We start from the raw sequence: 228,082 nt of genomic DNA on the forward strand, positions 1-228,082 counted from the left end.
CATCAGCCGTGCGCTGCTGCAGGTTCATCTGAAGAAGCTGGAGTCGGCGGGTTTGGTGTCCGCGCGGATGGAGCTGTCGGACGATGGCAAAGCGATGAAGTTCTACGAGGTCAAGCCGTTCGACGTGCGTCTGACGCCGGAGTTCGTGGCGGCGGCTGCCGGCACGCTCGCCGCCGCGGGGCCGGCGTCGGCGGGCCATGAGGAGGACCGGTGACACTGTGTCAGGATCCGATGGAGTTTGCCGGAACCATGCCTTCGGATAGACATGCCCTGCCTGGGCCTCGTTGTGATAACGCCTTCCGCCTAAGACGCTCTTCTGAGCCGGTCTCATCTTGGTAGCGCAGGTGGCGCATCGCAAGAAACCCGCCTGACCAGCGAAAGTCGCTAGATCAGACGGGTTCTACCTACAAGTGGAGCTGAGGGACTCGAACCCCTGACCCTCACACTGCCCGTGAACCTTCGTCGTCTCGACCCCGCTGGAACCAGCGTGGTTGAGACGAAGTCACACAAACAACAGCCACGGTCGAACGTCTACCTGCGGTGGTGATTATGAGGCGTCGTCGTCCGCCACGCTATTGATCGACGGAGGGGCATGAGGATCCGTCGGGCGGCAACTCGAGGGACACCAGGTAGTTGTCGCTGACCCGTCGAGTGCACTCGCTGCGGTTGTACACACCGTGCCCTCCGCCTTCGTACGTCACGAACACGGTCGCGTTGCGCTGCTGGCGCCGAACGGACATCGCCTCATCGTGTGGCGTAGCAGGATCATGCCTGCTGTTGAGCAGCAGAGCCGGCAGTTCGGTGCGCATGGCAGCGGGCCGTTGCGGGGCCTGGGCATCCGGGCCCCCGAGGCACTCGGTCATCGCGACGTTACCGCGCACGGATCCGTCCGTGTGCGGCGAGATCCGGTTCTCGAGCCGGGTCAGCGCTCGGTACTCGGCGAAGTCGCGCACGCGGAAGCTCCGATCAGCGCACCTGATCGCGGTCGCCGCCATGGGGAACAAGAACGTGTCGCCACCTGCGGTCGCTTGAGTCACGACACCACCCATGTGCATCGCGTGCACCCGAGCGCTGAGCTCGGCCCAGTCGGGAACAGCGGCGATGGACGTCAACGTGTTGCTGAGGTCGTGAATCGTCAGATGGCGAGTGGGGTCATCCGGTGCGACGAGTTCGCCACGGGCTGCTTTCGCCATCAGTTCGTCCCACAGTGCAACGACGTCCTTGCCGTGCAAAGGAGACGAGGCGGTGCGCTCGTTCCACTGTCGCCACTGCTCGAACGCGTCGGCAGCCGCACGGGCGACTGAGGCAACGTAGTCACGGGCGTTCAACCCACGGTTGACCACCGAGTCCAACACCATCGCGCGTATGTGTGCCCCGTGGAGCTCGGCGAGGCGTTGGCCGATGACAGTGCCGTAGGACAGCCCGTAGTAACTGATCTGCGGCTCTCTCAACTCCCGGCGGAGCGCGTCGACATCACCAACGACGTCATCGGTTGACACGTGGTCGATGATCGGACCCGAATGCCTCGTGCAGTCTTCACGTAGTTTCCGGCCGTGCGCGACGAGCGCGTCGAACCCGGTTTTGTCGGCCAGGTGCGTGGTAGGACCCCCGAACAGCACTGCGGCCGAGCACTGCACCGGCTGGCTGCGGCCGACACCGCGAGGATCGAAGCCGACGATGTCGAACCGCGCCCGCACCTCGGGACTGAAGTTCCGCTGAACGGCGAACGTGAAGTCCACACCGGACTGGCCAGGCCCGCCAGGGTTGACCACCAGCACTCCGATGCGGCGGCTCGGGTCCGTCGCCCTGTGGCGGACCAGTGCCATCCCGAACGTGCCGAGCTTCGGTTGCTTCGGCGAGATAGGCCTGTTCATCACGGCGCAGTCGAAGCCGGCGCGATCGGGACATGGTTCCCAGGCAAGCGTCGTGGCTGACGAGACCGCTGGTGAGATGGCGGTGAGGGTCGCCACCGTCATAGCTGTCGCCGCCCACCGAAGCGCATTGGAGCGCGTGGTTCGCATGCCCGTCAAGTTGTGTCCTTCCAAGCTTCTAGTCACGACCGTTCTGCTGCGCCGGGATGCCGTGCACGACAAGGGCTCCGTTCACCGAGTCGTCGGTGACGGTCGCGTGCGCCGCGACATGCCGAGCGAGAACCCGCAACCGATCCGTTGGGGTGCACCGACTTCGCATCGAGCAGCGCGCCGACCTTGCGCAACGGCTGCCTGAAGCCGGCGTAGTGCTTGCCGTCGATCGTGCCGTCGCCACCGATGAGGGTGTCGAGGCCGAGAATCATCCGCATGGTCGTGGACTTGCCGGCACCGTTCGCACCGGGGAACCGGTCACGCGGCCGGGCCGGACGGCGAACGACAGGTCGTCGACAGCGACCGTCCTGCCGTATCTCTTGGTGAGGCCGATTTCTCGATAATGGTGCCGCCCCCTCTTCGTGTTGGGGGCAACTCTCCTGCGTCGAGGGGTACCACCACATCGCCCTGCAGTCTGCGACTGACGTCAACATCCGTCGCCGGGTGCCGCTACCTCCGTCGTAGCTGAAAGAGCCACATGGGATACGCGAAACCTCCAGAAGGCGGGTAGCGCTCCGCTTCGACGACGACAGCCCGCCGTTCGACTCCGTGACGATCACCGGCCACGCCGCGGCCGACGAGTACGCCGACCGCAACGGCGTGCCCGGCGAGATGGTCGTCCGGGTGAAGGTCGACAAGTTTTCGACTGTCCCGTCCGCATGGAGCCACCGTGCTCAGTCGGCCCTGGTGAAGCGGTAGCCGGCGTGATGCAGGGTGCCGTTCTCGAACTCGCCGAACGCCCAGAATCCGAGGTCGTCCAGGTAGTCGATCCGGGTGCCGTTGATCCAGTAGCGGCCCTGGTAGGCGCTTGCGCGATCGCCGCGTGCTTCGTCGTAGCGGCCGTCGGGCAGCAGTTCCTGGCGGACGAAGTTGTTCTCGTTGACCCACATGCCCACGTAGGGATGTGCCGGGTCGTGGGGAGGTTCCTCGTGCGTGACGGGAGAGGTGTCGTCCAGTGGCCGGCCGTTCCAGACGCGGACCTGTCCGTCGGTGATCAGGACGTCGAGGTGGCCGCCGCGGGCGGGTGTCGCGCCGGCGGGAGTGCCGGGGGCGTCGGCGAGGCGGAGAACGGCGATGTCGGCGGCTTCGCCCGGAGTCAGGGTCCGGCTCTTGCGCGGTTCGGAGAAATCGGTCGCGTCCGGGAGAACGACGGTGCCCGCGCAGTCGATGACGATCATGTTGTCGTCGCCCGCGGCGGTCAGCAGTCCTGGGCCCACTCCCACGATCACCGGGCCGCCGATGAGGACGTCGGCCTCCTGGAAGTCACCGATGAGTGGATTCGCCGTGATGACGGTGCCGCCGGTCAGCAGCAGCGGCCGGCCCTGGGGTTCGCGGATCTCCCGCAGGACGGCGTCCTCGCGACGCGGGCTCACAGTGGCGTTGTCGCTCATGGCGATTCCTCGTCTCAGTCTCGGCCGGGACGGCAGTGGTCGCGTTCAGCATGTGATCACGTGAGGCGCGCACTCGGCGCGCAGGGCGGGTAGATCAACGCCGAGGACCTCGCCGGTCCCCTTTGCGCGGTTCACCGTTGACGAGCACCGCGCTGATGTCGCGGGCGTCAGAGCCAGTCCAATGGTACCGAGCAGCTCGTTGAGCAGCATCTTGGTGATGTCTTCGGCCTGAACGTTCAGACGACTGTCCACAAAGGTCACTTCGGTCCGCACTTCATGAGCACGTTCCTGGACCTGCGGTCCGCGCCGCGCGGGCGGGTGCTACGCCCGTGACGCGGCCGGTAGGTGGTGTAGGTGAAACCGGGAAGCTCGACGAGTGCGGGGCTTGGCGACGAAGGTGGGCAGCGTCTCGTCGACGATCCACTCCCCGTTCTCGCAGTAAATGAGCGAGTTGACACCGGTCTCGTAGGGACCTTCCCCGGCGCGGAGGCTGGCGAACGCCAAATAGTTCCTCCCTCCGTCGCAAAGGTCAGCACGTCCTCACCGTTGGGAAGACAGGCGATTCACCCCTGCCGTAGAGCAGGAAACCGATCTCAATACGGATTTCATAAGAGAGCGCTCTCATTGATGTGCAACAATTCGACCATGGACCGTTACCAGCAATTCCATCAGGCGGCAATCAACCAAGGTATTCCGAGCGATGAGATCGACGGGTTCGCGGGTCAGCTCCGATTCGCGGTCTGGCTGAGCGGCCGGGTCTCCGGCGAGGAGATCGTCGGGCAGAAGGGCGGCCTGCCTCGGTTGCCGGTGGGCACGGAGTGGCCGACTGACGGCGACGGGTACGCGTTGCGGTTCATCGCCTCCGTAGACTGCGCGGCCCTTCCGCGGGCCGAAGGGCTTCCGCTGCCGACGGACGGCTCACTGCTCCTGTTCCTGGAGCACGAGGAAGACACGCTGGCTCCTTTCAGCCGTGACGAGCAGCCGGAGTACGCGCGAGCCCTGTACGTACCGGCAGGCACGGAGACGGCAGTGGCGCCATTGCCGTCCAGCCTCGAGGGGACGGATGTCGACGGCATGCCGCTCCTCCTTCCCGAGCGCGAGCTTGCCGCGTGGGTCGAGGCGGATCTACCAGAATGGATGTATGAAACTGACGAGGTCGACATGGGATTCCAGCCGGATTACGTGAATCAGCTGTTCGACAGTTTGAAGCACTTCTACCAACTGCGTGAAACCGTTGACAGTCTCTGGCCGGGGCCTGGCCGCCGACTGTCAACACTTCGCATGGGTGGGCACTGCAGGGAGATAGGCGGCAGCGACGGCCCGTGGCACCAGATGGCGACTACAAATCTCGAGGACCGGCCTGAAGCGGGCCTCGGCAACCCGGAGACGTGGAATTTCCCTCTGATCCAGGAGGAGGAGCACCGGTTGGTTCAGGAATGGGTGCCACTCGCCCAGTTCTACACCCAAAGCGATTTTCACTACGGTTGCTTCCTGATCAGCTTCGAGGATCTCGCAGCCAAGCGCTTCGACAAGATGCGCTCGTTCACAATGTTCTCCGAATAGGTTTCCGAACCTGACGGCATCGAGGCACCGCCTCCGACTGCGAGTGCCCGCGTCGCGCGCGATGAGGAACACGCTGGGCGACTCACCCCGTCCCACCAGTCCGCCCGAGGAACGCCGCCCGATCGGACATGCGCGGCCTGCCGTCACGCAGGACCCAGCAGTCGCAACTGCGTGAGCGACAGGTCGCGCTCCGAACCGATGCAGGTCGGCACAGCCATGACCCGGAAGGACGTCCGCATCCTCGAGCGAGGGAGATCAGGAGTGCCAGTCTCCGAACATCTCGACGAAGTTCTTACCGGTGACCTTGGCTCCACGGTAGGTGCCTTCGAACACGGCGGTGGCCTCCAGGCGTCCGTTGCCGCCGAGGATGATCTCCTGCCCCGGACTGCCGGTGACCTGCACCGTGAGACGGGTCTTCAGCGCCGGGATGCTGACGATCCACCGGGTCGGGTACCTCTGTCCGGTCGCAGGACTGGTCCAGTACTCGCCGGCGTCGTCGGCGAGTGGCACGACGGACGCCACCTCGTAGGAGCCGTCCTTGCGCAGAACCGTTGCCCAGGTGTGCGTCTCACCGTCAGCCCGGACGGCGTCCCAGACGGCCACCGCATCACCGTTGGGCAGGTTGAGGTTCATCCAGCTCCAGTGGTTGCCCGGCGCCCCGTCGGTCGGTCCCCACTGGCGGTCCAGCCAGGACTGGCCGGTGAACGGCCGGGTCTGCCCGTCGATGGTGAGAGAGCCGGTGGTCCGCATGTCGGGCAGGGCGAACTCGTAGTTGGTCTGACCGAACAGCGAGAACGCCCCGGTACCGCCGTAGTTCAGGGCCGGTCCGCGTGCCTGGAGCACCACGTCGAGGGAGCCCCACGGCACGTCGAGGGAGACGGACATCCGCTGCGCGTTGCCGGTCCACCTGAGACCGGGCGCCGTGATGTCGAGGCCCGTCGTGCTCCAGTCGTAGTCCCCCGCGTCGACCCTGGTGGCGTGACTCTTGTACCAGCCGGTGGTCGCGTCGTGGACGGAGAACAGCAGCAGGTTGCCCGGCCCCTTCGGGATGCGCACGGTGTGCACCAGCAGGCCTATGTCGTGCCCCCCGGAGTTCACCCGGCTGGTGAAGTAGATCGAGTCGGCCCAGTCCTCCTCCGGACCTGGCGTCTTGGCGGCGAGATCTGCAGCCGCGTCGACCAGTGCCGGGATGCCACTGGCGGCGACCGTTCTCGCGGGTGCGGGGTTCCCGTTGTCGGCTTGCGCCAGGGATGAACCGACCGTCGAACCCAGCAGGGCCACGGCTGCGGCCAGTGCGACTCCGGTGCTCTTTCGCATGGCGACCTTCCGAACGCTTGACGATGGTGTGTATTACCAACTAAACCCAGTGTGGTTTGTAATACAAACTATGTCAAGCGGCGAGCCGGCCGGGAAGGACGTCCGCAGGTCGGCTCACCGTTGGATGGCCGGCCGTCACGCGAAGGCCGCGCCGATGGCGTCGCCGATCTCGTTCAGCACTTCACGCGAGACCTGGACGTCGCGGGTGAAGGACAGGAATGCGTGGGGCACTCCCTCGACCAGCCGGTGCGTCACCGGCACCCCGGCCTGATGGAGGACGTCCGCGTACCGGATGCCCTGGTCGCGTAGTGGGTCGAGCTCGGCAGTGACGATGAGCGCTGCCGGGAGTCCGGCGAAGTCTCCCGCGCGCAGCGGAGAGACGCGGGGGTCAGCGCCCTCGTCGGGGGTGTTCAGGTAGGCACCCCAGAACCACTCGAGCCAAGGCCACGTCAGCAGGGGGCCGGCGGCGTGGTCGTACATCGATGCGCTGTCGTCGAAGCGGTCGGTTGCCGGATAAGCGAGGGCCTGGAAGGTGACGGTGGGTCCACCGCGTCGCCTCGCTTCCTGCGCGGTGACGGCGGCGAGGTTGCCTCCCGCGCTCTCTCCGAAGAGCGCGATGCGCTTCGGATCGCCGCCGAAGGTGCCGGCGTTCTGCTCGACCCAGCGCAGCGCCGCATAGGCGTCTTCGACAGCCGCCGGGAACCGGTGCTCCGGCGCGAGCCGGTAGTCGACGGAGACGACGATGGTCCTCGACCGCGTCGCGACGACCCTGGCGAAGTGGTCCTGGGTGTCGAGGTCGCCGAACACCCAGCCGCCGCCGTGGAAGAACAGCGTCACCGGAGCCGGCGAGCCTGCCGGAATCGTCTCGGGCGTGCAGATGCGGATCGCGACGTCGTGGTCGCCGTTGCGGAAGGTCATGTCGCGGACCTCGCGCACCGGGACTACGTCACAGGCGAACGAGGCGAACGCAAGGCCGGCGGCGCGGTTCTCCGCCACAGTGAGGGTGTTGGCCGCGGGGGTCGCCGCCAAGCCGTCGAGCACGGTCCGGATCTGGGGATCGAGGGGCATGCCTCACCTTTCGGGTGCGCTGAAATGATCTTGGAATGAACACTCCAACCGTAGGCACCGCCAGATTGGAAAGTCAATTCCAATCTCGGTAGGCTCGCTCCATGGAGACACGCGGCGCCGAACCCCAGGTCAAGGCAGCGAGTACCGAGGGCGGTCGGCGCACGCGGGACCGCATCCTGCAGGCCGCCGCCGAGCTGATGTTCAAGCAGGGTGTCGCCGGCACGACCATCCCCGACGTGCAGCGCCGCGCTCAGGTGAGCGCCTCGCAGATCTACCACTACTTCGGAGACAAGAAGGGCCTCACCGCGGCGGTGATCGAGTACCAGAACACCGTGAAGCTCGAACAACAGCGGCCCCTGCTCGACCACCTCGACAGCGTCGACGCACTACGTGAATGGTGCGAACGCGCCGCCGTCCGCCTGGACGCGGTGAACTGCGCCGGAGGGTGTGAGATCGGCTCGCTCGCAAGCGAACTGTCGGACATCGACCCCTCAGCCCGCCTCGGCCTGGCCACGGGATTCGCCGCCTGGCAGGCCGCGATCGAATCCGGGCTCGCGCGCATGCGCGAGCGCGGCGACCTTGGAGCCGACGAGGACGTTTCGGCGCTCGCGGTCGCGCTGCTGGCCGCGATCCAAGGCGGCATGCTTCTGTCCCAGGTGCGGCAAGACGCCACCCCGTACCGCCGCGCGGTCAACGTGGTCATAGACCACATCGCAGACCGCGTCGCGGCGGCTCGAGCTTCGCGGTCCACCGTTCACTGAACGCGAGCCGGCCTGCTCCGTCCAGTATGGACGGACCGCGTTCATGGAGCGATGACGACGGCGTTGGACCGGGTGCAGGCGTCGCGGACCTCCGGCCCGCCTGCCCTGCCGGCACCGGACTGCTCGTACTCGCCGAACGGCAGGTCGCCACGTGTCAACGGCACCAAACGGGCGGTCGGCGAGCACAGTCCGACACCCATCGACACGACAGCCGGCACTGGCCCGCGCCAAACGCTGGCCCGCAAACGAACGGTGTCCACCTGTGGCGGGCGTGGCGCGGTCGTCTGCCAGACGGCTTTGCCCCAGTCGGCGACATCACTGTCCACTTGAGACAGAAAAGCAAGATCGCCCGCCAACCTCATATTTGCAGGTCAGCGGGCGATTCGCATGCTATGTTGAATTGTGGAGCTGAGGGGACTCGAACCCCTGACCCTCACACTGCCAGTTTGGTCCACAAAGGACTCCTACCAGCACAAACACTAGAACCCCAACAACTCCAACGCAACTAGCCGCCGTTCAGCGCCGTTGAGTACCGTTGGATGACGTTCAACTACCGGCACTGCTCCAGTTCCGCTCCAGCACGATCAGTGTGAAGGGCTCGCTGGCGGAGGTTCGAGTTGCCTCCGAAGTCGTCATCCTCGACCAAACGCCAGCTCTTCCCGTGGCTCACCGAACGCGAGCGCCCCCGTTCGATGCCGCGCTCACACAGTAGTTGAGCGGCATGCGACGTCAGTGCTCCTCGGCCTCAAACTGCAGCGCTCGTTCGGCGCTGTCAACCAGCTCCGCGAACGTGAGGACCTGCACACGGCTCAGGTGTGCATTGTAGGAACGGATCGTCTGCTCGATCTGTTCACGGGTCGCTGAGTCGGTCGCACATAGCGCCGGATGCCCGATGACCACCGTGCCTTTCACACGACGGTAGTCGTAGACCACACCGAGTTCGTTGCGGTGAAGAGTCTCAAGACCGGCGCCCAGCTCGTCGAGCGCGCGGATGTAGTTCATACATTGCCCTACCGCCTCGTGAACTTCGTTGGAGACGATCAAGTGATTGCGATGCGGCTTGACGAGCTGATGCCCTGGTCGTTTGAGCTCGACGATGTGAATACTGCGATCGGCGCAGACTAGTGGGATGTCGTGTTGGTCGAGCGGGACGGTGTTACGGCGATCAAATACGCCCGTGTAGTGACCACCAAATATCCAGTACCTCCGGCCGATCATCTTCTGGATCTCGGCTTCGGTGGTCGCTGGGTTCAGCACTAGTTCACGCAGTTCCGCGACCGCCTCGCGGCGTCGGCGGATGACATCGACATCCACCGCCAGGCGTCCCGCATCGGTCGAGGTGATGCCCGAGACCACACCGCCCACGTCGGCGAGCCCGGCGAGCGTGCGACCCAACTCGGTCGGGCTGACGTTGCGCTCGGCGAGCAAGCGGCCCAACTCGGCCGCGCTGAGGTTGCGCTGGTACCTCGCCTCACGCACCTTCGTGATCCGGTCGACCAGCGTTTGCGCGAAAGCGGAAAAGCCCATCCCTGGGTCAGGTTCGCGAACAGTTACGGTCGGCGGGGCGTGAGAAACAAGGTAGCAGATGGCGTCGTACATCCCGTCGCGAACGAGGCGTTGAAGGAAGTCCAGCAGCCGGCCTTCGTGTGACTTCGGCGGGCCAGCCGATTCGGACACGTCAAGTGGATTAGGTCGTTGACGTAACGGCGTGGTCGTCGCGGCGCGTTCTTCGAGCAGGAACACCTGTCCGAGTGCAGGTTTGAGCGCTTGCACCGATTGTTGATCGTAACCCCGCGAAACGTTGGCGGTTTGGGCGAGGATGTCATTCATCCTGTTTTGCAGGTTGTTGATTGACGGCCCGGTATCGGTCGTGACCTCGACTGCGGCGACGGGCACCCCCTCGTCAATGACGACGAGATCCCACGGCCTGCGAGACTCATGGTAAGAACCCGGGAGAGGTAGTGGCTGGTCGCGATGGATCGACGCTCGGTCCAAACCGCGAAGCACCAGCTCCTCGACGATGGCATCGACGATAGCTTGCTCGCGCCGGCCGATCCGCACTCCGCTGTCAGTCCAAGGCGTGCTCAGCCGAGCCTCATGGGCTTCCCAGAAGCTCCGGATGGCGTCTTCCGCTGGGTGCGATGACAACAGGCCCTCCGACCTCCACGACACGTGTACCGACAGCCGATCATCCTGCCGGAGTCGTGATCCGCTGCGCCGCGGGTTTAGGAAAATCGGGCCCAACCGGGTAACCCAATGACGCCTTGCACCGTCTGAGACACTGCCACCTTCTATCATCCGGCTCTTCTCGGTGAGATTCCCTGCGGTGCCATGCGCCGTTCCGGGTCCGTCAAACACGAGCGGCTCTATCCCGTAGTCGGTGGTGACGTCGAGTAGCCGCTCACGAACATGATCTTGTGATGGATGACGATTCCCTTGCGGGTTGTTTCGGACGCCCGGCAGCTGGGACCAACGCCAAGAACCCACAACATTGAGACACGGCACTGATTTCATCCGTCCAAAGAGGAGACTTTCGCATGTTCAGTCGAATGCTGAGCGCCTTCGGCATCGGTGGCCCGTCCGTCGACACAGTGCTCGACTCGCCGCACGCCGTGCCCGGTCAGCCGATCACCGGGCAGGTCCGCATCCAGGGCGGCAGCTCGGACGCCGAGATCGGCCAGGTCGTGCTGTCGCTGGTCACCCAGGTCGAGGTCGAGCGCGGCGGTTTCGGCGGCTTCGGCGGCGACGACGAGCACGGCAACGTCGCGGAGTTCTTCCGGGTCGTCGTGCAGCAAGGGCTGCGGGTGCCGGCGGGTCAGCTGGTCTCGGTCCCGTTCCAGCTGACGGTGCCGTGGGAGACGCCGATCACCGCGGTCGGCGGCGCGGCCCTGCCAGGGATGAGCGTGGGCGTACGCACCGAGCTGATCGACGCGGGCGCACCCGACAAGGGCGACCTCGACGCGGTCCTGGTCGCTCCACTGCCCTCGCAGAACAAGGTGCTGGACGCGTTCGGGCAGCTCGGATTCTCGTTCCGCAGCGCCGACGTCGAGGCCGGGCGCCTGCCCGGTGTACCGCACGAGCTGGGCTTCTACCAGAAGCTCGAGTTCTTCCCGCCGGCCCAGTTCGCAGGCAGGGTGAACCAGGTCGAGCTGACCTTCGTGGCCAACGCGAACGAGCTGCACGTGGTCCTGGAGGCCGACCGGCGCCGCGGCGGGTTCTCGTCCGGTGGCGACACGTCTGGCCACCTTCGGCTCTCGCACCAGGAGGCGCAGGTCACCGACTGGGCCGCGGCCATCAGCGGCTGGCTCACGCAGGTCGCCGAGCGCGGCCGGTCGAACCCCGCGTTCGGCGGTGCTGCTCACAACCCGGCGTTCGGCGGCCAGAACCGGCCGACTCGGCTGTGCACAGGGCTGGTTCCCTCGCTCCCTGCCGCCCGGCCGTTGTCGATGACGCAAGGTCCAGGTACCTCCAGTCCGCAGGTGCTGGCACGCCTTGCCTGCTGTCCGATGTTCGGTGCGCTCTGTGCGCGCTTTCGTCAGTCTTGCTGGGGATACTGCCAAGCATCCAGGTCGTGATCGCACCGATGGGAGCACGATTGGTCGGCAAGTACTCACCTCTGATGGGACACCTCGCTGCCGTGGCCGATAGCCGACAGGGTGTTGAGCTGTCGTTTGCCGAGATCGCTGACCTCGTCGGTGGTCTGCCGGCGTCGGCATACGAGCACCGGGCGTGGTGGGCCAACAGCCTGATGTCCCAGCAGGTCGCGTGGCGCCACGCCGGCTGGCGGGTCGATTTCGTCTCCCTTGAGCACCGTCGCGTGCGGTTCGTTCGACATGGCGCTCCGCGGAATGCAGCACGTGAGAGTCAACCGGAGGCTACGGGGATCGAGCTACCCATCGACGACGGCACTCCCGCCCTAGACGTGCGCGTGCGTTGTGCCTGCGTGTCGCCGGCAAGGTTGGACTATCCGACGACAAGCTGGTGTTCCCGCGCTTACCTAGTGTCGCCGCGATCTATCGCTTGACCTTCGCGAACTCGGCGGGCAGGCCTCGGATCTATATCGGTGAGACCGACAACCTCCGGCGCCGCGTCGGCAACTACCGCAATCCCGGGCCGACGCAGCAAACGAGTCAGCGGCTCCACGACGAACTCGTCCGCCACCTGACAGCGGGTGGCACGGTCAGTCTGTCCATAGCGATCGAAGCGGAGATCGAGACGGATGGACAACACTCCGTGTTGCCTCTGGCTCGCAAGACGGCCCGCGTTCTCGCCGAGCACGCCGCGCTCGCTCGGGCCTACGTCGACGATGTAGCGGACATCATGAATGCGGATCGAGGGGAGAAGTGACACGGTCAACGGTTGGCGAGTAACGGCCAACTTCGGCTACAAGGACGTGCGGCGGCGTCGCGTTTCGGCGACATCGCCATGCACTTCAACGGCAACCGTAAACCTACCTGAGTCCAATCTAAGCGGTAGACATGGAATGAAGGTCCCACATGATATGCGGCATCTTCCGGTCCTCGTCAAGGAGGACACTCTCTCCAGACGGCCGTTTCGCAGCCTCTTCAAAGAAGGGAAGATGCGCGGTTCTCAACTGCGGGTAGAAGTGCCGAAACACAAAGTCGATGAATCGGTGCACGCCCAGAGGAGCAACACACGCGACACGGCAGTCGATGGAGTTGATTGTCAAGTGTGCTGCTGGATGACCGGACCTCGCCGCCTTCGGGTCGAAGTCGAATCGGACAGGTGACCGCAAGGCGATATTGCCGTCTTCAGAATCCCTATACATTTCGACCACATCGGCGATGGCCTCCCCCTCTTCCAGGAACGCTGGGTCGACAATATACGGACACGGAATATAGGCCAGCCGATGACCTACGATCTTGCCGCCCTGAACGTCATAGGTTATCTGAATTAGGCTTCCATCGAGCAACACTGCAGAATAAATCCCTGCAGCCAGCCATGCGAGATACTGTCCTATGTCAGGATGCTTGCGGGTGGTAATGAAGGCCGCCGTTGGATCATGAGCGTGCCACGAGACCCGGGTAGAGTTGAGTGAAACTTCGTTAGCATATAGCGCTAACTCCGCCTCCATGAGGTAGTCCAAGACATTCTTGACGTCATCGCGAACAAGTCTAGTCGTCGTCATCGGAACCATCAGTCTGCAGGCTCGTCACCAACTTTGTCCGAAGAGCAGGCGGGAGGTCATAGAAGTCCATCTCCCCCTTATCAATCGCCTCAAGGAACGCAGACAGCCCTTCCGTTGCTTTTCTTACCGCGGCCTCGTCGACGTCTGACCTGTCGCGATGGATGTGCCGCAAAGTCCGAAGCTCTTCCACAGTCGGGATCGTGAAGGCGAGCTGGAATCCATGATCAGCAACGGCTGAGGTTTCCTGAAGGATCGCCTGCATTTTGTCACCCCACCCGGTAACCCGCACCCAGGCACGACTACGCGTAATGGCAGTAAATAGCGTATTTCGTCGAGTGACCGCGTTAAAGTCGCTCGCGGCGTGTTGAGTGTCGAGTGCGTACACCATCGGAGCTTCGTTACCTTTAGCTCGGAAGATGTGCGCTATAGCCACTGACCCTTCCTTGAAGATCTTATCAGCGCTGGTGTTGACCCCAACCAAATGCGAAGCGATCCCGTTGCGCTGCAGTTCTCGCATCAGGCGCGGAGCTCGACTCTTCGCGCGATATGAGTCGGGCAAGACAATCAAGATGTCGTCGGGCTCCAGCTCGTCCGTGGTCAGGTTCGCCTTGATTTGGGATGCAACCCAGGAATCCTGAGTAGGCTCGTCAGAGAAGGACTGCATAACAACGGCATCGTCGGAGTTAAGCTGTTGAGTGAAGTACTCAGGATAGCTCTCACGCGATCGTTCAAGGGTGACCGGCGACCCTTCGCGAAGTTCGCCGTGAACGACGTTGTAGCCAATGTCACGCCAGAGCGTGGGATCATCCGGGTGTTGAAGCAATCCACTTTCGCGGTACACCCCAATGCCAAGCGCGTGGGCTGTCGCGAGTGCCCAGGGGGTGTTCCTATAACAGACCGGAAGGACTATGTCGCGCCGAGGGCCGTCAGGCCCAGACGCGAGACTGATGAGACTCTCGCCGTTGGGGCCGGTGCCGAACAGCTCGTCGGTGTCCGGCATAGCCGACTCTGACAGCTTCTGCAGTTCGTCGTAGCCCCAGACAATACGTTTGGGAGGCTTGGTGAACATGTACACCAACTGAAAGAACTCCGGCGGGAGATCCTGGGCCTCGTCGATCAGGACCGCATCGAAGATCGGCTCGACTTGTCGAGACTTTGCTACAGCTAGAAGTTCCTGACAGACACCTTGAAAAGCATCGTCCATGCCATATTTTCCTCGCGCGTATACCCAGTCGCGGGGAGTCTCACCTAGCGCTTGCGCGATAAGACTGTAGACACCTTGACGGTTCCGCGAGCCCCAAGAATGCAGTATTCGAAGGCGGCTTGCGTCCGGCTTGTCATTGTTGTGTTCGAAGGTGAAGCGAGTGACCAGGTCATCAATCTGTTGATACAGTGCTCGCGAATGAAACGTGACCGCGATTCGCCAATCCGGTTTTTGTGTGTGCCAGTAGGCAGCCTTGAGGGCAAGAACAACGGTCTTTCCTGAACCGGCGAGACCGCGGATTCGCTGGGGACCTTCGGGGCTCTCGATTGCCGCCATCTTTTGCCAGCGATCGAGGTTCGCGATACCTTTCTCGATCTCCTTGAGCTTCGCCCCTCGGGACGACGCGTTCGTGACCGAGGAACGCTTCTTCGCTGGTTTGATCGTCGTGACGCGCTGCAGAGCTGCGTGCAGCCGCCGCTCGATCGGAGGTTCGATCGGCTGCAGGGTCTCGACCCATGCCCGAAGATCCTCAATGCCACCGTAAAAGCCCTCGACTCCGACGGGCTGTTCGTGGACAGGCGCGGGAAACACAGTGGCAGTGCTGGGCACAACGGCGAGTCGCCGGCCGCGCCTGAGGCCGTCGTGGCGCCCCAGATAGCTCTCAAGGACCGCGTAGAGGCGGTCCTGACTTTCGGTAACGACCGACCACTGCTCTTCCGTGGTCGGGACTTGTGGCGCGAACAGGAAGGCGACCAGCCCGCGTTCACGGCTCACCAGCAGGGCATCGACCTCGACGCGTTCATCCGAAGTTGCAAGTACCGGGTAGCCGAGGTAGACGGTTCCCTCGTCCACAACCGCACGTAGTTGCGTCGCGAGCGCCTGTGCCGCTTGGCGGTTACGGCTCTCACCCTGGATGACCTCAAGAGGCATGTGTTGACACTTCCTCGCTTGCCGGATGCCGTAGGACGCATCTGACGTGGACCTGGTAGGTCCGTACTGTATGTGCACGAGGATGATCTGCTGACTGCACCACTTCCGGAGCGCGAGCAAGTTGTCCAGTCATCAGACCTGTGCCCACTCGCGATCAGCCCGCCCACGCGAGGCGTTCGGTGTCGCCTCGGCCTCTCCACCACTCCTGTTCAACAGATCTCATCCTCAGCACGCTCAGCAACGCAGTGGTGAGCACCAGCCGCTCGCCCCGCAGCACACCAAGCGCCTCGATGCTCGAACTGTGATCACTCAGCACGCACGTGAGCGCCGTCTCGACCGAGCACAACGGCGGGCGACCAGTCGCCTTTCGGGTGACACGCGAGGAGGCGTCACCCCAAGGGCGACGGATCGCATGACCACACGAAGTCATGCGACCACCCGATCGAGTGAACGTCGCGGTCTGTTTGTGGTCGCTGACAGCAAGAGGCAGCTTTTTTGTCGGTGCTGCGGTCTATGTTGCCGCGCATGACGGAGCAGGCGTCTCTGAGCATGGGGGCGACCTCATCCTCCAGCGGGTTGGGGGGTTCGCCGCCCTGGCCCTCAGAGTGGGACACGGTGGTTGTCGGCATGGTGGCCAGCGGGCTGGTCGCGCTGTCGCAGAAGCTGGAGCGGCGGGGCACGTTCCCGGTGCCCTACCCCGTGGCGCTGCAGCGCGGGTTGGACCGGCTGAGCGCTATGGGCATGGTCGCCGGGGTCGAGGTGCCGCGCAGCGTGATGGACCTGGCTGCCTGGGCGCACCAACCTTTCTCGCGGTGGCCGTTCCGCCCGTCGGTCGAGGGGATGAACGGCGATGAGGTGCTGCTGGTGGGAGGCAAGCCGAGCAAGGCGTGCCTGGAGTGGGCGGTGATCAGCGGTGACGTCGAGGGAGAGATCCGGGAACGGCTGCTCATCCATGGTGTGCTGGACGTCTGCAAGGCCCACGACGACCGGGATGCCTACGTGAGGTTTCGCCGGCTGCTGGTGGAGCGGCCGGCGATGTCCGAACGCGACCTGATGCTGACCATGGCGAAACCGGGGTTCGCGTTGGTGGCCCAGCATCTGCGCGGCGCCTATCGCCCAGCTCCGGCCGAGGCGTTGGTCCATGGCGAGGCAGTGGTGTGTGGGGGTTGCGGACACCTGTGGATCGTGGACAGCGAGGGTGTTCGGCGATGTCACGAGTGGGACTGCCCCGCGCCGGACACGGTCAGAAAGCGGCTGCCGGCCTCGGAAGGGGTGGTCTGGCTGAGCCGGGAGCTGCGGATGTTCGTCTCAGGTCCCGGCCGGGCGGAGCTGCGGATCGCCAAGGCGCTGGAACGCGCGGGATTGACGGTCCGGTTGTGGCCTGACTTCGACGCGTGTGACGTGTTTCCGGTGCAGGTGCCGTGGGCGGCGGACGTGAAGTCCTGGACGAACCCGGTTCGGCTGGCCTGGCGGCTGACCGAGCGCCCGTTTCTGGTGCCGCGTGACGCGGAACGGGGGTTCATCGTGATCGCGAAGGAGCAGACGACCGGTCGCCCGGAGTACCTGCGGGCGCTGCGCAATCACTGCGCCTGGTTGAAGGGACAGTCCCGCGTCGAGGTGGTCTCCGAGAAGACCTACATCGACCGCGTGGTCCGTGAGGCCCGGAAGGGGCAGGTGTGAGGGACAGCAGGACGTGGAAGAAGGACGTCGGCAAGGCCCTGAAACGTGAATGGGACGCGCCCGAGGCATCCAGAGGCGTGCTACGGCTGGTCGACATCGAACTGGTCCTGTGTCTGGCCGAACATGTCGCGCCGGAACATTCTGTTGACGACGCGTGGGCGCTGCTCGGCGGCTACCCGTTCCTGCTGGCAGGCCAGGACTCTCTGCCCGCCGAGCACGAGACCATGATCGGTGTCGCCCGGCACCTGGTGCTGTGGTTCAAAGATCGCGACGACTGGCGTGCCGCGCTGCAGGAGTACGTCGGATTCCCCGAGACGATCCGCGGCTACGAGCTGGACCTGACACGCGGCTCGTCACGGCGCCGCTCCCCGTCAGTGTTGTCCGACCGGTTCGACTACTACGAGGACGTGCTGACCCATCCGCCGGCCGATGCCACAGGCACGACCACCGTCGCGGGGCCGGGACGGTACTTCAACCAGGCCCAGGGCGGGTCAAGCGTGACGATCCCGGACTGGTTCCCCGCCCAGCCGGCAGGGCACGGGCATGACGTGGTGGCGCGGCGGGACCGCGACGCGATCGAGATCGAGTGGTCGGACCTCACCGATGCCGCCCGGTGGGGCGACGCCCGTGAGAAGGAGCTCGGCTGGCCGGAGGAGTCGCGATCGAACTGGGTGGAGCGACTGGAGCGGGTGACCCTGGAGGTCCGCCAGGCCGACAACACCTTCTCTGCTTCCACCAGGCTCACCATCGCCGGGATCATGCACATGATCGGCATGGTTGGGGCAGGCAAGAGCACGTTGGTCGAGGCCCTCATCCTGTGGTGTCACCTGCACGACAAGCGGGTGTGCGTGGTGGCCGACAATGTCACCTCGGTGCTGCGCAAGACGGTGCACCTGCAGGCCCTCGGTGTCCGCGCGGCTCCGGTGCTGGGACAGTCCAACCGGGTGCAGCACCTGACCCGGCTGCACCGGCTGACCAGTCCTCGCGACGGCCGCATCGCCCCGACCGCGGACCGCATGTTCGACCTGACCAGTACCGCCTGTTCCCTCGACGGGCTGCGTGATCACGCCGCAACGCCGTGGGAAGTCCGGCACGCGCCGTGCCTGGGCTTGTTGCCCGACGACAGCGACGGGGCTGCGGACGGCAAGCCTGGTGTCCGGTCGTGCCCGGCGTGGCACGGCTGCCAGCGCCACGAGCCTTCCCGCGATCTCGTCGGCGCCACAGTGTGGGTCGCCACGACTGCCAGCCTGATCCACACGCCGGTGCCCCGGCAGCTCAACGACGAACGGCTGCGTTACCTGGAACTTGCCTGGCGGCGCAGTGACCTGATCATCGTGGACGAGGCCGACCAGGTGCAGGCCCAGCTGGACTCGGTGTTCAGCCCCGAGCAGCAGCTCATCGGCGAGGACTACGACGCCTGGCTGGACGAGGTGATCGACCGCACCAAGAAGACCATCCGCCAAGCCGGGCGCGAGCCGATGCACGAGCCGCTGGTGCGGCATTGGCTGGTGAACCTGGACAACGCCAACATCGCCGTGGACATCGTCTACTCGGCGCTGTCTCGCGATGGCGCACGCCCCCAGCCCGCGCTGTCGCGCCGGTGGCTGGACAAGGCCTACTTCACCGAGTGGACCCTGTCCCAGCAGCTCGCTCAGTCCTGGGCCGGCTTCGGACCGGCCAAGAGCAACAGCCATCATCCGGTCGAGGGCTGGGAGAGCGACCCGGTCTATCAACGACTGCGGCGCGCGTTCGACGGTCTGGTCGACGACCCGCTGGGGACGACGGACTCCCCCGACGCACTCACCCAGCGCATGGTCACGCTGACCGCGCAGATCCTGCGCGACGCCAACGAATCCATCCGGATGCGCCGGGTCACCGACTGGCTCGAAACCACGGTCAAAGACCTCGGCAACGAGGGACTGGCCCTCGTCATCGACGACCTCGAGCGTCAGGCCGTGCGGCTGGAGTTCACGCTCGCGGTCGCCGTCCTGGCCAAGTCGCTCGATCACGCGATGGACATGTTCCGCGCCATCGAGATGGAACTGGGTCTGGAGGGCACCAGCTCGGCGTTGTTCCACCGCGCCCCCGGCGACTACCAGCCGGTTGTCCCGGACTCTCCAATGGGCAACGTCCTGGGCTTCCAGTACCTCGATGACGACACCGACCGGCGTCGCGGCCGCGCGAAGATGGGACGGCTGCGATTCTTCCGCTGCAGCGGCATCGGCCGATGGGTGCTGCTGCACCTGCACGACCTGTTCCGCACCGACTCCGACCGAGGACCCAACGTGCTGCTGCTGTCAGGCACCAGCTGGGCCGGAACCTCGGCGCGCTACCACATCGACATCCCGGTCACCGCGATCCTCACCCCGCCGAAGAAGGAGCTGGCCGCCGTTCGCGGCAGCCGCTTCGAGTTCTTCCCCCTGTTCGCGGGTGACCACAGCGCCCCGATCAAGGTCTCGGGCAAGTTCGGCGAGCAACGCGAACTCGCGCTGCGGCAGATGGTCGCCGAACTGGCCGATCCCGGCCCCGGCAAAAGCATCCTCGAACAACACCGTGACTCCCTGCCGCCCAACCGGCAGCGCCTGCTGCTCTTGGTCGGCAGCTACGCCGAAGCCCGCCTGGTCGCACAGCACCTGGCCACCCTGCGCAGCAGCTGGCAGGACCAGATCTTGCACCTGGTCGCCGACGACGAGGAGTTCACCGACTCGTGGGACGGCGCCAACAGCCTGCGCCGCGGCGACGTGCACACCCTCGCGCGGACACAGGCCTGGATCCTGGTCGCGCCGCTGCTGGCCGTCGAGCGTGGTCACAACATCCTCAACGACGACAGCCAAGCCGCGATCGGCGCGGCCTACTTCCTTGTCCGGCCACATCCCCGGCCCGACGACCTCAGCTACGTCATTCAACGAGTCAACCGCTGGGCCACCCACCAGATCCGCACCGGCTTCCCCGCCGTGGAAGGACCGGACCGGGCCTCGCTCGGCCGGTGCGCCGCCGCGTTCCGCTCCGCTGGTCACCGCCAGTGGCGGTGGCTGCTCAACCTCAAACTCGCCTACAGCAACCTCCCTGTGCGCGAACGCGAAGCGCTGGCCTGGACGCAGCTGGTCACCATCTGGCAGGTCATCGGCCGGCTGGTCCGCGGTGGTGTCCCGGCGGAGGTGTACTTCTGCGACGCCGCCTTCGCTCCCAGCGCCGCACGCCGCTCGGAGAACGCCAGCGACGACGCCTCGCTGAGCCTGCTTATCGGGCTGCGCGATGTCCTCGCCCCGTACTTCGCCCCCGACAGCACCGACCCCGACACCTACCTCGTCGACGCCCTCTATGGCTGCCTGTACGAGGCTCTCGCCCAGCTCGAAGGACTGTGATCCATGCCCCCTAAGTCCAAGTTCCAGCAGCAGCAGCTGGCCGCCTTCCGGCTGCGCGCAGACAGGCCGTGGGAGCGTCGGCTGTACCTGCTGCGCTTTCCCGAGCACTGGAAGAAGCCGCTCACCACCCTGTCCAGGGCCCGCAGGGACGGCAGCGAGATCCGCTCGGTCCCCATCGTGCTGCTCAACGACGTGATCCGGGCGTTGGTGCCCGACGTCATCACCGTCGCCACGCGAGCGACGATCGGCGAACAAGCACCGTGGATCTACAGCGACATCGAGGTCGACACCGAGTCGCTGTTCGCCATCATCGCCGCCTGGGTCCGCGCCGTGTCCGGCGACCCCGCGAAGGCCGAGACGATCCTGAGCCGGCTGCACCACCTCGATCTCGCCTGGGAGCCGCTGGATCTCGACTTCGCCAGGCTCACCACAGGTTCCGGTGACGACGAGCTGCGCTCCGACGAGCTCTACAGGCTGCTTCCGCACGTCATCGCAGCCGAACTGAGCATCCCGGGACTGCGCCACCAACACCTCCAGCCTGAGAACCCGAAGCCCGGCACGCAGGACGGCGAGGATCCGGTGGTCGTGCAAGCAGTCTCGGAGTTCCGCCGGTGCCCGGCGCCTCAGGGTGCGTCCGTGATGAACTGGCCCCCGCACCAGATGCCCAACCGGCCACTGTCCTACTTGATCAACATCACCGCGCAGAGCCGGGCCTTTAGCACCGAACCGTTGGTACATCTGTCCATCGGTACGCGCCGGTGGGCGCACAAGGACTCCACGCTCAGCTTCAACCGCGACCATAACGTCTACATGCTGCCCTCTCTGCCGTGGCTGCCCGGCCTGGTCCACTCCCGCAGCTTCCTCATCGCGGCAATCGAGTCGTGGAAAAAGCCCGCACCTGACACAGACATGGGATTCGAGTACTCCGCCCGCTGGGCAGGGGGCAAAATCGGGCGGATCCTGCGGGAACTCGGCCTCGACGAGCGACTCCCGGACCCCGAGCAGCTCAAGAAGACACCCGCCGCACGCCTCGACGCCGCCGACGCGGCGGCGTTGGTCTTCCGCAACGGCATGTACTCCTTCGACCATCCCGTCGCACCCGGTACCTCGCTGGCCGACAAGGTCCCGCTGGTCGACTGGGTCACCGACACCCTCGCCGAGCACCTCGTACCGGTCGAGCCCATGCCCAGAGGCACGACGATCATCCTCGACTCCGGAAAGCTCAAAGAGGCCAAGTTCGCCGCCTCAGACGCCGCCCAATTGCGGGCCGCGATCGCGGACGCGGTCGGCGGCACCGTCGGTATCGACATCTTCTACGACACCGGACACACCAAGAACTACGCCCGAGCGACCCTGGCACGGCTCCTCGGAATCGAGGTACCCGAGGACACCGACCACGTCACCGGGAAACCCGACATCATCGTCACCGAGGAACTCACCATCCTGGCCACCGTGAGGCCGGTCGGAGAATGGGGCGGTGGCCTGGCCGGCGACGAGACCATCACCAACAACAAAGACCGGCTGCAGGCCGCGGTCACCAGCCGAATGGACAAGATCGGCGAAGCGCTCGGAGACGCCGAAGCGCCGACCATCTCGCTGGTGGAGATCAAGGGGAAGAAGTCCTACGCGGGCAAGCAGCGTGCGGCCGACCCGAAGTTCGCGATCAAGGTCGGTCTGTCCCGCACGGGCCGGCTGGCGCAGTGCGTGACCGAGGCACCTGAGCCCAAACCCTCCGAGGACGGGAACGAGGGATCAGGTTCAGACTCCAGCCTGGAGAAGATGGTCAACAGTTGGTACGACCTGCTGCGGCAGCTCGGTGTCCGCACCGCCGATCTTCCCGTTACGCACGAAGGAACCAGCATCACCGAAGCACCGGCCTATCTGGCGTTCTGGCTCATCCGTCAGAACCAGCGTGGCTGGGAAGGCATCACCCGGCAGGTTCCTGTCGCCGTCCTGATCGACCCGACCGGGCGGACGATCCAGGCGTGTGCGCCCAACGTCGCCTGGATGCCTCTGCACCGCGCTCAGCATGAGATCAGCCGGCACCACATGCTGACCGACCAGAAACGCACGCCTGAAGAGATCACGCGGTTCTTCGAACGGGTCCTGCGCAGCGTCGCCCGCCAGTACCCGTCACTGCTGCTGCTCACCTGCGCCCAGAACCTGCGGTGGGGTTGGCCCCACCTCAACAACCCCGACCTGGGCATCGACACCGTCAAGTTCGGACAGCAGCCCCAAGACATCACCCGGTATCCAGGGCTGCGGCACGTCCGCGTACGCACCACTGACCGTGACGAGGTACCCGACTCCTACGCGGTCAACAGCAAAGAAGAAGGCCACGCCCCGGGCTACTGGACCGCCGACGACCGGATCTACTTCAGCACCGGCGAGAAGCCGGTCAGCGCCAGCAAGGCCGTCAAGAGCGCGTCCATGGTCGTCTCCCGATGGAAGAAGGGAGAACTGATCAACGCCAGCACCAAGGCGATGGTCTGGAACGCTCGCGCTCTCGAACTCACCGTCGCGGCCATCCAGCCCGACGACAGCCCTGAGGACTGGGCCGCCCTCGCCCACGACCTTCGCTGGGCGACGCCCCACTACAACTACGCCGTGTCCCAGCCATGGCCGTTGATGGTCGCCAAGCAGCTGGCCCAGTACGTCATGCCAGTGGAGCTGCTGCAAGAAATCGAAGATGAGGACGAGACACCGTCCGAATTGGACGACAGCGCCGAGTGACAAGCGTAGAGGTGTGCGCCTTGAATGGGCTGAACGCTGTCGCAGAACTGCGACAGCGTTCAGCCTACGACTAGATGACTCGCCCAGCCTGACCGTTCAACCCGCCGGGCCAGCCCCCGGTTCAAACGGCGGACACGTCATCGGCCAGAGCGACTCGCGGGCGGACTTCACCACCGATGCGGAGGCAAACTGTCGGTGGCTCGTGAGACGCTGCCATACCGTGAAGCAAGCTGACCTCCTTGTAGGGAACGAGTACGCCTATCCGACGTACAAGCCGTATGACGCCGCGCCTGTAGCGGCCCGTGTCCGCGTGGTCTCCGTCGACGGGCGCGGCAAGGTGACCGTGCAGGTGATGGATCCAGGCGCGAAGCCTCCCAAGAACGCGTGGGGAGCCCGTCTGGTCAAGCGCAACGCGCAGCAACAGGTCGCCACGCGCGACATTGCCTGCCCATGGGAAGAATGGCCCGAGCGCGCCGCCTCCATCGGTGCCGAACTAAAAGCGCGGGTCGCGAAGCAGCGATCGTGGTTCGACGAACTCGAGCAGAGCCGTGCCGATCGCGTGATCGTTGATGCTGGGCGTGTCTTGCCCGAGGAGTACGACGACGAGCTCACGAGAGCGGACACAGAAGCCGAGGAACGTGGCACGCTCACCACGGCTTACATCAAGGCACGCGGACTCGGTGAGTTCGTGACTCTCGATGAGCTGAGGCCGCTGCTGGTGGATCTCCCGGTCCCCGTGCTGCGCGACATACTCGCTTCCGACATACGCCGACGGTCCGGAACACCAGGCACTGTCGCGTCGGTCTTCACACGGTCGGCAGAGCTTCTCGAGGTCGCTCGTATCGCGTCGATGGATCGGCACCGCAACGCGGGCGCTGAGATCCCTCAACCCGGCGGCCTGCTCGGGGAACACGAAGTGGCGTTCGTCAACACGATCCTCGAGGGCATCGCCGCCTCTGGTGGTGAGCTTCTACTACCTCCGGTACCTGCCTTGCCAGACTGGGTTGACGAGGACATGCGCACCATCGCGCCCTTGTTCGGCTGGCTGCGAGTGGCCGTGGCCGACACCAGTGGCGAGATGCTGCACTCACCGGGGTGCACAGTGGTGCGATCGCGTCCCATTCTTCTCGGCGACCATGTGCCGTGGTGGCTGGTGCTGCTCGAGAGCCCACGGCGGCTGTGCAGCAAGTGCGACGGCCCCTCGGTGCGCGACCTTGTACCGATGGCCGGCTTCGTCGCCGCCGTAGACGTATGGCATGCCCGCGGAGGCGACCGGATCGAACAATGGCAGCAGGCTGCCTTTCAGCGTCTGATCGCGGCGACCATGACCGCCCGCACTCAAGCGCTGGAGCCAGACATCACTCTCGCCTGGCGGATCACTGCGGCTCTGGCGGAAGAGCCACCTGGCCACGATGGCTGGGCAGCCTATGCCCTCGTGACAGTGACGGCCTGGAACCGGCTCAACGAGGCGATTGACCGGCTAACACCCGTCCAGCAGGAAGCGGCACGTGTGCTCGCACGTGAACGGCTGACCACACTCGAGGCGGCGCTGCCGTCATCGCAGCGGTTGTTGCCGTTGCCTCGGGCGGTCGATGTCCAAGTGCTGCGCGAGCGGTACAGGGATCTCAAGCGACGTCTCAAAGACACAGTGCCGCAACTGGATCGGCTCTTGTTCACACTTCCAGGCGCGGACAGCTAGATTCCCGACGCCAACGAGCGCCCACAACCGCATAGTGGACTCGGCTACCGGTCAGCATATGGATCATTGATCATGTCAAGGTCGGTATCTGGATACTGATGGTCGCGCGATCGCTGTAGTCGTGCAGCCGGACGTTGAGCTGAATGATGCCGAACAGCCTGTGCAGCAAGGGCGCCGGAGCGCGTACAAGATGGTCGCCGAGCCCGGCCAGGCGTTCGCCCAGCACCGAGACATCCTGGTCTCGCAGGGATTGTTGGCCAGCGGCGGCCTCGGAACGGGCGACCTCGGCGGATACGGTCGTCTTCTGGGCCTCCAAGTCGTTGTAGCTGCTGCGGAGCGCGGCCGTGAAGGGATCATCGGGCATGCCGTTGCGGGCCTGATGGATGAGGTTCTGTTGCTGGCGCTCCAGAGCTGTCAGACAACGTCGCCACCGCTCCTGCTCTGTGACGGCTCCGTGCGCGTTGTTCCGGTCACCGTCGCCCCCAACGGCGTGCAAGAGCATGGCGAGCTCGGGGCTGAAAAGGTGCGCGGCGAGCAGGGACGCGGTTGCGCTCAAGATCGCTTCTTCGCGGATGTACACCGCTTCGATGCCTGGCGGGTGCAGACCGGTCCGTCCTCGGTTGTTGTTGCGGGGCCAGCAGGTGTAGTAGACGAGTTCACGCCGCTGGTTGCCGTACATCCTTCGACCGCAGCTGCAGAACACCATGCCGCGCAGGGCATACGTGCGCTTGGCCTTCGGGTGCGAGGAGAGCGTGGATCCGGAGCGTGAGCCCTGGTTGGCCTTGCTGGATGCCGAGATCTCGTCGAACATCCATTTCGGGATGAGGGGCTCGTGCGCGGGTTCGTTCGACCACACCCAATGACTGGGCGGGTTGCTCTTTCCTTGCTTGGATCGCGTCGCCCGGCGGTTGAACACCTGGTAGCCGGTGTACTTCGGGTTGGACAGGACAGCGCAGACGCTGGACTTGCTCCACGAACCGCGAGCACGCGCCTTGTTCGGAGGCTCCGGCGGTGGGTAGGTGGCCAGATCTGCGTTGAGCCGGTCGGCGATAACTCCGTAACCGAGTCCTTCGTAGTACCGCCAGGTCGCGATCTGCGTGACTGTCGCGGCCCGCGCATCGTCCGGCTCCAGCCGGGTCTTGGTCATCCCCTTCTCCGCCTTAGTCGGGTTGGGGTGACGGTAGGTCTTGCCCTTGTAGCCGTAGAGCGGTTTGCCGATGTTCCAGCCCTCGCGGACGTGCGTGCACAGACCGCCCCAGGACTGTTCCAGAGTGTTGAGCACTTCGTACTCGGCTACGGCCTGATTGATCCGGCGTTGCAGCACCAGCTGTGCCCTGCCGCCGTCGAGCTTGATCGGCTCGTTCCATGCGAACAAGGGCACCCCGCCCTTGTCCAGCGTCCGCTCGACTGACAAGCCCTCGTACATCCGGCGAGCGACACGTGCGGTGGACTCACAGATCACCACATCAAAACGCCGACTGGAGTGCTGTGACTCGTCGAGAAGATCGGCGATACCCCCATCGCGCGCGATCGGGATGTCGAACCTGTCGTAGCCGACACCATGACCTCGTTGATCGAGCTCCATGCGACCGGACTCGACGTCGTAGAAGTGGCACACGATCACCCACGCCGCCGGCACCGCCCCGCGGCAGCGTTCCAGTTGCCGCATAAGCGACTGTCGCGGATCTTGTCGATTGTGGGTAGATGTCCTGCCCAGCCACGCGACTCGGACTTCACCAAACAGCAAGGAAAGAGGCATCCCGAACGGCGACACCGCCAGGTCCGACAATCCAGACGCTCCAGGACCCGAAGGCACCGAGGCCCCTCGGCCAGCCGTGACGCCGAACGGCAAGACCAGTGCAGTGCCACTTGGCACGTCCGCCGAGCTGCGCGACATTGTCATGCCCACCGTTCCGCGCCGTCGCCAGCCTGCGTCCTCCGCTCCGCGTGATGAAGCAGCTCGCGCACCACCGCAATAAGCTCCAGACGCCGACGTTCACCTTCGGCGCCTCCGATCCGGCTTACCTGACTGGAGAACAGGTTGCGGCCGCCGGAGCGCGCGCCCTCCCACAGGTAAGACCAGCCCGCTTCGACATGCTCGACGTCAGCACGATCCGCATCACCACGGGCAAGTTCGCGCTCGGAGATCAAGTCCAGCTGTACACCTAAGTGCTCATCCATCAGTATCCGGTGCTTCCTTGTCGTGAGTCCGCCGTGCGTCAACAGGTCCCACGAGATCGTCACGCGCAGTGGATTTGACGAGACAACGCCCTTGATCGTCTCTTGAAGAACATCTGCCACGAACACAGCATCCACTTCGACACCGAGAGGAACGCCATCTGAAGCGTAGGGCGTGTGACAGCCGGGGCGAGAAGCTACCGCACAAGGCCGCTTCCACGGGTTGCCCGCCAGGTTCGCCACCCGATCGAGCGAACCTGTGTTAGGCAACATGCAGCAGACAGATGACCGCTCGCCATTACTGCCGCCTTACTGGACAACCGCGACGCTCAAGAGGACGTCGTGGCTGGCGGGCGATGTCGCACATCGTGGTGTCGCGGCGACGTAGAGGCGTGACCGCCGTAGAACTCACCTCTCGTTCTCGCTCACGCCGTGCCCCAGAAACGTCACTTCCGGCCCGCGCGGCCAGAGCACTGTAAACGGGCGGTGTGACTCCCGATCATGGCGCCATGCCCCGACAGACACCTGACCATGACGGCCATCCCCGCGGAGCGCACGTCAAGGGTGATGACGCCATGACGCCACCGGTTCACCGCACACGATCATCTGTACAGAACATCTGGCGCGTGGAGCGGATCGACACGGGACCGATGACCGCTCAGCAGTACAACCTTGCCGTCTCCACTCTGGCCACGCTTATCACCCGATGGCGCGCCAACCAAGAAAATCTGAAAGAAACCCGCGAAGAGTTCGCATAGAACAGCGGATCTCAACTTCCTATCCAGTATTTGAAGAGCAGCAATAGGAACAAGCATCAAGGCCCCGATGAACTGCGAATCTAGTTTTTCAGCATTTCCCAGCCATCGCACGCATAACTACAGCAGCTCAAAAGACTACTGCGGTTATGCGTGCGGAAATATCGACAGAGAGGACGAATCATGGCGCGATCATCGGCCACGCGGCGTGCCAGGAAAGCCGCGATGACGACGACACTCGGCGACGACGTACGGGTGGGGATCTACGTGCGGCGCTCCACCGACGACGAGCACCAGCCCTACTCCATCGAAGCCCAGGACGCGCGCCTACAGGCTTACATCGACTCGCAGCCGGGCTGGCGCCTGGTCACACGGTTCCCCGACGACGCCTCCGGCGCCACCACTGAACGACCTGGGCTCCAACGCGCGCTCACGGCCGCCCATTCCGGCCTGATCGACGTGCTGCTCGTCTACCGGGTGGACCGCTTCTCACGCAACCTGCGCGACATGGTCATGCTGCTCGACGAACTCGACTCCGCCCAGGTGGTGTTCCGCAGCGCCACCGAACCGTTCGACACCTCCACCCCCATGGGTCGCATGCTCGTGCAGATGCTCGGCATGTTCGCCCAGTTCGAACGCGACACCATCATCGATCGCGTCATCGCCGGCATGGAACGCAAACACGCCAAAGGAAAGTGGAAAGGCGGCCGGCGCCCCTTCGGCTACCAGGTCGACAAGACCACCCACACCCTCGTCGTCGACGAGCACGAAGCCGTGATCGTGCGGCTGATCTTCGGCCTCTACACCACCGACCGCCTCGGCTCCCGCGCCATCGCCACAGTGCTCAACGACCGGGGCCACCGCACCAGCTCGGGCGGCAAGTGGTCCGGCTACCAAGTCATCCGCGCCCTGAACAATCGCGTCTACCTGGGAGAGCTGACCTTCCGGGAAGCCACCGTGACCGACACCCACGCACCAGTCATCGACCTCACGATGTGGGGGCAAGCCCAGGCCATCCTCGACGCCCGCAGCGAATCCCACGCCCACCGTGCCGCATCAGGCTCCGACTACATCCTCACCGGCCGCCTCCGCTGCCCCCAATGCGGCAAAGCCATGATCGGTACCCGCGCCACCGGCCGCAACAAGACCTACCGCTACTACACCTGCTGGAACCTCGCCCGCTACGACGCCAGCAAATGCGACTTCCGTCGGCTCAACGCCGACGCCGTCGACACGGCCATTCTGGACGCGATGACTAGCTTCTACCGCGACCGTCATGACCTCATCGCCGACGCCATCGCCCACCAGCAGAAGCAGCACCAGGCAGCCAACGCCGACCGACACGCCGAACTGGCCGCCGTCGACAACGAGATCGCCAAGACCGGACAGTCCATCGACCGCTACCTGATCGCGTTCGAGCGCGGCACCATGGACGAGGAACTCGTCGCCGACCGGCTCACCGGACTCCGCGTCAAGACCACACAACTCCGCACCCGCCGCGACGCACTGGGCATCGCTCTCGACGACCAGCCCGCAGCACCCGAACCCGCCACCCTCTCGGCAGTGGCCGACCACATCGCCGAGATCATCACCAGCGGCACCCACAATCAGACCAAGGCACTCGTCGAAGCCCTGGTCGCCAGCGTGAAGATCGCCGGTCCTGGCTGGCTCGTCCCGGTTTTCCGCATCCCCTAACCCCTGTTCCGTACCTGGTTTGATGGAGACCTCCGGAGAACCCAGGGCACACCACCATCAAGCCTGGATGATGAGGACTGATGGCCCTACCGAAGAAATATCCAGACGAGCTGCGTGAGCGGGCGACCCGGATGGCCAAGTCGGCATCGTTATCGCTACGGGATGTGACCGTGCTGCGACTATGCGGTGACCAGGCGTAACAGGCAGTCCCTTGATCACGATGGATCAATACGACGTGAAGGAGTGGCGTGTCGATCCATCCCTTTCTGGAAGATCAAGAGCACCTTCCGCCAGGAAGGTTTCGTCTCTCATGGGACGAGGCGAGGGAGCTGCTGGTCGACAACCCACTGTTTGCCGGCTCGCAGTCTCGGTCCGAGTTGTGGCGTGGCCTCACCAGGTACATCGCTCGGTTCTTTGAACTGCAAGATCGGTACGAGGATCTGCTGGATGGTCGGCAGCTCGCTCTGTTCGTCTGGATTGGCGGCAGCTTCGCCAGTAAAAAGGTGGACCCACGTCAGCTTGACCTGTCGATCGCCATCGACGTCTTGGCGCGCCGGGCTCTGGCCAAGCAGCCTGGTGTCGGCTGGCTCAATGAGGCCACCAACCGATCACACTGCGTGAAGAACTACGGAGTGTCGCCAATCGAAATCCCGTTCGTGGTGGTCCCTAGTCCGTTCAGGTCGGACCAACTTGGACTAGACGAACAAAGCTACCTGCGGGAACGCGGTGCATGGGATGATTGGTGGCAACGTATCCGGACGCCAGGTGTGGTGAACTGCCCTCCTTCGGAGGAGACTGCGGGAACGGCACGGGGCTATCTGGAGGTGACGCTATGACCGGAGCATGGCGCCAGCGCCTCTCGGTGGAAGACCGCGAGGAACTTGACTCGTGGTGGACGACAGTGTCGGCGGACACGCCTCCCACAGAACTGGAACTAGAGGAGGCCGCACGCCGCAACGGGCTCGAAGCCCGACGCGTCTACGACGAGTCGGCAACGCTCGACGAGGAACTCCACGTGCGCCTGCAAGGCCCTCTTGAGGAGGGAGAGCTTCCTTTTGAGCTGGGCCAAGAGCTCTTCAAGCCGCTCCGCGACAGTGTGAACGCAGCCACCAGTGCTCACGTCGACCTCGCGTTAGCAGGCGTGTTGGCCGGAAGCACGATCCTTCGGATCAAGGCGACAGCCCCACTGCCGGAGGACTCCCAGGCGTCGTTGATCTCCCCCGATGCCGTGTCGGCCTCCGATCAGGCAGTTCGCACCCTGCTTGATGTCCTCGCCGAGGCCGAGGCCGAGGGCGACCCGAGAGGCTGGCCTGCTGCGCTACGGTCGAAGTTGCCCAAGCTGGCCGACGTGCTCTACGAGCACAACCTGACTGCTGAGTTCACCTGGCTCGCCAGCAGCGGAGCGATGCGGCGCACGCGACTGTCTTCGCGTGGGCAAGCATTCGTTAGGCAGCTTCGCGAGTACACCGAGCAGAAGCGAACGGTTGAGCTTGCCGGCACAGTCACGGGACTTCGCCAAGCGGGCTGGATGGTCGTCAGCCCTGAACGTGGCCCCGATGTAAGCGTCAAGATAGAACCGAAGACCTTGGCGGCCCTACGGCTGACACTGTGGCAGCAAGTGCACCTTGAAGTCGAAGTTACCGCTCGAATCAACAGTGCAGGCGATGAGATGACCTCGCATTACCAGTTCCAGCGCGCGCTGCCCGCGAAGAGCGATGTTTAGCCTGGTGCTCGTACTGGCTTGTGTTGACTCGAGTAGCTGAGCACGCGTTCCGTTGGGGTGTCGTCGCTCTGCCGCGCATCGATATGCCGCCTGCCGCGAGGTGTCGCTGTTCAGAGGGCACCATAGGCAGGCGTTGATGGCATCCGGCGCCAAGGCACGCGCCGCTGTGGAGCAGGTGAGGGAAAACCAACACGCGTCGCCGGTGAGGCCGTGATCCTGTCGAGCGCTGCGTGCCCAAGTCGCTTGTTGGATGAGCCAGCGTGGCGTCTGAGGCCTCACCGCTGTGGCCGCAGACGCGACCGCGCCTGGGTAAGTACCGGCGCGTCGGAAGCTCAGAGCCTCCGCAGCGTGGCGGGGATGATGGTTGTGCTGTCGTCATAGGCGACTTGGCCAATCACTCCGACATGTGATCTCGTCGCCGAGGTGTGGCTCGCCGACGTCACCGCCCCGCTCACCGAACTCGAGATCGCCTGCCAGGTTCCGACACTGACTCCGACGCTCGGTGACCAGCGGCCGCACGTGCGCGGCCGGATCCGCGAGTGCCGCCACTGTGACAACAAAGGACACAGAGGAATCCGATGACCGGCACACACCATCTGTACTCCCGCGGCTTCGGCGCCAACGCCGAACTGTCCGCCGACACCACCCGAGAGAACATCACTGTCCACGTACACGAACCCAGCGATCAGCCGGAGATCCTCGGCCGCCGCCTCGTTAGCGTCTCCCCCTCCCGCTTCGACGCCGACCGGTACGTCGCCGAGGTATCCCACGATCTCTGAACCCACTGCCACGCCCAGTCGCCGATCCGCAGGAGCCGCAACACCGTGACCACCCCGCCCGTAAGCACTTTGCCCGTGAGCACTCCGCCCAACGCCATGCCTCTGGCCCGCAACGCCGTCTACCGAGCCGGCCGCCGCGATCGATCGTCCTGGCAGGCCACCGCGCCCGTACTCGACGCGGCAGGCGAACTGCTCAAAGCCTGGTGCGTCACCGCGGACCAGCACGGCGTCAACACGGCCATCTTCTCCCCGGCCAGCGAGTGGGTCGACAGCTTGGCCGTCATCGCACTGGAGATGACCTGCCGCAACGCACGCGAGCATCGCCCTGTCACACCCGAGTAGGCCGTCTCGCTGCTCGACACCGTCGTCACGCGACTGGCCGAGCGCGGGATCAGCACCCAGCGGCGCGGCCTGCATGTCCCGTTTCCCCGCGCCGACACCGTTCCCGAGCACGGCACGTCCAGGCCGGTCCCGCTTGCATCACTATCGCCCTTGGACACGGCTGGATGCTGGTGAACGACGACCCCGCCGCTTCGCTGCTCGTCGAGATCACCGGCCGCTGCGACGAGGCCGGGATCGACGCACTGCTCGACCTTACCCACCTCATCGACGAAGGCATCTACGGCGACACCTTCCACTGATCCACGCTGCCGCGGGTAGGCCCGGAACACGAATCAACCCGATTTTCGAACGGCTCGCGTAGGGGCCCAGTGAACGGTGATGAGCGGGCGGCCCAACACCTGGCTCTGAGCCGTGCTGTCTACAGCGGTCGTTGCGGTCACAGCGCACAACACCTATTAGGCACGCTCCCTATGATGATCCGATCGAGCAGCGCAGCAGAAGAGGAGGCCAGTGAGCGAGCTCAACGTACAGCTCCGAATCCTGGCTACCGCTCCTTCTTGCCTACTGAACGGGCTCGTGGACCAGTGGATTTCGGCCAACGAGATCATGGTCGTCAAAAAAAGACCATCAGATCGAGATTGGTCTAGTTAGAAATTTTGAGTCCACTCGCTGGAAGAGGGCGAAGTCACGTCCCTACCAGCCATAAACGTCGGGTGAACATCGTTTATCGGCACGCATTGGTCCACTCGGCCATCCTCCTTGATTGAACGATCATCCGCCTGCCACGTTGATCGCAGTCGCGCAAAAAGCGACCCTGCCGGGATGATCGCGATCGCGAGCGCCACGGTCGTCCAGCTCTCCCTCAATCCAAGTGCACACACTTCTGGCGAACAGCCCTGCACACAGTTTCGCCACTCGATCGAGGGATCTACCGAAGGACGGGCAGCCCTTCCTTCATCGCCCAGGAAGGCAGAAGTTCTACCTTCGCGCCAGCTTCGCCGCGCATGGCCTCGGCACCAAGCCTCGGCCCGACCGTCTCTGTAGGCTGTCTCGTGACGCTCGGCCACCGTCACCTGATCGAAGTGGGATAGGCCGGGCTTGACATTCCCTGCAGTCCGGATGCCCGGCAGCTCTGCGGGCTGTAGGAGCTCAAAACGTCATCGTCGGAGAGACCACTGCAGGTACCGGAACCAACTGGCGCCACCAGTCATCGCCATCGACCTGTGGGTCAGTTGCAATCAGTATCCAGCCCTCCGGCCATGCGCTTTCCTGATCTGGGTCGACAGGACGAACCCGCGCCTGCCTAAATGTCGGCATAGAACTGAAGACCGCGTGGCCGAATTCGGTGTAGCCGCCGAAAGCCGCGTCGTTGAATGTGGCTTCGCTGTCGAAGGTCACGCCGCCAAACGCGGCGGTGTCGGCGAAAGTCGCGCCATCGAACGTAACGTCGCCAGCGAAGATCGCACGGACGAAGGACGTCTCTCTGCTGAACGTCGCCTCCTCGAACGTGGCGTCCTTGGCGAAGGTCGTGCTGTTGAACGCAGCGTCGCCAGCGAAGGTCGTTCCGTTGAACGCGGTGTCGGCGGCTAAATTCGCGCCGTCGAACGAGGCGGTGTCGGCGAAGGTCGCGCCGCCGAACACGGCGTCGCTGTCGAACGTCGAGTTCACGAATACAGCGGAACCGGTAAAGGTCGCGTTGGCGAACCAGCCGCCCCAAGAGAAAGTCGCGCCTCTGAACACGGCGCCGCCCTCGAAGGTCACCGAGCCGAACCTGACCTCGTTGTCGAAGGCCACTGCCCCGAACATGGCGTCACCGTTGAAGGTCGCACCAAAGAAGTCAGCCTCGCTGGTGAAGGTCGCACCGTCGAATGTGGCGTCGGCGGTGAAGGTCGCGCTGCTGAACAACGCATCGCCGGCGAAGATCGCTTCGGCGAACTCGGTGCCGCTGTCGAAAGTCGCGCCACTGAACGCGGCGCGGCCGGTGAAGGTCGCACCGTCGAACGTGGCGCCGTCGTCAAAGGTCGCAGCTGCGAACTCGGCGCCGCCGGCGAAGGTCGCGCTGGCGAACAAGGTTTCGTCGGTGAAGGTCACCCCGTCGAACCTGGCGTCGCCGATGAAGGCCGTGCGGTCCATGCGAACGGCAGGCAGGCGGCAGAGGCTCAGATCGACGTCGATCAGGATTGCTTCGGTGAGGTCGAGCTCGAAGATCTCAGGCCAGTAGTCATGGTGGTACTGACCGCTGGAGTCTCGGTGTGGGCGAAGGTGTTTGGCAAGAAGACGTTGCACGGAGAGGCGGACATCGCGTTCCTGTACTGCGGCGGCGCGTGTGGCCTTAGGACCAGGTGGTGCCGCAGCGCTGGAGTCTGAGCGTCGTATGCCAATGCGCCGGCGGGGAGTGCGCAGCAGAGGACGGGTCACGCCAGAGGGTGAGTGTGGAGCTGTCGAGGATGGTGGCGTGTAGGGCATGCGCAGGTAGGCGCACCACAGGTTGGCAATGGTGGGTCGTTGGTCGAGGTTGTCCTGCCCCAGGCGTTCCAGCGCGTATAGACCGGCCAACCGCACTGCTGCCTTGTCCGAGCCGAGCTGGTCGGCAGCTTTGGTGTAGAGCTCAGTAACCCGGCGGGCCTTCGCGTCGTGCTCGGTGTGCGCTTGGGCATCCAGCCGCGCTCGTAGATCTCGATCAGAGGTGCGCTGCCGGCGCACCCCGAGGTACAGCGCGAACAGCGCGCCGCCACCAGCGACGACGCTCAGCGCGATCTTGACGGCGTCCAGCGTCGCGGTGACGTAGTCCTTGCCGTAGATGGCCTTGCTCTGATCGGCCTGCACTGTAGCGACGCGTTCGAGCCAGTCCAACGTAAGCCACAGCGCCCCGCCCGCGAGGATCACCAGGACCACCAGCGCCAGCACCGGCACGCGCCACGGCAGCTGCTCGTTGGATTCTGGCCGCCGCCGGGTCGAGCGAACATGATCGAGCGTGCGACGCCAACGGGGAACTGGCGCGGATTCAGCGACGGTCATGCCTCTACGTCGCAGGGAGATCGAGGGATGCTACATCCGGGCGGGCCCGCGAGCGGTCTCAGCGGCAACTGCGCGCCATGCCAACGGACACCCCGCAGCAAACGGCGGTCTCAGATCAGATCGTCGGTGGCAGGAAGATCGTCACCGGCCCGCACCGGTGGCGGCCAGCCGCCGAAACGTGAAGCAGATCCTCGCAGAGTCCGAGGCCGCAGAATTGCTGGCAACCGTGGCCAATGTCCAGGCCCCACACCGACCATACTCGTCCCTGAGGAACGCGCCCCGCGTCCCAGGCGCCGTCCGCCAACGCCACGGCGATTCACGCAGCCTGGTCCCGACGGTGGCCGCCCACGGCCAGCCACCGGCCGGGACGTGAGCACCGCAGTTCTGCATGCACTCGCGCCCCAGTCCGAAGGCTGCGGCTGCAGACGATCAGCGGGCACTGCGGACACTCCTCGCGACGGGAGCAGCCTGCAGGTCACCAACGACGAGCCGGTCCTGTTGCGGCCAGCGGCACCTGGCTCGCAAAGTGCGTTCTCGACCTGGACTGTGCAGCCGCCTCCGCCTCAACCACCACACCGGCCGCGACGACCACCCATCCCGCACCCACGAAGACCAGCCACAGCACCGACTAGGTCACCACGAGCAGCACGTTCACTACCCGGCTGACAAAAGCACACCTACCGCCAACACGAGCACGGTCCGCACCCAGGCGCTCGCCAGGTCCCGCTCGGTCACTATGGTCCCCTTCCCGATTCCACCCGGCGTGGAGATGTATCGCCTGGGGATTCGACTCGGTTACGGAAGGAAGTCCGTATGCAACTTCTACCGGTTACCATCGCCTTCCGCGAACCCTTGGCAACCCGACTCCACGACGCGAAGCCCTCACCGGGTAGTGGCTTGGCATGAGCAACTTGCCGCTGCATGCGGGCTGGCCGTCCCAGTGTCTCTAGCTCTCGCTGCAGGTCGGCGAGCACCGTCTGGCTGAAGCCCGTGCCGACGTGTCCCACGTATATCAGGCCGCCCTGGCTGTCGTGGGCGCCGAGCAGTAGAGATCTGATCCTGCCCGCGCGATTGCCCTGTCCCACCATTGGCAACCCCGGATATGGCATGTTGAGGAGTTCGTAGTGTTCTTGAGGCATAATGGAGGCGTGGCGACGACTGCGGCGGTGAGTGAGGCTGTGCAGCCTCCCGTCGTGGCCTATTTCGTCGACGGCCCGCCTTCACCTCTTCAAGACTTCTCGGACGAGCTGCGCCTGAGCTTGGAAGCGGCAGGCGTTCGGACCTTCCGGGCCCTGCTCAACCAGACTGCGGCGGCTTCTGGCTTCAGCAACAAGCAGGTCGTCGAGCTGTTTGATGCGGACCAGGCGAGCCAGGAAGTTATGACGGCAGCGCTGGAAATGTTCCAGCGGCATGGCAGGGTTCACAGGTATCCGCAGTTCGCGGCTCTACTCGGTCCGCTTGACACGTCGAGGCCTTGGGTCGCCGTGTCCGATCCCCGTGCAGCTCTGCTGCTGTTTCTTGAGCGGCTGATCAGGCTGGGCAGGCGCGCTGACGCGGCTCGACAGCTTGCTGTGCAACGGCATCAGCTCGCCCGCCACGCAGTAGCGACGGCCCCGGATCGTCCTCCCGGCGAGCTCGTGGTGTCGTCTGCGCGTGTTCCGCGTGGTCCTGACCTTTCCCGAGTGGCCCCAGCCTGGACGGTTGAAGCCATTCGCGGAAGACGCCTCATCGCGGCCTAGGCGATCGAGGCTGCTTCCTGCGAGTTCATAGGAAGCAGCTTGAGATGCGACGTGTTGGTCAAGGCATCGGTGTTGGATCGCTCGTCACCGCTCTCGTCGTGGGTGCGCCGTGGTGGTTCCTTCTGGTTCTCACTGTTGCTGTGCTGTTCCTGGGCGTGCTCACGCTCACTGCGGATCAGATCGACGCCTTCAACCGCTTGTTGCGGGGGCGCAGGATCGATGACGTGCCCAAGCCTCAGATGACGGCCAACCGCCCGGAGCTGACGGAAACATCGCCTCCGGTCGGCGCCGAGCCCACATCGGACAAGAGAGAACCGAAGCCAAGGACTAGTCGCCGCAGGTGATCGAGGCATTCCGCCATGGCCTGGGCTGAGTGGCGTGTCCCGCGGTGATTCGCCAGTTGCTATCGATGTCGACAGGTGCGTTGACGACGGCTTTGTCCCAGCGTTCCTGAAGGCGTTGCAGCAGGCGTGCTTCGACGGCGGCGGCGACGTGGGAGTAGGTCTCCTGGACCTTGTCGGGCATGACGTGACCGAGGCGGAGTGCTTGGGCGATTTCGGGGATGCCGTCGTCGATCATCCAGGTCTTGTGGCTGTGGCGAGTGCCGTGGAAGGTCAAGCCGGGCTTGACTGGGTGCAGCCGGATCCTGGGGTTGTCGACGTGGAGGTTGCCGTCGGCGGCGGGGCGCTGGGCGCGGCGGGCGAAGTTGCTGCGCCGCAGGAGTCCGCCGTCGGGGCCGATGAAGACGTGCGGGTGCTTGTGTGTGGCGAGGTGGACACGCAGCAGTCGCACGTTGAACGGGACGAGGCTGATGGTGCGCGCGGAGGCCTCGGTCTTGGGCGGGCCGAGCCACAGCTTGCCGGAGGCGGACTCGTGCAGCGTGCCGGTGTCGGGGTCGATGACGATGAAGCCGGTGTCGTCGTCGAACAGGTGCACGTTGTGCCGTTGCAGGCCGGTCAGTTCGCCCCAGCGGGCTCCGGTCCATCCGGCCGTAACCTCCAGGATGGCGCCGCTTGGTCCGTAGCAGGCGGCAATCTGGTCGGCGACCTCGAGCAGTTCGACGGGTTCGGCCCAGACCTTCTTCTTCGGGCGCTGGCCGTGGCGTCGGCGTCCCCGGCGTGGCGGCCGGATCGGGTTGGCAGCGATGAGTTTCTCGTCAACCGCGTCGGACAGGATCAGTGACAACAGCTTGGTGATGCCTTGCACTGTGACCGGGGACAGATGCGTGCGGAGTTCTTTAGCCCATGCCTGGATCTTGAGGTTCTTGAAGTCGGCGAAGGCGGTGTCGCCCCAGCGGGGTTCGATGTGTTTGCGCACGATGCTGCGATAGTTCTCCTCGGTGCGCAGGTCGACGTCGATCGCGTCCCAGAAGTCCGGGAGGAACTCGCCGAGGGTGGTCTGGCCACCGGCGGGGTCGAGCCAGGTTCCTTTGCGCTGCTCGGACTTCATGTCGTCGATGTGGTCTTGCGCGGCTTGCTCGGTGGGGAATCCAGGGATCGAGCCGATGGTGTCGTCGCCGCGGCGGTAGCGAACACGCCAGGTGTTGTCGCCGCAACGTTCTGTCCAGGCCATGTTGACGTCCTCCGAGGTGGTGTGGGGGTCACGGGTGTGACATGCACATGGACGCTCGATACCGCGAAAAGGGGAAGCATTGACATACAAGAACTTTGGACAGTCCTAAGAGGCGCGGCCGTCGAAGCGTCCAGGTCATCGCTGATGTCGAGGCGCTCGTGCACGGGTGCGAGTAGCGCATTGTGCGGACGCGACGATCGCTTCCAGATCGGCGTGGGAGAACCTCAGGTGCTTGCCGAGGCGGGTGGACGGGATCCGGCGCTGTCCAGCTTGCCTGCGCAGCCAGGACTCCTTGACCGTAAGGATCACGGCGGCCTGGCCGGGGGTGTACAGCAGCTGTGCCCCCGGCTCGAGGAGTTCCTGCGCAGCGGTCGGTACCTGCGTGACACCCACCTCGTGTATTCCTACTTTGTCTGAACAGCGAGGTCGCTCGGTGCTGGACGGGATCATGGCGTGCTCCGTCCGTCGCTGGATCGCGGGATGTCGTCGGGTGTCGGTGGCTGCGCGTGCCATCGGCGGGCGCAGCGTGGATTGACGGAAGTGGTGGTGACGCCGTCGGCGTTGACGGTGACGAGATGGGCGTATTCGGACGCCCAGCGGCGCCGGATCCAGCGGATGACCGTACGGGTCAGCGTGCAAACGCCGTGGAACACGAGCAGACCGAGGTAGGCGCCGACTGTGGCGATGATCGCGCAGGCGAGCCAGATCGCTGCCAGCAGACCAGCGGCTATCGCGAAGACCGGCAGGAAGTCATGGACGAATGCTCTCGCGAGCGAACCGGAACCGGTCGGCCCGGACGTGACGGATAGCGGCGACATCATCTAGCCCTCCGGAGTGCTGAGAATGTGGGCAACGGTCCGGTGGTGTGGTGCTCGTGTGACCGGGACAGGGCAAGCCCGAGCCCTGAGCACCGGGCGCTGTGTTCGGCACCGGGTGTCGTCGGGTTGGGGTTCGGCGGGCTCGGCGGAGCGCAGGAGCAGGCGGGTCGGATTGGGGAAGAGGCTGCTGACCGCTCATGCCGCGGTCGCCTTCCGCCCGTCCTGCGAATACCGGTCGGCGAGGAGCGCGGCCAGGTCGGTCAGCATCAGCGACACGGCGTAGGCGGCTTGGGCCGGAACAACGCCGTTGCCGAGGGCGCGGAGTTTGGCGGTACGTGGCAAAGGAAGATCGCTGATCCAGCCCTGTGGCAGCCCCATGAGATGTTCTACGAAGGCCGACGCCAACACGGGGCGGCCGTGTTGTCCTGGCTGGGTCGGGTAGGGCGCGGGCCTGCCGAGTAGCCGTTCCCACCGATGTACGGCCGGGGCGTACTCACCCCAGTCCACGACCGTGTGCACGGCAGGCGGCGGCACGGCGGGCTCGGCGGCGGAGTCCTCTTCGGACGCTAGACCGTGTCGTCCGGCGTGCTGCGGGACAGCAGTCGGATGATCGCTGACGACAGCATCAGATCGCCCTTGGACCCGCGTTGCGCGGGACAGCCTTTGGTTCCGTCGGTCGCTCGCGGCGTCGGCAGGAACACCACTGCAGCCATGCTCGTGTCGGAGGCCGGCGGGGTCTGCCGCAGACGGCAATGGTCGGACAACGACGGGCCGCCCGCCTGAGATCGATGGGTGCAGTTCTTCGCATCCGAGGCTGTCGCTGTGGGCAGCAACCGGACCGAGTCGGTGAGTGTCACGCACCCTGCTGGTGTCGGACGTCCGGGCGTGAGCACGGTCTGGATCGCCGCCGACCGGGAGTCCGCCGCCGTCGGTGTGGGCAGCAACCGGAGCCGGTCCAGCAACGACGGTCCGCCCTGCCTGCTGGCCGCCGAGATACCGTTGGAGGAGCCGTCGTGCGCGGTCGGCGTCGGCAGCATCTCCGTGTCGCCCAGATCGGGCATGGGCGCGGGGCCAGGCACACAGGAACACCCGCTCGCGTCGGTGCGCGCAGCCGACGTCGGCGGCGCGTACGCTACGCCAGAGCGCGTCATACCCTGCTTCGGCCAGGTCGCCGAGTACACGGTGGAGTCCTCCGTTGCGCCACCGAAGCGCGGAGACGTTCTCCAGCACGCACAACGCTGGTCGAAGTATCCGAATGCTCTCCACGACGTTGGTCCACAGTCCACTGCGCGCGCCTTTCTCGATGCCCGCGCGCCGCCCGGCGGCGGAGATGTCCTGACAGGGCCAGCCCGCAGTAAGCACGTCGACCGGCTCCACGGTTGTCCAGTCGACCGTGCGGAGATCGCCAAGGTTCGGCACGCCCGGCATCCGCGCGTCGAGGATCTGGCGGATGTGCGGGTCGGGGTCGGCACACCAGGCGATGCGGCCTCCGCCGAGTGCGGCGAGCACGCCGAGGTCCAATCCGCCATAGCCGGTGCAGAGGGACCCCACGACCGGACCTGGGCTCTCGGGAACACACAGCCGTCGCAGTGCGGTTGCTCCCACGGTGCCCGGTTTGGGCTGTGGTCCGCGCCGGGTGTGGCGTGGTGGGGCGTTCATGCCGCCACGCCCTCGGGTTCGTTGCAAACCCCAGCGTCCACCCCGGACAATGATGCCGACGACCACTTGGGTTCCCGCTGAAGCTGCTTCAGTTTTCGTGAACTCAAGGAGTTCAGCGCCGTGCGGAACACAAGCACGTCCTCGTGCGCGATGAGATGCAGCGGTAGTCCGGCTTCGCGCTGTTTGCGGATGAAGTCGCGCTGGAAGAAGCTTCCGCGAGCGACGAGGTTGTCCTCGGCGGCCCTCGCCAGCAGCGCGACACATCGCTCAACCGGGATCAGGCCGGCGTGCAGCCCGCAGGCCAGGATCTGCGAGGGCAGGTCGATCAGTTCGGCGTGTTCGCGCCAAGGCCGGATGGTGATGGCGATGTGCCCGCCCGGTCGCAGGTACGGCACGAGGCCGGCGAGGATGCGAGTGAACCCGGACAGGAGCCGGTGGTGGCCGATGTTGGCGAGGTTTCCGCGGTCGAGGGTATTGCCGTAGAGGTGGTGGTACTTCTGCACGCCCTTGCCCGGTGCGACCGCGACCTGGCCGTGGGTGGACGGACCGTACGGCGGCGAGGTGACCACCAGCGCCGCTTGGCCGAGATACTCCGGTGGTAGCAGCGATCCGATCTGGCGGGCATCACCGTGGAACACCCGGCCCTCGTGCTGCACTCCCCTGTCACGAGCGAGCGCGAGATTCGCGCGGGCCACGTCGACCCAGTGCGGCTCGTACTCCACACCGGCCGCACGCCGCCCCAGCTGGAGCGCTTCGACGAGGGTGGTGCCGATCCCGCACATCGGGTCGAGGACGAGGTCGCCAGGCTCGGTGTAGTGAGCGATCGCGTGGGCGGCGACGGCGGGCAGCATCTTGGCCGGGTGCGCGGTCGACTCAGGCACGTAACGGCCTTTGCGCTGTGTGGCCGGGGAGGTCTGCGCGGTCGTCCACACCGACACCGCGGGCTCGGGTGAGACCTGTGCTCGGGAGTGCTCGGCTGGTACTGCCGTGGCGGTGCCGGGCTTGCCCGCTGTGGTGCGTGGGCGGTGTCGAGTCGGCCGGCTGGCGGACGTCGAGCCGGATGCCGGTACGGCCCTGGCGGTGCGGCCGGACGGGGTGTTGGGGGTGTGCTCGTCGGCCATGGGCGTGCCTTTCTCGCGGTGTGGTCCGGTGTGGGCGGGCTGCGGGATCGGGACGCTGGTCATCGGATGACCCCGCTCTCGTGTGCCTGCTCGGCCGGACTGACCGGGGGCGGCTCGTGCTCGTGTGGCTGTGCGAATACGAGGACGTCGGAGTGCACGCGCCGATGCGGTGTGGGCAGCCCGCGGACGTCCGCGCGATGCTTGGTGCGCGCCTGCTGTTCGGCCGCCGTGCCGTCGGCGTCGGGGATGAGTTCGGTGGCGAACCGGCCGCCGCGCACGGGTGCGTGCAGGGCGACGATGTGCTGGAGGTAGAGCAGGTCCGCGTTCTGTGCGGAGGCGATCACCGCTGCGGTCGGGTCGCGCAACTCGCCCTGCGACCAGTCACCGTGGGTGATGACGGCGAGGATGCCGCCGACGCGCAACAGACGTGCCGCGACGAGTGCGACCAGGTCGCTGATGTGGTCGCCGGTGTCGCCCGGCTGCAGCGTCGTGATGATCAGATCGGCGTCCGCGGAGACGGCGTCGGGACCATCGAGTACCGCGCGGTCGAGATCGGGCAGCCTGGGCACGGAGCCCGTCGCCGGGGACCGAGTGTCGGTGCCGACGAGGTCGGCCCAATACGGTCGTGACACCGGCCCGGTGAGGTTCGGCTCTGCCGCGACGTGCACGACTCGACCCCTACGGCCGAGGTCCTCGACGGCGTTCAGCGCATCGGCCACGGCGGCCGACGAGACGACCGCGGGAGCACGCTCGATCACACCGCCATCGCCAACGACGCCGAGCCGACGACGTTCGACGGAGCCGGGCCAGGGCAGCAGCACCACCTGCTCGCCGGGCTTGCTGAACGCGGTCACGACGGTGCTGACGATCGGCGTGGGCCAGCATGAGTCGAGACCAATCGCCGCCGAGCTCGCGGCCCAAACCGTCGCCGGAATCGGGGTCGCGGGCGAGTCGGCCGACCGGGCGCGCGCGGTGGACGAGCTGGGCTTGGCGGGGCTGATCCTGGTGGTCGTCGAGGCGGTCGGATAGGGGCGGCGATCACCGCCCTGGCGGGGACCCTCCGGGCGGGCAGAGTCGCTACGTGGTTTCGGTCCGTGGGGCCTGGAGCGGCGAGCCGGGCGGTCGGGCTGCGTCATGGATACCTCGCAGATTCCGGGGATGCGCCGCGCTGTCCACGGCGCCCTGTGACATCCCCCGACTCCGAAAAACACCCGCCTTTTCCAGGTTCGTTATCCAATCTTTACGGCCGAATTTTTGAGCGAACAGACGGAACCAGCAGACCGGCGAACCAGACACCAGGCAGAGATTCTGGTGCGACCTACTGGTCAACATCACAAGAAAGTCACCGCGAATCCTGCCTCGCCTGCAGGCTTACGAGCACCAGCGTTCACCGACGTGCTCGAGGACTCCTTCGAGACCGCCACCAAACCGCCACCGCAACCCCGTTTCCACAGCTAGATGGCTGCACATCGGGTTCGATAGGCGCTCGCCTCCCAGCGGAATCGAAGCCGCGCGCCAGAGACGCGGATGATCTCTGTGGCGGGCCAGAAGGTCGAAGCCTTGCCATCGGTGGCGTTCTGGTAGCACACCGGATGCGGTTTGGTGGCGTTGCGGTGGACATGGTTTGTCTTCATTGCCTGGTCGTTGTACTTCCGACCTCGCAGAGGAGCCAGCCATGGCCTCGAGCCATCTAATCCGCAGCAATTCGTTCGGGCGCGATTCCCTGCCGCTGGACTGCGCCGAGACCGCCTTCGAGTGGCTGGTGACCGGTCCAGATCCACTGTCGGTCGACGGCCGCTACTTCCCCGGCCTGCCGGCCCGCCGCGTGCCCCTGGACGAGCTGCGCACCCGGCTGCTGGAGGGTGACCTGCCGCTGGCGGCGGTGGACCTGATCTGGATGCACCTGGTCACCCGTTCCCGCGACGAGGGCGGCACCTGGACGGTGGCCTGTGTCGGTATGGCGCTGCCCGCGCTGTTCGCCATCGCCCTGAAGCTGGCCACGCGCTTCGCCGACGAGCACCACGACCTGCATGCCGCGGTCCTCACCGGATTCCTGTCCGAACTCGCGACCGTCGACCTCGCCCGGCCCTCGGTGATGTGGCGGCTGCGATGCGCGGCGTTCCGCGCCGGCCACGTGTTCATCCGCGAAGCGCTGGACCGCCCGATGCCCACCGACGAGGATTTCCGCTCCAGCGAGCCCACCCCGCCGTGGGGGCATCCGGACTTCGTCCTGGCCCGCGCGGTGGCCGAAGGGGCGATCACTCGTGATGAGGCGGAGCTGATCGGCTCCACCCGCCTCGAGGACTACCCGCTCACCCGCGCCGCGGCGGACATCGGCGTCAACGTCACCACCCTGGAAGAGGCCCGTGGCGAGGCCGAGGCGCGCTTGGTCGCGTGGCTGAAGGACCAGGCCCCGCACGACGACCCCGGCGACCGCTGCGAACGCGACGTGGAGATCCACGCCCTCAACTCCGCGACCATCACCAACGCCGCCAACGGCCCGACCGACATCCTGCGGCAGCCACGCGGTAACTCACGCAGGGTGACCACGTCCGTCCAGAAGTTGGCGGTCACGGTTCGGTATCGAACCTGGAAAAAGGCCCCTGATTCCGGAGTCGGGGGCTGCGGGAGCAACGCAGTCGCTCCCGCGCACACCACCTCGCCCGACCGGTCGGCCGGCACCGCCCAGCCGCCGTCGGGCACGACTCCGGAGGTGCCGCGATGCGCCTGACTCGTTCGCTCCCACGTCTGCACCAGACCGGCCGCGGCTACGACCGCTGGTCACCCCGACAGCCCGTCTCCATGGCACTCGCGGCGACTCGGCCAGCGCCGCCCACCCGGCACCTCGAGTCCCGTCCGGCACTCGACATCTCCCTCACACCTCCGATCTCATGCAGGAAGGGGAGGCGGCACGCGGCCGTCCGTCGAGTCGTGGTCATCGGCGAGGTGGTCGCGCTCGCCCTCGTCCTGACCACGTCGGCGCCCACCACGGCGGTCGCGCACGCGGACACCGCGGTGCTCGCGCTCGCGGGCAGCGTCGACGAGGTACTGACCAACATCCGGAACTGGCTGATGGGAATCTTGGCCGGGCTGGCGACGGTGTTCCTCACCATCGGCGGCGTACGCCGGGTGTTCGGCGGCGGTGACCCCGGAGAGCACGAGAAGTCCAAGGAAGCGTTCAAAGCCGCCGGGATCGGCTACGTCCTGGCCGCGCTCGCGCCCCTGGTCGTGACCGTCCTCAAAGGAATCGTGGGGGCATAGGTCATGTCTGCCACCACCCGCTCACGACACGCCCCTGCCCGCCGGGGCTCGGTCGAGCACGGCACCGCTGCGACACCGCCGTCAGATCCACGACGCGGCGTTGTCCGGCGCCGCGCCTTGTGGCTGCTCGCGATCGTCGCCCTGGTGACCATGGGCGGCTCGGTCGCAGTGGCAATCGCGCAACCGAACCCGGTCACGCCGCCCACCCCCTCCACGACCGGACAACCCAGCAGCACGGCCTCGCCCACGCCCACCACACCGACAAGCACGACACCGGCGCCGAGCACGACGCTGCTGCCGACCACGCCGCCGAGCTCACCCGGTGGCGAGTGCGGCATCACCGACATCGGTGCATGCATGGCCGACGGCATCAACAGCTTCTTCTGGGCGCTGATCGCCGGTGCGCTCAACTCGCTGCTGCGGCTGGTCGCTAAGACACTGCTGGCCACGCCGACGCTGGATCAGCTGCCGCGGATCGGTGAGCTGTGGGAGTCCTCGCGCGGGATCGCAGTCGCCAGCTACGCGCTACTGGTCATGGTGACGGCCATCGTGGTCATGGCCTACGAGACGCTGCAGGCCCGCACCACGATCCGCCAGGCCGCGCCACGGCTCGTGGTCGGGTTCCTCGCGGCGAACCTCTCGTGGATTCTCGCGGCGAAGGCGATCGAGTTCGCCAACGCTCTGTCGTACGCGCTTGTCGGCGGGGGCGTGGATCCCAGTGGCGCGGCGCAGACGATATCGGCGTTGCTGACCAACACGGTGATGAACTCGATCACCTCGTCCGGGTTCTTCGGCATCCTGATTTCGCTCGGTCTGGTCATCGGACTCGTCTCGCTCATCGGCAGCTACGTCGTACGTGTCGCGCTGACGGCGGTGCTGGTGGCAGGAGCCCCGCTGGCGCTGAGCTGTCACGGCTCGGAACAGACCGAGGGCGTCGCCTGGTGGTGGTGGCGTGCGTTCTTCGGCGTGCTCGGCATCCAGGTCGGCCAGTCACTCACGCTGATCACCGCGCTGCGGGTGTTCTTCTCCGAAGGCGGCTTCACCCTGTTCGGGCCGACACCGGACGGTGTGGCCAACCTGATCGCCACCGGCGGCCTGATCTGGATCCTGGTCAAGATTCCCAGCTGGGTCATGCACCACGTCCAGCTCGGCGGCGGCCGACGTTCGATGCTCGGGTCACTGGTGCGCGCGTTCGTCGCGTACAAGACCTTCGGCCTGCTGCGTGGCGGGGGCCGTGGCGGCGGACGGCCACATCCCACCGGTGGTGGTCGTGGCCGCAGCGGTGGTGGTAGCTCGGCGGACCCGTACGCCCGCGCGCGCACCACAGCGGACGGTCAGTACATGCTGCCGCTGGCCGGTGTGCGGCGCAGTCGCCCGGCCGCCAAGCCCAAGCCCGTTCTCGCGCCGAAGCCGACCGGCCAGGGCCGTCAGCTGTCGCTGCCGTTCGGTGACGACTGGCCGGAGAACAGGCCGGTTCTCGGCCGCGATGGTCAGTACCGGTTGCCGCTGAAAGCGGAGCGGGTCACGCCTACGCCGCCTCCGGCCGCGCCCGGCCCACCGCGAACGAATGGCCGGCGGCGGAGCGGGCAGCAATTGGAGTTGCCCTTCGATCCGTACAAGGGCAACCGGGCCAGCCGGGACGGGCAATACCCGCTGCCGCTGGACGGCGTGCGTCGCGTCCCGCCCGCGACACCCCCACCGGCGACGCCACCACTGAGGCCGGTGCCACCACCGGCAGGACGGCAGCTCCGGCTCCCACTGGACCTGCCGAAACCGCAGCGGCGCACATCGCCGCCACTGCCCGAGCCTGGAGGTAGGTCGTGAGTTCGCCTGTGCGCATCCCCGCCGACGTCGACATGGCGGACAAAGTGATCGGCCCCTTGACCGCCCGCCAGCTCGCGATCCTCACGGTGACCGGCCTTGTGCTCTACGCCGGGTGGACCGCCACTCGCGGGTTCGTGCCGCTGCCGGTGTTCCTTGCGGTGGCCATCCCGGTCGGGGTGAGCGCGGCGGTCATCGCGCTCGGGCAGCGTGACGGGATCTCGATGGACCGGCTGCTGGTCGCCGCGATCCGGCAACGCATCAGGCCGCGCCACCAAGTCGCCGCGCCCGAGGGCGTCCGGCCCGCGCCACCGTGGCTGACGAGCAGGTCGACCAGTGGCGCGACGCACACGACCTCGGTGCAGGACCAGGTGTCGCCGTCGGCGTTGCGATTGCCCGCCGAGGCGGTCACCGACACCGGTGTCGTCGACCTCGGCGGCGACGGCTTGGCGGTGGTCGCGGTCGCCTCGACGGTGAACTTCGCGCTGCGGACACCGTCCGAACAGGAGTCCCTGGTCGCCAGTTTCGGCCGCTATCTGCACAGCCTGACCGCCCCGGTGCAGGTACTGGTGCGCACCGAACGGCTCGACCTGTCCGGCCAGATCGGCGAGCTACGGGAACGCGCGGGCGGGCTGCCGCACCCGGCGCTGGAGGCCGCCGCCCGCGAGCACGCCGACTATCTCGTGCACCTCGGCGAGCAGACCGACCTGCTGCGACGCCAGGTGCTGCTGATCCTGCGCGAGCCGATGGGCATCGCCGCACCGCCGGACGGGCTCGGCGGACCAGGACCGCTCGCGGTGCTGTCCGCACTGACCCGCGGTACACGCCGCGCCCGCAACGACAACGCCCAGGCGAGCACGGGCGCACGGCGTGCGGCGGAGTCCCGGCTGGTGCGCCGTCTGACCGAAGCGATCGAGTTGCTCGCGCCCGCCGGGATCGTGGTCACCCCGCTGGACGCCGGGCAGGCCACCGCCGTGCTCGCCTCGGCGTGCAACCCCGACACCCTGCTGCCGCCCTCGGCGGACCTGGCCGGTGCCGACGAGGTCATCACCACGGCCGGCACCGATCTGGGCGACGACCTCGCCGACACCGCGTTCTGGCAAGCCGACCGTCGTGCCACGGACGAGCTCGACGCGGACGACAGCGAGGTCGACGACTGGGACTACGAGGACCCGGACGACGACTACGAGGACGACTTCGGCGACAGGAGGCGGTTGCGATGACCAGCCGAGCACGAACCCGGCGCGGCAAGCGCCGCACCGCCGCCCGGCCCGCCACCAACCAGGCTGCCGCGTTCACCCCGGACGCCCTGTCCGTCGGCGCGCGGCACCTGGAAGTCGGCAACGAGTGGGTATCCAGTTTCGCGATCACTGGCTTCCCCCGTGAGGTTCATCCCGGCTGGCTCGCACCGCTGCTGACCTACCCCGGCCGGTTGGACGTCGCGCTGCATGTCGAGCCGATCGACCCGGCCACCGCGGCGGCCCGGTTGAAGAAGCAGCTCGCGAAGCTCGAGTCGGGTCGGCGGCACACCGCTGAACACGGCCGCCTGCACGACCCGCAGGTCGAAGCCGCCACCGAGGACGCCTACGACCTGTCCTCCCGCGTCGCGCGGGGCGAAGGCAAGCTGTTCCGCGTCGGCCTGTATCTCACGATTCACGCGCCCACCGAGCGGGCGCTGGCCGATGAGGTGGCCGCGCTGCGCTCGCTCGCGGCGAGCCTGCTGCTCGACGCCAAGCACACCACCTACCGGGCCTTGCAGGGCTGGGTGTCGACACTGCCGATGGGCCTCGACCTGATCGGAATGCGCCGCACCTTCGACACCAGCGCGCTCTCGGCGGCGTTCCCGTTCACCAGCCCGGACTTGCCCGCGGCCGACCCGACCTCGGTGGCCGCGCCGTCCGGGGTGCTCTACGGCTACAACGTGGGCAGCCAGGGCCTGGTGCACTGGGAACGGTTCGGCGACGGGATGCACAACCACAACTCCGTCATCCTCGGCCGCTCCGGCGCGGGCAAGTCCTACCTGGTGAAGCTCGAACTGCTGCGGTCGTTGTATCGGGGAATCGAGATCGCGGTCGTCGACCCCGAAGACGAATACGCCCGCCTCGCCGCCGCGGTCGGCGGCACCTACGTCCACCTCGGCGCCGCAGGCGTCCGGCTCAACCCGTTCGACCTGCCCATCCACACCCGAGCCGACGGACGCCGCACCGCACCCAAAGACGCCCTCATCCGCCGAATCTTGTTCCTGCACACCGTCGTCGCCGTACTCCTCGGCACCGAACCCGACGCCGCGCAACGGGCCGCATTGGACCGGGGCATCGCCGCCACCTACCAGTCCGTCGGCATCACCGCGGACACCCGCACATGGACCCGTCCCTCGCCCACATTGCGGGACTTGCGCGACCGGCTCGCGGCCGCGGGTCAAGCCGGCGACCGTGCCGCGGCCGAGCTCGGGGCGAGGCTGCATCCCTATGTGGAGGGCGCGTTCAAGCAGCTGTTCGACGGGCAGACCACCACCAACCCCGAGGGACATCTCGTGGTGTTCAGCCTGCGAGACCTGCCCGACGAGCTAAAGGGCATCGGCACCCTGCTCACTCTGGACACCGTCTGGCGGCGCGTGTCCAATCCGGCGATTCGCCGCCCGCGTCTGGTGGTCGTGGACGAGGCGTGGCTGCTGATGAAGGAGCGCTCCGGGGCAGAGTTTCTATTCCGGATGGCCAAAGCCTCACGCAAGCACTGGGCCGGGCTGACCGTCGCGACACAGGACACCGCCGATGTCCTCGGCAACGATCTCGGCAAAGCGGTGGTAGCGAACGCGGCGACGCAGATCTTGCTGCGACAGGCGTCGCAGGCCATCGACGAGATCACCCAGACCTTTGACCTGTCGGCCGGGGAACGTCAGTTCTTGCTGTCGGCGGACAGGGGCCAGGGATTGCTGTCAGCGGGAACGCAGCGAGTCGCGTTCCAATCGATCGCCTCACCCACTGAGCACTACCTCGTCACAAGCAACCCCGCCGAACTCGCCGGATACGCCGCCGGTGTCGACACCGGCGAATCCGAGGCCGAACAGTCCTTTGTAGACCTTGGCGTTGTCGGCGAGTCGCCCGCAGCCAACGGTGACGAGTTCGGTTCCTACCGTGCTGACGACGACATCGAACTCGACGCCGCCTGACATCGATCAGCCCGGCTCCGATCGGAACATCCTTCTACTGTCGGTGGAGGCACGTAATGCTCGCCTGGATACCTCCTGTCCTCATGCGCCCCGGCTCGCCGATTCCGCTGGCCCCGCGCGGAACCGCGTCGGCAGGGGTGGGCGACGGGTGGCTCGGGGACTACCTACGCGACCCCGGCGGCGCCCTGCTCACACTGCTCGGTCATCTGCGGGATGCGGCGATCGCCTGGGGACCGATCGCGGCGCCGGTCCTCGTGGTCGGCATCGCGGGGTGCATGGTCGGCCGGCACCGGTGGGCGCGACGTTGTCACGCGCGGCTGGTCGCCGACGCCCGTCAGATCACCGTGCTCGCGCCGCCCACCGTCGATCCTGCGGGCGGTGCGGCGTTGTGGTCCAACCTCGTCGGGCTGCTGCGTCCGGCCTGGCGCCGCTGGTTCACCGGGCAGCCGCACGTGGCGTGCGAGTACGTGTTCTCCGAGGCCGGTGTCGCGATCCGGCTGTGGGTGCCTGGCGTGATCCCTCCCGGTCTGGTCGAACGCGCGGTCGAGGCCGCCTGGCCCGGCTCGCACACCCGTGTCGGCACTGCCGAACCGCCCCTGGCGCCACCCGGTGACGGGCAGCGGCGGCTGGTCGTCGGTGGTGAGCTGCGCCTGGCCCGGTCCGAGGCGTTGCCGATCCGCACCGACTTCGACGCCGATCCGCTGCGGGCCTTGATCGGCGCTCCCGTGGGTCTGGGCCGCGATGAGTACGCCTGCGTGCAGATCCTGGCGCGCCCGGTCACCGGCCGTCGCGTCGCCCAGGCCCGCCGCGACGCGCGCCGAGTACATACCGGTGGCTCTGCCCGCGTGGTCGGATGCCTGCTCGACATGGTCACTCCCGGCGTGAAGACCAGTTCGGCTCGGCGCACGGCGAAGACCGGGGTGGTGCATATCGATCCGCAGACGTCGCTGGAGTACGCGGCGCACAACCGCGCCATTGTCGCCAAGCAACGCGGCTCCCAGTACGAGACGGTCATCCGCTACGCCGTCGCTACCCTCCTGCCCGCCGACGCGGCCGACGCCGAGGTCCGTACCGCGGGCGATGTCGCCCGCGGCCGGGCACATGCTCTCGCGGCGAGCTTCGCCTCCTACACCGAGCACAACTACTACACCCGCCGCCGTCTACGCCACCCCGGCACCGTGCTGGCCGACCGGCGCCTGCGCAAAGGCGACCTGCTGTCCGTGGGTGAACTGGCGGCTATGGCGCATTTGCCGACGGACGAGGCGATCCCCGGCGTCCAGCGGGCCGGTGCCCGCGCGGTCTCCCCGCCACCCGGCATCGCCGCCCCCGGACCCGAGGCCAAACGGATCGGCGTCACCGATACCGGACATGAACGCGCCGTCGCGCTGCGCGTCCCGGACGCGCGGCACCACCTGCACGTCATCGGCGCGACCGGCTCGGGCAAGAGCACGTTGCTGGGCAACATGATCCTGGCTGACGCCGAAGCCGGGCGCGGCATCGTGCTGATCGACCCCAAGGGCGACCTCGTCACCGACGTGCTCTCCCGGCTCCCGAAATCGGCCGGCGACCGCGTCGTGCTCTTCGACGCAGACAGCAAGAGCCGACCGCCCTGCCTGAACCCGTTGGACGGCGGGGAAACCGACCTGACCGTCGACAACCTCATCTCGGTGTTCCGGCGGATCTACTCCGCCTTCTGGGGGCCGCGCACCGACGACGTGATGCGGGCCGCCTGCCTCACCCTGCGCACCCAGGAAGGCGTCCCCACCCTCGCGGACCTGCCGAAGCTGCTCGCCGATCCCGCCTTCCGATCCCGAGTCACGGCCGGGGTCGCCGACCCGGTGCTGCGCGGATTCTGGTCCTGGTACGAGGAACTCACCGACTCCTCCCGCAGCCAGGTGATCAGCCCGCTGATGAACAAGCTGCGCGCGTTCCTGCTGCGGCCGTTCGTACGCGACGCCATCGCGAGCGGAGCTTCCACTGTGGACATGCCTGGAGTGCTCGACGGCGGGATCTGTTTGGTGCGCATCCCGAAAGGCTCCCTCGGTGAGGAAACCACCAGGCTGGTCGGGTCGCTGGTGGTCGCACGCACCTGGCAGGCCACCACCGCCCGCGCCCGCATTCCGCAACGCCAGCGTCAGGACGCCTCGCTGGTGATCGACGAGTGTCACAACTTCCTCAACCTGCCCTACCCGATCGAGGACATGCTCGCCGAGGCACGGGGCTTCCGCGTCGCGATGACCCTGGCACACCAGCATCTCGGCCAGCTGCCCCGTGAGCTACGGGAAGGCATGTCCACCAACGCCCGCAGCAAGATCTTCTTCAACGCCTCCCCCGAAGACGCCCGCGAGCTGTCCCGGCACACCGCACCCCGGCTCTCCGAACACGACCTGGCCCACCTCGGCGTCTACCACGCCGCCGTCCGCCTCGTACTGGGCGGCGAGGAAGCACTGCCGTTCACCATGCGCACCCAACCACTCCCCCGCGCGATTCCCGGCCGCGCACGAGAAATCCGCGCCATCGCCCGCCACACCCTGCGCAGCCGTGCTCCCGGAGCCAACCCGCTCACCTCCGATCCACAGAACCCCAACCGGCCTGCGCACCGACCCACCACCACATCGCCGCCGGCACAGCCCGCCAGCGTCCGCCGAGGTACGTCCAGCGCGAGGGCAGGCAGCACCGATCCCCGCCGCCAGCAGTCCTGATCCGCACAGTCCGCACACCACGGCATCGGGCGGAAGTTCCTTATCCGTACAAACTTTCCGGAGAGTCGCGCCATGATCACAAATCCGACGCGCCAGCGCGCGCTGCGCGGTCACCTAGCATCGCGACCGACCCCACGTGCCGCGAACAACGCCGACCACCAGGCGATGCTGGCCGGGCGGCTGACACCGCGCGACCGGTGGATCATCCGAATGCTGCACGAACACCGCGTGCTCACCGCGAACCAGATCACCGCTCTCGCCTTCCCGTCCTTCCGGTCCGGACGGATGCGGCTGCGAGAGCTGTTCCAGTGGCGGGTGGTCGACCGGTTCCAGCCGTTCATCAATTCCGGTACCGCGCCGATGCACTACGTCCTCGCGCCCGCCGGGGCCGCGGTGCTGGCCGCCGAGGACGGCCTGGACGTCAAAGAGCTCGGCTACCGGCACGACCGCGCCTTCGGTATCGCTCACTCGCTGCGCCTCGCGCACACGGTCGGCGTCGCCGAGTGGTTCACCGCACTGGTCGACCACGCCCGCCGCAGCGCCCCCGCAGAACACACCACGCTCGCCGCCTGGTGGTCAGAGACCCGCTGCGCACGGCACTTCGGCGACCTGATCAAACCCGACGCCTACGGCCGCTGGGCCACCGGCGGCAGGGAGATCGAGTTCTTCCTCGAGTACGACTTCGGCACCGAGGTCCTGGCCAAGCTCGCCGGAAAGCTGGTTGGCTACACCAACTTGGCCGCAGCCACCGGGATCACCACCCCGTTGCTGGTGTGGGTCCCGACCTCACGCCGCGAGGCCACGGCCCGCCGGCTGCTGGCTCGTGCCTGGCGCGAGCTCGCCGACCCGCGTGCGGTGCCCGTCGCGACTGCAGCAGCCGAACTGCTCAACCCCGCAGCCCCGCACCCCAGCCCTGCCGACAAAGTCTGGCTGCCCCTCGACGCCACCAGCAGCACCGCGCAATCCGGGCTAGGAGCTAGGCGGGAGCTGCACCGGTTGCTCGATGTGTGGCCGTATGTCACCCCGCACAGCACCGATGCGGGCAGCGAGTCGCTACCCGGACCGGACTTGCCGATGCTGCTGAAGATCCCAGCACCGGCGCCGATGCCGCCGACACCGATCTCGCGCGGGCCAAGCACAGGGACGGCAGATCAATGAGCACCAAAGTCGTTGCCACCGCTGTAGGGGTAGCTCTGTTCATTCCCATCCTGATCGCCGCCGGGGTGTCCGGCGCGATCACCGCTGTGTTCGGCGACAGCAGCCCCGTGGACTGCGCCGCGATCGGCACCACAGCAAGCGGTGCCGCCGGTTATGACACCGACCAGATGGCCCACGCCGGCACGATCGTCGCAGTCGGCAAGCAGATGAACGTCCCCACCCGAGGCTGGGTGATCGCCATCGCCACCGCGATGCAGGAATCCGGTCTGCGCAACCTCGACTACGGCGACCGCGACAGCCTCGGACTCTTCCAGCAACGCCCCTCTCAAGGCTGGGGCACTCCAGCACAGATCATGAACCCCACCTACAGTGCCACCCAGTTCTACCAGCACCTGCTCAAGGTGCCTGGATGGCAGACGATGAGCCTGACGGTCGCCGCGCAAACCGTCCAACGCTCCGGTTTCCCCGACGCCTACGCCCAACACGAGCCCGCTGCACGGATCATCGTCGCTGCCGTCCACGGCGCCACTTGCACCACCGGCACCGGAACATGGACCGTTCCCGCACCAGGCCGTTGCAGCTCCGGATTCGGGCCACGAGACGGAGGCTTCCACCACGGCCAGGACATCGCCGCACCCACCGGCACCACCATCGTCGCAGCCGACGACGGCCTGGTAATCGACGCCGGACCAGCCAGCGGATACGGCCTCTGGATCCGCATCCAACACCCCGACGCAACGATCACCACCTACGGACACAACAACCGCAACGTCGTCCACACAGGACAAACAATCCTCGCCGGCCAACCCATCGCCGAAATCGGCGACCGAGGCCACTCCACCGGCCCCCACCTGCACTTCCAAATAGAAGTCCGCGGCCAAGCCATCGACCCCGTCACCTTCTACCGCCAGAACGGCATCGAGCTCTGCAGCTGAACCAACCGAACGGTCCGCAGACGCACACGTACCTCACCACTCGGGCAATCTGTCGTGCAATGCTCACGCGCCATCGCATTCCACCTGTCCCGACTCGTCCACGTACCAGACTTCGATGCGCACTTGGCGGAGCACGCCGTGACGCTCAGCGTGAAGGTCCCGGTATCGCTGCTTGTCCGGAACCGCCATAACGACGCGATCATCCGCGTGCGTCTCCCGCAACCTCAATGCACTGCTGAGCGCGCCGGCGAACCAATGACTCGCCTGCAGGCTCGGTCGCGTTGGCTTCGTCTCGTGAGCACGCCTAGGGTCCGCGTACTTGGCGGACGGCCAACCCTTGACCTCGATGTGCAGAACCGACCCCTGCCAAAACGCAACGACATCAGTGCCACGTTGCCGCGCCGCGGTATCGACCTGGGATCGAATCTCGGCTCCATGCGCCTCCAGCCATCCCACGACGGCCTCCTGAACCGCACCTTCCCAGGGCCACGCCTTAGGCGAGGTGGCAGGCACCGGCACCGACACCGGCTCGAGAGGAGCCTGCTGGATGCCGTCGCGTAGCCGATTGAGGATGGGACGGTCGGCGCCGTCTCGCGCGATCATGCCTTCCACGGCCAGCTGGCGACAGATCTGGTTGACGGTTTGATGCGTTGCGCGAGGATGCAGCCGGACAAGTTCTCGCGCGATCTCGGCATCAGTCATTCCGGCTGGAGATCTTGCCAAGATGCGAAGGACATCCGCCCGCTGCGTCACGCACCGAGTCCACCACCTTCACCGGCCTGGGTCCAGCATCCTTGCTGCGCGCAAAGAGCACCCAGCTGCCAGCTGACATGCGAAAACGTTGAGCTACCGCTGCTCCGCCGAGGAGCCTGTCGCCTGTCGGTGGCCAGTCGGATTCCCCGCTGGCCGGCTACTTAGCAAGGGAAGCTATCTGGCCGCGGTGTCAGTGCGGTGCGTGACGGCAATCGGAGCATGTGAGGTTGCGGGTTCTTCAGTCCCAGTAGTTGAAGAGCGCTTCGCCGAGGGTGCCGGGCCGCCAGTGCGTGATGTCGTTTGACGAGATATGGGGCCAAGTCGTGGCGTCGAACGGGCCGTTCAGCTCGGACGGGGTGCGCACCTGAGACCCCGGCAGCAGCGCGGCCAGTACAGCCACCAGCTCAGGGGCGTCGACAAACGTCAGCGGGCCCGACTCCCCGACGCCGTCGACAAAGTCGATGGTCCGGGGCTCTGCGAGAGCCAGCACCGCTGAGTCGCGCGTGCAGGCGACGGCGACCGTGCGCTCGCGGTAGGCGATAAGCCCCTGGTGGAAGTTGGGTGTCACGTCGCCGGCGAGGCGGAACTCGATCACATTGCCGCCAGTGCGACGGGCAGCTTCGTAACAGGCGTTCCGGAAGTTGCGGACGTCCGTCATCCAGTGAAGATACCCGCGCTCGGTGGCCCTCGGTGCCCGGACGCGGCGAGTCAGCCGAAGCGGGACACACGATCACCGCAGCCAGGCACGTCGTGACCATGCGTTCAGACCTGAGAGAAACTCGCTCGCGTCGCCCACGACGCAGCTGCAACGCTTTGCACGTGAATGACCAGAGGCCAGCGGAATGCGTCTTCTGCGCCATCGTCGCCGGAGAGGCCGAGGCGAGCGTGGCATATGCAGATGATCGAGTCGTTGCGTTCATGGACCTCGGCGCGGTGACGCCGGGGCACGTCCTCGTAGTGCCACGGCTGCATGCCATCGGGCTGGAAGACCTGGACGAGGAGACGAGCACACACGTCTGGAGGATCGGCCACCGCGTCGGCCGCGCCCTTCGACGCTCTGGCCTGCGCTGCGAGGGCGTCAACGTGTTCCTCGCCGACGGAGAAGCCGCCTTCCAGGAGATCTTCCACTTCCATCTGCACGTCTTTCCACGCTTCCGCGGCGACAGCTTCCGCATCGACGCAGACTGGGCCACCCGTGCTCGCCATCTGCTCGACGAAGAAGCTCGGTCCGTTCGCCAGGGGCTATCACTCACGTCAGTCTCGCCATCTCATCCACCCACATGGTGAACGCACCCGAACCCGGCGCCGTTGTGCGCATCGATCCGATCGGGCGCTACCTTGCCGCTACGCGTCCCACATCTCGAACTGCGTCAGACAGTCCTGAGGCCAAGCCTCTATTCTGGGCATGCGGCCAGAAACGCCTTACCGTTGTCGGTATACGGCTCCTCGACTCTCGTGACCGGGAATCGTGACCTCGCCTCAGTCAGCAGCCGCCGCGCGATCCCCTGGCGCTGCCATTCCGTCGCAGTCCAGATATGGCCCACTGACTCATAAGAGCCATCGTCGTCGCGGTCGTACAGGATGACAAAGCCGACAATGTAGCCGCTGTAGAGCCACGGTTCGTCGCCACCGACAGCGCGTGTCGGAGCCAGCATCAGCAGCCACACGCCCGCCTCTCCTGGCGGGAAGTCCCATCTGCACGCTCGCTTGTAAACCAATGCAGCACGTTCGAGAGCGCTACCTGCCCAGCGACCGGCCGGACCTTCATATGTGGTCGCGTTGAGGTCGGCGCCGAAGTCGTGCGGGCCATCGTCCAGATCAAGGCCAGCGATGATCGGCTGCCAGTCGCCGTCCTGACGCGGTCCTTGCCATGAGACGCGCGAGCCCAACTGCGCCACGGTCACGAGGTCTGCGAGTTCGACCAGGGTTCCGAACCCTGTCAGCACGTCCAGAAATGACGCTCCCTCCTCGGTATCGACGGTTTCTCCAGGCAAGAGGGATTCAAGAGCCTTGTACGCTGTCCGATACGCAGCCTCGATCTTCGGCGCATCCGGAAACTTGTAGTCGCTCATCAGGTGTGCCACTCCCCGTGCATGCCGACGCCGCTGCCGATGTCGGCGCGCACTGCTTCGAAGACCAGGCCGCCGACACCGAACTCTTCGCAACGTTACCGGTCGGCTTCAAGCAGCGGAGGGTGCACACGGCCGAGCCTGTGCGGGGCCGACAGTGCCAGGACGTCCAGGCTCAACGGCCGTGGGTGAGTGACACATCAGTAGTTCCCTTTGCAGCCATTGGCTCTACTCCCAGCAATGCGGCGGCTGTAGTCGAGAGTTCGCGGCTTACGACGTCCGGGTCACAGCCCACCCTCGGAAGGCGAGCCCTGATCGCGGTCTTGGACCGTTCCATGTGCTTGGCGAGACTGTTGATGCGCTCCGCCGCGTTCTGGTCACCTGGCCGCATCCAGGCTTCCCGTAGTTCGGCGTCGAGGGCTGGGGTCCACGGGCTGTTGGCGTTCGCGTGGCGGTTCGGTCGGCCCCGCAGGCGCGTGTGCGCGGTGAGGACACGGCCGAGAAGCTTCCCGATCGTGGCACCGCCCTCGACTGGCAGGCGAAGACGACCGTCGGCTACAACCTCCCCCGACTCCGTCGCTCCAAGCAGGTCGATCACCAGCAAGTCTTCGGAATCCGCGGTTGCGGAGAGCCTGTAGTTGATGTCGCCGAATCTGATCTCGTTGTGAAAAGTGGATGTCATGTCAGCCTCCTGTGACTCGGTTCGGTTGGCGCGATCCTTGGCCATTTCCCATACATGCCTTGGGATTCGGGCTGTGATCGCACGTCCACATGTATGGACGCTTCGTCGGCGCACCGTTGTCAATGAGCGCTGTGCGATGCAACGGCGAATGAACCCGTGTGGGGGAACGAAGCGACACCAACCAAGCGACCTGCCGCCGAAAATCGACAACCGTCCACACCAGACGGATGTCTTGGTCCGCAACCGCTTGACTTCAGGGACCGAAGGAAGCGTCCATAGTCGTGTAGCCCGAACACTCCGGCAGCGCACCGGGGGCCACAACCCGCTCCGGCCGGGGCATGACCACGCCATCGCGATCACGTACACGAATCGAGGGACGTCATGCCCAGCAAGACCCGCACACCCCGCACTACCGCTGACACGACGGGATCCGCCACGACGCTGCGGTCGGTTCCCGACCAGACCGTTGCCGCGAACCTCCGCACGGACACCGAAGACAAGCTCTGGAAGGCGTTGCACGCCAACCCGAATAGCACCGCCGCCGACCTGGCATTGTTGGCGCAGATCGGGAAGTCAACCGCACCGAAGATCCTCGCGAAATGGGCCTCGGATGGCGCCGTCACCCGCACCCCTGGGATCGCCGAGGGTGGTCGGCGTGCTGCCGACCTGTGGTCGATCACCGATGTCGACAGCGCCCCGGTGCTGGCGGATACGGCTACTACGAAGGATTACGACGCGGCAGACACCACACAGACCGAGCCGGACGCTTCCGTCAGGCAGGACACCACTCCGGATCATCCCGACGCCGACAGCGTCACGGTTGCTGAGGAAGACAGCGTCGACGTTACAGACACTGCAGCTGACGAGGCACAGGCTCCGGTCAACTCCATAGCGATCGACGCTGTTGAGGCAGAACCTGTCGTCGCCGAGGTGAGCGCTCCTGAAGCCGTCGACGGCGGTGGCGGCACGACGACGGAACGCGGGGTGGCATTGATCAGCCAGAAGACCGCGCGGCTGGCAGCCGGTGCGTTGCGCGGGATGGTCGAGGACTACCTGCGTGACCACCCCGGCGAGGAGTTCGGTCCTGCCGCGATCGCGAAGGCCCTGGACGGGAAGTCATCGGGCGCGGTGAGCAACGCACTGGACAAGCTGGTCGCAAACGGTACAGCCGCGCAGACCAACGACAAGCCGAAGCGTTTCGCCCTAGCTCTGACGCAGCGGACGGCGATTCCGGTCCCGACCAGTTAGCCCGCGTCTGTGTCAGGCCATGCCGTGTCCCGACGGGAATCGCCTTGGCGATTCCCGTCGGGACACGGCATTTCCGCTTGCCTGCGGGTGTGCGCTCGTCTGCTTCACACCAGGTAGATCGCCGGGGCAGAGGAGTCGATGGCCGTGGTCTCGGTCGGAGTCTTCGCGGCGCTTACTGCGTCTGGACTGCGTTGTAGAACGACTTCGCGAGTTCACGTAGCGGCCCCCGGCACTCCTGTGACCTCGGCGCCGGTTTGTCGGCGGGCTTGTGCTCGAGAAGCAGCACGGCGTTCTGATCGAGGATCATCAGGGTGCAGCTGCCGTTGTCCTTCGGTGTCAGCCATTTCGCCTTCTCGCCGACCTGCACGTCCTCGGCAGTGCCGTCGTCGGCCGGGTCGGAGCCCGGTTTGGAGGGCACGTCGTAGGCTTCACGAGCCTTGAGCCCGCCTCGGCCGGCGCTGGCCGGATACGAGATGTCACCAACGTCGTCTCGCCAGGCCGACACTTGCAAGTTCACCCGCGGCCAGTCGGGTATGCGCTGGAACTCGCAACCGGTGAGCATGTCGGACACTGAAGGCTTCTCGTTGCCTGACCGCAACGGCGGCAGGCCCGTCACCTTGTCTGTGACCTGCCGACAGGTCGGGAGTGCTGTGTATTTGGCCTGCACGAGCGTGGACGGTGGTGTGGTGGACGTCGGCGGCGCGATCGACATGCTTTCCGGCCTGCCGATCACCGTGCCGCCACCGGTGCACGCCGTCACACTCAACGCGAACACAACCGCACCCACGATCCCTGCGGATCGGTTCACTGCGCCCCCAGTCCCTTCCACAAGTCCTCTTCCGGATCCTCCTGGGCACGCGGACGACGCCGGGGCGGGTTCACCGGTGCCGTACCTCGATCCGAGGTGAGCCCGGCATCGCCGAACACCTCCCACAGGTCCTGCTGCAGTTGTCCGACGCCAGCCTGCGAGATCGCAGCGGTGTTCGCCGTCAGGCCGACCAATGCTCCGTTGCGGATCTGCAGTGTCACAAGGCCATACGGGCTGCGTAGTGCCGTCACCTCGTGTGACACCTTGTCCGCGTTCTCGCGGGCTTCGCGCAACTGCCGGCCGATGGTGGACTGCTCTTCCCTGATCTGAGCCAGCCACGTGTCCATGTCGGGCATGCTGGACCAGCTCTGAAAGCTGACCGGCTCGGGTTCCTCGCGGCGATCCCGACGCGCTTGGCGCTCGACCGTGGCGGCGATCCGCACCGCGTCGAGGTAGGTCATCATCAGCGCCTGCCCGAACTCTAAGACGGGCAGCCGTGACTGCCAGCTGCTGCTCACGTCGAACCGCAGCACTTTTCCGTCCGGGTCCACGATGACCCACAGCGACCTCGAGGCGTCGCTCGCCTTGTAATCGTCGGCCAGCACGGAGGGCAGCTCCGGAGCTGGCGACATCCTGGTCGCGGCGATCGGCGGTAGGTGCAGCTCGGCCAGCTTCAGGCTGCTCAGTTCCTTTTCCAGCATGTTCTCAGGTCACCGCCTGTGGCCAGGCTTCGTTGGGAAACGCTCCGTTGCTGGTACGCGTGCTGAGCATGTCTCGCATGAATCCGACGGTGTTGGTGTAGTACTCCACGCTGTCACCAAAGACCGTCACAGCGGAGGCCACCAGTTCCCCGCAGATCTCGGCGGCGTCGCCGATCGCTTCCAGCGCACCGATGATCGTGCCCGCGGAGATCAGCGCCGAGACGGCTTTGGCAACGAAGTTGCCGATCCTGTCCGCGTAGGTGTTGAGCAGCTTGATGTTCGTCTGGGCGACCTGAGTCAGCCACTTGCTGATGGCCTCGGCCTTCGGGGCGAACTGGTCGAGAGCCTTCTGCTGCCGGGCGAGTACCTGCGAGTTGTAGTACGTGGCAGCGGGACCGGTCCACTGGCCGAAGCTCTTGTTCTCGCTCTGGTCTCCCGCTCGCGCGGCGATGTCGGAGACGGGCTTCTGCATCACGGTGAGCCAGTCAAAGCTGGCCTGGATCAAGCCGATGATCGGGGCGTGGTGCTTCAGAAAGCCCAGCATCACCCTGGCGAACTTGTCCACGTAGTCACGCAGCTCGTTCAGCGCTCGCTCCAGCCCGCCGAAGTAGTCCGGCGCCAGGTAGATGAGCGGGTTGGTGTTGATGTTGTGGACACCCTTGTTGAAGTTGTCGATGAGGAGGTTCACCGCCTCACCCGCCAGGCGGAACGAGTCGTTCAACGCCTCGATCAACGCCGGATAGTGAGACGCTTCAGGACTGCTCATATCCCCCGGTTCCCCCGAACCTAGTAGACCTGATCCAGGTCAAGCTCGACGATCTCTTCGTTCCGCTCATATGTATCGGCTATCTTGATCAGGGTTTCACCGATCTCTCTGAACTCTGTTTCCGCCTCAGAAGCGAGCTTCTCGATGTAGGACCGCATGTCCTCGTACGAACGCTGCAGCTCCTCCGGAGGCGTCGGGAGATCCAGCGGAAAGACAGCGAAAGTGATCGCATCGGCAGCGAAGAACGCCATCGGCGACAGAGTGAGTCCGGATAGTGCGCTACGCACCGTACTCATTTCGGAGGCGAACTCGTCCCACTTGGCGGCCTCCTTACGCACCGCCGAGGTCACCACCTGATAACCAGTCATCGGCCCTCCCCGTCCAGCCCGAACCGTGCGGCTCTCTCAGGCATCAGCAGCCAAGCTAGCGCAGAACCGGCAACCGGACCGGAGTTATCGCAAGAGCACGCCCAAAGGCACCTGAGTCAGTGACCGGCGTCTCGACCGGGCGACTCGAGATGAGCCTTGTGAGCAGTGGCTCAGAGGAGATTTTTCGATCGACTGGTGGTTGTCGTCGGTCAGGAGGCGGCCGAAAGAAGGGGAACGAAGGCCGGCGGGGTACTCCAGCGCTGAGAGGTGCGGTCTCTGCGCTTTTCGGGAGCACGTCCGTACACAGGACGAGCAGGCCAACCCTGTTCGCGACACGCACAGAGCACGCGGCTTGAACGGGTTGGTCTTCAGGTCCGGCCACCATACTTGTTGCCCGGTCAACGACTCTGCGGCGTTGGCCGGGCAACGGGCATGCGCGTGGAGCTCGAAGATAGCGGCTAGTTCAGGCGCGAACGGGGCCTGACCCGAGTACACCGTCCCAGCGGGCCGGTGTCGTGTTTTCCGGCACCATCTCACGACAGTGCGCAGCGGGGAGGTGTCTCAGCGGTGTGCGTGCTCGAACTCCTCGATGATGCTGGCGGGGATGCGTCCCCGATCGGCCAGCGTGTGTCCGTTGGCCTTGGCCCACTCACGGATGGCCTTTGTCTGTTCCTTGGTCCTCGACTCGGCCACGATGGCGTGGGTGGTCCTGGTGACTCGCTTGGAGCGGCCTGCCGTGCGACGAGCTTTGGTGACGAAGTCGGCCACAGCATCGCGAAGCTTGGCAGCATTGTCGGCCTTGAGGTCGATCTCGTAGGTGATGCCGTCCAAGCCGAAGCTGACGGCCTCGACATCTTCAGCAGCGGTACCATCGAGATCATCGATGAGCTGCACAAGCACTTTCTGTGCCACGGCGATACTCCATTGCTTCCGAGTGGATTCGATTTGAACGACTGACCTTAGCAAAACTTCGCTACATAGCGACGAAAAGACATAAGGCTTTCACATAAGCGCGGAGCTTCCGGGTAGTGATCGACATGTCCTGCCGCGATCGGAACTCGGGCCAGGCAGGGGATGACCTGGCGGTCGTTTTGGTCAGGCGGTGCAGGATTGACCTGACGTATTGGCGGTGAATATAGCGATCCCCTTTACATGTGCGACAGTCGTGTGGAATGTGATGTCGCAGTTGGCTCCTCGGTCGCTGAGGACGCGAACGTGCAACCGGGTGAGTGCAGGGAGTCGTCGCGGGCCTCGATGATGGAGGAGAGGTCGCTATCGGGGTCGAGGTAGTCGCCGAGATCGGCGAGGCCGGCGATGTGGGCGCGAGGGATCTCAGCTCCGCAGCTGGGGCAGGAGTCGAGCAGTAGCCATGCGATGCCTGGAGTGGTGTTGTCTGGGATGAACCGCCATAGCCGTCCGGTGAGATGCTCGGTGATTGTGATCAGGTCTCCTGGGACCGTGCCGTCGCGGGTGCGGTATTCGCGCTGGGGATCGTCGGTCACGATGACGCTGTCCGCAGGCATCTGTAGTGCGGCGGCGATGGTCCGGGCTACGCGAGCGCGGCGCGCCCACCTGTTCCATTGCTCGGCGGAGTTGTTGCGGTGCCGGAAACTGTCGCGGTCGGCTACGCGGTGAGTGCGCGCGACTCGTACCGCTCGTCCGGCGAGCCCGATGACTCCTGCTGGCACACCTGTACTCATGAGGTGATCCGGTGTGCGGTGTCGGCGGGGTGTGGGAGGTGCCATGCGTAGCCGCATTCCCGCACGTGGATGTAGTGGTAGCGGCCCGAACTGGCTCCGACCGCGAGGCCTCGATCTGTGATCGGTGTGGTCATCGTGATGTCTCCATCGTGTAAAGGGGTTCTCGATGCCGAGTCCCAATGAGGGGAAGGCTTCGGGGGTTAGAAGCACCGCGGAGAGGTCGCAGCCGCTGGCAGAGCCATCGCAGGCGGTGCAGCGTTGCCATCACTCGGTGGTGCCGCCGAAGCTGGGGAAGGAGTCCGATTCGCCGGAGTTGGTTGCGCCACATCGTGTGCACCGGTGGTCGGTCTCGCTGATCTGTTCGAGCAGTGGCTCGGCGCGTCGTCGTGGCCGATGGGCGGTGTCGTTGGTGTGGTCAACGCGACCAACCGAGCGCGCTGGTGGCGAGTGCGGGCAGGTAGCCGACCTGGTTACCCGCGCCGAGCCACACCACGGGCGGCTCGGTGCGCACGGTGCCGTCGCCTTCGGCGTCGTCGGGTGTGCGGACGACCTGCCCGATGGTGTATTCGAGTGGGTGGCGCGGTTGTGTGGCCCACCGGATCGGGGTGTCGGGGTTGTAGTGGGCGAGCGCGGTTTGCAGGCCGCCGACGGTGTCGATCTGATTCGGCCAGCCAGCCATGACAGGCTCCTTTCGTTGTCGTGTAGGGGCTACGGTCATTTGGTGGCGCGCAGGGAGGCTGTGGCGGCACGTCCGACGGCCTGCGCGATCACGGCGCGGTCGGTGGCGTCGAGGTGACGTTGGGCGGCAGTGTCGGCATCGGCACGCTTCGCGAACTGCTGTTCCCAGTCGCAGGCGCACCAGGCGAGGCTGGTGCCGTTGGCGCGAGTGATGACGTGGGTGGCGTGCACGTCGAGACGGTGCACGGTGGCGCCATTCAGTGGTGTGTTGTGGTCGCCGATGGTCAGCCACAGCACCGCGCATCCGCTGGCGCGCAACCGGTCAATGCGCTGTTGCCCTTCGCGGCGGGGTTCGGGGCGGAACTGTCCATCAGAGATGATCACCAGCAGCCGCGCGGCACCGGGGATGGATAGGCCGAGTGCGCCGTCGAGTGCGTCGATCGCGGTGGGGATGTTCTCCCAGCCATCACTGGCGGGGAATTCGGTGATGACGCTGGGGGCGGTGCCGGGGTGGGTGATCGGCCGGACATGGTTGCCGAAGATCACGGTGGCGGTGTCGGCGGGGACCGGGGCGTGGCGGGTGGCGTTGGCGAGGATCCACGCGGTCGAGGCGACGCCTGCGGTGACCATCCCCATGGAACCGGATACGTCGCAGGCGATGCCGAGGCGCAGTGGCGGTGTCGGTACGGCGGTGCGGGTGAGCCGGGTGAATGGTTCAGCGGTCGGCGTGGCCCCAGCGGCGCGTTGTGCCTCGCGGGCAAGGACTCCGCGCATCTTCAGCCTGCCGGGTGGTACCGCCGAGGTCGTCTTGGTCGTAACCCGGTCGCGGACTCCGGCGGTGGACAGCGCGCGTGCCAGTGCTCGTGCGGCGGTGCGCTCGGCGGCGGTGGGTGGGCGGGTGCCCGCCGTGGCGGTGTCGCCGTCATCCTCGTCTCCGCCTTGGGTGCTGTCGCTGTCGTCGAACACGGCGCGTGCGGCGTTGGCGGTGCGTCGGGCGGTGGCCTCGGCGGCGGCTTTCGCTTTCGCCGCAACGGTAGTGGGGTCTTCGGGTGGCGGGGTTTTGGCGACCGCGCGTGCCACGTTGCGCAGCGCGGTGGTGACCGACTGCGCCAACGGTGACGGGGTACCTGACGGTGCGGCGGGTTCGGACGGTTCGCTCGCGTCGGGGTCCTCGGTATCCGGTCCGACGATCTCGCACCAGCGGCGGCCGAGGTCGAGCATGGCGGTGGCGTCGTCGTCGGCCACGGTGAACGCCTCGCGCCACAACGCCCGCAGCTTGCGCAGTTTCGCCGCACCTAGTACCGCCCTGACGGCGCGGGCGACGGGGACGGTTTCGGTGCGGGTGAGGATGCCGCCGTCGGTGCGTCCCAGCAGCAGCGCGGCAATTTGGGCAGCGTCGCGGGTGGTCATCTTCGGTGCTTCGGCGGGGTCGTCGGCTTTGGTGTCGTTGAGGATCAGGTTGGTCGCGGAGGCGCGCAGCCAGTGTCGGTCGGCGGGGCGGCGGCGGATCTGCGCGGCTTCAATGCGGGATTCTTCCAGCAGATCGGCAGCGGCGTAGGCGTCGGGGTCGGCGTCGTCGGGCGGGGTCCACTTGCTGTGGTGGGCGTGTGCGCATTCGTGGGTGAGCAGGCCCCACACGGTCGCGTAGCGGGTGCGGTCGCTGATCAGGTGCGGTGTCGTGGTGGCGGGGTCCACGGTGCCCAGGTGGGTGCCGTCGATCTCGATGAGGCCGTTGTGCAGCAGGCACGCGGGGTGGCCGTGTCCGGCGCCGGGGGCGATGGTGACCAGGAGGTCGTCGCGGTCGGCGATGGCGGGTACCTCGGCGGTCATGGCCGCTGATAGCGACAGCCATCCGGGGGCGGCGGGGAACACGGCCGTGCCGGTGGTGGCGGGGTCGGCGATCAGGTGCGTAGTCATCCCGGTGTCCTTTCGCGACGATCGGCGCGGTCGTTCAGATGCGTTTGCCAAGTGCCAGCGGGGCAAGGGTTCTGCCGTAGACGTCACGGACCACGGCGCAGACGATCTCGCGGTCTTCTTCGGGGGCGGTACCGATCAGGTTCCCGGCGGCGGCGTCGGGCCCGAGCACGTCGGAGATCTTCTGGAACGCGATCAGCTCACGCAGTTGCGGTGCCCAGCCGACCTCGCCGCGTGTCTGCCGGGTGGCCAGGTTGCGGGCGACCGTGACGGCGCGGCGGTCGATCCCCAGCTGGGTGGCGAGGTCGTAGTCGGTGGACACGTGGATCTGCACCGAGAACCGCGACGCGAGCGCGTCGGTGAGGATCGCGCCGTGCACGCCGGGATTGTGCCCGGCGACGACGTAGAAGCCGGGGGCGGCGTCAATCGTCTCGCCGCCGTTGGCTTTGATGATGATCTGGCGGCGGCCGTCCATCGCGGGGTAGACCACGGCGAGAACGGTCGGCGGTATGAGGGTGGCGTCGTCGATGAACAGCGTGCGGCCTTCGCGCATCGCGCGGACCAGCGGACCGTGCACGAACACGAACTTGCCGTCCGGGGTCTGGGTGTACTCGCCGACGATGTCGGCGACCGTGGTGTCGCCGTCGCCCTGAATGGTCACCAGGTCACCGAACGCGGCCTCGACCACCGAGGTCTTCCCGGTTCCGGGTGGCCCGTACATCAATGCGGGGACCCCGGCGTCACGCAACTTCCGCAAGGCGTCCACGTCCGAGAGTCCGGACAGTGTGCGCGGGTGGTAGAGCTGCCCGTTGGGACGCGTGACCGGACCGGTCGCCGATGCCGACGGGGCGGCGGTCGCGGGCGTTCGGCGTGGTGTGCGGGGGCGGCGGGTCACGCCGGACGGGACCGCGACGGGCGCGGCGGCGGCGTCGACGGTGGTCGCGGTCGCCCGGTAGCGGACTGGTTTGGTCGAGGTTTGTTCGGCGTAGCCCCCGGCGGTGAGCGCGGCGAGCGCGTTGCCGATCGCGCCCGATGACTTCCCGCCGAGTGCGGCGGCGACGTCGCGCGGGGTTAGTTCGTCACCCGGCTTTTCGTTCAGGACTTCGGCCACCCGTCGGCGGAGTTCGCCGTTGGGCAGTCGCCCGCCCGCCGGGGCGGTGGTGGTCGTGCCGGGTGCCGTCGGGGTGGCCGTTGGCGTGGCGGGCGTGGTCATCGCTGGTGTCCTTTCGCGCAGTACGGGTAGTCCGGAACCGCTACGGGAGTTCGGTGGGTGGGTTTATGCGGCGGCCGTGGTGTGGTGCGCGATTTTTTCGTCGTCGCCGTCACCCGAAATGGCGGCGCAAAGATCGGTGTAGCCCATCGCGCGCAACACGGCGGCGGTGGCGTAACCACCGCAGTTGCGGCGCGTCCGCGTGCGGGGCCCGTCCGGCGTGTGAACCGTGACTTTCCGGCCGTCGAACGTGACCGGGAAGCACATAACGGCGATGCCGTTCTCGATGTTCTCAAACGGTGCGGTTCCGGTGGTGATCATGACGTTCCCCGTTCATGCGTTGGACATGGCTCGCGCCAGGTGTGTTATTCAGTGTGTTTCCGGCTCCCCCGGCGGTATTTCAATTATTACTCTGCCGCGCGCCGCGCGCAATAAGAATAGCGCGCCTATCCGGGACCCGATTGGGTGATGATGCCGCCCGGCGCTGTGAAGAAAAATAGAAAGCCGTCCGCGCGGTCACAATCCGAAAGAATTGCGCAGATTTCCGCAGGTCGGCGACACTGGGCGCCAGCCGGTCGCCGCGCATGGAATAGCTAAGTGACACGCAGGAAGCGAAATCAGGGAAATAAATGACCTAAAAGAATAACGACGGCGGGGAGCAGTGAAGGTGACAGGAGAGCGAGAGGTGGTCAGGGGCATCGCGCTGGAGACCGCGCCCGCCCAGGCCGCACCGATGTGTCTACCGCCTTGCTGCCAAGCGAGTCTGGGATACCAGCGGATCCCCTTAGGTCACCGCTGTCCAGCGCCTCCGCGGGCCGCAAGGGGAGGTTCTCTAACCTGATCCCCCGTATGAACCCCATCATGATCCCCCGTATGAACCCCCAACGGAACCTGGCTTACGCGCGGACGATCTCCCGCGTTCGACCGGAGCAGTAGTCGCCCTACATCGCGTGAAAACACTCTTCCCGGCGTCGTAAGCAGCCACGAACGCCGGAGGCGGATGTAACACTGACCACGCTGCCTGCCCTCTCGTGTGCCCAGGTGGCGACCGAAAGACCTCACTCCGCGATCACCTCGTGTTCCACCGTCAACGACGCGGATGGAAACGCCGTTCGACGCGACAACGGTAGCATTCTGCCGCACACACCAAAACCAGCCTGAAGAATGCCTTTGCGATAGCTTGACCCGCAGAACGCCTTCCGCTGTCATGGTTTCTTCTCGCCGAATCCGGGAGGTATGAAGTCGTGCGACCGGGCGTGGCGCCTGGTTTCGCGAGACGGGCATGTGTCCTGAGCATTCGCCGCACATGCTCAAGATCCAGGGCCTCGCTGTGCGAGTCCGAGCAGCACCTTTACGTGATGCGGCGAGCCTCCTGTCAGCGACCACGAAGGCGAGGTCAGGTCCGGCAGATGCTGTCTCGGCCTGGGACGGCTTCGTCGGGCTCCTCGTCTTCATGGCTCTGCCCCGTCTCAGCCGGCCGCGCCGCGCCCAGGTGCGCTCTGGGTCAGTGAGTTCCTGGCGCCGGCGAGGTCGTCGTGGCGTTGCCGCAGCTGGTCAGCCAGCGCTCGAGCTTGCGCGGTGGGTGTGGCATCGACTTCGGCCAGCCGGGTGGTCAGCAGGGTCAGGGTCCGCGGGATGGCGTCGAGCTGGCCGAGGCGTTCCTGCAGTCGCATGATGTCGCGGTAGAGCAGTTCGTTGTGCGGATCGAATGCTCGCGCGACTTCCAGCAGATCCAAGGTCTGTTGTGGATCGGTCTCGACCAAGGCACGGGCCAGCGCGGCCACGGCGTCGACGGCGTCGCGGCGGATCGCCTCGCGCACGGGCTCGATCCACTCGGTCGACATGGCCTCGGCCAGCGGGCCGCCGTAGCTGTTGACCACGTCCCGGTAGGCGTTCACCCGGGTCTGGTCGGTGGAGGCGTTGCGGCGAGCGGCGACGGCGCGTTCGAAACGCCAGTAGTCGCAGTGAACATGCGAGGGGTCGAGCTGGTAGCGCCCGTTGTCGGCCACGACGATGTCGCTCACCGCGCCGTCGGTGGCGACGGCCAGCGCGTGTCGTAGTCGGGCGAGCGCGGTGTGCAGGGCGTTGGTCGGGCGGGCTGGCAGGTCCTGGCCCCAGAGGGCCGAGACCAACGTGTCGCGGGTCGCGCCGTCGGGGTGCAGCGCCAAAAGCACCAGCAGCTCCTGGCTCCTGGGCTGCAGCTTCCCGGTGATCTCCTTCGCGCCGCTGCCTGTGAGTTCGGGATGCCAGTGCACTCGAAGGCTGCCCAGCACGGTCACGGTGATCAGCGCGGGGCTCGCTCCTCGCTCACCGTCGGCGTTGCGATGTGGCGGTGCCGAGGTCGTGGGGGTGTTAGCCGATACAGGTTCGTCGGTAACCGCGCCCCCGTCACGAGGTCCGGTCTCGCTGTCAGCCAGTCGCAGCGCGGACAGCGAAGGACGGCGGGCCTCCGGGAGGGAAGGTGGGTCGCCCTCCGGTTGGCTGTGTACGGCATCGAGGATCTCCAGGCTGACCTCCTGCGGTGCTGGCTGGGTGACCGTGGCCGTGACTTCCAGCTCGACCTGGCCTGCGTTCGAGGAGCCGGTCCCCCGCCGACTCGCTTGTGTGGCCGTGTGGTGGTCGTGGCCTATGAGGTGGGCTGCCGCGCTGTGAGGCGGCGGCTCGTGCGCCGCAGCAAGGACTTCGTTGTCGGCATGTGGGTCGGGCTTGGCTTGGTGTAGCAGGGCCAGCAGCTCGGCGGTGTCGTTGTCGCCGAGGCGGAACATGACGGTTCCGCGTAGGGCCTCGCCTGGGCCGGGGCCGGTGGCGGAGATCGTGCCGTCGGCCCGGACGTAGCAGGTGATGCCCGGCTGCCATTGGCCCACCATCAACCCGATGACGCCGCACTGTGCGCCGTTGTCCAGTACTGCCTGCAGCCGCTGGTGGCGTGTGGGCGGCCGTGTCACGAGAACGAGCGGTGGCCACGTCCGCTGCTCGGTGCCAGGCGAGCGCAGTGCCGTGGCACGCACCAGGGTTTCGGCCTCGATCGCGTCGAGCGCCTCATCGAGGTCGGCGACCACCCGCATCGTCGAGGGCAGCTGCTCGTGGGGCGCCGGGCGGCCGAGCACCGAGGTTAGGTCGTCGGCCGGGACGAAGATGCTCGGCCCGGCCGACGTCGCCAGGTGGTCTGCGGGGATGGTGAGTGCCGTGATCAGCAAGGCGCGGGCTGCGGCGGGAGCGCCGGGGCCGACCAGTCCGAGGCCGCGGGCGTTCGCGAGGTCGAGGGCGATCTCGCGGCCATCGCGGACACCGACTCCCGCTGTTAGGCCGCGGGGCTGGCCGGCATCGGTCCGGGGCCCGCCCAACGCCAAGGGCGGTAGAGCAGGAGCACGCCGCGGACGCTGTGCCGTTTCGTCATCGGGGTTGATCACGTCGCCGCGCTCTGCGCGTAGGTGTGCCAGCCGCAGCTGGTAGACCACCGGCGCCACGGGCAGGTCGTCGCGGTCGCCGCTGCCGGGCCGGTAGCGGCTGCGGTAGTGGTGGCGGGCCAGCATCAGCGCGGCGCTGACCGCGGCGGCAAGGCCGAGGCCGACGAACAACTCTGTCCCCCAGCGGAAACCGGGCTCGCCAGACCCCGGAGTCGAGGTCGTAGTGGTGTCGGCTGGTGCCGTGTGCTGGGTGGACGCTTCGGGTGGCGGCGCAGTGGACGGTGAGATGCCCGTCGGCGACGCGGAGGATGTCGGTGACGGTGTGGCCGGCGGAGCGGGCGAGGTTTGGTCTGGGGTGGCTTGGTGCGGTGGCTGTGCCGGTGCGCTCGCGTCACGTGGCAGGGCCAGTTCCTCGCCGGGGAAGATCAAGCTCGGCTTCGTGAAGGGCTGCCCGTTCGGTTGGGGTTTGCCTTTGTTGAGTTCGAAGATCTCCGGCCAGCGTGTGCCGTCGCCAAGGGTGCGGTCGGCGATGCGCCACAACGAGTCATGCACTCCGTGGTGTGGTGCCAGTACGACCACCGACTCCGGATTCGCGGAATCGGTGACGGCGCCGCCGCCTCCAGGCGCATGGCTGGTGACAGCGGCATGGTGGACCGCTTCGACCTCGCCGTCGGGCGCAGGTTGGTGCCAAGCGGGGGCGGTCGCCACGATCTGCGACCCGACCGTCTCCACGATGGGCCATGGGGTGGCCAGCGATGGCGCGGGCCGGTTGCCCAGCACCGCCACCAGGACCGCGCCGATCAACAGGCTCGCCACCGTGTTCATCGGGCCCGCGTCGGAGAAGTCCCTGTGGCGGGCGGCGTCGATGCCGTCGCGGGCGTAGTCGACAGCGCTGCGCAGCACACCGATGCTGAAGGCTGCCCAGAAGATCCAGCACAGGCAGGCCAACAGGTTCAGCAGGAATGTGGCGCTCATCGGCGCCAGCAGCAGTACTTCGACTTCGATCCAGGTCGGGATGTGATCTGGCAGCGGCCAGCCGACGAAGTGCCACAACGCCCACGGCAAGCCCGCCACGAGCATGGCCAGCATCGTCGCGGCGATCAGACCTTGGATGGTCCGGCCAAGGATCCGGACCGTGCCGACCAGCACTCGCCAGACACACCAGCGCTCGCCGGACGAGGTCATGGCACCGGCACCAAGACCCGAGTCGGCGCCGAGCCAGTGTTGGCCGGGGCGAGCTCAGCCGGTGCCGGAGCGGGGCTCGGTGCCGTGTTCTGTGCCTGGTTCTTCGTGTCAGGTCCTGCGCTGGTGGGCTTCTTGCGCCTAGCGCGGCTGGGTTTCCTGCTGCTGAGCCAGGTTGTGAGCTCGGATGCTGGTATGTCGGTGACCGCTGCGAGTTCTGGCACGCTGATTACGTCGGCGTGTTCGGTAATCACCTCGCCTAGTTCTGTGTCGATCTCCTCGAGTTCGGTGGCCAGGGTCCTGCGGCGGTCGGCGAGTTCGCTCACGCGTTGCGCGGCTGTCACCCTGCGGGTGCTCGTGGCCGCATCGATCTGTTCGATGCGGTGGCGGATCTCGTCGCTGGTAGCCATCAATCTTCTCCCATTGTGGTGCGGTGTGGGCGTGTGGAGACGCGGACTCACTGCGTGTGGGGCTGGGCGGTGCCGGTGCCGCGCACAGAGAGGCTGCTGATGCCGACCAGGCCCAGCAGTTGCGTGTGCTGCGAGGCGGTCACGGTGACCGTGACGGTGTCGCCGGAGACGGTCACGGTCCCGGAGACGCCTGCGGCGGCGAGATAGCGGTGCGCGTGGGCGACCGCGTCAGCGGGCAGGAGCCGTGCCGTGCCGGTGGCGCGGTAGAGAGCGAGGTCGATCGCCTGTGCGCCGGCGCGGGCAGCGGCCTCGGCATGCCCGGTGGCCTTCACGTTGGCCGCCAGCGCCAGCCCGCCGTCGAGACTCAGCCCCGCCAGAGTGAGGATCCCCAGCATGAGCACCACGACGAGCGCGGTCACCTGGCCATCATCGGCCGACAGGGAGCCACGGCGCCGGATCCACTCGCGCAGCCGCCGGTTCACCGTCCACCTCCGGACACGGTGACCGATCGATAGGTGTCCACTGGCTCGATCGCAGTGGCGGACAAGCGTTTCCCGCCAGGTACACCGAGCAAGACCGCGTCGCCGAAGTCCACCCCGCACGTGACGGTCACGCTGACCGTGCCACCAGGCCGCAGTCCGCCGGTGTCGGTGTCCACGGCCATGGACTGGCAGGTGATGCCCGCCGCCGTGAGCGCGACGGCCGCCGTCGATCGTGCCTGGGCCGCAGCACGGACGCCGGTACGTTCGATGCTGGCGGCTCGAGCGGCCTGGTGCGCGGTGTCGTTGAGCCGCAGCCGCGCGTCCACCCCACGGTGGACGACCACCGCGACGAAGACCAGCAGCAGCACCAGAACCGGCGTGAGCAGTACGACCTCGGCGGACGCGGAACCCCGGTCCTCACGCCACCACGCCCGGCGGCTTCCCGAGTTCATGGGGTGGCCTGTTCGGCGAGAACGTCGTGTACCGCGGCCAGGCGCACGACCAGATCATCAGTTCCGGTCGCGGCGGCGACGTGATAGAGCCACCGGTTCGCGTCGCGTACCCGTGCCGCGATGAGCTCCAGGCGAATGACCACAGGCCGCAGGTCGTCGTGCGCCGAGGGAGCCTCGTACAGCTGAACCAGGGCGTCCCATGCCAACCGGTGCACTGAGTCGAGGTGTGTCTGGTCGAGCCAGACGACAGCGGGACCGGTGTGACACAGGTGCGCCGCGTCGATGATCCGCGCTGCCGTACCTTGTGCCGCTGTTCCTCGATCGGCGAAATCGCTGGGGCGGAAGAACCATTCGCCCTTGCCACGGTCGATGCGCCACGCTGCCGACCGGTCCGACAGAACGTGGCCGAACCGCAGGTACTCGTGGCGTGCCATCAGCGCAGCGACCATCAGCATCACCGTGCCCGCCGCGACAGCCCAAAAAAGCATCGGAGTGCTGGTGACGCCGATGAGAAAGACGAGCATGCCAGCCAGTCCGAACAATGCCGAGTCGGGCACCAGGCAACGTCGTATGGCGCGGCGGCGCAGTCGCCGACGGTCCAGGCCGGACCGCCACAGCACCGGCCCTGTACCTGAGCGGAAGACTCCCTGCTGTACAGGCGATGTGTGCATGACTCCTCCCTACTTTCCTTGAGTGAGAACAACCTCTGATGCGTTCGACGATCTGCTTGTGATGAATTGGGTGCGAGAGCATCACCGCCTTGGAGGCACCCACTGACACCGACCAAGGCCGCCCGCCTCGGTATCTGGCCTCGCTGGCATCGGACCTGCTGCGACGAGAAGACACCCCGGCAGGTTGGTGGGCCTCCAGTGCGCGGGTGTTGCCCGATTCCGTTGTGGCGGCCACAGGTCACCAGGCGAGTCAAGGCGACGACAGGACCTCGCGGGCTCGGCTTAACGCGGCCGGCACGGTGTGGTCTGCCCGTTTCGAGGGTGCTCCCTAATCTGGCGAGTGCCCGTCGTCGTGGCTCGCACATGGCAAGGGGCTGCTGGAATACCAGGACGAGTGGCACTATGTGTAGGCGTGATGCGAGGCGTCGAGTCGGGCTCATTGGGGATCACCTGCGATCGGGTTGATGGCGGGCGCAAGTTCGGCATTCGTGAACTCGGGACCATTCAGCACGAAGCGTTCGACGGGCCCTGCCGCCTCGGCGTGCACCGGCAGCCGCAGGAACGGCACGACGGTGGTGGCGGTACCGGATATCCGGACTGAGGCGGACTCGGCGGTGCGGTCGGCGTTGACGCTCGTGCCGGTGAGCGAGTTCGGTGCCAGCTGGTCAAGGAGTTGCTGGGCCTTTGCCGTGCCCGCGTTTGCTGTGCCGTCCTGTGCTCGTGCGGCGGACAGTCCTTGTGCGGCAGCGGCTTGCGCGATGTGCGTGGCGTGGGACCACAGTGCGAACTGGACGATCGCGAGCAGGAGCAACAGTAGTAGTGGTACTGCTATCACCAGTTCGGCGCTGACCGCCCCGCGGTCGTGCCGAAGAGCCTGGCGCAGCCAGGACCGTGAGCAGTCGTCACGCCGCCGATCGTGCAGCTTCCGGGCATCATGCCTGTCTGGTCGTCGGGTTGTCGTGGTCGGCATCGCGTTCTCACAGCTCGATACCTGTGGCCTTGGCGGCCACCTTCGCCACGACCACTCCGACGACGACGATCGCCGCGCTGATGACGAGGGCGGTCACCAGCACCCACTCGCTCACGTAGCCCGCGTCAGGGGCACGGCGCAGTAGCTCGACTCGGGCTCGCAGCATCGCCCACGCCGCATCGCAGTAGTCACGCATCGAGATCTCCTCCTTGTCGTGTAGTGCAGTTGCCCGCCTGAACGGGTTCACAGGTTGTTGATCACTTGTGTCAGTGCGGGGTAAGTGATGAAGCCGAGGAACCCGAGGAACAGGGCCATGACGGGCAGCGCCATTCGTTCCGTCGCGGACTGGGCTTCGCCTTCGGCGTCGGTGAGCTGGCGTGCGCGCAGCGCTGTCGCTTTCGCGGCCAGGCTCGCGCGGACCTTGGCGCCCTCGGTGCCTGCGAGGCTGACCGACGCGGCCAGCTCGGCCAGCTCGGTGACGCCGATCTCCTCGCCGAGCTGACGCAGCGCGGCCCACGGTGTCGTGCGCGTCAGCCGCGCGGTGCCCAGAGCGCGCTGGATGTGAGCGAACGCCCAGCCACGACCGATGGCGGCCGAGTCGTTCAGCGCGCTATCGACCCCGGCTCCTCCAGCCAAGGTGATCCACACCAGGTCCAAAAAGGATGACAGAGCGTGCCGGAAGCCGATGCGCAGCCGTGCTGCATGTGAGCGTGCCCGCAGATCGGGTAGCACGAACCCGACGACAGCGAGGCACGGCCCGGCGATGATCGAGGACTGCACTCCCACCGGCAGCCCGGCCACCGCCAAGAGCAGGTGAAGCAGCGCGGGCAGCAGCAGGCCGGTGACGGCGAAGACTGCCTTCTCCGCCAGGTGCGTACCGACTGGTCGTCCGATGACCGTCAGGTCGCAGAGCAGCCGGTCGCCGGGCAATCCCAACGCCCGTAGCGGTGCGACCGCAGGACGGCCGAGCCGGGCCACCCAGCCCGCGTTGTCACTGACCAGGATCGGCGTGGGTGCGGGTGCGGCGGTGATCCGCGCGAGGACCACGCGCAGCGGTGGGCGCGGGGGAACCGCCCAGACCGCCAATGCCCACAGTCCGACACCGAGCCCACTGCCCAGAACCACTGTGGTGATCACGGTCGTCATGTCACACCTGCCCATTGATTGCCGGGCCGGTCTCCTGAACGGAGCGTGGGTCGGTGATCGACAACATCCGGGCTGGTGCGGCGATGTGCGAGATCCTTTGCAGCCAGGCGAAGCCGGCCGCGAACAACAGCCCGATGCCGAGCAGCACCACTTGCCCCGTCGCGGAGTCGAAGGCCGACAGGTAGCTGCGGTTGAGCAGCACCATGGCCACCGCGAACGTGAGCGTGGTGCCGACGATCACCCGCACCGAGGTGCGGGTGCGGGCGCGACCGGCCTCGACCCGCAACCGCATCGACACCTGCTCGCGTGCGGTGTGCGCGAGGGCACCGAGCAGGTCACCGAGCCGGCGGGCCTGCTGTTCGGCGGCCTTCACCAACGCCGCGATCACCAAGTCGCCGATCGGATCGTCCAGTTGGTCGGCCAGGCGGCGCAGTGACGGCGCGAGGCGTTCGCCGTTCTCGAGGCGGGCCGCGAGTTCGGTGACATGGCCGCGGATCGGCACCGGTGCCAGCGGCGCCGTGGCGAGGATGGCCTGCTCCAGCCCGGACGCGGCCGACAACGTGTCGCGCAGCATCTCCGTCCACGTGGCGATCGCTTCGACACACGCGATCCTGTGGGCCTGTTCCGGGTCCTTGCGCAGAATGCGAGGCAGCGCCCAGCAAGCCAGCCCTGCCAGGCCCGCACCGACGAGCCATCCCGTGGCCAGCCCTGCCGCAACACCTGCCGCGATCGCCGCCCCGAGCCGGATCAGGACCCGTCGCGGGGGCGGCCGGTCGCTGACTTGCCACAGTCGCTGCGTTCGCCGCGGCCCGTGTGGTTCTACGCCGCGCCAGCCCAGGACGATCAGGAGCACGCCGAGGCCCGTGCCCGTGCCCAGCAGGGTGGCGATCTCCGGTGTGGAACCGAGTGAGAGGTTCACCGCGGCCACCACCCCTCGGGCTGGTCGAGCACCACGGGATCGAGCCCTTCGTGGACGAGTTCGTCGACGGTGTCCGTGCGCAGCGCGCCGGCCACCGGCCGGGCACGGCCGTCCGAGCCGGGCCGGTAGACCTCGTTCGAGACGACCAGGGGCCCGTCGGCGTCGACGATCTCGCGGATGGACGACACGACACGGGTGGTCCGATCCGCGGCGCGGGCGAGATGCACGACGAAGTGCACGGCGCTGGCGACCAGCAGCGCGGTGGCGTCCAGCGAGAGTCGTTCGGCGCCTTGCGCGGCGTAGGAGGCTAGGCGGACGAAGGCGATGCGTGAACTAGAGGCGTGCAGGGTGGCCATCGATCCGTCGTTGCCCTGCGACATCGCATTGCACATCGGGATGACTTCCGGCCCGCGGATCTCGCCGACGATGACCCGGTCCGGCGACATGCGCAGGCCCCACCGCACCAGCTCGGCCTGTGAGATCGCGCCTTCGCCCTCGACGTTGGGCTCGCGGGACTGCAACGCGGTCACGTCGGCGTGGATGTCGGGGTTGCGTTCCAGCCCGAGCTCGAAGGCGTCCTCGATGGTGATGATGCGTTCCATCGGATCCATCTCCGAGGCCAGCGCCCGCAGCATGGTGGTCTTCCCGGCCGCAGCACCGCCGGTGATCAGAATGTTCTTGCGGGCACGCACGAGCGCACGCAGGAACTCTCGTAGACCGGCGTCGATCGTGCCCCGCTCACGCAGCTGCGGCAGGGTCGCGGTCAGGTAGCCGTGGCGGCGGATCGACAACGACGTCGCTCCGTCCGCGGTCAGGCCCATCACCGCGAACAGGCGCTCTCCACCAGGAAGCTGAAGGTTGACCGCGGGTGAGCCCTGATCGAACCTCCGCTCCTGGCTGGACGCGCGCGCCGCGAGCAACCGGACCAGGTTGGTGAGCTCGTCATTCGACGCGGCGATCGGCGCGACCTGCTCGCGGCGTCCATCGGTGTGCTGGACGCACACGCGGTCGAAGCGGTTAGCGTTGATCGTCTCGACCGTCGGGTCGTCCAGCAGCGGCTGCAGGCCCGCCATGCCGAACAGCTCGTTGAGGACCTCAACCATGACCAGCTGCTCAAGATCTGTGGGCACGAGCGGGCGGTTGGCGGTGAGCTCCCGCTCGGCGTGGATCCGCGCCGCGTCGATCAGGATCGACCTCGCCAGCTCCCGGCGGGCCTCGTGCGTCACCACGGTGCCGGTACGTGACTCCTGGCCGTGCACATACCCCGCCAGGTCGGCTGCCAGGGCGTCGCGTAGGTGCTGCCGCAGCCGCCCCGTGGCGGCGATCAGGTCATCCTGGGCCACCTGACCCGCAAGCGGAGCAGCCACGGAGTCGTCGTGTGCCAACCAGGCTCCGCCCCCATTGACCGACATGCCGACCGGTCCCGACGACGTGAGCCGCTGAGGCGGGAGGGACTGGGGCGCGCCGTTGGTGGTGTAGGTCATGACGTCACTCCTCCCCATGAGCCCTGGTTCTGCCGGATTGGGCTCACCGCGGGCAGATTCGATGCGGATCGTGGGCCGTTCGCCCAGACCGCAGATTGCTCCACACAGGACGTGCTGGAAGACGGCGCGCTGGGGAATGCGGGCGCCAGCATCCCGGCAACCCGGTGCGCGAACCTGCCCAGCGCGGAACGCGACGGACCGCTGCGGCCCCAGTTCGAGGAGGAACGCCCGCACAGGACCGCCGCGCCTCGTCGATCGTGAGGAATGCGGCCCAGCGGCGACACACCGAGCTCGCGGCCGACGTCCGTGAGTGAGTAGCCCTCGCCGGCCAGCAACAGCATCGGCTGCGGGGCCCAGCGGCCGACCGCGGGCAGCCGGCGCGCCAGATGCGCGAGGTCGTCGGCGTGAGCGCGGGTCAACAGGACCAGGACATCGGCCTGCCGCACGATGCCCATCGCCGCGGAGTCCGGATCGACCCGGCCACAGTCCACCAGCACCGCCGTGCCTGGCGTGTTCGCCGCGGCCCGCACGAGACTCGTGTTCGACGGCGAGTCCGAGTCCAAGGCCAGCAAGGCTGCGCGGGTCAAGTCCGCGTCGGGTGGTGCGGTAACGACGGCAAGCCCGCCCGGCAGCGCCTGGGTGTGCTGCCACAGCAGCCCTGGGTCGGTGGTGCCGCGGGCCGCCGCGGCGAGGCTGAGCAACCCAGGCGAGGGCGGCAAGCAGAACCGTGTCGCGACATCACCTCCAGACGGATCCGCCTCGACCAGCACGACCCGATCCTGGGCCGGCCAGCGCGCCGCGAGGGCGACCGAGAAGGTCGTCACCCCCGGCGAGCCCTTGACACTCACGATCGCGACCAGCATCACCGGCCACCTCCCGCCAGCAACACCAGCGACAGCTGACCGACCGGCACCGCGGCGACCTGCCGGGCCGCGGCTTCCGCCAGCTGCACCGACACCACCGTGACCTGCTCCGTCGACGACGCTGCCACCGAGGTCACCACACCCGGCCACGCCGCGCCCGCCTCCGACGCAGGCGACGGCGTGACCGGTCCTCCCGCGGTGGCAGGTACGTACACCACCGACACCCGAGCCCCTGTCGTAACCTCCGCCGGGAACTGCCCGGCTTTCAATGCCAGGGACGCGATCGCTTGCCCTGCAACCGGAACCGCCGCCGCGCCCACCGAGTCCGGCGAGAGCAACGCCCCTGCGGACAGGCTCACCGCCATGGTCTTGCCGATCAGGTCGGCCGCCTGGCTGGCGTGCACGACGCGTACCTCTGGATCGGCTGCGACAGTGACCTGCCGCAGATCCTGCGCAGTCAGCACGTGCCCGACGGCGACCGGCTGCGCCAGCGCCAGCACCGGGTGCCGATCATTGGTGCCCAGCGAGATCCACAGGAATGCCCCTGCGCACAGGAACACGAGCAGCACGCCGAGCAGCAGATAGGGAAGGCTTCGCCTGCGGCCGCGCAGGCGCGAGGTGTCACGCTTACTGGTCGCGCTCGCCCACACGGCACTGTCCGATGTGGATGGGCTGCGCGTGTCCGAGTTGTTAGTCGCGAAGGTCTTCATGCCAGGCCCCCTTGAGACATGGGTGTAGTGCGCCGCGTCGCCAGGAGTGGTCGGCGAGCGGATGGTGGAGGTTCTGTTCTGTTCGAGGTGAAGCCGGTCGAGCGGTGTCGCGAGGGTCAGCGGCGGCCGTTGTTCAGCGCCTGTGACTCGGCTACGCGGAAGGTCGCGCTGTTGGTGGTGGTGAGGTTCGGGAACGTTCCGCTTTGGCCTGCGCCCGACCAGGTAACTGTCCAGTGCACGGTTGCCGAGACGCGGAACGTCTGGCCTGGCTCATGGGCTGAGGAACGGCGGTAGGTGTGCCCGCAGTCCGGTGACGCCGACTTCGGGTCCGCTTCGGCCTTGAACGGGGTGCCTGGCCCGGCGCAGGTCACGGTGCCGCCGTCGCCCATCGACCAGGTCACCGTCATCGGTGTTGCGACTGCAGTGACTGATACCCCTGGCACGGCCGCGGTCGCGGACGATGGCGTCCATCCTCCGGACAGCCATAGCCACGTCGGCAGATGCACTAGCTGCGTGCCGGATGGGCTGGCCGTGATGGTCGGAGCGGGCAGCTGCAGCCGCCCTCGCGCCATCTGTGCGACCTGCTGCGGAGTCAATGCTGGCGGCGTGGTCTGGCCGGCGGCAATCCACACCGGACCGTGTGAGTCAGGATCCTTGCCGTCAGGTGAGCACAACACCATGTACCAGCCACCGGGTTCCTGCGGCTGCTCGCCCGGCGGGTGATGCTCCACTGGTACGTACCGGCAGCCGAATTCGCTGTCGGCGGTATCGCTGTGACCGTGTGTGTCCGTGAGGTGCTGGTCGTTGACATTCGGCTGGTGTGGGCGAGTTCCCGCCGCGATGTCGCATGCTGCTGAAGGGGATTGGGCGCAGTCGACGTTTCCGTAGATGCTGTCGGGCGCGGGTGCGGCATGGGCAGCCGTTGTTGTTGCGAGCGCGATGGCAACGGCAGCTGCGATGGCGTGCAGCGCTATCCGTCGCATGATCCCACCTCGTGAACTCCGAAGTCGGAGACCTTCCACGTGCCGTCCGCCTGCTGCTCGACGATCGCGTCGATCCGTTGACGGCCACCTGGGGTGCTGCCGGAGCGCTCACCGTTGTCGACGCGGTACTTCAGTGCGTTCGACGAGTCGCTGCAATCGCGCACAACGACCTTCTTCGGCTCTGCGGAAGGCTCCATTGAGGACACGCTGATGTCGTGGGTTGGCTCTCCTTTAGTCACGACACCTCGGTCGCGGTCGCGTCGCAGGCCTTCGGTGAGCTTGTTCAGCGCGATGCCGACGGAGTGCTGCCCCAATGCGGGGGATTGCCAGTTCGAGGTGCTGGCAGCGGTAACGAACGCGCTCCACATCTTTCGGTAGGCAGCCACAGCTCCGTTCCGTGCGGCTTCCGCCGGGTCGGTCACGGAGGACGGCGCCACAGCGGTTGTGTGCTCCGTCGTCGTAGTAGACGGCTGGGCGGTGCAGGCTGCGAGCAGGAACAGCGAACTCGCCGTGATCGCCATTCGCGGCGCGACGTTCACAGTGACCTCCAGACTCCGGAAAGTGAGTGGTGCCGAGGTGGACCCTTGAAGGGGACGGGGTCCACCTCGGCTGGCACGCCCGGCGCAAACGCGGTATCCGGGTGCGGGTCTGTGGTGGGCGGAGCAAGCGGCCGACGAACTCGGTATCGATGCCTCTCCGGCGCGAGGCCGGACGTGGCGTGATCGCATGACCTGAGGTGGTGGGCGCCGGATGCACGATCGCGTCGGCTGATCGCCCCACACGGCGTAGAGATCAGGCGGGCTTGTGCTCCGTGAGAACCACCACGCCGACGGATGCGAAGACCAGCGCGGGCCCGAACGGAATCATGAGCCCGCGTGCGCTGGGGTTTCTCACCCTCAGGATGCCGATCGCGAGCGCGCCCAGCGTGAACGCCAGGACGGGTCCGGTGACGACATGCCACCAGCTGAACCAGCCGAGGAAGAACGCGACAGTGGCCGACAAGGTGACGTCGCCAGCACCGAAACCGTGTGGTGTCGCCAACAGGATCATCAGCGCGATCGCGAAGACCAGCACGGTAGCCCCGGTCCCGCGGAACAGCCGTCCAGTGCTGCCGGGTTGGCTGAATGCCGTAAGTCCACACTGGATCAGGCCGCCCGCCATCAGCACCGCGACGAGAGTGTGAGGAAGCCGATGACAGGCCCAGTCGATGAAGCTGAGCAGCAGGCCCATGATCAGCAGCCATGAGACGGCACCGGCTACCGCAGGTAGTCGCCAAGCCACGAGTACCAGCGTGCCGCTCAGCAGCCCGCCGGTCGCGAGCATCGCGGCCCACTCCGTCTTGGCGGTGTGAAACCACGACAGCGGTTCGCTCCGCACTACGGAACCACCTTGAGCAATCACGACGGGGCCGGCTACGGCGCCGAGAAGGCCGTAGGTCAACCAGAGTGACATCGCCCCTCCCGCCGAGATCGTGAAAGCCGAATGTGTTTCGGATGATCAACGAAAGTTGTCGTTCGACCGGGTGGCTTCGCACGCCTGGTTGCTTGGAATACATGACGAGGCAACTTGTCCTGTGCATACCTTACCTCCTTGGACCTGCCGTTCCTACTGCTCGTGTTCGGTTGACCACTTTCAGTGTCGGCAGGTTCAAGGGGGGACGCTAGGGGGGAGCTGTATTCCGTTGAACAAGAGACAGCAGACGACACCCGTCCACACGACCGGATCGCTCCAGAGTGGACAGGCCCAGCCGAATGGGCAGACGTTCGGACAGCGCATGCGCACACTGCGCGATGCACAGGACAAGTCCCTGACGAAACTGTGCGAAGAGTCGAACGTGAGCCGGGGGTATCTCAGCAATCTCGAACACGACCGCAGCGTGCCCAGCCCGGAGATTGCGGCGGCGATCGACAGGGCGCTGGGCGCCAACGGTCAGCTGGCGAAGCTGGCCTTGCCTGTCCCCCGCTCGCGAACAACACGCGATCGCCCGCGCCCGGCACAACTGCCCGCAGGAGTGCGGGGTTTCGTACCCCGGCACGACGTGCTTGAACGAGCACAGGCCGCCTTGAGTGTGCATCATGGCGCCATCGCGCTGGACGGTCCGGCCGGCGTGGGCAAGACCGCGTTCGCGGTCACCTGGGCGCACGAGATCTCCGCATACTTCCCGGACGGGGTGTTGTTCACCGATCTCCGTGGCTACGCGGCCGACCCACGGGCGGATCCGGCGGTGGTACTCGGCGCCTTCCTGCTCGCGCTCGGCGCCACGCCTTCGGAAATCCCGAGCGATCTCGACGGACGGGCGGCCCTGTTCCGCACCCTCCTGGAAGGCACCCGCACTCTCGTGGTGCTGGACAACGCCTCAGACGCCGAACAGGTCCGCCCGCTGCTGCCAGGCTCTCCCACGTCGCTCGCCCTGATCACCAGCCGCAGCCGCCTGTCCAGTGCCGTCGTGCGCGAGGGCGCGGTCCGCATCACCGTGCATCCCATGACCGCCGACGAGGCCCACGAGCTTCTGCGCTCAGTGGTCGGGCCGCGTCTCGACGCCGACCCTGCCGCGGCACAGGTCATCGCGGAGCGGGCCGGGCGACTTCCGCTTGCCCTGCGCATCGCCGCGGAACGCGCGAGCGTGTGGCCGAACAAGCCACTACGGGCGCTGGCGGACGAACTCGCCCGGCGCCAGCCGCTCGATGTGCTCACTGTCGACGACTCGGCCGTGCGGACCGTCCTGTCCTACTCCCACGACGCGCTGCCCGCACACATGGCAGCCACGTTCCGGCTACTGGGCCTGCACCCTGGCGGCCCGATCCGCATCGAAGCGGCCGCAGCGCTGACCGAGCTCTCACCGGAATACGCGCTCGGTCACCTGTCAGCCCTGGCCAGCGTGCACTTGGTGGAGCTCACCCCTCAGGACCAGTTCGTGATGCACGACCTCGTCCACTCCTACGCCAAGGAACTCGCCCTCGAACACCACCCGCACGAGATCAACACCGCCGCGCTCGAACGGCTCATCGACACCTACCTACGGACCGGGGCCGCAGCGACACAACTGCTCTGGCCCTCCCGCCCTCGACGCCCGATCAACCTGCCGAACCACAACATGACAACGTTGACATTCCGGCACCGCTCGGATGCCTTCCGCTGGTTCGAGGACGAGCTGCAGTTGCTGGTCCGGCTGGTGCACTGCGGCGCGCAGTGGAACATCACCACTGTCGCGTACATGCCGGTAGTGATCAACGAGATGATCTTCCACCGCAGGGCTTGGTCATGGTGGGTCCCCGCGGTGCGGGATGCCCTCACGGCGGCACGCCAAGGACGTCACCGTGACGCCGAAGCATGGCTGCTCGAGACACTCGCGGACGCCGGCATCGATGCGGGACAGGCTGCATCGTCGCTGGGGCTATATCGACAAGCGATGAAGATCCGTGCTGAGCTCGACGACTACAGCGGCATCGCCATCGGCCACGTCGGCCTCGGGCGGGCGTACTGCCAGCTCGGCGACTACGACAGCGCCGCCACCCACTGCGAGACCGCACGCCAGATCAGCATCGGCGCCGGCGACCTGTGGGAGCACGCCGTGGCGACCGCACACCTCGCCATGACCCGCGCCGCTCTCGGCGACGTCACCGAAGCACGCGACCTGCTCACCGTCGTCCGGCAAACCCTCGACGACACCGAGGACCTCGTCTCCTCAGCCTGCGCGTCCAACCTGCTCGCGGGGCTCGCTGAGTCGATCGGCGATCACACGCTCGCCCTGAGGCATCTCGACGACGCCCTGAGAACGTTCAGGGAAGTCGGAGACACCTGGAGTCAAGCCCACATCCAGAGCCGGATCGGCGACCTTCAAGCCGACCGCGGCAACCAACGCACCGCCCACAAAGCCTGGTCCGCCGCAGCGGAACTCCTCAACGGCAACACCGAGCCCAACGCCACCCACCTGCGCCAGCAAGTGATCAACAGCCTCAATGAAGAGCTCTAGCCCGTAGCCCCATAGAGAAGTACCCGGACGTCATCGGCAGCGCGCAGATGGCAACGCACCCACGTCACCAGATCCGCCCGACTCGATACTCGCCGATTCCCCACCGCTGCACACAGCTCAGAGTCAGCGTCTGCACACCTCACCTCCTCGTCAAGCCACGTGGCAGGAGTTGTCCAGCTCCTGCACTCCCATGTCTTCTGTCTCTCGTTCACGGGGATACAGAAGACACCTTGTCTGTTCACTGTGGACTCTCAAGGCTGAAGTGCACCAACCACTTCACGAAAGAGAGACAACTACCGTGAACGCGAACACCACCCGTGCACTCACCGCGGCAGGCATGCTCCTCGCCGCAACAGCAGTCGGCATGATCGACACCAACACAAACACCGCATCGGCGATCGCCCCTCGGCCCTGCGGCTTCTACTCCCTCAACCTGCCGCAAGGCGAACAGACCGGCGGCTACGTCCACTGCGGCGACAGCTTCATCCTCATCAAGGCCCACTGGAGCACAGGAAACACCTTCACATCCTGCCTCCCGCCCTGGGGCAGCCGCCCCTTCTTCAAAGACGGACCACACAAGGTCGTCAACGCCTACTACGTCTCCACGCGACCGAACCTCAGCGGCCCGCCCGGCAACCAGATGTGTTCGACCGGTCAACCTCAAGCATGAGAACGAACGCGCCGCGCACTAGCGCGGCGCGTTCGTCGATCCGTTTACAAATAGGGCTCGGACAGCCTCGGCGTCTGCAACGGGCTTTGGCCGTGATCGGGATTGCCAGGACGAGGTACCGCCGCGTCGCTTTGCCACTCGCGGATTGGTGAAACGGCGGGGGATGTTACGCAGGTCGCGGTTGCGCGGATAGGTGTTGCGCTCACCGTTGGCGCCGTCCAGGTCGGTGCCGTGAGCACAGTGCCGTCGGGCAGGCTCCGGTAGGCGGCGTGGACGGTGACCAGATGCAGGCTGGGCGGGGCCCTCACGGATGTCACCTACACCCGGCTGATCTGCGATTCGACTGATTGTCGGAACCCCGTGCGAAGATCGATCCGAGGTTCGAGGGGAGGGGCCGGGTGGCCACACTCGAAGAGGTCGCAGCGGTGCTGCGCAACGCCGCCGACAGCGCCGCGAAGGCCGTGGCGCCACTGATTCGGGCTGAGGAGCTCGCTGAAGACGCTATCGACCTCATCAGGTCAGCTGGTCAGGGCTCCAGCGCGTTGGAGGCTGAAATTGAACAAGCCATCGGGCAGTTCGCCCAGGTCAAGCCTGAGGTTGCGGAGCTGCTGGGGCTGCTAGATGCTGCGCAGAAGGGAATCGCTGGCATTGTTTCCGCGCTGATGGGCGCCGGAGGTGCTGTTCCGAAGGCGTCCCCTGCGGGCGCGTCAGCACTGCCGGCCGCAAGCCAGACTGCAGAGACAAAGCCTGAGCCGTCATGGGCTGAACAGCAACGCCCAAACCTTCCCCGGTACATCACGAGCGGTATCTACGTCGACCAGGACGGACACTCCGACATCGTGCAGAGCGGCAGCGAGGCAAACGGCGAGCACGAGCGGATCAACAGATTCCTCATCGAGGAGGATCTCGTGTTCGTGCCGGACGGGGCACTTGCGACCGTGTCGATGCACGTAGAGATGAAGCTCGCCTGGCGCATGCGCCAAGGCGGCGCGCGGCGCGTCGAGGTTGTGATCAACAGGGACGTTTGTGGCGGCCCGATGGGCTGCGAGGAACTACTCGAGGACGTTCTACTGCCAGGTCAGGAACTGGTCGTGCACGATCCGGTAGGTTCGCGGGTGTTTCACGGAAGGGATGCAGAGTGACGTACACGCTGGACGTCTGGTACCACCACGACACCAACCGGTCAAAGCCGGAGCCGGTTCGTACAGAGTCCGAACTCGAGGCGCTCCTGACGTACCTGCTGACGCATGAACAGCCTCACCCGGCGCAAATCGCGGGTCAGGGGCTGCCAACTATCGGACGCCGTAACCGGCCCGATCGCCTTTTCAAGCTCGACGTCTCGCATCATGCACCCGTCGGGGCGTTGCTCTACATGGGGCCGGGACCAGCGGTCGACATGACGGAGAAGGCTCCCGACTTCGTCCTCACTGATCCCGCCTCCGAGCGCACGACGGTCGTTGAGGTGAAGTCCGGCGCGTGGGTGACGCGAGCTGCTGAGCCAATCGAGGACGCTCCGGCGCTCTACATCGACAAGGCCACGGGAGCAGAGTTCCCGCGTGACGCGACTCTCCCGATCTCCCTTGTTCTGCAAGCACTTCTGGAGTTTCAGGAGACTGGCCAGCGGCCCACGTGCGTCGACTGGCAGCAGACGGCCATCGTCTGAGCGGTCAGAGTGCGCTGATCAGTACGCAAACGGTGTAGGCGACGCTGTAAAGCCGTTCGCGGATCGTGCCATTCCTCCTTCCCGGTTCGGGTGAGCATGATGCGGACACTGCGGGTGGTGGCGTCGTGGGGGCCGCAGGCGTCGACAAGCATGGTCCGCCGCCGCAGAACTCCTCAACGGCAACACCGAACCCAACGCCACCAACTTCACCAGCAGGTGATCAACAGCCTCAACGAGGAGCTTCAGCTAAACGTCGAGGCAAACCCCACTGGGCAGGAGTCCGCCCAGGAAGCCACCGCCCTCACCGCCCGGAAGCATTTTGATGTAGCCCACTACACAGGCTCGGTCAGCGACTGGGACGCCGTACAGCAACGCACCCTGAGGAGCGGGATCGTCAGGGCGAGCTACGCGCACCACGCTGTTCACGAAGCCTGATCGCTCAAGGCTTTCGCGATGGAGATCGGCATCCGCAACAGTGGGTGGGTGCTTGCTTGCCGTCACACACTCGCCGGCGCCCAGACCGCTACAGCGGTTACCGCGTGAAATCGCGCGCTGGACAGAGTTGTACGCCCGTTCAGCGGCAGCGCGCTGGTCGGAGGAAAGAGGCGTTCGCCGTATAGCGTCGGCCGCAACTCGCTTGCAGTAGTCGTCGTGGTCGTCACGAGCGGCCAGGCACGATGTCGAGCTGCTGCCAACAGTTGGGCTGGCCGCCTTGTCTTGCCCGCCGTACAGCCACCATGAGACCGCGCCGATCAGGCAGACCACGAGCACGAGAGATCCTGCCGCAAGCCTTGCATTGCCGCGCAGCCACGATGTCATGTCGATCGTCCTCCCTGCTCAATCGTAAGCGTTGCGCCCGCCGCCGGCGGGCAGCCAGTCGAGGTGAAAAGTCAATGCGTGTGACATAGGCATCCCTCAGCTATCGTCCGAAATGCGGTAGGCGCACCCACTCGGCGTAGCAGCAACCAGGCCGCCACTCGGCTACACGGGTGATTTATGTATTGAATGGGCGACCGGCGCCTGGCCGTCCCTTAGGTTCGGTTCGGCTGGTCATGCCAGCGGGGGATCAGTGGGGGTTTGTCGGTCAGTGCAGGACGTCGCCGCATTGGATGGCATCTTCATTACCGCGCTTCTTACTGCCCTCATCGAAGGCTGATGCGATCGGGGAGTCGTGCGCCACATGCATAGAAGCAGGCTTTTGCCCGCTGTCTTTTTATGTTCCATTCTGGTAGTGGTCGGCCAGGGAAGCAGTGCTACCGCTTCCGAAGGGGCGAGCGGGACCGCGACAGAGTTCAGGTCCGTGCAGCTAGGAACCTCCGATCCGGCGGAACTCGCCAGCAGCATCGGTAAGCCGGCCTTGAAGCGTCCGACACGTGCTGCCGACACCATCGACGGGCTACCAAAACGAAAGTCATATTCCGCTGCCGAGGTAGAGGAGATCCACCGTCCAGGCAAGTTCGCGTTCCCACCGACGCCGCGGCCTGCGGGGCCGACTCTGAAAAACAGCTCCAGCCCGGTGCTCGATCGCATGCGAGTAGAGGAGTGTGTCGATTTCTTTCGCAGTCAGGAACCGGGCAAGGCTCCCGACTACTGGTTTAAAAACAGGTTCAATGCTTGCCATGGACGCACGCTCGTCGCCGAGGTCTTTGAGGGTGGCCTCAAGGTCGGCGCAGTGCAGGTTGACACCGTCTTCATCGTCTCCATGACCGAGAACGCTCGTTCAGCTGCCGTACGAGTATGGTTCGGCAACTGGTGGAGATCTGGCAAAGCACCTGTCGGAAAACCATGGACGTTCGGAACCGCTTGCTGGGACGTCGATCCTTCAGGACCTGAATGCAACCCCGACACCATCAGCTTCACCGACACCGACGCTGGCTGGGCGACTACGCCCGAGCGGTCGCAGATCATCCCGTTTCCGACAGGCGGCAGCACGCTGCCTGACGACCCTTCTCCGGCCGAGGAACGTCGGTTCTACGCGTTCGTGCCGTACTACTACGTGCCTGCCGTCGGCGGCGAGCAGTTCTACAAACTACCTGATCTGACCCTGCGTTGTGATTTCGCGCGCACAGTGGTCGGCACTGGATACGCACGTGGCAGTGACTGCGTATTCCATCAACAAGCCGGAATCTTCCAAGAGCTGTCCGTATCGGACCCTACCGTTGCGGAGTCAGCCCAGCTCATTCGTGATGCTTTCGACGACATCGGTAAGACGAAGCCAGGCAAGCCAGACACTTGGATTCCCGGCAAGTTCGGCACTCCGTATCCGCTGGACCGACTGTTCTACGACGATGTCGCTCGTCGAACGAATCGCGCGGCAGCGATCGAGGAGTGCGTGAAGTACTTCACCGACAAATATCCGGATCGCAACGATCCGAATGAGCCGGAAGTAAAGAACGACTGCGACGAGTACCCGTTCGCTGTAACCCATCAGGGTGTTCAGAAGACGATCAATGACAACACCTCCCGCAGCTATGCAGTGCGGCCGGTGCACGAGAAGCACAACCAGCTTGCTGGCAGCCTTCTTGGGCATTGGATGGCTGACGACCATATCCTTGAGGAAGATCGGTTCTACGTGCTGATCAAGGATTGATACCGTCAGGTGGGTGCGTCGACCGCGATGGCCGGCGCACCCACATCCGCACATGAGGAGGCCTTGACGTGGTCAGCGTACTCAAGTCGGTTCATGCCAGGCTTCTCGTTGAGTACTCCCAGTTTATCCTGTTCGATCACTTCGGAGATGCTCGGCTGATCGACCTCGGACTGCCGGACGAACCCCGCTGGGTCGGACACGCTGGCGTCGGTGGCGCTGTCTTCCATGCAGCCGACCGATCACTTGAGGCGTTGGTAAAACTTGAGCTTTGGTCAGGGACCCCGGAGGCCGAAGTGGTTTCACCAGGCCAGTCGCAGTTCGAAGGCGTGTTCACCAGCGACTCGGGCCGCGTCAAGCTAGCAACACTGACAGGATCGCCCAGTGACCGCACGCTAGAGCTTCAGGGTCCAGGCCGCTATCGCGTGCGCGCGACTCGCCTCGGTGACGGGTTCGACGCCGACTCAGAGGGACAAGTTGAATCGTGGCGCCTGAGCGTCTGGCCAGACAACCCGTAGGGTCCCCTCAAGCCTCGATCAACCTCAGAGAAGGTTGTATCAGCGAGCCTGGCGTACGATCACCAACGCTTCCCATTGGCTCCTTCCATGCCCGCATGAGTTGACCGGCGCATCAGAGTTTCCTATCTTCTGTCTTCTATTCGCGGCGATACAAGATACATCTTGTCTGTTCACTGTGGACTCTCAAAACTGAAGTGCACCAACCACTTCAACCCATGGAGAGCCCGTGAACGCGAATACCGGCCGCGCCTTGACCGCAGTGGGCATGCTTCTCGCCGCGACAGCCATCGGCATGATCGACACCCCAGCAACGCCGCATCGACGATCTTTCCTCGGCCCTGCGGCTTCTACTCCTTCAACCTGCCGCAAGGCGAACAGACCGGCGGCTACGTCCACTGCGGCGACAGCTTCATCCTCATCAAGGCCCACTGGAGCACAGGAAACACCTTCACATCCTGCCTCCCGCCCTGGGGCAGCCGCCCCTTCTTCAAAGACGGACCACACAAGGTCGTCAACGCCTACTACGTCTCCACGCGACCGAACCTCAGCGGCCCGCCCGGCAACCAGACGTGCTCGACCGGTCAACCACGAGCGTGAGACCAGACAGGCGCGCGGCGCACCCAGTGCGCGGCGCGCCTGTTCTCTGCCAAAAGCCCTGGCAGGAAACAATCTTCTATCTGCACCGTTGCTTGTTGATCAAATGTAGATCGCGGCTGACACTGTCGCGTTACCTCTGCCGCCATCGCCGCGAGTAGCGGCGCTGAGCGAAAAGTTCCCCTAGCACTGCTCTTTCAAGCTGCTGATCATCTTCTCACGCAGTCACTTGGCGACGGGCTCGATGTTGCCGGTAAGCAACTCGGCGGCTGTCGACCGTGCGCGACGCGCGGCTCGACGATCTCCGCGTTGCGCGTGCAGGTCACCGAGGCGGCTGTAGATGTGTGCCTGACTCCACACGTCGCCGACCCGGCCGAAGATCCTCAGCGCATCGTCCAGGCACCGAACGGCCGAAACCTGTTCACCGGCCGTCTCAGCGAGTCCTGCCTGCAGCATCGCCACGCGGCCTGACGACAGGAAATCCCCGGCGTCGTACAACGCTGTTCGCGTCGCGCTGAGCAGATCACGTGCCTCGTCAACCATTCCGAGAGCAGCGCGCGCCATAGCGAGATGTGCGGTCGCCACCGAGTACTGCCACATGTCGTCGACTTCGACGCTGATCATCCGCGCGTTTTCGCAGTGAGCGATCGCAGCGTCGTAGTCGCCAGCCTTGAGGAATGCCTTGCCGAGCCCCACGTGCCCGATAGCGAGCCCGCTGCGGTCACCCAGCTCGGTGCGGAGGGTCATCGCCTCCCGATAGAGGTCGGTCGACGCCACGGCGTCGCCGGCGTCGATGCTCACCTCGCCCAGCGTTTCCAAGATCCAGGCTTCGGCGTCTCGGTGTTTACCTTGGCGGGCCATCACGAGGGCATCCCGGAGCGCGGGCATCCACCAGGGCCATGCACGCCGATGACACAGCATCTCGCTGATCACTACCGGCAGGTAGGCGACAGAGGTGACGTTCCACCGGGCTCCGCAGCGCACCAGCTGAGCCAGAAGACGCAGCTCGTCCTCGAACCAGTTGAGCGCCTGCGCCGGACCGTGGAACACCAGCGTTGTCAGGTCGTTCTTGGGCAAGCTGGGCCCGCTTCGCGGACGCGATGGCCAGAGAATCCGGGTGGCAGCGGCACCGGTGGTCAGATAGGAGCGGACCAGTCGCTCCAGGGCTGCGGCGTTGTCCTGGTGCGAGTTGTGTTCCCGCGCGAGTTCGAGAGCGTAGGAGTGGACAAGGTCGTGCATCACGAACCTGTCCTCTGTGGTCTGGTCGAGCAGGTGGATGCTGGCCAGCGCGGACAGGTGGCCCAGTGCTTGGGAGGGTGGCTGGTCCATGAGGGCCGCTGCGGCTTCGATTCGAACCGGTCCGCCTGGATGCAGGCCCAGCAACCGGAAGGTGTTGGACATCTTCGGGGGCAACGCGTCGTGCGAGTAAGACAGGACGGTCCGCACGGCAAGAGTGTCGTTGACCGCGAACACGTCCAGTGGCTGGCGTCGAGCAAGCTCGTCGGCGAGTGCCCGCAGGGGTGTGTTGAGCCAGCGGCTTGCCCGTTCCGCTGCGATCCGGAGCGCGAGGGGAAGCCGTCCGGCCCGATCCGCGATCACCTGTGCCGCGTCGAGGTCGGTGTCGATGCGGGGCCCGACAACCGACCGGAGAAGTTCATGCGCTTCGTCGGCGGTCATGGGGTGCACGGTGATGCGCACGGCGCCTTCTCGCACCACCACACCGGACAAGCGGTTGCGGCTCGTGATCACCGCCAAGCACGACGCTGAACCCGGCAGAAGCTGCCTGACCTGTTCGTCGTCAACGGCGTTGTCCAGCACCACCAGCGTTCGGGTGCCCGCGAGAAGGGTTCGGTACAGCGCGGCGCGTTCTGCCAGGTCGCTCGGTATGTCCGACGGCGCGATACCCAGCGAGCGCAGGAATCCGCCGAGGACGAAGGCCGGGGCGTCGGGCGGGTCGGCTGCATAGCCTCGCAGGTCAGCGAACAGGACACCGTCGGGGAAGGCGTCGGCGATCGAGTGCGCCCAGGTCACCGCGAACGCAGTCTTACCGACACCCGCCGGACCGTCGAATGCGATCACCCCCGCGTGCGCCGCCAGCGCCTCCTCCGCTTCTTTGATCAGCTCGGTTCGAGGGGTGAATCCGCGGATCGCCACGGGCAGCTGGTCTGGACGCACGCGATCTCGTGCTGGTCGAGTGCGTAGCTTGGGTGCGGCCAGTTCGATGAGCCGACCGCCTGCGCCCAAGGCGGCATCGATCGCGGCGGCGATCTCCGGTCCCGGCACGCTTCGGTCATGCTCCAGGTTGCCGAGATAGCTCCTGCTCACGTTCGAGTCCGCGCTGAGCGCTGCCAAGGACTTCTGCTGCTCCGCGCGAAGCGTGCGCAGTTCCTGCCCGAACGTCTGTGGATTCGCGTGCCGGCTTCCGCTCATCGAGACGCTCCTCCCCCGGCGGAACCCCGAAGTGCGTCACAAGGAGGTGCGGTAGCCAGAAGCATCAGGCGACGCCGCACTGGCAGCGGGAAAGCCTTCACAGAGGATGTTCGCCGAGCCATGTCGATCCCCGATCGCGTTCGAGGGCAGCCCACGACTGCCTCACTGCTGCGTTCTAGGGATCAGCTCGATAGCGACAAAGCCAACCCAATCGGAATAGTCCGATTGGAGTAGCGTAGGTAGGGGTGCCGATCACGTCAACCGGAACCATGATTCGCAGGTCATCGCTGCCGGGGTCGCATCCGCTCATGCAGTCGTTCCAGTGCAGGCAGCAAGTCCTGGTAGTGGCCGCCGAGCAGGCGTGCAACGACAGCTACCAGACGTGCGTCCGTCCCGACGAAGACGCGCGCCCGACGGCGTTCGGCTCCGCTGAGGATGGTCACCGCCGCCTTCTCGGGGTCGGTACGCGCGACGTGCTTCTCGAAGCCTCGGATCACAGCCTTGCGGTTCTCCCCTGCCGCGAACAGGCCGTTGCGCACGATCGAGGTTCGGACGCCTCCCGGGAAGACGCACGTCACCGACACGTCGCTGCCAGCCGCGGCGAGTTCTTGGCGCAGCGCCTCACTGAAGCCGCGAACAGCGAATTTGGACGAGTTGTAGGCGGTGTACTTCGAGGTCGCCACCAGACCGAACGCGCTGGAGAACGTGACTATCCGGCCACCCTCCGAGCCGGCGACGAACGGGAGGTGGGCCTTGACGGTGTACATCGATCCCCGCCAGTTCACCGCCATCACGTGCTCGATGTCCGCCACGTCGGAGTCGAGCAGGCTGCCACGGTGAATGATGCCGGCGGCAGCGAAGACGGAGTCGACGCCGCCGAGCTCGGAGTTGACCGCGCTAGCGGCGGCCCGCATCTCGTCCCAGTCCGTCACATCGACGACCTGTGCCAGCACTCGTGCGCCGTGCGCTTCGCAGCGTGCGACCGCGCCTTCCAAAGCGGCAGCATCGCGATCGAGCAGTGAGAGCCGCGCGCCCCGTCGCGCGAGCTCAATCGCCAGCGCTCGCCCGATGCCCGCACCGGCCCCGGTGATCACCGCGACCTTGCCCTCGAAGCTGCTCACGAACCAGCACCTTTCCCGTGGTCGGCAACTCAGCCGACCATTCCACGTTCAGGCTCGGTCAGGGTGACAAGCGCTGCGGTGGTGTGTTGATCAAGCGCCATGAGCGCAGCGGAGACGGCGACCTTCATCCACCCTCCGTCCTCGGAGCGAACCCGCAAGACGCCTTCGGCGCGTCCGCTCACCGCGAGGTCGTTGGAGAGGCCGACCGCTCTACGCAGATCAGCTCGATGAACAGCTGGGCGATGTGGTGCACCGAGCGTCCAAGCCACGCCCGGCATGGGGTTGTCGAGCCATTTCAGCAACCGCATCGTGCGCAGGTCGACGATCGCACGCCAACGCCCAGGCGTCGCTTCCGCTGCGAGTACCTGCTGCGCGAGAAGGACCGGAATGGGCGGAGGCGCGGCCGGCACGCTCTCCGCCGGGCCGATGTCGTGGGTGATCCCCCGGACGATGAGCTCAACCCGGCCGCTGGGCGCCTTCACCTCGACGCACCGGCAGGCGAAGTGCACCGCACGCCGAACACCGTCGTCTCGGTTCACCGTCCAGGTGGCCAGGTGCTCCGCACCTGCTTTCGCGTTGACGATGAGCGCCAATGCCTTGGCCTCGTCTGAGTTCGTCTGCAGTCGCTGATAGGCGAAGAGCTCAGCCAGGTCGTGCTCGTTGCGCCACTTGTCGGCCCTCGTCCCGTACAGCCGAAGCAGATCGTCCGACCTGCTGCTGACGTGCTGGCTGAGGTTGATGTGCCAGGCACCTGCCGCGTCACGTACAGGAGGATCCTCGTCGAGCGGCCCCACCCACACGTGCACGCCGTGAACCACACCACCGTAGGTCTGCAGCGGGTAGGCGATCACCCGCCGCTTGCCGACTGTCGTTCGAGCCTCAATCGCCTCGCGGCTCTGCACTACGCGCGCGATCACACCCTGGACATCGGGCAGGAACGGGCCGCGACCGAGAACCGACCGAATCGACACCATGTTCTTCGCACTGCTACCGGCCGCCAGCACCGTCGGCTCGCGCCGGAGACCACCGAACGTCTCGACCAACAGCCAGTCAGCCGCCATCGCCTCGTCCTCGGTCGAAGATAGGCCTGCTCAGGCACAGTATCTTCGCCGCGGAAGCAGCGCTTGGAGCCTCTCCAAGATGGCAACGAAGCGGCGGCATTTTCATGCCGCCGAGTGAATCATCTGGGCGGAATGATCATCGTCAGCGTGACCGGCTGCCGCTCACCCAAGTCGTGAAGGCGGCCCAGGCATCCAGGTGAAGCGCCGTGCTGCGTTACTGCGGGATTGAGGAGTCGCGATCACCGACCCGGTCAGCTCCGAGCCGGATCTCCACATTGTCTGCGCCTGTTCCGAGGGGGTGGATCACTGGCGTTCGGCTGATGCGACTCACGCTATGAACAGGTACGTACAACCGGTTCCAACTCAGCTGTCGCCTGGGCTATGAGCTCGAGCGACTCGCCCGCCCCCAACGCGACGTCCTGCAGGCTCGCGAACCGCTGCGCGCACCGTTCGGTCAGCCCTGGCTCCTCGACGTATTCGCCCTTGATGAACGTCTCCAGATACACCACGTCGTTGTGCTGCCGATGCGGAAAACCCAGCAACGTGAACGGCGATCCCATCGCCGGATACGTTCCCGCATCGCGCGGCACGACCTGCAGGCTCACCGCCTCGTGGTCGCTGACCTCCATCAAGTGGAGCAGCTGCGCCTTCATCACCCGTGGCCCGCCGATCGCGTGCCGCAGTACCGCCTCCGGGAAGACTGCGTGGACGGTCAGCGGATCCCTGTCATTCAAGCGTGCCGCCCAGGCCTCGCGCACCGTCGCCAGCCGCGCTGTCCGCACCGGATCGTCGTTCTGCGTAACCCTGCTCGTGTAGCCGGGAAGTTGCAGCACCGTCGGAACAAGGTCCGTCGTAAACACTCGTAGCGACGTGGCCTCGTACACCAGGTTCGCGAAGTCCTCCGCCGGATCGAAGGCAAGGCCGTTGTTCTGCACGCGTGCGCGCGCTTGTTCCGCGTACTGCACGCGAAGCAGCACTGCCTGCCATTCTGGGGTCGGCACCTGGTAGACGTAGCCGAGCGCCATGACGTCCACGGGCGCCGATGGCTGCACCGCGTTCTCCATCATGGACAGCTTGGCGCTGCTGAAGCCCACACGCTGACCGGCCTCGGCGAGGCTCAGGTCGCGCTCGGCGCGCCATCCGGCCAGCTGCCGCCCGATGGCGCGTTCAAGCGTCGTGGCCCGGAAATCCTTCGGCATAAGGAGATCACCAGCACTGAAGTCTGTTGATCATGTCGAGTGATGCCTGCTCACACAGGCTCACGTCATCGAGTTTGCCAGCAACCGCTTCGTAGCCTGCGATCGAATCCTTCATCTCCACGAAGGTGTGCGAGTTCAAGGCTTCCAGCCAGACCACAGGCTCGTACTTCGGGAACTTCAACTGCGTGAACGCCCCAGTCATCCCGGCGTGCGCGCCGACCGAGGCAGGCACAACGCGGATCTTCACGTGCGCCCAGTTCGCCATCATCGTCAGGTGAAGCATCTGCTCGGCCTGTACCGCAGGCTCCCCTACTTGAAGCCGCAGAGCGAATTCGTGGATGAAGAATGTGCAGTCCAGGCGGTCGCGGAGCAAGTCCCTCATCTCGGCCTGTACACGCAACCGTTCGTCGATCTCCTCCTGCGGCACGGTGGCGGAAGCGATCATCAGCTCACGCGCGTAGTCATCGGTCCGCAGGAACACCGGCAACGCGTGCGGTTGCCAGTCGATCAGCTCCTTCGCCATGGCGACGTGAGCAAGCACGGTGCTCGGCCGGATCGGCGCGGACTTCCCGTACTGCTGCCACCACCCCAGCACGTGCCGGGTCGGGTACAACGCGAGCAGCCGATTACGCTCGGCGGCCTCTGGGCGGCATACGCTCAGCAACACCGCGACTTCAAGTCTGCTGAGGTACACCTTGCCGTTCAACACTTCCGAGACCTTGCTCTCGTCGCAGTCGACCAGCTCGGCAACCTGACGCGAACTCAGTCCTGAGCCCGCAACCACCGCGCGCACACCCTCGCCGAACTCGCGCCCGCGTGTGGTGGAGATCCTTCTTGGCATGTCATTCCCTTCCGCCAGTAGGAATATCGGTCCTAAGAGGACGAGCGGAGTCTGTGGCTTTGCGGGCTAGAACACTTGCGCGCCGTCGCCGCCACCGTGACCGCGAGGTGCACGTCGAGCAGCATCCGACAGGGCGCCGCTATCCGACGCCAGAACGGTCCGCTTCGACACTTCTCGCAATAGCCGTTCTCGTCCGCCTGATGCCCCTCGGCAAGTGCTCGCAACGCGGCGACGATGCCCGGAACGTCCTGCCGCATAACGGCTAGCGCCGTCCCAGCGTCACCGTCGACCGCGACCCGCAACACCCGCTCGAGGTGATCATCGAGGTTCCGACGAAGTCCTCCGAACAAGACGTGGTTGCTCATCCGCGACCTCCCTCTAGGGCTAACTGGCCCGAAGTCCTGGACCGTGCTCAGGCTTTTGGCTGCGACTGCCCGCTTCGCAGACAACGTCTTGCGACAAAGCCAGGGCCACTGCGCAACGAAACGCGCGCAGCCCTTGATCCGCAGCGTTGATCTCCTTGCACTCCAAGGCCGACGTCACGACTACCGCCGCGCGTGCAAGCACCGAGGCCTGCGCGAAGGTCAGTTTTACGACCACGCAAACCGCTCCCCCTGGTTTCGCCATGCGCGCGCCTCCACTCGTCGTTGAGGCAGCGCCACGGCTGGGCCGGGGAAACCCATGCCGTGGCGCGCCCCGCTCGCTGGGATCGGATAGCGGCAGCGCCATGCGGAGGGAACATAGGCCGGCAACAAGGCCCGGTTCCCGGCGTGCCGCTCAACCAACGAGCGCCTTGGAAGGGTTCAGCCACCGTGAGGCAGCAGGATCCGAGCTCAGATTTTCGATATCGGAGATCATCCGCTACCTCCCGCCACGTATGCCCAGCTGAACGTCCGACATCGACAGCTTATAGTCCGATATCGGAATCCGATAATGCCCCAATATGGTGATGGTTGCCCTGCTACTGTCCGTAGTGCCCGCGTCGGGCCCGATGCTCTGTTCAGGAGGTACACGCATGGCGTCCGCGGAGATGCCAGCCTTCATCCACAACATCCAGTGCGGTCGACTGCTCGAAGCGCTGCGTGGCGAACGCACGCAACGTGAAGTCGCAACGGCGTGCGGATGGAGTCAGCCGACGCAAGCCGAACTGGAACGCGGTCAGAAAAACTTCACGACCGAACTCCTGGAGAAGCTTCGATCCGTTCTGGGTGGCGAAGCGGCGACCTGGACGCAGATCGCGCATCACGCCGAACTCGGCGCCGCCCAGGCGAAGAAGTCCGACCTGCGCTGGAAGTTCAAGTCCGAGGCGATGCGCAAGCTGGTCGACATGGACCGCACCGCAACCTTGATCCGCAGCAAGGCGAGCATGCTGATTCCGGGTGTGCTCCAGACGCCCGAGCTGATGCGCTACCTCATGGAAGCGGCTGGGCTCGCCGCTGAAGAGATCGATCGTCTGGTCGACCTTCGTGTTCGCCGCCAAGACGTACTCGCCAACACCGGCCAGCGCTTCGAGTTCATCATTGACCAGGCAGCGTTGGCGCGGGTCAGCCCGATCTCGGACACCACCGGGATTTGGGCAGGTCAGCTCACCCGCCTCGCCGAGGTTGCGGTGTTGCCGAACGTGAGTCTCCGGTTCATACCGTTCAGCCATGGCTTCTACGAAGGCCAGGAAGCCGACTACCAGCTCGCCACATATCAAGCTGAACCGGAGCTGCACCTCGTCTACGCTGAACGGTACGACGAGCAGGCGGTCCTTCATGACCCGAAGATCGTCAAGAGGTACCTGGACCTCTGGCGCATGCAGGAGAAGATCGCACTTGAGTCGGATCAAGCGCTGAACTTCCTCAACTTCGTGGGCGGGCCGCTGCCGTTGTGACGGTTGGTGACGGCAACAGCGGAAGGAACGGCTCACGAGATGAACGGGCCATCAGCACGACCCGATATCGCGTTCACGCCATGGTTCAAGTCCTCCTACAGCCAGCCCAAGGAGAGCAACTGCGTCGAGGTCAGGTTTGGAGCTGACCAGGCAGGTGTGCGTGACTCCAAGGCTCCCAGCGGAGGCCAGCTCGCTTTCGGGACGATCGCGTGGGGCCAGTTCAGGTCCTGGGTGAACGGACCTCGATCGGAAGCGGCCGAGTTCTGACCTGTCTGGCTCGACCCGGCTGCGGATCGGGTCGAGCCGGACACGCCTGCCCTCATGGTTGCTCATGGTTCCAGCGCGCGGCGACGGACTGAGCCGCCGCGCCGGGACCGATGCACGGTGTACCGGGAGGAGATCGGCCGACTCACTGGTCACGGTGTCGGTACGCGTGCAGCGGCGGACGCCGCGAATTTGTTCCCAGCTCGGGCAGTCGGTGTTCTGGTCCAAGGAATGTCGCTCACAACGCCGGTGTCCATGCCCACGGGCGGGGGCCCGCCCGGCCGCGTAGGGAGTCCACACGCACCTGAGCTTCGGCTTGTGCCTTGGCGTGTTCGGCGGCGCGTTGGGCGATGTAGCAGGTCATGCGGAACTCGCGAATGTCGCGCAGCAGCGCGAAGCCGGGCCAGGTGGTGACGTCGTGGCCGTAGCGGCGGCAGAAGTCCTGGTAGTCGGCGGCGGTAATCCATCCGAAGCTGGTGCGCTTGATGGCGGTGCTGATCAAGTCCCACTCCGGCGGGCCGACCGCGCACCGTTCCAGGTCGAGCAGGACGACCTCATCGCGCGCCGTGGCGACAACGTTGCCGACCCATGCGTCGCCGTGCACAACGCATGACGGCAACCCTTTCGGTAGTTCGGCGTACGCGGTGCGCAGGTTGTCGAGGTGGCTGTGCAGCCATGTCCGGTCGTCGGCAGGCAGGGTGGTGGCCGTGTCGATCCGCTCCGCAAGCCGGACGAACGGATCGAGCCCGTCGAGGGGCACGTCGGCCGGGACAGGAAGATCGTGTAGGCGGCGGATCGCCTCTGCGACCTCCGCCGGAGTGCCGTGGCGGTGGGCGGGCAGCTCCTCCCAGAATGTCACGGCCCGTTCGCCGACCAGCACAGGCTGGTCGGCAATGTCGATTGCGCGGACGGCGGGCACGTGTTGCTCGGCCAGCCAGCGGGCGACGCGGACCTCTTTGCGGGCTGCGGCGAGTTGGCCGGGACGGGCAATGCGGGCGACGACCCCGCCGGGCAGCCGGAAAATCGCATTCTCGCCCAGCCTGATGGGCTCGGCCCCGCCCGGATCGAGACCGGCCACGGCGCAGGCCTCGATCAGGACACGGTGCTGTTGCTGGTCGATGCCGATGCTCATGAGGCCAGCACGAGCGAGGTGATGCGGTGTCGCAGCGCGCGGACCTCGGGCACCGCTTGGTGCCGTGTCCCGATGCGCGCGAGTTCGCGTAGGTCATCGGCGGCCCGGCGGGACCGGATGGTGCCAGCGGTGTCCAGGGCTGCGGTGCCGATCGCGGCTGCCTCGCGCGGGTCACCGGTGGCCATCGTCAGCGAGGAGAGCTTGATCTGCGAGATCGCGCGGGATCGGGCGAATGCCGCGGTGTGCCCTGCGACTGCGGCCGACAGCCGGGCCGTGGCCTCGGTAGGGGATCGGCCGTGCACCGCGAGGTCGAACAGAGCGTGCCCGGTGTCGCCGGCGTGCTGGGCGGCGTCGTAGTACGCCATCCAGGAGGGGTCGTTGACGGGCGTGCTGCGCGCGAACTGGTCGTCGGCGGTGCCCACGGCGATCAACGTCTCACGCATGCGGCCCATCTTGGCCAGGGCGCGTGCGTGGGCGGTGTGCAGCATCGCGCGTTCGGTCGCGGTCAGCCGGTCGGCCCTGACCAGGGCGTGTTCGGTCAGCGTCAGTCCTTCGTCGGGCTGGCCGACCCAGATGGCCTGGCGTGCCATGGAGGACAGAATCTTGGCACGCAGATGCCAGTCCTGCGCTTGTTCCGCGCAGGCGAGCGCGAAGCGGAAAGCGCGGCGGGCGTCGCCGTGGGCGTAGCCGTCGAAGGCCATGAACGCGCAGGTGTGGCCGAGATAGCCGACCGCGCTGTGTAGCGCGCCGCGCAGCCGTGCCGGACAGTCGGCCTCCAGCAGCCCGGCGGAGAACCGGAGCTGGGCGATCACGGCTTCACGTGCCAGCCCGCCTCCGTAGGTGTGGTCCCACCCAGCGAAGACTCTGGCGGCGGTATGGATCTGCTCGATCTCGGTCTGCCCGACGCGGGCGGGCACAGGGGTAGGTTCGGCGCCCTCCAGCAGGGCGGCGACAGGAGCCAGCGCGAGCGAGCTGACCCCTAGGGCGGCGGTGCGCAGAAACTGCTTGCGGTCCACATCTGCCAGCTTTACCACCGCGCGGCGCCGGTTGCTGAACCCGAGGGCAGCGTCATTGGATGACCCGAGGATCGCACGCAGCGCCTCCCGGTACAGCGGGTCGGGCCACCGGATGACGCCTCGTTCGAGCTTGCCGACGTAGTTGGCGTCGATCTCCACAGTCTTGCGGTGCTGTTGCCAGACGTGCGCGTTGACCAGCTCGGCGAGCTCTTGGCGGGACAGGCGCTCACCAGGGTACGACGGGGACTCGGTGCGTTCCCGCGCGTTCCGCAGTTGATCGTTCGCCGTCGGCACTGTCCTGGCCTTTCCCTTATGCGACAGGCGTCATCGTTACACGAAACGTGACCGAACCAGTACCGGCCACTGGGCGGGGATGGTTCTAACCATCCCCGAACCCTCCCCTTGACATCCCCGCTTCCCGACGATCCGTGCGGCCCGATTCCAGGCAATGGTCGAAGGCATGACCACCTTCGCTCTCGCCGCGCCGGGACACGACACGGCGATCCCGGACACCCCCGCTGCCTTGCCGCGGTCCTCGACTGTGGTGCGGGCCTTCAGCCACCCCGCTGAGGTCACCGCACTGCACCCGGTGCTCATCGCCGCGGCGAGGCTTGCGGGCGAACACTGGATGCGCGCCGTCGCCCACCGGCTCGTGCACGACCCGCACGCCGACGACCACGTGCTGGCCTGCGCCACCCGCACTATCGCGGCGCGAGACACCGGCTGTGCGGTGTTGGCCGAACAGATCGACATCTGGGCGGCCACCGTGCTCGCCGAGCCGAGGACCGCGATGCTGCACACCGAAACGCTCGGGCGGCTGATCAACCGGCTCTGCGGCGTGTGGACGCGCTGGCGGCTGCTCTCCGACGACGAGCCGGCCGATCCCGGGATCACCCTTGCGCTTCACCAACTCACCGAGCTGTGTCGCGCCTACGACGACCTGATCACCGACCTGCAGAGCAGGCGGCGCCGCCTGCCCGTTTGCCAGGCGATCACCACCCCGGACGTGGTGGCGTGACCCGATGGGCGGGACACGCGAGATCGCCATACGGGAGGTCGTCGCCGTCGTCCTCGCGGCAGACAGCCCGGCCGGACGGGTCGCCGGTGTTCTCGACGATCTGGCCGCGCACCTCCCGCCTCCGGCGCAGCAGTGGGGTTGTTCGTTGTGCCGCACCGAGTGCTGGCCCTGCGCCGGGTTCGATGCCGCCGCGCAGAAGGTCATCGGCGCGCGGCTGCGGCTGGCCGAGTTCGTGCCGCTGGATCTGCATCCCCGGCTGTGGCCGCCGCCCGGACAGCCCCAAGACGTGCCCCAGCCCTGGCCGCCGCAGTCCACCCTGTCATCCGATACCTGGTTCGACGAGGAGTTCCGTCATGGATGAGCACCTGGCCTCAACGCTGTGGACCGCCGTGCATGAACGCCTGGACTACGTCGACCGCCTCGCCGTCGACGGCGACGAACCGTCCCGAGCCGCCCTCGCCGAAACCGAGATCACCAGGCTGACCAGTGCGTGGCGCGTTCTGCTCGACCTGCACGCTCCTGACGGGCATGGCCGCTGCCCGCACTGCTCCTCGTGGCGCCGACCCCGCCGCCACCCCTGCACCGTCTGGACCATCGCCACCAGCACCTGATTTCCGCTGGCGGTCCTCCCGCACACCGGGCCGGCAGGCACGCTTCCGCCGGCCGGTCGACCGTCGCGTGCTGGCGGCTTCATGACCAGGGACGGGTCAACAAGTCCGCATTCAAGAACAACGCCTTTGAAAGAGTAACCAGGTGAACACACTCCGACACGACGACGCCAGCGCCGCAGAGTTCCGCAATGCCCTGGTGGACACGCTCATTGCCAGGAAGAAGATCACGTCATCGGCAGTGGAGCGGGCCTTCCGCACGGTACCCCGGCACCAGTTCGTCGCCGAGGGAACACCGTTGGACGTCACCTACAGCGTCGACAACTCGGTCGCGATCAAGCACGCCCCGGACGGCGTGATCATCTCCTCCACCAGCGCGGCCTACATCCAGGCCCGGATGATCGAACAGGCTGATCTCACCGCGGGCATGAGCGTGCTGGAGATCGGATCCGGCGGCTTCAACGCTGCCCTGCTGGCCGAAGTCGTCGGCCTGGACGGGCACGTGGTCAGTGTGGACATAGACCCGGAGGTGACCGACCGGGCACGGGAACTGCTGGACGCGACCGGCTACGGCAGCCGGGTCACCGTGGTGCAGGCCGACGCCGAGAACCCGCTGCCGGGCCTCGACGCGCCGGTGGACGCGATCCTGGTGACGGTCGGCGCTTGGGACCTCGCGCCGGCCTGGCTGGAGCACCTGGCCGAGGGCGGCAGGATCGTCGTCCCGTTGCGGATGAACGGGATCACCCGCGTCATCGCCTTCCGCCGCGAGGGCGACCACCTGGTGAGCACCTCAGCCGAGGTGGCCGGGTTCGTCCCGATGCAGGGCGAGGGCGCCCGTGACGAGCGGGTCTTCCAGCTGCCCGACCGCAACGGTCACCACGTCAAGCTGCGCTTCGACCAGGACGTGCCGCAGGATATGAGCCTGCTGGACGGGGCGCTGGCGACCGACCGCACCGACGTGTGGACCGGCGTCACGATCAAGCACGGCGTGTCCTTCGCCGACCTGCACCTGTGGTTCGCCGCGTTCCTGCCTGGATTCTGCAAGCTCGCCGCGGACGAGGGCACCGATATGGCCGCCGAACGCAAGGGATGGTTCCCCTTCGCCGCTGTGCACGGCGACTCGTTCGCCTACCTGGCTATTCGCACGGTCCCCGAAGGCGGCGCGGCGGAGTTCGGCGCACGGGCCTACGGAACGCACGGCGAGGACGCCGCGACCGCGATGGCCGAACAGATCCAGGCATGGGACCGCCACGGCCGCGACACCGAGCCCACCTTCGCCTACTGGCCGACCGGCTCCCAGCTTCCCGAGTTCGGCGAGAAAACCGCTGTGCTGTCCAAGACGCACGGCATTGCCACGATCTCCTGGCCGTCGGCGGCGAACGTCTCCGATGACCAGGGCGCCTTGCAGTGACCGAAAACGAGGAGTGAACACGAATGTCGGCAGCACTGGCCCCGCTCACGGAGGCCTTGGAGAGCCCGGAAAACGTTGATGACGGGGAGTTCGAACTGGACATGCGCGTGGTGGAGTCCACCACGCGGCTCGTGATCATGTCCTGCGACACGAGCGACGGGTGCGGCGACACCTGCAACACCAGCGCGTGCGCCTCGGGTTCCAACGACCCGTTCTGATCCACCCCGTCTGCCGTCGGCGCCCCGGTTTGCCTGAGGCGCCGACAGCAGGCGCTGCCCTGGCCACCGGGTGAGGAGAGCCGAACGCCATGACCGTGTCCCCGCGATACCAGCACACAGGCCTCGTCCTGACCCGCGTCACCACCGATCCCGGTGATCTCGACCCCCCGACGCATCTGCGCCTGGACGACCCCGCAGCGGTGCAGCAGGAAAGCCGTGCGTGGCTGGCGAAAGTGTGGGCCCGCCCGGAGGTGCGCAGCGCACTGACGCTGGCCAGCCCCATCCTCGGCGCTCGTCTCGACCAGATCCTCGGCGACGGCGACACCGGGCACACCGCCAAGGAGCTACGCCGCGCCGTGCTCTCCGTGGCGTCCTACGTGCTGCGCTGGCAGCGGCGGGCCACACCGTTCGGCGACTTCGCCGGGGTCGGGGTCGGCGGTGTCGGCCCCGCGCTGGCCACGGTGGGCACACGGCACCGGGCCGTGACGCGGGTGGACGGCGAGTGGCTGGCCACGGTGATCGACCGGCTCGATCGGCACCACGGACTGCGCTCGCGGCTGACAGTGGTGGTGGACGACGCGAGATTTCTGCGCGACGGGCGCGTGATCGTCCATCGGCGGGCCGAGGTCGGCGCCGCTACTCCCGGACCGCTACGGGAGTCCTCGGTACGGCTCACCCAACCTGTGCGGTTCGTTCTGGACAGCGCGGCTTCGCCGACCCACTTCGACACGCTGGCCGGCCAGTTGGCCGCTGCGTTCCCGTCCACGCCCACAGCCAAGATCGAGGCGCTGCTGCACGGCCTGATCGACGCCGGTGTGCTGATCACGAGCCTGCGGCCCTCGATGACCAGCGGCAACGGCCTGGCCCACCTGGTCGGCGTCCTGCGCGCGGCCGAAGGAGACACCCTCGACGAGGTCGCTGACGACCTGCGCGAACTCGACGCGATCGCCGCCGACCTCGCCCGGCACAACGCCATCGCCGACCCCGATCAGGCGAGAGAAATCTGGGCGGCGCTCGCCGCCCGAATGAACGCTCTTGTCCCCGCAGCCAGCTACGCGCTGGCCACCGACGTGCACATCGACGCAACGATCACCGTTCCCGAGCGGGTGCTCGACGAGGCTGCGCGTGCCGCCTCCGTGCTGCTGCGCACCACCACGCAACCCTTCGGAACGGCCGCGTGGCTGGACTATCACGCCCGGTTCCGCGCCCGCTACGGCCCCGGCGCGCTGGTGCCGGTGCGGGACCTGGTGGCCGACTCCGGTCTCGGCTATCCCACCGGCTTCCTCGGCGCGCCCCGTGCCCGGCCCGCGTGGCGGGTGCTGACCGATCGCGACGCAGCCCTGCTGGCGTTGATCCAGCAAGCCACGATGACCGGGGCGCCGGAGATCGAGCTGACCGACACCGACATCGAAGCGCTGACTGTGGGGAAGCACGCCGATGTCGTTGCCCCCCAACGGGTCGAACTGGGCATCGAGGTGCGCGCCGCGTCGACTGCGGCGATCGACCGCGGTGAGTTCGACCTGCGGGTCACCGCCTCGCCACGGTCCTGCACCAGCATGGCCGGACGGTTCACCCACCTGCTCGACGAGCACGATCAGGCTCGGCTGGCCGCGACCTACACCGCAGGATCCGCGCGGCCCGCGTCCGACCGTGACAAGGCGGGCACGGTGGTAGCGGACGTGGTGGCGGTGCAGTTGTCCTTCCCGCCGCGTCGTCCCCATAACGAGAATGTGGTGCGGGTGCCGCCGCTGCTCGGCGACGTCGTCTCGCTGTCCGAGCATCCCGATCCGATGCGCCCAGATCTCACCGTCGTCGGTGTGGATGACCTGGCGGTCACCGCTGATGCCGAGCAGATGTACCTGGTGCAAGTTTCCACCGGCCGGCGGGTGATCCCCCGAATTCCGCACGCGCTGGACACCGCCGTGCAGAGTCCTCCGCTGGCCCGGTTCCTCGCCGAGGTCGCCGATGCCCGCAGCGCGGTGTTCCGCGGCTTCGACCTCGGCGCCGCGCGTGTCCTGCCCTATGTGCCACGCATTCGTTACGGGCGCACGGTGCTCTGTGCCGCCCGCTGGATACTCACCGCCGCCGACCTCGCAGCAGGGCCAGGAGCCCACGACGAACAGGAGGCGTTGCGGGCTTGGCGACTGCGATCGCGGATACCGGCACGGGTCGTGCTGGTCCACGGCGAGCTGCGCCTGCCGCTGGACCTCGACCAAGAACTCGATCAAGTCCTGCTGCACGCCCGCCTGCGGCGAGCTAAGCGGGTCGAATTGCACGAGGACGGCCCGCCCGATGGACAAGGCTGGATCGGGCGACCAGCGGAGCTGCTGATCCCGATGACCGCGATCACTCCGTCAGCACGGCCTCTGCCCGCCACCATGGCACCCGGTCCGGCCCTTCAGCCTGGCGATTCCGCTGTGCTGCACGCGCAATTGGTGGGCAACCCGGCGCGGTTCGACGAAATCCTCACCGCGCACCTGCCCCGGTTCTTCGCCGAACTGCTCGGCCCACATGACCAGGACAGCCCGGTTGAGGCCTGGTGGGTTCGGCGGCACCGCGACATGCTCCGGCCCGAGGCCGATCAGCACCTCGCCGTGTTCGTGCGCTTGAACAACGCGCAGCACTACGGAGCCGTCGCCGCCAGGCTGGCCAGGTTCGCGACCGATCTGGACGCGCGAGGATTTCCCGGACAGCTCACCCTCGCGCCCTCACCGCAGCATCCCGCCCGTTACGGCGACGGTCCCGCGCTGACGGCGGCCGAGCGGGTGTTCACCACCGACACTGCGGCCGCCATCGCCCAGCTCACCGCCGCGCAGGAGACCGGGATTCCCACCCAGGCCTTGGCCGCGGTCTCGATGGCGCACCTGGCCGCAGCCTTCGCATCCGATCCGGCGGCCGGCTACCGGGCGCTGCTGAACTGCCTGCGGCAGGAACACGGCCCGTTGGAGCGGACGCTGCGCGACCACGCTCTCACCCTCGCCGACCCCGACCAGCAGCACCGGGGCGTTCGCGCATTACTAGGCGGTGGCACGGTCGCCACAGCCTGGAGGGCCCGAGACACCGCGCTGAGCACCTATCGCGATGTTCTGTGCCAGCAGGGGCGAGAGCCGGCTGGGGTGCTGCGCACGCTGCTGCACGAACACCACGTTCGCGCTGTCGGAGTCGATCCGACGTTCGAGAAGGAGACCGGACGCCTCGCCCGCGCGGTCGCATTGCGCCTGCTCGCCACGGCCGGTGACCGGTGACGCCCGGCGCGAATCACGGCGTGCCGGGCGCTGCGGTGACGCTGACCGCCGACGACGTGGCTCGCCAGTCTCTGGCTCGGGGCGCGGCCGGGACCGCGCTGCTGCACATCGAGCGCGCCTGGACCGGCTGCGGCGACTGGCCAACTGCGCACGCCCACCTCCGTCGTGTCGCCTCTGGCAACGTCGATGCCGACGACGACACCGGCCTGTACTACGGGGCGCCCGCCGTGGCATTCCTCCTGCAGGCCGCCGCCGACCGCCACCCTCGCTACCGCGCGGCCAGCCAGACAATGGACGAGCACGTGCTGCGCTTGACCCGACGTCGCCTGGACAGCGCCGCCGCCCGGATCGAACGCGGCAAGCCTGCCGCGTTCGCCGAGTACGACCTGTTCCGCGGGCTCACCGGCATCGGCGCTTTGCTGCTGCGCTACCACCCGCGCAGCGACGAACTGGCCGCAATCCTGCGGTACGTGGTCACGCTGGCCACCCAGCCATACAACGAGGACGGCATCGAGCTTCCGGGCTGGTGGGCGGCACACGACCCAGACAAGATCGTGCCCACTCCTGGAGGGCACGCGAACTTCGGCATGGCCCACGGCACGGCCGGGATGCTGTCCTTCCTGGCTCTGGCCACTGTGGACGGTCGTGTGGTCGACGGGCAGCGCGAGGCGATCGCCGAGCTGACGCAGTGGTTCGACCGGTGGCGTCAAGACGGGCCGGACGGACCGTGGTGGCCGCAGTGGATCACCCGCGAAGAACTGCATGCGGGCCGCCCCGCCCGGACACATTCCGGTCGACCCTCCTGGTGCTACGGCACAGTCGGCATCGCTCGCGCCCTGCAACTAGCCGCCCTGGCCACCGACGATCCGCAACGCCAGCACGCCGCAGAGGACGCACTGGCCGCGAGCCTGACCGACACCCAGCTCGACAGGATCACCGAACCGAGCCTGTGCCACGGCTTCGCCGGGATCTACCAGACCGCCTACCGCGCGTGTCTCGATGCTCCCGGCCCTGGCCTCGCCGAACTACTCCCCGCGCTATCCGATCGGCTCACCCGGTACGTACCACCGGCCAGCGACCAGAACGACGACCAGGCAGACGCGGGTGGGCTGCTGACCGGACGCGCCGGAGTGGAACTGGCGCTCGAGACCGCGCGGCACGGCACGCCGCCTCACACGGGATGGGACGCATGCCTGCTGATCACCTGAACACCAGCCCAACCCCAGCGCCCGCCGTGTTCGTGACCCCCGTGCTGGCGGTTCTCGCCGGTGCCGACCCACAAGCCATTGCGGCACAGCACGATCTGAACCCAGGCGACCTCGACGACGCCGCACGCGTCTACCAGGCCGCCGGACTCGCGGCACTGGAACGGCAGCACGAAAACTCCTGGTACCAAGTGCGCATCCAGTTCGCCGACTGGTCGGCCACCGAGGCGATAGCCACCACGGCACTCAAACCGGCCCTGAACCGCCTCCGTGCCGACAGATCAGTGGCAGGATGGTGGTTTCTGCGCAAATACCCCTGCTGGCGGCTGCGGCTGTCCCACGCGGACACCGCGGCAGTCGACCACGTTCTCGACGAACTAGTTTGCGCCGGAGCCATCGAACGTTGGTGGTCGACGGTGTACGAGCCGGAGACCGCCGCCTTTGGCGGCACGATCGGCATGGACACCGTCCACGACCTGTTCTGCGCCGACAGCGCGGGTGCTCTCGACTACCTGTGCCAGGACAGCCCTGGACTCGGCCGTCGGGAACTGTCCATCCTGCTGCTGAACGGGCTCATGCGCGCCGCCGGGCTCGACACCTTCGAGTGCGGCGACGTGTTCGACCGGGTCGCCCAGATGCGTCCCGCACCCGCAGACACCGACACAGTTCGCATCGGCAATCTGGTCGACAACGTGCGCGTGCTCTTGTCGATCCCCAACCTGACCGACAGCGACCTGTTCACATCTGGTGGGCCGGTAGCGCACGCCGCTCCGTGGCTCGCGGCGCTGCGGTCAGCCGGCCAGCAGCTCGGTCATGACGCCGGAAAGGGCCTCCTGGACCGCGGTCTGCGGGCAATCCTCACCCACGTGGCGATCTTCCACTGGAACCGGTTCGGCCTATCGGCCACCAGCCAGGGCATCCTCGCCCGCGCCGCGGCCACTGCCCTGCTTCCCCGGAGCTGACCATGACCACTACGCCGAATTCGGCCACGCTGTCCGCTGTGATCCGCCGCTTCCCACTGGTGGGCCGTCCCCGACCCTCCTGCCCGTCCTTGCCCCAACGCGTCGAGCAGATCGCCGACATCGCCCGCGCCGCCGAGCACGACGGTGCCGACCAGTTGACCGAAGGCGCCCACGCCATGAACAAGGCTGCGCTGATCGCCAGCGACTGCGGCCTGCCAAACCTGGCCCGCGAACTGTGCTGGCAGCACATCGACCTCTACCTCGCCACCCGCCCGCTCACCGTGCTCCACGCCCGCTACATGCTCGAACCGGTCATCAACCTCGTCCGTCTGCAACTGCGCGCCCATGACGGCGCCGAGGCACTGCGGCTGCTCACCGCGATCTACCGCGCCGTCCGCTCCAGCACCGATCTCGTCATCGAGGGACGCACGCTGCCACTGACCGGACTCACCGGAGACCGCTCCGAGCGGCACAAGCTGCACGAATGGGTCTGGCTACACCTGATCAGCGACGGCGTCCGCGCCCTGACACTCTCCGGACGATGGGACGACGCAGTCGCCCATGCCCAAGCCCACCGCGGGATCGGCCTGCACCTCATGGAGGGCCGTCAAGCCGCGATCATGGACCACCTCATCAGCGGCAACTTGCCGGGAGCACAAATGGCACTGGCTGACTGCACACCGCAGCAGCCCTGGGAGCTCCAGGTCGCGTCCTGTCTGAAGGTGATGTGCGGTAATCCAGACAGCACGTCGAAGCTGCGTGACGTCACTGCGATGATCACGCGGTTCATCGAAAACCAGCCGATGCCTGGCTACGCATTCTTTCGCGCACAACTCGGGCTCTGCGTGGCCGCTCTCGCCAACACCGTCGACCCCGCGGCATCCAGCCGGGTGCTCGCCCAGGTGGCCGATGAGGCGATCGCGTCAGGCGACGGCTACGCCGCTCGGGAAGTTCTGCGACACCCCGACACACGAGCCGCAGTGACCGAGGGCCAGCGCGTAGCGCTCACCGACCTGCTGACCGCCTCCGGCCTGGGAACTGGAGCGATACCGGGATCTCTACGGCAGAGCCTGCTCGTCTCGACGCGTGTCGCCGCTCAGGCACTTTGTGCATCGCTGCGGCAACCTGAGCAACCGGTCATGCGAGTGTGATCACGCCAGACCGAACGCCGTTCTGCCGGACTGATCGTCATGTTGGCACGTTCAGATGGCCGATCGGATGGTTCCCGGCCAGCATCATCGACGAGTTCGAGAGACGCATCGGTGATCGCTTGATCACCGCACCGGGTGGCGTCGCCCACCGCGATCATGTCTTACCCGGCGTTCTAGCCGTACCGTTCAGAGATGCGCCTCGGATTGACCGCGTCCTGAACACGGACACGCCGCGTTGGATCCGCAAAGGCCTCTCGGAAGGCCGACGTCTGTGCCATCGTCACTGCCTCCAAATCTGCGGTCCTACCAACAGCGGATGTTCTGGATCGGGTCGAGCGCGATCTGAGCGTGTGTCTCGACCGCGACGCGCTGGTGCGCAAGCGGCGTTCGGTCGGCGCAACCACCGACCGGGAAACCTCGGTGCGGATCGAAGGCCCGACCATGAAAGGGCACGTGGGCAAGGCTTCGATGATCTGCAGGCCGCCGGGCCACTAGCCGGCGACGCGAAGCCCGCCTGGCGAGCAAGTTGTCTGGGACGATCCAGCGCGTGGCTGGGTGTGGCGTCGAGTCCAGACGAGATCGATCTGGTCACCGCGCCACCGATCAAACCGGACGGCACCCTTGTTGTTGCACTGGATCTCTCGGACAAGCGGGGGACGCTCAATACTCGCTGGACGCGCCGTGCTTGGCTCTGCGGACGGACCGCGTCAGCGTGGAACCGACGCGGCGATCCCTCCGGACCTAGTCGCCCGCAACCTTGTTCCCTTGGACGCGAGCAATGCTTAACCGCAGGCGCAACCGGTTCAGATCTCCTTGAAGGAGCCGGGGATTCCCAGCTCTTCAAGTCGCTGCTGGAGATGATCGGCGGCCTCAGCTTGAAGTACCAGCTGGATTGTTCCCTGCAAGTAGCTGATCTGCCTCTCGTCCAGCGCCATGTAAACACTCCGAAACAGTGCCGCGAATTTGTCTGCGTTGTCGGCACTCGCAAGAAGATTGTTGGTGAAAGCGAAGGAGACTTGTCGATCCTTCGCAGCCGGGGGCGCCGTACTACCACCGCTCGCGGCTCCCGCTTGTGTCCCCTCTCCCTTGCTCGGCGGGGATGATGTGCCGGTGCCGGTTTGGCCGTTCCCGCTACTGGCGACGCCGCTCGGCGCGCAGTTGCCGTCGTGTGACGATTGACCACAACTCGGGCATGTCTTGGGTTGGGGTTTGGCCAGCCGAAGGCCTGTACTCGATAGGTTCACTTGGCCGGGCGCAGTGACAACGACCTCGGTGCCGGCCCCGTCAACCACGCTAAGCAGACTCTCGTTTACGGCGTCGTAAATGACCTGCCGAAGGTCCGAATCGCCTCCGTACAAAAGGGGAAGTCGTGGCGTGCTGTAGAAGGCGGCGCGAATGTCGGACAGGGTCTTCCCGTAGTCCTGGTCCCGCAGGTTGTGCAGCAGCGCTTTGACGCCGAACTGGCCCGCATCGAACACCTTGTCTTTGGCGGCTAGGCCCTTCCAGACGCTTGTTCCATCGAGAGCCGTAAGATTGTCATCATCGAACGTGATCTGATCCAAACGTCGTTCACCGTCAGGGTCTGGCTGCGCTAGGTAGACGACATGCTGGTAGGCCCGTTTGAGCGCCTTCTCCAGCTGTGCACGGGCGGCGGTAAGTTCCCTAGTTCCCGTGGCTTTGAGTTCATCGTCGTTCTGCACCTCGGGTGCGGCCAGGGCCCGTTGGCGCGCCAGGTACTCCGCGGCGAGTCCTCGTGCCAGTCCGCGCCGTTGTGTGTTCACTACGGCGAACACGGCACTGCTCGCCCATTGGATGGGAAGTTGCTGAGCGCCATCGCCGAGTCCCATGGCGACCTTCAGCGCCTCGATCGTGGGTTTCTCCATGCCGTTGCGCAGGCTGTACTGGGCTGCGTCGAGCACGACAAGCCGTGTGGTGTGGGCGACGTCGAGGCCACTCGTGATCAGCACATCGGTCGCGTCTCGCCGCAGATCAGCAGGGACGAACCGCAGCTCGCGGAAGGGACCGTTGCTGGCAAGCTTTTCCGCGAAGTCGGCAAAAACCTGGTCACGCTCGGTGTCGGTGATAGTGCGTCGGATATTGTTTACCAGCATCCGGTGCGTAAGTCGCGTGGAGAGGAAGTACCGCGCTGGCTTGTTGTTTCCCTGTCCTGGGATGATGTCGAGTGCGCTGATTCCGCGGTCGGGGTTGACCAGTTCGTCAACAACACTGTCGGCGTCGGTAATCGTGTAGTTGAGGTCTGGAACGCTGGTCGCGGCTTTGACTTCGGGAGCGCTCGCGCCACGACCACGGCCGGGGCGCAAAGTTCCGACGATGCTGGCCAAGAAGATAAAGGTGGCCGCGCGCTCAGCAGCCCGCGGATTGGTGTTGGCCCAGGGAGTGGTGGGCCGTTCGAGATCCTGTCGACGAGCCGTGCCGGAGGTATCGGTGTGGTTAATGACCTCGATCTCGGCGAGGCTCCGGTAGTTGGCACTGGTGCGCTCGTCTTCGACCAATCCGCTACCTAGGATCGCCTCGCGCACCGCGCTGTCGGACAGCGGAAGGTCACCTGGGCCGATGAGTGCTGGCACCCACTGTCCAGCGATGCCGCGCTGCTGTTGAGCGTAGACCGTGGCGGCGAAGATCCGAATGGTTGACCGGACTCGCTGAAAACCTGTGACTTTGCTCCACTCTTCTTTTGCGAGACTCATGAGCATCGGGTGGAACGGGTAACAGGCCGCGACCTCCTCAGTCCAACGACGGCGCCAGTCCGCCCCGGTGGCTTCCCACACGTGTTTGGCCCAGGACTTGTCCGCCAGCATCGGTTCGTAGAGCGCGGCGGTGTCGGCGAGGACGTCCGCTGATGGTTCGATCTCGAAGAGTCGTCGGCGGAGAATGTCGGCGAAGTCGCCGACCTCGGTGACCGTGGCGGGAGTGCCGTTGCGTTCAAGGAGGCTGTTGAGGTCGTCTCGCCGTCCCTGCGCGGCAGGCGACAACGCGGTCTTATCGGTGTCAGAGGCGATCATGACGACCACCATCGCCACATGTGGGACATCGTTGACGACGTCGAGCAGAGCGCGCAAGAACGCCATGTCCTGCGCTGCCAGGTCAGGTTTGTTTGAGCCGTCGAGCCCATTGCCGATGTAGTCGAGCAGCTCGTCGATGACGATCAGCAAAGGCCGCTGCACCGCAGCAATGGCTTCGGCGATCTTGTGTTTATCACTCCAGAACGGCTGGTAGCGCTCAAAGAGCGCATAGTCCTTGGAGAACAGCCGCCATAGGAACCGCTCGTACAGGTTGATCGCAGGGCCGTCGAGTTCGCGGACTCCGGCTCCGGGGGTCATGTTGTCGCAGGAGAGCACTACGACGTGGGGCCGGTCGAGGTCGGCAGCGAGTGGCTTGCCTGTCCTGGCCTGCGCTCGCTCGGTGACCCGCTGCCCGATCTCGGTGGCGAGCAGCGCTTCTGGGTTCGCCGCCAAGTGTTGTGCCCCAATGCAGGCGTGTGATTTGCCGCCGCCCATGCCTTGGTCGAGGCGCGTGACAGCGCGGGCCTTCAAATAGTCCTTGCCGCCTCCGACGCGGATCGCGATCTCGGTGAGCAGGTCGATGAGCCGCTCAGTCGGGTGGGTGATGTCACCGTAGTAGCCGGCGTCGGCGTACGGCGGCCTGTCAGTGCCTGTGCCGTGGACCGCGCGGAACAGAGACATCTGGACATCGTCGATCTGTCCGGACGCGTTGAGAATCTCCTGGCGGATTTTCAACGCCTTCCACCACGGCGTCACGCTCGTCACTGCCGTCCTCCTGGCCGATTCTGTCTGCTCGCTCGTTGGGTTTTGATCGTCATCAGAGCAGCCTCAGCTGGTCATCGTCGTTGTGCTTGCGGCGGGCCATCGCGTGGTTGCTTGCCGCGACTGTTTGAGCGGCATTGCCGATCCCGGCCTTGGTACGCATGACACGTGTGAAGGCGATCGCGTCGGGATCGTTGTCCGGAAGCCTGTCCGCGAGGAACTGGATGGCTGCCCACAAGTAGGAGTCATCAGTGGTTCGTTCGGAGTCCAGGAGCACCTGTCCCATGGCCTGCAGGCCTTCCTCGGATGCGGCGGCCATAGCCAGGGCGACATCGATGACTGCGGAGTCGGCATCGATGTCGGCTTTGTAGTCGCGGGTGACGATGAAACGAACGCCCTTGTCCGCGTCGGGCACCAAGTCCCGGATCGCTGCCAGGTCTAGCGAGGACGCCAGAGCTTGCCAGCGCAGTTCGGACTTCGCCTGGGCCTGGCGGCCATAGAGCCTGACCCACCAGAGTGCGAAGCGGGTGCGTGCGTCGAAGGTCTCCAGTGGCTGGTGGTTGATCTCCACCGCCATGGCCTCTTGGACTGCAGCGCGAGCGAGCGGAAGGAATGTGTAGATATCGACAGCATCGCCCTTGGCGTCGCGCACCTCGCTGTAGCGGCCCACGACCTCCATAGCGGGACCTGCTGCGGCCATCAGCATGTCGGCGGGCGCCAGTCCCCACCTCTCCCAGTCGGGGTAACGCAGTTTGATTTCAGCTTTGATCTCGGCCTCGACGGCGCCCTTGCGGCCTGGAGGTCGCCCTGCCGGCGCGGGGCGACAGGCCATCGTCAATGTCGTCTCGATGTTCGCTTTGCCCTGCTGGCCACCGGATTCTGTGTTCGCAGGCCAAGATCCAGTCATGACGAGACCTGCGCGCTCGATCGAGTGCAGTAGTCGCTGCCAGACCTCTGGTTCGCCGTGACCGAAGACGATCGTGACGACCCCGTCATCTCGGACCACCTGTCGCATCTGCGCGAAGGCTTCTGCGATGAGGGTGTCGTAATGCTCGCGGGTGCGGTGTTCGTGCGGGGCTTCGCCGCGCACCCGCTTCACGATGATCTCCTGGGTCTTTTCCTGGCACCCATCGGAATCTGAGGTGATGGCGAGCTCTGGCCAGGTGTTCTGCAGACATCGCTTCACCCAGACGTAGAACAGGTCGGAGGCGTCGGCGTAGGCGATCATTTGGTCGTACGGCGGATCTGTGATCACCGCGGTAAAACTCTTGGGTGGAAAGGGCAATGAGGTTGCTGTTCCCCGCTGAACGGAGGTCGCCGTCCCTCTGAGATCGTTGAAGAGGTTGCGACAGGCTGCAAGGACGTTGTCCGAGATTGACTTCAGCGTGCCGGGACCGTCTCCTAGACCTGCTTCGAAGTAGTCATGAGAGAAGGTAATCGACCCTTCGTTCATGAACAGATCACCGACCTGCGCGCCACCCTTGCTTTGGAAACGGGCGCCACGGGTCGAGCGACGCAGTTTCTTGGCCACGACGGCGGCTGCATAGCCGGTCAGTGCTCGAACGTAGTTCGGCGAGAGACCTGCTGTACCCAACTCGGCCCCAATGTCGTTGATGATGTGGGCCAAGCGCACGTAGGACAAGGTCTGGCGGTCGACCATGAAGTCACCATAGGTCCTCGCCCCATAGATGCTAGGACCAATGATGTTGTTATTGCCTGCAGCGATCTTCTCATCGGGCACTGCAGGCAAAAAAGGGCTGAAATCTGGCTCGTGAGCGAGAACGCGGGAAGCCGCTTCGGCTGCTTGCCGTTCCTCGTTAGTCGGCTGGCGGAAGGTCTTCTGACTGCGGGAGTCGATGTCGGCTGCTAGGACCAGTGCGTCTACGCCTTGTCCTTCCTGCAAAAGCCGCCGGTGCATCGCCAGGGGATGAACGTTGCCACAGAACACGCAAATGGCGCTCTTGCCCGCAACTTTCTTTCCGTTTACCACAGCGTTAGTCAAGGTCGGCGCTTTGTTTGATCGCGCTGGGGAAACCACAGCCTCCCATGTTCCGGCACTGCGATCAGCGGCGATGTAGAAAGACACCGCGCCTCTCTGCCCTCGAGCGGGCATCAGTTCGTAGGAACCGATCAGTGGGAACCGCAGCCCGCACTCCTGACAGGGAATCGTGACCGCCCACAAATAGCCCCAAGGAAACTCGCCATCGCTGCGCGGGTAGAACTCGCTCATCGCGGCGGCGTGGCGGCTCTGAATCTCCGCGAACAGGATGTTGAGGTCGCTCAGCAACCTGTCGGGGCCGGCCGTCATCAGGTAGGCGGTCGAGGGCGCGAAGGGCAGTTCGGGTTCGTCGCTCCAGTCCTCGAAGGGCGCGGAGGTGAGCAGATGACTGGCCAAGACGGCGACCGGGCTGTAGTCCATTGCCGAGGCCGGAACCCCCAGACGTGCGGACTCCAAGGGAATCATGCCTCGCCCCGAAAACGGATCGAGTGTCGCTGCCCCGTCGGGATTAGATTTAGCGATCTCGGCGCGTAGTTCGCTCCATGCCGCGTACCGGCCTGTCATGGCCGATCGCACCAGTTCCTGTAGCCGTTTCTGCTCGGTGGCGTCGTCTGGCCAGGGAAGCAATGAGCAGATCGTGGCAGCCTTGGCTTGAGCGGTCGGACGCTTCGCGAACCACATGAACAGCGCGATCTCGCTGTTTCCCGAGCCCCAGCCCTTGTCGCTGTTGGCCGACACCTCGCTGCTCGGGAACCAGCGCTCGATCATCCTGGTCATGCGTTGCTCCCTGGGGCGTTCTTGAGGCTGCTGCCGGGGACACGGAAGATCGCGTCCCCGACCATATCGGTGGCGAAGAGAGTGGCAGGGTCCTCGTACGCTCCGAAGAACCGGCCCGCGCCATCGGCACATAGGTCGATGACGTAGAGCCAATAGTCCTTGCGATGCTGGGTGGCGATGAGCACCTCGTTGCCGGTCATTCTGATGCCGTCGCTAGCCGCGCTGCCCAGAACTCCCTTGACCTCGACATGACGCACCTGGCTATGGCGACGCGCTTCAAGATCATAACCACGACCTTCGGTATGGACGTCCTCCACGAACCAGCCGTCGTCGGCGAGTAGTCGCTGAACGTGCCGCATGGAGACCAGTTCCGCGTCGATTTCGGCTTGCGTGGTGTTGTCGGCCGCAGCGTGGACACGAATGCGTCCGACCAACTTCGGTTCAGTCAGCGTGACTTTGACCAGGCGCTCCAGATCCTCAAGTCGCTTGGTCGTTTGCACCTGTAGCCGGCGGCGCATCTCGACCCTGGTGTCCCGGTCGTCGATTCCGTCTGTCAGGTTCAACGGCAGGTTGTTGAGGTCTCGTCTGGCCTGGGCGAACCAGTCCGAACGCACCTTCGTATGCTCGGCGACTGTTTCAGCCGCGATCACGCGGGCGGTCTCAAGTGCGCGTCCTTCGCGAGCAGGATGTGTCGCGGTACCAGGCTGGCCGATGGGGACGAGGTTCGCCAGCGTTTCCCAGCGCACGGCACGGGCACCACCACTGTCATCGACTTTGATCAAAGTCGCCCATATGCTGGCGCGTTTCCCGTCGCTTTCAGTCATCCGCGCCTCATAGGCGTACAGGTCATAGGGAGTGAGGCTGGTCGGATCGGCGACCCCGCCCGACTGGTAGAGATCTTCCGCCAGAGTGTGTTCGGCCATGGCGATCAAGTCTGTGAACCCTGGTTCGCCAGGTCCGAGCGTGAGGGTGTCACCGATGTCGATGTTGCCTTCTGCTTCGCGCACGACATCGCCACTAGTGGCGATGTGCACTTCGCTGATGCCACCAAGCGTCGCCGGGAACACCCCGCCGCCGCTGAGGGAGAGCCGCCGGAACCCCGAACCAGCCGCGGTCGGAGTCGACCGCAGCACACCTGCGGCGGATAGCCGGTCCAGGTACGCCTCCACGATGGCGGGATTGATACGGGCGAATAGGTCACGTTGCAGCAGTGTCAGTGCCGCGACCGCGTCGACCTGGCTGGCCAGGCGTCGCTCGTTGTCACGTACCTGTCGGGCGGCACGGGCGAGTTCCTGCGCTTGTACCGCCGCAGCGGCGTCAATAGCTTGCTGCTTCTTGGCCTCGTCGTTTCCATACAAGTCGGAGAGCCACTTGTCGTAGTCCACGCCGGTGATCTCAGCGACGGCGGAGAGGCTATCGAACATCTGGCCGCGCAACTCGTTGGCGGCCGTCACAAAATTGTCCAGCAGCCGCAGCAAGGTGTCGCCTTCGCGGGTGTCGGTAGCAACCAAGTTGTAGAGGTAGACATCGCGCTGCTGGCCGACGCGGTGAATACGACCCATACGTTGTTCGAGCCGGACCAGAGACCAGGGGATATCGTAGTTGACCAGCAAGTGCGCGGCCTGCAGGTCGATACCTTCATTACCAGCGTCGGTAGTGACAATGATCTGGAAGTCGCCCCGCATGAACGCTCTGCGGACCTCGTCGCGTTCAGGTCTCCCCTGTCGACCTGAGTACAACTTGGCGGTGAAGCCTTCCGCGACCAGTCGGGCGGTGATCCATTCCGCTGAGTCGGCGTACTCAGTGAACACCACCGCCTGTTCTCCGTTTCCAGGGCGGATTCCGTGTGGCGCCAGGCAGTCGTCGATGAAGCGTTTCCACTTCGACGGTTGCCACGTCGGGTTCGTCACGGTGGCGTCGATCTGCTCGATCAAGGCCTTGATTGCGGTCCGCTCGGCTCGAGTCGCCGTCGAAGCAGCGTGGATGACCTTGGCTTCGTCGATCTCAGTCTCGTCGCTGTTGCCGTCACTTTCGACGGCGAGCGCGGCTTCGGCCTCACTCATCTCCCCCATACGGCGGTACCGGCGACGCAGCGTCTCGGCGAGCGCGTGCAGACTGGAGGCAACACGTTTGCCATACACCATCCGGGCCAGGGGTTGTGCCGCCTGGGGAAAGTACTGGTCGACCATGGTGAGCGCGGCTTGGCAGTAGCCGTATTCGGTCTGCGACAGCGGGACGCTGTGGTTGTGAGCGAAACGCCCCTTGAACAGGCGAGTTTTTCCGTCGTAATCGACGAGGTCTTCCTTCATACGTCGCAGGAAATGGATCGGCCCAGGACGCAACGCTGGGAGCTGCTCATTGGGGTCGTCACCGGGCTCGGGATAGATCGCGGGGTCGACCAGGTGCAGCAGATGCCTGAACAGCCATTCCTTGCCCCGGTGAGGGGTCGCTGTCATCAGCAGCGCTCGCGGGGTGTTCTTCGCGAGCAGCCGGCCGACTTGGTGGAACCCTGCAGCGGTGGGTGTAAGGCGGTGTGCTTCGTCGAACACGACAAGGTCCCAGCCCGCTTTGTCAGGCCGAACCGCGTCTTGTACCGCCGGGTTCACTGCAAGCAGTTCCAGCGAGGCCACCCATAGATCGTTGGAATTGAGTGCATCCTCGCGAACAGTGGCGGAGGTGAGTTGGCGCAGGCCCCCACCGAGAAGCCGATGGAAGTCGTCGACCCACTTCGTCGTCAGGTTCGCCGGACACACGACGATGGCGCGTTTGACCAGGCCAAGGCGCTGCATCTCCCGGATATACAGACCAGCCATAATGGTCTTGCCGGTGCCAGGTTCGTCAGCGAGCAGAAACCGCAGTTGGGGCTGAGGCAGCATCGCGCCGTAGACGGCCGTCGTCTGGTGGGCGTACGGCTTGAGGGGCGTTGACGCCATGGCGCTGGACTCGGCGTTGGTCGCCGCGGCACCCATCCAGCGCGTCCACATGGCGGCGAGCACACGGGCGGAATCGCCGCGTCCGTCGCTCGAAAGCGGCCGTACAGTCCGGGTGTCACCAGCCAGCAGGTTCACTTCGTGCCTACGGTCTTCGTCGTCGACGAGGATGAGGTCCCATGCCCCCGGCTCATCGCCGGGAAGCGCGAATCGGACAGTCGCGAACTCGGGGACGCCTTCGGCCCTGACGCGAACCCTCTGTCCACGCTCGAACACGATTCCCCCGTCTGCAAGCATGCTCATCCGCGTCCCGTTGGCTGTTCGATCCCTCTGCGATGCAGCGGTGGCTCGCTGCACCGCGCGGGTCGGTCTTCCGGATCATCCAGGTGGGATGTTATCGGTAGAGCATGGTCCGGGCCGGTGTTATAGCGGCAGACCTGCGCGGACGACCGTCCGAAAAGAGGTGCGCGGCAGCCGGGCTCCACAATCGAGGATGACAGTCGGAGCGTCTGCTCGGCGGGCAGAATCAGCTTCGGCGCTGGCGGCGTCGTCGTCAGACACCTCGGAGTCGATGTTCTGCGCCTGTTCGATAGCACCGCGGACACTCCATTGGGCTACGCAGGCGACCCATGCTGACCGCTACGTTCGCCCCAAACGCGCGGGGCTCGCCTACCTGTGGGGCGGTGGGACCAACCAGCGTCGGACCCATAACCCTGACGGCCGCGCGGCCAAACGAAAGCTCCTGTTCAACACCACCCGAACGGGCGTCCGATCCTGGAGCAAACTTGTGACCCTATTTCGCGACATGCGGGGCCCTGCTCCAGTTTTGCTCCAGTTAGGCGTGCAGTCGTCCACAATGGACGGAAAACGAAGATCGCCCACCGAACCTGTTTGCGCAGGTCAGCGGGCGATTCGTATGCTGTATTAAATTGTGGAGCTGAGGGGACTCGAACCCCTGACCCTCACACTGCCAGTGTGATGCGCTACCAGCTGCGCCACAGCCCCTTGAAGATCCACGTTCCCAGCGGGTTTCCCTGCCGTTCTCGTGTGGCAATACCGTACATCACCCGCGCCACAAGATAAAAATCGGGGGTACCCAGACCACATCAGGCCTGGTAGGACCGGGTGCCAACCACCACAGCCCGCTCAACCACAAGATCCACCACAAGCCCCCGAAGCCCTCGCGAACTGCAGGAACAGCGCCCGGTAACCCTCAGCACCCCAGCCCAAACGCAGCGAAGTGACGCGCAGCACAGAACGCAGCTGAGTCCACAGAGGACAAAAACGGAAAACGCCTGGCCCATGAACCCACAGGCCAGGCGTCAGCTGGAACAGCCTCACTTGATCAGATCGGCAAGCCAGTTCTTGTTGTCCAGATCAACGAGCTTGCCACCAGAGGCGACACTGGGCGTGCCCCGGAACCGCCCGGTCTCCGCATCACGGAGAACAGGGTCGTTGCTCGTCTTGGACATCAACTCGTCCAGTTGCGCCTCGTAGGTGTTGTTCCGCACGCACGACTCGAAACCGGCCGACGTCACGCCGACGTCCTTGCCCAGCTTGATGAGCTGGTCCTTGGTGTAGCCGGCCTCGCCCTCCTCGGGCTGCGTGGTGAACAGCGCCGCGTGGAACGCGTTGAACTTGCCCTCGTCGGCCACGCACAGGGCGGCGTTCGCCGAGTCGCTCGAGTAGCCCTCGGGGTCCGAGAGGCGGTCCAGCATCGGCAGGATGTGGTAGCGGACCTTGACCTTGCCGTCCTCGACGGCCTTCTTGATGTCGGTGCCGTAGGTCTTCTCGAACGTGCCGCAGATCGGGCAGAGGAAGTCCTCGTACACGTCGATGGTCACGGTGGCCGTGTCCTTGCCGACGAGGACGGTGCTGCCGTCGCGGACTGCGGGCGCCGAGATCGTGTGGTCGGCCGGTGCCAGGGGGATGGCGTCCGTGGTCGGCGTGGACGGCTTCATCTGCTGGAACACGACGTAGCCGATGACCGCGACGGCGAGCACCGCCACGACGGCGATGCCGGCTATCACCTTCGTCCGGTCCGAACCGCCGCCCGTGCCTCGTGCCTGGGACACCGCGAGCGCGGCCTGCTTCTTCTTCCGCGCACTGCGCTCTGCTCCACCCACGCGACGAGGGTAGCGACACAAACTAAAAGAAAGCTGAGTGGGCAATCACGCTTCCGGGTGACGTGGCTTGCCACCGACGCGTTCGCCGGTCGGGATCTCGGCGCTCTCGTCCAGGCAGCCGCACTCCGGTGCGACGGCGGCGGCGGTGTGCTCTTCCTCGTGCGTGGGCAGGGTCTCGGGGGCGACCAGCCAGAAGCCGACGGACAGCAGGAGGGCCGCGCCGGTGATGGCGAACGACGCTTCGAAGCCGAACGAGTCGGCCAGCAGGCCGGCGCACATCGGGCCGATGATCGCGCCCAGGTCGGTCACCATCTGGAAGCCCGCGAGGACGGGTCCGCCCTTGCCGCGCGGGCCGATGATGTCCGCCACGACGGCGTTCTGCGGCGGGTTCAGCAGGCCGGCGCCCATGCCGGCGATCAGCGACGCGGCCATGAAGGTCCACAGGTCGCCGGTGAAGCCCATCCAGACCGTCGCGAGACCGCTGACGACGAGGCCGGCGATGGCGACGGGCTTGCGGCCGCGGGTGTCGGCGATCCTGCCGGACACGAACAGCATCGCGGCGTTGCCGGCGGCGAACACCGACATCGAGATGCCCGCCACAGCCGCGTTGTACTTCAGCGCCTCGATGACGAACACGGGTATCAGCGAGATCCGGACGCCGAACACGGCCCAGCCGTTCGCGAACCCGGACGCCAGAGCGGCCCGATAAGCGGGGTGCCGGACGGCCTCACGCATCAGCATGGGCGCTTCGGTGTTGCTCCTGTCCAATGCCGCCAGCGTCGAACGGCGGAGGAAGAACCAGACCACGAACGCCGCGATGCACAGCAGCACGCCGTACGACACGAACGGCACCCACAGCCCGAACGGCACGAGCACGGCACCGACGATCGGGCCCGCGATGTTGCCGATGAGGAAGCCCGCCGCCCACATCCCGGACGCCCGCCCGCGCATCGGCGCCGGAGTGATCCGGATCAGCAGACCCAGCGCGGCGACCGTGAACATCGTCGAGCCGACGCCCGCCAGCGCGCGCCACAACAGCATCTCGGTGAAGCTCGTCGCGAACCCGCACATGGCGGTGCCGACGGCCACGATCAGGATGCCGACGATGTACACCTTCGGCTCGCCGAAGCGGTTGACCAGCCTGCCGCTCATCGGCGCGAACGCCAGCCGGACGAACGCGAACGAGCTGATCAGAGCCGCGACCGCGGTGTGACCGACACCGAACGAAGCCGCGTACACCGGCAGAACAGGGGCCACGATCCCGAACCCCACGGCGATGATGAAACTCGCCGCGACCAGAACCCACACTTCGACCGGCAACCGCTCGCGCACAAAGCCTCCCTTAGCCCTGCTAAGGATATGTCACGCGGCAACTAAGTAACTCAGTCGAGCAGCTCATCAACCCTACGTACATATGCTGTTACCGGATACGCCGCCACGAAGCCACACGCCTCGGCGAACCGTTCCCCCGGACCCTCGTCCACCTGCGACGCGATCAGCATCGCCCCAGCGGAACGCAGCGCCGCGGCAGCGGACACCACCAGCGACCGCCCAACGCCCCGACGCCGCCGCGCCGGACGCACGACGCACTGCTCGACCAGGCCCACGCCGCGTTCGGCGAACCCCGACACGAACCCGCCGATCCGGTCGCCGTCGTCGGCCACCAGCACCAGGCAGCGCGGGTCGTCCAGCCGGTGCCCGAGCCACCGCGACAGCCGCTCCCGGTTCCCGACCAGCTCGTCGGACAGCAGCTCGACGATCCCCGGCAGGTCCGCGTCCGCAGCCCTCCGGACGTCCGGCGACTCCGTGGCGGGCCCGCGGTGGACGACGGTCAGCAGCTCCTCGACCGCGTACCAGCCGGAGTCGTCGGCGATTCCCTCGATCTCGTCGACGGTCGTCGGCGACGCGTACACCACGGCCTCCGCGCGTCCCACGTCCGCGAACGTCTGCTCGAGCCGCAGCAACGTGGACGCCACCTCGACCGACGTGCCGTCCAGCGCGCAGCCGAAGTTGCCGGACGGCAGCGGGTTCTCGCGGTTGATCACCACGGCCGCGCTACCGACCTTGCCCACCCTGCCGTACCGCACGGCACCGGACGCGAGCCGCGCCCCTTCCACGAGGATCGCGAGCGACCTCGACTGATACGGGTCGAGCAACTCCGGGTCGTCCGGGTCGCGCAACGGGTCAACCAACGCGGGCGGTCCTTCCACTGGCAGCGGCACGCGAGAACACCCCAATCGTCGCCCACGACCGCGGCACCGGCACAGCCGAGACCTCCGGCAGGTGCCGCCGCCGCGCCGCCCTGACACACTCGACGACGTGCACCTGCCCGATCTCCCGGTGAAGTCCGTTCTCCCCGAGCTCGTCAAGACCCTCGGTGACCACGGTGCGGCGGTGCTGGTCGCGCCACCGGGAACCGGCAAGACCACGCTCGTCCCGCTGGCTCTCGAAGGCAGGATCGTGGTCGCCGAACCACGCCGGATCGCCGCCAGGGCCGCCGCCGCGCGCATGGCGAGCCTGCTGGGCGAACCCGTCGGCCACACGGTGGGCTACTCGGTCAGGGGCGACCGCAAGACGAGCAGGCACACCCGCATCGAGGTGGTGACGAGCGGTCTTCTCGTCCGCAGGCTCCAGCACGACCAGGAGCTGAAGGGCGTCGGCACGGTCCTGCTCGACGAGGTCCACGAACGCCACCTCGACGCCGACCTGCTCCTCGCGCTCCTCCTGGACGCCAAGGCAGGACTCCGGCCCGACCTCAAGATCCTCGCGACGTCGGCGACCGTTGCCGCGCAACGGCTCTCCGACCTGCTCGGCGCCCCGGTCCTGCACACCGAGTCGCGCATGTTCCCGACGGAGATCACCTACGTCCCACCGGCGCGCAACGAGCACATCGAGAACACCGTCGCCAGGGCCATCACCAAGGCTCTGTCCGAAGTGGACGGCGACGTGCTCGCCTTCCTCCCGGGTGTCAAGGAGATCAACCGGACCGCGCGCCTGCTCAACGCCGAGACGGTCGTCCTGCACGGCCAGCTCAACGCCCAGACGCAGGACGCCGCGCTGAAACCCGGAAGCCACCAACGGGTCGTGCTCGCGACCAGCATCGCCGAGTCCAGCCTCACCGTCCCCGGTGTGCGCGCGGTCGTCGACGCCGGACTGGCCAGAGTCCCGCGCGTCGACCACCGCAGGGGCCTCGCCGGCCTGGCCACGATCCGCGTCTCGCAGGCCGTCGCCGACCAGCGCGCCGGACGGGCAGGACGGGAAGCCCCTGGCCGCGTCTACCGCTGCTGGCCCGAGCACGAGCACTCGACGCTCCCCCGCTACCCGGAACCGGAGATCAAGACGGCCGACCTGACCAGGCTCGCCCTCGAGCTGGCGGTCTGGGGCACCCCGGACGGCAGCGCCCTGAACTGGTGGGACGCCCCGCCGGAGGGAGCGCTCAAGGCCGCGCGGGAAACCCTCGACGCCATCGGCGCACTCGAACCCGGCCGCCGCGACCGCATCGCGAGCGTCGGCCTGCACCCCCGTCTCGGCCGCGCCCTCATCGACGGCAGCGCGCTCGCGGGCAACCGGACCGCCGCCGAGGTCGTGGCACTGCTCGACGACAGCACGCACACCGCCACGAGCGACCTCGCGACCGCGCTGAAGTCACCGGGCAAGTGGCGCCAGGAAGCGAAGAAGCTGGAGAAGCTCGGCACCAACCCGGCGGGCAACGGCGACCCCGCGCTCGTCGTCGCGCTCGCCTACCCGGAACGGCTGGCGAAGCGCCGGTCCAAGAACAGCACCGTCTACCTGATGGCCAACGGCACGGCCGTCGAGCACACCGACTCGCACGCGAAGTGGCTGGCGGTCGCGATCGCCGACCGCGAACCGGGCAGCAAGCACGGCCGCGTCCGCCTCGCCGCCCCGGCCGACGAGGAGCTCGCCGTCACCGCCGCCCAGTCCCTCGTGCACACGGTCGACGACATCCGGTGGAACGGTGACGTCATCGCGAACGAGGTCCGCAAGCTCGGCGCGATCACCCTCGACGAACGCCCGCTGAACGACCTGGCCAAGGCACAGCAGGCACTCCGCCTCGGCCTCGAAGCCGAAGGCCTGAGCCTGCTCAAGTGGACCGACGCCGCCAACCGCCTGCGCGAGCGGATGGCGTTCCTGCACCGGACCCGCGACTGGCCGAGCGTCGACGACGAGCACCTGATCCGCGCACTCGACCTCGGCAAGGCGAAGAAGCGCTCCGACCTGGCCAAGATCGACACGACGGCGCTGCTGAGGAGTCTGCTGCCGTGGCCGGAGGCAGCGGAGCTCGACCAGCTCGCCCCGGAACGCATCGGCCAGGGCAAGGTCGACTACACGCAGGACCAGCCCGTCCTCTCCGTCCGCATCCAGGACGCCATGAAGTGGGCCGACACGCCACGCATAGCGGGAGTTCCCGTCGTGGTGCACCTGCTGTCCCCCGCCGGCCGCCCCACCGCCGTGACCAGTGATCTCAGATCCTTCTGGCGCAACGGTTATCTGCGGGTGCGCAGTGAGCTGAAGGGCAGGTATCCCAAGCACCACTGGCCCGAGAAGCCCTACGACAAGAGCAGATGAGGGGCACTGGCACAGTGAGACGGATCTGGGACGACGCTGTCCGCGCGCTCGGCGGCGCACCGGACGCGGGCGATCTGACGGAGCGCTACGCCGAGCCGCATCGGGCCTACCACAACACCTTCCACGTGCTGTCCGTCGTCCGTGACTCATCGGCGCTGGCCGACGCGTTCGCGTTCACGGTGCCAGAGCGCGCGATCCTCGCCCTGGCGGCCTGCGCGCACGACGTGATCTACGACGGCAAGCCCGGCGACGACGAACGCGCGTCCGCCGCCTGGGCGCGAGAACGCCTGGCAGGACTGGAAGAACAGCACGTCGCCCGGGTGGAGTCGCTGGTGCTGGCGACGATCACGCATTCGTCCGGCGACCCGCTGGCGCACGTGCTGCTCGACGCCGACCTGGCCGTCCTCGGCTCGGCACCGGAGCACTACGAGCGCTACCGCCTGGCCGTGCGGCAGGAGTACTCGCAGTACGACGACGCGACGTGGCGTGCGGGCAGGTCGAAGGTGCTCAGGACCCTGCTCGACCGCGAGGACCTGTTCGTGACCGGTCCCGCACGGCAGCTCTGGGACGCCGCCGCGCGGACCAACCTCGCCCGCGAGCTTCAGTCGCTGGCCTGAACCTCGAGGCGTGCCTTCCGGACGCTGTAACCGAAGTAGACGACGAACCCGAGGGCCATCCAGGCGAGGAACGCGATCCAGGTGTCGAGTCCGAGACTGAACATCATGTAGAGGCAGAACGCCAGGCCCAGCAACGGCGTCACCGGCGAGAGCGGCACCCGGAAGGTGCGTTCGCGGTCCGGTTCGGTGCGGCGCAGGATGATCACCGCGACGTTGACCAGCCCGAACGCGAACAGCGTGCCGATGCTCGTCGCGTCGGCCAGCGACCCCAGCGGCACCAGCGCGGCGAGCACGGCGATGAACAGGCCGACGACGACCGTGTTCGCGAACGGCACACCGGTGCGCGGGCTGAGCTTCGCGAAGATCGACGGCACGAGCCCGTCGCGGGACATCGCGTACAGGATGCGCGTCTGTCCGTAGAGGACAGTCAGCACGACGGAAGTCGTTGCCACCACCGCACCGATCGACAGCAGGATCGGCCAGATCGCGCCGTCGACGTTGTCCGTCAGCACCCGGCTCAACGCGGCCTCGGTGCCCTCGAACGTCTGCCACGGCATCGCGCCGACCGCGGCCAGGGCGACCGCGCAGTACAGCGCGGTGATCACGACGAGGGACAGGATGATCGCCCGCGGCAGGTCGCGCTGCGGGTTCCTGGCCTCCTCACCGGCGGTCGACGCGGCGTCGAAACCGATGTAGGAGAAGAACAACGTGGCCGCCCCTGCGCTCACGCCCGCGAGGCCCAGCGGGAACAGCGGTTCCAGGTTGCCCGCCCTGAACGCGGTGAACGCGACCGCGCAGAACATCAGCAACGCGCCGATCTTCACCCACACCAGGATCGTGTTCGTGCGCGCACTGCCCTTGGCGCCGCCCAGCAGCACCAGCATCGCGATGACCACGACCAGCACGGCCGGGATGTTGACGATCCCGCCCTCGCCCGGCGGCTGGCTCAGCACGTCCGGAATCCGCACGCCCAGAACGAGGTGCAGCAGCTCGTTGACGTACTGCCCCCACCCGACCGCGACCGCCGCGACCGAGACGCCATACTCGAGGACGAGGCACCAGCCGCAGACCCACGCGACGATCTCGCCGAGCGTGGCGTAGGTGTAGGAGTACGAAGAGCCGGACGCGGGGATCAGGCCCGCGAGCTCGGCGTAGGACAGCGCGGAGAACAACGCGGTGATGCCGGCCAGCACGAACGACACGACGATGGCGGGACCGGCGAGCGGCACCGCCTCTCCCAGCACGACGAAGATGCCGGTGCCGAGCGTGGCGCCGATGCTGATCATCGTGAGGTGGCCGACGCCCATGGTGCGCTTGAGTTCGCTGCCAGGGTGAGTCAGCTGGTCGATCGGCTTGCGCCGCAACACCCGCGCCCCGATGCGCTGTCCGTTGCTCATCCGGCCAACATAACGTTCTCGCCGGAACCTATTTGCCACCGATGGGCCGGAACGTGCGGCGGTACGTGTCCGGCGGCACACCGACCGTGCGGTGGAAGTGCCGGCGCAACGTCGTGGCGGTACCCATGCCGGACGCCTGCGCGATCTGGTCCACGCTGTCGTCCGTCAGCTCCAGCAACTCCTGCGCGCGCCGGATCCGCTGGGTGTGCAGCCACTGCAACGGCGTGGTGCCCGTCACCGCCCTGAAGAGCCGGGCGAGGTGCCGCGAGCTCATGTTCGCCTGCCGGGCCATGTCCTCGACACTGACCTCCTGGTCGAACCGCGCCGAGACCCAGTCGAACAGCTCCGTGAGCGGGTGCCCCTCACCGGACGGGACGGGCGCCAGCACGAACTGCGCCTGCCCGCCGTCGCGATGCGGCGGCACGACGAGCCGACGCGCTGCCGTGTTCGCCACCGAGGTGCCATGGTCGCTGCGGATCACGTGCAGGCTCAGGTCGATCGCCGCCGCCTTGCCCGCGCTCGTCATCACCTGGCCGTTGTCGACGTAGAGGACGTCCGGGTCGACCGTCACCCGCGGATACCGCCTGGCCAGCTCGTCGGTGTGCCCCCAGTGCGTGGTCGCCCTGAGCCCGTCGAGCAACCCGGCTTCCGCCAGCACGAACGCGCCCGTGCACAGCGACACGATCCGCGCGCCCTCGTCGTGGGCTGCCCTGACGGCCTGGACGAGCTTCGGGTCGAGGGGCTGGTCCACGTCCTCGACAGCGGGCACGACGACGGTGTGCGCCCGGCGGAGCTGGTCGAGCGGCAGGTCCGGTTCCAGCGAGAACCTGCCGAGACGAACCGTCTCGTCTCCGCAGATCCTGACGTCGTAGCCGAGCTGCGGGGCGGTGAAGATCTCGTACGTGGCGGTCAGCTCGAAGTGCAGCATCCCGCCGGCGACAGCGAACGCAAGCATGTCCGAAAGTGTACGCATCGTGTCGTTCCAGACACTGGCTCGACCGTCGGCCCACCTCTTGAATGGTCCACATGGGACACAAGATCGCGGTCTACGGCGCTTCGGGAACGACAGGACGCTTCGTCGTGGCGGAACTGGCGAAGCGCGGGCACGACGCTCTGCCGTTCGGCCGCGCACAGGCCACCACCGACGACCCGGCAGCGCTCGACCGCGCGCTGGCGGGCGCCGACGCGGTGATCAACACAGCCGGCCCGTTCGCCGTCACCGCCGCCCCGCTCATCGCCGCCGCCGAACGCGCCGGCATCCCGTACGTGGACGTCGCGGCCGAGATCGAGGCGAACGCCGACACGTTCGCCCGCGGCGCCTCGGTCCCCGTGGTGCCCGCGATGGCGTTCTTCGGCGGACTGGCGGACCTGCTGGTCACGGCCACGATGGACGACTGGACCACCGCCGACTCCGCCCACGTCGCCTACGGCCTGAGCGGCTGGCAGCCGACCCCGGGCACCCTCACCGCCGGCGCGGTCTCCCGTGAGCGCCGAGCAGGCCAACGAGTCCGCTTCAACGACGGCGAACTGCACTACCACTCCGACACCCAACCGACCCTGAGCTGGGACTTCCCAAGCGGCCCACGCGAGGTAATCGGCGAGTTCTCGATGGCGGACGTAGTAACGATCCCCAGCCACCTGCAAATCCCGTCGGTGACGTCCTACATGTCAACCACAGCCGCCCAAGGCCTGAACGAGGGCACAACGCGCCAGCAACCGGAAACCTTCGAGCTAGACGTACGCGTACGCAGGGCCTCAACGGAACGCCGCCTAACCGCAACAGGCACCGACATCTACGCGGTAAGCGCCCCTCTAGCCGTAGAGGCAGCAGAACGCCTGCTGACAAACCGCTTCCACACAACCGGCGTAGCCGCACCAGGCAAGATGTTCGACGCCAACGACTTCCTAAACGAGCTGTCCGACGTCATCCGAATCACAACCACCCCAAGCTAAGCCAATGCTGCGAAGCAGCGAGGCGAGCGAGACGGGCGGGGGGCCGCCGAAGTTGCGGAGCAACGAGGCGGCCCGGGGGTCCGGGGGCGGAGCCCGCCGGCTGGGGGTCTGGGGGCTCGGCCCCCAGAAAACACCCGGATCGGGTAAAGGTGAGCGCTGTCCGCGAACAGCGCTCACCCAAGCCGTGGAGGTGCCGGGAATCGAACCCGGGTCCTGTGGCGGCTCATCAGGGCTTCTCCGTGCGCAGTCCACTCAGTCTCTGCTTGACCCCACCAGTCACGTGAACAAGCTGGTGTGACGGGCCCAGTCGCTGTGAGTTTCCCGGACAGCCCCCGCGACCGGGACTGCTGGTAAGCCCTCTAGCTGATGCCGGACACTAGGCCGAAGGCACTCCTAGGCCGACAACCGCTGCTACTCGCTGTCAGGCAGCAAGAGCAAATGCGGTGCGCTTGTCGTTAGACGTGGCGCTTATTGGTTTGCGATGACGCTTGCGGTGGTCTCTCGCCTGCACCGGCACGCTTCCCCTGAATCAACGTCCACAGTCGAAACCGTTCACCCCCTTGTAGTGGTACGCATAGCATAACGACTGGAGCCAGCGAGTTCTTCCCGAGGCAGGTAGGGCTGTCCCCACCACCGACCGGATAGCTAGCCACATGGTCTCTGACCAGCGGGAACGACAACATGGACATCATGAGGAAACCGAACGCGCTCGCAGCCGGGTTCTACCTGCTGACCAACCTGGTGACCGGCATCTTCTGGTTCACCCTCGCGGTCGTGCTGACCGTCGTCGGGTTCGCGACGGCCATCATCTGGGTGGGTCTGCCGCTGCTGTGGCTCGCGATGAACGTCGTGCGGGGCGCCGCGACGGTCGAGCGGTCGTGGGTCAGGGCGGCGTTGCGCACGGACATCCCCAGGCCGTACCGGACGGCACCGGCCGGCACGTTGTGGCAGCGCGGGCGGGCCCAGCTCACCGATCCGGCGACGTGGCGTGACTTCGGTTACTTCCTGCTGCTCCTGCCGCTGGGCGTGCTGGAGTTCGCCACCGTCATCGCCATGTGGTCGGTCGCCGCGGCGTTCATCCTCGTGCCGTTCTGGATCGGTGAGGCGCCGTTCGCGGTGATCGTGGGCGAGTTCTGGACCATCGACTCGTTCGCGTCGGCGATCCCCGTCGCGTTGATCGGTCTGGCGTTGATCCCGTGCGCGGCCATCGGCACCAGGTATCTCGGCATGCTGCACGGCAAGTTCGCGCGCGCCATGCTCGGGCCGACCCGTGCCGACGCGCTGGCGATCGAGGCGGAGCGGCTGCAGTCCAGCCGGGCCCGCGGGGTCGAGGCGGCGGAGGCGGAGCGCCGGCGCATCGAACGCGACCTGCACGACGGCGCGCAGCAGCGGCTCGTGGCCGTGGCGATGGGGCTGGGCCGCGCGAAGTCCAAGATGGATTCCGACCCCGAGGGCGCGGCGGAGCTCATCGCGGAGGCGCACGCGGACGCCAAGCTGGCCATCAAGGAACTGCGTGACCTGGCGCGGGGCATCTACCCGTCGGTGCTGGGCGACCGGGGGCTCGACGCCGCGCTGTCCGCGCTCGCCGCCCGTGTGCCGATCGAGGTCGACCTGCAGGTCAACGTGGAGCCGCGGCCGCCGACAGCGGTCGAGAGCGCCGCGTACTTCACCGTGGGCGAGGCGCTCACGAACATCACCAAGCACTCCAACGGCACCAAGGCGACCGTGCGGGTCAACAGGGTGGACACCGGGGTGCTGGTCGAGGTCACCGACAACGGTCAGGGCGGCGCCGAGCTCAAGCCGGGTGGTGGGCTCGCCGGCCTCGCGGACCGGGCTGCCACGATCGACGGTGTGGTTGTCGTCGTCAGCCCCGTTGGTGGGCCGACCGTTATTCGAGCGGAGTTGCCGTGCGCGTGGTGATCGCTGAGGACTCGGTGCTGCTGAGGGAGGGCGTGCAGCGGTTGCTCGCCGACGAGGGCATCGAGACCGTCGCGGCGGTGGAGAACGGCGCCGATCTGCTGGACGCCGTGACCGAGCACAGGCCGGACCTGTGCGTGGTGGACGTCCGGATGCCGCCGACGTTCACCGACGAGGGCCTGCGGGCAGCCATCGAGTGCCGCCGCCACTACCCCGGGCTCCCGGTGCTGGTGCTGTCGCAGTACGTGGAGGAGCGCTACGCCGTGGAACTCCTCGCGGGCGGCGCGAGCGGGGTCGGGTATCTGCTCAAGGAAAGGGTCGCGGACGTGAAGGAGTTCGTCGACGCGGTGCGCAGGGTCGCCGACGGCGGCACGAGCATCGACCACGAGGTGATCACACAGCTCATGGTGCGCAGCAAGAAGAGCCCCGTCGACTCGTTGACGCCGCGCGAACGCGAGGTGCTCGGGCTGATGGCGCAGGGCCTGTCCAACACGGCCATCGCCGCCACGCTCGTGGTGTCCGACGGCGCCGTGGAGAAGCACGTCGGCAACATCTTCGCGAAGCTCGGCCTGGAGCCGTCGAACTCCGAGCACCGCCGCGTGCGCGCCGTGCTCGCCTACCTCGACAGCTGAAGCAGACGGGCGCCGTTGTCGTGCAGGACCGCCTGCTCGGCCGCGGCGTCCAGGCCCCACGACCGGATGGTGTCGATCTGCACCTCGTACGGGTACGGGATGTTCGGGAAGTCGCTGCCCAGCACCACCCGGTCCGCCAGCCCCGCGATCCGGGAACGCCAGCCGGCAGGCAGCGGCACCATCTGCTCCGTGAACGGAACACCCACCATCGTGGTGTCGACGTGCACGTTCGGATAGCGCTCCACCAGGTCCAACGCGCCTGAGTAGTCCGGCATCCCGGCGTGCGCGACGACCGCGGTCAACCGGGGGTGCTTCTTCAGCACCTCTTCGAACACGCCGAGCCCGGTGAACTCGCCGGGCATCGGCCCGTCGCCGCAGTGCACCACGGCCGGCACGCCGGCTTCGGCCAGCTGGCCCCAGACGCCGTCCAGCAACGCGTCACGCGGGTCGTAGCCGCCGACCTGGACGTGCGACTTGAAGCACCGCGCCCCGGCCTCCAGCGCCTTGCGCACGTACGCCTCGGCACCCGGTTCGGCGTAGAACGTGCCTGTCGGCACCGCCTCGGGGACGCGTGCCGCGAAGTCGGCCACCCACTCGTTCAGCCAGTCGGCCATGCCGGGCTTGTGCGGGTAGAGCAGGGGCGCGAACGCGACGACGCCCGACTCCCGCAGAGCGGTGAGCCGGGCGTTCTCGTCGGTGCGGTACTGGATGAACCAGTCGACCCCGCTCTCGCGCACGCGGTCGAAGTAGGCCCAGACCTTGTCCAGGACGTTCTGCGGCATGAAGTGGACATGGATGTCCACCAGTGCCATCAGTAGCGACCCTTCAGTGCCCGGCCGTGCGCCTTGGCGATCTCGCGGTTCGCGTCACGCTTCGCCAGGTCCTGGCGCTTGTCGTAGGACTTCTTGCCCTTGGCCAGCGCGAGCTCGACCTTGACGTAGCCGTCCTTGAAGTACATCTGCAGCGGCACGAGCGACAGACCGGACTCCTTGGTCTTGCCGATCAGCCGCTCGATCTCGCTCTTGTGCATCAGCAGCTTGCGCTTGCGCCGGACCTCGTGGTTCGTCCAGGTGCCCGCGACGTACTCCGGGATGTGCAGCGCGTGCAGCCAGATCTCGCCGTCGTCGACCTGGGCGAAGGCGTCCACCAGGGACGCCCGTCCCATGCGCAGGCTCTTCACCTCGGTGCCGACGAGCTGAATGCCCGCCTCGTAGGTGTCCAGAATGGACCAGTCGTGCCGAGCCTTGCGGTTCGACGCGATGACCTTCTGCCCGCGTTCCTTGACCATGACGACAACTTTACGTGTTCGTGCCAGCGGTTAAAGCCGCACGTAGAGGCGGAGTGTCACGTAGCCGGTGGTCGCCGAGATGACTATCGCGACGAGGAACAGCCAGGGCGACACGATCAGGATGTCCAGGTAGCCGATCGGCGGGATGATGCCCGACTCGGTGAGGTTCCTGGTGATCCGGTCGAGGAAGAACGCCTTGAACAGCACCAGGCCGGCGACCGCGGTGACCGAGCCGATGATGCCCGCGACGACCGCCTCGATGAGGAACGGGAGCTGCGTGTACCACCGGGTCGCGCCGACCAGTCGCATGATGCCGACCTCGACGCGGCGGGTGAACGCCGACACCTGGATGGTGTTCGAGATCAGCAGCAACGCGGCGAACGCCTGGATGAGCGCGAGGATCAGGGCGACGTCACGCAGGCCGTTGAGGCCCTCGAAGAACCTCTCGAGGAACTTGCCCTGGTCGTCGACGCCCTTGACACCCGGCTTGCCCTCGAAGGCCTGCTTGATGATGTCGGTGCGTTCCGCGTCCTCGAGCTTGACGCGGAACGTCGCGGGAATCGCCTCCGGCCGCGCGAGCTTGAGCAGTTCCGGCTGGGCCTCGAAGATGCGCTTGAAGCGCTCGAAGCCCTCGTCGCGGTTCTGGAACACCACGGTCTCGACGCCGGAGGTCTGCTCCAGCGCGGAGCGCAGGCCCGCGCACGGCTGCTGGGTGCAGTCCTTGTCGTTGGCGCTGACGTCGTTCGTCAGCAGCACGGAGACCTCGAGCTTGTCCGCGTAGTTGGCCTGCATCTTGTCGACCATGCGGACGACGAGCAGGCCACCGCCGAGCAGCCCGAGCGAGATGGCGGTCGTGAGGATCATCGCGATCGTCATCGTGACGTTCCGACGAAGGCCGGTGACGACCTCGCTGAACACGAAGCTGGTACGCATCGGGGGCGGGGTTCCTTGGGGGTCGGGGGTTAGGAGCGCTTAGCGGCCAACGCCGTAAACGCCGCGCGCGTCATCACGGACGACCTTGCCGTAAGACAGCTCCACGACGCGGCGGCGCATCGAGTCGACGATGCCGTGGTCGTGGGTGGCCATGATGACGGTCGTGCCGGTGCGGTTGATCCGCTCCAGCAGCAACATGATGTCCTGGCTCGTGTCGGGGTCCAGGTTTCCGGTCGGCTCGTCGGCGATCAGCACCAGCGGGCGGTTCACGAACGCACGGGCGATCGCGACGCGCTGCTGCTCACCACCGGACAGCTCGGTCGGGAACCGGTCCTCCTTGCCGTCGAGGCCCACCAGCTGCAGCACCTCCGGCACCACCTTGACGATGGTGTTGCGGGGCTTGCCGATGACCTCGAGCGCGAAGGCGACGTTCTCGGCGACCGTCTTCGTCGGCAGCAGGCGGAAGTCCTGGAACACGCAGCCGATCGACTGGCGCAGGCGGGGGACCCTGCGCCGCGACATCTTGGCGACGTCGAAGTTGGAGACGTAGACGCGTCCCCTGGTCGGCACCTCTTCGCGCAGCAGCAGGCGCAGGAACGTCGACTTGCCGGACCCGGAGGGCCCGATCAGGAAGACGAACTCGCCCTTGTCCATCTCGACGGACACGTCGTCGAGCGCGGGACGCGTGGAGGTCTTGTAGACCTTGGAAACGTGTTCGAGACGAATCACGAGGCGCGAGTCTACTCATGGCCGGGGTAAAGCCCCCGTTCCGGTTAACTTCCAGCCCCGGAAGGGCGGTCGGAATCTCGACACGGTGTATCCGACCAGGCACGACCCGTTCACGAAAAGAGCACGTTCGCCCCTCGTTCGGGGCTGAACGTGCTCTTCGACTCAGATCAGCCTGGGGCCGGGGGTGGCCCCCGAAGACACGCGGACTACCCCTGCTGGGACTGCTTGCGCCACCTGATGCCGGCCTCGAGGAAGTCGTCGATCTCCCCGTCCAGCACCGCGGACGGGTTGCCGACCTCGTGGTTGTTCCGCAGGTCCTTGACCATCTGGTACGGGTGCAGCACGTAGGAGCGCATCTGGTTGCCCCAGCTGGAGCCGGAGTCCTTGAGCGCGTCCATCTTGGCCTGCTCCTCCTGCCGGCGCCGCTCGAGCAGCTTCGCCTGCAGGACGTTCATGGCCGTGGCCTTGTTCTGCAGCTGCGAGCGCTCGTTCTGGCAGGACACCACGATGCCGGTCGGGATGTGCGTGAGGCGCACCGCCGAGTCGGTCGTGTTGACGCCCTGGCCGCCGGGGCCGGACGAGCGGTACACGTCGACGCGCAGTTCCTTCTCGTCGATCTCGATGTGGTCGGTCTGCTCGACGACGGGCACGACCTCGACGCCGGCGAACGACGTCTGGCGGCGGCCCTGGTTGTCGAACGGCGAGATGCGCACGAGACGGTGCGTGCCCTGCTCGACACTCAGCGTGCCGTAGGCGTACGGGGCGCTGACGCGGAAGGTGGCGGACTTGATGCCGGCCTCTTCGGCGTAGGACGTGTCGAACACGTCGACGCCGTAGTTGTGGCGCTCCGCCCAGCGTGAGTACATGCGCAGCAGCATCTCGGCGAAGTCCGCGGCGTCGACGCCACCGGCCTCGGCGCGGATGGTGATCAGTGCGTTGCGCTCGTCGTACTCGCCGGAGAGCAGCGTGCGCACCTCGAGGCTCGCGATCTCCTCGCGCAGCTTGGCGCGGTCGTTGTCCGCGTCGGCCGCCGCGTCCGCGTCCTCCGCCTCTTCGGCGAGTTCGTAGAGCAGCGGGAGGTCGTCCAGGCGCTCGCGCAGGCCGGTGACACGGCGCAGCTCACCCTGCTTGTGGGAGAGCTGGCTGGTGACCTTCTGGGCCTTCTCCTGGTCGTCCCAGAGGTCCGGGCGGGCCGCCTGCTCCTCCAGGTCCGCGACCGCGGCGCGCAACGCATCGAGATCCAGCACCGCCTCGATGCTCGAGAGCGTGGCGGAGAGGTCCTTGATGTCTGCTTCGACGTCCGGGTTCACGTAAAAAGATTACGCCAGCACCGGTCACAGTTCGCGACCGGTGCTCGCTGGCGCTCCTTGTTACGCCGTGGGGATGGCGTCGAGCAGCTTGAGAACGGCCTTCGCGTGAGCGAGACCGAACTCGGCCACCGCCTTGGCGTAGGGGTCCTCCGCGGTCTTGGCCGCGCTCTTGGCGCTTTCCTGTTCCTGACCGTACGTCGAACGCGCGGTCGTGATCAGGGATTCACGCTGCTTCGCGGTCAGCGAACCGGCGTGCACCAGGCGCAGGATGAGCGGGCTGCGCAGGTGGTCCGGGCCCGGCTCGGACAGCAGCCAGTTCTTGAAGGCCTTCTTGCCCGCCGCGGTGAGCACGTACTGCTGGCTCGACCGCGGTCCCTGCTTGCCGAGGCGCAGCAGGCCCTGGTCGGCCAGCGCGGGCAGCTCGCGGTACACCTGGCTGCGGGTCACGCTGAAGAACGCGCCGAAGCGGTCTCCTGCCTCCGCCACCAACTGGCCACCGGTCTTGGGTCCGTCGTGCAGCAGCCCGAGCAGGGCGGCTGCGGTCGCATTCAGGTCTGACACAACGACAACGTTCCCACGTCCGGGGGACGCTGTCCACAATGGTCAGCCGTTCTGTCCACAGTGGCTGATCACCGGGCTAGTCTGATGGGCCATGCGGAGCAACGAAAAGTTCCGCTGAGTAAGCGGCAGTTTTCACAGCTCACGCGTTTGGCCTCTTGACCGTCCGTGTCCATCCCGGATGGAAAAGTCCTTTCGCAGAAACGAAAGTCATCCCGCCTCACTCGATCGGCGGTACAACTCTCACCGGCCGGAGCCACCCGAATGGACGGACGAGGGCCTTCGTAGCACGACCTGGTGATGTCCTGGCCGACCTCTTTCCTACGCCCGCCCAGGAGGGAAAATGATCACTGCAAGGCAGGCGGAGCGGACGACGGAGGTCGGGGACGATGAAGAACCTGAAGTGGCTGGACCACAAGAAGGTGGCCGCCCACACGGTGGCGTGGATGACGGGAGGCATCCCGGAGCAGGCCGGCAAGGACGAGTGCATGGTGTGCGGCAAGCAGATCCGCAAGCACCGCACGGTCAACGGACAGGGCCGCATCTGCTCCAGCATGCTGTGCGCCCAGTACTGGGCGGAGAACATGACCTGAAAGCCCCAGCCACCCCGAGAGGCCATCTCCCCCAGTGGCCACGCCCCCAGAGGCGACACCACGGTGATCGGGAAAACGAAGAAGGCCGGAGCCTGTTGGCTCCGGCCTTCTGTCTAGTAGCGGGGACAGGATTTGAACCTGCGACCTCTGGGTTATGAGCCCAGCGAGCTACCGAGCTGCTCCACCCCGCGCCGCTTCTAGCTTGTCTTGCTGTCTTACCGTCTTGCTGTTGTAAGGAGAACTCTACACCCCCGAAAAACCCCTTTTCCACCACCCCCCACTAACCACATTTCCCCAGGTCAGCCACCCACAAAGCCAACCTGCCGAGATTGGGCCTGCCGAAGCCGAAGGCGAGCGCGGCCGGGGGTCCGGGGGCGAAGCCCCCGGGGTGGGGTTTGGGGGCGAAGCCCCCGGGGTGGGGTTTGGGGGCTCCGCCCCCAATACAATGCGAAAAAGTCCTGTCTGCGCACTCTGCAGACAGGACTTTCCCAACTTTGTAGCGGGGACAGGATTTGAACCTGCGACCTCTGGGTTATGAGCCCAGCGAGCTACCGAGCTGCTCCACCCCGCGCCGGTATGAATAGAACCTTACGCGGGGTGGAGCGCCAGATGCAAATCGAGAGGTCAGCCTGACGGTGTGGGGCTCGGCACAACCGAGGACTGGCCCGTCGCCGGCGCCGCGGGAGCACCGGTGTTGTACTGCTTGAACCTCTTCGAGGCGTCGTCCAGGCGGGTGTACGCCTGGCCGAGCTCCGTGAAGTTGCTGTTCTGCTGGGCCCGCTTGATGTCGGCCAGCGCCGCGTCGATGTCGTTGATCGCCTTCTGCAGCTCGGGGCTCAACGCGCTGTTGGTCGGCGGCGTGGTCGGCGGTGTGGTCTGGCCGTTGCCGTTGTTGTCGCTCGGCGGCGGCACGACCGCGCCGGCACCGCTGAGCACCTGGTCCAGCGCCTCGTTCAACGTGGACGCGTAGCCGACCCGGTCGCCGTACCAGACGAGCACCTTGGACAGCTGCGGGTACGACGTGTTGTTGGACGCGCGCTCGATGTAGACGGGTTCGACGTAGAGCAGCGCGCCGCCCACCGGGAGGGTGAGCAGGTTGCCGTAGACGACCGTCGTCTTCTGCTGTGTCAGCAGGTTGAGCTCGCGGCTGACGTTGTCCGACGTGAGGAACTGCGTCTGGATCTGCTGCGGGCCCTTGGCGTCCTGACTGAGCTGAAGAACGCTGAGCTTGCCGTAGTTCTCCGGGTCGGACGCGGCTGTGACGTAGGCCGCCATGAATTCACGATTCTCGCGGACCAGCGGGCTCTGCAGCTGGAAGCTGACCTTCTTCGGGTCGTTCGGGTCACCGGCCAGCACGTAGAACGGCGGCTGGCGGTCCCGGCGCTTGCTCGCCGCGTCGCGCTGGGCGTCCACCGTGGTCGCGTTGTCGATCGTCGGGTCCTGCGGCGGCTCCCAGTAGCCGACACCGGAGTAGAAGTCCGACGGCGACGAGACGTGGTACTTCGACAGGATCTGCCGCTGCACCTTGAACAGGTCCTCGGGGTAGCGGAAGTGCTGGCGCAGCTCGGGCGAGATGTCGCTGCCCGGCTTCACCGTGCCCGGGAAGACGCCCATCCACGCCTTGAGGACCGGGTCCTTGTCGTCGATCTGGTACAGGTTCACCGTGCCGTCGTAGGCGTCCACAGTGGCCTTGACCGAGTTGCGGATGTAGTTGACGGGCTTGTTGACCTGCGAGATGACCACGCCGTCCGCGGTGAGCGAGTCGTTCGTAGCGTCACCCAGCTGCGTGCGCTGCGCGTACGGGTAGCTGTCGAGGGTGGTGTAGCCGTCGACGATCCATGTGATGCGGCCGTTGACGACGGCCGGGTACGGGTCGCTGTCCACGGTCAGCCACGGCGCCACGGCCTGCACGCGGTCACGCGGCGTGCGCTTGTACAGGATCTTCGACTCGTCCTGGATCGACTGGTTGAAGAGGATGTTCCGCTCGCCGTAGTAGGCCGCGAACGCGAGCTTGTTGAACAGGCTGCCGACCGAAACACCGCCGGCACCGGTGTAGGTGTAGGACTTGGCGTCCGTGTCGTACTCCGCCGGCGCCGCACCCTCCGGCCGGCCGCCGACGATCGAGTAGTCGTTCGCGCCGAACAGCTCGCCGTAGTAGGTGCGCGGCTGGTCGACCTTGATGCCCTTCGGCTCGTTGCCAACCTCGCCGTTGGACTTGACCTCACCGGTCTTGAAGTCCGGGTAGCCACCGTTGGTCTCGTCCGCGACCGCGTTGACCCTGTTCGCCTCGGCGTAGACGAAGCCGTTGCCGTGCGTGTAGACGAGGTGCTGGTTGATCCAGTCGCGCTGGCCCTGCGGCAGGCTGTCGAGCTTGAGCTCGCGCACCGCGACGATGTAGTCGCGCAGCTTTCCGTCCACTGTGTACCGGTCGACGTCGAGCTTGTTCGGGAACCCGTAGAACGGCCGCAGCTGCTGGAACTGGGTGAACGTCCGCGACAGCACGGCGGGGTCGAGCATGCGGATGTTGCTCAGGGTGGCCGCGTCGTTGGTCTTGATCTGGTCGTTGCTGACGTTCTGCTTGCCCTCGTACGGCTTCGTCTCGACCTTGTCGTCGGTCAGCCCGAAAGACTGCCTCGTCGCCGCGATGTTGCGGGTGATCGACTCGGCTTCCTTCTGGATGGCGTTCGGCTTGACCGAGAACTGCTCCAGCACCGCGGGCCAGGCGGCGCCGACGAGCACGCTCGACAGCACCAGCAGGACGGTCGCGATGGCGGGCAGCTGCACGTTGCGCATGAACGCGCCCGCGAAGAAAGCGACCGCGCAGAACACCGCGATGCACAGCAGGATCAGCTTGGCCGGCAACACGGCGTTGAGGTCGGTGTAGCTCGCGCCGACGAACTTCTCGTTCTCGTGCAGCAGCAGCGAGTAGCGGTCGAAGAAGTACGCGACGGCCTTCAGCAGCACGAACGTGCCGGCGACCAGCGCCAGGTGCAACCGCGCGGGGCCGGAGAGCTGACCGCCGCGACCGGCCAGCCGGATGCCGCCGAACAGGTAGTGCGCGATCACGGCGCCGATGAACGACACCGCCGTGGTGATGAACAGCCACGACAGCAGCCACTCGTAGAACGGCAGCTGGAACGCGTAGAAGCCGATGTCGTGCCCGAACTCGGGGTCGGTCACGCCGAACGGCTGGGAGTTGAGGAACAGCTGGATCTGCTGCCAGTCCGCCTGCGCCGACGCGCCCGCGACCAACCCGACGAACACGGGGATGCCGATCGCGAACAACCGCATCCGCCGCATCACGACCGTGCGGTAGCGCGCCACCGGGTCGTCCGGCCCGGACACCGGCACGAACACCGGCCGCGCCCGGTAGGCAAGGTAGAGGTTGAGCGCGACGATGCCGCCGACCACTACCCCGACGGCCACGAACAGCCCCAGCCGGGTGAGCAGCACGGTGCTGTAGACGTCGCGGAAATTCACCTCGCCGAACCACAGCCAGTTCACATAGGTGTCGAGCAGCCGCGATCCCGTGATGAGACCGAACAGGAGCACAACACCGACGATGAGCAGTATTCGGCTGCGTCGGGACAGCTTCGGCAGTCCGACCGGAGGCCGTGTGGCCACGAGGCACGCTCCTGGATCGCGGTATTTCGATACGTACGTTTAGTCCAACTCTACGGACGACGCCCTGGGTTCCCGTGAAGTCGGCCGTCTTACGATGGCACGCGTGTCAGCGAGTGAAACGCCAGCGGTCATCCTCCCGACGGTCGCCCGCGAGGTCGAGGAGTTCGTAGGGGCCGGCGGCTGGGAGCAGCCACCCCAACTCTTCGCCCTCGTGGCCACCTCAGACCTGATCGAGCAGCAACCGGAACTGCGCGACCAGCTCGACCCGGAGTCGAGCCCGCTGACCCCGATCGCCCAGGACGCCCTGGAAGGCGACCTGGGTGACGCGCTCGCGGGCATCGAGTGGCCCCCGGCCGTCACCGGGTGCGCACTGGCCCAGGAGATCGTCGTCCTGCCGCCGGAGGCCGAGACGGAGCTGAGCCACGGCGACCTGGACGACGAGGCCGCCCGCCGGTTCGCCGCCGAACACCCGTCCCGCCGCGAGGCCCGCCTGGTGGCGGCCGTGCTGCGCGACGGCTCGGTCTGCTGCGTGCTGAGGCTGCGCGGGACGGTCGAGGTGCCGGAGGAGGTCGTCGAGCACCCCGAACTGGCACCCAACCTCACCGACGCCCTGCTCGCCACGCTGCGGCCCTAGTCGTCACACCCCCAGGCTGACACAACCCCGGCACATGCTCGCGCCGGGGTTGTGAAGTCGTTGCCTGGTGTTCGCGGCGAGCGGACAGCAGGAACGGCAGCGCGCGGGGCGGAGCCACTAGAACGCGGCGGGGACCTGCCCGGCCGGACAGGTCCCCGTGAGCGCGCCGGTACGAATCAGCAGCTCGGCGCGTCCTTGCCCGCGCTGAGCGCCTCCAGCGACGACACGGCGTCCTTCAGGTTCTCGACCTTGATCAGCTTGAGGTCGGACGGCGCCTGCTGCTTCGCGTCCTGGCAGTTGTCCGCGGGCACGAGGAACGCCGTCGCGCCCGCCTCCTTCGCCGCGACCATCTTGAAGGCGATGCCGCCGATGGGCTTCACGGTGCCGTCGCCGGTGATCTCGCCGGTGCCCGCGATGGCCTTGCCGCCGTTGAGCTCGCCGGGCGTCAGCTTGTCGACGATCGCCAGCGCGAAGATGAGGCCGGCCGAGGGACCGCCGACGTCGGACAGGCTGATCTTGATCTTGAACGGCACGTCGGCGCGGTCCACCGGTGAGATGCCGATGAAGCCGGCGGGCCTGCCGTCGTCGCGCGTGCCGAGGGTGAGCTGGGTCGACTTCGAGGTGCCGTCGGACTCGAACGCCACCTCGATGCGGTCGCCCGGCTTGGTGTTCTCCAGCGCCGCGCTCACGTCGGCGGAGCTCTGCACCTGCTTGCCGTTGACCGAGATGATGCGGGCGCCGAGCGGGATGACGTTGTCCGCGGGGCTGCCCTTGGTGACCTGGTTCGCGACCACCTTGCCCGGATAGCCGAGGTAGTGCAGCGCGGCGACCTCGGCGGAGGTCTGGGACTCGCTGAACGCGAGCTCGTTGTTCTTCTGCACCTCCTCCTCGGACTCACCGGGCTTGAAGAACTCCTCGCGCGGCGCCAGGGCGTAGCGGCCGGACAGCCACAGGCCGAGCGCGCCGAACAACGACACGTCGTCGGTGAGCGAGACCGTCGTCATGCGCAGCGTTCCGTTGGTGGGGAACGTGTTCTGACCCTCGACCGCCACCACGTCGGCGTCCTTGACCTTGCCGAGCACGTCGTAGGTCGGGCCGGGGCCCAGCGCGACGTACGGGACTCTGGCGAAACCGCCGAGCAGTCCGAGTGCCGCCACCACTAGGAAGCTGACGATCAGCGTCCACGTCCGGCGGGTCAGTCCGCGTTCCCTCGGCGGGGGCGCGGGTGGGGGTGCGGTCGTGACGGTTTCACTCACGGCTGAACAGCGTACGACCATGTCTATCCGCGTACGGTAGAGGCATGAGTGACGTGCCGTTCGGGTTCAGCCCGCAAAACCCCGACGACAAGGGCGGGAAGCCGGGAGACAACCCGTTCGACTTCAGTCAGCTGGGCGACATGCTGAGCCAGCTGGGCGCGATGCTGAGCAGCGCCGGAACGTCGAGCGGGCCGGTCAACTACGATCTCGCCAAGCAGATCGCGTTCCAGCAGCTGTCGTCGACCACGACGACCATCGGGTTCGCCGCGGACCAGTCGAGCGCGGTCACCGACGCCGTGCACCTGGCCGAGATGTGGCTGGACCCCGTCACGTCGCTCCCCGCGGGCTCGCGCACGACGCAGGCGTGGACGGCCCGCGACTGGATCGAGCGCACTATTCCGACGTGGCAGCGCCTGTGCGACCCGGTCGCGCAGCGCATGTCCGGCGCCTGGGTCGAGGCGATGCCCGCCGAGGCGAAGCAGGCCGCGGGCCCGTTGCTGTCGATGCTCGGGCAGATGGGCGGCATGGCGTTCGGCTCGCAGCTGGGCAACGCGCTGGCGCAACTCGGCTCCGAGGTCCTCACCTCGACCGACGTCGGCCTGCCGCTCGGCCCCGAGGGCACCGCCGCCCTGCTGCCCGCGAACATCGAGAAGTTCACCGAGGGCCTGGAGCGCCCCGCGTCCGAGGTGATGGTGTTCCTCGCCGCCCGCGAGGCAGCGCACCAGCGCCTCTTCACCCACGTGCCGTGGCTGCGGCAGCGCCTGCTCGACACCGTCGAGGAGTTCGCCAAGGGCATCAAGGTCGACACCTCGGCCCTGGAACAGCTCGCCGGCCAGATCGACCCGTCGAACCCGGCCTCCATCGAGGAGGCCATGGGCTCGGGCCTGCTCGAACCGCAGACCACCCCGGAGCAGAAGGCGGCCCTGAACCGCCTGGAGACGCTGCTCGCGCTGGTCGAGGGCTGGGTGGACGTAGTGGTCGACGCCGCCGTCTCCGAACGACTCCCCGGCGCCCCCGCCCTGCGCGAGACGCTCCGCCGCCGCCGCGCCTCCGGCGGCCCCGCCGAGCAGACCTTCGCGACGCTCGTCGGCCTGGAACTGCGCCCCCGCAAGCTGCGGGCCGCCTCGGCGCTGTGGAAGCTCATCGGCGACCAGCACGGCGTCGAGGTGCGCGACAGCGTGTGGGAACACGCCGAGCTCGTCCCGACCGCCGAGGACCTGGACGACCCGCTGGGGTTCGCCGAACGCCTCACCAACACCCGCAACGCGCTCGAGGACCCGATCGCCGAGCTGGAGCGCACCATGCGCGAGGGCGGCGACAAGCCCGACAAGCCCGAAGAGGCCTGATCAGCTCCTGACCGCGTGCCGCGCCCGGCGAGGACCTTCCTCGCCGGGCGCGCTGCGTTTCGGGGGTCCGGGGCCCACGTCGGCGTGTCTGCTGAGGGCCCGGCCCTGCGCGAGGACCTTCCTCACCAGGCACGTTGCACTTGAGGGTCTAGGGGCTCGCCCCGCCGTCGGGCTCGCCCCCGCCGCCGAACCTGACGGCCCTGCCCGCAGAAGACACGCGCAGCGAACCCGGCAAGCGCACTCCGCGAGCACACCCCTCCCCTGAGCGCAGACTCAGTCCTCCGAGATCCCTAAACCCGCGGCGGCAGACAGACCTTCCAGATAACCCATAGCTCGCTCGGTCTTCGGGTAGCGGTGCACCCACTCCCAGAAGTCCTTGCCGTGCCCTGGCACCAGCAGGTGCGCGAGTTCGTGCACCAGCACGTAGTCGAGCACCCACGGCGGCACCTCACGCAACCGCTCGGACACGCGGATCGTGCCCTCGGTGGGCGTGCACGACGCCCAGCGGGTGCGCATGGGCGGCACCCAGCGCACGCTGACCGGATCGGCCAGCGAGTCCAGGTACCGCGCCGACAGCTCGGCGCAGCGCGCCATGAGCGCCTCGTCCGACGTTCGCGCAGGAGATCTCCTGCGCGTCTCGCTGCGCTGGAGGCGGCTCAACATCTCCGCCACCCAGTGCTTCTCTTCCCCCTTGGTCATCCGTGCCGGCAGAAGGACGACCACTGTGTCGCCCTCCCGGTACGCGCTGACCATGCGGCGGCGCCGGGAGCTCCGCCGCACCTCCACCCGCGGTTCAGCCATGGAGTCACCGTAAACGGCGCCACCGACAATTTTCCGCCCCCAACCGGCGGCAGGCGCGCACCCGGCGGGTGAAGTTCCACCGAACGGCGGCTGGACACGCGCGGGATCGACATGCGCGGATTCGCACGCCTGCGGAGGTACCGTCGCGCCAAGGTCCCCGAGTGTGTCCGCACTCACAACTGCAAGGGAGGGGCTGTGGCCGAGAAGTACAACGGCTACTGCGTCAAGTGCCGGGAGAAGCGCGACTTCGACGGCAATGTCGAGGAGACCAACGGCCGGCGCATGGCGAAGGGCACCTGCCCTGTCTGCGGCACGAAGATGACGCGGATCCTCGGCAAGGCCAAGGTCTGACGTTTCCGCTGGCAGGGGGCCTCGCCCCCTGCCAGTCTTTCCGATGTGGACCCAAGACCTCGCGTGCGTGCAGGACTGGCCGTGGTGCGCCGCGGTCCCGGTGTCGTCCAGGTCGGCACCGACCCGAAACACGCCGTGGTGATCGACTCGCTGCCCGAGGCGCTGGTCGACGAACTGATCACCCTGGACGGCCGCCACACCGTCGCTGAACTGGGTGAAAGGCTGAAAAAGCGTGGCGAAGACCCTACCCAGCTGGGTGAAGTTCTCGAATCGCTCGACGAAGCCGGCCTGCTCGACAGCGGCTCCCGCGCGAAGGGCGGGACAGCCGCCGTCCACGGCGACGGACACCTTGCTCTCTCAATTACTTCGCTTCTAGCTGAATCAGGCGTTCAGCTCGCGCACAACGCGGATCTGACGGTGCTGGCGGCGACACTGGTCCCCGATCCGAACCTCGTGAGCACGCTGATGGCGTTCCGGACGCCGCATCTGGCCGTGCGCGTGCGTGAGGGCGTGGGCATCGTCGGGCCGTTGGTCCTGCCCGGTCGTTCCTCGTGCCTGAACTGCGCGGACCTGCACCGCACCGACCAGGACCCGGCCTGGCCCGCCATCGCGGCCCAGCTCGTCGGCCGGCCGGCGTCCACCGACGTGCTGTTCGCGTCGGGGACGGCGGCGCTCGCCGTCGCACAGGTGCTCGAGTCGCTGGCCTATGTGCGCGGCCTCGACCCGGTACCGCCACCAGTGCTCAACGCCACTCTCGAGCTCGACCTGGTGACGGGTGTTGCTGAGAGGCGAAGCTGGTATCCGCACCCTGACTGTCAGTGCTCCGCACATAACATGGCCGAGTGACCGAGATTCCGCGCAAGGCCGTGCAGCGCACCGCCAAGCTGGCGAGCCTCCCGCTCGGGGTGGCAGGCCGGGTTGTCGGCGGCTGGGGGAAGCGACTGACCGGACGCGCGGCCGACGAGGTCAACGCCGAGGTGACGGCCAAGACCGCGGAACAGGTCTTCGCGGTGCTCGGCCAGCTCAAGGGCGGCGCAATGAAGTTCGGCCAGGCCCTGAGCGTGTTCGAGGCGGCGGTCCCGGACGAGCTCGCGGCCCCGTACCGCGAGGCGCTGACGAAGCTGCAGACCGCGGCCCCGCCGATGCCCGCCCGCACCACGCACCGCGTGCTCGCCGAACAGCTCGGCGCGTCCTGGACGAAGCGCTTCCAGTCGTTCGACGACGACCCGGCCGCGTCGGCGTCCATCGGCCAGGTGCACCGCGCCGTGTGGCACGACGGCCGCGACGTGGCGGTGAAGGTCCAGTACCCCGGCGCGGACGAGGCCCTGCGCGCCGACCTGAAGCAGCTGCTGCGGTTCTCCCGGCTGCTGCAGGCGATCATGCCCGGCACCGACGTGCGCCCGCTGCTGGAGGAGCTGCGCGACAGGTACCTGGAGGAGCTCGACTACCGCGACGAGGCCGCGAACCAGCGCGCGTTCGCGAAGGCCTTCGAGAACGACCCGCACGTCGTGGTCCCCCGCGTCATCGCCTCGTCGCCCAAGGTCATGGTGACCGAGTGGACGTCCGGCGTCGGGCTGTCGCACATCATCCGCGAGGGCTCACCGGAAGACCGCGACCTGGCAGGCCAGCGGCTCGCCGAGTTCCACTTCTCGGCCCCGTCCCGCTCCGGCCTGCTGCACGCCGACCCTCACCCCGGCAACTTCATGCTGGGCGACGACGGCCGCCTGCGCGTGATCGACTTCGGCGCCGTCGCCCGCCTCCCCGACGGCCTGCCCAAGACGCTGGGCCTGATGACGAGGCTGGCCCTGGACGGCCGCTCCGCCGACCTGGTCGAACTGCTGCGGAACGAGAACTTCATCCGCGAGGGCATGGAACTGCACGGCGAGGACGTGCTCGGCTACCTGTCGCCGTTCGTGGAGCCGCTGCGCACCGAGACGTTCCACTTCACCCGCCGCTGGCTGCAGTCGCAGGCCGAACGCGTCGGCGACCTGCGCAGCCCGGACTCGCAAACGGGCCGCTCGCTGAACCTGCCGCCGCAGTACCTGCTGATCCACCGCGTGACGATGGGTGCGACGGGCATCCTCTGCCAACTGGACGCCCACGTGACGGCACGCGAGATCGTCGCGCGCTGGCAGCCGGGATTCGACGACTGAGTCGTTCCCCGTTCGGGTGATTGCCCGGCGAGTTATCCACAGGTTGGCTTCTCGCCCCCTTCGAGGGCCGTCCGATGCGCCACGATGAACCACATGGCACCCATCGCAACCACCGCTGACCTGCGCAAATCCGGGATCTCCTCACGCGAGGCCCAGCGCCACTGCACACCCGCCGGCCCGTGGCAACAGCTGCTGCCCGGCGTCTTCCTGACGAAGCCGTCGCCCCCGACCCGGCTGGACCGGCTCCGCGCCGTTCTCTCCTTCACGGGCCCTTCCTCGGCAGTCACGGGAGCCGACGCGCTCGTCCGGCAAGGCGCCGTCGTGCCTCTTCCCCGGCACATCCACGTGCTCGCGGGGATGAACGCGCGAAGAGCGCATCCGTCGATCCTCCTCGAGCGCACGAGCCGACCGCCGGGCGTCGTGGAACGCGACGGGCTGACACTGGTCAAGCCCGCCCGCGCCGCCCTGGACCTGGCGCGCCGGGAGACGAACCCGCGCGCCGTCGTGGAGATCCTCGACGCCGTGGTGGGCGCGCGGCTGTGCTCGCCCGGTGACCTGCTCGACGAGCTGCGGCTGGGCAGCCGACGAGGAACGGCGCTGGTCAGGCAGGCCTTACGCCACCTCTACCCGACCTGACCGCCAACGCTTGAGGGTCGGCCAGGGCATCGCCCCTCGCAGCCACTCTCGATGTCACCGCATTTGCGCAGGCTCGGCGGCTGCAATCGACCCGGTGTCCAGAACAGTCGGATCGTTCGCCGCACGAGCCAACCGAGCCCCGACGCCCGCGCACGTTCCGGCAGGCGGTCGGCAGTCGACAGACGTGAAGGAGCCGCGCCGGCTGTACAACCCAGGCACCTGGGATCGCTCGCTCAGCGCCTGCCCAGCAGCCCGCGCCCGAAGGCCGCGTTCCATGGAACTCTCGCGCGATCCGTATCCCGCGACCTCGCGACCAGTGACTTCCGACCCCGCGGGCCGCATGCCACCGAACTCCGTCCCGCGACCGTGCGAACCACACCCCGGCGAATCAAGACCCCGCCACCCACGAACCTGCGAACCACAACTCCGCGACACACAACCCGCGAGCCACAAACCCGCGGCCCACAACCCCGCGGCCCACAATCCGGCGACCCACACCCCGCGGCCCACAATCCGGCGGCCCACAACCCAGCGACACGCAACCCTACGATCCACAAGCACGCGGCCCACCACCGCGCGGCCCACCACCGCGCGGCCCACAACCCAGCGACACACAACCCTGCGATCCACAAGCCCGCGGCCCACCACCGCGCGGCCCACCACCGCGCGGCCCACAACCCAGCGACACACAACCCTGCGATCCACAAGCCCGCGACCCACAAGCCCGCGCGACACACGGCCCACGACCCGTGAGCCCCGAACCCGGCAACCTCACGACCCACGCTCGCGCCGCCCGGCGCGTCAGCGCCAGTACTCGTCAGGCAGCTTGCCCTCGATGTCCCGCACGTGGGTCTTCGAGCACACCTGGCACAACCACCGCACACCCCCACCGGTCCGCTCGGACGACCAGGCCAGGAACTCCAGGTCAGAAACGGAGGAACGCATCCGCCCACATCTGTGGCACACCGCCACCGCCGCCCCTGCGGTCACCGGCGCCGCCCCACGTGAACGGTGTCGGTCTCCAGCAGGAACACGTCCTCGCGGGCTCCGACGTACTCGGAGTCGGAGGGATTGAGCAGGCGCCGCAGCGCCTCGCGATCGGCCGGGTGCAGGGACGGGCCGGTGATCTCGGTCAGCCAGGTCAGGCGGTCGGCGGCCCAGTCGCGGACCAGCTGTTTGGCCGGGGCCGGGTGGTCGACGACGAAGCTGAAGGCGCTGATCTCGCCGAGGCCCGCGTCGGCCAGGGCGACGTTCCAGCCGACCGGTAGGCGGACGGTGCCTGTCATGTTCTCGCGCATCGACACGAACCAGGACGCGCGGGCCGCGGCGATGCGGTCCTGCAGGCCGGGCTCGCCGACGCCGAGGTCCCACGGCAGGAAGCGGGTCTCGAGGCCGCCCTCGGCCAGGGCCAGCCAGCCGCCGGGAGCGAGTGCGGAGACCAGGCGCTTCAGACCGCGCAACTGATCAGGGAGGTGGTGAACGACCCGCGAGCCCCAGATGAGCTCGACCGGGCCGGCGAACGACAGCGGGTCCTCCGAGGCGAGGTCCGCGAGTACGGGCTTCACCGAGACGGCGCCGTCCGCCTCGGCGCGGGCCGCGGTGCAGGCTGCGTCGAGCAGTTCCGGGGTCGCGTCGACCAGGACGAGGACGCCGCCGCCGTGGTCGCGCAGTGCCGCGGCCAGGGGCACGCTCATGGAGCCGGCGCCACAGCCGACGTCCATGACGACCGGCGAGTCGGGCAGCGGTGCGACGAGTCTGCGGGCGACCGCGTCCAGCGCCTCCGCCTGCAGCGAGCCGTAGCGCCTCATCGCGTGGAGGCGTGCGGACCAGTCGATTCCGTCGTGGGTGTGGTGCGGCACACGGGGAACGGTACGGAGGAACGGCCGAGGCCGCCATCCACCTTCTCGTGGATGACGGCCTCAGCTCGAGACTGTCAGAGGTCGAAGCGAGCCGCTCTGCGTCCCGCCCATCGCGACAACCTGCGCCAACGTTGCGCTGACGCGAGGCGGTTCGCCAGGCGTTGCTCTTCAGCGAACCTCTGGGCTTCTTGTATTCGTATTCGCACGAGTTCTTCGTTCAGAGACATGGGAGTCAGGCCCTCGTTCAGGTAGGCGGGCATTGCGCTGTGGTTGAGCTGCACGGTGTTCACGCCGCCGCCTCCGTCTTGCTGGCAGTGACAACAGTCGCGTCCTTGCGCGGACGGCCACGGGGCCGCTTGCGCGCGATGACGACACCGCGCTCGAAGATCTCTCCACCCCAGACGCCCCACGGCTCGTGACGGGCGATGGCGCCGGCGAGGCACTCCGCCAGGACCGGGCAGGTCCCGCAGAAGGTCTTCGCCTTCTCGAGGTCAGCCGGAGCGTCGGCGAACCAGAGGTCTGGGTTGTGGGTGCGGCAGGGGATGTCGAGCCCCTCCGCGAGGTCCGGAAGTGTCTCGCCCGTGAGCGGGACAGTCGCGGTCAACATCAGGGTTTTCTCCTTGTGTGGGGTACTGCGAAAACACGAAAGCCGCGGACTCTGTGCGAGTCCGCGGCTTTCGTGAGCCTGGTGGTCCTTCGACCCCCTTATGGGGTCGGCAGGAGCCTTCTCACTTGATGCGCGGACAGCGCATTCGTGTAGTTGTCGACGTCGTCGATGACGGGCAGCGCGATCGGCTGCTCGTTGCGCAGTTCGCCGCCCATGACGGTGCAACGCAGGGCGGTGCCGCGCTCGCGACCCAGCAGTGCCACTGGCTTGTGGGCAGACTTGTGCCACATGGCCTGAGTGGATGCGGACGTGCAAAGGCCCTCGGTCAACGGGAGGCCGAGCGCGCGCGAGATGCTGAAGATCTTCACAACGGGCCACCTCCTCCGAGCGAGAGAGCTCTGCAGTTGAGAGCTAGTAGTAGTTCTTCTTCCCCAGACGGGTCCTCCGGACCCGGCATGAGCAGGTTATGACCCCGTCCCTGGGGCTCGCAACCTATTTAACGAAACTTGTCCCGATCAGGTGGCGGAGTACCCGACACCGGCTCGGACCAGGCCCAACACGTCGTCACCGAACTTATCGAGCTTCGAGGCGCCGATGCCAGAGATCGCCACGAGTCCGGCCGAATCCGTGGGCCGCTGCTCCGCGATCGCCATCAGTGTCGCGTCGGTGAAGACGACGTACGCGGGCACCTTGAGCTCCCGCGCCCGCCCCGCACGCCACTGACGCAGCGACTCGAGCAGTTCTTCGTCCACATCGGACGGGCAGGACCTGCATCGGCCGAGCTTGACGGCCTGCGCCTCGACCAGGGTCGACGCGCACACCCGGCAGGTCGGCTTCTCCTTCTTCATCAGAGGTGGCCGCTGCGCACCACCAGATACGCGTGCGGCCGGATGATTCTCGGGCACGAGGCTGTAGAGGAAGCGTGACCGGCGCCGGTACTTGCGCCCACCGGCCGCGCGCGACAACGCCCACGACAGCCAGATGTGCTCACGCGCGCGTGTGACACCTACATACAGAAGGCGGCGTTCTTCTTCGACCTTCGCCTCGTCACCGTCGGCGTACTGGATCGGCACGGTGCCCTCGACCAGTCCGACGAGGAACACGGCGTCCCACTCGAGGCCCTTCGACGCGTGCAGCGACGCCAGCGTCACGCCTTCGACCGTCGGGGGGTGCTGCGCCTCGGCCCGCAGGTCGAGCTCCACGCAGAACCGCGGCAGGTCGGCCTCGGGCGCCGCGGCGGCGAACTCCTCGGCGAGCTCGACCAGTGCGAGCAGCGACTCCCAGCGTTCGCGCGCGGAGCCACCGGTAGGCGGCTCGTCGGTCAGCCCGACGCGCACGAGCACCGAGCGGACGACCTCGGGCAGGCTTCCTTCGACCTCGCCCGCCGAGCGCAGGGTGATCATCGCCTGGCGCACCTCGGCGCGTTCGAAGAACCGCTCGCCGCCGCGCACCAGGTACGGGATGCCGAGGGAGGCGAGCGCCTGCTCGTACACCTCGGACTGCGCGTTGACGCGGTAGAGGATCGCGATCTCGGAGGCCGCGACGCCCTCGTCGAGCAACGTCTTGATCCGGCGCGCGACGGCGTCGGCCTCGGCCGGCTCGTCGTCGAACTCGTGGAACCGCGGCTTCGGCCCGTCCGGCCGCTGGCCGACCAGGTTCAGCCGCGAGCCCGCCGGACGCCCCCGCGCCCACTTGATCACGTCGTTGGCCAGCTCGACGACCTGCGGCGTCGACCGGTAGTCGCGCTCCAGCCGCACGACGACGGCCTCGGGAAACCTCCGCCCGAAGTTGAGCAGCGGCTGCGGCGAGGCGCCCGCGAACGAGTAGATGGTCTGGTTCGCGTCGCCGACCACGGTCAGGTCGTCACGGCCGCCCAGCCACGAGTCGAGCACGCGCTGCTGCAACGGCGTCACGTCCTGGTACTCGTCGACGACGAAGCAGCGGTAGCGGTCGCGGAACTCCTGCGCGACCTCCGCGTTGTCCTCCAGCGCGCCCGCCGTGTAGAGCAGCAGGTCGTCGAAGTCGAGCAGCTGCGCCTCGTTCTTGAGCTGCTCGTAGGTCGTGTAGAGCTTCATGATCTGCTCGGCGGGCGCCGGGATGTCCCGCGCGGCCCTGGCGGCGGCGACCGGGTAGTCCTCCGGCGTCAGCAGCGACGCCTTCGCCCACTCGATCTCGCTGGTGAGGTCGCGCAGCGCGTCCGGCTCGGTCGGCAGTCCCAGCCTCGACGCGGCGCGGGCGACGACGCGGATCTTCTGGTCGACCAGCTCCCAGCGCGGGCCACCGATTACGCGCGGCCAGAAATAGCGCAGCTGGCGTGACGCGGCGGCGTGGAACGTCACGGCCTGTGCGCCGTGCACGTCGAGAGAGCGCAAACGTGTGCGCATCTCCCCCGCAGCGCGTTTGGTGAACGTGACGGCGAGGACCTGTGACGGAGCGACGTGACCGCGTTGGCACAAGTAGGCGATGCGGTGCGTGATGGTGCGCGTTTTGCCGGTACCGGCGCCCGCGAGCACGCAGACCGGGCCGCGGGGCGCCTCGACCGCTGCGCGCTGTTCCGGATCGAGACCCTCGAGCAACGCGTCCATGCCTGGCAGTCTCGCAGATGGCCGATGCAACACCGAGACCAGCGCGCCGTATCCTGTAGGTATGGCTGGTAAGCAGGACAAGGCGGCTGCCAAGGAAGCGGCGAAGGTTCGCCGCGCGGCTTCACGCGAACGGCGCAAGCAGATCTTCGAGGCGTTCAAGATGCAGCGCCGCGAGGACAAGGCGCTCGTCCCGATGATGCTGGGCGCCCTGCTGGGCGTCACTGCGATCGCCGTGGTCCTGGGCATCATCTTCGACGTGGTCTGGATGGTCGTGCCGCTGGGCGTCGCGATCGGCGCGCTGCTGGCCGTGATCATCTTCGGCCGCCGCGTGCAGAGCAACGTCTTCCGCAAGGCCGACGGCCAGCCCGGCGCCGGCGCGTGGGCGCTCGAGAACCTGCGCGGCCGCTGGCGCGTCACCCCCGCCGTCGCGGGCACCACGCAGCTCGACGCCGTGCACCGCGTGCTCGGCCGTCCGGGCGTGGTCCTGGTCGCCGAGGGCGCTCCGCAGCGGGTGAAGCCGCTGCTCGCCCAGGAGAAGAAGCGCATCGCGCGCGTCGTCGGCGAGACGCCGATCTACGACTTCATCATCGGCACCGGCGAGGGCCAGGTCCCGCTGAAGAAGCTGCAGTCGACCCTGATGAAGCTGCCGCGCAACATCACGGCCGCCCAGGTCGACACGCTCGAGACCCGCCTCTCCGCGCTGGCCAGCCGCGGTGCCGCACTGCCGAAGGGCCCGATGCCGGCGGGCGCGAAGATGCGCAACGTCCAGCGCGCGATGCGTCGCCGCTGACAGCACTCCTCACGAAACGGCGCCTGTCCCCTTCGCCAGCGGGGACAGGCGCCGTTTCGCGTCAGACCCCGCCGACGACGATCCGCACCGTCGAGTACCGCCGCCGGAGCTGCTTGAGCGGCTCGTACGCCGGCGAGTTCCAGAACTCCTCCACGGCTTCCTTGCTCTCGAACTCGTGGATCACGAGCCTGCGCCACGACCAGTCGCCCTCGTACACGCGCGGTGCGGCGTCGTCGAGGATGTTGCGGGCACCTGCCTTCTCCAGGAGCGGGAACACCTCATCCACGTACTCCTGGAAGCCTTCTTCGTCGGTGATGTTCGAGTCGATCACTACGTAAGCGGTCATGTGATCAACCGTAAATAGCGCGTATCGGTCGTTTCCATCTCTGGAACGGCCCGGATTATGCGCGATCCGACCTGCCCTAGCCTGAAACGGTGGATGTCTTCACCGATGTCATCGCGACCATGCGCGTGGGCCGCGCCAAGTTCACGCGCTCACGCTGGAACGGGCCCTGGGGCCACCGCTTCGGTCCCTACGCCGGTGCGGGCTTCCACGTCGTGGTGCGGGGCTCGTGCTGGCTGATCCCGCCGTCAGGGGCGCCAGTGCGACTCGACGCCGGCGACGTGGTCTTCCTGCCGCACGGGGCCATGCACGGTCTGAGCGACCGCCCGGACCGCACGACGGCCGAACTGCCGCCCGCACGCGACACCGACCGCCCTACCGACGATCCCGACGGGCACACGCACCTGGTGTGCGGCGCCTACCGGCTGGAACGCGGTTAGGCGCACCCGTTCCTTCTGACCCTGCCGGACGTGCTGCACCTACGCGCGCAGCCCGGCAGGCACCCCGCGCTGCGCGCCGCCGTCGACCTGCTCAGCGCGGACGTCGCCGAGTCGAGGCCCGGCGCGGGTGCCGCATTGCCCGCGTTGCTCGACCTCTTGCTCGTGTACCTGCTGCGCGCGTGGCTGGACGAGGAGTCCGAGCGCAATCCGGGTACCGGGTGGTGCGCCGCCTTCACCGACCCGGTGATCGCCGCGACGTTGCGCCACGTGCATCGCGATCCGGCTCACCGGTGGACCGTGACCGAGCTCGCCGAGCGGGCGGGCATGTCCAAGACGGCCTTCGCCCGCCGTTTCACCGCGCTGGCGGGACAGTCACCGATCGCGTACGTGACCTGGTGGCGGCTGAGCGTCGGCGCGCGGATGCTGCTCGACGGCGAGGAGACGCTGGCCTCGGTCGCACGCCGGGTCGGTTACACGTCCGAGTTCGCCTTCGCCACCGCGTTCAAGAGGGAGTTCGGCGTGGCGCCCGGCAGGTTCCGGCGGCGGTCAGCGCACCTTGATGACGACGGTGCCGGCGGCCTTGTCGTGCAGGCACCGCCCGTCTGAGTCCCAGACCAGCGCCGGGATCAGCGGGAAGATCAGCACGGTCCGCAGCAGCGCGCGGGGCAGGTGCACGAACGTCTTGCCGTCGATGCGGGCCACCCGCAGCCCGAGCAGCGCGTGCCCCGGCGTGAACCCGAAGAACGCGACAGCGACCACGGTGATGACGAACCAGGCCAGCAGGCTCCAGTTCTTCGGCAGGTCGGGCTGCGTGAACAGAGCCGCGACGCCCGCCGAGAGGAAGAAGTCGACCAGGATGGCGAACGTGCGCCGCCCGATCGAGGCGATGGAGCCCGGCCCCTTCTCCGGGAAGCCGTGACGCTCACCACGCCAGCGCTGTTGCGTGCCGTCGTTCGAGTCCTCGCCCGGCGACAGCGCCGAGCTGGGTCCTGACAGCCACGTTCCGGTCCACCTGCTCACTCCACCAGAGTAAGGCCGTGCTCAACGGGTGAGGACTGGCAGGTCGTCTTGCCCCTTCGGACGGCCCCGTTAACACTGGCGAAACATCCGAGTGACGGACGGGCAACACCGCCGACATACGGTCGCTCGTGATGACCAGCCGGGACCGATAGTCAAGGAGTCGACGAGGGTGTTCAAGAATTCCGACGAGCTGCTGAAGTTCATCTCGGACGAGGGCGTCAAGTTCGTCGACGTTCGCTTCAGCGACCTGCCCGGCGTGATGCAGCACTTCACGCTCCCCGCGAAGGCGTTCGACGCCGACGCGATCGAGGAGGGTCTCGCCTTCGACGGCTCCTCCGTGCGCGGTTTCCAGTCGATCCACGAGTCGGACATGCTGCTGCTACCCGACCTGTACACGGCGCGCCTGGACCCGTTCCGGATCGAGAAGACGCTGATCGTCAACTTCTTCGTGCACGACCCGTTCACGCGTGAGGCGTACAGCCGCGACCCGCGCAACATCGCGCGCAAGGCCGAGCAGTACATCACCGACTCGGGCATCGCCGACACCGCGTACTTCGGTGCCGAGGCCGAGTTCTACATCTTCGACTCGGTCCAGTTCGACACGACCGCGAACGCCTCCTTCCACAAGATCGACGCGGTCTCCGGCTGGTGGAACACCGGCCGTGAGGAAGAGGGCGGCAACCTCGGCTACAAGGTCAAGTACAAGGGCGGCTACTTCCCGGTCACCCCGAACGACCACTACGCCGACCTGCGCGACCAGATGGTCCTCAACATGGAGGCCCAGGGCTTCACCGTCGAGCGCGCCCACCACGAGGTCGGCACCGGCGGCCAGGCCGAGATCAACTACAAGTTCAACACGCTGCTGCACGCCGCGGACGACCTGATGCTGTTCAAGTACATCATCAAGAACACCGCGTGGCAGGCCGGCAAGTCGGTCACCTTCATGCCGAAGCCGCTGTTCGGCGACAACGGCTCGGGCATGCACACCCACCAGTCGCTGTGGAAGGACGGCGCACCGCTGTTCCACGACGAGAGCGGCTACGCGGGCCTGTCCGACACCGCCCGCCACTACATCGGCGGCATCCTGCACCACGCGCCGTCGCTGCTGGCCTTCACCAACCCGACGGTGAACTCCTACCACCGCCTGGTCCCCGGCTACGAGGCCCCGGTCAGCCTGGTCTACTCCCAGCGCAACCGCTCGGCGTGCGTCCGCATCCCGATCACGGGCAACAACCCGAAGGCCAAGCGCATCGAGTTCCGCTGCCCCGACTCCTCGGGCAACCCGTACCTCGCCTTCTCGGCGATGGTCATGGCGGGCCTCGACGGCGTGAAGAACAAGATCGAGCCGCCGGCCCCGATCGACAAGGACCTCTACGAGCTCCCGCCCGAGGAGGCCCGCGACGTCAAGCAGGTCCCCGCGACCCTGGACGCCGTGCTCGACAACCTGGAGGCCGACCACGAGTTCCTGCTCGAGGGCGGCGTGTTCACCCCGGACGTGATCGACACCTGGATCTCGTACAAGCGTGAGCAGGAGATCGACCCGCTGCGTCTGCGCCCGAACCCCTACGAGTTCGCGCTCTACTACGACGTGTGATCGGTAGTGCTCTGCCCGAATGCCCGGTGGGATCTCCTGCCGGGCATTCGGCCTTTCCGGATCACACCGGCGAAGCCGAGGAACTGATCAGCGTCACGCTGCACGACACCCCTCTCGCATCCGTGCCCACCCGGGAGACCAGGACGTCGGCCTCCCCTCCCGTCGGCAACTTGATCCGGGCCGCACCACCGTCGAGGGCTTCCGCGGCCGTCCCAGCGCCGGACAGCTGCCAGACGCCGTCGGACACCGTCGGACACCGTCTCGATCAGGTCCACCCGATCCAGGTCGGCCGCGCTACCGTCCGCGTAGACGAGACGAGCCGGTCCTGAGTAGCTGAACATCGTCGCTCCCCTGCTTCCGCTACGCCTTCACACACGCGTAGCGGCGGCACGGGGTTCACGTGGTATTGGTTGCCAGTGACACAGTGGACGGTGCACGGCACCCGCAGGATCTACGAGTCCGAGTGGATGAGCGTCGACCTCGACGACGTAGAAGTGCCGCAGGGTGACCGGTTCGAGCACCACGTCGTGCGGCTGCCGTACCCGTCCACGGCCGTGGTGGTCGTGGACGACGACAAGGTTCTGCTGATGTGGCGGCACCGGTTCACCACGGACTCGTGGGGCTGGGAGATCCCGGCCGGCCGGCTCGAGGCGGGTGAGACGGCGGAGGACGCGGCGGTCCGGGAGACCGAGGAGGAGACCGGTTACCGGGTCAGCGTCGAGCCGTTGGTCACCATTCACCCGTTGAACGGCATCTGCTCCCAGGTCGTGCCCATCTTCGTCGGCACCGGCGCGACGAAGACCGGCGAGCACGATCCCGCCGAGGCGGTCAGGGTGGAGTGGGTGCCGCTCGGCGAGGTTCCCGCGATGATCCGAAAAGGACTGGTTCCCTGCGGGATCACGCTGGCGGGCCTCACCACCTACCTCACGCTGCGGTCAACCTAGAGCGGACCTCCATCAGCGCTTCGCCGAGCAGGTTCAGGCCGAGCCAGGACGCGGGGTCCGCGGCACGCGGGTCGGACGCGACCAGGCCGATGCCCCACACGCGGTCCTGCGGGCTGGCTTCGACCAGGATGCGGGAACCGGTGCCCACCAGGTAGGAGCGCAGCGGCGGGTTCTGGCCGAACTTCGCCAGGTTTCCCTCGACCACGATCTCGAGCCGCGAAGAATCCCAGACTTCGCTCGAGAAATCGGAGACCTGGCGGCCCAGGGCCTTGGCCTCGGCGGGAGTACGGGCGGCCAGCACTCGTTCGGCGACGGTGGTGTCGTCGAACAGCAAAGCCTTGCGCCACATCATGTAATGCTCGGCGGACGCGAACTGCTGTCCGTCCGCCACGAACGAGCACGGCCACCACTGCGACAGGCAGCCATTGCCGACGCCGCCGTCGCGTTCTGGCTGGTGGCCCCAGAAGAACAGGTACTTCATGCGGCCACAGTAGGCGGACTACCCGCGCGATTCCTCGGGGTTTTCGCCCGGCTCCGGCATCTCCGGCTCGCGCCACGCCTCGGACCTCGTCGGGCCGTTGGCGCGCAGCTCGTTCTCGACCTCCTTCTTCAGGTGGTCGTCCTTCGCGAAGCCGTGCTGGTCACTTCCACGTTGAGTCATGCATCAGGCGTACCCGCGCAAACCGGGTGGAATCACTTCGGCAGTGGAATACCCGTGACGGTGATCGCGGCGCCGGTGGGCGCGAACTGGCCGGAGATCGACGAGAACGTGAGGGTGAGCGAGTTCACACCCGCGCCGACCTTCTCGTCGAGGATCACGGTGCCCGAGGTGGTGGTGCCCTGGGTGACCAGGCTGTCCCACTTGCTGCTGGACGCCGTGTAGGTGCGCTTCAGGTCGTCCAGGACCGCGATGCCGTCCACGGGGAGGGTCATTCTGGCCTGGGAGGCGTTGGTGGCCGTGACGAAGAGCTTCACCCGGCCGTTCGCGGCTTCTACGCGGGTGACCTCTACCGTCAGCATGCCGCGCTGCTGCTTGAACGAGCCCGTCTGCACCTTCACCTCGGCGGACGGCTCGGTGGTGTCCAGTGCGCCATCAGGAGTTTCGACGTTGTTGGGTGTAGTCGTCGTAGCGGTGACGTTAGGCTGGGCGGCGGAGTTGCTGCCACTCAGTGCATACTCGATCACACCGAGTAGCGCGAGCACCCCGACAGCCACGCCCGCGATGGCGATCACGGTCTTACCTCGGCGCGTGACCCTGCGATGCTGCATGACTTCCTCTGCTCGACCCCCGCGACACAACACAGCTCCCCACTGAGCGCCGCCTAGTCTCATCTCGATTGGGTGAAACGTCAATGCGCTAGTGTCCGCGCGTGTCTCAAGATGTCGCCGAATTCACGGCTCCTCAGCTGCTCACCACCCACATCGTCGGCTCGGCAGCCGAAGCGGTCGAAGCGATCCAGGCCGCTGACGTGCTCGACCTCGGTGTTCGTGCCTACAACCGCCTCGTTCCCGACGCCGACGACGCCGAGTCGCTGGAGGAGGAGTGGGTGATCGAGGTCTACACCAACGCTCCGGCGGTGGACCCCGACTCCGACGAGGACTGAGCAGGTTCAGCAGGCGGGGGCACCCGGTGAGGAGTGCCCCCGAAACCTGAAGAAATACCTGAAGATTTCAGACGGTCAGCACAACTTTCCCGCGCACGTGCCCACCTTCGAGCAGTTTGTGCGCTTTCACCGCGTCAGCCAACGGAAAAGTCTGCTGCACCTCGACGCGCAGCTTCCCGGCCGCGACGAGGTCCGCCAGCCACTGCGTCTGTTCCGCGTTCGGCCGCGCCCACGTGTTGACGACGCCGTTCTCCAGCGCGCGCGGTCCGTCCACAATGGACGTCATCCGGGCCCGGTCCCGCACCAGCCGCAACGACTGGTCGAACGCGAGCCCGCCGACGTTGTCGACCACCACGTCGACCAGGCCGTCGCCGCCGACGAGCTCCGCCACCGTGTCGACCAGCGCGTCTCCGTACGCGACCGGTTCGGCTCCCAGCGACCGGACGAACTCGTGGTTGCGCGGCGACGCGGTACCGAGCACCCGGGACGCGCCCAGCTCACGCGCGATCTGCACCTGGAGATGCCCGACGCCACCGGCGGCCGCGTGCACCAGGACGACGTCGTCGGCACCGGCGCCGACGGCCTTCAACGACTGCAACGCCGTCAGCCCGGCCAGCGGCAGCGCGGCCGCGGTCACGAAGTCCACCGTGGACGGTTTACGCGCGACCATCCGGTCCGGCACGGAGATCAGCTCGGCGTAGGTGCCGAACTGGACGTGGTCCTTGCGCGCGTACGCGAGCACCTCGTCGCCCGGCTTCCAGTCCTGCACGCCGATGCCCACCGCCCGCACGACACCGGAGACGTCCCATCCCGGGATCAACGGCGTGTGGTGCGGCATCAGACCCCGCAGGTGCCCGGCTCTGACCTTGAAGTCCACCGGGTTCACCCCGGCCGCGCGCACCTCCACGAGGAGCTGGTCAGGCCCCAGCAGCGGATCGGGCAACTCCTGCAACGACATGACCCCGGCGTCGCCGAACTCGGTATACGCGATCGCTCTCACAGTTCCTCACCGTAGAAGACACGCTCGGCCACCGCACGCGCACGACGAGTGGTCCGGCGGTACTCCTCCAGGAACTCCCCCGGATCGCCACCCGGCTGGTGCCCCATCACGCAGGCCACGGCGACCAGGTCGCGCCCGGACGTCGGCAGCTGGTCGGACGCCTTGCCCCGCACCAGCGTCACGGCGTTGCGCGCCTGGGTCGCGAGGTTCCACGCGGCCGTCAGCGCGGCTGCGTCGTCGGCGGCCAGCAGTCCCGCCTCGACGGCGGCCGTCATCGCGGCCATTGTGGACGGTGTGCGCAGACCCGGCACGGCGCCGGAATGCTGCAGCTGCAACAACTGCACGGTCCACTCGACGTCGGCGAGCCCACCGCGTCCGAGCTTGGTGTGCGTGCTCGGGTCGGCGCCGCGCGGCAGCCGTTCGGCGTCGACCCGCGCCTTGATCCGCCTGATCTCCCGTACCGATGCCGCGTCCAGCCCGTCCGCCGGGTACCGCAACGGCTCGATCAGCGCCTCGAACTCGGTGCCCAGCTCGGCGTCACCCGCGATGAACCGGGCCCGCAGCAGCGCCTGCCTCTCCCAGGGCTCCGCCCACTGCCGGTAGTAGGCGCGGTAGGAATCGAGCGTCCGCACCAGCGGCCCCTGCCGGCCCTCTGGCCGCAGGTCAGTGTCGACCTGCAGCGGCGGGTCCTGCGACGGCGCGCCGAGCAGCCGCCGGATCTTCTCCACGACACCGCTCGCCCACTTCACCGCCTCGGCGTCCGACACGCCCTCCAGCGGCCGGCACACGAACATCACGTCCGCGTCCGAGCCGTACCCGAGCTCATGGCCGCCGAGCCGTCCCATCCCGATAACGGAGACCACGGCGAGAGGCTCACCGGACGCCCGCACGGCCGCGTCCAGCGCGCTCTCCAGCACCGCCGCCCACACCTCGGACAGCGAGATGCATACCGTCTCCAGCGGCATGAACCCCAGCAGGTCCGCGGCCGAGATCCGCAGCAGCTCATGGCGCCGCAACGACCGTGCGGCCGCGATCGCCCGCGGCGCGTCTCCGTACCGGGACACCGCGCTGCGCAGCGGGTTCCCGATCGAGTGGGGATCACCGCCGACCAGCGCCTCGGTGTCCGCGAGCAGCCTCAACACCTCCGGTGCCCGCACCAGTAGGTCGGGCACGAGGCGAGAGGTGCCGAGCAGTGCCGCGAGCCGTTCGACGACCGCGCCCTCGTCCCGCAGCAACCGCAGGTACCAGGGCGTTTCCGCGAGCGCCTCCGAGACTTTGCGGTACGCGAGCAGCCCACCGTCCGGATCGGGCGTGCCGGCGAAGAGGTCCAGCAGCACCGGCAGCAGGGCACCCTGGATGCGAGCACGCCGCGACACCCCGTGCGTCAACGCCTGGATGTGCCGCAACGCCCCGTCAGGGGACGTGTAGCCCAACGCGGCAAGCCGGGCCACGGCCTCCTTGGTCGTGAGCCGCAACGCCTCGGTCGGAACGCCCGCCACGGATTGCAGCAACGGCCGGTAGAACAGCTTCTCGTGCAGCCGCCGGACCTGGTTGGCGTGCTTGCGGAACTCCGCGAGCAGCACCTGCCCCTCCGACTTCCGCCCGTCCGCCGCGAGCCCCACGGAACGCGCCAGCCAGCGCAACGCCGTGACGTCGTCGTCGGCCGGGAAGAGGTGCGTGCGCAGTAAACGCTGCAACTGCAGCCGGTGCTCCAGTGTGCGCAGGAACCGGTACGAGCGCCCGAAGTCCGCCGCGTCGTTGCGCCCGACGTACCCGCCCTTGCCCAACGCGGCCAACGCGGCGGTCGTCGCCTGAATGCGCAGCTCTTCGTCGGAACGGCCGTGCACGAGTTGCAGCAGCTGCACGGCGAACTCGACGTCGCGCAGGCCACCCCGGCCGAGCTTCAGCTCGCGGTCGGCGAGCCCGGACGGCACGTGGTCCTCGACCCGGCGCCGCATCGCCTGCACGTCCTCGACGAAGTTCTCCCGCTCGGCCGCCGTCCACACGTACGGCCGCACGACGTCGAGGTAGGCCTGCCCCAGCTCGGCGTCACCGGCGACCGGCCGTGCCTTGAGCAGCGCCTGGAACTCCCAGGTCCGCGCCCACTTCTTGTAGTAGGAGGCGTGTCCGTCCAACGTGCGGACCAGGGCCCCGGCCTTGCCCTCCGGCCGCAGCGCCGCGTCGACCTCGAAGCACGACTGGCCTGCGATCTGCATCATCGTGCTGGCCAGCCGCGTCGCCACGCCCAGATCGCCCTCGGCGACGAACACGACGTCGACGTCGCTCACGTAGTTGAGCTCGTTCGCGCCGCACTTGCCCATGGCGATCACGGCGAGCTGGCAGCGGTCGGCGCCGTTCACGCGTTCCGCCGCGAGCTTCAGCGACGCCCTCAGAGCCGACACGGCCAGATCGGACAGTTGCTCGGCCACGGTGTCGTACGGGACGAACGGCAGCGTGGGCTCCACGACGGATGCCAGGTCGTTGGCGGCGACGAGCAGCAGCTTCGCCCGATACTCGGTACGCAGCACGTCGCCGTCCGCCAGTTCCAGCGACACGTCGACCTCGCCGGTCAGCGAACGCCACCGGTCCGGGTTCACGACCAGGAAGTCCGACAGCGCGGTCGACGAGCCGAGCACGGCCAGCAACCGGCCGCGGACCAGCACGTCCTCGTGCAACGCGGCCGAGAGGGCGTCCCAGTCGGCGACGGCGTGCAGGCGTTCCAGCCCGCGCAGCGCGAGGTCGGGATCGGGGCACCGGGACAGCGCGGACAGCACGGGTTCGGCGCCGTCGCCAGGACGGCGGTCAGCCCAGAGGCCGAGACCGCGCAGCACCTCTTCGCTGCGCGGCTCGGTGAGCCCGAATCTTGCCGGTGACGCGTGGCGGACTGGTTCGCTCATCAAGAGCCAACCCTAATGCCCTCACCGCGTCAGAAGACGATCAGTGAGAGCCCGTAGAACACGACGGCGACGCACCCGGCGAAGCTCGCGTACGCGGGAACCTTCTTGCCGCCCGACAACGCGCGGATGCCGACCACGAACAACGTCACCACGAGGACCGTGGCCAGCAACGTGGCGCCGAAGACCTGGAGCAGCGCGACCCAGTTGACGGTCATGCCGCCACCTTGTGCAGCTCGGCCTGGGCGGCGACCTCGTCGACGATGTGCTCGGGCTTCACCGGCTCCCGGCGCGACAGGATCCAGATGCCGAGCGACACCGCGGACCCGATGACGGCGACGCCGATGACACCCGTGGTGCCGCTGGACGCCCACTTGCCCGCGAGCGCGCCGACGATGCCGGCGGCGGGCAGCGTGAGCAGCCAGCCGGCGGCCATCTTGCCCATCGTGCCCCACTTGACGCCGTGCCGGTCACGGCCGAGGCCGGAGCCCATGATGCCGCCGGACGCGACGTGCGTCGTGGACAGCGCGAAGCCGAGGTGCGAGGACGCGAGGATCGCCGTGGCGGTCGAGGTCTGCGCCGCGAAGCCCTGCGCGGGCTCGATGGTCGTCAGGCCGCGGCCGAGCGTGTGCGTGATGCGCCAGCCACCGAGGTACGTGCCGAGCGCGATCGCGACACCGGCGCTGACGATCACCCAGGTGGGCGGGCCGGAGCCGGGGGCGAGCGAACCGGACGTGATCAGCGCGAGCGTGATGATGCCCATGGTCTTCTGCGCGTCGTTCGTGCCGTGCGCGAGGGAGACCAGCGAGGCGGACGCGACCTGGCCGACCTTGAAGCCGGTGTGCGAGACCCGCGGGTCCGCCGCCCGCTTGAGGCGGTAGACGACGATCGTGGCGATGGCCGCGACGAGACCGGCGACCAGTGGCGCGACGATCGCGGGCACCAGCACCTTGTCGAAGACCTTCGCGAAGTGGATGGCGTCCGCACCGGACGCGACCCACGCAGCACCGATCAGCCCGCCGAACAACGCGTGCGACGAGCTCGACGGCAGGCCGACGTACCAGGTGACCAGGTTCCACATGATCGCGCCGACCAGCCCGCCGAAGATGACGGCGGGCGTGATCTGGGCGTCGTCGACGATGCCGCCGGAGATGGTCTTGGCGACCTCGACGGAAAGGAACGCGCCCACGAGGTTGAGTACCGCGGACAACGCGACCGCCGTGCGGGGCTTCAGAGCACCAGTGGCGATGGAGGTGGCCATGGCGTTGGCCGTGTCATGGAACCCGTTGGTGAAGTCGAAGATGAGAGCAGTGACAACAACGATGATCACTACAAGTGCGGGATCCACACTGATCCTCCGGCTGGATCGAACAAGCTGTCCAGGAGATTACGGTACCGCCAACGGAGGATGTCCTAAAACCTACGAAAGTAACGTCACACCAACGGAAGTTGTGTGCCCAGCCCCCCTGCGGGCAACAGTTCTCCCCGAACGAGTTTCGCGAATCGCGCGACGAACGGCTGCCACACCTCCTCGAAGTCGCGATGCGCCTCCTCGAGGAACTCCTGGTCGAAGTGACTGGGCCGCGCGCAGGCCGCCGAATCGGGATCCTTGGCGGCCCAGTTCAAGACGATTTCCGGGGTCGTCTCAATGTGGAACTGCAGGCCGTAAGCGCTCTCGCCCACCCGAAACGCCTGGTTCGGATATTTCGGGGACGCCGCGAGGTGCTCCGCGCCGGGCGGCAGCAGGTGGACCTCGTCGTTGTGGAACTGCAGGACGTCGGGCGTGAACGGCAGGTCGGCGAACAACGGGTCGTTGCCGGCGGCATCCCGCTTCGCCACCAGCAACACGCCGACCTCCGGTCCCTGCGGACCTTTGCGCACCTGGCCACCGGTGGCGGCCGCGAGCAGCTGCGCGCCGAGGCAGATCGCCAGCGTCGGCACCTTCTTCGCCACGGCGCTCGACAGCAGCCGGCGGGCGTCCGCGAGCCACGGGTGATCGATGTCGTCGAGCGCACCCATCTCACCGCCGAGGCAGATGACGCCCTGGTAGCCGTCGAGGTTCTGCGGCGCCGGCTCTTCCTTCAGCTGTACGAGGTCGAGCTCGACGCCCTCGGCTTCCAGCCAGTCACCCAGCTTCGCGAGCGGGTCTGACTGCGAGGGCTGCAGGACGAGCAGGCGCGGTGCGTTCACGCACTCGAGCCTATGTCGGCAGTGGTCAACAGTGGCACGCGACCTTGGAAACATCAGACGAGACGAGACGGTTCGTCTCGGTCGGGTAGCCGGCCTCCCGCCACGCCGTGATGCCGCCGGAGAGGCGCTTCACCCGGAAGCCCCTCCGCGCGAGCGCCAGCGCGCCCTTGGTGGCGGCGTTGCACTGGAAGCTCTCGCAGTAGCAGATGTAGACCAGCTCAGGATCGAGGTCCGGCCGCTCGGGCAGGTCGCGGTACGGCAGGTTGATGGCGCCGGGGATGCGCTCCTGCTCGAACGCGTCGGGCGCTCGCGTCTCCACGAGGACGTAGCCCTTGACGTTGCCCTCCAGCAGGTCGCGGTGGACGTCGTCGGGGTCGGCCTCGAACGCGAGCTCGGCGGCGAAGAAGGCGGCGGCGGTGTGCGGGTCGGCGGCGGGGAAGCGCAGTGCGTTCGTCATGCCCTCGATCCTGCTGGCGCCAGTCCTCTGAGGACAGGCGGAAGTCCAGGCGTTCGGCCTGTTCTCCCTATGATTTCCAGGTGGAACTCGACGCCGTGGACTGGAAGATCCTGACGCTGCTCCAGCAGGACGGGCGGATGTCGTTCACCGCGCTGGGGCGTGAGGTGTCGCTGTCCGCGCCGGCGGTGACCGAACGGGTGCGCCGGCTGGAGGCGCTCGGCGTGATCACGGGCTTCACCGCGGTGGTGTCGCCGGCACGCCTGGGACTGCCGATCGAGTCGATCGTGCGGGTGCGGGTGCGGTCGCTCGACACGCCGCGGTTCCGCGCACAGGTGCTGGTGCTGCCGCAGATCCTCGACGCCGACCACGTGACCGGCGACGACTGCTGGTTGCTGCGGGTCGTCTGCCGGTCGATGGCCGAGTTGGAGGAGCTCGTCGAGGTGATGCAGCGGTACGGCGACACCACCACGTCGCTCGTGTTCTCCTCCCACGTCCGCAACCGCCCGTTGTCGCCCGAGCTGTTGGGTCAGTCCCAGCGGTACTCGGACCAGTCGGAGACCGCGCGGAAACCGATGCCCTGGTAGACGGAGTTCGCCGTGGGGTTGGCGAGGTCCGCGGTGAGCACGACGTGGTCGACGCCTTCGCCGTACGCCCACTGGCTGATCGCCGCGGTCGCCGCGGCCGCGTAGCCGTGCCGGCGGTGCTCGGGCGGCGTGTAGACCGGGCCGACCCGCGACACCCCGCCGACCGGGGCCGTGCTTGCGGCCCAGGACACCGGGACGCCGTCGACCAGCCACAGGACGTGCCCCGCCGACATCCACCGGCTGTCCATCGCCCGCTTCTCGGCCTCCTCGCGCGGGAGTCCGTCCAGTTCGGCCACGAACCCGATCCACCATCCGGTGATCAGGTCGTCGTCGGCCGGCGTGGCGAGTCTCGACTCACCCGGTACGTCCGGCACCACCAGGTCCTCCAGCCGGTACAGGCGCAGGGCGTAGACCTCCCTGCCACCGTCGCGCCAGAGCGTGCGGAAGGCCTCGACCCGCTCCCGCGTTCCGGTGACCTCGTCGATCTCGTGTCCTTCGAGTGCGTTCACGACGACGGTCGCCGCGGCCGGTGGCATCGCGGCGACGTGCAGCGGACGACCCTCCATCCTGGTCACCGCGCCGACGACGGTTCCGTTGTCGTGCAACGAGATCAGCGTGACCGCCGGTCTGCGTCCCTGCAGCGCGGCGTCCAGGCCGGTCAGGTGCACGCTGTTGTTCACGGGATCGGCGGCGAGGAAGTCGCCCGCCACCGCGAGGAAGTCGTCGATGTCGTCGTGGCTCAGTGTTTCCACCAGAACTCCGCCCAGTCGTCGAGTGGTTCATAGCCGATGCGTTGGTAGATCGAGTTCGAGATCGGGTTGGTCAGGTCCGCGAACAGCAGGACGTCGGTGGCGCCCTGGTCGAGGGCCCACTGGCTGACCAGCGCGCTGACCGCGGCGCCGTAGCCGTGTTTGCGGTGCTCGGGCGGGGTGTAGACCGGGCCGACCCTGGACATGCCGGCCTGCGGGAGGCTTGCCGAGGCCCAGGCGACCGGGGTGCCGTCGACGATCCAGAGGGCGTGGCCGTTGCCCAGGCGGAGGGAACCGCGGACGACCTCTGTCGCCGGTTCGTCCGGGGCTTCGGGCACCGCTTCCCTGGTGAACGCCTGGCGCCAGGCGCCGAGCAGCTCGATGTCGTCCTCGGTGGCCAGTCGGCCGGATCCCTCGACGGCCGGCGGGGTCAGGGTGGTGAGGCGGTACTGCCTGGTGGCCAGGGACTCGGTGAAGGTCCTGCCGGTCGCTGTGGCGAACGCCTCTGATCTGTCCCGCGGACCTGTCACACCGGGGGCGTCCGGGTCGATCTCGCCGGCGATCCGCGCTGCCAGTTGTGCCGCGGCGACCGGGAGATCCGCCGCCTGGAACGGCCAGGGCGGGGTGCGGACCAAGGAACCGATCACGTTCCCGTTCTCGTGGAACGTGATCAGGGTCGGCGGATGTTCGGCCGGCAGGCGGCGGATGCGGTCCAGTGAGGTGAGCGCCACCGTGTTCCGCACCGGATCGGCTGCCAGCCGATCGTGGGTAGCGGCGTCGAAGGAGTCCAGGCTGGCGTGCACGACCGCGTCCATGGATCCATCAGATCAGGTCGGGCAAGCGATAATCCGGACATGCAGAAGACCCCTGAGGGGAGCACCGAAGTGCTCGACCCTCAGGGGTCTTCTGAAAGATTGTCCGGCGGCGACCTACTCTCCCACACCGTAACCAGTGCAGTACCATCGGCGCAGAAGGGCTTAACTACCGGGTTCGGAATGGGACCGGGTGTTTCCCCAACGCTATAACCACCGAAACTCTGTGGAGTTGTACCTGCGGCGATCGGAATGCCGCTCGGTTCTTCCAGAACCGCACAGTGGATGCGTAGCGTCTTTGTAACAAGTCCTCGGCCTATTAGTACCAGTCAGCTCCAACCGTTACCGGTCTTCCACCTCTGACCTATCAACCCAGTGGTCTAGCTGGGGGCCTTAACCCACGAAGGGTGGGATACCTCATCTTGGAACGAGCTTCCCGCTTAGATGCCTTCAGCGGTTATCCCTTCCGAACGTAGCCAACCAGCAATGCTCTTGGCAGAACAACTGGCACACCAGCGGTCCGTCCGTCCCGGTCCTCTCGTACTAGGGACAGCCTTCCTCAAGTATCCTACGCGCGCGGCGGATAGGGACCGAACTGTCTCACGACGTTCTAAACCCAGCTCGCGTACCGCTTTAATGGGCGAACAGCCCAACCCTTGGGACCTACTCCAGCCCCAGGATGCGACGAGCCGACATCGAGGTGCCAAACCATCCCGTCGATATGGACTCTTGGGGAAGATCAGCCTGTTATCCCCGGGGTACCTTTTATCCGTTGAGCGACCACGCTTCCACAAGCCATGGCCGGATCACTAGTTCCGACTTTCGTCCCTGCTCGACCCGTCAGTCTCACAGTCAAGCTCCCTTGTGCACTTGCACTCGACACCTGATTGCCAACCAGGCTGAGGGAACCTTTGAGCGCCTCCGTTACTCTTTGGGAGGCAACCGCCCCAGTTAAACTACCCACCAGGCACTGTCCCTGATCCGGATCACGGACCGAGGTTAGACATCCAATACGACCAGAGTGGTATTTCAACGATGACTCCACACTGACTGGCGTCAGCGCTTCACAGTCTCCCACCTATCCTACACAAGCCGAATCGAACACCAATACCAAGCTATAGTAAAGGTCCCGGGGTCTTTCCGTCCTGCCGCGCGTAACGAGCATCTTTACTCGTAATGCAATTTCGCCGGGCCTGTGGTTGAGACAGTCGAGAAGTCGTTACGCCATTCGTGCAGGTCGGAACTTACCCGACAAGGAATTTCGCTACCTTAGGATGGTTATAGTTACCACCGCCGTTTACTGGCGCTTAAGTTCTCAGCTTCGCCCCGAAGGACTAACCGGTCCCCTTAACGTTCCAGCACCGGGCAGGCGTCAGTCCATATACATCGTCTTGCGACTTCGCATGGACCTGTGTTTTTAGTAAACAGTCGCTTCTCGCTGGTCTCTGCGGCCAGCTGACCCTAGCCCGCGAAGGGCTTCAAGTCCTCTGGCCCCCCTTCTCCCGAAGTTACGGGGGCATTTTGCCGAGTTCCTTAACCACAGTTCGCCCGATCGCCTCGGTATTCTCTACCTGACCACCTGTGTCGGTTTGGGGTACGGGCCGCGTGAAAGCTCGCTAGAGGCTTTTCTCGGCAGCATGGGATCACTCTACTTCGCCTCAATCGGCTACGCATCACGTCTCAGGATATATGCCTGGCGGATTTGCCTACCAGACTCCCTACACGCTTGCACCAGTACTACCACTCACTGGCGGAGCTACCCTCCTGCGTCACCCCATCGCTTGACTACTACAAGTTCAGGTCCCGCGCTCCACAGTCAGCTAGACCCCGAAGGGTTTTCGCTGGTGCTTCGGGCGGTTAGTATCACAAGGTTCATCATGGGCGCGTTCACACGGGTACGGGAATATCAACCCGTTGTCCATCGACTACGCCTGTCGGCCTCGCCTTAGGTCCCGACTTACCCTGGGCGGATTAGCCTGGCCCAGGAACCCTTGGTCATCCGGCGGACGAGTTTCTCACTCGTCTTTCGCTACTCATGCCTGCATTCTCACTCGCATAGCGTCCACGGCTGGATTACTCCGCCGCTTCAACCGCTACACGACGCTCCCCTACCCATCCCAGCTCAAGGCTGAAATGACACAGCTTCGGTGGTGTGCTTAAGCCCCGCTACATTGTCGGCGCAGGACCACTTGACCAGTGAGCTATTACGCACTCTTTAAAGGGTGGCTGCTTCTAAGCCAACCTCCTGGCTGTCTGTGCGACCCCACATCCTTTCCCACTTAGCACACACTTAGGGACCTTAGCTGGCGTTCTGGGCTGTTTCCCTCTCGACTACGAAGCTTATCCCCCGCAGTCTCACTGCCGCACTCTCACACCACGGTATTCGGAGTTTGGTTGATTTCGGTAAGCTTGTGGGCCCCCTAGACCATCCAGTGCTCTACCCCCGCGGTGAAACATACGACGCTGCACCTAAATGCATTTCGGGGAGAACCAGCTATCACGGTGTTTGATTGGCCTTTCACCCCTAACCACAGCTCATCCCCCAGGTTTTCAACCCTGGTGGGTTCGGGCCTCCACGCGGTCTTACCCGCGCTTCACCCTGGCCATGGCTAGATCACACCGCTTCGGGTCTAGACCACGCGACTCAAGCGCCCTATTCAGACTCGCTTTCGCTACGGCTACCCCACACGGGTTAACCTCGCCACGTAGCACTAACTCGCAGGCTCATTCTTCAAAAGGCACGCCGTCACCCCTAAAGGCTCCGACGGATTGTAGGCACACGGTTTCAGGTACTATTTCACTCCCCTCCCGGGGTACTTTTCATCTTTCCCTCACGGTACTAGTCCGCTATCGGTCACCAGGGAGTATTTAGGCTTAGCGGGTGGTCCCGCCAGATTCACAGCGAATTTCACGAGTACGCTGCTACTTGGGAACACTCTAAGCAGACATCGGGTTTTCGAGTACGGGAGTTTCACCCTCTACGCTCACGCTTTCCAGACGCATTCCTCTAACCACAATGTTTTCTGACTGCTTGTCAGTCCGGCAGAACTGACCAAGAGGTCCCACGACCCCGTACACGCAACCCCTGCCGGGTATCACACGAGTACGGTTTAGCCTCATCCGCTTTCGCTCGCCACTACTCACGGAATCACGGTTGTTTTCTCTTCCTGCGGGTACTGAGATGTTTCACTTCCCCGCGTTCCCTCCACATACCCTATGTGTTCAGGTATGGGTGACCCCACATGACTGGGGCCGGGTTTCCCCATTCGGAAATTCTAGGATCTCAGCTCGGTTGACAGCTCCCCTAGACTTTTCGCAGTCTCCTACGTCCTTCATCGGCTCCTGGTGCCAAGACATCCACCGTATGCCCTTACTAACTTGCTACAAAGATGCTCGCATCCACTGTGCAGTTCTCAAAGAACGAACGGTCACCATCTCTTCTGTGCTGCTCGCCTGCCTGGCTCGGAAGCCGGCGGTTCGAGGGCTGAGATGATCCGATCTGCTGAAAGACACAAAAAGCGTGTTCTCTCAGGACCCAACAGCGTACCGATCCGTTCATCCAGCCCTCTCGACACCTTTCCACGCACCCGAAGGCGCAGTACTCACTGTCGTGACAACCGAACGTCTAGCCAGCCAGCATCCACTAATGAGCCCACCCAGCATCAAGGCTGGTGTGGTTCTGACCGATGCTCGGGACATTCGCCCAAGGTCATCGGTAGATGCTCCTTAGAAAGGAGGTGATCCAGCCGCACCTTCCGGTACGGCTACCTTGTTACGACTTCGTCCCAATCGCCAGTCCCACCTTCGACCGCTCTCCCCCTTGCGGGTTGAGCCACGGGCTTCGGGTGTTACCGACTTTCGTGACGTGACGGGCGGTGTGTACAAGGCCCGGGAACGTATTCACCGCAGCGTTGCTGATCTGCGATTACTAGCGACTCCGACTTCACGGGGTCGAGTTGCAGACCCCGATCCGAACTGAGACCGGCTTTATGGGATTCGCTCCACCTCACGGCTTAGCAGCCCTTTGTACCGGCCATTGTAGCATGTGTGAAGCCCTGGACATAAGGGGCATGATGACTTGACGTCATCCCCACCTTCCTCCGAGTTGACCCCGGCAGTCTCCCATGAGTCCCCGGCATTACCCGCTGGCAACATGGAACGAGGGTTGCGCTCGTTGCGGGACTTAACCCAACATCTCACGACACGAGCTGACGACAGCCATGCACCACCTGTGAACCAGCCACAAGGGAGGCTCTATCTCTAGAGCTTTCTAGTCCATGTCAAGCCCAGGTAAGGTTCTTCGCGTTGCATCGAATTAATCCACATGCTCCGCCGCTTGTGCGGGCCCCCGTCAATTCCTTTGAGTTTTAGCCTTGCGGCCGTACTCCCCAGGCGGGGTGCTTAATGCGTTAGCTGCGGCACAGAGGGCGTGGAAGCCCCCCACACCTAGCACCCACCGTTTACGGCGTGGACTACCAGGGTATCTAATCCTGTTCGCTCCCCACGCTTTCGCTCCTCAGCGTCAGTGTCGGCCCAGAGACCCGCCTTCGCCACCGGTGTTCCTCCTGATATCTGCGCATTTCACCGCTACACCAGGAATTCCAGTCTCCCCTGCCGAACTCAAGTCTGCCCGTATCGACCGCAGGCTTGGGGTTAAGCCCCAAGTTTTCACGGCCGACGCGACAAACCGCCTACGAGCTCTTTACGCCCAATAAATCCGGACAACGCTCGCACCCTACGTATTACCGCGGCTGCTGGCACGTAGTTAGCCGGTGCTTCTTCTGCAGGTACCGTCACTTGCGCTTCGTCCCTGCTGAAAGAGGTTTACAACCCGAAGGCCGTCATCCCTCACGCGGCGTCGCTGCATCAGGCTTTCGCCCATTGTGCAATATTCCCCACTGCTGCCTCCCGTAGGAGTCTGGGCCGTGTCTCAGTCCCAGTGTGGCCGGTCACCCTCTCAGGCCGGCTACCCGTCGTCGCCTTGGTAGGCCATTACCCCACCAACAAGCTGATAGGCCGCGGGTCCATCCCATACCGCCGGAACTTTCCACCCTCCACCATGCAGTAGAAGGTCGTATCCGGTATTAGACCTCGTTTCCAAGGCTTATCCCAGAGTACAGGGCAGGTTACCCACGTGTTACTCACCCGTTCGCCGCTCGTGTACCCCGAAGGGCCTTACCGCTCGACTTGCATGTGTTAAGCACGCCGCCAGCGTTCGTCCTGAGCCAGGATCAAACTCTCCAATAAGGATTGTGTTTGATCGCTCCAGACGGAATATGTCTGGCAATCTGGTATTTCATCTCAAAGGAATACCCCGACGAGGGGTATTCATATTACTGGCTGTGTTTCGGCACGCTGTTGAGTTCTCAAAGAACACGCGCTCACCGGTTCCAGTCTCCGTTTTCGGAGGCTTTCTCTCGGGGCTTGTGACTGTGTTTCTTGCTTCTGTAGCTTAGCTAGTTCGTTTTCGCTTTGTCAAATCAGCCGTTTCGGCTTCTTTGGCTCCGCGCAAACTCGCTTCGCATTCAGTTTTTGCTTGGTTCAGAAGTTATCTGAGTGGCTTTTCCGGTGTCAAATCGGGGTCGTTTTCAGATCCCGGACAGCACGGTAGGCCGTTCATTTACTTCTGGGGGTTTGACGCCGTGAGACTTTACCCGGCCCGATCCGCGGTGTCAACCGCTCGTTCCGGGGTCTCGCTTGCGACCTGGAGAAAGTTACTCACGGGGAGGATCAAAGTCAAATCGCCTGGTCAGCGGGCTGCTTGATCGGCACGGACGGCGTCGGAGCAGCCGGCTTGGCCCCAACCGGACGCGGACGGAGCCACAGCGTGATGGAACGAAGACCCTCCATCGCCCGCACGATCTGGTCCGGCGCGGCGGCCTGACGGGTCGCCACCGGCACCAGGTCGTAGCCCCAGACGCCGAACTCCTTGAGGACCGTCACCGGATCGTCACCGAAGTCGGCCGTGGCCGTTGCCGAGAACTCCAGGAACACGTGCGGCCGGTCGCGACGCAACAGCCGTACGAGACCCGCGAGAGCGCGGTGCCCACGTCCAGGCGTGTCGACCCGCACGACGGAAAGCTTCATGCCCTGCACCAAGGCGATCTCTTCGAGCTCCTTGTCCAGGCGCACCGCCCGAACGCGGGCCACGTCGTCCGGGGCGTCGGCGGCCAGCGGCGACACCGACACACCACCGGTCAGCGTCGGCGAGACGGCGAGCTCCCCCGTGCTCTCCCACGCCGCGCCGTCGACCACGGTCAGCCGGGACGCGACGGCGGCGGGCAGGTTCGCCGAGACGTTGTGCCTCAGCAGGGCGGCTGCCGACGCATCCGGTTCAACGGCGACAACGGCGCCCATCAGCCCGATCCGCGACAACACACGAATCGAGTGGTAACCGACGTACGCGCCGACGTCGAGGAAGATCCCGTCCGGCTCCAGCACGGAGTCGAGCGCTTCCGCGAGGTCCGGCTCCCACACGCCGTTGGACGACAACAGCGGAAGCATGAACGCATCGTCGGAGGGCAGCCGCAACATGCCCGCGTCGCACAACACCAACGACGAACGCACTTCAGGCGCGTCACCCGCGGCCTCGTGCTGACGCACCACCACGCGGCGCAACGCGTCCGCGGTCCGCTGGGCGTGACTGGCCGCACGGATCGCGACGTCCAGCCGCGTGTCGCGCTCGCGGAACACCTCGACGACCTTCGACTCCAGCGAGTCGATGCGGTCCAGGGTCCGGTCCAGGGCGACGGTCAGCTTGTCGATCCGCTCGGCCAGCACCTCGTCCGACTTCGCGCGCTTGGCCGCCTCGGCGACCACCGCGTCCTCGATGTCCCGCAGCCGGCGGCCCTGACCGGCCATGTCCGCGCGCACGCGCACGACCCCGTCGTCGACGCCGACCAGCTGGTCGCCGAAGTGCGCCTGCCGTTCCGCGACCTGCTCGACCTCGGCGCGCAGCAGCTCGAGCTCGCCCGCGCCGACGCCGGCCTTCAGCGCGTCCTGCCGGTTGACCAGCTCGGACACCGTGCGCTCGACCCCGTCGATCAGGGTGTGCAGCACCTGGCGCATGTGGTTGTCGTAGTGGTCCAACGCGCGCAGGACGACCTTGCGCAGCGCGGGTGCCATCGGTGTCCGATGAGGGCCGTCCACGGTCGGCTGCCGCAGCAACGCGTGCTTGGCCGACTGCAGGGCGAGCATCGGGTCGACCTCGGACTTCGGCTTCGGACGGCGTGCCCGCCATCCGCGGTACGCGTGCTCGACGCGTTCGCGCAGAATCTCGCCAACGCGCGAGACCGAGCGCACGGACAGGACGTGCTCACGTCCGGCCGCACCCAGCGCTACGGCCGTGGGCAGGTCATCGGCCAACGAGCGCAGCAACCGCGAGGCCGCCTGCACATCCGGTTCGGCACCCTGGTGACACGGCACGAGAACAGCCGTCTTGCCGAACAGCTCGGCAACGGCGCCGTGGTCGGACGCCACGATCGGGACTCCCCGCACCGCCAGCTCGGCCAGGCGCAGCGCGATCCGGTCGTCCGCCCCGCCGCGGTGCAGCGACACCACAGCGTCGGCGGTCAGGCACACGTCAGTGTCCTCGACCAGGGAAATCCGCTGGTCGGAGGCGGTGGCCAGGCGCAACCGCTCGGCGGCCTCGGGATGCTCGTGCGCGCCGGACACCGCGATCCGCAGCTCGACGTCCGTCCGGTCCGGGAACGCGCTCAGGAACGCCGACACCGCACCTAGGACGTTGCCCGGCCGGTCCAGCCCGTGGTCCGCGATCGCCGCGAACACCACCACGTCGCCGGCCGAGTGCTCACGCTCACCGACGTCGTGCACCGGCACGGGCACCACACGCACGATGGGTCCGCCGATGCGTTCAGCGGCGGCACGTGACACGTCTGACGAGAGCCAAAGCTCGTTCACGCCCGTGCGGTCGTCCGCGGCGGTGGCGTCCAACGCGACGTCGACGACGAACCGTCCGGCTGGCACCTCGTCCGAAGAAGAGGCACGCACCACGACGGGATAACCGGCGGAAGTCGACACCGGCAGTCCGGACGCACGGGCCGCGGCGAGCATCAGCTCCGCCACCGGTCCCGATCCCACGACGGACACGCCGAGCTGGTCGAGCAGCGCCGGGCCTTCCGACCGGGGCTGCGGCACGGCGGGTGCCGGCAGGCGTCCGGACGCCACGCCGACTCCGGCACACCACTCGCGCCAGGCGTCGGCGTCCGCACCGGACGGCGCGGGGAACTGCTGCCGCAGCGACGCGTCGGCGCGCCACACCGCGTCGGCCCAGCGCGTGCCGCCGGTCTCGGTCTGCTCGCACGCCCACATGAGGAACCCGCCACCGCCGTCCTCACCGAACGCCGGCGGTGGCGCCGGCTCGGCGGCCCGGTAGTCGGCGCGCAGTTCGGACGGGATCGAGGTGCCGTCGATCAGCGAGTCGAAGCGGTACGGCACCGGCGCCACGGACCAGCCGGTCCGGACCAGTTCGGCGCGGTAGGCCTGGCAGAGCTCGGCGACCTCGGGGTACTCCGAGAGCAGCACGCGGGGGCGTTCCGCGAAATCGGCGGACAGCAGCCACGGCCGGCGCGGGTCGAACCCGCGGAAGTGCACGGTCAGCAGGTCCTGTCCGACGACGGCCAGAGACCCGGACTCGGTGCGGTGCAGCGGCCGGTCGGCAACGTTCCACACGGACAACCCGACCCGTGCGTCACGTACGACGTGATGCGGCACGATCGCCGGCATGGTCAACGAACCCAGGTAGGGCTCGGAGCCCGCGCCGACCGCGATGAAACCGGGGTCGAACGCGCCCTGGTCGTGCAGGTCGGAGGGGCCGGGCTGCAGGCCGTCGGACGCCAACGGCCGTAACGTGCGTGGCAGCAGCACGACCGGTGCGGTGCGCAACGCCTCCAGCACGAGCTTCGTCAACGACCCGAACACCTGGACCCACGGGTCGAGGTACAGCACGGGCATGCCCTGCGACAGCAGCGCCTCCAGCAGCCGCGGCACCATCGCGGCCTTCAGGCCATCAGCGTCCAGCGAGGTCGCGAGCACGTGCAGCTCGAGCTCGGACACGCCGATCTCCAGCGGCGTGATCAGCCCGGGTCCCGCGTGCTCCGGCTGCGCGTCGACGACCAGCGCGATGAACCGGCCCTCGGGGTGCTCCGCGAGGAACGAGCTGGACAGGACCTTGACCGCGGGCAGTTCCGCCGCCGTGGCGACCGTGCACGCACAGATCGTCGGCTGGAACTCGGGTACGTCAGTCACGGAGAGCACGTGTCTGCCTCACAGCATGGGAAGAAGTGTGCGCAACTCGTACGGGGTGACGCTACGACGGTACGCGTCCCACTCCGTCCTCTTGTTGCGCAGGAAGAAGTCGTAGACGTGCTCGCCCAGCGCCTCGGGGAGCAGTTCCGAGTTCTCCATCTCGGCGAGCGCCTCACCGAGGTTCTGCGGCAGGTTCGCATACCCCGCCGCACGCCGCTCGCGGTCCGTCAGCGACCACACGTCGTCCTCGGCGGGCGGCGGCAGCTCGTAGCCCTTCTCGATGCCCCGCAGGCCGGCGGCGAGGACCACCGAGTAGGCCAGGTACGGGTTGCACGCGGAGTCCAGCGAGCGGACCTCGACGCGGCGTGACGACGACTTGCCCGGCGAGTACATCGGCACACGGACCAGTGCGGAGCGGTTCGCGTGACCCCAGCACACGGCCGTGGGTGCCTCACCGCCGACGATCAGCCGCTTGTAGGAGTTCACCCACTGGTTCGTGACGCCGGAGATCTCGCGCGCGTGCTTGAGGATGCCCGCGACGAACTGCTTGCCGATGTCGGAGAGCTGGAACGGGTCTTCCTCGTCGTAGAACGCGTTGCGGTCGCCCTCGAACAGCGAGAAGTGCGTGTGCATGCCCGAGCCCGGCTGGTCGGAGAACGGCTTGGGCATGAACGAGGCGCGCACGCCCTGTGTGATCGCGACCTCCTTCACCACGTAGCGGAACGTCATGACGTTGTCCGCCATGGTCAGGGCGTCGGCGTAGCGCAGGTCGATCTCCTGCTGGCCGGGCGCGCCCTCGTGGTGGCTGAACTCGACGGAGATGCCCATGGCCTCCAGCGCCTCGATGGCGTGGCGGCGGAAGTGCGTGGCGGTCTCGTGCGAGGTCTGGTCGAAGAACCCGCCGTTGTCGGCGGGGATCGGCTCGCTGCCGTCGCCGGGCAGGTCCTTGAGCAGGAAGAACTCGATCTCGGGGTGCACGTAGCAGGTGAACCCGGCCTCGCTGGCCTTCGACAGGGTCCTGCGCAGCACGTGGCGCGGGTCGGCCCACGACGGGGAGCCGTCCGGCATGGTGATGTCGCAGAACATGCGCGCGGAGTAGTTCGTGCCCTCGGGTGTCTGCCAGGGCAGCACCTGGAACGTGGCGGGGTCCGGCTTCGCGACCATGTCCGACTCGTAGACGCGGGCGAAGCCCTCGATCGCCGAGCCGTCGAACCCGATGCCCTCGCTGAAGGCACCCTCGAGCTCGGCCGGCGCGACCGCCACGGACTTCAGGAAGCCCAGGACGTCGGTGAACCAGAGCCGGACGAACCGGATGTCGCGTTCCTCGAGCGTGCGGAGCACGAACTCCTGCTGGCGGTCCATAGAGCGCAGCTTAAGGGCTTCGGACTCTCTACGATCAACGCATGTCCGCCCGTTGGTTGTTGGTTTGCGCACTCGCCCTGCTCACGAGCTGCACGTCCGGTGGAGATCTCCCCGATGGTGCGACTTTGCTCTCCCAGTCGGCCGAGTCCATGCGCTCGGTCAAGAGCGTCCACTTCACCATCAAGGTCGACGGTGAGCTCCCGGACGTGCCAGTGAAGGAGGCCGACGGCGACCTGACCTCCGCCGGTGACTCGAAGGGCACCGCGAAGGTCACGTTCGGTGGGCAGCTGCTGGCCGTCGAGTACGTGCTGACCGGCGGAAACCTGCACTTCAAGGGCCCGACCGGCGGGTATACCAAGCTACCGGCGGCGTTCGCGGGCCAGGTGTACGACCCGTCCGCGATCCTGAACCCCGACAAGGGCGTGGCGAAGGTCCTGTCCTCGGCCAGGGACGCGAAGACGAAGTCGTCCGGTGACGTGTCGGTGGTCGAGGCGACGGTGCCGAAGGACGTGGCGGCCGGGCTGGTGCCGGGCATCTCCGCCGACGTGAAGTCGACGTTCTCGATCGGCACGGACAACAAGCTCAAGAGCGCGCTGTTCGAGCTGCCGGGCGGTCAGAAGGTCGACATCGGGCTGACCGACTTCGACCAGCCCGTCACGGTCACGGCGCCCGCGTAGATGAGAAAGGTCGCCCTCGCCGCGTCCGGCGCGGCGGTGTTGCTGGGGGCACTCGACGCGTACGTCGTCGTCGGTGTCCTCACGGACATGGTGCGCGATCTCGGCATCGCGGTGAACGAGCTGGAGCAGGCCACGCCGATCGTCACCGGGTACCTGCTCGGGTACGTGGCGGGCATGCCGTTGCTCGGGCAGCTGTCGGACCGGCTGGGGCGGCGGTTCGTGCTGCAGGTGTCGCTGCTCGGGTTCCTGGTGGGCTCGGTGGTCACGGCGCTGGCCGCGGACGTGCCGCTGCTGGTCGTGGGCCGCGTCGTGCAGGGTCTCGCCGGTGGCGCGTTGCTGCCGGTCACGATGGCGCTGGTCGCTGACCTGTGGGAAGAGCATCGGCGATCCACCGCTTTGGGAGCGGTGGGTGCTGCCCAGGAACTGGGGTCGGTGCTCGGCACGCTGTACGGCATCGCAGTGGCGACGCTGTTCAACGCGTTGCCGTTGTTCGAGGCGTGGGAGCCGCAGAGCTGGCGGTGGATTTTCTGGGTGAACATCCCGTTGGCGGTCATCGCGATGGTGATCGTGCAACGGACCGTGCCGAACACACGGCGTGAGGTGCGCGTCGACGTCGTGGGCGGGGTGCTGCTCGCTCTCGCGTTGTCGTTGCTGGTGGTGGCTCTCTACAACCCGAAGCCCGCCGAGTCGGTGCTGCCGTCGTGGGGCTGGCCGGTGCTGGCAGCGGCTTTCGTGGTGCTGAGCGCCTTCTTCTTGTGGGAACGCCGTGCTGCTGTGCGACTCATCGATCCCGAAGGCGTGCGGTGGCGGCCGTTCTGGGCCGTGCTCGGGGTGTCGCTCGCCGCCGGTGCCGCGCTGATGGTGACGCTGGTCGACGTGGAGCTGTTCGCGCAGACCGTGTTGCGCCACGACTCCGCGGCGGCGGCGACGCTGCTCACCCGCTTCCTGGTCGCGTTGCCGATCGGTGCCGTCCTGGGCGGGTTCCTCGCTGCCCGGATCGGCGACCGGTGGGTGTCCTTCGGCGGTCTCGCGATCGCGTCGGTGTCGTACGTGTTCATCGCGCGGTGGCCCGCTGACGTCAGCGGGTTGGTGCTCACGCGTGACCTGGCCATCGCCGGTTTCGGGCTGGGCCTGGTCATCGCGCCGTTGTCCGGTGCTGTGCTGCGGGTGGTGCCTGCTGTGCGTCACGGCGTGGCGTCGGCGTTCGTCGTCGTCGCGCGCATGACGGGCATGCTCGTGGGTGTGGCGGCGTTGTCCGCGTGGGGACTCCACCGGTTCCGCGAGCTCACGGCAGACCTGAACACGCCGCTGCCGTTCGGCGTCGAACCCGCTGAGTTCCAGCGGCAGATGGCCGAGTACCAGCGCGGGCTCACCGAGGCGCTGCTCACCGAGTACCACGAGATCTTCCTGATTACGGCGGTGATCTGCGCACTAGGAGCGCTGGGGTCGGTCTTCCTGCCCGGCAAGCGTCAGCAGACCGAGTCCGTTTCGGGCAGTCTCAGGTCCACCAGGTAGTTCGTGCCCACGCCGTCCACGCAGCCGATGCCCGCGAGGAACGCCGTGTGCTGGTTTCCGTTGTACGTCAGCAAACGCGCCCCGAGCGCCTGCGCGAGGTCCACGCCGGACTGGTAGGGCGTCGCCGGGTCGCCGGTCGTCGAGATCACCAGCACCTGCGGCAGCCCGTTCACGTTCGGCGGATGCGGTTCGGACGTGTGCGGGGCCGGCCAGAACGCGCACGGGCCGAGCGCGGTCTCGTCGCTGGGAATCGTGTCGTTGCCCAGGAGTTCCAACAGCCTCCGACGGTTGGACTCCAGCGTGGCGCGGTCCTTGACCGGTGGTTCGTCGACGCAGCGGATCGCCACGAACGCGTCCTGGATGCGGCTGTAGGTGCCGTCCTGGGCGCGGCCGAGGTACTGGTCGGCGAGCTGCAGCAGGGTGGTGCCGTTGTTCTGCTTCAGTTCCTGGAGGCCCTTGAGAGCGGTCTCCCACAACCGGTCCGTGTACATCGCCTGGATGATCGCGGTGTTCGCGTCCGAGTGGGACAGCTTGCGCTCGCCCACCTGCAACGGGGTCTTCTTCAGCGGTTCGATCATCTGCCGGAACTTCGACTCGGCGGCCGCCGTGTCCGTCCCGATGGGACAGTCGCGCTGGGCGCACCAGCCGGCGAACCGCTGGAACGACTCCTCGAAGCCCTGCGCCTGACGTGCCGACGCGGCCACCTTGTCGCCGTCGACCTCCACCGCGCCGTCGAGCACCATCGCGCGCACGTTGCGGGGGAACATCTCGGCGTACAAGGTGCCGATGCGCGTGCCGTAGGAGTAGCCGAGGTAGCTCAGCTTCTTCTCCCCCAACGCGGCGCGCAGCACGTCGACGTCCCGCACGACGTCACGGGTGCCGACGTTGCGCAGCAGGTCGATGCCGCTGCGTTCGGTGCACCGGTCGACGAAGAACTTGTTCTCCTGTTCGGTCTGGTTCGCGCTCTCGCCCTTGGGACGCAGGCGTTGCGCATCGCGTTCGGCGTCGGTCAGGCACTGGACGCGGGGCTGGCTCGCCCCGACGCCGCGCGGATCGAAGCCGACGACGTCGAACCGCTTGCCGACCGGGTTGCCCGGCTGCATGTTCGCGACGTGCGCCATGCCCGAGCCTCCCGGACCGCCGGGGTTCACCACGAGAGAGCCGACCCTCCGCTCCTTCTCGGCGGCGGGCCGGCGTAACAGTCCGACCGTGATCGTCCCCGCGTCCGGCTTCGCGTAGTCGAGCGGGACCTGCAGGCGCGCGCACTGGATGCCCTCGCGCTCGAACAGGCCCTTGCTCTTCGCGTCGGTCGCGTAGGGCTGGCACGCGCCCCACGACAACACCTGCGAGTAGAAGCGCTCGATGCCCTTACGCCCCGCGACCGGCTTGCCGTCGATGCGCGCGTAGGACGTGGACGTGCTGAGCACGACGATCAAGGCGAACAGGGCCGCGGTGACTCGGGATCGCCTCTTCGTCATTAGGCGCACCGGGTTCCGTCGGCGGGCAACGTCTGGTCGATCAGGTACTTCACGCCGGCCTCATCCACGCACCGGTCGCCCTGCAGGAAGATCGTGTGCTGGACGCCTTCGAAGGTGAGCAGCCGCGAGTTGAGCGCTTTGGCCAGGTTCACGCCGGCCTCGTACGGCGTGGCCGGGTCACCCGTCGTGGAGATGACCAGCAGCGGCGGGATGCCCTGCGCCTTGGGTGGCTCGGGGCTCGCGGACACCGGGGCGGGCCAGAACGCGCACGAGTCGAGGGCGGCACCCGGCGGGTTGCCGTCGTCGAGGAACGGCGCCGCCGCCTTGTACTGCTTCGCGGTCTCCAGCAGGGCGTTCTTGTCCGTCAGCCGGGGGTCGTCGACGCAGTGCACGGCGTTGAACGCGTCGGTGATGGTCGAGTACTGGCCCTGCTCGTCACGGTCGAAGTACGCGTCGGCGAGGGCCAGCAGCCTGGTGCCCTTGCCCTCCTTCAGCTCCTTGAGGCCTCCCAGCAGGATCGGCCACAGCTGTTCCGAGTACATCGCCTGGATCGCCGCGGTGATGGCGTCGTTGTAGGACAGCTTGCGGTTGCCGACGTCGACCGGTTTCTGGATCAACGGGGTCGTGAGCTGCCGGAAGCTTGCGTTGGCGTCGTCGCCGAGCGGGCAGTCGTTCTTCGCCCGGCACCACTTGACGAACTCGTCGAACGCCTTCTGGAAGCCGGCGGCCTGGGCGACCAGCGACGCGAGCTGGTCCTGGGTCGGGTCGACGGCTCCGTCGAGGATGAGCGCGCGCACGTTCTGGGGGAAGGTCTCGGCGTACTCGGTACCTATGCGGGTGCCGTACGAGTAGCCGACGTAGCTCAGCTTCGCGTCGCCGAGCGCAGAGCGAAGGACATCCATGTCCTTAACTACGTCCCGCGTGCCCAAGTTGGCGAGCATTGCCGCCCCGAATTTTGTCCCGGCGGCACACTTCTCGGCATACGCCCTGTTCTCTTGCTCCGTTTGGGCGATTCCGGCCGGGCTGGTGTCGATGTCGAGGTCCAGGCGCTCGGCGTCGCGCTCCGGTCCGGTGAGGCAGTGGACCGCCGGTTCGCTCGCGCCGACGCCCCGCGGGTCGAACCCGATGAGGTCGAACCTCGCCGCGAGCTCCGTCTTGCGGTACTCCGTGATCATTCCGGCGGCCGACGCCATGCCGGACGCGCCGGGACCGCCGGGGTTGGTCAGCAGCGACCCGATCTTCTGGCCGGTCGCCTTGTACCTGAGCACGCCGATCGTGATCGTGTCACCGGTTGGCTTCGTGTAGTCGAGGGGAACCCTCAGACGGGTGCATTCGACGTCGCGCTTCGTGCCGTACGCCTGCCTGCTCGACCCCGTCGTGGCGTAGGGAGCGCAGTTCTCCCAGGCGAGCTGCTGGCCGTAGAACTCCTCCAAACCGGCGGGGACGACCCCGGCCGGACCGGTCTTCTCGAAGGACACGCCCGACTTGGCCGTCCCCTCGATGATCGACGTGCACGACGCGAGCAGCGGAATGACGAGCAACACGCTCAAGAGACGGACCACAGCTCGATGGTATGGGAGATGATGAGGGCATGCCGCAGCTTCGGATCGCGCTAGCCCAGGTCAACGCCACTGTCGGCGACCTCGGGGGCAACGCGTCGTTGGTCGTGGAGTGGACGCGCAAGGCCCGTGAAGGCGGCGCGCACCTCGTGGTGTTCCCCGAGATGGTGCTGACCGGCTACCCGGTCGAGGACCTGGCGATCCGCACGTCGTTCGCGCGGGCGTCCGCCGAGGCGCTCGAGGCGCTGGCCGGGTCCCTGGAGTCGGCCGGCCTCGGTGACGTCGCCGCCGTCGTCGGGTACCTGGAGCACGACTCCGTGGGCCCGCGCAACGCCGCCGCCGTGCTGCACGGCGGGCGTGTCGTGGCGCGGCAGAGCAAGCACCACCTGCCGAACTACGGCGTGTTCGACGAGCGCCGGTACTTCAAGCCCGGTTCGTCGCTGGACATCGTGCGGATCAACGGTGTCGAGGTCGGCATGGTGATCTGCGAGGACCTGTGGCAGGACGGCGGCCCGATCACCGCGCTCGGCGACGCCGGCGTCGACGTCGTGGTCTCGCCGAACGCTTCGCCGTACGAGCGCAAGAAGGACGACCAGCGGCTGCCGCTGGTGGTCCGCCGCGCGGCCGAGGCCCGCGCGCCGCTCGCCTACTGCAACCTGGTCGGCGGCCAGGACGAGCTGGTGTTCGACGGTGACTCGCTGGTGGTGGGCGCCGACGGCCAGCTGGTCGGGCGCGCGCCGCAGTTCGTCGAGCACCTGATGCTCGTGGACTTCGACGTGCCGGGTGGCCGCGAGTACGAGCAGGGCCAGATCGGCGACTTCTACGTGCGCCGCGTGTTCCTCTCCGACGCTTTTCCGGCCTACGAACCGCTGCCCGCGCCGCGCGTGTTCGAGCCGCTGTCCGACGAGGCCGAGGTGTGGCACGCGCTGGTGACCGGCCTGCGTGACTACGTGCACAAGAACGGGTTCCGGTCCGTTGTGCTCGGTCTGTCCGGTGGCATCGACTCGGCCGTTGTGGCCGCACTGGCCGTGGACGCGCTCGGCGCCGACTCGGTGTACGGCGTCTCGATGCCGTCGTCCTACTCGTCCGAGCACTCGCGTTCGGACGCCTCGGACATGGCCGCGCGGACCGGCCTGCACTTCACCACCGAGCCGATCGGCGAGATGGTCGACGTGTACGTCTCGCAGCTCAAGCTGACCGGTCTGGCCGAGGAGAACATCCAGGCCCGGTGCCGGGGGATGCTGCTGATGGCGCTGTCCAACCAGCACGGCCACCTGGTCCTCGCGACCGGCAACAAGTCCGAGCTCGCCGTCGGGTACTCGACGATCTACGGCGACGCGGTCGGCGGGTACGCGCCGATCAAGGACGTGCTGAAGACGCTGGTCTGGGACCTCGCCCGGTGGCGCAACGCCGAGGCGGAGAAGCGCGGCGAGGTGCCGCCCATCCCGGAGAACTCGATCTCCAAGCCGCCGTCGGCCGAGCTGCGGCCCGGTCAGGTGGACAGCGACTCGCTGCCGGACTACGAGATCCTCGACGCCTTGCTGGACGACTACGTCCACTGCGACCACGGGTACGACGCCCTGCTGGCCGCCGGGCACGCGCCGGAGCTGGTGGACCGCGTGCTGCGGATGGTGGACAAGGCTGAGTACAAGCGGCGGCAGTACCCGCCGGGCACGAAGATCTCGAACAAGGCGTTCGGGCGGGACCGGCGGTTGCCGATCACGAGCGGATGGCGCGAGGGCTGACCCCCGCTCCACCTGCAGGAGTGGAGCCTGCTCCACCGCGCGGACGTCGGCGTGCCAGCTACGTTTCTCACCATGAAACGGATCTGGGCGGCGCTGGTCTACCTGGCGACCGGGCTCCTGACGGCCATCGCGTCGTGGCTCGCGCTGGGCGTGCTGCTGCTGTCGGTCGTGATCCTGCCGTTGCTGCCGGTCACCGCACCGCTCATCCGGCGGGTCGTGGACTTCGACCGGCAGCGGCTGGCGCGCTTCACCGGCGTCGAGGTGCCGACCTCGCCCCCGCTCGACGGGCCGTGGCTGCACCGCGCGCAGCGGGTGCTGGCCGATCCGGACAGCCGGCGCGACGGCATGTGGCTGGCGGTGCACGCCCTGTTCGGCACGCTGTTCGGCGCGATCGCCATCGGTGTCCCCGGTGCGCTGGTGCAGCAGCCGGTGGCGGCGTTGTTCTGGTGGACGGTTCCGGGCGGGATGGAGAACTCGTTCGGCGTCCTCATCGACTCGTGGGCGAAGGCGTCGCTGAGCGTGCCGATCGCGATCGTGCTGGCGTTGGTCGTCACGCGGTTGCCCCAGCTGGCGGAGCTGGACGCGAGGTGGGCGCGGAAGCTGCTGGCACCACCGAAGGCCTCGCTCGAGAAGCGGCTGGCCGAGGTCGTCGCCACGCGGGCGGCCGCGCTGCAGGCGCACGGGGCCGAGCTGCGGCGCATCGAGCGGAACCTGCACGACGGCACGCAGAACAAGCTGGTCGGCGTGGTCATGATGCTCGGCATCGCGGAACGCACGCTCAAGCAGAACCCCGACAACGCGTTGCAGGCGCTGCTCAGGGCGCAGGACGCGGCGGGTGACGCGCTCGAGGAGCTCCGCAACGTCGTCCGGAGCATCCACCCGCCGGTGCTGGACGACCTGGGGCTGGACGGCGCGATCCAGGCGCTGGCGGCGCGGTGCCCGGTGCCGTGCGTGCTCACGGCCGAGCACCTGGGCCGGTTGCCGGCGGCGGTGGAGGCGGCCGCGTACTTCGCGGTGGCCGAGGCGCTCACGAACGTGGCCAAGCACAGCGGCGCCAGGCACGCGTGGGTCAGCCTGGGCATCGACACCGACCGCCTCACCGTCGTGGTCCACGACGACGGCAAAGGCGGCGCCGACGAGAAGCACGGGACGGGGCTGGACGGCATCCGGGGCAGGGTGGCGGCGCTGGACGGCACCGCGGATGTGAGCAGTCCCGAGGGTGGCCCTACCGTTCTCACCGTCGTGCTACCTGTGGGGAAGTGACCATGCGCATCGTGATCGCCGAAGACGACGCTCTGCTCCGCGAGGGGCTGACGTTGTTGCTACGCAACGAAGGCATCGAGGTCGCCGCGGCGACCGACAACCCGGACGACTTCCTCGACGCCGTGGCCGAGCACGAGCCGGACATCGCCGTGGTCGACGTGCGGATGCCACCGACGTTCACCGACGAGGGCCTGAGGGCGGCGGTCGAAGCACGCCGGAGGCACCCGAAACTCGCGGTGCTCGTGCTCTCCGCCTGGGTTGAGCAGAGCTACGCGCACGAACTGCTCGCCGGTGCTGGTGGCGGCGTCGGCTACCTGCTCAAGGAACGCGTCGGCCGGGTCGCGGACTTCCTCGACTCGCTGCACCGGGTCGCGAACGGCGGCACGGCGCTCGACCCCGAGGTCGTGTCGCAGCTGCTGGTGCGGCGCAAGTCCGACGACGCGCTCGGCGTGCTGTCACCGCGGGAGCGCGAGGTTCTCGGGCTGATGGCGGAGGGGCTGTCCAACGCTGCCATCGGGGAACGTCTGGTGATCAGCGCGGGGGCCGTGCACAAGCACATCGGGAACGTGTTCCTGAAGCTCGGGCTCAACAGTGAAGACGGCTCGGGTGACCGTCGCGTTCAGGCCGTGCTGGCGTACCTGGACCACTGAGGACGGACGCGACTGCTGATCCCGTTCGTCAGAGCAGCCCATAGCTCCTCGCGTACGCGCCGAACCCCGGCCCCGTGCAGGGCAACCTCATACCGCTGTCGCGCAGCATGTCGATGAGGTTGCCCGATCCTCCGTGACCACTCCACGAAGAGCTGGATCTCGTGGAGCTCGTCCAGGGCCTTTACCTGGAGCCACGGCAGGTCGAGTGCGTTTCGGAGCAGCGGGTGGTTCTCGGCACCGCGGCTGATCTCTTCCTTGACGATCGCGGTGGTCCAGCACGCACGACTGCTGAGCAGCTCGCCGAGAACGTCCAGCCGTTCGATCAAGGCGAAGTGCGACAAGCACATGGTGTCGAGGATCAGCGGCTTGTCGCGCCTCATGGCGCGACTTCGTCGTCAGGCACGACAGGCAGGTCGCTCTCGACCACCTGACCGTGCAGGAGCTCGACCGCACGTGATGACGTCACCAGGTCACGCTTCCACGCCTCCATCACTCCACTCGCATAACTGCGGGGCACCCGGATGGCATCGAGGTCGGGCTGCGGAGCCCAGCCGACGCGTCCATCAACTCCGCCTTGGTCGGTGTCCGCTGCCGCCATCGCCGAGCCTCGGCGGCATCGATGACCTCGACCAGCTGCGCCTGACGAGTCGCCAGTGACCAGGACGTGCGGTACCTGGCCGCCAGTTCGACGAGTCCCTGCCGGCCATCCAGCTTCGCCACCACGTCGGAAGGAAGCAGCAGCTCGGCCGCGAACGCGTCGACCACGGCTTCCCTGTCGCGCGGTGACGCGTGTACTCGGATGTCATTGGAGTACGGATCCCCGAGCACCATGTGTCCGAGTTCGTGCGCCGCTGCCGCCCGCCGGCGCCCCGGATCACCGGACCTGCTCACCACCGCTACGGCCAGGGCGTCGTCCACCACCATGGATGCGCCATCACCTGGCAGATCGGCCAGGAGCACGAACTGACCGGCGTGCTCGCAGAGATCCATCAGGGTGTGAATCGGCTCGAAGGCCAGGTCAGCGTCGTACCTGAGTTGCAACGCGACACGCCTCGCATCGTGTTCGTTCGCGACAGCACCCTCGTGGCGGTACAGCCTCCTGCGCTGCAGCCTCCCGAACTCGATGAGCTGCTGGACGTCTCGCGACCAGGACTCCAGCCGCGCTTCGAGACGGTGGGCCTGCCTGCCCGCGTCCGTCGCGGTGTCCTCACTCAGTTCGGCACGTCTCGACAGCACCGCCGGTGCGCTGTGCAGGAAGTAGTCGAGCGGCACGTTCAGAGCGGCGGCCAGCCTGGTCAACTCCAATGCGTCGACCTTGCGCGTACCCGCCTCGATCTTGGCGATCATGGTCCGGTCCAGTGACAGTGCCGTACCGAGATCAGCCTGAGAGAGGCCGGCACCGATCCGGGCGTCACGCACCCGCTCGCCCACCCGGCTCCACTCCCGCATATCCGCCATGGTGCGATTTCGCACATCCTGACAGCTGCGTCACAGTTGATCACTCGGAGTGACCGGCGTCAGGTGGGGCGGACGAACGGGAAGAGCACGGTCTGCCGGATCGACGTGCCGGTCAGCATCATCAGCAACCGGTCGACGCCCATCCCGAGCCCGCCCGTCGGCGGCATGCCGTGCTCCAGGGCCAGCAGGAAGTCCTCGTCCAGCTCCATCGCCTCGACGTCGCCGGACGCGGCCTTCAGCGACTGCGCCTCCAGCCGCCGGCGCTGCTCCAGCGGGTCCGTCAGCTCCGAGTAGGCCGTGCCGATCTCCGCGCCGAACGCCACCAGGTCCCACCGCTCGGCCAGCCGCGGGTCGGCGCGGTGCTGGCGGGTCAGCGGCGACACCGAGGTCGGGAAGTCGATGTAGAAGGTCGGGCCGACGGTGGAGGCCTCGACGAACGAGTCATACGCCTCCTGCACCAGCCGGCCGTGGTCCCAGTCCTCGTTGATCTCCACACCCCGCGCGGCCAGCAGTGACCGCAGGTCCGCGACGGGCGTGTCGGGCGTGATCACCGCCCCCAACGCCGCGGAAACAGCGCTGTAGACCGGAACCACCGGCCACTCCCCCGAGAGGTCGAACGTGCCGTCCGGCCGGTGCGCGACCTCGGAACCGAACGCCTCGCGCGCCGCGTGCTGGATCAGCGTGCGCACCAGGTCCAGCATGACGCGGTAGTCCGCATAGGACTGGTAGGCCTCCAGCATCGTGAACTCGGGGTTGTGCGTGGCGTCGGCGCCCTCGTTGCGGAAGTTGCGGTTCAGCTCGAACACCCGGTCCACGCCCGCGACGCACAGGCGTTTCAGGTACAGCTCCGGCGCGATCCGCAGGTACATCCGCATGTCGTAGGCGTTGATGTGCGTGACGAACGGCCGTGCGTTCGCGCCGCCGTGCACCGCCTGCAGCATCGGCGTCTCGACTTCGAGGTAGTGGTGCGAGTGCAGGAACTCGCGCACGCTGCGGATGACGTCGCTGCGCAGCTTCAGCAGGTGTGCGGAGTCGGAGTTCATCACCAGGTCGAGGTAGCGGCGGCGGACGCGGGCCTCCGGATCGGTGAGGCCCTTCCGCTTGTCCGGCAACGGGTGCAGGCACTTCGCGGTCATCGCCCACGACGACGCCAGCACGGAGATCTCGCCGTGGTCGGACTTGACCACCTGCCCGGTCACGCCGACGTGATCGCCCAAGTCCACATCGGACTTCCACGACGCCAGCTCGTCGCCCAGCACGTCGGCGGACAGCATCAGCTGGATCTCGCCGCTGAAGTCCCGCAGCCGCGCGAAGCAGAGCCTGCCCATCTCCCGCAGCGCCACCACGCGTCCGGTGACCGACACGTCCTCGCCGAAGCGTTCCCGGGCGCCGGCGAGGAGATCGGTGCGCGCGAACCCGACCGGGTACGGGTCGACCCCGGCGGCCACCAGCCGTTCGACCTTCGCGATCCGCACGCGGACCTGCTCGGGACGGCGGACCGCCTTCGGTTCGATCCGGATCGCGTCGATCTCCGCGACCTTCGACGCGAACCCATCGCCCACGTCCGCCTGCTGCAGTGCCCGTTTGCGCAGTGACCGCAGGGACGGCACGAAACCCTCCGCGACACCGGCGGCGATGCTGACCCGCGGCAGCGACCGGGAGCGCTGGTAGCAGAGGAACCGCGGCTCCCAGTGCGGCAGGTACTTGGCGTTCGACCGGTACAGCGACTCCAGCTGGAAGAACCGCGACGCGAGCGACAGCACCCGCCGCCACGCCCGCAGCACCGGGCCCGCGCCGATCTTCTCGCCCTCCTCGAACACCGCGCGGAACATCGCGAAGTTCAACGAGATCCGGTGCACGCCGAGGTGTCCGGCGGCCGCGGCGAGCTGGGCGACCATGTACTCGTTCAGGCCGTTCTCCGCCGCCCGGTCGCGCCGCATCAGGTCGAGCGACACGCCCCGGCGGCCCCACGGCACGAACGACAGCAGGCCGCGCAACGCGCCCGAGGCGTCGTAGGCCTCGACCATCACGCACCGGCCGTCGCTCGGATCTCCCAGGCGTCCCAGCGCCATCGAGAACCCGCGCTCGGTCTCGGCGCCGCGCCAGGCCTCGGCCAGGTCCAGGATGGACGTCATCTCGTCCGGCGCGATCTCGCTGTGCCGGCGGACCCGGGTGGTGTACCCGGCGCGTTCGACGCGGGACACCGCCTGGCGCAGGCCCTTGCGCTCCGGACCGGCGAGGGTGAACTCGCGGACGTCCAGAACCGCCTCGTCACCGATCTCCAGCGCCTTCAGCCCGGCGCCGGAGTAGACCCGCGCACCCCGTTCGGACGCGCCGAGCACGCCCGGCAGCCAGCCGTACGTGCGTGCTTCGGAGAGCCAGGCCAGCACGGCCTCCGGCCAGGCCTCCTCGTCACCGATCGGGTCGGCCGACGCCAGTGTCACGCCGCCGATCACCCGGTAGGTCAGCGCGGCACGCCCGGACGCCGCGAACACGACGCTCTTGTCGCGCCGGGTGGCGAAGTAGCCCAGCGAGTCGGGCTCACCGCCGGCCGCGAGCAGGCGGCGGACGTCCAGCTCCTGGTCCGGGGTGATCATGTTCTGGGTGCGGACCCCGCGGAAGAACAGGTACATCCCGCGGATCGCCATCAGCGTGCCGCCCAGGCCCAGCAGGACGCTCAGCCACTGCGGGCCCTCGGGGATGTCGAGCCGTCCCAGCCGGACGAGCTCACCCGTCGCCTGGTTCGCCGCCCACGCGAGCTTGTCGGTCTGCTCGACCAGCCTGCCGGGGAAGACCTCGGTGAGCCCCCAGCCGAGCAGTACCAGCGCGATCATGCCCAGCACGAACGACGCAAGCGCTTGCCGCCAGGCACCGCGGGCGAGCCGGGCGGGGAAGGCCTCGCGCACCGCGAACAGCAGCACCACCAGCACCAGCGAGGTCCCGGCACCGGCGCCGAGCAACACCCAGTGCGGCTGCTCGCCCTCATCCAGGATTTCTTCAGGTGCCAGGGCCAGGATGACCATGATGAAGCCGACCAGCAGCAGGCCCAGGAACTGGCCGAGCAGCAGCGTCCACAGCGCCGCTCGCTTGTGCCTGCGCAGGGCGGCGCCCAGCACGAAGAACACCAGGGCGATGAAGAGGTTGCCGTCGATCGGCAGGCCGAAGACGTACCCGATGCCGTCCGCGACGTCGGTGAACCAGCTGTCCTCCGGAAGGATCACCCTGAGCAGCGACAACGCTCCGGCCAGCTGCACGGTGGTCGCGATCGCGCCCGCCGTCCTCCACTTCCACGCCGGTGTCACGTCAACTCCCGAGGTCCGCCCGTGTCGGTCATGATCCCCTCCTCCGCGGGGAGGGTGCATGTCATCTCCTCCGGGCGTGTCGGCCGGCCCGTCGTCGTGCTCAGCTCGGGTCTGGGCGGGGCCTGGTTCGACTGGGACCGGACCGTGCGGCTGCTCGAACCACTCGCGCGGGTGATCGTGTTCGACCGGCCGGGCCTCGGCATGAGCGGTCCCGCGCGGCGCGGGCCGTCGCTGGCGCGGGAGGTGGCCGTGCTGGACGCGGTCCTGCGCGGGGTGCCCAGGGCGGTCCTGGTCGGGCACTCGATGGCGGCGCTGCACGTCGAGGCCTATGCCCGGCTGCGGCCGCACCGCGTCGACGGGCTCGTGCTGCTCGACCCGGACACCGAGACGCCGGGCGCGGGAGCCCCGTTCGACCTGTCCGCGCTGGTCGCGCAGGGGCTGCGGGCGTTCGGCAGCCGCCGGCTCGGCGCCCGCGTCACCCGGCGGTACGGCCACGCGTTGCGCAACCTGCTGACCGCGGCCTCCACGCTCGGCGGCACCGATCCGGCACCCGCTGACCTGGTCCAACTCGTCTACCGGCGGCCCGGTGTGGGGCGGGCGGTGCTGTGGGAGCTCGCGTCGTACCCCGGCCAGGTGGCGACGCTGGAACGGCTGCGGGCGCGCCGGCCGTTTCCCCGTGTGCCGTTCCTGGTGCTCACGGCCGGACGGAAGGTGTGGCCGGAACACCGGTCGTTGGCCGCCCTCGTGCCGTGGGGACGCAACGTGCCGGTGCCCGGCAGCCGGCACATGATTCAGATGGACCGGCCGGACGCGGTGGTCATGGCCGTCCGGGAGGTGCTCAGGGGTCTGCCCGGCCGCTGAGCAGGCAGAACTCGTTGCCTTCCGGGTCCGCGAGCGTGTACCAGCTCACGTCGTCGCCCTGACCGATGTCGGCGCGGGTGGCGCCGAGGCCCAGCAGCCGCTCCAGCTCCTCGTCCTGCTCGCGGTCGGTGGCCCTGACGTCGATGTGCAGGCGGAGCTTCTGCAGCTTGCGGTCGGGGTTGCGCAGGAACAGCAGGGTCGTGCGCTTGTCCGGCGGTCCGATCTCGACCGACACCTCGTCGCGGTCGAGCACCTCGTAGCCCAGAACTTCGGCCCAGAAGGTCGCGAGGCGTTCGGGATCGGTGCAGTCCAGTACCAGTTCAGTGATTCGTGCTGCCACGCATGTGACGGTAACCGCATCTGCATTCCGTTTCTGGCCAACGGTGCCACTCTGGTGTTCGGCAACCGTGCACCAAGCGCCCGGGGACCTGCGAAAGCGGGCCTCGAGGAAAGGACGGTCAACGATGACCACTGCCGAAGTTTCCGCGCCGTACGGCTCCGGAGCGGGCCAGAAGCCCCCGGCCAAGCGGGTTCGCGTGCACCACCTGCGGGAGATGAAGGAACGCGGCGAGCCGTGGCCCATGCTCACCGCGTACGACACGTTCACCGCCTCGATCTTCGACGAAGCCGGCATCCCCGTCCTCCTGGTCGGCGACTCCGCCTCGAACACCGTCTTCGGCAACGACACCTCGCTGCCGGTCACGGTGGACGAGCTCGTACCGCTGGTCCGCGCGGTGACGCGCTCGGTCAAGCGCTCCCTCGTGGTCGCCGACCTGCCGTTCGGCTCCTACCAGGTATCGGTCGAGCAGGCCGTGGCGACCGCCGTCCGGTTCATGAAGGAAGGCCAGGCGCACGCGGTCAAGCTGGAGGGCGGCGCCTACTTCGCGCCGCACATCCGCGCGATCACCGCCGCGGGCATCCCGGTCATGGCGCACATCGGCTTCACCCCGCAGTCCGAGCACCAGCTCGGCGGCTACCGCGTGCAGGGTCGTCACGACAACCACGACGTCGTGGTGCAGGACGCGCTGGCCGTGCAGGAGGCGGGCGCGTTCGCGGTCGTGCTGGAGATGGTGACCGCCGAGGCCGCGAAGCAGATCACGCACGACCTCGTCATCCCGACCGTGGGCATCGGCGCCGGTCCGGACACCGACGCCCAGGTGCTCGTGTGGCAGGACATGATGGGCCTGAACCGCGGCAAGGCGCCCCGGTTCGTCAAGCGCTACGCGGACATCGGCAACATCATGCTGGGCGCGGCCTCCGAGTTCGCGAACGAGGTGCGCGGGCACCAGTTCCCCGGTCCCGAGCACACTTTCCACTAGGCGGAAGTAACGCGGGGGCCCCACGTTTCCTTCCGGGGAACGCGGGGCCCCCGCGTTCCCCAGAAGCTGGGGTCAGCGGGTCCAGACCTCCGGGTCTGGGCCCGCAGGCACGATTCCGGTCGGATTGATCTGGTGGTGCGTCACGTAGTAGTGGCGCTTGATGTGGTCCCAGTTCACCGTGTCGCCGAACTGCGCGTACAGGCGTTTCGCGTACGCCCAGAGGTTCGGCATCTCCGTGAGCTTGTTGCGGTTGCACTTGAAGTGGCCGTGGTAGACGGCGTCGAACCTGACCAGCGTGGTCCAGAGCCTGATGTCGGCCTCGGTGAGCTGGTCGCCCACGAGGTGGGTGTGCGTCGCGAGGTGGGCCTCGATGCGGTCCAGTTCGGCGAAGAGGTTCGTGTACGCCTCCTCGTACGCCTTCTGTGACGTGGCGAAACCCGCCTTGTAGACGCCGTTGTTGACGTTGTGGAAGATCGGCTCGATCCAGGCGTCGATGTCGTCGCGCAGGTGTTCCGGGTAGAGGGTGCTCTCCGGGCGCCACTTCAGGCTGAAGTCCAGGGTGATCTGCGGGTAGTCGTTGGTGACGACCTGCTTCGTGGTCGTGTCGATCAGCGCCGGGACGGTGACGCGGCCCTCGTAGCTCCCGTCGGCGTTGTCGTAGGCCTCTTTGAGGTAGTCGATCCCCAGGACCGGGTCGGTCCGCTCGAACCGCCAGCCCTTCTCGTCGCGGATCGGGTCGACGATCGCCAGCGAGATGGCGTCCTCGAGGTTCAGGAGCTTGCGGACGATGACCGCGCGGTGCGCCCACGGGCACGCGAGGCTCACGACGAGCCGGTAGCGGCCGGGTTCGGGCTCCGGGCGTGCGGTGAAGCGGTTCGGCTGCCGCACGAACGCGCCGGTGGTCGATGTCTCCTTCGTGAACTGCGCCATGTGCTCGACGATAGGCCCATGTACCCGGAGATCGAGCCCCACGCGTCAGGCCACCTGGACACCGGCGACGGCAACCTCGTGTACTGGGAGGAGTGCGGCAACCCGTCCGGCAAGCCCGTCGTCTTCCTGCACGGCGGCCCCGGCGGCGGCTGTTCGCCGTCGTACCGCCGCCTGTTCGACCCGTCCGCCTACCGGATCGTCCTGTTCGACCAGCGCGGCTGCGGGCGTTCGCTGCCGCACGCCTCTGTTTCCGGCGACCTCTCCCTGAACACGACCTGGCACCTCGTGGCCGACATGGAGCTGCTGCGGGAGTCGCTGGGGATCTCGCGATGGCAGGTCTTCGGCGGGTCCTGGGGGTCGACGCTGGCGCTCGCGTACGCCGAGAAGCATCCCGGCCGCGTCTCGGAACTGGTGCTGCGCGGGATCTTCACGCTGCGTTCGTCCGAACTGGACTGGTACTACCGCGGCGGGACGGCCGCGCTCTTCCCCGACCTGTGGGAGAAGTTCATGGCCCCGCTCGCGGGTCTGTCCGGTGATCCGATCGAGCTGTACGCGGAACTGCTGGCCTCGCCGGACCCTGCCGTGCACGGGCCGGCGGCGGTCGCGTGGAGCACGTGGGAGGGCGCGACGGTGACGTTGCTGCCGCGGCCGGAACTGGTGGCGGAGTTCGCCGAGCCGTCCTACGCGCTGGCGTTCGCGCGGATCGAGAACCACTACTTCCGGCACGGCGGGTGGTTCGAGGAGGGGCAGCTGATCCGGGACGCCGCGCGGTTGAAGGACATTCCCGGCGTGATCGTGCAGGGCCGGTACGACGTCGCCACTCCCGCCGTGTCGGCGTGGGACCTGCACAAGGCCTGGCCGGGGTCCGAACTGGTGCTGGTGCCGGATGCCGGGCACGCCTACGACGAGCCCGGCACCCTCGCCGCCCTGCTGGCGGCGACCGATCGGTTCCGCGACTGACTAACGCAGGCCGACCCACTTGGCGCTGGACGCGGTGCAGGGCGCGACCGTGACCGTGGCAGTGAGGCACTTGCCGGTGCCGACGTTGCGGAACTGGAAGGAGGTTCCCGTGGGCACGCGGCGCCAGCGCTGGCTGGCGCTGGAAGCGCACGGCCTGGTGAGCACGTCATCCGCGGACGCCACCGACAGGCACCTGTCGGTGGCCCTGTTGCGCGGCCAGTCGACGCCCCCGCTGATCGGGACGAGCCAGCGCTGACTGGCGGAGATCTCGTTGCACAGCCGCAGAACGACGTTGGTGCCGGTGTCGGCGAGGCACCGGGAGGTGCCGGCGAGCTGGTAGACGACCACCGGGTCGGCGTGGGCCGGAACGGCGGTGAGCGCGGTGACGGCGGCGGCGGTCGCGATGATCGCGGCTGGTTTCCCCATGGGCGACGATCCTGGCAGCGCACCGGTGCCGGCGAATCCACCTGTGGTTGTCAACCCTGGCCGTAGTCGAGTGCCGTCTCGAGGCTGCGCCGCGCCTCGACGAGCGAGGGGCCGTACCAGGTGAGGTGCCTGCCGCTGACCAGCACGTAGGGCAGGCCGGGGAAGCTCTCTGGGCCGTCCTCGTGGGTGAACAGGTACGGCTCGTCGGGCAGGATCACCAGGTCGGGGCGCTGGGCGTTGAGCTCTTCGAGGGTCGGACGCGGGTAGCGCTCGTCGTGCGCCGCGTAGACGTTCTCGATTCCCAGGCGCCGCAACACGTCGGTGGCGAAGGTGTCGCGGCCGACGACGACCCACGGGCGGCGCCAGACCGGGATCAGCGCGGTGAGTTTGCCGGGTTTCGTGTCGCGCCAGAGGTCTTCGGCCCGCGTGAGCCAGTCCGGTTCGAGGTCCCAGCCGAGTCCGAAGAGCCTTCTGAGCGACTTCAACGCCATCGGGACGGTCTTCGGCGCCTCGGTGACCCAGACGTTGATGCCGTTGGCGCGCAGGCGGTCGACGTCCTCCGGGCGGTTCTCCTCGGAGTTCGCGATGACGAGGTCCGGGCCGAGACTCATGACCTTGTCGACGTCCGGGTACTTCGAGCCACCGACCCGTGGTACGTCCAAATCGGACGGATGCGTGCAGTAGTCCGTCGCCCCCGCCAGTGCGCCGGGCACGGTCGCCGCGACGGCCTCGGTGATGGACGGCACCAGGCTGACCACGCGTCGTGGCTGGTCCAGCGCGACCGGCTCACCGAGGTCGTCGACGGGGAGCATCAGACACCCGTGATCTTCAGGCCCGCGTGGGTCTTGTACCGGCGGTTGACCGCGATGAGGTTCGCGGTGAACGCCTCGACCTGGTGGGCGTTGCGCAACCGGCCGCCGTAGACGCCGCGGAAGCCCGGCACGAGCCCGGCCAGTTCCCTGACGGTGTCGGTGGCCTCGCGGTCGTCGCCGAGCACGAGGACGTCCATGTCCACTTCGGACACGCTGAGGTCGGCCAGCAGCACCGCGGACACGTGGTGGAACGCGGCGGTGACCTTGGACTCGGGCAGGAGGAGCTCGGCCTGCTGTGCCGCGCTGCCCTCGGCGACCGGGAGCGCGAACGGGCCCTGCTTGTCGAAGCCGAGCGGGTTCACGCAGTCGATGACGATCTTCCCGGCCAGCTGGTCGCGCAGGCTCGTCAGCAGGTCGCCGTGACCGTCCCAGGGGACCGCGACGAGGACGATGTCGGAGTCGGCCGCGCAGTCGGAGTTGTCCGCGCCCCGGACGTCGCCGCCGGCCACCTCGACGATCTCCTTGGCCGCCAGTTCCGCGCGGTCCGCGCTGCGAGAGCCGATGATCACCTTGACACCCGCCTTGGCCCAGCGGATGGCGAGGCCCCTGCCCTGGGCTCCGGTGCCGCCGAGGACGCCGACTGTGAGGTCACGAATCTCTGTCACCCCTGCATCTTCACACGGCCCGCCGGCGGCAGGCTGCCCAACGTGACCTTGCGCTCGCCGGGTCACGGGTGCTCGAAGCGGACGCGGCGGGCGGCCGGGTCGGCCTCGGCCAGGCGGACCCGGATCCGCTCGCCTTCCGGCAGCCGCCTGCCGGAGCACTTGGCGAGGATCGGCGGAGCGGCCACGAACACCTCGGCTTCCTTGTCGCCGGAACGCAGGACGACGGCGTCGAACTCCTGGCCCGTACGTCCGGCCAGCACCCGGGCCTCGACCTGGTCGAGCGAAGCCCGCTCCACCTTCGAGGCCAGGGAGTCCGAGGAACCCATCAGGGATGGCAGCTGGGGCAGCGCCTCGGCCAGCCAGGAGGGCAGTGCGGAGCCCGCGGTGACGGCCAGGCAGACCTCGGTGGCGAAGCGGTCGACGAGGCGGCGCAGGGGTGCGGTGACGTGGGTGTAGGGCGCTGCCACGCCCGCGTGGGTCGTGAGCTCCGGGACCGAGCCGGCGAACGCCGAGTAGCCCGCGCCGCGGAGCAGGCGGGTGGCGTCGGTGAACAGGGCCAGTGCCTCGGGGCGAGAGGCGTCGAGGCCGGCCAGGAAAGCGCCCGGGGAGAGGTCGGCGGGCCACGGGACGCGCAGCGCCGCCGCGGATCTGCGCAGGGAGTCGACGGCGTCGGCGTCCGGGGCGGGCAGGGTGCGGAGGATGCCCACGCGGGCCTCCAGCATGATCGACGCGGCGGCCATGCCGGTCATCAGGGAGATCTCGGCGTTCCAGGAGTCGACCTCGGCGCGCGGGCGGGTGACGAGTGTCCAGCCGGAACCGTCGGACTCGATCTCCTGCTCGGGCAGTTGCAGCTCGATGGCGCCGCGGTCGCGGGCGAAGGCGCGGCGGAGGGGGCCGAACTCGGCCAGTGCCGCGACGGAGGGGTGCGGAGTGCCCGCGTCGAACGAAGCCTGGACCGTGGCGTAGTCGAACTGGGCCGTCGAACGGACCAACGCGCGCCGGACCTCGACGGCCGAAGGGATGCCGTCGGCGGCACAGGTGAACGTCCACAGGACCGCGGGACGCACCACGCCGGGCAGCAGGGAGGCCGCGCCCTCGGAGAGCACGGTGGGGTGCAGGGGGACGTTGCCGTCGGGCAGGTAGATGGTCTGGCCTCGGCGGCGGACCTCGAGGTCCAGCGGGCCGCCGGGCGTCACGAAGGTGCCCAGGTCGGCGATCGCGTAGTGGACCACGAAACCGTCGCCCGCACGTTCGACGCACAGGGCCTGGTCCAGGTCCTTCGCGCCGGGTGGGTCGATCGTCACCAGCGGGATCGAGGTGAGGTCGGGGCGGTCTCCGATCGAACGCGAGACCGCCGCCTCGGCCTCGGCGAGCACGGCCGGCGGGAAGGACGGTGGAAGACCGAACTCGGTGCGGATGCCGTCGAAGGACAGGTCAGCACGGCCCGTGCGGATCACCAGGGAAGCCACCCGCACAGACTAGGGAACCGACCTCAGTCCTCGTCCTCGCCGCGCCACTTCTTGTCGGACTCGTCGGCCGCGCGGGTCCGTTCGCGGGCGATCTCCAGAGCTCGGGCCGCGGTGGCCTCGTCCGGGTAGGGGCCCATGCGGTCGGGGCCCTTGCAACCCTTGCCCTGCTCCACCGCCTGGTGGGTCAGGCAGTAGTACCAGCCGTTCGTGTCACTCATACGCGTTCGCCTCCCAAAGGCGCCGGGAATCCCCGCGGCGGCGTGGACTGGTTGGCGTTGGCGTACTCCGCCGGGATCGGGTCCAAACACGAGACCAGTACCGTGCGGTCCTCGGCGTTCTCGATCTTACGTCCGGACCGGTCGCGGTAGACCAGCGAACCGTCGGAGTCGATCTCCATGATCGCGCCGACCTCGGCCAGCTGGTCCTCGTCGAGGTCTGAAAGCTTCTCGTAGCGGGACGGCACCACGCGGTAGACCGGCCACTTCAGGTGGCCGTAGGTGCGGTGGAACTCCGCCAGCAGGTGGGTGAGGTGCTGCTGCCACGGCAGCGGCATCGCCTCGGCCAGTGCCCGCGGCACCACCACGTAGTCGGACGAGACCCCCGGAGCTCCGGCCGCCATGTAGTCACGCACCGGTGTGCTCGACGCGGGCGGTCCGGAAGGCCTCGGAATGGGGTCGTGGTTGAACATGCAGCGCCTCCCCGCGATCTACACGCCCGGCCGGACGGCCAGCGGCATCAACTCGTGATAGTTCCAGTTGACCTTGCTGATCTTCACGACGTCACCCGTCTGGGGGGCGTGGATGTACTCGTCGCCGCCGAGGTACATGGCCACGTGGTGCACCGTTCGCGGGTTCGACGTGTCGGTCGCCCAGAAGATCAGGTCGCCTGCTTGGGCGTCGCGCACCGGGAGGTGGGCGCCGCCCTTCTCGTACTGGTCGTTCGCGACGCGCGGGATCTTCACGCCGGCCGCCGCGAACGCCTTCACGAGGATGCCGGAGCAGTCCCACGCGTCCGGGCCGTTGCCGCCCCACAGGTACGGCTCGCCCAGCTGTTCCTTGGTGAACCCGATCGCGACGCCCGCGGCGTTCGAGGCCAGCAGGAACTGGCCTGCGCCCGCTCCGCAGCCCGCCGGGTCGCTGATCTGACCGAGCTCGCCGAGCAGGAACGCGGCCATGGCCTCCCAGTTGTGGTACCGGTCGGGGAACGCCGAGCGCTCGACGGCCTGCGCCGAGTCACCGGGGCGCTTGTTCTCCCAGTCCGGCACCTTCAGCAGCACGTCGTAGAACTTGTTGATCGAGTAGGTCGGGTCGGTCACCTCGGCGGGCGACCCCCAGCCCATCGACGGGCGCATCTGGAAGATGCCCAGCGAGTCGCGGTCGCCGTAGTTCAGCGGCCGCAGGCCCGACTCGGTCATGCCGGCCTGGATCGCGATCTGCCACGCGAGCGGCGGCAGCTTGCGCTCCTGGCCGATGGAGATGATGCGCGCGACGATGTTGCGCTGCTCGTCGTTGAGGCGCGACGCGTCGCGGCGGCCCCTGTCGCCACCACCCGCGTTCCACGGCCCGATGGCGGCGTTGCAGCTCATCCGCGCGAAGCCCGCGGTCGCCGCCGGATTCGTGGAGTTGCTGACGACCTGTGTCACGCCCGACGTCGCCACTGCGATCACGACGACCGCGGCCAGTGCTCCGATCAGCAACATCACGCGCATGGGTCAGTCCGCCTTCGTGTAACTGTTCACACGCCACTCGTTGGCCGGCGTCTTGACCAACGTGATGACGACCTTGCCGGAGTCGGTGCCCACCTCGAAGTCGGCCGACGACACGAAGGACTTCTTCGCCGTGACCCTCTGGGTGATCTTGGTGGGCACGTTCTTCGGGTCGATCGTGGCCATCTGCGCGAGGAACTCCTCCGTCGTGTACGGACGGAGCTGCGCGAGCCACTTGTTGACGTCGTTGTCCGGCGGCGGCTTGATCCAGTTCTCCGCCCACAGCTCGGCGATCAGCTGCGCGTCGGCCTGGGGCGGGGCCGCCGAGGCCGAGATCGACGGCGGCGGCACCTTCGTCGGCAGGGAGGCCCCGCTGCCCGGCAGCTGCCCGACCTGGGTGCCCTGCGGCGACGTCGACGGCTGGTTCGCCGCCGCCGGATCGGCGGGCCCCCGGTCGAGCACCCTGGGGACGATCACGCCGAGCGCGACGACCACCACCACGAAGAGGACGATCGAGGCGGCCAGGTGGCGCGGGGAACGCAGCGGCCAGCCCCACAGCCTGCGGTAGACCGCGGTACGGCCGCGGTTGGTTCGGATCGGCATCTACGCTCCCCTCTTCCCGATGAACACTGTCAGCTGTTGTCCCTGACCTCGAAGCCACGCGACGGCCGGTAGATCACGTGCACCGGACGTCCTGCCACCACTTCCGTCTCGGCTCTGCGGGGTTCCTGCACCGGAGCGGAGTAGCCGTTCGAGCGCGACGGCACGAGCACCGCGTCGTCGACCCGGTCCCACTGCCTGTCGGTGACCGTCGGGCTGTCCACCACGCGCGACCGGGCGGCCGGCAACGCCACCGGGCCCGATCCCGCCGGCAGGGCCCCCGCCCGCACGCCGGAACCGTCCGGGCCGCTGACGATCTGGCCCGGCTGCGCGTCGCGGTCGAGGCGCTGCGCCGTCGCCATGACGGGGTTGGAGGCCTCCGGGCGGACGCGGCCGCGACCGCGTTGCGGCACCTCTTCGCCGTCGGCGTCGCTGTCGCGCACCGAGTCCCAGAACTCGTCCTGCGGCGTCGGGCCGGTGTTCTTCTTGCGGCCCATCATCTTCGACCAGACGCCGCCGCTCATCGGCAGGACGTTGCTCGCGGAGCCGACGGACATCTCGACCATCTGCCACATGCGGCGCAACGGTTTGCCGATCACGAAGCACACGAGTGTCAGCATCAGGCCGAGCAGCGTGCGCGTCAGCAACGAGAGCCCGGTCGCGTTGAAGATCGCCTGCAGCAGCAACGCGTGGACACCCGCGAGGACCGCGAGCACCAGCACGTTGAACACCGTCACGGCGGCCGCGCGGGCGACCTTGCGCAGCAGGTCGTGGTGCAGCAACGCGACCAGGCCGATGAGCGGACCGGCGAGCGTGAGGATGCGCAGCAGCAGCTGGGCCAGCAGCACCGCGGCCTTCGCGAACAGCTGGAAGAGCGAGAACGCGATCGACTGCAGCAGCGCGAGGAAACCCGCGCCGGTGCGGCTGCCGTCGGTGCCGTCGAAGTAGCCCTTGGCGGTGCCGAGCTGCGCCTCCAGGGCCTTCCACTCGGCCTTCTTGGCCTCCAGGGCCGCCTGGTCGGCGTCCTTGTGCTCGGCGATCTCCGTCGTCGTCCAGGCCTGCGCCTTGAGGATGCGCGGGCCGTACTCGGCGGCCTGCGGCGCCTCCGGCGTGCCGAAGGCGCCGCGCAGCCAGCTCTGGTAGACGACGGCGTCGTGCAGTTTCGTCGGCAGGACGTGGAGTGTGCCTTGTTCCTCGGGCGCCTCGATGAAGCCCGCCTGTATCTCCGAAGTCTTGGAGACCAGTGTGTTGTCGAGGAGGTTGTAGAACTGCGGCAAGGCCAATGTGGACGTTGCCAGCCACATGGCCGCCAGCGCCCAGAGCCCGCGTTTGGAGATCGTGGCGAAGTCGCCCGTCCAGATCTGCCGGAACATCAGGATCGCGAGGATCAGCGCCACCAGGCCGAACCAGCGCAGGTAGACGTTGTCGTAGACCTTCTGCACGCCGTTCTTCACGGCGTCGTCCAGCGGAACCAGCAGGCCGCGGCCCATCACCGTGTAGTGCAACGCGTTCGTGGCACCGACGATGTTCTTGCCGATGCTGAAGAGCTCGTTGCCCGCCCACGTGTCGAGCGTGGCGCTGGCGTTCGGCACGATCGAGCAGTTGGCCTGGTGGTAGTGCCACACCATGCCCGCGTAGCCGTAGTCGAGGTACGGCGAGCCCGGCAGGCCGTTGCCGACCGGCGGGTCGAGCGCGCCGACCATGCCCGCGCCGGGCCGTTCAGGGTTGGGTGCGTCGTTGCAGGACTGGGCGTGCGCCGGAGCGCCGATGACCACCTGCAGTGCCAGGATCGCCGACACCATCATGACCGCACGGGACTTGGCTGACGTGCGCAGCGCGAACCGCCGCCTTGCCCAGAGCAAGGCGGCGATCACGAGCACGATCGTCAGCGCGGTCATGCGCCGCCGTCCCGGTGGCGGTGGGGGCCGTCACCATGGCCCACCAGCTGGGCCTCTTCCTCCGTCAGTCCGAGCTCCATGTCCGCCGCCAGTTCGTCGTCGATCTCGTCGGGCACGTAGGCGGGCGGCTGGGGCGCCGCGTGGTCGTCCTCCGCCGGCACGAGTTCGCCCTTGCCGTTGTCGCGCTTGGCATCGGGCGTCGTGTCGAGGGCGTTGCGCAGGTGTTCGAGGTGCGGGCCGCTGAAGTCGACGCGGATCCGCTCCACGCCACCGGCACCGTCGCCGAAGATGAACTGGCGCGGCGCGCGGTCGCGCTCGGTCGCGTTGCGATCGCCACCGGGCCTGCGGCCGAGCGACGCGACGACCTGCTCGTACCCGGCGCCGACCGGCACCTTGAGCAGCCGCAGCGCGTCCGCCTGCGCCTGGTCGTCGTCGAGCCGGCCGACGAAGACCGAGTCGAGCAGCGCGACGAAGCCCTGGATCCTCAGGAAGTCGGCGGGGATCTGGCTGGACAGCAGCACGCGGACGTTCCACTTGCGGGAGTCACGCGCGAAGCGGTTCATCAGCACGCGACCGGTCGGGACCTCCGAGAGGAAGAACGCCTCGTCGATCCAGACGCCCTTGCGCTGGTCCTTGGGTTTCTCGTAGATCGAGCGCTGGGTGAGCCAGGCGGCGAGGTTCAGCATCTCGACGCCGAGGGACTCCGCGTCCGTCCAGTGCTCGCGGCCGGTGCCGTCCTTGGGCAGGTTCAGGCCCGCCATCGTGAGGACGGTGAGCCGGTCGTCGCGCACCTCGTTGTACGGGTCGTGGTTCTCCTCAGGGATCAGCAACGACATGCGCTCGCGCATCTCGTCGAGGAAGTCCGCGACGACGACGGCGTGCTCATGGTGCTCGGACGCGTCGCGGCGCAGCGCCTCGAAGACGAGACCGGGGTGGGCGTCGAAGCGGCCACCGACCGTGCGGACCGCTCGCAGCAGCACGATTCGCGTCTGGGGCAGGCGCGCGACCTCATACGGCAGCAGGCCGGTGAGCACGTCCAGGACGAGACGGCGGCGGGTGGCGGCCGCGAGGGCCTTCTCCCGGCGCCAGGCCCGTTCCGGGTCGTCCTCGTCGAGGAAGTGCTCGAGCATCGGCTCGGCGACCACCCGGTAGGGGTTGAGGATGCCGGGCTGGGCGTTGAGCAGGTTGATCGGACGCGCGTAGGGCCGCAGCTCGGGCAGTTCGCACAGCGCCGACAGCGGACCGGACGGGTCGAGCAGCGTCCAGTGCGCGCCGGCCCGCAGCGTCTTGTAGACCATGCCGCCGCCGAGGAACGACTTACCGGCACCGAGGCCCGCGACCATCGCCGTCAGACCGGAGGAGTCGCGGAGCTCCTGCGCCATCCACGGGTCCCACGCGACCGGGCGGCGCGTGGCCGTGACGGTCTCGCCCAGGAGAATCCCGCGCCGGTCGCCGACCTCGGCCGTGGCGGTGGGAACCGCACTCGCGGCCCACAGCACGCTGCCGCGACGCAGGTAGGCGCCGTTGGACAGCGGCTCGCCGGGGATGAACTCGCGGGCGATCGCGTACTGGGCCTCGGGGTGCTCGATCGCGACCTTCGGCTTGTAGAGCTCCAGCAGCGACTGGGCCAGGCGCAGGGCCTCGCGCTCGGTCGGGCCGCTGACCGCGAGCCGCCACCAGCTGCGCACCCGGGTGCCCAGCGCGGTGAAGCCCGACGTCATCTCGTCGTCGATCTCCAGCACGCGGCCTGCCTGGCGGGCCAGCGACTGCGGCGGCTCGATCTCGTGCTCGTCGGTGTAGTGGCGGACCTGCGAGCGGACCTTGCTCATCTGCCGCGACAGCTCGCCCGAGACCTCCTCGGGCCTGCGCACGTAGATACGCGCGGACCACTCGACGGAGGCCGGCAGGCGGTCTGCGCGCTGCACCCACGGGTCGTCGACCTCGGGGATCTGCAGGCCGTGCATGAGCCCGACCGTCAGCACCGCGACGTGCCGCTTGATGCCCGCGTTCGAGCCGGTGCGGCCGCGCACGGTCACCGTCGGCGAGTACGGCTCCTGGTGGAAGTCCGCGGCGTCGGTGAAGGACGCCAGGTCCTCCGGTTCCCACGCGGCGCCCGGCACGGCGGGCATGTTGCGCGGCGCGGGCAGGCCCAGCGAGCACGACCTGTGCATCAGCCAGGACATCTCCTCGGCCGTCGCGGGACGGCCTTCGAGCCCCGCGGACCCGATCACCTGGTCGAGGTGCTCGACCTCGGAGTCGAGCGCCACGAGCTCGGCGTCGACGGCGTCCGGGAAGACCTTGCGCAGCACGGGGGCCGCGCGTTCGACCGCGCGGTCCATCATGTTGCGGGTCTGCACCTGCACGCCCAGGTAGACCTCTTTCTCGGCCATCGAGCGGCCCATGAGCTGCTGCTGTTCGCCGACCATGTAGTCGTCGAACGACAGCGTGCCCGGAGTGTCCGGCAGGCGCTTGACGGCGTTGTGCACGTGCGCCTCGGCCCACATGCGGATCGGATACGGCCGCGTGGTGACCCGCAGGTGCATCCAGCGGCCCTGCAGCTCGGCGTACTGGCCCGCGATCGCGGCGATCAGGTCCTGGCGCTGCGAGTCGCTGCGGAACGACCAGCGCTGCGGGGCGAGCCGGTACCAGGCGTAGACCTCCTGGCCGGTGCGCAGCAGGTGGCCGTCGATGCTGCGGGCCGCGATGGAGGGGGTGTAGCTCGGCACGGCCTGCTCGCCGGGCAGGCGGCGGCCACGCTTGGAATAGGCGGCCCTGTCGCGTTCGCGCGGGTCCGCGGCGGCGTGCTGGGCGATGTGCTGGGCGGAGCGACGGTCACGGTCTCGCCGGCGTCCGAACACCGCGAACCTCCTTCTTACGGCTGTCTGACGTCCGGCGGGGCTGGGCCTGCTGTCTCGCCCGTCGTTGTTGTTTCCTGCTCAACTGGGGACGAGGCCGCTGCGGGGTGACCCGGATCCGGGCGGCGCTGGCCGCTCCGCCGGTACTTGCCGTGCGCTCTCGAGGTGCGGTGAGCTCGCGGACCCACATCGACATGACGGCCGTGAGGGGCCGTTCATGGCTGATCCGCTGGGTGATGAACCGGGTGAGGATGATCGTCGCGACGAGGGCCCACGCGGTCGAGAAGAACCCGAACCCGATGCCCATCTGCCGTTCGATCGTGAGTACGACGAGGAAAACGACGATTCCGACGCCCCACGCGACGTATCGCGCGCGCCAGGGAAAAGTCGCTTTGGGCGGGCCGAGCCAGACGGCGTCGACCCGGTAGACCTCGTCGTCAGTGCGGACCCGCACGTGTCAGCCTCCGACGAACAAACCGGCGAGCCACTGGCCGATGTTCGCGCCCGCGTCGGTCGTGACGGCGAGCCCGATGATGGCCAGCGCGACGATCACGCCACCGAGGCGGCGCATGACGCCCGCGTTGTCACCCTTGCCACCGCCCAGCCAGAGCAGCAGGAGCGCGACGGTCAGCAGGAGCAGCGGGACGATGTTGTCCAGGATCCAGTCGCGGACATTGCCTGTGCCCGGCACCGTCGGCTGCTGCTGAGCGAGTGTCACCAGGTCCATGGCGGTCATTTCTTACTCCAGAGTGCGCGGGGGCTGGCGCTACGAGTAGAACACGAGTTCGTCACGACGTGTGGGGTTGTTGCTGCGGGCTGTAGATCATCTGGCCGTTCCCCCTGCGAGGAATTACGTCTAATCTGGCCGACACATCATCACTGAGGAGACGTCAGTGGGGAACACCCGGCTTGAGATTCTCTCCGTCGCCGACAAGGTTCACCCGACTGCGAACGCCCTGGTCACCCACAGTGCGTGCGTCCCAAACAAGCGCACGTGTCCACTCATGTGAACACGCTGATCGGCCGGTTCGCGACCCCGCTGGGTGTGCGGCCCGGAGCCACGACTCCGAGGAGATTCGCCCATGCTCGAACCTGACCTCGTGCCGGACGGAAGTGTGGACGGAATCACAGCCTCCCCTAGTCCTCCAGGCGTGGACGAGCCTACCGGGCAGACCGCGCAATCGCGGCGCCGGGTCCAGCGGACGATCAACTTCGACAGGTCGGTGCTGGAGCGGGCGCGTGCGGCGGCCACCTACCTCGCTTCCTACGAGCCACAGGCCGGAGTGCGGTCGCTGGCGGACATCGTGAACCCCGCCGTGCTCGCCTACGTGACCGAGCTGGAGGAGCTCTACAACGGCGGCGAGCCCTTCCGTCCCGTGCTGCGGATGCCCTCAGGCCGCCCCGCCAACCGCTGACCCCCTGCTTCCGGACGGAACGCGGGGGCCCCGCGTTTCCCAGTTGGAAACGCGGGGCCCCCGTGTTACTCGTCAGGAGGCGCCGGAGATGCGCCAGAACCAGCCGGTCGAGGTGTAGTCGGGGCCGACGGAGCCCTTGCCCCAGAAGTAGTCGTTGTAGTTGCCCAGCCCACCGGTCGCCGGCTGGTAGACGCCCATGGTCGCCCAGCGGACGGACGCGGGCTGCGTGTCGATGCTGGCCTGCGCCCACGCCTGGCGGACCTTCATCGGGTTGTTCCACCACAGGAACGGCGAGCGCCACATGTAGTGACCGAACTTGCCGCCGTGGTTGGCCGAGTTGTAGCTGATCGTGGTGAAGCTGTTGATCTGGTGCAGGCCGCGGAACGCCTGGCCCCAGCGCTGCGCCCAGTTCTGGCCGCCGGCGCTGTCCTGGAGGATCAGGCAGGTGAAGAGGCTCATCCACTCGACGTCGTTGTTGCCCCAGCGCGCCTCGGTGTTGGCGAGCTTGGTGTCGTTGTGGTTGGAGCAGCCGGTGAAGTAGAAGCCGGTGCCGCTGCCGTGGCCCTGCCAGTAGGTGAGGTCGACGTCGTCAGCCCAGTAGGTGTCCTGGCCGCCGGGGAACACGGGGTCCTTGAAGTCGCTCTCCCACGCGTTGTGGTCGAGCCAGCTGAACGCCCGCGGGATGCCGTGGTTGTTCGCCTCGGTGTTGAACGTGCCGATGTTGGCCGCCGTGTTGGGCAGGCCGGAGCAGTTGCCGGTGCCCTCGCTGCCGACCTGCGTGCCGGCGGCCTGCGTCTGGAACTGCGCGTCGGGCCGCGGTGACTGCGGCGGCTGCGGCACCGGCAGCTCCGCTCCGACCGCGGCGGGCAGGGTGATGGCCTGCGGGGCGCCACCGTCGGCGTTGCGGCCGGTGCAGCGGAACGACGGCTCGATCCGGTCGACCTTCTGGTCGAGGCCCGGTGCCACGTAGACGTAGCCGACCTCCGGCTTCACCCCGGCGCCCAGGTACTCGGCGCACAGCTTGGCGCCGTACGCGAGGTCGTTGACCTTGACCGAGCCGGCCTTGTCGTAGGTGCGTGCGGCGTGGCTGACCGCCGTGACGCCCTGCGCGTCGAACGAGACGCGGATGTTCGCGCCCTCACCCTCCAGCGGCAGGCCGTCGAGCTGGAACGTGTAGGACACGCTGGTGTCGAGGTTGGCCGTGAGTGCGTTGCGCCCGTTGGGATCCGCGAGTTCGAACGTCGTGTGCTGCGCGGTGGGCGTCGCGTTCGCCGGCAACACACCTGCCGTGCGGAGTGCTTCCTGCGCGCGCTTGGCCGCTTCGTCCGTGGGGATGGTCTGGATGCGCTTGAGGGCCTCCGTGTCGAGCGCGGTCTGCGTGGTCGGGTTGCCGTCCTCGTCCGGCTTGCCCTGTCCTTTGTCGACGGTCGGCAGGTGCTGGAAGCGTTGCTCGTCCGCGAAGGTGACCTCCCCGTGCTCGGATCTCTGGACGTCCTTGAGGCCGAACGCCCGTTGCAGCCGCTGGGCCTGTTCCTGGTCGAGCCCGGAGCTCGTCACCCCGTAGACGGGCAGCTCCGTGACGTCGGCGGCCGCGACACCGGCCACTCCCGCGGTGACGAGGCTGGACAGGGCCAGCACCACCGTCAGCTTGCGTTGCATGTCTCTTCCCTCCCTTGGGGACGGCCGGCCGCAGGGGCCGACCGTCTGACAGGAGGATGTGAGGCTCGGGGCCGTGATACCGAGAGTGGCCTGTTGCCACGGGCGCACCACTCGAACGGCCGAAATTCTGTAACACCCTTGGGACAGCAGCGACTTAGAGGCGGACACCTGGGTACTTGATGCCCGCTCCGGTGTTCAGCACGACCACTTCGTCCTCCGCCCCGAGCCAGCCGGTCTGCCTGAGCTCGCGGACGGCGCTGATCGTCGCGGCGCCCTCCGGGCAGAGGAAGACGCCTTCGCGGCGCGCGCATTCGGCCCGGTCGGCTTCGATCTGCTCATCGGTCACCGCGACCGCCGTGCCGTTGGTCTCCGCGATGGCTCGCAGGATGATGAAGTCACCCAAGGGTTTCGGCACGTTGATGCCGAACGCGCTGGTGTAGGCGCCGTCCCAGAACACCGACTCGGGCCTGCCCTCGTCGAACGCCCTGACGATCGGCGCGCACCCCGTGGACTGGACGGCGACCAGCCGCGGCAGCTTTCCGTCGATCCAGCCGAGCTCGCGCATCTCGTGCAGCGCCTTGTGGATCCCGATCAGGCCGACCCCGCCACCGGTCGGGTAGACGATCACGTCGGGGACGCGCCAGCCGAGCTGTTCGACGATCTCGTAGCCCATCGTCTTCTTGCCCTCGATCCGGTACGGCTCGCGCAGCGTCGAGGCGTCGAAGAGGTCGACGTCGGCGATGGCCTTGGCGGCGTCGGCGATGGTGCCCGGCACGATCCGCAGCTCGGCGCCGCTCGCCTCGACCTCCTCGCGGGTGATCAGCGGGGCGTCCTCGGGCATGGCGATGACGCTGCTGAGGCCGGCGCGGGCGGCGTAGAGGGCCCAGGCGGCGCCCGCGTTGCCGTTGGTCGGCATCTTGATGCCCTTGATGCCGAGCTCCTTCGCCCGCGCCACGCCGACCGCCGCGCCGCGGGCCTTGAACGAGCCGGTCGGGATGAGCGCTTCGTCCTTCAGCAGGATGTTCGCGTCCAAGGCGCGGCCCATCGCCTTCAGCGGGACGAGCGGGGTCATGCCCTCGCCGAGGCTGAACGCGGGGTCGGGGTCGCGGACCGGTAGCACGTCGCGGTAGCGCCAGAGGCTGTTCTCCCGGGTGGGCCGGCCGGCCTTCGCGAGGTCGTAGCGGGCCAGCAGCGGGGACGCGCAGTCGTGGCAGAGGTTCTGGACGGCGTTGGCATCGTGTTCGCGGCCGCAACGGGCACATTCCAGATGCGAGAGCATGCCGTCATGCATACAGGCGGATGAGCCGGCATGTAAGCCGGATCCTGTTCGTGGGACCGAGGTCCCAGTCGGCGGCCATCCATCTGGGCCTGCCGTCGCCGACAGGCTCTAGCGGCCTACCCGCGAGCATCGGGCGGGCCGCCCTCAAACGCTCACGCAGGCACTTTCGTGCCCTCTTGGCCTTGCTCCGGGTGGGGTTTACCTAGCCGCCCCAGTCACCTGGGGCGCTGGTGGTCTCTTACACCACCGTTTCACCCTTACCCCGGCTCGCGCCGGGGCGGTCTGCTTTCTGTGGCACTGTCCCGAGGGTCGCCCCTGGTTGCCGTTAACAACCACCCTGCCCTGTGGAGTCCGGACTTTCCTCGACGCTCACGCGCCGCGGCCGCCCTGCCGACTCATCCGCGCTCACCAGGATATCCCAGCCGCTGGAACCGGTTGTCCACTGGTCCGGACGTTGGTTGACTTCGGCCATGACACGACGTCGCCACGTCGACCACGGCCGCGTGGCAGCCAGCCTGTGTTGCTGCCTCCGTTGAGCGCGTTCTTCGCATCCGCGACCTCAAGGAGTGCCCCGTCATGTCCGATCTGCTGATCATCTCCGGCGCCCCCTCCCCCACCGCGCCGACCGGCGTAGTCGTGTCGCACGTGGCCGCCGTGCTGCGGGCCGCGGGCCACCACGTGTCGTTGCTCGACGTGCGCGCGTTGCCGACGTTGTCGCTGCTCACCGAGGACCTGCGCGACCCGGAAATCGCCGGCGCGGTGAGCGGCGTGCTGTCGGCCGACGGCGTGGTGGTCGCCTCACCGGTGTACCGCGCCGCCTACAGCGGCCTGGTGAAGGCGTTGCTCGACCTGCTGCCGAAGAAGGCGCTGCGCGGCCGCGCCGTACTGCCGTTGGCGACGGGCGGCAGCCAGGGCTTCCTGGTCGCGATGGACTACGCGCTGCACCCGTTGCTCGCGGCCAAGGGCGCGGACCAGGTGGTGCGCGGCGAGTTCGTGCTGGACCAGAACGTCGGCACCCCCGAGGCGGCCACTCAGCTGGAGGCGGCGGCCGACCGGCTGGTGCTCGCCCTGACCCCGCGCCTGCGGAAGGTCAGCTGAGGTGTGAGGTGTCGTTGACGAGCTTCACCGACGCGTGCCCGTCCGGGTAGAACTCGGCGATCGACACGCCCGTGAGGTCGAGGTGCATCCGGAACAGGAACTGCGGCCCGACGTCGAGGGCCTGCCGGAGCAGGGTCTTGATCGGCGTGACGTGACTGACCAGCACCAACGTCTTGCCGCCGTACCGGGAGATGATGTCCGTGCGCGCCTTCCGCACCCTGGCGTGGACCTCGTCGAAGCTCTCACCCTGCGGCGGCCTGACGCTCGTGTCGCCCAGCCACCTGCGATGCACCTCGGGGTCCCGCTCGCTCGCCTCGGCGAACGTCAGGCCTTCCCACGCGCCGAAGTCGGTCTCGATGAGCCCCTGGTGGGTGACGACCTCCAGCCCGACCTTGTCTCCCAGCTTCCGCGCGGTCTGCAGCGCCCTCTGCAGCGGTGACGAGATGACCGCCGCGATGCCGTCCAGTGTGGAGAGACGACTGGCGGCCTTCTCGGCTTGTTCCTGGCCGAACTCCGTCAGCGGGTGGTCGCCCCGGCCCGAGTAGCGGCGGTCGACCGACAGCTTGGTCTGGCCGTGCCTGAGCAGGATCAGGCGGGTGGGTTCTCCCGTGGCGCCACTCCAGTGCGGCTGCTTGGCACCCTCTTTTGTGGTGTCGTTCGCGCTGTTGGCTCCGTCCATGGCCTCGTTGGCCAGCCGGTCCGCCTGCCGGTTGCGTTCGCGCGGGATCCACTCGTACGTGATCTTCTGGAAGGCGCGCCCGAGGGCCTGCGCCTCCTTCGCGAGAGGCTGCATCGAGGGGTGCTTGATCTTCCAGCGCCCGGACATCTGCTCGACGACGAGCTTGGAGTCCATCCGCACGTCGACGGTCTCGGCGTTCAGCTCCTGGGCGGCCCTGAGCCCCGCGATGAGGCCCTGGTACTCGGCCACGTTGTTGGTGGCGACCCCCACGAACCCCTTGCGCTCGGCCAGCGTCTCGCCGCTGAGCTTGTCGCGGACCACTGCGCCGTAACCAGCAGGTCCGGGGTTGCCCCGCGACCCGCCGTCGGCCTCGACGATCACCTTCACCGGCCGATCGTAGCCCCGCGTTCAGGGCCGTCCGGACGCCCTGTATCCTTCTCCCATCAGTCTGGGTGGCGGAATGGCAGACGCGCTAGCTTGAGGTGCTAGTGCCCGAAAGGGCGTGGGGGTTCAAGTCCCCCCTCGGACACTCGCGGTAAGCGCAACTGTGCGGGTCGAGATTCCTCTCGACCCGCACAGTTCGTTTTCCGGGTCGTCAGGTCAGCCGGAGTCCGAGTCGGCAGTACACCTCCGCCGTATTCGCACGGCCGGCCTTCTCCAGTACGTCTCGGATGTCTCCCAACGCTTTGACGAGCGCCTGAATCTCCTCTGTGGACATCCGCCGCTTCCCGCTGACTGTGCCCGCGCCACTGCTGCAGCGCGGTGACGAGCAAGCTTCTGATCGCACTCGTCGAGAGCGATCGTCCGATGCGTCAACACGCCGGCCCGGAGCTACGACGTGGCGATCATCGACCAACCGCACGTGACACCCCAGCCCTACCGGCCCGCGGCGGGCAATCTCGTCTCGGTCACCCGTTTGCCTCCGACTACTTGGACTCGATCTTGCCAAGCGGCTGGGGCGTGTGGTTCAGGGCAGCGACCGCGCGAGCCCAGGCCGGGTCGCCGGGGTAGAGCTGACTGCGCAGGTATGCCCACGACATCGCCCGTAGCAGGGCGACTCGTTGCGGGTTCTCGTCCGTGGTTTCCTTCGCGTCGTAGCCCGCGACGCCGCCAAGCGAATGCTGCGCGCCGAACAGGGTCAGCAGGCTCTTCGGGCCGGGGCTCTGGAAGTAGGCGTCGGACCGCCAGTCTCTGCGCGCGGAGAAGGCAGGGTTGAAGTCATTGTCGCCGTACACGATCAGGGCGGGCTTGGTCATGGTGCCGAAGGTCAGCGTCCGCATCGCGGGCGACTGTGCCTTCGCGGGCGGCGTGAGGTCGGCACCGTTGCCGGCGGGTGCCATGGCGACGCCGGCCTTGATCCTGTCGTCGGCGAGATCCAGCGGTCCATCCACCGGATCGGTCACGCCTTGGCCGAGGAGCATGGTGGCGGTGGTGCCGCCCATGGAGTGCCCGACGACGGCGATCCGGCTGCCGTCCAGACGCCCGCGCAAGCCCGGCACGGTTTTCTGGATTTCGTCGAGGTGGTCGAGGAGGTAAGTCATGTCCTGGACCCGGGACCGCCAGTGCAGAGACGCCTCCGGGTCGTTCTCGTCGCGCAGGCCCAGCGTCATCGAGTCCAGGTGGGTGGGCTGGATGACGACGAAGCCGTGCGCGGCGAAGAAGTCCGCGAGCGGCGCATAACCGTGGAGTGAGGAAAGGTGGTTTGAGTAGCCGTGTCCGTGTGACAGCAGAATGACGGGCAGTTTCTTGCCGGTGGCGGGTGCGGAAACCTTGGCCTGAAGGTCGGCCGGCCGCCCGGGAACAGCCATGGTGAGGGGCTGGAAGGTTGTCACGGAGGAGGGCCGACTGACGGGTATCCCACCCTCCAGGAACAACGAGCGACTCGCCTCCGATTCGTTGCCTGCCACGTCAGCCGCGACACGCGAAGGCAGCAGGTCGCTTGATATCAATGTCGCCACGACGACGAAGGCGACGGCCGCGCCGGCACGCAGGCGGTTACGAGCATGCGAGATGGCGCCGGTTCCCCGGCCCTGCGGCGACTGATTCTGCGCAGGCATTCCAGCCGGAGTGGGGGATGGTTGACGTCTTCCGATTCGCATTGATTCTCCTCGAATAGAGAACTGAGGTGCGTCGAGAACGGGTGAAGCGTCCGCTCGGCATCACGCCGTCTCCGACGATCCGATGAGAGCGGAACGGACTATTCGCGTAACGGCGATAAAAACGATGACGACCGGACCGAAAAGGTTGAAGGTGAACATCGTTCCGTAGATGTCACCGGCACTCCAGGTGCGCCCGACGGCATCGGTGACCGTACTGTCGGCCTGGGTGAAGAAGAGGGTCATCGTGGTGACCGCGAGCAGGAAATAGACGGCGACAGCCAAAGCGACGGGCTCACTGCGCCTGGTGTCGAGGGACGGATCGACCGACCGGCGGCCGGCCAGCACGAGAGCGAAGACCTGGAAGAAGACGTAAGTGACGAACCACCATCCGAGGTAGTTGGTCCAGGGCACGCCGAAGACAGCGCCGCCGTGCTCCCAGATCCAGTTCTTCTGGATGGTGGCACTGACCGAATCGGTACCGAGATCGAACATGGTCATCAGGGCGGCGGCGACCGCCGGCAAAACAACGATGTCGACGCGGCGAGTCGGGTTGCCGCGATCACTCAGGCGCCGGTCGGCATTGTCGAACAAAGCGACCGCAGTCAGCCAGCAGACCATTCCGAGCGAGCAGTAGGCTAATGCGACCTGAATCGGGAAGCCGCCGATCCGCAGGCCACTTCCGGAATAGTGGTATTCGCCGAACGGAAAGCCCGTGAAGATGCTCAAGTTCTCGAAGGCGTTCGCGACGACGAAGGTGACGGCAAAATACAGGCCCGTCATCCGCCAGCCGTAGCGGCGACGAGCCAGGACGACAGTGAGGGGTATGGCGACGAACATGACGGTGGGTGTCACGATGCCGAGGGCGGGCTGAATGGCGACCTCCAGCGCCGCGATCGCGACCATGATGCGGGCGGCAATGGTCCAGCCGTTGCGCGGCGGTGGTTTTTTCGCAGGGTTGGCGCGGGTGGTGGCATCGACGGTGGTCATGGAACCTCTTCTCGGCTGAACGCCGGCGGAGATCTAAGCAGTGTTCGGATTCTAAACAGTGTATAGATCGGCGCCGTCTAGACTCAAGAGGTGCCAGCCGGTGAGATCAGAAGCACTTACCATCACGGTGCCCTGCGCGAGGAGTTGATCAGGGCCTGCGTCGCGCTGATCGAGAGCGAGGGCATCGGTGCGGTCAGCCTTCGCCGCGTCGCGAGAGAGGCCGGCGTGAGCCCTGGGGCCCCCTACCACCATTTCGCCGACCGGGCCGAGCTGCTCACCACGATCACGGCACGCGGCTTTGAGCAGCTGGTGACCGTGATGCGGGCGGCTCATGAGAGCGCCGCCACCCCGGTGGAAGCCCTGGCGGCCATGATCGAGGCTTACGTCCGGTTCTCCCGCGAGCACACCGCGTACGTCCGGCTCATGTACCGCCCGGAGTTGTCCGAGGCGACGAAGGGGCACACGGCCGCGACACACGCCCAGGAGGGGATGCGGCTGGTCACCGACACAGTGATCGCGGCCCAGCGCGAAGGTGCCGCCCCGGCAGGCGACCCCGCTCCGCTGGTGACGATGCTGTGGTCGCTGGCCGTCGGCCTGGCCATGCTGTCGATCGACGGGCCGCTGGCCGCCGCGTCGGCCCGGCGCGGCTCCAGTGTCCCCGAATTGACGACGCAGGTCACCGCATTGCTCCAGCGGATGCTCATCAACGCGGAGAAGTGAACGCCGCGGTCGCCGCCCGGTTCGCCGGAGGGGAGACCTGCACCTCGTCGGTGGTCACGAGTTCTGTGCCCGCCGGCACCATTAACGCGCAGCGCGTCTTCGCCAACGCCGGAAGTCCCGCCGAGGCCACCAGCAACGCCTGCCCAGGAAGTAGCACGGCACGAAAAGGGGCCGCCCACCTGGGCGGCCCCTTTTCCTACAGGCTTTGGAGTTACAGACCCGACTCCGAGGTGCGGACCAGGATCGCGCCGCACTCCTCGCAGCGCATGACCTCGTCGGCCGCGGCCTCCTTGACCTTCGACACCGCGTTGCGGTCCAGCTCGATCCGGCACGCGCCGCAGCGGCGGGACTGGATCAGGGCCGCGCCGATGCCGCGCTGCTCGCGCTGGCGGTCGTAAAGCTTCAGCAGGTCGTCCGGGAAGCCCTTGACCATCGTCGAACGGTCGGCGGTGCGCCGGGACTCGGTCGCCTCCAGGTCGGCCAGGGCGGCGTCACGGCGGCGCCTGGCGTCTTCCAGCGTCTGGCCTGCCTTGTCCACTTCGACGCGTGCGAAGGACGCGTTGGCGTCGACGGCCTCGCGGCGTTCCATCAGCTCCAGGAGGTCGTCCTCGAGGATGCCCTGGCGGCGCTGCAGGGTGGCGAGCTCGTGTTCGAGGTCGGTGAGCTGCTTCGCGCCGACCGAGCCTGACTGCATCAGCTTGCGGTCGCGCTCCACGCGGGCGCGGACCTGGTCGATCTCGGTCTCCTGGCGCTTCACGTCGCGGTCGAGGTCGAGGAGCGACGTCTCGACGGCCACCAGCGCGTCCTGCTTGGTGCGCACCAGCTGCTCGACCTCGGCGATCTCCGCGAGTTCCGGCAGCGTGCGGCGGCGGTGGGTGACACGCGCCAGTTCGGCGTCGACCTGAGCCAGGTCGAGCAGCCTGCGCTGCATTGCGGGATCGGCTTTCACGCATGTCCTCCTGCTACTGGGCTCGTCGCACCGACGGTCCACGGATCGGTCCGGCGGGTGGAGACGAGTACCTCGACCCTACCGCTGAAGGCCGCCCGCAGGATCGTCGCCGCCTGCTCGCACCACGGCCACTCGCTGGCCCAGTGCGCCACGTCGACCAGGGCGGGGCCACCGGACTCGACGTGCTCGCTCGCCGGGTGGTGTCTGAGGTCGGCCGTCACGTAGGCGTCGACGCCCGCGCGCTTGACCGTGCCCAGGAAGCTGTCGCCCGCGCCACCGCATACCGCGACCCGCCTGATCAGGCGCTCCGGGTCGCCGGCGGCTCTGACGCCCTGCACGGTGGCGGGCAGTGCGTCGGCCACGCGTTGGGCGAAGACCCTCAGCGGTTCGGGCTCGGGCAGCTCGCCGATGCGGCCGAGGCCGGTGCCCTCGGGTTCGGCGGGTTCGAGCGGGCCGGTGACGGTGAGGCCGATGGCCCGCGCGAGGGCGTCCGACACACCCGGCAACGCCGAGTCGGCGTTGGTGTGCGCGCAGTACAGGGCGGCGCGGTTACGGATCAGCTTGTGCACCAACGCACCCTTGGGGTCGTCGGCGGGAACACCGTTGACGCCGCGCAGGAGCAGCGGGTGGTGAGCGATCAGCAACTGCGCGCCGGCCTCGACCGCCTCGTCCACAGTGGACGACGTCGGGTCGACGCAGACCAGGACCCTGGTGACCTCTTCGGCCGGATCACCGCAGACCAGGCCGACCGCGTCCCACGTCTCGGCGGTCTGCGGCGGATACGCGGACTCCAGGACCGCGATCACGTCGGCGAGCTTCACGCCAGTTCCTCCATCACTACCCGCAGCGCGTCCACGAACACCGCGAACTCCTCCGGCGGCCGGATCGCCACGCGCAGGTACGTGTCGTCGAGGCCGGGGAAGGTGTCGCAGCGGCGGACCGCGATGCCCTTGTCCCGCAACGCCCGCCGCGCGCCTTCCGGTGCTCTGACCAGCAGAAACGGCGCTTTCGGCGGAACCACGACCAGGTCTTGGAGCTGCTCCAAGGCGTAGGCGGCGTGCTCTTCGGCTTCTCTGGCGAACCGTGCGGACTGTTCGAGCGCCTCCGGCTCGCAGCACGCGGTGATCGCTTCCAGCGTCAGGCTGCCGACGGGCCAGTGCGGACGGCCGTGCGCCAGCCGCTCGAGCGTCTCGGGATCGCCGAGGAAGTAGCCGGCGCGCAGGCCCGCGAGGCCCCATGTCTTGGTGAGGCTGCGAAGAACCAGCACGTCAGGGTCGTGCGCGAGCGACTCGGGCTCGCCGGGCACGGCGTCCATGAAGGCCTCGTCGACGACCAGCCGGCCGGGCAGGGCCTTGAGCTGCGCGGCCGCGTGCAGCACGGACGTCGGGTTCGTCGGGTTGCCGATGACGGTGAGATCGGCGTCCGCGGTCGTGCCGCGCAACTGGAAGTCGCCGTCGAGCAGCACGTGCTCGACGGGGATTCCGGCATCGCGGAAGGCCACCTCGGGCTCGGTGAACCCGGGGTGGACGATGGCCGCACGGCGCGGCGAGAGCTTCGGCAGCAGCGCGAAGCCCTCAGCGGCACCGTTGAGCAGCAGGACCTCGTCGGGCGAGCGGCCGTGACGGCGTGCGACGGCCTCACGAGCACGCTCTTCAACCTGCTTCGAGGGGTAACGGCCGAGCCCGTCGAGCGCCGCGGCCAGCCGTTCGCGCAGCCAACGGGGCGGGTGCGGCACCCGCACGTTGACGGCGAAGTCGGCAAGGCCCGGCGCGGCGTCGACGTCACCGTGGTGGCGCAGGTCTGGGCTGGTCATCGCCGGGATTCTAGGCGACCAGCGCAGCGCCTCGCGTCACTGCATGTAGCGGCGGAGCTCGGTGAGGTGGCTGATCAGCTCGTCCAGCTGGAAGGCGTCGAGCTGCGCGGACTCACCGGGCGGGGTGCGGAAGCAGACGCGACCCTTCTCGTTGAGGTACACCTCGAACGCACGACGGCGCCCGAGGGCGTCAGTGCACCCGATGATCTCCCGTTGCGGGGGCACGTCGGTACCTGTCTGCATGGGCGGCCTCCATGTCGTTTGTCCGTACATCTTGCGACAGCGGCTGAGCGTTACCGTGCGGCGGCACCACTTAGGCTGCGCGACATGCACGTCTCGTTCGTCTGCACCGGCAACATCTGCCGGTCCCCCGTGGCAGCGCTCGTGTTCCGAGAATGGCTGTCCCGGGAAGGATTGTCGCACCAGGTCCGGGTGTCCAGTGCCGGAACCGGCGGATGGCACGTCGGCGACCAGGCCGACCCGCGCGCACTGAAGACGTTGGCGGACAACGGGTACTCCACGGACCACGTGGCGGCGCAGGTCGGTCCCGAGCACCTGGACGCGGATCTGCTGGTGGCCCTGGACTCCGGGCACGCCCGCGCGTTGCGCCGGATGGTCGATCCCGATCGCGTCCGGCTGCTCCGTTCGTTCGACCCGGACGCCGACGGCACGGACGTGCCGGACCCGTACTACGGCGACGACGCCGGGTTCGACGAGGTGCTCGTCATGACGGAGGCGGCGATGCCGGGGTTGATCGCGTGGGTCCGCGAGCAGCTCTGAGGACGAAGCGCCAGTCACCTCGGGCCACCGCCGCGGAGGCGGCCGGCCTGCGGTGGCTGCGCGTCGAGGGCGGTCCGCCGGTTCCTGGAGTGCACTCGGCTTCTGGTGGCGACCTGGTCATCGACGAGATTCCGCACGGCACGCCGAATCTTCAAGCGGCCGTGACCTTCGGGCGCCGGCTGGCGGTGCTGCACCTGGCCGGGGCCGAAGCTTTCGGGGCACCACCGCCCGGCGGCCCGAGCGAGGCCACCATCGGCACCGCGACGATGGTCAACTCGCCCGCGCCCGAGTGGCCATCGTGGTTCGCGTCACAACGCATCGAGCCGTACGCGCGCCAGGCGGGCGTCGATGTCAGCGAGGTCTGCGCGCGGATCGGCGAACTCTCCGGCCCGCCGGAACCTCCCGCACGGCTGCACGGCGACCTGTGGAGCGGCAACGTCCTGTGGGGCGCCGACGGCCAGGTGTGGCTGATCGACCCGGCCGCGCACGGCGGGCACCGCGAGAGCGACCTCGCGATGCTCCGGCTCTTCGGCTGCCCGTTCCTCGACCACGTCCTCGGCGCCTACCAGGAGATCGCGCCGCTGGCCGACGGCTGGCAGGCGCGCGTGCCGTTGCACCAGCTGTTCCCGCTGCTCGTGCACGCCGTGCTGTTCGGCGGCGGCTATCGCTCGGAAGCCCTGGCCGCGGCCCGCGCGGCCCTGCGAGGATGAGGATCATGGACCTCACCGGGTGGACGTGGCTCAACGAGCCGGGCAAGTGGTCGGCCGACCCGCTGACCGTGCACGCCGACGCCGGCAGCGACTTCTGGCGCCTCACCGGCAACGGCATCGTCCGCGACAACGGCCACCTCTACGGCGTGACGCTCACCGGCGACTTCACCATCACGGCGTCGTTCAGCGGCGAGTACGCGGCGCGGTACGACCAGGCCGGCGTCGGGCTGCTGGCCGACGACGAGAACTGGATCAAGGCCGGGGTCGAGGTGTTCGACGGGAAACTGCAGGCCAGCACGGTCGTCACGCGCGGGTTCTCGGACTGGAACCTGGCGTTCACCGAGCCGTTCGAGCGCTTCACCATCAGTGCCGAGCGCAAGGGTGACGCGGTGTGGGTCCGGTACGGGATCGACCAGGAAGCCCCTGCCAGGCTGCTGCGCCAGGCGTACTTCCCGCCAGACCGGGAGGTCAAGGTGGGGATCATGGCCGCGAGTCCCGAGGGCGATGGGTTCGTGACCCAGTTCCACGAGGTCCAGCTCACGCATCTACCGTGAGGACGTGCGGTTCAAGTTCCTCCTCAAGCCGGGCTGGCTGGCGCTGACCCTGGCCGTCTGGGTGTTCGCGGGTGCGTGCGTCTACTTCCTGTCCCCGTGGCAGTTCGGCCGCAACGACGAGCGCCAGGCGCAGAACTCCGCCATCACCAAGTCGCTGAAGAGCGATCCGGTGCCGTACGGCGCGCAGCACGACGAGTGGCAGAAGGTCGAGCTCAAGGGCCGCTACCTGCCGAAACTGGAAGCACTGGCGCGACTCCGCACGATCCAGGGCGAGGCCGCGTTCGAGGTCATCACGCCGTTCGAGACGGCCACCGGTCAAAGGGTCCTTGTCGACCGCGGGTACGTCCGGCCGGTCAACGGCATCAAGCCGCCGGACTTCGAGGCACCGCCCACGGGCGAGGTCACGCTCATCGGGCTGGCCAGGCCGAACGAGTCGAACGAGCAGCCCGCGTTCGACCAGGACGGCCGCCGGCAGATCTACTCGATCAACAACAAGGCCGTCGGCGAGAACATCGAGCCCGGCTACTACCAGCTGGTCGAGGACCAGCCGGGTGCGCTGGACACGGTGCCGCTGCCGCGGCTCGAGTCCGGGCCGTTCTTCTCCTACGCGCTGCAGTGGATCGCGTTCGGGGTCATGGCCGTGGGTGGCTGGCTGTACTTCACGATCCGCGAGGCGCGGCCCGGTGGCGTGCTCTACGAGGGCAGGACCAAGAAGAAGTCGATCGCCGAGCTACTTGCGGAAGACGGCGATGAAGGCGCTGACGAGGCCCGCGCCGAAACCGACGACTCGGGACAGCTCCACGGCACGCGTCACGTGACCTGAGTCCGGGTTGCGGCCGTGGCCCAGCACCGGGCGTTCCTCGACGCCGTGCGCGTAGACGGTGCGGCCGCCCAGGCGGATCTCCAGGGCGCCGGCGAAGGCCGCTTCGACCTGGCCCGCGTTGGGCGACGGGTGTGCTGAGGCGTCGCGGCGCCACGTCTCCAGGGCCTGCGTCGCCGAGCCGCCCACGACCGGTGCGCCGCCGACGGTGAGCAGGGCCGCCAGGCGGGACGGGAGCAGGTTCAGCAGGTCGTCCAGGCGGGCCGAGGCCCAGCCGAAGCGCTGGTAGCGCGACGACTTGTGGCCCACCATCGCGTCCAGCGTGTTCGCCGCGCGGTAGCCCAGCAGGCCCGGCACGCCGGCGACCGCGCCCCAGAACAGCGGTGCCACGACGGCGTCCGAGGTGTTCTCGGCCACGGACTCCACGGTCGCGCGCGCCAGGCCCATCGAGTCCAGCCGGGAGGCGTCGCGGCCGCACAGGTTGGGCAGCCGTTCGCGGGCGCCCTCGAGGTCGCCGTCGGCCAGTTCCCGGCCCATGGAGGTGCCCTCGACGGCCAGCGAACGTCCGCCGAGCACCGTCCAGGTCGCCACGCCCGTGGTCACCGCCTGCGCGAGCCAGTGGCGACGGGTGAGGCGCTCCACGGCCACACCGGCCGCCACGGTCCCACCCACCAGCACGGCCGTGTACGCCACACCGGCGGCCTGCGAATCCGCGTACAGACGCTTTTCGAGGGCCGCGGCGGAACGTCCGAATGCCGCTACCGGGTGAAATCGGCGTGGGTCACCCAGCACCGCATCCGCAGCCACGCCCAGCAACAACCCCAACGCGCGACCCGCGCCCACGGCATCCTCCCCAGCTCGTCGAACGCACGGTAGCGCCGCACCACACCAGCGCGCGCATTAGGGTGGCCGGTCGTGGAGCACAAGCGGCTGAAGCTGTACGCCTATCTGGACGCGCGCGATCATCAGCGCACGTACCTGGCGATCATGCGGCTGTTCACCTCCACGCTGCTCGCGGACCTGTCCGCGGGCGAGGTCGCGGGCGCGCTGGCGGGCCAGGAGCGCGAGGGCAGGGTCGAGGCCGGCGAGTCGCGCATCGAGAACGTCATCAACCGCCTCAAGCAGCTGGTCGAGTGGGGCAACCTGGTCCAGGGCCGGCGCGAGGTCGTCGCGGCCAGCATCGCCGAGTTCCAGCACGGCAGCGTCCGCTACCAGGTCTCGAAGCTCGCCGTTCGCGTGCAACGAGACGTCGACGAGCTGCTGCGGGTCCCGGAAGGCGCCCGCGAGGTCTCCCGCGAGCTGCTCCCCGCCATCGAACGCGGCCTCAACGAGCTGGGCGGCTCCCTCAGCGTCGCGCTGCTCAACGAGGGCGACAAGACCAGGGAGCTGCTGGCCGAACGCGTCACCACGCTGTTCCTGCAGCACGCCGAGCTCGCGGCGACGGTCCGCGACTTCTACGCGTACCTCGGCCAGGTCGTCACGCGGAACCACCTGGCGCCGGAGGAGATCGCGGGCTTCCGGAACCTGCTGGTCGAGTACATCCAGCGAGTCGTCGAGGACGTCCTCAAGTACACGCCGCCGATCGCCGAAGCCCTCGCCGGACTCACGAAAGCCC

At 67.3% G+C, this 228,082-nt stretch carries 209 protein-coding genes, 5 tRNA genes, 3 rRNA genes, 2 other RNA genes and 3 pseudogenes (2 of these 222 cut by a window edge); 86 read left to right on the top strand and 136 right to left on the bottom strand.

The window, feature by feature from the left end; all coding sequences use genetic code 11:
• Positions 1-214, top strand: partial view of an ArsR/SmtB family transcription factor gene (locus ACRSBM_RS34150; RefSeq protein WP_434450050.1) — the 3' portion only. Its footprint begins 134 nt before the window's first position; the window shows 214 of its 348 coding nt (coding positions 135-348); the start codon falls outside the window, past its left edge; the stop codon is at positions 212-214.
• Between the two features lie 358 nt (positions 215-572).
• Here ACRSBM_RS34150 and ACRSBM_RS34155 read toward each other — a convergent pair whose 3' ends face one another.
• Both ACRSBM_RS34155 and ACRSBM_RS34160 read right to left on the bottom strand, forming a co-directional pair.
• Positions 573-1,874: an alpha/beta fold hydrolase gene (locus ACRSBM_RS34155; protein WP_434450051.1), complete on the bottom strand. Its 1,302-nt coding sequence runs from the start codon at positions 1,872-1,874 to the stop codon at positions 573-575.
• Between the two features lie 287 nt (positions 1,875-2,161).
• A pseudogene (locus tag ACRSBM_RS34160) lies at positions 2,162-2,415 on the bottom strand (ATP-binding cassette domain-containing protein); the annotation flags it as partial.
• A gap of 215 nt (positions 2,416-2,630) precedes the next feature.
• On the opposite strand from ACRSBM_RS34160, the gene ACRSBM_RS34165 reads away from it, so the two are divergent.
• Positions 2,631-2,780 (top strand): hypothetical protein, encoded by a 150-nt coding sequence (locus tag ACRSBM_RS34165; RefSeq protein ID WP_434450053.1) that lies wholly within the window; start codon positions 2,631-2,633, stop codon positions 2,778-2,780.
• On the opposite strand, the gene ACRSBM_RS34170 is transcribed toward ACRSBM_RS34165, so the two are convergent.
• Both ACRSBM_RS34170 and ACRSBM_RS34175 read right to left on the bottom strand, forming a co-directional pair.
• Positions 2,756-3,472: an Atu4866 domain-containing protein gene (locus tag ACRSBM_RS34170; protein WP_434450054.1), complete on the bottom strand. Its 717-nt coding sequence runs from the start codon at positions 3,470-3,472 to the stop codon at positions 2,756-2,758. The genes ACRSBM_RS34165 and ACRSBM_RS34170 overlap by 25 nt on opposite strands.
• 45 nt (positions 3,473-3,517) lie before the next feature.
• Positions 3,518-3,745 carry a hypothetical protein gene (locus ACRSBM_RS34175; protein ID WP_434450056.1) on the bottom strand — a complete coding sequence of 76 codons (228 nt, stop codon included), beginning with the start codon at positions 3,743-3,745 and terminating at the stop codon, positions 3,518-3,520.
• A 372-nt stretch (positions 3,746-4,117) separates the two neighbouring features.
• On the opposite strand from ACRSBM_RS34175, the gene ACRSBM_RS34180 reads away from it, so the two are divergent.
• Positions 4,118-5,035 carry a DUF1963 domain-containing protein gene (locus ACRSBM_RS34180; RefSeq protein WP_434450058.1) on the top strand — a complete coding sequence of 306 codons (918 nt, stop codon included), beginning with the start codon at positions 4,118-4,120 and terminating at the stop codon, positions 5,033-5,035.
• Between the two features lie 255 nt (positions 5,036-5,290).
• On the opposite strand, the gene ACRSBM_RS34185 is transcribed toward ACRSBM_RS34180, so the two are convergent.
• Positions 5,291-6,352, bottom strand: a complete 1,062-nt coding sequence (locus ACRSBM_RS34185; RefSeq protein ID WP_434450059.1) for a lipocalin family protein — start codon at positions 6,350-6,352, stop codon at positions 5,291-5,293.
• A 135-nt stretch (positions 6,353-6,487) separates the two neighbouring features.
• Positions 6,488-7,420 carry an alpha/beta hydrolase gene (locus tag ACRSBM_RS34190; protein WP_434450061.1) on the bottom strand — a complete coding sequence of 311 codons (933 nt, stop codon included), beginning with the start codon at positions 7,418-7,420 and terminating at the stop codon, positions 6,488-6,490.
• 101 nt (positions 7,421-7,521) lie between these two features.
• On the opposite strand from ACRSBM_RS34190, the gene ACRSBM_RS34195 reads away from it, so the two are divergent.
• Complete coding sequence (locus ACRSBM_RS34195; RefSeq protein ID WP_434450063.1) at positions 7,522-8,181, top strand: TetR/AcrR family transcriptional regulator; 660 nt, start codon at positions 7,522-7,524, stop codon at positions 8,179-8,181.
• Positions 8,182-8,222: 41 nt separating this feature from the next.
• Here ACRSBM_RS34195 and ACRSBM_RS34200 read toward each other — a convergent pair whose 3' ends face one another.
• The 3 genes from ACRSBM_RS34200 to ACRSBM_RS34210 form a co-directional block, all read right to left on the bottom strand.
• The gene (locus tag ACRSBM_RS34200) at positions 8,223-8,345 is read right to left on the bottom strand and encodes a hypothetical protein (protein ID WP_434450065.1); all 123 of its coding nucleotides are present in this window, start codon (positions 8,343-8,345) and stop codon (positions 8,223-8,225) included.
• Between the two features lie 239 nt (positions 8,346-8,584).
• Positions 8,585-8,679, bottom strand: a tRNA-OTHER gene (locus ACRSBM_RS34205).
• Between the two features lie 231 nt (positions 8,680-8,910).
• The gene (locus ACRSBM_RS34210) at positions 8,911-10,242 is read right to left on the bottom strand and encodes a Shedu anti-phage system protein SduA domain-containing protein (protein WP_434450067.1); all 1,332 of its coding nucleotides are present in this window, start codon (positions 10,240-10,242) and stop codon (positions 8,911-8,913) included.
• 476 nt (positions 10,243-10,718) lie between these two features.
• Between ACRSBM_RS34210 and ACRSBM_RS34215 the strand changes: the two genes are divergently transcribed.
• The 3 genes from ACRSBM_RS34215 to ACRSBM_RS34225 are packed head-to-tail and all read left to right on the top strand — an operon-like array spanning position 10,719 to position 12,528.
• Entirely contained in the window at positions 10,719-11,756 is a 1,038-nt protein-coding gene (locus ACRSBM_RS34215; protein ID WP_434450069.1) for a sporulation protein, read from the top strand.
• Between the two features lie 44 nt (positions 11,757-11,800).
• Complete coding sequence (locus ACRSBM_RS34220; RefSeq protein WP_434453340.1) at positions 11,801-12,205, top strand: DUF7662 domain-containing protein; 405 nt, start codon at positions 11,801-11,803, stop codon at positions 12,203-12,205.
• On the top strand, positions 12,115-12,528 hold the full coding sequence (locus ACRSBM_RS34225; RefSeq protein WP_434453547.1) for a GIY-YIG nuclease family protein: 414 nt from the start codon (positions 12,115-12,117) through the stop codon (positions 12,526-12,528). Before ACRSBM_RS34220 ends, ACRSBM_RS34225 begins: the two co-directional genes overlap by 91 nt.
• A 118-nt stretch (positions 12,529-12,646) precedes the next feature.
• On the opposite strand, the gene ACRSBM_RS34230 is transcribed toward ACRSBM_RS34225, so the two are convergent.
• Entirely contained in the window at positions 12,647-13,339 is a 693-nt protein-coding gene (locus ACRSBM_RS34230) for a DUF2290 domain-containing protein (RefSeq protein WP_434450070.1), read from the bottom strand.
• Positions 13,317-15,464, bottom strand: coding sequence for a DEAD/DEAH box helicase (locus ACRSBM_RS34235; RefSeq protein WP_434450072.1), 2,148 nt, complete (start codon positions 15,462-15,464; stop codon positions 13,317-13,319). The genes ACRSBM_RS34230 and ACRSBM_RS34235 overlap by 23 nt, the downstream gene beginning before the upstream one ends.
• A gap of 615 nt (positions 15,465-16,079) precedes the next feature.
• Here ACRSBM_RS34235 and ACRSBM_RS34240 point away from each other — a divergent pair.
• From ACRSBM_RS34240 to ACRSBM_RS34255, 4 genes are all read left to right on the top strand, one after another.
• Positions 16,080-17,144, top strand: coding sequence for a hypothetical protein (locus ACRSBM_RS34240; protein ID WP_434450074.1), 1,065 nt, complete (start codon positions 16,080-16,082; stop codon positions 17,142-17,144).
• On the top strand, positions 17,141-20,509 hold the full coding sequence (locus ACRSBM_RS34245; protein WP_434450076.1) for a hypothetical protein: 3,369 nt from the start codon (positions 17,141-17,143) through the stop codon (positions 20,507-20,509). Before ACRSBM_RS34240 ends, ACRSBM_RS34245 begins: the two co-directional genes overlap by 4 nt.
• 3 nt (positions 20,510-20,512) lie before the next feature.
• A complete protein-coding gene (locus tag ACRSBM_RS34250) occupies positions 20,513-23,242 on the top strand; it encodes an RNaseH domain-containing protein (RefSeq protein WP_434450077.1) in 2,730 nt (909 codons plus the stop codon).
• 220 nt (positions 23,243-23,462) lie between these two features.
• A complete protein-coding gene (locus ACRSBM_RS34255) occupies positions 23,463-24,941 on the top strand; it encodes a hypothetical protein (protein ID WP_434450079.1) in 1,479 nt (492 codons plus the stop codon).
• A gap of 70 nt (positions 24,942-25,011) precedes the next feature.
• Here ACRSBM_RS34255 and ACRSBM_RS34260 read toward each other — a convergent pair whose 3' ends face one another.
• Together ACRSBM_RS34260 and ACRSBM_RS34265 are read right to left on the bottom strand one after the other, a co-directional pair.
• Positions 25,012-26,610, bottom strand: coding sequence for a recombinase family protein (locus ACRSBM_RS34260; protein WP_434450081.1), 1,599 nt, complete (start codon positions 26,608-26,610; stop codon positions 25,012-25,014).
• A 230-nt stretch (positions 26,611-26,840) separates the two neighbouring features.
• Positions 26,841-27,257 carry a hypothetical protein gene (locus ACRSBM_RS34265; protein ID WP_434450083.1) on the bottom strand — a complete coding sequence of 139 codons (417 nt, stop codon included), beginning with the start codon at positions 27,255-27,257 and terminating at the stop codon, positions 26,841-26,843.
• Positions 27,258-27,745: 488 nt separating this feature from the next.
• Here ACRSBM_RS34265 and ACRSBM_RS34270 point away from each other — a divergent pair, with 488 nt between their 5' ends.
• The 7 genes from ACRSBM_RS34270 to ACRSBM_RS34300 all read left to right on the top strand — a co-directional run bounded on the left by ACRSBM_RS34270 (position 27,746) and on the right by ACRSBM_RS34300 (position 32,712).
• Positions 27,746-27,877 carry a hypothetical protein gene (locus ACRSBM_RS34270; protein ID WP_434450085.1) on the top strand — a complete coding sequence of 44 codons (132 nt, stop codon included), beginning with the start codon at positions 27,746-27,748 and terminating at the stop codon, positions 27,875-27,877.
• A gap of 264 nt (positions 27,878-28,141) precedes the next feature.
• Positions 28,142-29,569 (top strand): recombinase family protein, encoded by a 1,428-nt coding sequence (locus ACRSBM_RS34275; protein ID WP_434450087.1) that lies wholly within the window; start codon positions 28,142-28,144, stop codon positions 29,567-29,569.
• Between the two features lie 248 nt (positions 29,570-29,817).
• A complete protein-coding gene (locus ACRSBM_RS34280; protein ID WP_434450088.1) occupies positions 29,818-30,405 on the top strand; it encodes a DUF6932 family protein in 588 nt (195 codons plus the stop codon).
• Positions 30,402-31,292 carry a hypothetical protein gene (locus tag ACRSBM_RS34285; RefSeq protein ID WP_434450090.1) on the top strand — a complete coding sequence of 297 codons (891 nt, stop codon included), beginning with the start codon at positions 30,402-30,404 and terminating at the stop codon, positions 31,290-31,292. The genes ACRSBM_RS34280 and ACRSBM_RS34285 overlap by 4 nt, the downstream gene beginning before the upstream one ends.
• Before the next feature lie 578 nt (positions 31,293-31,870).
• Positions 31,871-32,071 (top strand): hypothetical protein, encoded by a 201-nt coding sequence (locus ACRSBM_RS34290; protein WP_434450092.1) that lies wholly within the window; start codon positions 31,871-31,873, stop codon positions 32,069-32,071.
• A 75-nt stretch (positions 32,072-32,146) separates the two neighbouring features.
• Entirely contained in the window at positions 32,147-32,413 is a 267-nt protein-coding gene (locus ACRSBM_RS34295) for a hypothetical protein (protein ID WP_434450093.1), read from the top strand.
• 164 nt (positions 32,414-32,577) lie between these two features.
• On the top strand, positions 32,578-32,712 hold the full coding sequence (locus ACRSBM_RS34300; protein ID WP_434450095.1) for a hypothetical protein: 135 nt from the start codon (positions 32,578-32,580) through the stop codon (positions 32,710-32,712).
• An 850-nt stretch (positions 32,713-33,562) separates the two neighbouring features.
• Here ACRSBM_RS34300 and ACRSBM_RS34305 read toward each other — a convergent pair.
• Entirely contained in the window at positions 33,563-35,431 is a 1,869-nt protein-coding gene (locus ACRSBM_RS34305; RefSeq protein WP_434450097.1) for a pentapeptide repeat-containing protein, read from the bottom strand.
• Between the two features lie 734 nt (positions 35,432-36,165).
• Positions 36,166-36,570, bottom strand: coding sequence for a hypothetical protein (locus ACRSBM_RS34310; protein WP_434450099.1), 405 nt, complete (start codon positions 36,568-36,570; stop codon positions 36,166-36,168).
• A 9-nt stretch (positions 36,571-36,579) separates the two neighbouring features.
• Between ACRSBM_RS34310 and ACRSBM_RS34315 the strand changes: the two genes are divergently transcribed.
• Both ACRSBM_RS34315 and ACRSBM_RS34320 read left to right on the top strand, forming a co-directional pair.
• The gene (locus ACRSBM_RS34315) at positions 36,580-37,170 is read left to right on the top strand and encodes a hypothetical protein (protein ID WP_434450101.1); all 591 of its coding nucleotides are present in this window, start codon (positions 36,580-36,582) and stop codon (positions 37,168-37,170) included.
• A gap of 44 nt (positions 37,171-37,214) precedes the next feature.
• On the top strand, positions 37,215-37,514 hold the full coding sequence (locus ACRSBM_RS34320) for a hypothetical protein (RefSeq protein ID WP_434450103.1): 300 nt from the start codon (positions 37,215-37,217) through the stop codon (positions 37,512-37,514).
• On the opposite strand, the gene ACRSBM_RS34325 is transcribed toward ACRSBM_RS34320, so the two are convergent.
• The 8 genes and pseudogenes from ACRSBM_RS34325 to ACRSBM_RS34360 form a co-directional block, all read right to left on the bottom strand.
• On the bottom strand, positions 37,498-38,742 hold the full coding sequence (locus tag ACRSBM_RS34325; RefSeq protein WP_434450105.1) for a tyrosine-type recombinase/integrase: 1,245 nt from the start codon (positions 38,740-38,742) through the stop codon (positions 37,498-37,500). The two genes, ACRSBM_RS34320 and ACRSBM_RS34325, sit on opposite strands and share 17 nt — an antisense overlap.
• Before the next feature lie 135 nt (positions 38,743-38,877).
• Positions 38,878-39,255: a helix-turn-helix domain-containing protein gene (locus ACRSBM_RS34330; protein ID WP_434450107.1), complete on the bottom strand. Its 378-nt coding sequence runs from the start codon at positions 39,253-39,255 to the stop codon at positions 38,878-38,880.
• Positions 39,189-39,560: a hypothetical protein gene (locus ACRSBM_RS34335; RefSeq protein WP_434450109.1), complete on the bottom strand. Its 372-nt coding sequence runs from the start codon at positions 39,558-39,560 to the stop codon at positions 39,189-39,191. The genes ACRSBM_RS34330 and ACRSBM_RS34335 overlap by 67 nt, the downstream gene beginning before the upstream one ends.
• Positions 39,561-39,755: 195 nt before the next feature.
• A complete protein-coding gene (locus ACRSBM_RS34340) occupies positions 39,756-39,938 on the bottom strand; it encodes a hypothetical protein (RefSeq protein ID WP_154697158.1) in 183 nt (60 codons plus the stop codon).
• A 188-nt stretch (positions 39,939-40,126) separates the two neighbouring features.
• A complete protein-coding gene (locus tag ACRSBM_RS34345) occupies positions 40,127-40,639 on the bottom strand; it encodes a hypothetical protein (RefSeq protein ID WP_434453549.1) in 513 nt (170 codons plus the stop codon).
• 55 nt (positions 40,640-40,694) lie between these two features.
• Positions 40,695-41,219: pseudogene (locus ACRSBM_RS34350) on the bottom strand (DNA cytosine methyltransferase); the annotation flags it as partial.
• The gene (locus ACRSBM_RS34355) at positions 41,216-42,403 is read right to left on the bottom strand and encodes a DNA methyltransferase (RefSeq protein ID WP_434450111.1); all 1,188 of its coding nucleotides are present in this window, start codon (positions 42,401-42,403) and stop codon (positions 41,216-41,218) included. The gene ACRSBM_RS34355 and the pseudogene ACRSBM_RS34350, both read right to left, overlap by 4 nt.
• The gene (locus ACRSBM_RS34360) at positions 42,400-43,194 is read right to left on the bottom strand and encodes a hypothetical protein (RefSeq protein ID WP_434450113.1); all 795 of its coding nucleotides are present in this window, start codon (positions 43,192-43,194) and stop codon (positions 42,400-42,402) included. Before ACRSBM_RS34360 ends, ACRSBM_RS34355 begins: the two co-directional genes overlap by 4 nt.
• Positions 43,195-43,198: 4 nt before the next feature.
• Here ACRSBM_RS34360 and ACRSBM_RS34365 point away from each other — a divergent pair, with 4 nt between their 5' ends.
• The 9 genes from ACRSBM_RS34365 (at position 43,199) to ACRSBM_RS34405 (ending at position 55,386) form a co-directional block, all read left to right on the top strand.
• A complete protein-coding gene (locus tag ACRSBM_RS34365) occupies positions 43,199-43,369 on the top strand; it encodes a hypothetical protein (protein ID WP_434450115.1) in 171 nt (56 codons plus the stop codon).
• A 646-nt stretch (positions 43,370-44,015) separates the two neighbouring features.
• Entirely contained in the window at positions 44,016-45,071 is a 1,056-nt protein-coding gene (locus ACRSBM_RS34370; RefSeq protein ID WP_434450117.1) for a hypothetical protein, read from the top strand.
• Positions 45,072-45,277: 206 nt separating this feature from the next.
• Entirely contained in the window at positions 45,278-45,601 is a 324-nt protein-coding gene (locus ACRSBM_RS34375; protein ID WP_434453342.1) for a pilin, read from the top strand.
• 3 nt (positions 45,602-45,604) lie between these two features.
• Positions 45,605-47,425: a hypothetical protein gene (locus tag ACRSBM_RS34380; RefSeq protein WP_434450119.1), complete on the top strand. Its 1,821-nt coding sequence runs from the start codon at positions 45,605-45,607 to the stop codon at positions 47,423-47,425.
• Entirely contained in the window at positions 47,422-48,645 is a 1,224-nt protein-coding gene (locus ACRSBM_RS34385) for a PrgI family protein (RefSeq protein WP_434450121.1), read from the top strand. The genes ACRSBM_RS34380 and ACRSBM_RS34385 overlap by 4 nt, the downstream gene beginning before the upstream one ends.
• Positions 48,642-50,591, top strand: coding sequence for a VirB4 family type IV secretion system protein (locus ACRSBM_RS34390; protein WP_434450123.1), 1,950 nt, complete (start codon positions 48,642-48,644; stop codon positions 50,589-50,591). Before ACRSBM_RS34385 ends, ACRSBM_RS34390 begins: the two co-directional genes overlap by 4 nt.
• Positions 50,592-50,647: 56 nt before the next feature.
• Entirely contained in the window at positions 50,648-53,293 is a 2,646-nt protein-coding gene (locus ACRSBM_RS34395; RefSeq protein WP_434450125.1) for a type IV secretory system conjugative DNA transfer family protein, read from the top strand.
• A gap of 72 nt (positions 53,294-53,365) precedes the next feature.
• Positions 53,366-54,451 carry a replication-relaxation family protein gene (locus ACRSBM_RS34400; RefSeq protein ID WP_434450127.1) on the top strand — a complete coding sequence of 362 codons (1,086 nt, stop codon included), beginning with the start codon at positions 53,366-53,368 and terminating at the stop codon, positions 54,449-54,451.
• Entirely contained in the window at positions 54,448-55,386 is a 939-nt protein-coding gene (locus ACRSBM_RS34405) for a M23 family metallopeptidase (protein WP_434450129.1), read from the top strand. The genes ACRSBM_RS34400 and ACRSBM_RS34405 overlap by 4 nt, the downstream gene beginning before the upstream one ends.
• 63 nt (positions 55,387-55,449) lie before the next feature.
• On the opposite strand, the gene ACRSBM_RS34410 is transcribed toward ACRSBM_RS34405, so the two are convergent.
• Both ACRSBM_RS34410 and ACRSBM_RS34415 read right to left on the bottom strand, forming a co-directional pair.
• Positions 55,450-56,088 carry a hypothetical protein gene (locus ACRSBM_RS34410; protein WP_434450131.1) on the bottom strand — a complete coding sequence of 213 codons (639 nt, stop codon included), beginning with the start codon at positions 56,086-56,088 and terminating at the stop codon, positions 55,450-55,452.
• A gap of 289 nt (positions 56,089-56,377) precedes the next feature.
• Complete coding sequence (locus ACRSBM_RS34415) at positions 56,378-56,797, bottom strand: hypothetical protein (protein ID WP_189155665.1); 420 nt, start codon at positions 56,795-56,797, stop codon at positions 56,378-56,380.
• 161 nt (positions 56,798-56,958) lie between these two features.
• Between ACRSBM_RS34415 and ACRSBM_RS34420 the strand changes: the two genes are divergently transcribed.
• Positions 56,959-57,426 (top strand): HIT family protein, encoded by a 468-nt coding sequence (locus ACRSBM_RS34420; protein ID WP_434450133.1) that lies wholly within the window; start codon positions 56,959-56,961, stop codon positions 57,424-57,426.
• Positions 57,427-57,533: 107 nt separating this feature from the next.
• Here the strand turns inward: ACRSBM_RS34420 and ACRSBM_RS34425 are convergent, their stop codons facing one another.
• Entirely contained in the window at positions 57,534-58,211 is a 678-nt protein-coding gene (locus tag ACRSBM_RS34425; protein WP_434450135.1) for a GNAT family N-acetyltransferase, read from the bottom strand.
• Between the two features lie 172 nt (positions 58,212-58,383).
• Positions 58,384-58,935, bottom strand: coding sequence for a hypothetical protein (locus ACRSBM_RS34430; protein ID WP_434450137.1), 552 nt, complete (start codon positions 58,933-58,935; stop codon positions 58,384-58,386).
• A 336-nt stretch (positions 58,936-59,271) separates the two neighbouring features.
• On the opposite strand from ACRSBM_RS34430, the gene ACRSBM_RS34435 reads away from it, so the two are divergent.
• Complete coding sequence (locus tag ACRSBM_RS34435) at positions 59,272-60,138, top strand: MarR family transcriptional regulator (protein ID WP_434450139.1); 867 nt, start codon at positions 59,272-59,274, stop codon at positions 60,136-60,138.
• A 172-nt stretch (positions 60,139-60,310) separates the two neighbouring features.
• Here ACRSBM_RS34435 and ACRSBM_RS34440 read toward each other — a convergent pair whose 3' ends face one another.
• The 26 genes from ACRSBM_RS34440 to ACRSBM_RS34565 form a co-directional block, all read right to left on the bottom strand.
• On the bottom strand, positions 60,311-60,925 hold the full coding sequence (locus tag ACRSBM_RS34440; protein WP_434450141.1) for a hypothetical protein: 615 nt from the start codon (positions 60,923-60,925) through the stop codon (positions 60,311-60,313).
• 17 nt (positions 60,926-60,942) lie between these two features.
• Positions 60,943-61,647, bottom strand: coding sequence for a hypothetical protein (locus ACRSBM_RS34445; protein WP_434450143.1), 705 nt, complete (start codon positions 61,645-61,647; stop codon positions 60,943-60,945).
• A gap of 4 nt (positions 61,648-61,651) precedes the next feature.
• Positions 61,652-62,413, bottom strand: a complete 762-nt coding sequence (locus ACRSBM_RS34450; RefSeq protein ID WP_434450145.1) for a hypothetical protein — start codon at positions 62,411-62,413, stop codon at positions 61,652-61,654.
• 20 nt (positions 62,414-62,433) lie between these two features.
• Entirely contained in the window at positions 62,434-62,781 is a 348-nt protein-coding gene (locus ACRSBM_RS34455; RefSeq protein ID WP_434450147.1) for a hypothetical protein, read from the bottom strand.
• A gap of 561 nt (positions 62,782-63,342) precedes the next feature.
• On the bottom strand, positions 63,343-63,693 hold the full coding sequence (locus ACRSBM_RS34460; RefSeq protein WP_434450148.1) for a histone-like nucleoid-structuring protein Lsr2: 351 nt from the start codon (positions 63,691-63,693) through the stop codon (positions 63,343-63,345).
• Between the two features lie 236 nt (positions 63,694-63,929).
• Positions 63,930-64,283, bottom strand: a complete 354-nt coding sequence (locus ACRSBM_RS34465) for a hypothetical protein (RefSeq protein WP_434450150.1) — start codon at positions 64,281-64,283, stop codon at positions 63,930-63,932.
• Between the two features lie 194 nt (positions 64,284-64,477).
• On the bottom strand, positions 64,478-64,615 hold the full coding sequence (locus tag ACRSBM_RS34470; RefSeq protein WP_434450152.1) for a hypothetical protein: 138 nt from the start codon (positions 64,613-64,615) through the stop codon (positions 64,478-64,480).
• 281 nt (positions 64,616-64,896) lie between these two features.
• Positions 64,897-65,160: a hypothetical protein gene (locus ACRSBM_RS34475; RefSeq protein WP_434450153.1), complete on the bottom strand. Its 264-nt coding sequence runs from the start codon at positions 65,158-65,160 to the stop codon at positions 64,897-64,899.
• A gap of 35 nt (positions 65,161-65,195) precedes the next feature.
• Complete coding sequence (locus ACRSBM_RS34480; RefSeq protein ID WP_434450155.1) at positions 65,196-67,076, bottom strand: vWA domain-containing protein; 1,881 nt, start codon at positions 67,074-67,076, stop codon at positions 65,196-65,198.
• A gap of 34 nt (positions 67,077-67,110) precedes the next feature.
• On the bottom strand, positions 67,111-68,286 hold the full coding sequence (locus ACRSBM_RS34485) for an AAA family ATPase (protein ID WP_434450157.1): 1,176 nt from the start codon (positions 68,284-68,286) through the stop codon (positions 67,111-67,113).
• A gap of 63 nt (positions 68,287-68,349) precedes the next feature.
• Positions 68,350-68,604 carry a hypothetical protein gene (locus ACRSBM_RS34490; protein WP_434450159.1) on the bottom strand — a complete coding sequence of 85 codons (255 nt, stop codon included), beginning with the start codon at positions 68,602-68,604 and terminating at the stop codon, positions 68,350-68,352.
• Positions 68,605-69,752: 1,148 nt separating this feature from the next.
• The gene (locus tag ACRSBM_RS34495) at positions 69,753-72,875 is read right to left on the bottom strand and encodes a BTAD domain-containing putative transcriptional regulator (protein WP_434450161.1); all 3,123 of its coding nucleotides are present in this window, start codon (positions 72,873-72,875) and stop codon (positions 69,753-69,755) included.
• Positions 72,872-73,282, bottom strand: coding sequence for a hypothetical protein (locus ACRSBM_RS34500; RefSeq protein ID WP_434450163.1), 411 nt, complete (start codon positions 73,280-73,282; stop codon positions 72,872-72,874). The genes ACRSBM_RS34495 and ACRSBM_RS34500 overlap by 4 nt, the downstream gene beginning before the upstream one ends.
• Before the next feature lie 47 nt (positions 73,283-73,329).
• Positions 73,330-73,701, bottom strand: coding sequence for a hypothetical protein (locus tag ACRSBM_RS34505; protein ID WP_434453344.1), 372 nt, complete (start codon positions 73,699-73,701; stop codon positions 73,330-73,332).
• Positions 73,702-73,760: 59 nt separating this feature from the next.
• Positions 73,761-74,216 (bottom strand): TadE/TadG family type IV pilus assembly protein, encoded by a 456-nt coding sequence (locus ACRSBM_RS34510; RefSeq protein ID WP_434450165.1) that lies wholly within the window; start codon positions 74,214-74,216, stop codon positions 73,761-73,763.
• On the bottom strand, positions 74,213-74,773 hold the full coding sequence (locus ACRSBM_RS34515) for a hypothetical protein (protein WP_434450167.1): 561 nt from the start codon (positions 74,771-74,773) through the stop codon (positions 74,213-74,215). Before ACRSBM_RS34515 ends, ACRSBM_RS34510 begins: the two co-directional genes overlap by 4 nt.
• Before the next feature lie 550 nt (positions 74,774-75,323).
• Positions 75,324-75,698 carry a pilus assembly protein TadE gene (locus tag ACRSBM_RS34520; RefSeq protein ID WP_434450169.1) on the bottom strand — a complete coding sequence of 125 codons (375 nt, stop codon included), beginning with the start codon at positions 75,696-75,698 and terminating at the stop codon, positions 75,324-75,326.
• Between the two features lie 166 nt (positions 75,699-75,864).
• Positions 75,865-76,053, bottom strand: coding sequence for a hypothetical protein (locus tag ACRSBM_RS34525; RefSeq protein WP_434450171.1), 189 nt, complete (start codon positions 76,051-76,053; stop codon positions 75,865-75,867).
• 47 nt (positions 76,054-76,100) lie between these two features.
• Positions 76,101-76,994, bottom strand: coding sequence for a type II secretion system F family protein (locus ACRSBM_RS34530; protein WP_434453346.1), 894 nt, complete (start codon positions 76,992-76,994; stop codon positions 76,101-76,103).
• Between the two features lie 10 nt (positions 76,995-77,004).
• The gene (locus ACRSBM_RS34535; RefSeq protein WP_434450173.1) at positions 77,005-77,931 is read right to left on the bottom strand and encodes a type II secretion system F family protein; all 927 of its coding nucleotides are present in this window, start codon (positions 77,929-77,931) and stop codon (positions 77,005-77,007) included.
• The gene (locus ACRSBM_RS34540) at positions 77,919-79,406 is read right to left on the bottom strand and encodes a CpaF family protein (protein ID WP_434450174.1); all 1,488 of its coding nucleotides are present in this window, start codon (positions 79,404-79,406) and stop codon (positions 77,919-77,921) included. Before ACRSBM_RS34540 ends, ACRSBM_RS34535 begins: the two co-directional genes overlap by 13 nt.
• A complete protein-coding gene (locus ACRSBM_RS34545; protein ID WP_434450176.1) occupies positions 79,403-80,269 on the bottom strand; it encodes a chromosome partitioning protein in 867 nt (288 codons plus the stop codon). Before ACRSBM_RS34545 ends, ACRSBM_RS34540 begins: the two co-directional genes overlap by 4 nt.
• Positions 80,269-80,979 carry an SAF domain-containing protein gene (locus ACRSBM_RS34550; RefSeq protein ID WP_434450178.1) on the bottom strand — a complete coding sequence of 237 codons (711 nt, stop codon included), beginning with the start codon at positions 80,977-80,979 and terminating at the stop codon, positions 80,269-80,271. The genes ACRSBM_RS34545 and ACRSBM_RS34550 overlap by 1 nt, the downstream gene beginning before the upstream one ends.
• 116 nt (positions 80,980-81,095) lie before the next feature.
• Positions 81,096-81,962 carry a hypothetical protein gene (locus ACRSBM_RS34555; protein ID WP_434450180.1) on the bottom strand — a complete coding sequence of 289 codons (867 nt, stop codon included), beginning with the start codon at positions 81,960-81,962 and terminating at the stop codon, positions 81,096-81,098.
• Positions 81,950-82,384 (bottom strand): hypothetical protein, encoded by a 435-nt coding sequence (locus ACRSBM_RS34560; protein WP_434450181.1) that lies wholly within the window; start codon positions 82,382-82,384, stop codon positions 81,950-81,952. Before ACRSBM_RS34560 ends, ACRSBM_RS34555 begins: the two co-directional genes overlap by 13 nt.
• Before the next feature lie 370 nt (positions 82,385-82,754).
• The gene (locus tag ACRSBM_RS34565) at positions 82,755-83,414 is read right to left on the bottom strand and encodes a prepilin peptidase (protein ID WP_434450183.1); all 660 of its coding nucleotides are present in this window, start codon (positions 83,412-83,414) and stop codon (positions 82,755-82,757) included.
• Positions 83,415-83,736: 322 nt separating this feature from the next.
• Between ACRSBM_RS34565 and ACRSBM_RS34570 the strand changes: the two genes are divergently transcribed.
• The 6 genes from ACRSBM_RS34570 to ACRSBM_RS34595 all read left to right on the top strand — a co-directional run bounded on the left by ACRSBM_RS34570 (position 83,737) and on the right by ACRSBM_RS34595 (position 90,858).
• The gene (locus ACRSBM_RS34570; RefSeq protein WP_434450185.1) at positions 83,737-85,935 is read left to right on the top strand and encodes a helix-turn-helix domain-containing protein; all 2,199 of its coding nucleotides are present in this window, start codon (positions 83,737-83,739) and stop codon (positions 85,933-85,935) included.
• A 298-nt stretch (positions 85,936-86,233) separates the two neighbouring features.
• Positions 86,234-86,605: a DUF6355 family natural product biosynthesis protein gene (locus ACRSBM_RS34575; RefSeq protein ID WP_434450187.1), complete on the top strand. Its 372-nt coding sequence runs from the start codon at positions 86,234-86,236 to the stop codon at positions 86,603-86,605.
• 398 nt (positions 86,606-87,003) lie between these two features.
• A complete protein-coding gene (locus ACRSBM_RS34580; protein WP_434450189.1) occupies positions 87,004-87,747 on the top strand; it encodes a DddA-like double-stranded DNA deaminase toxin in 744 nt (247 codons plus the stop codon).
• On the top strand, positions 87,744-88,268 hold the full coding sequence (locus ACRSBM_RS34585; RefSeq protein ID WP_434450191.1) for an Imm1 family immunity protein: 525 nt from the start codon (positions 87,744-87,746) through the stop codon (positions 88,266-88,268). The genes ACRSBM_RS34580 and ACRSBM_RS34585 overlap by 4 nt, the downstream gene beginning before the upstream one ends.
• 216 nt (positions 88,269-88,484) lie before the next feature.
• Positions 88,485-88,703 (top strand): hypothetical protein, encoded by a 219-nt coding sequence (locus tag ACRSBM_RS34590; protein WP_434450193.1) that lies wholly within the window; start codon positions 88,485-88,487, stop codon positions 88,701-88,703.
• Between the two features lie 865 nt (positions 88,704-89,568).
• Positions 89,569-90,858 (top strand): NucA/NucB deoxyribonuclease domain-containing protein, encoded by a 1,290-nt coding sequence (locus ACRSBM_RS34595; protein WP_434450195.1) that lies wholly within the window; start codon positions 89,569-89,571, stop codon positions 90,856-90,858.
• Positions 90,859-90,863: 5 nt separating this feature from the next.
• Here the strand turns inward: ACRSBM_RS34595 and ACRSBM_RS34600 are convergent, their stop codons facing one another.
• Positions 90,864-91,085 carry a hypothetical protein gene (locus ACRSBM_RS34600; RefSeq protein ID WP_434450197.1) on the bottom strand — a complete coding sequence of 74 codons (222 nt, stop codon included), beginning with the start codon at positions 91,083-91,085 and terminating at the stop codon, positions 90,864-90,866.
• Between the two features lie 450 nt (positions 91,086-91,535).
• Here ACRSBM_RS34600 and ACRSBM_RS34605 point away from each other — a divergent pair, with 450 nt between their 5' ends.
• A complete protein-coding gene (locus ACRSBM_RS34605; RefSeq protein WP_434450199.1) occupies positions 91,536-91,970 on the top strand; it encodes a DUF6355 family natural product biosynthesis protein in 435 nt (144 codons plus the stop codon).
• A 222-nt stretch (positions 91,971-92,192) separates the two neighbouring features.
• On the opposite strand, the gene ACRSBM_RS34610 is transcribed toward ACRSBM_RS34605, so the two are convergent.
• From ACRSBM_RS34610 to ACRSBM_RS34635, 6 genes are all read right to left on the bottom strand, one after another.
• A complete protein-coding gene (locus tag ACRSBM_RS34610; protein WP_434450201.1) occupies positions 92,193-94,397 on the bottom strand; it encodes an ATP-binding protein in 2,205 nt (734 codons plus the stop codon).
• Between the two features lie 281 nt (positions 94,398-94,678).
• The gene (locus ACRSBM_RS34615; protein ID WP_434450203.1) at positions 94,679-95,491 is read right to left on the bottom strand and encodes an SDR family NAD(P)-dependent oxidoreductase; all 813 of its coding nucleotides are present in this window, start codon (positions 95,489-95,491) and stop codon (positions 94,679-94,681) included.
• 56 nt (positions 95,492-95,547) lie between these two features.
• Positions 95,548-96,579 carry a GAF domain-containing protein gene (locus ACRSBM_RS34620; protein ID WP_434450205.1) on the bottom strand — a complete coding sequence of 344 codons (1,032 nt, stop codon included), beginning with the start codon at positions 96,577-96,579 and terminating at the stop codon, positions 95,548-95,550.
• Positions 96,580-96,911: 332 nt separating this feature from the next.
• Positions 96,912-97,778 carry a helix-turn-helix domain-containing protein gene (locus tag ACRSBM_RS34625; RefSeq protein WP_434450207.1) on the bottom strand — a complete coding sequence of 289 codons (867 nt, stop codon included), beginning with the start codon at positions 97,776-97,778 and terminating at the stop codon, positions 96,912-96,914.
• 7 nt (positions 97,779-97,785) lie between these two features.
• Complete coding sequence (locus ACRSBM_RS34630) at positions 97,786-98,619, bottom strand: helix-turn-helix domain-containing protein (protein ID WP_434450208.1); 834 nt, start codon at positions 98,617-98,619, stop codon at positions 97,786-97,788.
• Positions 98,620-98,651: 32 nt separating this feature from the next.
• Positions 98,652-98,984 (bottom strand): hypothetical protein, encoded by a 333-nt coding sequence (locus ACRSBM_RS34635; RefSeq protein ID WP_434450210.1) that lies wholly within the window; start codon positions 98,982-98,984, stop codon positions 98,652-98,654.
• 650 nt (positions 98,985-99,634) lie between these two features.
• Between ACRSBM_RS34635 and ACRSBM_RS34640 the strand changes: the two genes are divergently transcribed.
• Positions 99,635-100,495, top strand: coding sequence for a helix-turn-helix domain-containing protein (locus ACRSBM_RS34640; protein WP_434450211.1), 861 nt, complete (start codon positions 99,635-99,637; stop codon positions 100,493-100,495).
• A 39-nt stretch (positions 100,496-100,534) separates the two neighbouring features.
• Positions 100,535-100,762, top strand: a complete 228-nt coding sequence (locus tag ACRSBM_RS34645; protein ID WP_319987654.1) for a DUF397 domain-containing protein — start codon at positions 100,535-100,537, stop codon at positions 100,760-100,762.
• A 235-nt stretch (positions 100,763-100,997) separates the two neighbouring features.
• On the opposite strand, the gene ACRSBM_RS34650 is transcribed toward ACRSBM_RS34645, so the two are convergent.
• Positions 100,998-101,891: a phosphotransferase gene (locus tag ACRSBM_RS34650; RefSeq protein ID WP_434450213.1), complete on the bottom strand. Its 894-nt coding sequence runs from the start codon at positions 101,889-101,891 to the stop codon at positions 100,998-101,000.
• Positions 101,888-103,201, bottom strand: coding sequence for an XRE family transcriptional regulator (locus ACRSBM_RS34655; protein ID WP_434450215.1), 1,314 nt, complete (start codon positions 103,199-103,201; stop codon positions 101,888-101,890). The genes ACRSBM_RS34650 and ACRSBM_RS34655 overlap by 4 nt, the downstream gene beginning before the upstream one ends.
• A gap of 166 nt (positions 103,202-103,367) precedes the next feature.
• Here ACRSBM_RS34655 and ACRSBM_RS34660 point away from each other — a divergent pair, with 166 nt between their 5' ends.
• From ACRSBM_RS34660 to ACRSBM_RS34700, 9 genes are all read left to right on the top strand, one after another.
• Entirely contained in the window at positions 103,368-103,925 is a 558-nt protein-coding gene (locus tag ACRSBM_RS34660; RefSeq protein ID WP_434450217.1) for a DUF4254 domain-containing protein, read from the top strand.
• 4 nt (positions 103,926-103,929) lie between these two features.
• Positions 103,930-104,286: a hypothetical protein gene (locus ACRSBM_RS34665; protein WP_434450219.1), complete on the top strand. Its 357-nt coding sequence runs from the start codon at positions 103,930-103,932 to the stop codon at positions 104,284-104,286.
• The gene (locus ACRSBM_RS34670; RefSeq protein ID WP_434450221.1) at positions 104,279-104,536 is read left to right on the top strand and encodes a hypothetical protein; all 258 of its coding nucleotides are present in this window, start codon (positions 104,279-104,281) and stop codon (positions 104,534-104,536) included. Before ACRSBM_RS34665 ends, ACRSBM_RS34670 begins: the two co-directional genes overlap by 8 nt.
• Positions 104,537-104,678: 142 nt before the next feature.
• The gene (gene fxlM, locus ACRSBM_RS34675; RefSeq protein WP_434450223.1) at positions 104,679-105,944 is read left to right on the top strand and encodes a methyltransferase, FxLD system; all 1,266 of its coding nucleotides are present in this window, start codon (positions 104,679-104,681) and stop codon (positions 105,942-105,944) included.
• A gap of 23 nt (positions 105,945-105,967) precedes the next feature.
• A complete protein-coding gene (locus tag ACRSBM_RS34680) occupies positions 105,968-106,162 on the top strand; it encodes an FxLD family lanthipeptide (protein ID WP_434450225.1) in 195 nt (64 codons plus the stop codon).
• Between the two features lie 89 nt (positions 106,163-106,251).
• Entirely contained in the window at positions 106,252-109,407 is a 3,156-nt protein-coding gene (locus tag ACRSBM_RS34685; protein ID WP_434450227.1) for a lantibiotic dehydratase, read from the top strand.
• Positions 109,408-109,427: 20 nt separating this feature from the next.
• A complete protein-coding gene (locus ACRSBM_RS34690; protein ID WP_434450229.1) occupies positions 109,428-110,615 on the top strand; it encodes a lanthionine synthetase C family protein in 1,188 nt (395 codons plus the stop codon).
• Complete coding sequence (locus ACRSBM_RS34695; protein ID WP_434450231.1) at positions 110,597-111,574, top strand: thiopeptide-type bacteriocin biosynthesis protein; 978 nt, start codon at positions 110,597-110,599, stop codon at positions 111,572-111,574. The genes ACRSBM_RS34690 and ACRSBM_RS34695 overlap by 19 nt, the downstream gene beginning before the upstream one ends.
• Positions 111,575-111,576: 2 nt before the next feature.
• Complete coding sequence (locus ACRSBM_RS34700; protein ID WP_434450233.1) at positions 111,577-112,725, top strand: hypothetical protein; 1,149 nt, start codon at positions 111,577-111,579, stop codon at positions 112,723-112,725.
• Positions 112,726-113,528: 803 nt separating this feature from the next.
• Here ACRSBM_RS34700 and ACRSBM_RS34705 read toward each other — a convergent pair.
• The 7 genes from ACRSBM_RS34705 to ACRSBM_RS34735 form a co-directional block, all read right to left on the bottom strand.
• A complete protein-coding gene (locus ACRSBM_RS34705) occupies positions 113,529-116,513 on the bottom strand; it encodes a DUF499 domain-containing protein (RefSeq protein WP_434450235.1) in 2,985 nt (994 codons plus the stop codon).
• 52 nt (positions 116,514-116,565) lie between these two features.
• The gene (locus ACRSBM_RS34710; RefSeq protein WP_434450237.1) at positions 116,566-119,286 is read right to left on the bottom strand and encodes a hypothetical protein; all 2,721 of its coding nucleotides are present in this window, start codon (positions 119,284-119,286) and stop codon (positions 116,566-116,568) included.
• Positions 119,283-122,519, bottom strand: coding sequence for a helicase-related protein (locus tag ACRSBM_RS34715; RefSeq protein ID WP_434450238.1), 3,237 nt, complete (start codon positions 122,517-122,519; stop codon positions 119,283-119,285). Before ACRSBM_RS34715 ends, ACRSBM_RS34710 begins: the two co-directional genes overlap by 4 nt.
• A 629-nt stretch (positions 122,520-123,148) precedes the next feature.
• Positions 123,149-123,221 (bottom strand) — tRNA-Ala (locus tag ACRSBM_RS34720).
• A gap of 332 nt (positions 123,222-123,553) precedes the next feature.
• A complete protein-coding gene (locus ACRSBM_RS34725) occupies positions 123,554-124,342 on the bottom strand; it encodes a DsbA family protein (RefSeq protein ID WP_434450239.1) in 789 nt (262 codons plus the stop codon).
• A gap of 45 nt (positions 124,343-124,387) precedes the next feature.
• Positions 124,388-125,674 carry an MFS transporter gene (locus ACRSBM_RS34730; RefSeq protein ID WP_434450241.1) on the bottom strand — a complete coding sequence of 429 codons (1,287 nt, stop codon included), beginning with the start codon at positions 125,672-125,674 and terminating at the stop codon, positions 124,388-124,390.
• A 50-nt stretch (positions 125,675-125,724) separates the two neighbouring features.
• On the bottom strand, positions 125,725-126,564 hold the full coding sequence (locus ACRSBM_RS34735) for a GNAT family N-acetyltransferase (protein WP_434450243.1): 840 nt from the start codon (positions 126,562-126,564) through the stop codon (positions 125,725-125,727).
• A gap of 97 nt (positions 126,565-126,661) precedes the next feature.
• Here ACRSBM_RS34735 and hrpB point away from each other — a divergent pair, with 97 nt between their 5' ends.
• Complete coding sequence (hrpB, locus tag ACRSBM_RS34740; protein ID WP_434450245.1) at positions 126,662-128,929, top strand: ATP-dependent helicase HrpB; 2,268 nt, start codon at positions 126,662-126,664, stop codon at positions 128,927-128,929.
• 14 nt (positions 128,930-128,943) lie between these two features.
• The gene (locus ACRSBM_RS34745) at positions 128,944-129,546 is read left to right on the top strand and encodes an HD domain-containing protein (RefSeq protein ID WP_434450247.1); all 603 of its coding nucleotides are present in this window, start codon (positions 128,944-128,946) and stop codon (positions 129,544-129,546) included.
• Here ACRSBM_RS34745 and ACRSBM_RS34750 read toward each other — a convergent pair.
• Positions 129,531-130,943 (bottom strand): amino acid permease, encoded by a 1,413-nt coding sequence (locus tag ACRSBM_RS34750; RefSeq protein WP_434450249.1) that lies wholly within the window; start codon positions 130,941-130,943, stop codon positions 129,531-129,533. The genes ACRSBM_RS34745 and ACRSBM_RS34750 overlap by 16 nt on opposite strands.
• Positions 130,944-130,971: 28 nt before the next feature.
• The gene (locus ACRSBM_RS34755) at positions 130,972-131,916 is read right to left on the bottom strand and encodes a GlxA family transcriptional regulator (protein ID WP_434450250.1); all 945 of its coding nucleotides are present in this window, start codon (positions 131,914-131,916) and stop codon (positions 130,972-130,974) included.
• Between the two features lie 53 nt (positions 131,917-131,969).
• Here ACRSBM_RS34755 and ACRSBM_RS34760 point away from each other — a divergent pair, with 53 nt between their 5' ends.
• Complete coding sequence (locus ACRSBM_RS34760) at positions 131,970-132,896, top strand: saccharopine dehydrogenase NADP-binding domain-containing protein (protein ID WP_434450252.1); 927 nt, start codon at positions 131,970-131,972, stop codon at positions 132,894-132,896.
• Between the two features lie 182 nt (positions 132,897-133,078).
• Here ACRSBM_RS34760 and ssrA read toward each other — a convergent pair.
• Positions 133,079-133,456, bottom strand: a transfer-messenger RNA (tmRNA) gene (gene ssrA / locus ACRSBM_RS34765).
• Between the two features lie 121 nt (positions 133,457-133,577).
• On the opposite strand from ssrA, the gene ACRSBM_RS34770 reads away from it, so the two are divergent.
• Both ACRSBM_RS34770 and ACRSBM_RS34775 read left to right on the top strand, forming a co-directional pair.
• Positions 133,578-134,816 (top strand): sensor histidine kinase, encoded by a 1,239-nt coding sequence (locus ACRSBM_RS34770; RefSeq protein WP_434450254.1) that lies wholly within the window; start codon positions 133,578-133,580, stop codon positions 134,814-134,816.
• A complete protein-coding gene (locus ACRSBM_RS34775; RefSeq protein WP_434450256.1) occupies positions 134,804-135,445 on the top strand; it encodes a response regulator transcription factor in 642 nt (213 codons plus the stop codon). Before ACRSBM_RS34770 ends, ACRSBM_RS34775 begins: the two co-directional genes overlap by 13 nt.
• Here ACRSBM_RS34775 and ACRSBM_RS34780 read toward each other — a convergent pair.
• From ACRSBM_RS34780 to ACRSBM_RS34805, 6 genes are all read right to left on the bottom strand, one after another.
• The gene (locus tag ACRSBM_RS34780; protein ID WP_434450258.1) at positions 135,430-136,257 is read right to left on the bottom strand and encodes an amidohydrolase family protein; all 828 of its coding nucleotides are present in this window, start codon (positions 136,255-136,257) and stop codon (positions 135,430-135,432) included. The two genes, ACRSBM_RS34775 and ACRSBM_RS34780, sit on opposite strands and share 16 nt — an antisense overlap.
• On the bottom strand, positions 136,257-136,733 hold the full coding sequence (smpB, locus tag ACRSBM_RS34785) for an SsrA-binding protein SmpB (protein ID WP_434450260.1): 477 nt from the start codon (positions 136,731-136,733) through the stop codon (positions 136,257-136,259). The genes ACRSBM_RS34780 and smpB overlap by 1 nt, the downstream gene beginning before the upstream one ends.
• 30 nt (positions 136,734-136,763) lie before the next feature.
• Positions 136,764-137,666, bottom strand: coding sequence for a permease-like cell division protein FtsX (gene ftsX, locus ACRSBM_RS34790; protein ID WP_434450262.1), 903 nt, complete (start codon positions 137,664-137,666; stop codon positions 136,764-136,766).
• 39 nt (positions 137,667-137,705) lie between these two features.
• Positions 137,706-138,395 (bottom strand): cell division ATP-binding protein FtsE, encoded by a 690-nt coding sequence (gene ftsE, locus ACRSBM_RS34795; protein ID WP_434450264.1) that lies wholly within the window; start codon positions 138,393-138,395, stop codon positions 137,706-137,708.
• A gap of 206 nt (positions 138,396-138,601) precedes the next feature.
• Positions 138,602-139,705, bottom strand: coding sequence for a peptide chain release factor 2 (prfB, locus tag ACRSBM_RS34800; protein WP_434450265.1), 1,104 nt, complete (start codon positions 139,703-139,705; stop codon positions 138,602-138,604).
• A gap of 60 nt (positions 139,706-139,765) precedes the next feature.
• Positions 139,766-140,266, bottom strand: coding sequence for a PadR family transcriptional regulator (locus tag ACRSBM_RS34805; protein ID WP_030470382.1), 501 nt, complete (start codon positions 140,264-140,266; stop codon positions 139,766-139,768).
• A 386-nt stretch (positions 140,267-140,652) separates the two neighbouring features.
• Between ACRSBM_RS34805 and ACRSBM_RS34810 the strand changes: the two genes are divergently transcribed.
• Positions 140,653-140,856 (top strand): hypothetical protein, encoded by a 204-nt coding sequence (locus ACRSBM_RS34810; protein WP_434450267.1) that lies wholly within the window; start codon positions 140,653-140,655, stop codon positions 140,854-140,856.
• A 117-nt stretch (positions 140,857-140,973) separates the two neighbouring features.
• Here ACRSBM_RS34810 and ACRSBM_RS34815 read toward each other — a convergent pair.
• From ACRSBM_RS34815 to ACRSBM_RS34825, 3 genes are all read right to left on the bottom strand, one after another.
• Positions 140,974-141,047 (bottom strand) — tRNA-Met (locus tag ACRSBM_RS34815).
• 306 nt (positions 141,048-141,353) lie between these two features.
• Positions 141,354-141,427, bottom strand: a tRNA-Met gene (locus tag ACRSBM_RS34820).
• Between the two features lie 53 nt (positions 141,428-141,480).
• Positions 141,481-144,480: a UPF0182 family protein gene (locus ACRSBM_RS34825; RefSeq protein ID WP_434450269.1), complete on the bottom strand. Its 3,000-nt coding sequence runs from the start codon at positions 144,478-144,480 to the stop codon at positions 141,481-141,483.
• Between the two features lie 94 nt (positions 144,481-144,574).
• Here ACRSBM_RS34825 and ACRSBM_RS34830 point away from each other — a divergent pair, with 94 nt between their 5' ends.
• A complete protein-coding gene (locus tag ACRSBM_RS34830) occupies positions 144,575-145,114 on the top strand; it encodes a PPA1309 family protein (protein ID WP_434450271.1) in 540 nt (179 codons plus the stop codon).
• A 176-nt stretch (positions 145,115-145,290) separates the two neighbouring features.
• Here the strand turns inward: ACRSBM_RS34830 and ACRSBM_RS34835 are convergent, their stop codons facing one another.
• Positions 145,291-146,370 carry a YlbL family protein gene (locus ACRSBM_RS34835; RefSeq protein WP_434450273.1) on the bottom strand — a complete coding sequence of 360 codons (1,080 nt, stop codon included), beginning with the start codon at positions 146,368-146,370 and terminating at the stop codon, positions 145,291-145,293.
• A gap of 44 nt (positions 146,371-146,414) precedes the next feature.
• On the opposite strand from ACRSBM_RS34835, the gene ACRSBM_RS34840 reads away from it, so the two are divergent.
• Positions 146,415-147,716, top strand: a complete 1,302-nt coding sequence (locus ACRSBM_RS34840; RefSeq protein ID WP_434450274.1) for a zinc-dependent metalloprotease — start codon at positions 146,415-146,417, stop codon at positions 147,714-147,716.
• 273 nt (positions 147,717-147,989) lie between these two features.
• On the opposite strand, the gene ACRSBM_RS34845 is transcribed toward ACRSBM_RS34840, so the two are convergent.
• Positions 147,990-148,517, bottom strand: coding sequence for a M48 metallopeptidase family protein (locus ACRSBM_RS34845; protein ID WP_434450276.1), 528 nt, complete (start codon positions 148,515-148,517; stop codon positions 147,990-147,992).
• Between the two features lie 195 nt (positions 148,518-148,712).
• Between ACRSBM_RS34845 and ACRSBM_RS34850 the strand changes: the two genes are divergently transcribed.
• From ACRSBM_RS34850 to ACRSBM_RS34865, 4 genes are all read left to right on the top strand, one after another.
• Positions 148,713-148,868, top strand: a complete 156-nt coding sequence (locus ACRSBM_RS34850) for a DUF5679 domain-containing protein (RefSeq protein ID WP_434450278.1) — start codon at positions 148,713-148,715, stop codon at positions 148,866-148,868.
• Positions 148,869-148,949: 81 nt separating this feature from the next.
• Entirely contained in the window at positions 148,950-149,714 is a 765-nt protein-coding gene (locus tag ACRSBM_RS34855; RefSeq protein ID WP_434450280.1) for a hypothetical protein, read from the top strand.
• Positions 149,711-151,021 carry an ABC1 kinase family protein gene (locus ACRSBM_RS34860; RefSeq protein ID WP_434450282.1) on the top strand — a complete coding sequence of 437 codons (1,311 nt, stop codon included), beginning with the start codon at positions 149,711-149,713 and terminating at the stop codon, positions 151,019-151,021. Before ACRSBM_RS34855 ends, ACRSBM_RS34860 begins: the two co-directional genes overlap by 4 nt.
• A 93-nt stretch (positions 151,022-151,114) precedes the next feature.
• Positions 151,115-151,657 carry a hypothetical protein gene (locus ACRSBM_RS34865; protein ID WP_434450284.1) on the top strand — a complete coding sequence of 181 codons (543 nt, stop codon included), beginning with the start codon at positions 151,115-151,117 and terminating at the stop codon, positions 151,655-151,657.
• Positions 151,658-152,458: 801 nt separating this feature from the next.
• Here ACRSBM_RS34865 and ACRSBM_RS34870 read toward each other — a convergent pair.
• From ACRSBM_RS34870 to ACRSBM_RS34890, 5 genes are all read right to left on the bottom strand, one after another.
• Positions 152,459-152,602 (bottom strand): hypothetical protein, encoded by a 144-nt coding sequence (locus ACRSBM_RS34870; RefSeq protein ID WP_434450286.1) that lies wholly within the window; start codon positions 152,600-152,602, stop codon positions 152,459-152,461.
• 41 nt (positions 152,603-152,643) lie between these two features.
• Positions 152,644-153,516, bottom strand: a complete 873-nt coding sequence (locus ACRSBM_RS34875) for a class I SAM-dependent methyltransferase (protein WP_434450288.1) — start codon at positions 153,514-153,516, stop codon at positions 152,644-152,646.
• A gap of 286 nt (positions 153,517-153,802) precedes the next feature.
• Entirely contained in the window at positions 153,803-154,123 is a 321-nt protein-coding gene (locus ACRSBM_RS34880) for a WhiB family transcriptional regulator (RefSeq protein WP_434450290.1), read from the bottom strand.
• 98 nt (positions 154,124-154,221) lie between these two features.
• Entirely contained in the window at positions 154,222-154,491 is a 270-nt protein-coding gene (locus ACRSBM_RS34885) for a hypothetical protein (protein ID WP_434450292.1), read from the bottom strand.
• 147 nt (positions 154,492-154,638) lie between these two features.
• Entirely contained in the window at positions 154,639-156,708 is a 2,070-nt protein-coding gene (locus tag ACRSBM_RS34890; protein ID WP_434450293.1) for an ATP-dependent DNA helicase UvrD2, read from the bottom strand.
• A gap of 61 nt (positions 156,709-156,769) precedes the next feature.
• Here ACRSBM_RS34890 and ACRSBM_RS34895 point away from each other — a divergent pair, with 61 nt between their 5' ends.
• Positions 156,770-157,498 (top strand): DUF4191 domain-containing protein, encoded by a 729-nt coding sequence (locus ACRSBM_RS34895; protein WP_434450295.1) that lies wholly within the window; start codon positions 156,770-156,772, stop codon positions 157,496-157,498.
• A gap of 61 nt (positions 157,499-157,559) precedes the next feature.
• On the opposite strand, the gene ACRSBM_RS34900 is transcribed toward ACRSBM_RS34895, so the two are convergent.
• Entirely contained in the window at positions 157,560-157,844 is a 285-nt protein-coding gene (locus ACRSBM_RS34900) for a DUF1330 domain-containing protein (RefSeq protein ID WP_434450297.1), read from the bottom strand.
• Positions 157,845-157,933: 89 nt separating this feature from the next.
• Here ACRSBM_RS34900 and ACRSBM_RS34905 point away from each other — a divergent pair.
• Both ACRSBM_RS34905 and ACRSBM_RS34910 read left to right on the top strand, forming a co-directional pair.
• Positions 157,934-158,458: pseudogene (locus ACRSBM_RS34905) on the top strand (cupin domain-containing protein); the annotation flags it as partial.
• A gap of 90 nt (positions 158,459-158,548) precedes the next feature.
• Positions 158,549-158,887, top strand: a complete 339-nt coding sequence (locus ACRSBM_RS34910) for a helix-turn-helix transcriptional regulator (RefSeq protein WP_434453348.1) — start codon at positions 158,549-158,551, stop codon at positions 158,885-158,887.
• Here ACRSBM_RS34910 and ACRSBM_RS34915 read toward each other — a convergent pair.
• Positions 158,828-159,301 (bottom strand): RDD family protein, encoded by a 474-nt coding sequence (locus ACRSBM_RS34915; RefSeq protein WP_434450299.1) that lies wholly within the window; start codon positions 159,299-159,301, stop codon positions 158,828-158,830. The genes ACRSBM_RS34910 and ACRSBM_RS34915 overlap by 60 nt on opposite strands.
• 169 nt (positions 159,302-159,470) lie before the next feature.
• Here ACRSBM_RS34915 and glnA point away from each other — a divergent pair, with 169 nt between their 5' ends.
• Complete coding sequence (gene glnA / locus ACRSBM_RS34920) at positions 159,471-160,895, top strand: type I glutamate--ammonia ligase (protein ID WP_434450301.1); 1,425 nt, start codon at positions 159,471-159,473, stop codon at positions 160,893-160,895.
• A 61-nt stretch (positions 160,896-160,956) separates the two neighbouring features.
• Here the strand turns inward: glnA and ACRSBM_RS34925 are convergent, their stop codons facing one another.
• Positions 160,957-161,142, bottom strand: coding sequence for a hypothetical protein (locus ACRSBM_RS34925; RefSeq protein ID WP_434450303.1), 186 nt, complete (start codon positions 161,140-161,142; stop codon positions 160,957-160,959).
• Between the two features lie 169 nt (positions 161,143-161,311).
• Here ACRSBM_RS34925 and ACRSBM_RS34930 point away from each other — a divergent pair, with 169 nt between their 5' ends.
• Positions 161,312-161,839 carry an NUDIX hydrolase gene (locus ACRSBM_RS34930; protein WP_434450305.1) on the top strand — a complete coding sequence of 176 codons (528 nt, stop codon included), beginning with the start codon at positions 161,312-161,314 and terminating at the stop codon, positions 161,837-161,839.
• Here ACRSBM_RS34930 and ACRSBM_RS34935 read toward each other — a convergent pair.
• From ACRSBM_RS34935 to ACRSBM_RS34945, 3 genes are read right to left on the bottom strand one after another with little or no spacing between them, the layout of a single operon-like run.
• On the bottom strand, positions 161,820-162,320 hold the full coding sequence (locus tag ACRSBM_RS34935) for an NADAR family protein (RefSeq protein WP_434450306.1): 501 nt from the start codon (positions 162,318-162,320) through the stop codon (positions 161,820-161,822). The two genes, ACRSBM_RS34930 and ACRSBM_RS34935, sit on opposite strands and share 20 nt — an antisense overlap.
• Before the next feature lie 18 nt (positions 162,321-162,338).
• Positions 162,339-162,500 carry a hypothetical protein gene (locus ACRSBM_RS34940; protein ID WP_434450307.1) on the bottom strand — a complete coding sequence of 54 codons (162 nt, stop codon included), beginning with the start codon at positions 162,498-162,500 and terminating at the stop codon, positions 162,339-162,341.
• Positions 162,501-162,532: 32 nt separating this feature from the next.
• Positions 162,533-163,108, bottom strand: coding sequence for a hypothetical protein (locus ACRSBM_RS34945; RefSeq protein WP_434450309.1), 576 nt, complete (start codon positions 163,106-163,108; stop codon positions 162,533-162,535).
• A gap of 101 nt (positions 163,109-163,209) precedes the next feature.
• On the opposite strand from ACRSBM_RS34945, the gene ACRSBM_RS34950 reads away from it, so the two are divergent.
• Positions 163,210-163,443, top strand: a complete 234-nt coding sequence (locus ACRSBM_RS34950) for a hypothetical protein (protein ID WP_434450311.1) — start codon at positions 163,210-163,212, stop codon at positions 163,441-163,443.
• A 67-nt stretch (positions 163,444-163,510) separates the two neighbouring features.
• On the opposite strand, the gene ACRSBM_RS34955 is transcribed toward ACRSBM_RS34950, so the two are convergent.
• The 6 genes from ACRSBM_RS34955 to ACRSBM_RS34980 all read right to left on the bottom strand — a co-directional run bounded on the left by ACRSBM_RS34955 (position 163,511) and on the right by ACRSBM_RS34980 (position 169,984).
• Positions 163,511-164,443, bottom strand: coding sequence for an NADP-dependent oxidoreductase (locus ACRSBM_RS34955; RefSeq protein WP_434450313.1), 933 nt, complete (start codon positions 164,441-164,443; stop codon positions 163,511-163,513).
• The gene (locus ACRSBM_RS34960) at positions 164,440-167,340 is read right to left on the bottom strand and encodes a bifunctional [glutamine synthetase] adenylyltransferase/[glutamine synthetase]-adenylyl-L-tyrosine phosphorylase (protein WP_434450315.1); all 2,901 of its coding nucleotides are present in this window, start codon (positions 167,338-167,340) and stop codon (positions 164,440-164,442) included. The genes ACRSBM_RS34955 and ACRSBM_RS34960 overlap by 4 nt, the downstream gene beginning before the upstream one ends.
• Before the next feature lie 29 nt (positions 167,341-167,369).
• Positions 167,370-167,555 carry a hypothetical protein gene (locus ACRSBM_RS34965; protein WP_434450317.1) on the bottom strand — a complete coding sequence of 62 codons (186 nt, stop codon included), beginning with the start codon at positions 167,553-167,555 and terminating at the stop codon, positions 167,370-167,372.
• The gene (locus tag ACRSBM_RS34970) at positions 167,552-168,685 is read right to left on the bottom strand and encodes an inorganic phosphate transporter (protein WP_434450319.1); all 1,134 of its coding nucleotides are present in this window, start codon (positions 168,683-168,685) and stop codon (positions 167,552-167,554) included. Before ACRSBM_RS34970 ends, ACRSBM_RS34965 begins: the two co-directional genes overlap by 4 nt.
• Positions 168,686-168,771: 86 nt before the next feature.
• Complete coding sequence (locus ACRSBM_RS34975; RefSeq protein WP_434450320.1) at positions 168,772-169,527, bottom strand: type 1 glutamine amidotransferase; 756 nt, start codon at positions 169,525-169,527, stop codon at positions 168,772-168,774.
• Positions 169,528-169,552: 25 nt separating this feature from the next.
• A complete protein-coding gene (locus ACRSBM_RS34980; RefSeq protein WP_434450322.1) occupies positions 169,553-169,984 on the bottom strand; it encodes a rhodanese-like domain-containing protein in 432 nt (143 codons plus the stop codon).
• 80 nt (positions 169,985-170,064) lie between these two features.
• Between ACRSBM_RS34980 and ACRSBM_RS34985 the strand changes: the two genes are divergently transcribed.
• Positions 170,065-170,568 carry an Lrp/AsnC family transcriptional regulator gene (locus ACRSBM_RS34985; RefSeq protein WP_434450324.1) on the top strand — a complete coding sequence of 168 codons (504 nt, stop codon included), beginning with the start codon at positions 170,065-170,067 and terminating at the stop codon, positions 170,566-170,568.
• On the opposite strand, the gene ACRSBM_RS34990 is transcribed toward ACRSBM_RS34985, so the two are convergent.
• From ACRSBM_RS34990 to ACRSBM_RS35020, 7 genes are all read right to left on the bottom strand, one after another.
• Positions 170,511-171,320: a GNAT family N-acetyltransferase gene (locus tag ACRSBM_RS34990; protein ID WP_434450326.1), complete on the bottom strand. Its 810-nt coding sequence runs from the start codon at positions 171,318-171,320 to the stop codon at positions 170,511-170,513. The two genes, ACRSBM_RS34985 and ACRSBM_RS34990, sit on opposite strands and share 58 nt — an antisense overlap.
• Positions 171,308-172,132: a GNAT family N-acetyltransferase gene (locus ACRSBM_RS34995; protein ID WP_434450328.1), complete on the bottom strand. Its 825-nt coding sequence runs from the start codon at positions 172,130-172,132 to the stop codon at positions 171,308-171,310. The genes ACRSBM_RS34990 and ACRSBM_RS34995 overlap by 13 nt, the downstream gene beginning before the upstream one ends.
• 101 nt (positions 172,133-172,233) lie before the next feature.
• Positions 172,234-172,350: ribosomal RNA gene (rrf, locus tag ACRSBM_RS35000) — 5S ribosomal RNA — on the bottom strand.
• 78 nt (positions 172,351-172,428) lie between these two features.
• A 23S ribosomal RNA gene (locus ACRSBM_RS35005) occupies positions 172,429-175,513 on the bottom strand.
• A 346-nt stretch (positions 175,514-175,859) separates the two neighbouring features.
• Positions 175,860-177,376: ribosomal RNA gene (locus ACRSBM_RS35010) — 16S ribosomal RNA — on the bottom strand.
• Together the 16S, 23S and 5S rRNA genes form the textbook arrangement of a ribosomal RNA operon.
• A gap of 489 nt (positions 177,377-177,865) precedes the next feature.
• Complete coding sequence (locus tag ACRSBM_RS35015; RefSeq protein WP_434450330.1) at positions 177,866-181,396, bottom strand: FkbM family methyltransferase; 3,531 nt, start codon at positions 181,394-181,396, stop codon at positions 177,866-177,868.
• 18 nt (positions 181,397-181,414) lie between these two features.
• Positions 181,415-182,758 (bottom strand): glutamine synthetase family protein, encoded by a 1,344-nt coding sequence (locus tag ACRSBM_RS35020; protein ID WP_434450332.1) that lies wholly within the window; start codon positions 182,756-182,758, stop codon positions 181,415-181,417.
• A 41-nt stretch (positions 182,759-182,799) separates the two neighbouring features.
• On the opposite strand from ACRSBM_RS35020, the gene ACRSBM_RS35025 reads away from it, so the two are divergent.
• Complete coding sequence (locus tag ACRSBM_RS35025; protein WP_434450334.1) at positions 182,800-183,435, top strand: LppX_LprAFG lipoprotein; 636 nt, start codon at positions 182,800-182,802, stop codon at positions 183,433-183,435.
• Entirely contained in the window at positions 183,436-184,950 is a 1,515-nt protein-coding gene (locus ACRSBM_RS35030; RefSeq protein ID WP_434450336.1) for an MFS transporter, read from the top strand. It begins immediately after the preceding gene.
• Here the strand turns inward: ACRSBM_RS35030 and ACRSBM_RS35035 are convergent.
• Both ACRSBM_RS35035 and ACRSBM_RS35040 read right to left on the bottom strand, forming a co-directional pair.
• Positions 184,905-186,428: an alpha/beta hydrolase gene (locus ACRSBM_RS35035; protein ID WP_434450337.1), complete on the bottom strand. Its 1,524-nt coding sequence runs from the start codon at positions 186,426-186,428 to the stop codon at positions 184,905-184,907. The genes ACRSBM_RS35030 and ACRSBM_RS35035 overlap by 46 nt on opposite strands.
• Positions 186,428-187,990 carry an alpha/beta hydrolase gene (locus tag ACRSBM_RS35040; protein WP_434450339.1) on the bottom strand — a complete coding sequence of 521 codons (1,563 nt, stop codon included), beginning with the start codon at positions 187,988-187,990 and terminating at the stop codon, positions 186,428-186,430. The genes ACRSBM_RS35035 and ACRSBM_RS35040 overlap by 1 nt, the downstream gene beginning before the upstream one ends.
• A 29-nt stretch (positions 187,991-188,019) precedes the next feature.
• Between ACRSBM_RS35040 and ACRSBM_RS35045 the strand changes: the two genes are divergently transcribed.
• The 4 genes from ACRSBM_RS35045 (at position 188,020) to ACRSBM_RS35060 (ending at position 192,076) form a co-directional block, all read left to right on the top strand.
• On the top strand, positions 188,020-189,732 hold the full coding sequence (locus ACRSBM_RS35045) for an NAD+ synthase (RefSeq protein ID WP_434450341.1): 1,713 nt from the start codon (positions 188,020-188,022) through the stop codon (positions 189,730-189,732).
• A 72-nt stretch (positions 189,733-189,804) separates the two neighbouring features.
• Positions 189,805-190,995, top strand: a complete 1,191-nt coding sequence (locus ACRSBM_RS35050; RefSeq protein ID WP_434450342.1) for a sensor histidine kinase — start codon at positions 189,805-189,807, stop codon at positions 190,993-190,995.
• A 2-nt stretch (positions 190,996-190,997) separates the two neighbouring features.
• Complete coding sequence (locus ACRSBM_RS35055; protein WP_434450344.1) at positions 190,998-191,645, top strand: response regulator; 648 nt, start codon at positions 190,998-191,000, stop codon at positions 191,643-191,645.
• 161 nt (positions 191,646-191,806) lie between these two features.
• On the top strand, positions 191,807-192,076 hold the full coding sequence (locus tag ACRSBM_RS35060) for a hypothetical protein (RefSeq protein ID WP_434450346.1): 270 nt from the start codon (positions 191,807-191,809) through the stop codon (positions 192,074-192,076).
• A 58-nt stretch (positions 192,077-192,134) separates the two neighbouring features.
• Here ACRSBM_RS35060 and ACRSBM_RS35065 read toward each other — a convergent pair whose 3' ends face one another.
• Together ACRSBM_RS35065 and lysX are read right to left on the bottom strand one after the other, a co-directional pair.
• Positions 192,135-193,094, bottom strand: coding sequence for a helix-turn-helix domain-containing protein (locus ACRSBM_RS35065; protein ID WP_434450348.1), 960 nt, complete (start codon positions 193,092-193,094; stop codon positions 192,135-192,137).
• 68 nt (positions 193,095-193,162) lie between these two features.
• Positions 193,163-196,465 (bottom strand): bifunctional lysylphosphatidylglycerol synthetase/lysine--tRNA ligase LysX, encoded by a 3,303-nt coding sequence (gene lysX / locus ACRSBM_RS35070; protein WP_434450350.1) that lies wholly within the window; start codon positions 196,463-196,465, stop codon positions 193,163-193,165.
• Between lysX and ACRSBM_RS35075 the strand changes: the two genes are divergently transcribed.
• Positions 196,436-197,266: an alpha/beta fold hydrolase gene (locus ACRSBM_RS35075; protein ID WP_434453350.1), complete on the top strand. Its 831-nt coding sequence runs from the start codon at positions 196,436-196,438 to the stop codon at positions 197,264-197,266. The genes lysX and ACRSBM_RS35075 overlap by 30 nt on opposite strands.
• On the opposite strand, the gene ACRSBM_RS35080 is transcribed toward ACRSBM_RS35075, so the two are convergent.
• Entirely contained in the window at positions 197,244-197,606 is a 363-nt protein-coding gene (locus tag ACRSBM_RS35080; RefSeq protein WP_434450352.1) for a VOC family protein, read from the bottom strand. The genes ACRSBM_RS35075 and ACRSBM_RS35080 overlap by 23 nt on opposite strands.
• Positions 197,607-197,730: 124 nt before the next feature.
• Between ACRSBM_RS35080 and panB the strand changes: the two genes are divergently transcribed.
• Entirely contained in the window at positions 197,731-198,585 is an 855-nt protein-coding gene (gene panB / locus ACRSBM_RS35085; RefSeq protein WP_434450354.1) for a 3-methyl-2-oxobutanoate hydroxymethyltransferase, read from the top strand.
• Positions 198,586-198,657: 72 nt separating this feature from the next.
• Here panB and ACRSBM_RS35090 read toward each other — a convergent pair whose 3' ends face one another.
• Complete coding sequence (locus ACRSBM_RS35090) at positions 198,658-199,515, bottom strand: glutathione S-transferase family protein (protein ID WP_434450356.1); 858 nt, start codon at positions 199,513-199,515, stop codon at positions 198,658-198,660.
• Positions 199,516-199,533: 18 nt separating this feature from the next.
• Between ACRSBM_RS35090 and pip the strand changes: the two genes are divergently transcribed.
• Positions 199,534-200,475 carry a prolyl aminopeptidase gene (pip, locus tag ACRSBM_RS35095; protein ID WP_434450358.1) on the top strand — a complete coding sequence of 314 codons (942 nt, stop codon included), beginning with the start codon at positions 199,534-199,536 and terminating at the stop codon, positions 200,473-200,475.
• Here the strand turns inward: pip and ACRSBM_RS35100 are convergent, their stop codons facing one another.
• From ACRSBM_RS35100 to ACRSBM_RS35155, 12 genes are all read right to left on the bottom strand, one after another.
• Positions 200,476-200,901 (bottom strand): RICIN domain-containing protein, encoded by a 426-nt coding sequence (locus tag ACRSBM_RS35100; RefSeq protein WP_434450360.1) that lies wholly within the window; start codon positions 200,899-200,901, stop codon positions 200,476-200,478. It abuts the gene before it with no gap.
• A gap of 50 nt (positions 200,902-200,951) precedes the next feature.
• Positions 200,952-201,713, bottom strand: coding sequence for a helical backbone metal receptor (locus ACRSBM_RS35105; protein ID WP_434450362.1), 762 nt, complete (start codon positions 201,711-201,713; stop codon positions 200,952-200,954).
• Positions 201,713-202,378, bottom strand: a complete 666-nt coding sequence (gene npdG, locus ACRSBM_RS35110; RefSeq protein ID WP_434450364.1) for an NADPH-dependent F420 reductase — start codon at positions 202,376-202,378, stop codon at positions 201,713-201,715. Before npdG ends, ACRSBM_RS35105 begins: the two co-directional genes overlap by 1 nt.
• A 62-nt stretch (positions 202,379-202,440) precedes the next feature.
• Complete coding sequence (locus ACRSBM_RS35115; RefSeq protein WP_434453351.1) at positions 202,441-203,835, bottom strand: RNB domain-containing ribonuclease; 1,395 nt, start codon at positions 203,833-203,835, stop codon at positions 202,441-202,443.
• Between the two features lie 35 nt (positions 203,836-203,870).
• Positions 203,871-204,065, bottom strand: a complete 195-nt coding sequence (locus tag ACRSBM_RS35120) for a hypothetical protein (RefSeq protein WP_434450366.1) — start codon at positions 204,063-204,065, stop codon at positions 203,871-203,873.
• Positions 204,062-204,535: a hypothetical protein gene (locus tag ACRSBM_RS35125; RefSeq protein WP_434450368.1), complete on the bottom strand. Its 474-nt coding sequence runs from the start codon at positions 204,533-204,535 to the stop codon at positions 204,062-204,064. Before ACRSBM_RS35125 ends, ACRSBM_RS35120 begins: the two co-directional genes overlap by 4 nt.
• A gap of 18 nt (positions 204,536-204,553) precedes the next feature.
• Positions 204,554-205,555: a C40 family peptidase gene (locus ACRSBM_RS35130; protein WP_434450370.1), complete on the bottom strand. Its 1,002-nt coding sequence runs from the start codon at positions 205,553-205,555 to the stop codon at positions 204,554-204,556.
• A gap of 3 nt (positions 205,556-205,558) precedes the next feature.
• Entirely contained in the window at positions 205,559-206,155 is a 597-nt protein-coding gene (locus ACRSBM_RS35135) for a hypothetical protein (RefSeq protein ID WP_434450372.1), read from the bottom strand.
• Between the two features lie 29 nt (positions 206,156-206,184).
• Positions 206,185-208,050: a hypothetical protein gene (locus ACRSBM_RS35140; RefSeq protein ID WP_434450374.1), complete on the bottom strand. Its 1,866-nt coding sequence runs from the start codon at positions 208,048-208,050 to the stop codon at positions 206,185-206,187.
• Positions 208,047-210,863 (bottom strand): ATP-binding protein, encoded by a 2,817-nt coding sequence (locus ACRSBM_RS35145; protein WP_434453353.1) that lies wholly within the window; start codon positions 210,861-210,863, stop codon positions 208,047-208,049. Before ACRSBM_RS35145 ends, ACRSBM_RS35140 begins: the two co-directional genes overlap by 4 nt.
• Before the next feature lie 19 nt (positions 210,864-210,882).
• Entirely contained in the window at positions 210,883-211,359 is a 477-nt protein-coding gene (locus ACRSBM_RS35150) for a hypothetical protein (protein ID WP_434450376.1), read from the bottom strand.
• Between the two features lie 3 nt (positions 211,360-211,362).
• A complete protein-coding gene (locus ACRSBM_RS35155) occupies positions 211,363-211,641 on the bottom strand; it encodes a hypothetical protein (RefSeq protein WP_434450378.1) in 279 nt (92 codons plus the stop codon).
• A gap of 415 nt (positions 211,642-212,056) precedes the next feature.
• On the opposite strand from ACRSBM_RS35155, the gene ACRSBM_RS35160 reads away from it, so the two are divergent.
• Positions 212,057-212,320, top strand: coding sequence for a hypothetical protein (locus ACRSBM_RS35160; RefSeq protein ID WP_434450379.1), 264 nt, complete (start codon positions 212,057-212,059; stop codon positions 212,318-212,320).
• 72 nt (positions 212,321-212,392) lie between these two features.
• Here the strand turns inward: ACRSBM_RS35160 and ACRSBM_RS35165 are convergent, their stop codons facing one another.
• The 3 genes from ACRSBM_RS35165 to rnpB form a co-directional block, all read right to left on the bottom strand.
• The gene (locus tag ACRSBM_RS35165; RefSeq protein ID WP_434450381.1) at positions 212,393-213,979 is read right to left on the bottom strand and encodes a DUF6345 domain-containing protein; all 1,587 of its coding nucleotides are present in this window, start codon (positions 213,977-213,979) and stop codon (positions 212,393-212,395) included.
• 154 nt (positions 213,980-214,133) lie between these two features.
• On the bottom strand, positions 214,134-215,258 hold the full coding sequence (locus tag ACRSBM_RS35170; protein ID WP_434450383.1) for a threonine synthase: 1,125 nt from the start codon (positions 215,256-215,258) through the stop codon (positions 214,134-214,136).
• A 17-nt stretch (positions 215,259-215,275) separates the two neighbouring features.
• Positions 215,276-215,656, bottom strand: an RNA gene (gene rnpB / locus ACRSBM_RS35175) — RNase P RNA component class A.
• A 178-nt stretch (positions 215,657-215,834) separates the two neighbouring features.
• Between rnpB and ACRSBM_RS35180 the strand changes: the two genes are divergently transcribed.
• Complete coding sequence (locus ACRSBM_RS35180; protein ID WP_434450385.1) at positions 215,835-216,356, top strand: NAD(P)H-dependent oxidoreductase; 522 nt, start codon at positions 215,835-215,837, stop codon at positions 216,354-216,356.
• On the opposite strand, the gene ACRSBM_RS35185 is transcribed toward ACRSBM_RS35180, so the two are convergent.
• A complete protein-coding gene (locus ACRSBM_RS35185; protein ID WP_434453355.1) occupies positions 216,349-217,416 on the bottom strand; it encodes a bifunctional RNase H/acid phosphatase in 1,068 nt (355 codons plus the stop codon). The two genes, ACRSBM_RS35180 and ACRSBM_RS35185, sit on opposite strands and share 8 nt — an antisense overlap.
• 65 nt (positions 217,417-217,481) lie before the next feature.
• On the opposite strand from ACRSBM_RS35185, the gene ACRSBM_RS35190 reads away from it, so the two are divergent.
• A tRNA-Leu gene (locus ACRSBM_RS35190) sits at positions 217,482-217,564 on the top strand.
• 397 nt (positions 217,565-217,961) lie between these two features.
• Here ACRSBM_RS35190 and ACRSBM_RS35195 read toward each other — a convergent pair.
• Complete coding sequence (locus ACRSBM_RS35195; RefSeq protein WP_434450387.1) at positions 217,962-219,092, bottom strand: alpha/beta hydrolase family protein; 1,131 nt, start codon at positions 219,090-219,092, stop codon at positions 217,962-217,964.
• A gap of 102 nt (positions 219,093-219,194) precedes the next feature.
• Positions 219,195-220,121, bottom strand: a complete 927-nt coding sequence (locus ACRSBM_RS35200; RefSeq protein ID WP_434450389.1) for a carotenoid biosynthesis protein — start codon at positions 220,119-220,121, stop codon at positions 219,195-219,197.
• Between the two features lie 144 nt (positions 220,122-220,265).
• On the opposite strand from ACRSBM_RS35200, the gene ACRSBM_RS35205 reads away from it, so the two are divergent.
• Positions 220,266-220,841, top strand: coding sequence for a TetR/AcrR family transcriptional regulator (locus ACRSBM_RS35205; protein ID WP_434450391.1), 576 nt, complete (start codon positions 220,266-220,268; stop codon positions 220,839-220,841).
• A gap of 211 nt (positions 220,842-221,052) precedes the next feature.
• Here the strand turns inward: ACRSBM_RS35205 and ACRSBM_RS35210 are convergent, their stop codons facing one another.
• From ACRSBM_RS35210 to ACRSBM_RS35225, 4 genes are read right to left on the bottom strand one after another with little or no spacing between them, the layout of a single operon-like run.
• Positions 221,053-221,790, bottom strand: a complete 738-nt coding sequence (locus ACRSBM_RS35210) for a zinc ribbon domain-containing protein (protein WP_434450393.1) — start codon at positions 221,788-221,790, stop codon at positions 221,053-221,055.
• Positions 221,787-222,611, bottom strand: a complete 825-nt coding sequence (locus ACRSBM_RS35215) for a Nif3-like dinuclear metal center hexameric protein (protein WP_434450395.1) — start codon at positions 222,609-222,611, stop codon at positions 221,787-221,789. Before ACRSBM_RS35215 ends, ACRSBM_RS35210 begins: the two co-directional genes overlap by 4 nt.
• The gene (cobC, locus tag ACRSBM_RS35220; protein WP_434450397.1) at positions 222,608-223,603 is read right to left on the bottom strand and encodes an Rv2231c family pyridoxal phosphate-dependent protein CobC; all 996 of its coding nucleotides are present in this window, start codon (positions 223,601-223,603) and stop codon (positions 222,608-222,610) included. Before cobC ends, ACRSBM_RS35215 begins: the two co-directional genes overlap by 4 nt.
• Positions 223,604-223,639: 36 nt before the next feature.
• Positions 223,640-223,846, bottom strand: coding sequence for a hypothetical protein (locus tag ACRSBM_RS35225; protein WP_030472678.1), 207 nt, complete (start codon positions 223,844-223,846; stop codon positions 223,640-223,642).
• Between the two features lie 84 nt (positions 223,847-223,930).
• Between ACRSBM_RS35225 and ACRSBM_RS35230 the strand changes: the two genes are divergently transcribed.
• Genes ACRSBM_RS35230 through ACRSBM_RS35245 form a run of 4 tightly spaced genes read left to right on the top strand, consistent with a single transcriptional unit; the run spans position 223,931 to position 226,470 of the window.
• A complete protein-coding gene (locus ACRSBM_RS35230) occupies positions 223,931-224,383 on the top strand; it encodes a low molecular weight protein-tyrosine-phosphatase (protein WP_434450400.1) in 453 nt (150 codons plus the stop codon).
• Positions 224,362-225,093, top strand: coding sequence for a fructosamine kinase family protein (locus ACRSBM_RS35235; protein ID WP_434450402.1), 732 nt, complete (start codon positions 224,362-224,364; stop codon positions 225,091-225,093). The genes ACRSBM_RS35230 and ACRSBM_RS35235 overlap by 22 nt, the downstream gene beginning before the upstream one ends.
• 5 nt (positions 225,094-225,098) lie before the next feature.
• A complete protein-coding gene (locus tag ACRSBM_RS35240; RefSeq protein ID WP_434450403.1) occupies positions 225,099-225,647 on the top strand; it encodes a DUF1349 domain-containing protein in 549 nt (182 codons plus the stop codon).
• 4 nt (positions 225,648-225,651) lie between these two features.
• Positions 225,652-226,470, top strand: a complete 819-nt coding sequence (locus ACRSBM_RS35245) for an SURF1 family cytochrome oxidase biogenesis protein (RefSeq protein ID WP_434450405.1) — start codon at positions 225,652-225,654, stop codon at positions 226,468-226,470.
• Here the strand turns inward: ACRSBM_RS35245 and ACRSBM_RS35250 are convergent.
• On the bottom strand, positions 226,378-227,310 hold the full coding sequence (locus ACRSBM_RS35250) for a cobalamin biosynthesis protein (RefSeq protein ID WP_434450406.1): 933 nt from the start codon (positions 227,308-227,310) through the stop codon (positions 226,378-226,380). The genes ACRSBM_RS35245 and ACRSBM_RS35250 overlap by 93 nt on opposite strands.
• A 72-nt stretch (positions 227,311-227,382) precedes the next feature.
• Between ACRSBM_RS35250 and ACRSBM_RS35255 the strand changes: the two genes are divergently transcribed.
• Positions 227,383-228,082, top strand: the beginning of a protein-coding gene (locus tag ACRSBM_RS35255) for a DUF2397 domain-containing protein (protein WP_434450408.1). Its footprint extends 773 nt past the window's final position; only the first 700 of its 1,473 coding nucleotides appear in the window; it begins with the start codon at positions 227,383-227,385; its stop codon lies off the right edge, out of view.

This window comes from Lentzea xerophila (assembly GCF_051094245.1).
Taxonomy (GTDB): Bacteria; Actinomycetota; Actinomycetes; order Mycobacteriales; family Pseudonocardiaceae; genus Lentzea; species Lentzea xerophila.

Bases quoted from the DNA above. Each gene is read 5' to 3' on its own strand.
- ACRSBM_RS34155 (WP_434450051.1), bottom strand. From the start codon at position 1,874: ATGAACAGGCCTATCTCGCCGAAGCAACCGAAGCTCGGCACGTTCGGG.
- ACRSBM_RS34170 (WP_434450054.1), bottom strand. From the start codon at position 3,472: ATGAGCGACAACGCCACTGTGAGCCCGCGTCGCGAGGACGCCGTCCTG.
- ACRSBM_RS34180 (WP_434450058.1), top strand. From the start codon at position 4,118: ATGGACCGTTACCAGCAATTCCATCAGGCGGCAATCAACCAAGGTATT.
- ACRSBM_RS34185 (WP_434450059.1), bottom strand. From the start codon at position 6,352: ATGCGAAAGAGCACCGGAGTCGCACTGGCCGCAGCCGTGGCCCTGCTG.
- ACRSBM_RS34190 (WP_434450061.1), bottom strand. From the start codon at position 7,420: ATGCCCCTCGATCCCCAGATCCGGACCGTGCTCGACGGCTTGGCGGCG.
- ACRSBM_RS34195 (WP_434450063.1), top strand. From the start codon at position 7,522: ATGGAGACACGCGGCGCCGAACCCCAGGTCAAGGCAGCGAGTACCGAG.
- ACRSBM_RS34215 (WP_434450069.1), top strand. From the start codon at position 10,719: ATGTTCAGTCGAATGCTGAGCGCCTTCGGCATCGGTGGCCCGTCCGTC.
- ACRSBM_RS34220 (WP_434453340.1), top strand. From the start codon at position 11,801: ATGGGACACCTCGCTGCCGTGGCCGATAGCCGACAGGGTGTTGAGCTG.
- ACRSBM_RS34230 (WP_434450070.1), bottom strand. From the start codon at position 13,339: ATGGTTCCGATGACGACGACTAGACTTGTTCGCGATGACGTCAAGAAT.
- ACRSBM_RS34235 (WP_434450072.1), bottom strand. From the start codon at position 15,464: ATGCCTCTTGAGGTCATCCAGGGTGAGAGCCGTAACCGCCAAGCGGCA.
- ACRSBM_RS34250 (WP_434450077.1), top strand. From the start codon at position 20,513: ATGCCCCCTAAGTCCAAGTTCCAGCAGCAGCAGCTGGCCGCCTTCCGG.
- ACRSBM_RS34260 (WP_434450081.1), bottom strand. From the start codon at position 26,610: ATGCGGCAACTGGAACGCTGCCGCGGGGCGGTGCCGGCGGCGTGGGTG.
- ACRSBM_RS34285 (WP_434450090.1), top strand. From the start codon at position 30,402: ATGACCGGAGCATGGCGCCAGCGCCTCTCGGTGGAAGACCGCGAGGAA.
- ACRSBM_RS34290 (WP_434450092.1), top strand. From the start codon at position 31,871: ATGACCGGCACACACCATCTGTACTCCCGCGGCTTCGGCGCCAACGCC.
- ACRSBM_RS34300 (WP_434450095.1), top strand. From the start codon at position 32,578: ATGCTGGTGAACGACGACCCCGCCGCTTCGCTGCTCGTCGAGATCACC.
- ACRSBM_RS34305 (WP_434450097.1), bottom strand. From the start codon at position 35,431: ATGACCGTCGCTGAATCCGCGCCAGTTCCCCGTTGGCGTCGCACGCTC.
- ACRSBM_RS34310 (WP_434450099.1), bottom strand. From the start codon at position 36,570: ATGCCTCAAGAACACTACGAACTCCTCAACATGCCATATCCGGGGTTG.
- ACRSBM_RS34320 (WP_434450103.1), top strand. From the start codon at position 37,215: ATGCGACGTGTTGGTCAAGGCATCGGTGTTGGATCGCTCGTCACCGCT.
- ACRSBM_RS34325 (WP_434450105.1), bottom strand. From the start codon at position 38,742: ATGGCCTGGACAGAACGTTGCGGCGACAACACCTGGCGTGTTCGCTAC.
- ACRSBM_RS34330 (WP_434450107.1), bottom strand. From the start codon at position 39,255: ATGGCACGCGCAGCCACCGACACCCGACGACATCCCGCGATCCAGCGA.
- ACRSBM_RS34335 (WP_434450109.1), bottom strand. From the start codon at position 39,560: ATGTCGCCGCTATCCGTCACGTCCGGGCCGACCGGTTCCGGTTCGCTC.
- ACRSBM_RS34340 (WP_154697158.1), bottom strand. From the start codon at position 39,938: ATGGGGCTGCCACAGGGCTGGATCAGCGATCTTCCTTTGCCACGTACC.
- ACRSBM_RS34355 (WP_434450111.1), bottom strand. From the start codon at position 42,403: ATGACCAGCGTCCCGATCCCGCAGCCCGCCCACACCGGACCACACCGC.
- ACRSBM_RS34370 (WP_434450117.1), top strand. From the start codon at position 44,016: ATGGCCTCGAGCCATCTAATCCGCAGCAATTCGTTCGGGCGCGATTCC.
- ACRSBM_RS34380 (WP_434450119.1), top strand. From the start codon at position 45,605: ATGTCTGCCACCACCCGCTCACGACACGCCCCTGCCCGCCGGGGCTCG.
- ACRSBM_RS34390 (WP_434450123.1), top strand. From the start codon at position 48,642: ATGACCAGCCGAGCACGAACCCGGCGCGGCAAGCGCCGCACCGCCGCC.
- ACRSBM_RS34395 (WP_434450125.1), top strand. From the start codon at position 50,648: ATGCTCGCCTGGATACCTCCTGTCCTCATGCGCCCCGGCTCGCCGATT.
- ACRSBM_RS34400 (WP_434450127.1), top strand. From the start codon at position 53,366: ATGATCACAAATCCGACGCGCCAGCGCGCGCTGCGCGGTCACCTAGCA.
- ACRSBM_RS34405 (WP_434450129.1), top strand. From the start codon at position 54,448: ATGAGCACCAAAGTCGTTGCCACCGCTGTAGGGGTAGCTCTGTTCATT.
- ACRSBM_RS34410 (WP_434450131.1), bottom strand. From the start codon at position 56,088: ATGACTGATGCCGAGATCGCGCGAGAACTTGTCCGGCTGCATCCTCGC.
- ACRSBM_RS34415 (WP_189155665.1), bottom strand. From the start codon at position 56,797: ATGACGGACGTCCGCAACTTCCGGAACGCCTGTTACGAAGCTGCCCGT.
- ACRSBM_RS34425 (WP_434450135.1), bottom strand. From the start codon at position 58,211: ATGAGCGACTACAAGTTTCCGGATGCGCCGAAGATCGAGGCTGCGTAT.
- ACRSBM_RS34430 (WP_434450137.1), bottom strand. From the start codon at position 58,935: ATGGCCAAGGATCGCGCCAACCGAACCGAGTCACAGGAGGCTGACATG.
- ACRSBM_RS34435 (WP_434450139.1), top strand. From the start codon at position 59,272: ATGCCCAGCAAGACCCGCACACCCCGCACTACCGCTGACACGACGGGA.
- ACRSBM_RS34445 (WP_434450143.1), bottom strand. From the start codon at position 61,647: ATGCTGGAAAAGGAACTGAGCAGCCTGAAGCTGGCCGAGCTGCACCTA.
- ACRSBM_RS34450 (WP_434450145.1), bottom strand. From the start codon at position 62,413: ATGAGCAGTCCTGAAGCGTCTCACTATCCGGCGTTGATCGAGGCGTTG.
- ACRSBM_RS34455 (WP_434450147.1), bottom strand. From the start codon at position 62,781: ATGACTGGTTATCAGGTGGTGACCTCGGCGGTGCGTAAGGAGGCCGCC.
- ACRSBM_RS34470 (WP_434450152.1), bottom strand. From the start codon at position 64,615: ATGACCACACCGATCACAGATCGAGGCCTCGCGGTCGGAGCCAGTTCG.
- ACRSBM_RS34475 (WP_434450153.1), bottom strand. From the start codon at position 65,160: ATGGCTGGCTGGCCGAATCAGATCGACACCGTCGGCGGCCTGCAAACC.
- ACRSBM_RS34480 (WP_434450155.1), bottom strand. From the start codon at position 67,076: ATGACTACGCACCTGATCGCCGACCCCGCCACCACCGGCACGGCCGTG.
- ACRSBM_RS34485 (WP_434450157.1), bottom strand. From the start codon at position 68,286: ATGACCACGCCCGCCACGCCAACGGCCACCCCGACGGCACCCGGCACG.
- ACRSBM_RS34490 (WP_434450159.1), bottom strand. From the start codon at position 68,604: ATGATCACCACCGGAACCGCACCGTTTGAGAACATCGAGAACGGCATC.
- ACRSBM_RS34495 (WP_434450161.1), bottom strand. From the start codon at position 72,875: ATGACCTCGTCCGGCGAGCGCTGGTGTGTCTGGCGAGTGCTGGTCGGC.
- ACRSBM_RS34500 (WP_434450163.1), bottom strand. From the start codon at position 73,282: ATGGCTACCAGCGACGAGATCCGCCACCGCATCGAACAGATCGATGCG.
- ACRSBM_RS34510 (WP_434450165.1), bottom strand. From the start codon at position 74,216: ATGAACTCGGGAAGCCGCCGGGCGTGGTGGCGTGAGGACCGGGGTTCC.
- ACRSBM_RS34525 (WP_434450171.1), bottom strand. From the start codon at position 76,053: ATGCGTGACTACTGCGATGCGGCGTGGGCGATGCTGCGAGCCCGAGTC.
- ACRSBM_RS34540 (WP_434450174.1), bottom strand. From the start codon at position 79,406: ATGACCTACACCACCAACGGCGCGCCCCAGTCCCTCCCGCCTCAGCGG.
- ACRSBM_RS34545 (WP_434450176.1), bottom strand. From the start codon at position 80,269: ATGCTGGTCGCGATCGTGAGTGTCAAGGGCTCGCCGGGGGTGACGACC.
- ACRSBM_RS34550 (WP_434450178.1), bottom strand. From the start codon at position 80,979: ATGAAGACCTTCGCGACTAACAACTCGGACACGCGCAGCCCATCCACA.
- ACRSBM_RS34555 (WP_434450180.1), bottom strand. From the start codon at position 81,962: ATGCGACGGATAGCGCTGCACGCCATCGCAGCTGCCGTTGCCATCGCG.
- ACRSBM_RS34565 (WP_434450183.1), bottom strand. From the start codon at position 83,414: ATGTCACTCTGGTTGACCTACGGCCTTCTCGGCGCCGTAGCCGGCCCC.
- ACRSBM_RS34570 (WP_434450185.1), top strand. From the start codon at position 83,737: ATGCGCACACTGCGCGATGCACAGGACAAGTCCCTGACGAAACTGTGC.
- ACRSBM_RS34600 (WP_434450197.1), bottom strand. From the start codon at position 91,085: ATGGAAGACAGCGCCACCGACGCCAGCGTGTCCGACCCAGCGGGGTTC.
- ACRSBM_RS34610 (WP_434450201.1), bottom strand. From the start codon at position 94,397: ATGAGCGGAAGCCGGCACGCGAATCCACAGACGTTCGGGCAGGAACTG.
- ACRSBM_RS34620 (WP_434450205.1), bottom strand. From the start codon at position 96,579: ATGGCGGCTGACTGGCTGTTGGTCGAGACGTTCGGTGGTCTCCGGCGC.
- ACRSBM_RS34625 (WP_434450207.1), bottom strand. From the start codon at position 97,778: ATGCCGAAGGATTTCCGGGCCACGACGCTTGAACGCGCCATCGGGCGG.
- ACRSBM_RS34630 (WP_434450208.1), bottom strand. From the start codon at position 98,619: ATGCCAAGAAGGATCTCCACCACACGCGGGCGCGAGTTCGGCGAGGGT.
- ACRSBM_RS34635 (WP_434450210.1), bottom strand. From the start codon at position 98,984: ATGAGCAACCACGTCTTGTTCGGAGGACTTCGTCGGAACCTCGATGAT.
- ACRSBM_RS34640 (WP_434450211.1), top strand. From the start codon at position 99,635: ATGGCGTCCGCGGAGATGCCAGCCTTCATCCACAACATCCAGTGCGGT.
- ACRSBM_RS34645 (WP_319987654.1), top strand. From the start codon at position 100,535: ATGAACGGGCCATCAGCACGACCCGATATCGCGTTCACGCCATGGTTC.
- ACRSBM_RS34650 (WP_434450213.1), bottom strand. From the start codon at position 101,891: ATGAGCATCGGCATCGACCAGCAACAGCACCGTGTCCTGATCGAGGCC.
- ACRSBM_RS34660 (WP_434450217.1), top strand. From the start codon at position 103,368: ATGACCACCTTCGCTCTCGCCGCGCCGGGACACGACACGGCGATCCCG.
- ACRSBM_RS34665 (WP_434450219.1), top strand. From the start codon at position 103,930: ATGGGCGGGACACGCGAGATCGCCATACGGGAGGTCGTCGCCGTCGTC.
- ACRSBM_RS34670 (WP_434450221.1), top strand. From the start codon at position 104,279: ATGGATGAGCACCTGGCCTCAACGCTGTGGACCGCCGTGCATGAACGC.
- ACRSBM_RS34680 (WP_434450225.1), top strand. From the start codon at position 105,968: ATGTCGGCAGCACTGGCCCCGCTCACGGAGGCCTTGGAGAGCCCGGAA.
- ACRSBM_RS34685 (WP_434450227.1), top strand. From the start codon at position 106,252: ATGACCGTGTCCCCGCGATACCAGCACACAGGCCTCGTCCTGACCCGC.
- ACRSBM_RS34695 (WP_434450231.1), top strand. From the start codon at position 110,597: ATGCCTGCTGATCACCTGAACACCAGCCCAACCCCAGCGCCCGCCGTG.
- ACRSBM_RS34700 (WP_434450233.1), top strand. From the start codon at position 111,577: ATGACCACTACGCCGAATTCGGCCACGCTGTCCGCTGTGATCCGCCGC.
- ACRSBM_RS34710 (WP_434450237.1), bottom strand. From the start codon at position 119,286: ATGACCAGGATGATCGAGCGCTGGTTCCCGAGCAGCGAGGTGTCGGCC.
- ACRSBM_RS34715 (WP_434450238.1), bottom strand. From the start codon at position 122,519: ATGAGCATGCTTGCAGACGGGGGAATCGTGTTCGAGCGTGGACAGAGG.
- ACRSBM_RS34750 (WP_434450249.1), bottom strand. From the start codon at position 130,943: ATGAGCAACGGACAGCGCATCGGGGCGCGGGTGTTGCGGCGCAAGCCG.
- ACRSBM_RS34755 (WP_434450250.1), bottom strand. From the start codon at position 131,916: ATGCGTACACTTTCGGACATGCTTGCGTTCGCTGTCGCCGGCGGGATG.
- ACRSBM_RS34760 (WP_434450252.1), top strand. From the start codon at position 131,970: ATGGGACACAAGATCGCGGTCTACGGCGCTTCGGGAACGACAGGACGC.
- ACRSBM_RS34770 (WP_434450254.1), top strand. From the start codon at position 133,578: ATGGACATCATGAGGAAACCGAACGCGCTCGCAGCCGGGTTCTACCTG.
- ACRSBM_RS34780 (WP_434450258.1), bottom strand. From the start codon at position 136,257: ATGGCACTGGTGGACATCCATGTCCACTTCATGCCGCAGAACGTCCTG.
- smpB (WP_434450260.1), bottom strand. From the start codon at position 136,733: ATGGTCAAGGAACGCGGGCAGAAGGTCATCGCGTCGAACCGCAAGGCT.
- ftsX (WP_434450262.1), bottom strand. From the start codon at position 137,666: ATGCGTACCAGCTTCGTGTTCAGCGAGGTCGTCACCGGCCTTCGTCGG.
- ACRSBM_RS34810 (WP_434450267.1), top strand. From the start codon at position 140,653: ATGAAGAACCTGAAGTGGCTGGACCACAAGAAGGTGGCCGCCCACACG.
- ACRSBM_RS34830 (WP_434450271.1), top strand. From the start codon at position 144,575: ATGGCACGCGTGTCAGCGAGTGAAACGCCAGCGGTCATCCTCCCGACG.
- ACRSBM_RS34840 (WP_434450274.1), top strand. From the start codon at position 146,415: ATGAGTGACGTGCCGTTCGGGTTCAGCCCGCAAAACCCCGACGACAAG.
- ACRSBM_RS34845 (WP_434450276.1), bottom strand. From the start codon at position 148,517: ATGGCTGAACCGCGGGTGGAGGTGCGGCGGAGCTCCCGGCGCCGCCGC.
- ACRSBM_RS34865 (WP_434450284.1), top strand. From the start codon at position 151,115: ATGGCACCCATCGCAACCACCGCTGACCTGCGCAAATCCGGGATCTCC.
- ACRSBM_RS34870 (WP_434450286.1), bottom strand. From the start codon at position 152,602: ATGCGTTCCTCCGTTTCTGACCTGGAGTTCCTGGCCTGGTCGTCCGAG.
- ACRSBM_RS34880 (WP_434450290.1), bottom strand. From the start codon at position 154,123: ATGTTGACCGCGACTGTCCCGCTCACGGGCGAGACACTTCCGGACCTC.
- ACRSBM_RS34890 (WP_434450293.1), bottom strand. From the start codon at position 156,708: ATGGACGCGTTGCTCGAGGGTCTCGATCCGGAACAGCGCGCAGCGGTC.
- ACRSBM_RS34895 (WP_434450295.1), top strand. From the start codon at position 156,770: ATGGCTGGTAAGCAGGACAAGGCGGCTGCCAAGGAAGCGGCGAAGGTT.
- ACRSBM_RS34900 (WP_434450297.1), bottom strand. From the start codon at position 157,844: ATGACCGCTTACGTAGTGATCGACTCGAACATCACCGACGAAGAAGGC.
- ACRSBM_RS34935 (WP_434450306.1), bottom strand. From the start codon at position 162,320: ATGAAGTACCTGTTCTTCTGGGGCCACCAGCCAGAACGCGACGGCGGC.
- ACRSBM_RS34940 (WP_434450307.1), bottom strand. From the start codon at position 162,500: ATGACTCAACGTGGAAGTGACCAGCACGGCTTCGCGAAGGACGACCAC.
- ACRSBM_RS34945 (WP_434450309.1), bottom strand. From the start codon at position 163,108: ATGCAGCATCGCAGGGTCACGCGCCGAGGTAAGACCGTGATCGCCATC.
- ACRSBM_RS34960 (WP_434450315.1), bottom strand. From the start codon at position 167,340: ATGAGCGAACCAGTCCGCCACGCGTCACCGGCAAGATTCGGGCTCACC.
- ACRSBM_RS34965 (WP_434450317.1), bottom strand. From the start codon at position 167,555: ATGACCGTCAACTGGGTCGCGCTGCTCCAGGTCTTCGGCGCCACGTTG.
- ACRSBM_RS34980 (WP_434450322.1), bottom strand. From the start codon at position 169,984: ATGACGAACGCACTGCGCTTCCCCGCCGCCGACCCGCACACCGCCGCC.
- ACRSBM_RS34995 (WP_434450328.1), bottom strand. From the start codon at position 172,132: ATGGACGCGGTCGTGCACGCCAGCCTGGACTCCTTCGACGCCGCTACC.
- ACRSBM_RS35020 (WP_434450332.1), bottom strand. From the start codon at position 182,758: ATGGACCGCCAGCAGGAGTTCGTGCTCCGCACGCTCGAGGAACGCGAC.
- ACRSBM_RS35025 (WP_434450334.1), top strand. From the start codon at position 182,800: ATGTCCGCCCGTTGGTTGTTGGTTTGCGCACTCGCCCTGCTCACGAGC.
- ACRSBM_RS35030 (WP_434450336.1), top strand. From the start codon at position 183,436: ATGAGAAAGGTCGCCCTCGCCGCGTCCGGCGCGGCGGTGTTGCTGGGG.
- ACRSBM_RS35035 (WP_434450337.1), bottom strand. From the start codon at position 186,428: ATGACGAAGAGGCGATCCCGAGTCACCGCGGCCCTGTTCGCCTTGATC.
- ACRSBM_RS35045 (WP_434450341.1), top strand. From the start codon at position 188,020: ATGCCGCAGCTTCGGATCGCGCTAGCCCAGGTCAACGCCACTGTCGGC.
- ACRSBM_RS35050 (WP_434450342.1), top strand. From the start codon at position 189,805: ATGAAACGGATCTGGGCGGCGCTGGTCTACCTGGCGACCGGGCTCCTG.
- ACRSBM_RS35055 (WP_434450344.1), top strand. From the start codon at position 190,998: ATGCGCATCGTGATCGCCGAAGACGACGCTCTGCTCCGCGAGGGGCTG.
- ACRSBM_RS35065 (WP_434450348.1), bottom strand. From the start codon at position 193,094: ATGCGGGAGTGGAGCCGGGTGGGCGAGCGGGTGCGTGACGCCCGGATC.
- ACRSBM_RS35075 (WP_434453350.1), top strand. From the start codon at position 196,436: ATGATCCCCTCCTCCGCGGGGAGGGTGCATGTCATCTCCTCCGGGCGT.
- lysX (WP_434450350.1), bottom strand. From the start codon at position 196,465: ATGCACCCTCCCCGCGGAGGAGGGGATCATGACCGACACGGGCGGACC.
- panB (WP_434450354.1), top strand. From the start codon at position 197,731: ATGACCACTGCCGAAGTTTCCGCGCCGTACGGCTCCGGAGCGGGCCAG.
- ACRSBM_RS35090 (WP_434450356.1), bottom strand. From the start codon at position 199,515: ATGGCGCAGTTCACGAAGGAGACATCGACCACCGGCGCGTTCGTGCGG.
- pip (WP_434450358.1), top strand. From the start codon at position 199,534: ATGTACCCGGAGATCGAGCCCCACGCGTCAGGCCACCTGGACACCGGC.
- ACRSBM_RS35100 (WP_434450360.1), bottom strand. From the start codon at position 200,901: ATGGGGAAACCAGCCGCGATCATCGCGACCGCCGCCGCCGTCACCGCG.
- ACRSBM_RS35105 (WP_434450362.1), bottom strand. From the start codon at position 201,713: ATGCTCCCCGTCGACGACCTCGGTGAGCCGGTCGCGCTGGACCAGCCA.
- ACRSBM_RS35120 (WP_434450366.1), bottom strand. From the start codon at position 204,065: ATGAGTGACACGAACGGCTGGTACTACTGCCTGACCCACCAGGCGGTG.
- ACRSBM_RS35125 (WP_434450368.1), bottom strand. From the start codon at position 204,535: ATGTTCAACCACGACCCCATTCCGAGGCCTTCCGGACCGCCCGCGTCG.
- ACRSBM_RS35130 (WP_434450370.1), bottom strand. From the start codon at position 205,555: ATGCGCGTGATGTTGCTGATCGGAGCACTGGCCGCGGTCGTCGTGATC.
- ACRSBM_RS35135 (WP_434450372.1), bottom strand. From the start codon at position 206,155: ATGCCGATCCGAACCAACCGCGGCCGTACCGCGGTCTACCGCAGGCTG.
- ACRSBM_RS35140 (WP_434450374.1), bottom strand. From the start codon at position 208,050: ATGACCGCGCTGACGATCGTGCTCGTGATCGCCGCCTTGCTCTGGGCA.
- ACRSBM_RS35155 (WP_434450378.1), bottom strand. From the start codon at position 211,641: ATGACCGCCATGGACCTGGTGACACTCGCTCAGCAGCAGCCGACGGTG.
- ACRSBM_RS35165 (WP_434450381.1), bottom strand. From the start codon at position 213,979: ATGCAACGCAAGCTGACGGTGGTGCTGGCCCTGTCCAGCCTCGTCACC.
- ACRSBM_RS35170 (WP_434450383.1), bottom strand. From the start codon at position 215,258: ATGCTCTCGCATCTGGAATGTGCCCGTTGCGGCCGCGAACACGATGCC.
- ACRSBM_RS35180 (WP_434450385.1), top strand. From the start codon at position 215,835: ATGTCCGATCTGCTGATCATCTCCGGCGCCCCCTCCCCCACCGCGCCG.
- ACRSBM_RS35195 (WP_434450387.1), bottom strand. From the start codon at position 219,092: ATGCCTGCGCAGAATCAGTCGCCGCAGGGCCGGGGAACCGGCGCCATC.
- ACRSBM_RS35200 (WP_434450389.1), bottom strand. From the start codon at position 220,121: ATGACCACCGTCGATGCCACCACCCGCGCCAACCCTGCGAAAAAACCA.
- cobC (WP_434450397.1), bottom strand. From the start codon at position 223,603: ATGACCAGCCCAGACCTGCGCCACCACGGTGACGTCGACGCCGCGCCG.
- ACRSBM_RS35225 (WP_030472678.1), bottom strand. From the start codon at position 223,846: ATGCAGACAGGTACCGACGTGCCCCCGCAACGGGAGATCATCGGGTGC.
- ACRSBM_RS35230 (WP_434450400.1), top strand. From the start codon at position 223,931: ATGCACGTCTCGTTCGTCTGCACCGGCAACATCTGCCGGTCCCCCGTG.
- ACRSBM_RS35240 (WP_434450403.1), top strand. From the start codon at position 225,099: ATGGACCTCACCGGGTGGACGTGGCTCAACGAGCCGGGCAAGTGGTCG.